At 62.1% G+C, this 172584-nt stretch carries 128 protein-coding genes, 1 tRNA gene and 1 pseudogene (1 of these 130 only partly in view); 44 read left to right on the top strand and 86 right to left on the bottom strand.

Going from position 1 to position 172584, the window contains the following annotated elements; all coding sequences use genetic code 11:
• Positions 1–435 precede the first annotated feature (435 nt).
• Positions 436–705, bottom strand: a complete 270-nt coding sequence (locus VGE08_RS09535) for a hypothetical protein (RefSeq protein WP_331067636.1) — start codon at positions 703–705, stop codon at positions 436–438.
• A 1036-nt stretch (positions 706–1741) separates the two neighbouring features.
• Between VGE08_RS09535 and VGE08_RS09530 the strand changes: the two genes are divergently transcribed.
• Positions 1742–2776, top strand: a complete 1035-nt coding sequence (locus tag VGE08_RS09530; RefSeq protein WP_331067635.1) for a helix-turn-helix domain-containing protein — start codon at positions 1742–1744, stop codon at positions 2774–2776.
• A gap of 48 nt (positions 2777–2824) precedes the next feature.
• Here VGE08_RS09530 and VGE08_RS09525 read toward each other — a convergent pair whose 3' ends face one another.
• The 8 genes from VGE08_RS09525 to VGE08_RS09490 all read right to left on the bottom strand — a co-directional run bounded on the left by VGE08_RS09525 (position 2825) and on the right by VGE08_RS09490 (position 10355).
• Positions 2825–3055, bottom strand: coding sequence for a biotin/lipoyl-containing protein (locus tag VGE08_RS09525; protein WP_331067634.1), 231 nt, complete (start codon positions 3053–3055; stop codon positions 2825–2827).
• Entirely contained in the window at positions 3052–4077 is a 1026-nt protein-coding gene (locus VGE08_RS09520) for an alpha-ketoacid dehydrogenase subunit beta (RefSeq protein ID WP_331067633.1), read from the bottom strand. Before VGE08_RS09520 ends, VGE08_RS09525 begins: the two co-directional genes overlap by 4 nt.
• Before the next feature lie 35 nt (positions 4078–4112).
• Positions 4113–5096, bottom strand: a complete 984-nt coding sequence (locus VGE08_RS09515; RefSeq protein ID WP_331067632.1) for a thiamine pyrophosphate-dependent dehydrogenase E1 component subunit alpha — start codon at positions 5094–5096, stop codon at positions 4113–4115.
• 39 nt (positions 5097–5135) lie between these two features.
• On the bottom strand, positions 5136–6110 hold the full coding sequence (locus VGE08_RS09510) for an alpha-ketoacid dehydrogenase subunit beta (protein WP_331067631.1): 975 nt from the start codon (positions 6108–6110) through the stop codon (positions 5136–5138).
• Positions 6111–6156: 46 nt separating this feature from the next.
• On the bottom strand, positions 6157–7113 hold the full coding sequence (locus tag VGE08_RS09505; protein ID WP_331067630.1) for a thiamine pyrophosphate-dependent dehydrogenase E1 component subunit alpha: 957 nt from the start codon (positions 7111–7113) through the stop codon (positions 6157–6159).
• Positions 7114–7115: 2 nt separating this feature from the next.
• A complete protein-coding gene (locus VGE08_RS09500) occupies positions 7116–7808 on the bottom strand; it encodes a 2-oxo acid dehydrogenase subunit E2 (protein ID WP_331067629.1) in 693 nt (230 codons plus the stop codon).
• Positions 7805–8062, bottom strand: coding sequence for a lipoyl domain-containing protein (locus VGE08_RS09495; RefSeq protein ID WP_331067628.1), 258 nt, complete (start codon positions 8060–8062; stop codon positions 7805–7807). Before VGE08_RS09495 ends, VGE08_RS09500 begins: the two co-directional genes overlap by 4 nt.
• A 109-nt stretch (positions 8063–8171) precedes the next feature.
• Positions 8172–10355, bottom strand: coding sequence for a TonB-dependent receptor (locus VGE08_RS09490; protein WP_331067627.1), 2184 nt, complete (start codon positions 10353–10355; stop codon positions 8172–8174).
• A gap of 297 nt (positions 10356–10652) precedes the next feature.
• On the opposite strand from VGE08_RS09490, the gene VGE08_RS09485 reads away from it, so the two are divergent.
• From VGE08_RS09485 to VGE08_RS09475, 3 genes are all read left to right on the top strand, one after another.
• Positions 10653–11159 carry a hypothetical protein gene (locus VGE08_RS09485; RefSeq protein ID WP_331067626.1) on the top strand — a complete coding sequence of 169 codons (507 nt, stop codon included), beginning with the start codon at positions 10653–10655 and terminating at the stop codon, positions 11157–11159.
• Between the two features lie 85 nt (positions 11160–11244).
• Positions 11245–13152, top strand: a complete 1908-nt coding sequence (locus tag VGE08_RS09480) for a propionate--CoA ligase (RefSeq protein ID WP_331067625.1) — start codon at positions 11245–11247, stop codon at positions 13150–13152.
• Positions 13149–13946 carry a lipoate--protein ligase family protein gene (locus VGE08_RS09475; protein ID WP_331067624.1) on the top strand — a complete coding sequence of 266 codons (798 nt, stop codon included), beginning with the start codon at positions 13149–13151 and terminating at the stop codon, positions 13944–13946. The genes VGE08_RS09480 and VGE08_RS09475 overlap by 4 nt, the downstream gene beginning before the upstream one ends.
• 37 nt (positions 13947–13983) lie before the next feature.
• Here VGE08_RS09475 and VGE08_RS09470 read toward each other — a convergent pair whose 3' ends face one another.
• From VGE08_RS09470 to VGE08_RS09440, 7 genes and pseudogenes are all read right to left on the bottom strand, one after another.
• Positions 13984–14802 (bottom strand): hypothetical protein, encoded by an 819-nt coding sequence (locus VGE08_RS09470; RefSeq protein WP_331067623.1) that lies wholly within the window; start codon positions 14800–14802, stop codon positions 13984–13986.
• A 300-nt stretch (positions 14803–15102) separates the two neighbouring features.
• Positions 15103–23361 (bottom strand): hypothetical protein, encoded by an 8259-nt coding sequence (locus tag VGE08_RS09465; protein ID WP_331067622.1) that lies wholly within the window; start codon positions 23359–23361, stop codon positions 15103–15105.
• Between the two features lie 514 nt (positions 23362–23875).
• Positions 23876–24040 (bottom strand): annotated as a pseudogene (locus tag VGE08_RS09460) (type II toxin-antitoxin system death-on-curing family toxin); the annotation flags it as partial.
• A gap of 148 nt (positions 24041–24188) precedes the next feature.
• Positions 24189–26834 (bottom strand): TonB-dependent receptor, encoded by a 2646-nt coding sequence (locus VGE08_RS09455; protein WP_331067621.1) that lies wholly within the window; start codon positions 26832–26834, stop codon positions 24189–24191.
• A 121-nt stretch (positions 26835–26955) separates the two neighbouring features.
• Positions 26956–28050: an acyltransferase family protein gene (locus tag VGE08_RS09450; protein WP_331067620.1), complete on the bottom strand. Its 1095-nt coding sequence runs from the start codon at positions 28048–28050 to the stop codon at positions 26956–26958.
• A gap of 47 nt (positions 28051–28097) precedes the next feature.
• On the bottom strand, positions 28098–29459 hold the full coding sequence (locus VGE08_RS09445) for a Gfo/Idh/MocA family protein (protein WP_331067619.1): 1362 nt from the start codon (positions 29457–29459) through the stop codon (positions 28098–28100).
• A 46-nt stretch (positions 29460–29505) separates the two neighbouring features.
• Positions 29506–30648, bottom strand: coding sequence for a mandelate racemase/muconate lactonizing enzyme family protein (locus VGE08_RS09440; RefSeq protein ID WP_331067618.1), 1143 nt, complete (start codon positions 30646–30648; stop codon positions 29506–29508).
• A 164-nt stretch (positions 30649–30812) separates the two neighbouring features.
• Here VGE08_RS09440 and VGE08_RS09435 point away from each other — a divergent pair, with 164 nt between their 5' ends.
• Positions 30813–31754, top strand: a complete 942-nt coding sequence (locus tag VGE08_RS09435) for a MurR/RpiR family transcriptional regulator (protein ID WP_331067617.1) — start codon at positions 30813–30815, stop codon at positions 31752–31754.
• Positions 31755–31756: 2 nt separating this feature from the next.
• On the opposite strand, the gene VGE08_RS09430 is transcribed toward VGE08_RS09435, so the two are convergent.
• Positions 31757–32542 (bottom strand): SDR family oxidoreductase, encoded by a 786-nt coding sequence (locus VGE08_RS09430; RefSeq protein ID WP_331067616.1) that lies wholly within the window; start codon positions 32540–32542, stop codon positions 31757–31759.
• Between the two features lie 21 nt (positions 32543–32563).
• Positions 32564–34408, bottom strand: a complete 1845-nt coding sequence (locus VGE08_RS09425; protein ID WP_331067615.1) for a sodium:solute symporter family protein — start codon at positions 34406–34408, stop codon at positions 32564–32566.
• Between the two features lie 117 nt (positions 34409–34525).
• Here VGE08_RS09425 and VGE08_RS09420 point away from each other — a divergent pair, with 117 nt between their 5' ends.
• Both VGE08_RS09420 and VGE08_RS09415 read left to right on the top strand, forming a co-directional pair.
• Positions 34526–35017 carry a hypothetical protein gene (locus tag VGE08_RS09420; protein WP_331067614.1) on the top strand — a complete coding sequence of 164 codons (492 nt, stop codon included), beginning with the start codon at positions 34526–34528 and terminating at the stop codon, positions 35015–35017.
• Entirely contained in the window at positions 35014–35778 is a 765-nt protein-coding gene (locus VGE08_RS09415) for a creatininase family protein (protein ID WP_331067613.1), read from the top strand. The genes VGE08_RS09420 and VGE08_RS09415 overlap by 4 nt, the downstream gene beginning before the upstream one ends.
• Before the next feature lie 3 nt (positions 35779–35781).
• Here the strand turns inward: VGE08_RS09415 and araD1 are convergent, their stop codons facing one another.
• Complete coding sequence (gene araD1 / locus VGE08_RS09410) at positions 35782–36774, bottom strand: AraD1 family protein (RefSeq protein ID WP_331067612.1); 993 nt, start codon at positions 36772–36774, stop codon at positions 35782–35784.
• Between the two features lie 144 nt (positions 36775–36918).
• Between araD1 and VGE08_RS09405 the strand changes: the two genes are divergently transcribed.
• Positions 36919–39306 carry a hypothetical protein gene (locus tag VGE08_RS09405; RefSeq protein ID WP_331067611.1) on the top strand — a complete coding sequence of 796 codons (2388 nt, stop codon included), beginning with the start codon at positions 36919–36921 and terminating at the stop codon, positions 39304–39306.
• An 82-nt stretch (positions 39307–39388) separates the two neighbouring features.
• Here VGE08_RS09405 and VGE08_RS09400 read toward each other — a convergent pair whose 3' ends face one another.
• From VGE08_RS09400 to VGE08_RS09390, 3 genes are all read right to left on the bottom strand, one after another.
• Positions 39389–41575 (bottom strand): TonB-dependent hemoglobin/transferrin/lactoferrin family receptor, encoded by a 2187-nt coding sequence (locus tag VGE08_RS09400; protein WP_331067610.1) that lies wholly within the window; start codon positions 41573–41575, stop codon positions 39389–39391.
• A gap of 55 nt (positions 41576–41630) precedes the next feature.
• Positions 41631–43772 (bottom strand): cytochrome D1 domain-containing protein, encoded by a 2142-nt coding sequence (locus VGE08_RS09395; protein WP_331067609.1) that lies wholly within the window; start codon positions 43770–43772, stop codon positions 41631–41633.
• 302 nt (positions 43773–44074) lie between these two features.
• Positions 44075–46882 (bottom strand): TonB-dependent receptor, encoded by a 2808-nt coding sequence (locus VGE08_RS09390; RefSeq protein ID WP_331067608.1) that lies wholly within the window; start codon positions 46880–46882, stop codon positions 44075–44077.
• 120 nt (positions 46883–47002) lie between these two features.
• Here VGE08_RS09390 and agaR point away from each other — a divergent pair, with 120 nt between their 5' ends.
• Both agaR and VGE08_RS09380 read left to right on the top strand, forming a co-directional pair.
• Positions 47003–47782, top strand: coding sequence for a transcriptional repressor AgaR (gene agaR, locus VGE08_RS09385; RefSeq protein WP_331067607.1), 780 nt, complete (start codon positions 47003–47005; stop codon positions 47780–47782).
• A gap of 130 nt (positions 47783–47912) precedes the next feature.
• Positions 47913–49988 carry a glycoside hydrolase family 36 protein gene (locus tag VGE08_RS09380; protein ID WP_331067606.1) on the top strand — a complete coding sequence of 692 codons (2076 nt, stop codon included), beginning with the start codon at positions 47913–47915 and terminating at the stop codon, positions 49986–49988.
• An 8-nt stretch (positions 49989–49996) separates the two neighbouring features.
• Here the strand turns inward: VGE08_RS09380 and VGE08_RS09375 are convergent, their stop codons facing one another.
• Positions 49997–51943, bottom strand: a complete 1947-nt coding sequence (locus VGE08_RS09375; protein WP_331067605.1) for an NPCBM/NEW2 domain-containing protein — start codon at positions 51941–51943, stop codon at positions 49997–49999.
• 756 nt (positions 51944–52699) lie between these two features.
• On the opposite strand from VGE08_RS09375, the gene VGE08_RS09370 reads away from it, so the two are divergent.
• A complete protein-coding gene (locus VGE08_RS09370; RefSeq protein WP_331067604.1) occupies positions 52700–53941 on the top strand; it encodes a DUF2254 domain-containing protein in 1242 nt (413 codons plus the stop codon).
• Between the two features lie 13 nt (positions 53942–53954).
• Here the strand turns inward: VGE08_RS09370 and VGE08_RS09365 are convergent, their stop codons facing one another.
• The 6 genes from VGE08_RS09365 to VGE08_RS09340 form a co-directional block, all read right to left on the bottom strand.
• Positions 53955–57035 (bottom strand): efflux RND transporter permease subunit, encoded by a 3081-nt coding sequence (locus VGE08_RS09365; protein ID WP_331067603.1) that lies wholly within the window; start codon positions 57033–57035, stop codon positions 53955–53957.
• Positions 57032–58219, bottom strand: coding sequence for an efflux RND transporter periplasmic adaptor subunit (locus VGE08_RS09360; RefSeq protein WP_331067602.1), 1188 nt, complete (start codon positions 58217–58219; stop codon positions 57032–57034). The genes VGE08_RS09365 and VGE08_RS09360 overlap by 4 nt, the downstream gene beginning before the upstream one ends.
• On the bottom strand, positions 58216–59727 hold the full coding sequence (locus VGE08_RS09355) for an efflux transporter outer membrane subunit (protein ID WP_331067601.1): 1512 nt from the start codon (positions 59725–59727) through the stop codon (positions 58216–58218). The genes VGE08_RS09360 and VGE08_RS09355 overlap by 4 nt, the downstream gene beginning before the upstream one ends.
• Before the next feature lie 147 nt (positions 59728–59874).
• Entirely contained in the window at positions 59875–61248 is a 1374-nt protein-coding gene (locus VGE08_RS09350) for an ATP-binding protein (protein WP_331067600.1), read from the bottom strand.
• Positions 61245–61910 (bottom strand): response regulator transcription factor, encoded by a 666-nt coding sequence (locus tag VGE08_RS09345; RefSeq protein WP_331067599.1) that lies wholly within the window; start codon positions 61908–61910, stop codon positions 61245–61247. Before VGE08_RS09345 ends, VGE08_RS09350 begins: the two co-directional genes overlap by 4 nt.
• Before the next feature lie 154 nt (positions 61911–62064).
• On the bottom strand, positions 62065–63741 hold the full coding sequence (locus VGE08_RS09340) for an AMP-binding protein (protein ID WP_331067598.1): 1677 nt from the start codon (positions 63739–63741) through the stop codon (positions 62065–62067).
• Positions 63742–64025: 284 nt separating this feature from the next.
• On the opposite strand from VGE08_RS09340, the gene VGE08_RS09335 reads away from it, so the two are divergent.
• Complete coding sequence (locus tag VGE08_RS09335; protein ID WP_331067597.1) at positions 64026–64205, top strand: hypothetical protein; 180 nt, start codon at positions 64026–64028, stop codon at positions 64203–64205.
• A 132-nt stretch (positions 64206–64337) separates the two neighbouring features.
• Complete coding sequence (locus VGE08_RS09330; protein WP_331067596.1) at positions 64338–64946, top strand: alpha/beta fold hydrolase; 609 nt, start codon at positions 64338–64340, stop codon at positions 64944–64946.
• A 70-nt stretch (positions 64947–65016) separates the two neighbouring features.
• Here VGE08_RS09330 and VGE08_RS09325 read toward each other — a convergent pair whose 3' ends face one another.
• Positions 65017–66828 (bottom strand): glycoside hydrolase family 15 protein, encoded by a 1812-nt coding sequence (locus VGE08_RS09325; protein ID WP_331067595.1) that lies wholly within the window; start codon positions 66826–66828, stop codon positions 65017–65019.
• Between the two features lie 43 nt (positions 66829–66871).
• Positions 66872–68539 carry a methyl-accepting chemotaxis protein gene (locus VGE08_RS09320; protein ID WP_331067594.1) on the bottom strand — a complete coding sequence of 556 codons (1668 nt, stop codon included), beginning with the start codon at positions 68537–68539 and terminating at the stop codon, positions 66872–66874.
• 410 nt (positions 68540–68949) lie between these two features.
• Between VGE08_RS09320 and pcaD the strand changes: the two genes are divergently transcribed.
• A complete protein-coding gene (gene pcaD, locus VGE08_RS09315) occupies positions 68950–69759 on the top strand; it encodes a 3-oxoadipate enol-lactonase (protein ID WP_331067593.1) in 810 nt (269 codons plus the stop codon).
• 88 nt (positions 69760–69847) lie between these two features.
• Here pcaD and VGE08_RS09310 read toward each other — a convergent pair whose 3' ends face one another.
• Positions 69848–70738: a CHAD domain-containing protein gene (locus VGE08_RS09310; RefSeq protein ID WP_331067592.1), complete on the bottom strand. Its 891-nt coding sequence runs from the start codon at positions 70736–70738 to the stop codon at positions 69848–69850.
• Between the two features lie 131 nt (positions 70739–70869).
• Between VGE08_RS09310 and VGE08_RS09305 the strand changes: the two genes are divergently transcribed.
• Positions 70870–71448 (top strand): outer membrane beta-barrel protein, encoded by a 579-nt coding sequence (locus VGE08_RS09305; RefSeq protein WP_331067591.1) that lies wholly within the window; start codon positions 70870–70872, stop codon positions 71446–71448.
• A gap of 60 nt (positions 71449–71508) precedes the next feature.
• Here the strand turns inward: VGE08_RS09305 and VGE08_RS09300 are convergent, their stop codons facing one another.
• From VGE08_RS09300 to cysK, 11 genes are all read right to left on the bottom strand, one after another.
• Complete coding sequence (locus tag VGE08_RS09300; protein ID WP_331067590.1) at positions 71509–79854, bottom strand: calcium-binding protein; 8346 nt, start codon at positions 79852–79854, stop codon at positions 71509–71511.
• Between the two features lie 11 nt (positions 79855–79865).
• On the bottom strand, positions 79866–80405 hold the full coding sequence (locus VGE08_RS09295; RefSeq protein ID WP_331067589.1) for a hypothetical protein: 540 nt from the start codon (positions 80403–80405) through the stop codon (positions 79866–79868).
• A gap of 4 nt (positions 80406–80409) precedes the next feature.
• Positions 80410–81831 carry an HlyD family type I secretion periplasmic adaptor subunit gene (locus VGE08_RS09290; protein ID WP_331067588.1) on the bottom strand — a complete coding sequence of 474 codons (1422 nt, stop codon included), beginning with the start codon at positions 81829–81831 and terminating at the stop codon, positions 80410–80412.
• On the bottom strand, positions 81828–83999 hold the full coding sequence (locus tag VGE08_RS09285; RefSeq protein WP_331067587.1) for a type I secretion system permease/ATPase: 2172 nt from the start codon (positions 83997–83999) through the stop codon (positions 81828–81830). Before VGE08_RS09285 ends, VGE08_RS09290 begins: the two co-directional genes overlap by 4 nt.
• 240 nt (positions 84000–84239) lie before the next feature.
• A complete protein-coding gene (gene ychF, locus VGE08_RS09280) occupies positions 84240–85331 on the bottom strand; it encodes a redox-regulated ATPase YchF (protein ID WP_331067586.1) in 1092 nt (363 codons plus the stop codon).
• A gap of 52 nt (positions 85332–85383) precedes the next feature.
• Positions 85384–85965, bottom strand: coding sequence for an aminoacyl-tRNA hydrolase (pth, locus tag VGE08_RS09275; RefSeq protein WP_331067585.1), 582 nt, complete (start codon positions 85963–85965; stop codon positions 85384–85386).
• A gap of 129 nt (positions 85966–86094) precedes the next feature.
• Positions 86095–86787: a 50S ribosomal protein L25/general stress protein Ctc gene (locus VGE08_RS09270; RefSeq protein ID WP_331067584.1), complete on the bottom strand. Its 693-nt coding sequence runs from the start codon at positions 86785–86787 to the stop codon at positions 86095–86097.
• Between the two features lie 437 nt (positions 86788–87224).
• A complete protein-coding gene (locus tag VGE08_RS09265) occupies positions 87225–88163 on the bottom strand; it encodes a ribose-phosphate diphosphokinase (RefSeq protein WP_331067639.1) in 939 nt (312 codons plus the stop codon).
• A 438-nt stretch (positions 88164–88601) separates the two neighbouring features.
• Positions 88602–89462, bottom strand: a complete 861-nt coding sequence (locus VGE08_RS09260; RefSeq protein WP_331067583.1) for an aldo/keto reductase — start codon at positions 89460–89462, stop codon at positions 88602–88604.
• Positions 89463–89536: 74 nt separating this feature from the next.
• Positions 89537–90196, bottom strand: a complete 660-nt coding sequence (locus VGE08_RS09255) for a carboxymuconolactone decarboxylase family protein (RefSeq protein WP_331067582.1) — start codon at positions 90194–90196, stop codon at positions 89537–89539.
• A gap of 13 nt (positions 90197–90209) precedes the next feature.
• Positions 90210–91694: a cysteine synthase A gene (cysK, locus tag VGE08_RS09250; RefSeq protein ID WP_331067581.1), complete on the bottom strand. Its 1485-nt coding sequence runs from the start codon at positions 91692–91694 to the stop codon at positions 90210–90212.
• 178 nt (positions 91695–91872) lie between these two features.
• Here cysK and VGE08_RS09245 point away from each other — a divergent pair, with 178 nt between their 5' ends.
• From VGE08_RS09245 to VGE08_RS09230, 4 genes are all read left to right on the top strand, one after another.
• The gene (locus tag VGE08_RS09245) at positions 91873–94845 is read left to right on the top strand and encodes an ATP-binding protein (protein ID WP_331067580.1); all 2973 of its coding nucleotides are present in this window, start codon (positions 91873–91875) and stop codon (positions 94843–94845) included.
• A 22-nt stretch (positions 94846–94867) separates the two neighbouring features.
• Positions 94868–95395, top strand: a complete 528-nt coding sequence (locus tag VGE08_RS09240; RefSeq protein ID WP_331067579.1) for a nickel-binding protein — start codon at positions 94868–94870, stop codon at positions 95393–95395.
• Positions 95396–95500: 105 nt separating this feature from the next.
• Complete coding sequence (locus VGE08_RS09235) at positions 95501–96058, top strand: OsmC family protein (protein WP_331067578.1); 558 nt, start codon at positions 95501–95503, stop codon at positions 96056–96058.
• On the top strand, positions 96055–97362 hold the full coding sequence (locus tag VGE08_RS09230; protein WP_331067577.1) for an NAD(P)-binding domain-containing protein: 1308 nt from the start codon (positions 96055–96057) through the stop codon (positions 97360–97362). The genes VGE08_RS09235 and VGE08_RS09230 overlap by 4 nt, the downstream gene beginning before the upstream one ends.
• Positions 97363–97419: 57 nt before the next feature.
• Here the strand turns inward: VGE08_RS09230 and VGE08_RS09225 are convergent, their stop codons facing one another.
• Together VGE08_RS09225 and VGE08_RS09220 are read right to left on the bottom strand one after the other, a co-directional pair.
• On the bottom strand, positions 97420–98016 hold the full coding sequence (locus VGE08_RS09225) for a hypothetical protein (protein ID WP_331067576.1): 597 nt from the start codon (positions 98014–98016) through the stop codon (positions 97420–97422).
• Positions 98017–98344: 328 nt separating this feature from the next.
• Positions 98345–98671, bottom strand: a complete 327-nt coding sequence (locus tag VGE08_RS09220) for a hypothetical protein (RefSeq protein WP_331067575.1) — start codon at positions 98669–98671, stop codon at positions 98345–98347.
• 585 nt (positions 98672–99256) lie between these two features.
• Between VGE08_RS09220 and VGE08_RS09215 the strand changes: the two genes are divergently transcribed.
• Together VGE08_RS09215 and VGE08_RS09210 are read left to right on the top strand one after the other, a co-directional pair.
• Complete coding sequence (locus tag VGE08_RS09215) at positions 99257–99679, top strand: hypothetical protein (protein WP_331067574.1); 423 nt, start codon at positions 99257–99259, stop codon at positions 99677–99679.
• A gap of 144 nt (positions 99680–99823) precedes the next feature.
• Positions 99824–99952 (top strand): hypothetical protein, encoded by a 129-nt coding sequence (locus VGE08_RS09210; RefSeq protein ID WP_331067573.1) that lies wholly within the window; start codon positions 99824–99826, stop codon positions 99950–99952.
• 4 nt (positions 99953–99956) lie between these two features.
• Here the strand turns inward: VGE08_RS09210 and VGE08_RS09205 are convergent, their stop codons facing one another.
• Positions 99957–100349 (bottom strand): hypothetical protein, encoded by a 393-nt coding sequence (locus tag VGE08_RS09205; protein ID WP_331067572.1) that lies wholly within the window; start codon positions 100347–100349, stop codon positions 99957–99959.
• A 202-nt stretch (positions 100350–100551) separates the two neighbouring features.
• Positions 100552–100767 (bottom strand): hypothetical protein, encoded by a 216-nt coding sequence (locus tag VGE08_RS09200; RefSeq protein WP_331067571.1) that lies wholly within the window; start codon positions 100765–100767, stop codon positions 100552–100554.
• A 435-nt stretch (positions 100768–101202) separates the two neighbouring features.
• On the opposite strand from VGE08_RS09200, the gene VGE08_RS09195 reads away from it, so the two are divergent.
• From VGE08_RS09195 to VGE08_RS09175, 5 genes are read left to right on the top strand one after another with little or no spacing between them, the layout of a single operon-like run.
• On the top strand, positions 101203–101328 hold the full coding sequence (locus VGE08_RS09195) for a hypothetical protein (RefSeq protein WP_331067570.1): 126 nt from the start codon (positions 101203–101205) through the stop codon (positions 101326–101328).
• A 23-nt stretch (positions 101329–101351) separates the two neighbouring features.
• Entirely contained in the window at positions 101352–102212 is an 861-nt protein-coding gene (locus VGE08_RS09190) for a c-type cytochrome (RefSeq protein ID WP_331067569.1), read from the top strand.
• A gap of 9 nt (positions 102213–102221) precedes the next feature.
• Positions 102222–103601, top strand: coding sequence for a cbb3-type cytochrome c oxidase subunit I (locus tag VGE08_RS09185; protein ID WP_331067568.1), 1380 nt, complete (start codon positions 102222–102224; stop codon positions 103599–103601).
• Positions 103598–104422, top strand: coding sequence for a CbbQ/NirQ/NorQ/GpvN family protein (locus VGE08_RS09180; protein ID WP_331067567.1), 825 nt, complete (start codon positions 103598–103600; stop codon positions 104420–104422). The genes VGE08_RS09185 and VGE08_RS09180 overlap by 4 nt, the downstream gene beginning before the upstream one ends.
• A 9-nt stretch (positions 104423–104431) precedes the next feature.
• Positions 104432–106447 carry a nitric oxide reductase activation protein NorD gene (locus VGE08_RS09175; RefSeq protein WP_331067566.1) on the top strand — a complete coding sequence of 672 codons (2016 nt, stop codon included), beginning with the start codon at positions 104432–104434 and terminating at the stop codon, positions 106445–106447.
• Positions 106448–106795: 348 nt separating this feature from the next.
• On the opposite strand, the gene VGE08_RS09170 is transcribed toward VGE08_RS09175, so the two are convergent.
• From VGE08_RS09170 to VGE08_RS09150, 5 genes are all read right to left on the bottom strand, one after another.
• Positions 106796–107668 (bottom strand): IclR family transcriptional regulator, encoded by an 873-nt coding sequence (locus VGE08_RS09170; protein ID WP_331067565.1) that lies wholly within the window; start codon positions 107666–107668, stop codon positions 106796–106798.
• A gap of 46 nt (positions 107669–107714) precedes the next feature.
• On the bottom strand, positions 107715–108959 hold the full coding sequence (locus VGE08_RS09165) for an MFS transporter (RefSeq protein ID WP_331067564.1): 1245 nt from the start codon (positions 108957–108959) through the stop codon (positions 107715–107717).
• Between the two features lie 66 nt (positions 108960–109025).
• Positions 109026–111143 (bottom strand): TonB-dependent receptor, encoded by a 2118-nt coding sequence (locus VGE08_RS09160; RefSeq protein ID WP_331067563.1) that lies wholly within the window; start codon positions 111141–111143, stop codon positions 109026–109028.
• A gap of 79 nt (positions 111144–111222) precedes the next feature.
• Positions 111223–111600 (bottom strand): RidA family protein, encoded by a 378-nt coding sequence (locus tag VGE08_RS09155; protein WP_331067562.1) that lies wholly within the window; start codon positions 111598–111600, stop codon positions 111223–111225.
• A 20-nt stretch (positions 111601–111620) separates the two neighbouring features.
• Positions 111621–112604 (bottom strand): Rieske 2Fe-2S domain-containing protein, encoded by a 984-nt coding sequence (locus VGE08_RS09150; RefSeq protein ID WP_331067561.1) that lies wholly within the window; start codon positions 112602–112604, stop codon positions 111621–111623.
• Positions 112605–112898: 294 nt separating this feature from the next.
• Between VGE08_RS09150 and VGE08_RS09145 the strand changes: the two genes are divergently transcribed.
• From VGE08_RS09145 to VGE08_RS09135, 3 genes are all read left to right on the top strand, one after another.
• Complete coding sequence (locus tag VGE08_RS09145; RefSeq protein ID WP_331067560.1) at positions 112899–114926, top strand: alpha-ketoacid dehydrogenase subunit alpha/beta; 2028 nt, start codon at positions 112899–112901, stop codon at positions 114924–114926.
• A gap of 547 nt (positions 114927–115473) precedes the next feature.
• The gene (locus VGE08_RS09140; protein ID WP_331067559.1) at positions 115474–116100 is read left to right on the top strand and encodes a hypothetical protein; all 627 of its coding nucleotides are present in this window, start codon (positions 115474–115476) and stop codon (positions 116098–116100) included.
• Positions 116101–117099: 999 nt separating this feature from the next.
• Positions 117100–118308 carry a hypothetical protein gene (locus tag VGE08_RS09135; RefSeq protein WP_331067558.1) on the top strand — a complete coding sequence of 403 codons (1209 nt, stop codon included), beginning with the start codon at positions 117100–117102 and terminating at the stop codon, positions 118306–118308.
• An 88-nt stretch (positions 118309–118396) separates the two neighbouring features.
• On the opposite strand, the gene VGE08_RS09130 is transcribed toward VGE08_RS09135, so the two are convergent.
• From VGE08_RS09130 to VGE08_RS09060, 15 genes are all read right to left on the bottom strand, one after another.
• The gene (locus VGE08_RS09130; RefSeq protein ID WP_331067557.1) at positions 118397–120421 is read right to left on the bottom strand and encodes a TonB-dependent receptor; all 2025 of its coding nucleotides are present in this window, start codon (positions 120419–120421) and stop codon (positions 118397–118399) included.
• A 188-nt stretch (positions 120422–120609) separates the two neighbouring features.
• A complete protein-coding gene (locus tag VGE08_RS09125) occupies positions 120610–121431 on the bottom strand; it encodes a nickel transporter (protein ID WP_331067556.1) in 822 nt (273 codons plus the stop codon).
• Between the two features lie 107 nt (positions 121432–121538).
• The gene (locus VGE08_RS09120; protein WP_331067555.1) at positions 121539–123431 is read right to left on the bottom strand and encodes a hydantoinase B/oxoprolinase family protein; all 1893 of its coding nucleotides are present in this window, start codon (positions 123429–123431) and stop codon (positions 121539–121541) included.
• 43 nt (positions 123432–123474) lie between these two features.
• A complete protein-coding gene (locus VGE08_RS09115; protein WP_331067554.1) occupies positions 123475–125562 on the bottom strand; it encodes a hydantoinase/oxoprolinase family protein in 2088 nt (695 codons plus the stop codon).
• 45 nt (positions 125563–125607) lie between these two features.
• The gene (locus VGE08_RS09110; RefSeq protein ID WP_331067553.1) at positions 125608–126513 is read right to left on the bottom strand and encodes a hydroxymethylglutaryl-CoA lyase; all 906 of its coding nucleotides are present in this window, start codon (positions 126511–126513) and stop codon (positions 125608–125610) included.
• Positions 126514–126521: 8 nt separating this feature from the next.
• Positions 126522–127154, bottom strand: a complete 633-nt coding sequence (locus VGE08_RS09105) for an isochorismatase family protein (protein WP_331067552.1) — start codon at positions 127152–127154, stop codon at positions 126522–126524.
• A gap of 2 nt (positions 127155–127156) precedes the next feature.
• The gene (locus VGE08_RS09100) at positions 127157–128356 is read right to left on the bottom strand and encodes a CoA transferase (protein WP_331067551.1); all 1200 of its coding nucleotides are present in this window, start codon (positions 128354–128356) and stop codon (positions 127157–127159) included.
• 87 nt (positions 128357–128443) lie between these two features.
• Positions 128444–129997 carry a class I adenylate-forming enzyme family protein gene (locus VGE08_RS09095; protein ID WP_331067550.1) on the bottom strand — a complete coding sequence of 518 codons (1554 nt, stop codon included), beginning with the start codon at positions 129995–129997 and terminating at the stop codon, positions 128444–128446.
• On the bottom strand, positions 129994–130872 hold the full coding sequence (locus tag VGE08_RS09090) for an amidohydrolase family protein (protein ID WP_331067549.1): 879 nt from the start codon (positions 130870–130872) through the stop codon (positions 129994–129996). The genes VGE08_RS09095 and VGE08_RS09090 overlap by 4 nt, the downstream gene beginning before the upstream one ends.
• 55 nt (positions 130873–130927) lie before the next feature.
• On the bottom strand, positions 130928–132502 hold the full coding sequence (locus tag VGE08_RS09085; protein ID WP_331067548.1) for an FAD-binding oxidoreductase: 1575 nt from the start codon (positions 132500–132502) through the stop codon (positions 130928–130930).
• A 25-nt stretch (positions 132503–132527) separates the two neighbouring features.
• On the bottom strand, positions 132528–133178 hold the full coding sequence (locus VGE08_RS09080) for a hypothetical protein (RefSeq protein ID WP_331067547.1): 651 nt from the start codon (positions 133176–133178) through the stop codon (positions 132528–132530).
• A gap of 67 nt (positions 133179–133245) precedes the next feature.
• Positions 133246–134961 (bottom strand): alpha/beta fold hydrolase, encoded by a 1716-nt coding sequence (locus tag VGE08_RS09075; protein ID WP_331067546.1) that lies wholly within the window; start codon positions 134959–134961, stop codon positions 133246–133248.
• Entirely contained in the window at positions 134961–136253 is a 1293-nt protein-coding gene (locus VGE08_RS09070) for an MFS transporter (RefSeq protein WP_331067545.1), read from the bottom strand. The genes VGE08_RS09075 and VGE08_RS09070 overlap by 1 nt, the downstream gene beginning before the upstream one ends.
• Positions 136254–136292: 39 nt before the next feature.
• Positions 136293–138476 (bottom strand): TonB-dependent receptor, encoded by a 2184-nt coding sequence (locus tag VGE08_RS09065; RefSeq protein ID WP_331067544.1) that lies wholly within the window; start codon positions 138474–138476, stop codon positions 136293–136295.
• A gap of 104 nt (positions 138477–138580) precedes the next feature.
• Positions 138581–139288: a hypothetical protein gene (locus VGE08_RS09060; RefSeq protein ID WP_331067543.1), complete on the bottom strand. Its 708-nt coding sequence runs from the start codon at positions 139286–139288 to the stop codon at positions 138581–138583.
• 490 nt (positions 139289–139778) lie between these two features.
• On the opposite strand from VGE08_RS09060, the gene VGE08_RS26330 reads away from it, so the two are divergent.
• Positions 139779–140153: a zinc ribbon domain-containing protein gene (locus tag VGE08_RS26330; protein WP_349258661.1), complete on the top strand. Its 375-nt coding sequence runs from the start codon at positions 139779–139781 to the stop codon at positions 140151–140153.
• A 51-nt stretch (positions 140154–140204) separates the two neighbouring features.
• Here VGE08_RS26330 and VGE08_RS09055 read toward each other — a convergent pair whose 3' ends face one another.
• The 8 genes from VGE08_RS09055 to VGE08_RS09020 form a co-directional block, all read right to left on the bottom strand.
• Complete coding sequence (locus VGE08_RS09055; protein WP_331067542.1) at positions 140205–140843, bottom strand: DsbA family protein; 639 nt, start codon at positions 140841–140843, stop codon at positions 140205–140207.
• 48 nt (positions 140844–140891) lie between these two features.
• Positions 140892–141797 carry a DUF4437 domain-containing protein gene (locus VGE08_RS09050; RefSeq protein WP_331067541.1) on the bottom strand — a complete coding sequence of 302 codons (906 nt, stop codon included), beginning with the start codon at positions 141795–141797 and terminating at the stop codon, positions 140892–140894.
• A 48-nt stretch (positions 141798–141845) separates the two neighbouring features.
• Positions 141846–142169, bottom strand: coding sequence for a hypothetical protein (locus VGE08_RS09045; RefSeq protein ID WP_331067540.1), 324 nt, complete (start codon positions 142167–142169; stop codon positions 141846–141848).
• Positions 142170–142498: 329 nt separating this feature from the next.
• Positions 142499–143299 carry an IclR family transcriptional regulator gene (locus VGE08_RS09040; RefSeq protein ID WP_331067539.1) on the bottom strand — a complete coding sequence of 267 codons (801 nt, stop codon included), beginning with the start codon at positions 143297–143299 and terminating at the stop codon, positions 142499–142501.
• A 467-nt stretch (positions 143300–143766) separates the two neighbouring features.
• Positions 143767–143841, bottom strand: a tRNA-Gln gene (locus tag VGE08_RS09035).
• Positions 143842–143902: 61 nt separating this feature from the next.
• Positions 143903–144778, bottom strand: a complete 876-nt coding sequence (ispE, locus tag VGE08_RS09030; RefSeq protein ID WP_331067538.1) for a 4-(cytidine 5'-diphospho)-2-C-methyl-D-erythritol kinase — start codon at positions 144776–144778, stop codon at positions 143903–143905.
• A gap of 70 nt (positions 144779–144848) precedes the next feature.
• On the bottom strand, positions 144849–145448 hold the full coding sequence (gene lolB / locus VGE08_RS09025; protein ID WP_331067537.1) for a lipoprotein insertase outer membrane protein LolB: 600 nt from the start codon (positions 145446–145448) through the stop codon (positions 144849–144851).
• Positions 145448–147166, bottom strand: a complete 1719-nt coding sequence (locus tag VGE08_RS09020) for a tetratricopeptide repeat protein (RefSeq protein ID WP_331067536.1) — start codon at positions 147164–147166, stop codon at positions 145448–145450. The genes lolB and VGE08_RS09020 overlap by 1 nt, the downstream gene beginning before the upstream one ends.
• A 134-nt stretch (positions 147167–147300) precedes the next feature.
• Here VGE08_RS09020 and hemA point away from each other — a divergent pair, with 134 nt between their 5' ends.
• From hemA to VGE08_RS09000, 4 genes are read left to right on the top strand one after another with little or no spacing between them, the layout of a single operon-like run.
• Positions 147301–148638 carry a glutamyl-tRNA reductase gene (hemA, locus tag VGE08_RS09015; RefSeq protein ID WP_331067535.1) on the top strand — a complete coding sequence of 446 codons (1338 nt, stop codon included), beginning with the start codon at positions 147301–147303 and terminating at the stop codon, positions 148636–148638.
• A gap of 34 nt (positions 148639–148672) precedes the next feature.
• Positions 148673–149755, top strand: coding sequence for a peptide chain release factor 1 (gene prfA / locus VGE08_RS09010; RefSeq protein WP_331067534.1), 1083 nt, complete (start codon positions 148673–148675; stop codon positions 149753–149755).
• Between the two features lie 26 nt (positions 149756–149781).
• Positions 149782–150522 carry an RDD family protein gene (locus VGE08_RS09005; protein ID WP_331067533.1) on the top strand — a complete coding sequence of 247 codons (741 nt, stop codon included), beginning with the start codon at positions 149782–149784 and terminating at the stop codon, positions 150520–150522.
• Positions 150519–151523 (top strand): stage II sporulation protein M, encoded by a 1005-nt coding sequence (locus tag VGE08_RS09000; protein ID WP_331067532.1) that lies wholly within the window; start codon positions 150519–150521, stop codon positions 151521–151523. Before VGE08_RS09005 ends, VGE08_RS09000 begins: the two co-directional genes overlap by 4 nt.
• Here the strand turns inward: VGE08_RS09000 and VGE08_RS08995 are convergent.
• Genes VGE08_RS08995 through VGE08_RS08975 form a run of 5 tightly spaced genes read right to left on the bottom strand, consistent with a single transcriptional unit; the run spans position 151501 to position 156890 of the window.
• Positions 151501–152799, bottom strand: a complete 1299-nt coding sequence (locus VGE08_RS08995) for a DUF58 domain-containing protein (protein ID WP_331067531.1) — start codon at positions 152797–152799, stop codon at positions 151501–151503. The genes VGE08_RS09000 and VGE08_RS08995 overlap by 23 nt on opposite strands.
• A 12-nt stretch (positions 152800–152811) precedes the next feature.
• Positions 152812–153750, bottom strand: a complete 939-nt coding sequence (locus VGE08_RS08990) for a MoxR family ATPase (RefSeq protein ID WP_331067530.1) — start codon at positions 153748–153750, stop codon at positions 152812–152814.
• 48 nt (positions 153751–153798) lie between these two features.
• Positions 153799–155145: a DUF4350 domain-containing protein gene (locus tag VGE08_RS08985; protein ID WP_331067529.1), complete on the bottom strand. Its 1347-nt coding sequence runs from the start codon at positions 155143–155145 to the stop codon at positions 153799–153801.
• Positions 155142–156047 carry a DUF4129 domain-containing protein gene (locus VGE08_RS08980; RefSeq protein ID WP_331067528.1) on the bottom strand — a complete coding sequence of 302 codons (906 nt, stop codon included), beginning with the start codon at positions 156045–156047 and terminating at the stop codon, positions 155142–155144. Before VGE08_RS08980 ends, VGE08_RS08985 begins: the two co-directional genes overlap by 4 nt.
• Positions 156048–156050: 3 nt before the next feature.
• Positions 156051–156890 carry a hypothetical protein gene (locus tag VGE08_RS08975; RefSeq protein ID WP_331067527.1) on the bottom strand — a complete coding sequence of 280 codons (840 nt, stop codon included), beginning with the start codon at positions 156888–156890 and terminating at the stop codon, positions 156051–156053.
• A gap of 146 nt (positions 156891–157036) precedes the next feature.
• Here VGE08_RS08975 and VGE08_RS08970 point away from each other — a divergent pair, with 146 nt between their 5' ends.
• Complete coding sequence (locus VGE08_RS08970) at positions 157037–157183, top strand: hypothetical protein (protein WP_331067526.1); 147 nt, start codon at positions 157037–157039, stop codon at positions 157181–157183.
• A 6-nt stretch (positions 157184–157189) separates the two neighbouring features.
• Positions 157190–157375, top strand: a complete 186-nt coding sequence (locus VGE08_RS08965; protein WP_331067525.1) for a hypothetical protein — start codon at positions 157190–157192, stop codon at positions 157373–157375.
• A gap of 60 nt (positions 157376–157435) precedes the next feature.
• On the opposite strand, the gene VGE08_RS08960 is transcribed toward VGE08_RS08965, so the two are convergent.
• Both VGE08_RS08960 and VGE08_RS08955 read right to left on the bottom strand, forming a co-directional pair.
• A complete protein-coding gene (locus tag VGE08_RS08960) occupies positions 157436–158602 on the bottom strand; it encodes a PLP-dependent aspartate aminotransferase family protein (RefSeq protein WP_331067524.1) in 1167 nt (388 codons plus the stop codon).
• 109 nt (positions 158603–158711) lie between these two features.
• The gene (locus VGE08_RS08955; protein WP_331067523.1) at positions 158712–160076 is read right to left on the bottom strand and encodes a cystathionine beta-synthase; all 1365 of its coding nucleotides are present in this window, start codon (positions 160074–160076) and stop codon (positions 158712–158714) included.
• A gap of 123 nt (positions 160077–160199) precedes the next feature.
• Here VGE08_RS08955 and prmC point away from each other — a divergent pair, with 123 nt between their 5' ends.
• A complete protein-coding gene (prmC, locus tag VGE08_RS08950; protein ID WP_331067522.1) occupies positions 160200–161075 on the top strand; it encodes a peptide chain release factor N(5)-glutamine methyltransferase in 876 nt (291 codons plus the stop codon).
• A 93-nt stretch (positions 161076–161168) separates the two neighbouring features.
• On the top strand, positions 161169–161666 hold the full coding sequence (locus VGE08_RS08945; protein ID WP_331067521.1) for a peptidylprolyl isomerase: 498 nt from the start codon (positions 161169–161171) through the stop codon (positions 161664–161666).
• Between the two features lie 63 nt (positions 161667–161729).
• On the opposite strand, the gene VGE08_RS08940 is transcribed toward VGE08_RS08945, so the two are convergent.
• On the bottom strand, positions 161730–162557 hold the full coding sequence (locus tag VGE08_RS08940; RefSeq protein WP_331067520.1) for an outer membrane beta-barrel protein: 828 nt from the start codon (positions 162555–162557) through the stop codon (positions 161730–161732).
• A gap of 159 nt (positions 162558–162716) precedes the next feature.
• Here VGE08_RS08940 and mtgA point away from each other — a divergent pair, with 159 nt between their 5' ends.
• Positions 162717–163472, top strand: coding sequence for a monofunctional biosynthetic peptidoglycan transglycosylase (gene mtgA / locus VGE08_RS08935; protein WP_414717473.1), 756 nt, complete (start codon positions 162717–162719; stop codon positions 163470–163472).
• On the opposite strand, the gene VGE08_RS08930 is transcribed toward mtgA, so the two are convergent.
• The 3 genes from VGE08_RS08930 to hppD form a co-directional block, all read right to left on the bottom strand.
• Complete coding sequence (locus tag VGE08_RS08930; protein WP_331067518.1) at positions 163469–164449, bottom strand: fumarylacetoacetate hydrolase family protein; 981 nt, start codon at positions 164447–164449, stop codon at positions 163469–163471. The two genes, mtgA and VGE08_RS08930, sit on opposite strands and share 4 nt — an antisense overlap.
• Before the next feature lie 88 nt (positions 164450–164537).
• Positions 164538–165659, bottom strand: a complete 1122-nt coding sequence (locus VGE08_RS08925) for a homogentisate 1,2-dioxygenase (RefSeq protein WP_331067517.1) — start codon at positions 165657–165659, stop codon at positions 164538–164540.
• An 18-nt stretch (positions 165660–165677) separates the two neighbouring features.
• Positions 165678–166736: a 4-hydroxyphenylpyruvate dioxygenase gene (gene hppD / locus VGE08_RS08920; RefSeq protein WP_331067516.1), complete on the bottom strand. Its 1059-nt coding sequence runs from the start codon at positions 166734–166736 to the stop codon at positions 165678–165680.
• Between the two features lie 141 nt (positions 166737–166877).
• Here hppD and VGE08_RS08915 point away from each other — a divergent pair, with 141 nt between their 5' ends.
• The 5 genes from VGE08_RS08915 to VGE08_RS08895 form a co-directional block, all read left to right on the top strand.
• On the top strand, positions 166878–167450 hold the full coding sequence (locus VGE08_RS08915; protein WP_331067515.1) for a MarR family winged helix-turn-helix transcriptional regulator: 573 nt from the start codon (positions 166878–166880) through the stop codon (positions 167448–167450).
• 64 nt (positions 167451–167514) lie between these two features.
• Positions 167515–168600 carry a pyruvate dehydrogenase (acetyl-transferring) E1 component subunit alpha gene (gene pdhA, locus VGE08_RS08910; RefSeq protein ID WP_349258660.1) on the top strand — a complete coding sequence of 362 codons (1086 nt, stop codon included), beginning with the start codon at positions 167515–167517 and terminating at the stop codon, positions 168598–168600.
• Positions 168601–168607: 7 nt separating this feature from the next.
• Entirely contained in the window at positions 168608–169585 is a 978-nt protein-coding gene (locus VGE08_RS08905) for an alpha-ketoacid dehydrogenase subunit beta (RefSeq protein ID WP_331067513.1), read from the top strand.
• Between the two features lie 29 nt (positions 169586–169614).
• On the top strand, positions 169615–170787 hold the full coding sequence (locus tag VGE08_RS08900; RefSeq protein WP_331067512.1) for a dihydrolipoamide acetyltransferase family protein: 1173 nt from the start codon (positions 169615–169617) through the stop codon (positions 170785–170787).
• 386 nt (positions 170788–171173) lie between these two features.
• On the top strand, positions 171174–172584 hold the 5' portion of the coding sequence (locus VGE08_RS08895) for an NAD-glutamate dehydrogenase (RefSeq protein WP_331067511.1). Its footprint extends 3422 nt past the window's final position; the window shows 1411 of its 4833 coding nt (coding positions 1–1411); it begins with the start codon at positions 171174–171176; the stop codon falls past the right edge of the window.

Below are 172584 nucleotides of genomic sequence, written 5' to 3'. Positions count from 1 at the left end.
ATCTACTGGCATTGTCCCGTGTGTCACGACAATGGCGTCATCACCGGGTGGCAGAACACGCTTTGGGACGGCTTCACAGATCCTGACGCCACATCATAAGGATCGCAGCTAGGGAAGACGTCGCAGGCTTACCGCTTACGGCTGAGCTGCTCTTGTTATTTTCCGACAGTTGGCTGATTCCAGCCCGGTATCGTAGCGAATAGATGCCAGGCGCAGCCACCCGGGTCTCCGGGATAGATTCGTGATTACCGCGGCATTCGGTCGAGTTTCGCGGCCGACACGTCGAAGCTTCCCGGCTGTACACGCATACTGCCGCACGCTTCTCGCATACGCCGCGGGCCAGTGCAAATCAAAAGGCCACGAACGCACCATTGTGGAGGATCCAATCCACCGCCGGTCAGGCCAGCATCTTATATTTCCTATTTCTGCGTTCTCTCAGCAGGCGCACCCTGACCCCACGTGACAGATCTTGTCCTGCGCGATGCAGGTATCACCGCAAGGCTTGCCTTTCGTGCACACCTTGCAGCATCGCGCGGCACCCCCCTTCCTGGAGCTCAGGCCGAATCTTTCGTTTACCGCCTCGGCCTTGGTCGCAGCCATCTGCAGGAAATTGGCCACTTCCGACCCGGCGGAAACGTCGTCTGCCGGGACCGCACTGGAAATAACAAACAGGAACGCCGCGATCAAACAGATGACTACCTTCATGGCCCTCTCCCATGTCGCCTTTCAGCTCAGAATCTGGCCACCCCACGGATCGATGACTGTGCGACAGGTCACAAGCGTAGGAGACGCGACGCAGCACGACCATCGCAGCGAGAAATGCGTCCCAACAAACAAAACGATCCACCATCGGCAGACAGCCAACATCCTCAATGGCTCCATACCTTTTGTTCTCCGAATGCCCCATGAATCAGCGACAAGCCAGAACACCTCGCACCAGATCGCCCGCATGACACACCACTTGCACTGCTTGCCAAGGAGGGTTGGCAGAAGGCTCATATCGGCGAGTACCTCTCGTACAAGCAAGCCCTGAGCAAATACACACTCAGCGCCATTCTCCTGTCCAAACCCGTTCTCGCCGCGGTACGTCGTCAGCTACGCCTGACGACCCCCGGAGTGAAGTTAGAGCTGGATGAGGTCAGGGAAGCTCTCGAGACAGACGTGATCAAAAGAGAAGTTCTGGAAGGAGACAAAGCGGCAAGTGCACGGCGGCAGGTCAATCGTGCAGTAAATCGCGGACAAAGGAGCAAGAACCCGGACGATAAATCCTCCCCTGAAACAACTGCTGTGACAGTCGAGCCAGCAGAATCAGAAAGTCATTCATGTATCTAGTTGGGTACTTCCTGGCCACTGACCTCGCCCCCAGAATTGTTAGGCAGTTTGGAATTGGACCAAGCTCACCGTCGAAGGCCACGCAGCCGGCGTGGCACACGGACGGTGAGCTGGACAATTCCGGAGTTGCAGGAACCTGGATTCATTGCTCAGGTCGGTGAGCAGCGCAGACTGATGAATGTTGATCGCCTGCTACGCCCAAGCAAGCATGCAACGCGATCCGGCGTTGGTCCCCTGCGAATCGAACGGAGCAACACTGAAGGCACGATGGAGCAACCCGACTAACGATGCGAATAGGGGAGTCCCCTATGCGGATCGTCGGTTAGCCGTCTCGCGACGGTGCTCACCGCCTCTGTCTTGACCCACTCTTCACGTGCATGCTACACAAGAACTCGGCGCAGTCGCCCGAATGACTTCTCAACCGGGGCTGAGGATAGAGTTGAAGAGCGTTGACGCGAAGATAACGACGACACTTTGGCGCAGCGACGCGCTCCCTCGTGCTTGCCAGAGACAAACCGCGTTGGAAGAAGAGCTGGCCGAGTCCCATATCCCGTGGGCGATCTATCCGGAACAGGACAATGACCTACATTTCGAGATGGAGCGAAGCCATTTTCTAGATCTGGATCTGTTGAGGGTCCGATGTGGAGCGCTGCGTGGCTTTCGTGCAGAGCAGCAACTTGCGGCGACCTCCGACGCATATGTAGGCGTTCTGCTGGTCGACGCGGGCCTCGAGAAGTTCGATCTCGATGGTTCCGAGGTCTGGATGGAGCCGGGAAAACTCGTGATGTGGGACAGCTCGATGCCAATGCGCTTTGAAGTCCCGCCAGGCCGAATGAACAAGCTCACACTGTTCGTCCGCCACCAGACGTTGAGCTCGTACTTCCCCCAATTCATGAAGTTCATCGGCAAGCCGCTCGACGCGACGCGCGGAAGCGGCGCCATCTTCGCATCGCACTTGATGACGATGGAACGCGAGATCCGACACTTGGCTCGTGCCTCGGCGCCGCGGCTACTCCAAGGCACGCTCGAGACACTGGCATTTGCCTTTCAGGATGTGGAACTCCAAGGGGAGGCTACCGGCGGCAGACGCGTCTTGGCGCGGGTGATCCTCGATTATGTAGAGCGTAACCTCTCAAATGCGGATCTTGGTCCCGCTTCCATCGCCGAGGCGCATCGAATCTCGACGCGCTATCTGCACATGCTTTTCAACGAAGAGGGCTTGTCGATTTCCAAGACCATATTGCAGCGACGCCTCATGCGCTGCAAAGCAGACCTGTCGGCGCCGGCTCTGAAACACCTTTCGATCAGTGATATCGCTTTTGAGTGGGGCTTCCAGGACGCCAGCTATTTCACACGCGCATTCCGTCGCGAATTCGGCATGTCGCCTCGAGAATTCCGCTACGAGGCGTCAGCCGGCACATCGATCGCTGCTGCTACTGGCTAACTCAGATCGTGCGGCTCTTGCGATCTTCGAGCGATGAGCCGCTTGTCACTAGAGCAGTCTGGCGACGACCTGCCCCTTGGAAATCGGCTGCTCGGCGGCCACCAGAATCTTGAGCCGGCCAGCGACCGGAGCCACCAGCTCCACCGCTACCTTCTCGTACATCAGGTCGGCTATGACGGCGCCAGCGCAGACGGCTTCCCCGTCCTCGAAGAACCAGTTCGAGATGAACCCTTGTCCGTTCCCATCCCACGCATCCGCCCCAATTACAACGTCCGTCACAGTCTGCGCCCCATCATTTCGGTTACAGCGACTGCCACTTTGGTCGAATTGGGCAAGGTGGAGTGTTCCATGGCCGGCGCGAACGCAATCGGAACGTCCGGCGAGGTAATGCGGCGCGGCTGCGCCGACAACTTCACCGACGGCGCTTCGCATACAGATGCGATAATTTCCGCGGCCACGCCGCAGCTTCGATAATCGTCATCGATAACCACCAGGCGCCCCGTCTTTCGCACCGAATCCAGGATGGACTCGATGTCGAGCGGGCAGATCGTGCGGACATCGATGACCTCCGCGTCGATGCCATCTTTGGCAAGTGCGTCCGCAGCCTCGAGCGCCTGGTGCAGCGTCAGCCCCCAACCCACCAACGTCACGTCCTTGCCTTCGCGGACCGTAGCGGCCTTGCCGATCGGAACGCTAAACGCTTCCGCGGGAACGTGAGCGATCGAACCGGGCACGGTGCCGAGCCAGCCCATGCCCTGCAGCGCCTTGTGAAACATGAAGATCACGGGATTGTTGTCCCTGATCGCGCTGCGCATGAGGCCCTTCGCGTCATGCGCATTCGAGGGAATTACAACTTTCAGTCCGGGCAGATGCGCGAACGTCGCATACAAACATTGCGAGTGCTGGCCACCGTCGCTATAGCCCCCGCCCACCGCGGTCATCAGGACCAGCGGGCAACCGACCTGCCCACCCGAGAAGAACGCCTGCTTCGCCGCCAGGTTGTAGATCGCATCGAGGCAGACGCCCATAAAATCCACGAACATCAGTTCGACGACCGGACGCATGCCGGAAGCGGCCATGCCGACGGCTGCGCCGATAAAGGCGGTTTCGGAGATCGGCGTATCTCGGACGCGCGTTGGTCCGAAGCGCTCGAGCAGTCCCTGCGTCGTGCCGAACACTCCGCCGAGCTTGGCGATATCCTCGCCCATTACCAACACGTTCGGATCTTCGGCCATCTCCTGCGCGATGGCTTCGCTCATGGCCTTTGCGATGGTGAGTCGTCGCTGCGACGTTGCGTTCATGCAAGAAATCTCTCTGCTCTCTGACACACTCGACGCTAGATGAAGACGCAGGTCAGCGCGTCAGCGGGAATCGGCGTAGGAGCCGCACGCGCCGAAGCGATCGCGTCATCCACAAGCTCCCGCGCGCTCGTTTCCGCCGCGTCGAGTTCCGCGGCGCTTACGCCCGATGCTGACAGTCGCTGCCGGTAAGCCGGTATCGGATCGATCGCTTGCAGGCGCGCGACCTCGCCCGGAGGTCTGTACTTCTCGGCATCGCCCATGAAATGGCCTTCGAGACGATGCGTCTCGATCTCGATCAGAGTCGGCCCCTCGCCGGCTCGGGCGCGCTCGATGGCCGCGCCGGCGACTTCGTACACCGCATCGGCATCGTTGCCTGGCACGAAGATGCCTGGCATGTCATAGCCCTGAGCGCGAATCGAGTTGCGTTCGACGGCCGTCGATTCGCGCTTCTCGACGGAGATGCCCCAGGCGTTGTCCTCGATCACGAACACCACGGGCGCTTTCCATACGGCGGCAAGATTCAGCGACTCATGAAATGCGCCCTGATTGGCGGCGCCTTCGCCGATGTAGGAAATAGCGATCGAGTCGCGGCCCTGCAGTTTCGCCGCAAGAGCCATTCCCACTGCCGGCCCCATTCCCGCGGCGATGATCCCCGAGTTCGAGAAATTGACCGCCGCATCGAACAGGTGCATGTGCCCGCCACGTCCGCCCGACAGACCGGTCGCCTTGCCGAAAATCTCAGCGGCCATACGACGCAGGTCGACGTTTTTGGCTATGGCGACGTGGTGCGCGCGATGCGGAGCCGTCACGCAATCGTCGGCACGAAGGTGCGCACAGACGCCGACGGCGCAAGGCTCCTGGCCGCTCGCCAGATGCATCTCTCCTGGCAAAGGCCCCTTGGCCATGTTGAATACGGGTTGCTTGCCCTCGAGATACGCGAGCTTCAACCTTTCCTCGAACAGCCTCGCCGTCACCATCTTCTGGTACATCCAGAGGCGTACTTTTGCGCTTGCGGCCATGCTCTACCCTTAGGTGCAAACTCTGTCGACGATCGCCCGTCAGCCCATCAGGCGTTGACCTGCGGCGACAATGTCATCCACGCGCGGATAGAACCTGTTCTCCAGCACCGGCGCGAAGGGAACCGGCGAATGCGGCGAGCCGAGACGGACCGGAGCTGCCTTCAGCGAATCAAACGCCTTGTCGGTGACGGATGCGACGATCTCGGCACCGATGCCACAGAAGGTCGATGCCTCGTGCACGACCAGCAAGCGTCCGGTCCGGGCGACCGATTCGAGGATGGCTTGCGTGTCGAGCGGATAGATAGTGCGAGGGTCGATCACCTCGGCGTCGATGCCCTGCTCGGCCAGCGTCTGCGCAGCGGCAAGCGCAGAGTGCACCATGCGCGACACCGCAACGATGGTCAGATCCTTGCCTGCCCGCGCTACGGCCGCCTTGCCGAGCGGCACGAGATGGTCTCCATCGGGCACCTCGCCCTTGAAATTTCCGAGCGCCTTGCTGTCGAGGAAAATGACCGGGTTGTCATCGCGTATCGCAGACTTGAGCAGACCTTTGCAGTCCGCGGGAGTCGAGGGACAAACTACAATCAGACCGGGCACGTGGGCGCACATCGCCTCGATACTCTGCGAATGCTGTGCGGCTGCGGAGATGCCACCGCCGGTGCCGGCCATGATCGTCAGCGGCACGGTCGAACTGCCGCCGCACATGAACCGCATCTTCGCAGCCTGGTTGACGATCTCGTCCCAAGCGCGCATGAGGAAATCCGCGAACATCAACTGGATCACCGGGCGAGCTCCGACCAGCGCCGCGCCGACCGCCATGCCGACAATGGCTGCTTCGCTGATTGGCGTGTCCCGCACCCGCTTGGGGCCGAAGCGCTCGAGCAATCCAACCGAACCGCCGAACACACCGCCGACTTTCGCCACGTCGATGCCGGCGTGAAATACGGTCGCATCTCGCGCCATCTCTTCCGCCAATGCCGCGGTGGTCGCCTGAATACACGTCATCTGAGTCATTGATTCATCCTCTGTCTGCTCTTGCCTACGATTTGCCGGCCGGGGGTCACACGTAGGCCGTTTGCAAAGCTTCTTCCAGCGTCGGGTCTGGCGAGTTGCGCGAGAATTCGATGGCCGCGGCAACCTCCGCATCCGTTTCGAGCTCGATCGCCTTGAACTCGTCCGCGCTCAGATAACCGAGCTGCTGGCACCGCTCGACAAAACGCCGCAGCGCGTCCGCCGACCGAGTGGCCAACACTTCTTCCTTGGTGCGGTACTTCTGCGAGTCCCCCTCGTAGTGGCCATGCCATCGATGGGTCACGCACTCGATGATGCTCGGACCCTCGCCCTCCAGCGCGCGCCGGCGCGCTTGCGTCACAGCGTCGAAAATGCTTTCGACATCGTCGGTGATGCGCACGCCCGGGATGCCGTAAGCAGCCGCCCGCTCCGCCACCGTCTGCACCGACATGAGATCCTTCGACGGGCTCATCTCGGTCCATTGATTGTTCTCGACAATCAGGATGTACGGCAGCTTCCAGATCGCCGCGATGTTCATGGCCTCGTGAAACAAACCGACGTTACAGGCGCCATCTCCAATGAACGAGACGGAGACTCCGCTCGAGCCGAGCAAGTCTCTGCCGAAGGCGCCGCCGAGCCCGATGCCGAGCCCGGCGCCCACGATGCCGTTGGCGCCGAGGATGCCCAGTCGCACGTCGGCAATGTGCATCGAGCCGCCCTTGCCGCCACACATGCCGGTGGCTTTCGCAAACAACTCCGCCATCATCGGCTTCAGCTCCGCGCCCTTGGCGATGCACTGGCCGTGCCCGCGATGCGTGCTTGTGATGTAGTCCTGGGGCTGAAGCGCCGCGCACGCAGCGGCCGCCACGCTCTCTTGACCGAGAGACATGTGCACGAAGCCAGCCAGCTCCGCCTTTCGAAACAAGGTCGACACGCTCTGTTCGAATTTTCGGATCTTGACCATCGTCCGCACGATTGCGAGCGCGGTGGATTTGTTCATCGTCATCGTTAAGCTCCTATCTCCGCAGTCAGGGCCACTAGCTGCTGCGTGATGTCACGTAGAAATGCTGCCGCAGGCGCGCCATCCACCAGCCGGTGATCGAATACAAGTGTGAGATACGTCGTGCGCCGGGCGACGACCTGGCCATCAGATACGACTGGACGAAGTTTCTCGGTTCCCACGCCCAGGATTCCGCATTGAGGGACGTTTAGAATCGGCGAGAAGAAGTCCACGCCGAAGCCGCCGAGATTGCTCAGCGTGAACGTTCCGTTGCCCAACACCTTCGAGGAGAAATCGCCGTCCCGAACGCGGGCGGTGAGCGCGGCGCGTTCCTTTGCGATGTCCACGACGCTCATTCGATCCGCGTCTTTGATGACCGGAACGAACAAGCCTTGCGGGAGGTTGACGGCGAAACCGAGATTGATCGCCTCGAACGTTCGCTGTTTTCCTTCGAACAGAGCCGAGTTCATTGCAGGGTGGGCCCGCAGCGAGCGCGCCACGGCCAGCAGAATGGCATCGAACAGCGTCGTCTTCACCGGACTGTGACGAAGACTCAGAGCGACGAGCGCAGTCGAAAGCTCGTCGGTCTGCGCCTCCACCGTGATCGACACTTTGGGAACGGCCCATCCCGCATCCATCCGCCCGCCGATGATCTTGCGAATCGGCGACAGCTCCGTGTCGATGAAGCTGGCGGCCGTCATCGGGATGATCCGCCGCTGGCGCCGAGTCGGCCGATGACTTCGCCGATCGCCGCGATCTCTCCCTCCTGCTTGACGATCTGCTCGAGAACGCCTGCGGTTTCGGCAAGCACATCCTCTTGAGTCTTTTCCGATTCGATCGTGACGACGACCTGGCCGGCCGTCACGGCCTGCCCGGGGCTCACGTGCCAGGTCACTACACGGCCTTCCGTCATGGTCAGGCCTAGTTGCGGCATAACGATGTCTAGACTGGACACGATGATTTCACCTGAGTTGAACGCGCTCGCAGAGCCACCCTGGGAGCAACCTTCCTGCGCGGCGCCCACGGCGCCGGCAGGCCAAGATTCGACTGCACCATGGAACACGTCACCGCGTCTTCCAGTACGCCTGGAGTCCGTAGGTGCGAGGGGTTCCGAGCACCTTCACCGTTCCGAACAGACCGGCGTTACGGATCGCATTGGTCGCGTACAGCTCATCGCTCAGATTGCGGCCGTACAGCGCCACGCCCCAGCTCCCGGAGGAATGGTCAAAGGCGATGCGTGCGTCGACCAGGCCATAAGAGTCCTGGGAGACGTAGTGGCGATTGAACGCATCGAACCAGAAGTCGCTCTTGTACGCGTAGTCGGCCCGAACCACGACACTGCCGTGGCTGCCGGCATTGAACGAGTACTGGGCGCCCACATTGCCGGTCCACTCGGGCGCACGCGGCAACTTGTTGTCCGACAGGTCCTGGTCGCCGACGAGCGGATTGTCCGGATCGACCGTGACGAAGCTGTCGAACGTGGCGTCGAGATAGGAAACGCCAATGTTCACCTCGAGCCCGTCGAAGGGAGCGACGATCAAGTCCAGCTCGGTGCCCGTGATCTCCGCGTCCGCCGCGTTTACGATCGACCCGAGCGCGGTCGCGCCGGCATACTGCGTGACCTGCAGATCGCTGTAGTCGTAATAGAACACCGCCGCGTTGAGCCTCGCCAGACCGTCGAACAGCTCCGACTTCACACCCGCTTCGTAGCTCCAGATGTATTCCGGATCGTAGGGCTCGCGCTGATTCGAGAACGAATTGAAGCCGCCGCTGCGGAAGCCTCTGCTGGCCGTGAAATAGAGGTTGACGTCGTCGTTGAGCTGATAACGCAGACCCGCCCGCGGCGTCCACGCGGACCAGTCCTTCTTGTCGCTGAGATACTCCGGAACTCCGTTCGTCAGGAACGTCAGGTCCTGCTCCTTCTCGTCGAACGAGTAGCGCAGGCCGCCGATCAGCTCGAGCCGCTCGCCAATGGGCCAGGTGATCTGACCGAAGGCCGCATAGGCGACGGAAGTAAGGTCCGCAATCGGCTGCACCGTGACTGCGCCGCCGGCGATGCGGATATCCAGGTTCGAATCGGCGTCCTCGTGGAAGTAGAACAACCCTGCCACCCAGTTCGCGCCGCCTTCGGTTTCGCCGCTCAACTGGAACTCCTGCGAAAACGAGGTGCTGTTGGCTGATACGAACTGCTGCAGGAAGTCGTTGTCGGTATTGTCGATGTCCTGCGCGAAGAACGTTTCGCTGCGCCGCGCGCCGGTAATCGACTTGAAAGTCATCGCTCCGAGGTCATGCGTCAGCTTGATGCTGCCGCCGTAGCTCTCGTTCTCCTCGATCGGAAGCACATTGAGCCAGACGTTGAAGGGATCGCTACGATCGATATTGCCGCCCGCGGCGACCGCGATCGGGTCGCCATCGCGCAGCTCCGGAGTAAGAATCGCCGTCTTTGCGCTCTCATCGGAGAGATAGTCGAAGCCAAAATCAAGCCGGGTGCGGTCCGACACTTTGTACAGGAGCTTCGCGCGCAATCCTAAAACGTCTTCGCCGGCAATGTCGTCTCGTCCACTTACGCGGTCCGTGTAGAAGCCGTCGCCGTCAATGCGCAATACGCTCAGACGGGCGGACACCTTTTCCGACAACGGCCCATTGATCGTGGCGCGCACACGCGTATGCGCCTGGTTACCGATCTCGATATCCCCGCCAGCGGAGAAAAATTGGTCGGGATCGCGCGTGAAGATATTGATCGCGCCGCCCGTCGCATTCCGGCCGTACAAGGTGCCTTGCGGACCTTTGAGAACCTCGATTCGCTCGATGTCGTAGAATTCCTGAGCTGCCGCTGCAGGACGCGCAATGTAGACATCGTCGATGTTCACCGCGACGGTGGAATCGCTCGCCACCGAAATGTTCTCGCTGCCGATGCCGCGCAGATACGGCTGGAACTGCATTTGAATGCCGCTGATCACCAGTCCTGGCGTCAGGCGCTGCAAATCGTTGGAGTTTTCGATACCCGCACGTTGCAACATGTCCGCGGAAAACGCGTTCATGGTGATCGGCACGTCCTGCGCCGACGCCGATCGCCTCTCGGCGGTTACCACGACCTCTTCCAGCATGCCGCCCGCCGACGAAGATTGCGCAGCACCAGTGGTTTGCTCCGCGGCCCACGCGCTGCCCGACTGACCCGTCAGGCACGGCATGGCAAGCGCTAGAGTGCATCCAACCATCAGCCGCCGCGACGGTCCTGTAGAGTACATATACGTTTCCCCCAACCTGGATTGTGTTCTGGTCGCTCGGCAGTCGGCGACTCGACGTGGATCATGCTGACATGAGCGCACTCGCAGTTCTTGACTGCCAGTGAAGCGCTGCTTGACGCTCGGTGAACCGAGAACAGGTCGTGCGTCATCAGTCCTAGCCGTACACCGCGGCGCGCAGCGGGTTGCTTCTTGCGGAGGACAGTTGGAGTTCGCTGAGCGTCAATTCCGCTCGATCGACAACCTCTACACTCATCGCTTCAGTTCAACGCAGCGTTGTTCAACCCAAGGAGCCTGCAAATGACTGCCGATGAGATGCAGACGATCAAGCGTGAGGTGACCCACTCTTGCGAGCGTTACCTCAAAGACTACGTAGCCGCGCTTTGGGAGAATTACCGCCACGACACGCCGATCGACTACGAGAAGCTCGGCTTCTGGCAATTTCCGGTGCTGTACGTCGCCGGACTCGCTGACCGGGAAGGCAGCCTGGTGACCATCTGCGGCCGGGAGGAATTCGACGGATGGATTCGCAAGCTCTATCACGGCTTCTACGATCAAGGGCTCGGCGTCAGGCTGGACCTGGAATGGTCTGAAGTGACGGTCATTTCACCAGAGTACGCCGTGATCGAAACCAAAGGCACGCGGTATCGGCAGGACGACACGCCATTCAACACCTGGGGATCTTGCTACTGGATGCGGCGCGTCGGCGGTGTGTGGAAGCAGTTCGGCGTCTGCGAAACCGACCCGCCTCGCCCGACCGTGGCGCAATGGACGAATTGGCTGCGGAGCTTTCTTCTGCCATCCTGAAAGCCATGCGTAACGAGTTCCGAGTTCGCACGCGGCAATTGCAATGTCGCAAACATCGCCGCTTGACGCGGAGCGACCGCGACGCATGAACAAGTACATACAGTTCCACCGGCGCTCCATCGTCGATCCCGAGGGCTTCTGGGGCGAGGAGGCGCAGCATATCGACTGGCGCACGCCCTTCAGCAAGGTGCTCGACTACTCACGCCCGCCGTTCGCCAGGTGGTTCGTCGGTGGCGAGACCAACCTCTGCTACAACGCCATCGATCGGCACCTGCCGGCGCGCGGCGACCAGCCAGCGCTGGTGTGGATCTCCACCGAGGTAGAGGCGAAGAAAACATACACCTACCGGCAACTGCACGAGGAAGTCTGCAGCGTTGCGGCCATGCTCCAATCGCTAGGCGTCAAGCGCGGCGACCGGGTGATCATCTACATGCCGATGATCCCAGAAGCTGCGTTTGCGATGCTCGCCTGTGCACGCCTGGGCGCGATCCATTCTGTAGTGTTCGGCGGCTTTGCCTCTGCGAACCTCGCCGCGCGCATCGACGACGCCAAACCCGTGATCATGATCACCGCTGATGGCGGCAGCCGAATAGGCAAGGTGCTGCTGTACAAGCCGCTGGTGGACGAGTCGCTGAAACTGGCGAAACACCCGCCGGAGAAAGTGCTCGTTTTCAAACGCGGGCTCGATCCCGACATGCCGTTCGTCCCGGACCGTGACTTCGATTGGGCTGCGCTCGCAAGGAATGTCTCGGGCCGGGATATTGCGTGCCAATGGCTCGAATCGAACGACCCCTCGTACATCCTTTATACCTCCGGCACCACAGGCAAACCGAAGGGCGTGCAACGCGACGTCGGGGGGCACATGGTGGCGCTCGCGTCGTCGATGCGGCGAATCTTCTGCGGCGAGGCGGGCGAGACGATGTTCACGACCTCCGATATCGGTTGGGTGGTCGGCCACTCGTACATCATCTACGGACCGCTGATCGCAGGGATGACGACGATCATGTACGAAGGCGTGCCGCTGCGTCCGGACCCGGGCATCTGGTGGCAGATCGTGCAGGACCATAAGGTCGCCGTGATGTTCTCGGCGCCGACCGCGATCCGAACGCTGAAGAAGCAAGACCCGGCGCATAGAGCGAAGTACGATCTGTCATGCCTCAAGCACCTGTTTCTTGCCGGCGAGCCATTGGACAAACCGACCCACGACTGGATCACGCGCACGCTCGCATGCCCTGTCGTGGACAACTACTGGCAAACCGAAACCGGCTGGCCGCTGCTTTCGGCGCAGCCCGGCGTGGAGATGACACACGTGAAGAGTGGCTCGCCGAGCTTCCCGGTGTTTGGGTACGACGTGCGGCTGCTCGATGAAACCTCAGGCAAGGAAGTCGCGGCTGGAGAGAAAGGCGTAGTCGCCATCAAACCGCCGCTTCCGCCAGGCTGCATGAGCACGGTGTGGGGTGACGATCAACGATTCATCGACACGTACTTCCGCGGCTTCGAGGATCAACTCGTCTACACGACTTTCGACTTTGGCGTCCGCGACGAGGATGGCTACTACTATATCCTCGGCAGGACCGACGACGTGATCAACGTCGCCGGTCACCGCCTCGGCACGCGTGAAATCGAGGAGGCTGCCAGCATGCACCCTGGCGTCGCCGAGTGCGCCGTCGTCGGCGTCACCGACCAGCTCAAAGGCCAGCTGCCGCTCGCTTTCGCTGTCGTAAAGGAGCCGGCAAGCATCGCCTCTGCGGAGGAGCGCATGAAGCTGGAGGGCGAAGTGATGCAGATGGTGGACAAGCAGCTTGGCGCCATTGGTCGGCCCAAGCGCGTGTTCTTCGTCTCGGCGCTGCCGAAGACACGATCTGGAAAAGTGCTGCGACGATCCATCCAGGCGCTCGCTGAGGGACGCGATCCGGGCGACCTGGCGACGATCGAGGACCTCAGCGCGCTCGAGCAGATCCGCGAATGCCTCCGGACCGCGAGAATGACATGAGCCGGCAGCATGAGCTGACGCAGGAGGACCGGAGTAAGCTCGGCGCGCCGGCCCGAGACGAGGCGATGCGCGACAGTCGGACCGAAGCATCGTATTGGCTGTCTCGAGAGCTGTCCCTATTCGGTGATGTGATGGAGCAAGGAGGCGCCGCCGCGCTCGTGTGGACCAGCGCGGACGCTTTGGTGGTGAGTCGCCGGGACACGCGCTTGCCCTACTTCAAGCAGTCTGTCGCGAAAATGGAGCGGGAATATTCAACGCCTGTGTTCGTGCGTGAGTCCGGTGGAACCGCGGTGCGCGTCGGGCCCGGGGTCGTCAATGTGGCGCTCGTTTACTGTCATCCCCGGGGATGCATGGAGGCGTTCGATGTTGGATACGGCGAGCTGCTTCGCTTGGTGACATACGGACTGTCGGATCTTGGACTTTGCCTCGAGCTCGGAGCCGTCGACGGCGCTTATTGCGATGGCGCGCATAATCTCGTCAGTCGTGGACTGAAGATTGCAGGGACCGCACAACGGCGCTCGGCTCGAAAATTCGGCGCCACGCTCGTCCATGGATCGCTCCTGGTGTCGGTCGATCTACCTTCAATGATTGCGCAACTCAACGACTTCTACACAACCGCCGGCGCTCCCACCCAGTATCTCGCAAGTGCATGCACGACCGTCGAGCGCGAGTTGAACCTCGTAGCCTCGAGCGACGCTGGCACCAACAACCTGGTCGGCGCCGTCCAAAGTCGCATTCAAGCCTGCGCAAAGCGATGGACTATGATCCGCAAATTCGATCAGGACTGTGCCTGAGTTATTTTGACGGCCAAACGCGAGCGGCGAGCCGCGATTACGAGGCGCTGCGCCACCTGCCCACGAGCGCCGCACGACGTTCATCCGCGAGCGCCAGCGAGAACGCGAGACCATCATCGAGACGCGCGCGGCTCAGCACGGTCTTGGCCCGATAGAACACCGGGCCCTTGATCCACAATTCCAGCGTCTGTTCGTTCGAGGTAGGTCCCTCCAGACGAGACAGGCACATCGCAGCTACGCGCTGCGAGTGCGGAAATGCCGCCTGAAAACCGAGCAACCGTGCATAGGGCGTCCAAAGATGCAGGCCGTTGTAGTCTCCGCTCATGCCGGCGAACCGCCAACCTCCCGCACGCGGCATGCGAAAACGATCCACCTCCGCGCCCCCGGCGAGATCAGGCGACGCGGCTCGAGGCGCGCCGGCAACAGCGCCCTCGAATCGGCCGCGATAGTAGTACGTGATTTCGCTCTCCCAGCAAAGCCGTCCGCCCCGGGTCGCGCGGCTCAGCAAATCGACCTCGAGCCCCTTCTCGCCGACGCGCTGCGAGCCAACTCGCGTTTCCAGATCGATCACTGCGCCGGCTTCGAGAACCTCGTGTTGGATGAGACGATTGCGGATCTGCAGGGCGCCCCAGATCGGCAGTGGGTACTCTGGATGGGTCAGCAGCTGCATGTGCAGTCTGAAGCCGACGACGTGAGGATAGAGGATGGAAAGTGCGCGCGGGTCTCGCAGTCCGGTCACGCTGGTGAGGTAATGAAGATGACCGCGATCCACGCTCAGCCCTGTCCACCGCTCGACGATCGGTGGGAATCCCGCTTGCCCCGTCCGTCCGCGCGAGAGCATCAGAGCACGAAGCATGAACATGAAGGCGGATGGCGACCTGCGGTGCTCTTCCACTACCTCATTCACCCCGGAAGATGCGGCACGCCAGCCATCACGCCGCTCACTGCTCCGTAGTCGCGAAGGCCAGCGCATTGAGCCTCCTCTTTCCGCGCTTTTCAGCCGTCACAAGCATCTTGTGGCGGCAAAAGAACTATTACGCCGTCGATCTACGAGCATAAGACATGCATGCTGTTTCGCCATTTGACTGAAATCAAATTCGACTCAACGCGAGCATGCGACACCGGCCCCTGATCTTCTTCACATGTCTGCAAGGGACTAGAACGGCCATGAGACCTTGAGCATCCCGCCGTTGGAGCGACCATTTGCGGAGAACTGGCCGCTATAGCCCATGCGCAGCACGAACCCGGAAGATGTGAACACGTCCATGCCCGCTGCCAGCTCACGTACCGTGCGATCCATTGCTTGCGTGATTTCAAACGAACCGCCGTCGATCGGTGCACCCGCCAGTGCGGCAGAAACTTCGATGTTGCCGCCCGAGACGAATCGCGTGATGCCGAAGCGGGCGGAGAACCGAGCGATGTTTTCACCCCATGCTGCATCGAAGCCTGCCTCGAGTGCCGGCCGCACGTGCAAGAAATCATTGTCGCTGCCTTTCACGATGAGACTTCCAGCGCCAGCTCCATGCTCACGGAATGAGTCCATATGCACGCGAGTCGTCCCGACGTCCATCATGGGCCGCACATACCAGCGGTCAAAGTCGAAAGCGTGCGCGAGTCGCATCTGCAACGCACCTCCCAAGACATCCTGATCGCTCTGCGCCCGATACCCCTGATATGCCAGGCGCTCGGTGTCATAGTCACTGAACGAGCCTGATAGGCTGGTAGCCCAGACCGTGTTTCCGAAGACTCCCTTGATCACAGCACCAAGGTGTACGCCACGGCCCGATGCGGACTGCGCGTTGAATCCCATCAGCGTTTGCGTGTCGATCGTGTCGCGCTCGAACGATGCGGCAACACCCGCATACCAGCGATCGCTCAACGCCCACTGAGCGCCGCCACCAATTCGGTTGCTCTTACGCTCGTAACCGTTTGCCTTCGCACGAGCATCGTATTCCTCGCTGCTCGTCGAGAATGAAAGCCACCCGCATTCCTGCTCCGCCGCGAAATGGTAGTCGCCATCGCGCACCTTGCAGCTCAGCAATGCGTCACTGAAGCGCATCCCGGATGCCAGCTGCGAGGAGTGCACTGACGCGTAGCCCCCCGGACTGAGTTGATCGTACGCCTGGCGCAAAGCGGATGCGTCATCGATTGCCACCAGCGACTCGATCGTCGATGTCATGTCGGCCGCGCCGCCGATCGATTGCACCTTGTTCAAGTACTCACCAACGGAGCGTTCCTCGGCAGTCATGCCGCCGGACAGCTGTTCCGGCGTGAAGTCGCTGCTGATCTCCAGCCACATCTCAGCGGCGGATGATTTGATTGCGTACTGTGTGATGAGCGAGGACGGCGCCGTGAGCGCGACATCACCAACGCTCACCCCACCGTCCGCCGACACCAGCGGAACCGTCCACGTGCCGGGTTTGGTCCACCCGGTGTTCATCTGGTTGAGCGCAATGCCGCCGGCCAGCACGGCAGTGTCCGTGACATCGATATGATCGGCAGTCCGCGTGGCATGATCGTAGTCGATCAGCATGTAGCCGCCGGCCAACTGAGCGAGCGAGCCGTTGAGGGTCGTCGCGGCCACGGAGTTCACATTGCCAACAGACCAGGCGCCGGTATTGACCGCCGTCCCTTGCGCTCCAAGGTCGACACTCGCGCCCGACACGAACGTCCCGCCGACCGCATTGGTGAGCGCATTGACGCCGTCGCCCAAGTGCACGTCGCCCACGAGCACGCCGAAGTTCGTCACGGTTTCGTTGCCCGCCCCGGCGCGGATCGCGCTCTGGCCAAGCTGACTCAAGTGGCCGATCGTGCCGTGATTGTTCAGGGTATTGTCCGCAGCGCCGGAGATGACGATGCCCGCAGCACCACCAGCTCCGCCTCTGATGATTGCATCCTCGATGGCGATAGTAATATCGCCGCTTCCTTGCTCGCCGATACTCTCCGCGAAGATGCCATGCGCATCGTCGCCAGTTGCAATGACGTTGCCGGCGAATGTCATCGTGAGCCCTCCAGCACGCCCCCCGGTTGCGTTGCTTTCGGCATGGACTGCGTGGGCAGCCGCTCCGCTCGATGTGATATCTCCGCTGAGATCGAGCACAAGCTCTCCGCTATTTCCTGCGTTCGCTTCGCTGCGCGCGTAGATACCGTGTCCGCCCGCTGCGGCCGATGCGATGCTTCCATTCGCATGGATCGCAATCGGACCGGCGTTGCCGGCGCTCGCAACACTCTGCAAGTACACAGCATGACCATCAAGAGATCCGAAGTCGCCATTCAGCACCGTGTGAATTGCTGCTGCATCCCCTTGGTCGGTCGTGCTTTCTGCATATAGTCCATGGGCGTTCTGCCCGAGAGCCAGGACAGTGCCGCCGAGATCGAGATCTATTGCACCCACATCAGCTGAGCTCGTGCTCTGCGCGTAGATGGCGTGAGCCTGCAACCCCTCGGTTCGGATGCTACCGCTGGATACAACGCGAACCGTGCCAGCATCGCCGGTGCCCGCAGCGCTCTGCGCCAGAATGCCGTATGCACCGTCGCCGCGCGTCCAGATGTTGCCGCTGTTGTCGACCGAAACCTCGCCGGCATCGCCACCGCCACCCAGACTTCCAGCGAAGCTCGCACCTGCACCGTCAATTGAAGTGAGCAGGCCTCGCATGCCGCTGCCGAATTGCGTGCTCGTCACGCCGTGTGGATTGACGATGCCTGCGAGGCCACCGCCGCCAGCGACGCTCTGCGCGACGATGCCATGAGCGAAATCGCCGCTCGTGCGAATCGCGCCGCGATTCGTTACGTCGATGCTGCCGCCCAAGCCCGCAGCGCCGCTGCCACCTTGCATCACCATCTCGATGTTCGTGAGATCGATAATGTCGTCGAGCACGGGAATCTCCGGCATTTCCACCGGAAGGTCGGTGCTGAGATCGAACGTGATTGCGCTGCCGCCGGCACCACCACCTCCGCCCACGCTCTGTGCGACGATACCGTGACCGAATGCGCCAGCGGTGTTGATGTCAGCACTGGTATCGGCGACAACATCGCCGCCGTTACCGCCCTCACCACCATCACCTCCAATCACGAGCCTGGCGCTGAGCTGAAGAACATCGAGGAACGGAATCAAATCGGTGGGATTTGCGCTGAGATCGATTTCGATGGAGCGAGCGTCGCCACCTGCACCGCCACCGCCGCCGACGCTCTGGGCGAGAATGCCGCTGGCGAATACACCGAGCGTGTCGATCGTGCCGGCGCCACTCACATTGACTCCGCGGCCGTGACCGCCCGCGCCGCCGTCACCGCCGATCGCCACGTCGAACGAGCCGCTCGGCATCGGAATCAAGTCTTCGGCGCTGCTCGGAAAGCTGAGATCGACCTTGACTGTCGTCGCGTCGCCGCCTGCGCCGCCGCTGCCGCCAACGCTCTGCGCGAAGATTCCAGTTGCGTGCGCGCCTTCGGTTTTCACCCTGCCATCACTAGCGACAAATACGTCGTTGCCGTGACCGGCGCCGCCGCCGTCACCGCCGATCGCGACGGTGCCGCTGATATCCGTGTTGATGCTCAGTGCAACGCTCGTCGAATTGCCACCGTCGCCACCGCTGCCGCCCACGCTTTGAGCGAACACGCCATACGAACGAAATGCACGCGTCCAGATATCGCCTCGATTATCCACATCCACGACGCCGCCGTTGCCGCCTGCACCACCGGAGCCGCCGATTGCGATAGACGCATTGATCGCAATCGGAATCTCCTCGATGACACCGGCACCTATCGTGTAGGAGAACGCATTGCCGCCCGCGCCGCCGCTGCCGCCCACGCTATGTGCGAAGACGCCGTGACTGCTGCTGCCAAATGTGTCGATGCTGCCCGTATTCTCGACCGTGACTCTGTTGCCGAGCCCGCTGCCGCCCCCATCGCCGCCGAGCGCGATACCGAACGACAGATTTGCGCCGATCGACAGTGACGTCGCGTTGCCGCCGTTGCCGCCGCCCCCGCCAACGCTCTCAGCAAAGATGCCACTCGCGCCGTGGCCGCGCGTCACCAGCCTTCCGTCGTTGCTCACGTCGACTGTGCCGCCATTCGCTCCAGCACCACCGTCTCCGCCGAGTGTCAGATTGAATCCGGTACCCAGCCCGCCCGATTGCGATGCACTGCCGCCGCCTCCGCCTACACTCGTTGCGTAAAGGGCATGCGCGAAGTGACCCGTCGTATCCACGATGCCGGCGTTGAATACATCGACAGCGCCGCCGGCACTCCCTGCGCCCCCATCGCCACCGAGCGAGATGAGACGCGCACCCGAGCCTGCGCCCGTGCCGCCGCCTCCACCGACGCTCTCGGCATGTATGCCACGGGCAGCGAGGCCAAGCGTCGTGAGCGAACTCGTATTCGAAACCGTCACGTCGCCGCCGATCCCTCCCGCGCCGCCGTCACCACCTATCGCGACCGTATCGGCGATGCTGCCTCCGCCATTGCCACCGCCGCCACCTACGCTCTGCGCAAAGATGCCGAACGAAAAATCACCCTCGGTGGCAAGCGTTCCTTGGTTTTGCACATCGACCGACTTGCCGTTGCCGCCGGCATTGCCCTTGCCGCCGAGCGAAGCAAACCACGCGCCGGTTCCGGCGCCATTGCCACCGCCGCCACCCACGCTTTGGGCGTGAATGCCGAAGGAATACAAGCCCGTCGTTGTCAACGATCCGATGTTGCTAACGAAGACTTCGCCGCCATCGCCCGCCGCTCCACCGTCGCCACCGATTGCTGCGAAGAACGCACCTGCGCCAGCGCCGTTACCACCGCCGCCTCCGACGCTTTGCGCGAACACTCCTTGGGAGGCGAATCCAGCGGTGCCGATCACTCCCGAGTTCGTAACACTGACTGTTTTGCCATCGCCCGCGGCTCCACCGTCGCCGCCGAGGGATGCGAACCACGCCCCGCTGCCGGCGCCATTGCCACCGCCACCGCCGACGCTCTGTGCAAACACGCCTTGCGCAGCAATGTTCAGGGTCTCGATCTCGCCGGAATTCGTGACGTACACCTCGCCCCCGTCACCGGCAGCGCCGCCATCGCCGCCGATTGCGGCGAACATGGCGCCAGCGCCCGCGCCATTTCCTCCACCGCCACCAACGCTTTGCGCAAACACGCCCTGCGAGGCGAAGCCTTCGGTGCCGATGTATCCCGAGTTCGTGACGCGCACGGTGTTGCCATCGCCACCATGACCACCATTGCCGCCAAGTGCAGCGAACACAGCACCGGCGCCTGCACCGCTACCGCCGCCGCCACCGACGCTCTGTGCAAACACGCCCTGTGAGACGCTACTAGAGGTCGTGATTTGCCCACTGTTGTCTATCGTGACTTCGCCGCCTCTGCTCGCCGGCCCGCCATTACCGCCGAGCGCGGCGAACACCCCACCGGCTCCGGCGCCGTCGCCGCCGCCACCGCCGATGCTCTGGCCGAAGATGCCTCGAGCATAGTCGCCGCCGATCGCAATCGAACCGCCGTTAATGATCGTGACGTTGCCACCCAGCCCGCCACCGCCACCATCGCCGCTGATCGAGACGAGGCCGCCAGTGCCGCCGCCGCTGCCGCCACCACCACCGACACTCTGGGCGAACAAGCCGTCGCCCGATATGTTCGCTGTGCTGATGGCGCCGAGATTCGTGAGTGTGATCTCGCCGCCATCGCCACCGCCGGAGCCTGCGCCTCCGATGTTGACGAGACCAGCCGCGCTGCCGCCATCCCCACCACCGCCGCCGATGCTCTGAGCGAACACGGCGCGTGCGCGTGCGCCGGTTGTCGAAATCTCACCCTCGTTGAGAACGGTCACTGTGCCGCCGGAGCCGCCGCCCGCGCCGCCGCCGCCGATGGTGACCAGGCCAGCCGAGTCGCCGCCACTGCCGCCTCCGCCACCGATACTCTGCACGTAAATCGCCGTCGCGTCCGCGCCGCTGGTGCCGACCTTACCCCGATTCGTGACTGATACTTCGCCCGCGTGACTGGCAGTTCCGCATGCACCGCCGATGGATGCCAGGCCGGCGCTATCACCGCCCTCGCCGCCTCCGCCACCGACGCTTTGCGCGAAGATTGCGCGCGAGCGGCTGCCCTCCGTGGAGATCTCACCTTCATTCGTGACGATGACGTTGCCACCGTCGCCACCGGCGCCGGCCGCGCCACCGATCGACACGATGCCGGCGGAATCGCCGCCGCTACCGCCGCCGCCACCAATGCTTTGCGCATAGATGGCCGTCGCCTCGACGTTCAACGTGGTGATTGAGCCGCGATTGGTCACGGTCACGTCGCGACCTTCGCTCGCGGCCGCACCGGCGCCGCCGAGCGATGTGATGAATCCCCGGCTGTCACCACCATCACCGCCGCCACCGCCAATGCTTTGCGCGTAGATGCCTCGTGAGCGCAGTCCCTCGGTGCGAACCGCTCCGTCGTTCTCGACTACGACTGTACCTCCATGTCCGCCAGCGCCGGCTCCGCCGCCGAGGCTACTGAACAATGCAGCACCGTCGCCGCCGCTGCCGCCGCCACCGCCGACGCTCTGCGCGAAAATCGCGTGCGAATACTGGTTCGTCGTCGTAATCGAGCCAGAGCTCGCATTGTGAATCTCGACGTCGCCGCCACTGCCGGCGCTCGCACCATGTCCGCCAAACGCCGCAAACCAATTCGATGCCACGCCACCGTCGCCGCCGAATCCACCCACGCTCTGGCCGTAAATGCCATGCGCATGAGCACCGTTCGTCTGCAGAATTCCGCCATTGCGAATTGTTACTTCACCGCCGTCGGTGGCCTCGCCGCCCGAACCCGCCTCACCCCCCGCCCAACCATCGTGACCTCCGGTACCGCCGCTACCGCCGATGCTCTTGCCCCAGATCGCGTGAGCCGCCTGGCCATGCGTGGTGATCTTTATTGCAGCATCGATGGAGACGAGCCCGGCGTTGCCTCCGCTCCCACCGATCGCTGCATCATTCACGAACTCGCCGGCGCCACCGTTGCCGCCAACGCCACCTTCGCTGATCGCGAGAACACCCATGGCGCGATCACCATGAGTCACGATGCTGCCGGTCCCTTCGACTACGACGTTTCCGCCGACGCCGCCGTCTCCGCCGCGGCGCCCGCCATACCAAGTGCTGCCTTCGCCGCCTTCGCCACCCGTGCCGCCGCGGCTGTTCACGACGATGCCGGCAGCATCCGTTCCATAGGTGATGATGCTGCCGTCGTTCGTTGCCCGTAGCGCCGCACCGTTGCCACCGTCGCCGCCACGTGAAGGCTCACCGCAGAAGAAGCAACCATCTCGACCCGCTGCACCCGTGCCACCTATTGTTTGAAGCGAAATGCCGTGCGCGCCGCGGCCGATCGCTTCACCCTCGCGGCCAGTCGTAATGGCTCCCGCGTTCGTTACCGAAACACCGCTGCCGCCGCCTTGGCCCGCATCGGCGAGCAAGTCGTCCACATAGCGCTGCATGTCCGGGAACAATGGCCGATCTGTCGCGGGGTCATCAGTCTTGATCCCACCGACCCCGAACTGCGGAAAGTCGGCGGATTGGATCGTCTCGAGCTCCTCCTCGTCGTTCCAACGCCGCAGCACCGTGAAAGTCGCCGTTGCGAGCATCTCGCCATTCGCATATACGGTGTACTCGATGTGCGTGGCGCGCTCTTCCCCCAGTGGCGGATCCTCGAAATCATCGCCTGGATCGAACGAGACCGTGCCATCGGCATTCAGAATGAATGTGCCGCCGTTGCTGCCGCCCACCTCCTCACCGACGTTGTCCGACGAGCCCGCAACCTCTCGAACCTCGAACACATGATCGCCTGCGGAGAAGCTATTGAGCGAAGCCATCACGTCGGGGTGATAGGCGCTCACCGCGTTGTTTGCGGAAATGCCGTGGGCGCCGTCGCCGAACGTCTCGATCGTCGCCAGATTGTTGACCGTGACCGGCCCGCCAGGGCCCGCGCTACCTGCTGGAATCAGCAGGTCGAGGGCGGCAATGCTCGAGATGCCGAGCGCCCCGCCGCGGCTGTTCGCAACGATGCCGACAGCGTTGTCGCCGGTCGTATTGATGAGCACATCGTTCGATGTGCTGCCGGCATTGATCGTGATGCGACCGCCCGCATTGCTATCGAAGGCGATGCCGGCCCGGTCATGCGTGACGACAACCGTTTCGAGCTCACGAACGTTGAGCGTCGTGATACTGCCATCTTGCGGGACCTGGAGAACGATACCCTGCGATTGGTCGCCGCTGCAGGTCAATGCGTCGCCCGCTGTCGTACAAGGATCGGGCGCTGCTATTGCCGCATTCGCCGCGCACACCGCCGCGATCGCCAGCGCAAGTCGCACACTTCTGCCGCGTGCAAGTGCCGGATTCGCCGTCACAATCGGAGTATCGCCGCCGAGCGCCAAAGGCGCGCAATGCCTATCTGCCATCATCTCTCTCGCTTGTTCGTGTGCAGGCCAGCCAGCACCGGCTCTGCACCGCTTCTCGCGTTGTCCACGCAACGTATGGCTGCCGCCGATCTGCTGCGACAAGCGAGCGGACTCCATGCAACGAATTGTTATCGCTCCTGAGCGGTGCGCAGCCACAGCCTCCTTGGACCGCGCTAGATCTGATCGCGTCGCGCCGACAAAAACCTTGGAACCATCGGAGCACTCCTGGACTCCGGCCACTGCCCGCTCACTCGTCGCCTCGCCTGCGGACCGGGAACTGTACCGCTGCGTAAAGTATTCTTGCTGCAAGGCAGATTAGGAGTTTCTATTGCTTCTCCTGTATGCGGGAAACCGCGCAATGACCTGTGGCAGCTACGCGGAGGAGCTTGCGCGCTCAACAGCGCCACATTCGCAGCGTGGTTCCAGTGCCGAAAGCTGCGAGGGCGGAAGGGACTTGCCTGGGGCTCGAACTCCAATCTTGGCTCGGCCGGCCCCGTGAGTAGTGGTGCTGGCCTCATCCCGCCAGATCGAGGACGGCTTGTGCGGCGGCTTCCTCGCTGGCCGTGAACCGATAACCATTGAGCTCGAGAAACAGCACGCCGATCACAAAACCGGTGCGCTTGTTGCCGTCAACAAAGGGATGATTCTGCACGATGCCTGCCGCGTACTTGGCGGCAAGTTAAAGAATGTCCGAACTGGCTCGCCCGCAGAAAGCGGATAAAGGCACAATCGGCGGCGGTGGCGATACCACCGCCGCTCACGCAGTAGTTTAGTTATAGACGGACCTCTGCCGTGAGGTCCGCCTTCTATCCAGCTCAGCCGGTGCTTCAGAACGACATGTGCATGCCGAGGATGATGCGTCTCTCCATCTCGATCATGTGTGACTGCAAGTCCGAGCGACCTTTGATTCTGGTGGTCTCCAGCCGCTGCTCCTTCAACAGATTCAGCACATGCAGGTTGATGTTGAGCGAATCGGTGAGCTTGTAGCTCGCCGAAAGGTCGAGCTGCCCGAATGGCTTCACATAGCGCAAGGCGCCGCCCACCGCCGCGACCGCGTTGGTTTGCAGATACTCGCCGCGCCACGCATACGACAGCCGGCTCGAAAGCCGATTGTTGTCGTAGTACAGAATCGCGTTGTAGCTGTTCGAGGAAACGCCTGGGATCGTGGTGGCGCTCGCATCGTCGAGCTTCGTCTTGCTGTGGGTGTAGGTGTAGTTGAGCAACGTGCCGAAATCGCTCCAGCCACCGGGCAGGAAATAGAACGGCGTTTGCAGCGAGACCTCCGCGCCTTGGATGCTGGCGCGGTCGCCGTTCACCGGCTCGGTGAACGCGATCACGCCCTGCACCGGCTCGCGTGTCTCCTGGTCCGGAAACGTCGTGAGCTCCTCGGTGGTGCGCTCGCTGATCAGCGAGTCGAGCTTCTTCACGAACAGCGTGCCGGCAAGCACCGCGCCTTGATGGAAATACCATTCCAGCCCGATGTCGCCCTGGTCGGCCGTGTACGGATCCAGGTCCGGATTGCCACGGCTACCGGTGCGCGTGCCCGATTCGATCGTGGTCGAGGGCCGCAAGGAGAACAGGCCCGGGCGCTCCATGGTCCGCGAATAGGTGGCGCGCATGATCAGCTGGTCGGCGACATCAAGCTTCAAATTGAAGGACGGCAGCACGTTGGTGTACGAGCTGTCGACCTTTTTGCTGGAGACCTCGTTGTCGATCAGCTGACTGCCATCCGAAGTCACATCGGTGCGGACGACTCGGACACCGAAGTTCATCTGTGCGCGGCCGAAATCTGCATTGCCTTGCACGTAGCCCGCGGTCGTGCGCTGCGTGACCTCATAGGTTCTGAGGGCGGTGTCATTCGGGCTGCGCGCGAATCCGTCGGCGGTGTATGGATTCACCCCGCCCATGAAAACGTCTTCGACTCGGTCCGTATCAACCGCGAGTATCCGCGAAGGCACGTTGCCCGGCGCACCGCGCACGTGGAAGTCTCGATAGCGGAAGGCTGCATCCAATGTCGACGGCCTGCCAGCGAGCACCGGACTGCCTTGCAGCAGATATGCCGCGGTACCTCCGGTGTCGGAGGTCAGATCCGAGTAACGCGCCCCAAATTGCACGCTGGTGAGCGCCGAGTCCTCGAAAGTGCGCTCGAAATCCAACTTGGCGGACAGGTTCTCGTCTTTGACGCGATAGCTGTCGAAAATAAAGATGTTGAAGCCGTAGTCTTCGGGGTTGCTGCTGAAGTCCGTCAGGTTCGAGGTGAAGTTGGGAAAGTCCTTGCCCGCGAACTGGTACGAGACGGTCGCATCGTTGATGGCAAACGAATACAGACGCAGCTCGTTGAGCGTTTCGCGGCTCACGAAGCCGAGGAACGGTGAAATGCGCCAGTTATCGTTAGGCCGCCAATCCAGTTGGAACGTGGTCTGCAACAGCTCGTCCTGCCTCGGGCGCTTGCTGGTGCCGATGCGGTTCTGCACGTGGGGGAATACCCCGGAGACGACGGCGCCATCCTCGATCGTGTAGCTGGTCGGCATCGCCACCATGTCTTCGATCGGCACGTCCGGCCGGTCGTCATGCCGTGCGCCGCGACTGTCGGCGTAGATCGCATTGAACGCCATTTCTACGGTGTCGCTGGGCCGGAATTGGGCTGCGAGTGTGCCCGCCCAATTGTCACGCTCTTCGGTGTAACTGTAGTAAGCGATCGTCCTCGGAGTCACCGCGTTCAGCAGTTCGGCGGGCGCCGCTGCCTGAGTCGCGGGGCTGGCCACATCGCGGAATCTTGCCCAACTGCCGAACGACGTGTCGTTGGTTGCAAACTTGGTCTCGGAGTACGCGACTGCCGCCGAGAGTCCGAACGTATCGTTCCAGTTGTTGCTGATGCGTGCGAAGGCGCGTGGCGCAAAGTCATCGGTCATGTCCCCGGTGACGCCTTCGACCACGCCATTCACCTTCAAGCCGTCGTACGACAATGGTTGCGGCGTTTCGAGCAGCACGGCGCCGCCGATGCCGCCCTCCACCATGCTCGCGCTGGGCGACTTCGCGACTGTCGCGGTCTGGAACAACTCGGATGCGATGGACTGAAAGTTGAAGCCGCCGCCGTTGCTCGCCATGCCGTCGATCTCGACGCGATTGAAGGCGTCGCCGAGACCGCGCACGTCGATGACCGTGCCCTCGCCGAGATCGGAGCGTGAGATGGACACGCCCGGAATGCGCTGCAAGGACTCGGAAAGATTCAGATCCGGAAACTTGCCGATGTCTTCCGCCGAGATGCTGTCGAGCACGCCGACCGAATCCTTCTTCAGGTTCAGCGACTGCTGCAGGCTGCCGCGCAGGCCTGTCACTACGACTTCCTCGAGCGAGACATCGCTGTTGGTGCTGGAGGCCGTGGTTTGTGCGCCGATCAGCGGCGCGTACATCGCCAGGCCATAGATCCCGAGTGCCACGGCGGCACGCGGGGTAAATCTCGACGTATTCATCGTGCTCCCCTTTTATCTCTTATCGAGCTTCGAACCGGAATGTAGATTAATTACAGTTCCGACTACAGTCAATGACATTTAGTAATTAAATTACAGCGAGGCAACCGACCGGAGTCGGCCCCTAAATGTTGATGAAGATGCGGCGCCGGTACATCCATTGACATAGCGCCCAGATGCTCAGCCAGGTGAGCAACGCGGTGGCCATGAGTTGCGCACCGGCCCCCGCCCCCTCGAACAACGACCGCATGAACGGCCAGACCAGGCGGTGAACCGCAGTGGCGCCGCCCAGATTGATGAACAGGAAAGCGAACAACGAGTTCATGCCGACCGCCACGGCGAAACTCGTATAGCGCTTCCATCCTTTGATATCGACCAGCCAGTAACACAGAGCCAACGCCAGCAGACACCAGCCGCCGCTTGCGAACACGAACGAGCTGGTCGCAATGCGCTTCACTATCGGAGTCCAGGGGTCGAGCGCGTAGCCGATGGCGAGGCAGGCGATTCCACCTGCGGCAAGCACCGCAAGCTTTCTCCTGGCGGGCAGTGCGCTCATCAGCAGTTGGCCGGCGAGCACACCCCAAATGGTGTGCGCGCTGGTGGACACCGCATTGAAGGTCACCCAGTGCCCGCCTTCAAACGTATTCCAGCCCATCAGCAGGAAATCGACGTAGGTGCCGAAATTGCGATCCGGCACGAACGGTTGATCGAAGCCCGGGATTCCGGCGAATCGATAGAGCAGCTCGGCGCAAGCGATAAGAGCGACCGACGCGGCGAGTTGGCGCGCCCAATGCAGTCGCATCAGCAGGAACGCGAGCGGATAGGTGAACGCCAGCTGCGCCAGCACATTCCAGTAGCGGAACACGATGCGCTCGGCCAGATAGATGTAAATCGTCATGCCGAGCAAGAGCAGAACGATCGCGCGCCGGAGCACGTGCGGCCCGGCAGTTCGCAAGCCGCTGCCGCGCCGACGGCACGCGAACGGGATCGCGACACCGACGATAAACATGAAGAACGGCTGGATCAGATCCCAGAACCGCAGGCCATGCCACGGATGATGGTGGAAGTTGATGCCGAGACTCGCCACCCAGGTATGCGCGAACGGCTCGCTCAGCATCACGTCGTAGACGCGCGCGCCCTCGCCGATCAACAACAGCATGGTCAGCCCGCGAAATACATCGAGTGAGACCAGACGTTCGGCTGCTTCGCTGCCGTTCATGGGAGTTGCAGCCGGCGGATCGGAGCGACCCGCCGGCGATCCGTGGGTTAGATAGTGATCTGCAACTGCGGCGCAGTCTTCCACGCGCCGCGGGTGAAATCAGGGAAGTCCCGCGGACGACTGCGATCGTGCACGGACTGCTCGCTGATATCGAAGATCACCGACCAGGCAGCGGCGTCGTACACGTTCTGATCGAGCGGCAGGCCGTTGCGCAGGCAATACACCAGGCGCCAGATCATCACCAGATCCATGCCGCCATGTCCGCCCCCCTGCTCCACCGTAATGCTCTCGAGCTTCTTCCACATCGGGTTGTCGTACTTCTGCTCGAATGCCTTCAGGTCGATCCATTCGTGACCGCCGCCCTCGGACTCGAGCGCGAGACGATCCGGATAGCCGGTGAAGGTGCCCTTGTCGCCCTGAATCAAGTTGATGCGACTGTAAGGCCGAGGTGTTCCGATGTCGTGCTGGAGCAGAATCGTGCGGCCGCGCACGGTCTGGATCAGCGAGGAGTTCATGTCCTTGAGCACTTCGCGCAGTTGCTTGCGGGCCTCCGCCGGCTCGAGCTTGCCGCGCTTGTATGTCTTCTTCCGCTTCGGAAACGTGCTCATCGAAACCAGGTAGTCGAAACGATCGCCGCGGTTGATGTCCATGTACTGCGCAATCGGTCCCAGGCCATGCGTGGGATAGACATTTGCGCGGCGATGGCTGTACCACTCCGGCCGCCACGACCCCTCGCCCACTTCCATCGTGCTCGAGAGCAGGTCCCACAGATTGTGGATGTATCCACCTTCAGCGTGCGCGATTTCCCCGAGCAGTCCGTCGCGCACCATGTTCAACACCATGAGCTCGGCGCGGCCGTAGCAGCAGTTCTCGAGCATCATGCAGTTCACACGATGTTTCTCGCTCGCGTCCACCAGCTTCCAGCAGTCTTCCACGGTGAGCGCCGCCGGCACTTCGACCAATGTTTCTTTGCCGGCGGCCATGGCGTCGAGCGCCATGGGCACGTGCCACTCCCACGGCGTCGCGATGATCACGGCATCGACGTCCGAGCGTTCGACCAGCGCCTTGTACGAGTCGGGACGGCCGGTGAACAGCGCCGGCTTCTTGCCGGTGCGCTCGGTGACGAGCTTGGCCGCCTTATCGAGCGTCGGTCCGTGGGTGTCGCACAGCGCGGTGACTTCAGCACCTTCGACTGCGAGCATCAGCCGCAACAACTCGTGGCCGCGCATGCCGACCCCGATGTAACCGAAGCGCACCTTGTCCATTTTCGGCTTGACAAGATCCATGACGCTGCCGCCAGTCTTGCCATTCGGCGCTGCCGCGCGCGCCGAGATATGACTTCCCAGTGCCAGCGCGCTCGATGCGGCGATTGCGGCACCTAGCAACTGGCGTCGTTCTCTATCGACCATCTTTCACTCCCCGCTTCAAGTGCAAACTCGACTGGACCAGATTTCTCTAGCCAATCACGACCTGTTTGATTCGATATTTTTCCAGCGCCGCCGGATCGAGCGAGACACCCAGGCCCGGGCCCGACGGCACATATGCATACGGCGCATCGATACGCAGCGGCGTCTGCAGCAAGTCGTGCTCGCGGATCATGCGCCCGAAAATGTCGGACGGCCACAGGCAGCTCGGCGCCGCCGCCGCCTGGTGCAGGTACATCGCCTCGAGAATGCCGAGGTCGATCTCCGAACCGTGAAAGCAGCAGACATTGGCGGCGGACGCGATGCCGTCCATTTGCTGGAACTTCGCCAGGCCAGCGTTGAAATTGAAGCCGTCGACGGCGTTGTGCTGTACCAGGTTGATCACGTCGTGCACGCGCTGTCCCTGATACACGTAGGGTAGCGACACGTGCTGCGTGATCGGGATGCTGGAGAAGCTGCGCAGCTCGGCATAGTCGAGCACCATCCACTTCGGGATCGGATCCTCCAGCAGCAGCGTGTTGCCGACCTTTTCCAGATCGCGAATGATGCGCTTGGTGTGGCCCATGTTCTCCCAGCGCTGGTTGGGATCGTAGATGATCTTCATGCCGGGCGCGTGGCGCGCAATGGCCTCGCTCCACCCCGCCGCATCATCCTCCAAGTCGGCCTTGAACTTGATGCAACGAAAACCCTGGTCCAGGTACTGCCGAGTCCATGGCCCGACCTCGTCGACCGTGCGATGACTCGACCACGCGCTCACTTCGACGGCATCGCGCACCTTGCCGCCGAGCAGCCGGTGCAGCGGCACGCCCAGGCTCTTCGCATAGCCGTCCCAGATCGCGCACTCGAAGCCGTCGTACTCGCGACACAGCGGCAATGGCAGTGCGCTCAGTCGCATCTCGTTCAAGTCTGCGCCAAGCAGCGCTTCGGCGACCTCGGTGACCGTCGACCACGTGTGGCCGCGATAGAACTCGCCGAGAGCCGTGACGCCATTGGAGAGCTCGAGCCGCACCACTAGCTTCGAAAGCTCGTCGAACTGAGTGCTCCAGGACGGCTTTGCGCCCACCGGCAGCATGTGAATGGGTTTCGGCAGCGACGCCGAATTGATGACACCGGGATGTGCCGGCACCAGCACTTCATCGAATGTAAACCGCCGGATGGTCAAGCGGTTGGTCATGGTCGCTCCTTGTTCTCTGTATCGTCGGGTAACGGCGGGGCGCCGCCTTCAATGTAATAATATAACAGGATTGCCATGAATAACAGCTCAAACTGAAATTTTCTTTCATACTGAGTCTACTTTGGGAGGGGTACCCGCGCGCCATTTGTGCTACGGTTAGACTCATGAAAGCCAGCGAAAGAAACTCGCCCGCGGGCGCGCAAACGGACGTGTTGACCCGTATCGACCGTCTCAGAAACGAATTTTCAAAATCGGAGCTGCACATCGCCGAATTGCTGTCGCGCGATACGCATGCCTTCGCACGCATGAATGTAAAAGACGTCGCGGCTCGGGCAGATGTAAGCGAGCCGACGGTCGTGCGCTTCTGCCGGCGCGTCGGCTGCAAGGGGTTCAAGGACTTCAAGATTCAGATCATTCAAGAGCTCGCGTATCGGCAAGCCTCGCGCGAGGACACAGGCCGCTCTCGCGCCAGCGCCGCAAGTGCGACTCACGTCAACAATGCAACGGCACAAGGCATCCCGGGAGAAGTTCTCGATGCGGCGGTCGCCGCGCTTCAGCGCACTGCCAAGGGGATCGATCGGCACGCCATCGAGGCCGCGGCCGAATTGATCGCAAAGGCTCGCCGCGTCGCCATCTTCGGTATCGGCGGCAGCTCGGCGGTCATGGCGAACGAGGCGCACAATCGCCTGTTCCGCCTCAATATCAGCAGCATTCCCTACACCGACAGCTATCAGCAGCGCATGTCCGCGACCACACTGAGCGAGCAGGACGTGGCGTTGTTCATCTCGTCTACGGGCCGGCCGCGCTCGCTGCTCGACAGCCTGGAGCTGGCGAAATACTACGGCGCGAAGTGCGTCGGCATCGCGCCGAAGGACGGCCCGCTCGGCCGGGAGCTCGACATTTGTATCGACCTCGAGCTCACCCAGGGCGGCGTCAACCAGTTCCACCCCAACCCGATGCGTTATGCGCAGTTATTCGCGATCGATTGTATTGCGTATGCAACGGCGTTGCGGATGGGTCCGGCCGCGGAGACTTCGCTGAAGCGAACGCGAGCGAGCGTCGCGTCGCTGCATGGAATCGCGCCGTTACAACCGATCGGCGACTGATCTCAAAGCGCCTCGCCGGTGAACAGCGAGGCGAACCGGTCGCTGCCGGCGGTGAGTCCGCCGTCGAGCGTGATCACGGCCCCATTCATCAGGCGCATTTCATCGTCGGCGGCCCGTACCACCAGGGCCGCCACATCCTGCGGCGTGCAGATATCCCGGGCGGGATACCAACTCGCCAGCTCGCGAAAGATTTCCGGGTTGTTGGCTTGCCGCTCCTGCCAGATGCGCGTCTTCACCGAGCCCGGGCAGATCGCCACGCTGCGCACGCCGTGTTTGCCCAGCTCCATCGCGCAGAATCTGCTCAAGTGGATCAAGCCGGCCTTCGCCGCGCTATAGCCGGGATGGCCGAAAATCTGCAAGCCGTTCACCGAAGCGACATTCACGATCACACCCGAGCGCTTGCGCATGAACGTAGGCAGCAAGGCATGAATGCAGCGCCATGGGCCATTCAGATTGAGATCGATGTCGTGCAACCAGTCCTGCTCTTCGGTCGTCAGCAACGAGGGCTTGGTGATACCACCCGCGTTGTTCACGAGAATCTGCACGTCGCCCAACTCGTTCGTCACCGTTGCCACCGCCGCACGCACCGACTCGGCGCTGGTCACGTCGGCATGAACGGATAGAAAGCGGGCTTCGCCACCGGCCTTCGGCTGCAACTCGTCGGCGAGCGCGAGCAATCTCGTTGCATCGCGATCGACGCCCGCGACCGAGACCCCGTTGGAAAGAAATAGCGCACAAATGTCGCGACCGATATCGCCGGCGGCACCTGTAACAAAGGCAACTTTCACCACATGCTCCTGGCTTGATGACTAATTGATTGGCTCGGCCACCGCGCGGAGCGCGGATGCATCGACCTGCGAGGGAACGGTTTCTTCGGCTCGCAACGATTGGCTCATGCGCAGCCAGCCGCGGTAGCAGGTGTAGCCCATCATCAGCGCGATGACGGCCATCAACACCGGTAGCCAGGCGTCGCCGCGCAGCAATCCGCCGACACAAAACATCATTGCGTAAACCAATCCGCAGCTCGAGAACAGGCACACGAACGCACCGCCGATGCGGGATGTCTCCGTCGTATGCGCGGCATCGAGTCCTGCCCGCACGGCGATCTTCCGCCAGGCGCTGCCCGGCGGACGCACACGCGCATAAAAGTCCTCCAGCACCTTTGCATCGGTAGCCGGCGTAACTAGCGTTACGACCACCCATCCGATGGTGGTCACGCCCACCGCAACCAACAGTTTGACCCAGTCCGCCCAGGCGGCAGCAAACGGCGCGAACTGAATCACCATGCTGGTGAGGAACGCGATGATCATCGCCGAAATCTCGCTCCACGCACTCACGCGCGGCCAGTACCAGCGCAGAATGAAGAGCAGTCCGGTACCGGCGCCGATGGACAGCAGAATTCCGAACGCCTGCATGGCCGTCTTCAACGACAACGCCACCACGCCTGTCATCACCATGAGCGAGGCCGTGGCCAATCGTCCCATCAGAACCTGCTCTCGTTCACGAGCCGTCGGCCGGAAGAAACGACGATAGATGTCATTGACGACATAGGAAGAACCGAGGTTCAGGCCGGTCGCAACGTTGGAGATGTAGGCCGCCAGCAACGACGCCGCGACCAGGCCGATCCATCCCGAAGGAATGAACGTCAGCATCGCCGCATATGCGAAATCTTCGTTCACGACATCGGCATCGACCGATGGAAATGCACGCCGCAGACTCTCCACGTCCGGGAACACCACCAGCGACGCGAGCGCCACCAGGATCCAGGGCCAGGGCCGCAGCGCGTAATGCGCAACGTTGAACAGAAAGATCGCGCCAATGGAATTCTTCTCGTCCTTCGCCGCGAGCATGCGCTGTGCGACGAAGCCGCCGCCACCCGGCTCCGCGCCCGGATACCACACGCTCCACCACTGCACCAGAAACGGCATGACCATCAATGTCACGAAAATTGCGGGGTCGGAGAGACTGGCGACGAAGTCAGTCTTGCCCGCGAGGTTGGGATGATTGAATAGCGCATCGAGACCACCCACCGCTGGATGATTGACCGCGAACACCGATGCGGCGATGGAACCTGTCATCGCCAGCAGGAACAGATAAGAATCCGACATCACCACGCCGCGAAATCCACCCGCGGCCGAGAAAATGACCGTGGCCGTCCCAGCCGCGATGATGCATTGCAGTGGCTTGAGTCCGAACAGCACGGAGCCGAACTTGACCGCCGCCAACGTGACCGCCCCCATGAGCAGCACATTAATGAGCACGCCGACGTATATGCCGCGAAATGCGCGCAGGAACGCCGCCGGCTTGCCGCTGTAACGCAGTTCGTAGAACTCCATGTCCGTGGTCACTCCTGAGCGTCGCCACAGATGCGCGAAAAAGAACGCCGTGAGCATGCATGTGACCAGGAACGTCCACCACAGCCAATTGCCGGCGATGCCGTACGTCCGCGTAAGACCGGTAACCAGGTTGGGGGTATCGGTCGAGAAGGTGGTCGCAACCATCGAAATGCCGAGCAGCCAGAACGGCATCGAGCGCCCGGACAGGAAGAACTCCTCCGCACTCTTGCCGGACCGGCGTCCGCTGTAAACGCCGATGACGACCGAGATCAACATCGAACCGATCATGATCGATCCGTCCAACACACTGAGCTTCACGCGACTCCCCATCCGATTTGTGAAAGTAATTTACATCGCGGGGTGATGAATATAATATTTTTTCAAGAAAGGGAAGCCCCGCCCTTCCTACAACGACTCTTATCACAGGACTGGTTCATGAGCTCAGAAGAATATCCGTTTGGCCCGAGCGACCCGGATCGGGTCGCGATCTGGCAGATGCTGGTATCCCGCGACACCGATGCCTACCTCGCACAGGATTGGCATGCGGTGGCCGATGACTTTGTCGAGGAAGGTTTTTTTGGCATCGACGGCCGCCGCGACCCGAATCCCGATCATTGGCGCATCGCCTTCCCGACTTTGGAGCTGTATCGCAAGGAGTGGCTGCGGCAGGCCGCCGAGACTGCGAAATCCGTCGATGCCAGCAAGGCTCGCGCCGCATTCCTCGACGCCGTAACGCTGGTGGACATCCAGATCGACGGCCCGTGCGCTCTTGCGCACAAGATCTTCAACGGTCGCTTACCGAATCGCGATGGCTCGCATGAAACGCTCGACTGGCAGACGCTGTACGTGTGCCGTCGTCATGAGGGGCGCTGGAAGATTGCTTCATTCGTCGGCTATATGCCGCGCACGCAGGTAGGCTCTCGATGAAATGGGAATTACTGAGTACGCGCACCCTGGCGAAGATCAGCCGCGATCTGCCAGTGGTGATGAACATCGCTGCGATCGAGCAGCACGGCCCGCATCTGCCGCTCGCCACCGACAGCCTGGTCGGCGCGCATTTTCTGGATCAGATCGATCAGGCCATCTGCGACGACGTGTTGATCCTGCCGCAGGTGAAGGTGTGCTGCTCCGCGCATCATATGGATTTCGACGGCAGCCTGACCGTAAGACACGAGACACTGCTGCGCTATGTAACCGAGATCCTCGACAGTGTCGCCGTGCACGGCTTCCGCAAGCTGGTGCTGTTCAACAGCCACGGCGGTAACGAGGCCATCGGCAGAGTCGTGCTGGAGAAGTGGGGCGCCGCCAACCCGGAGGCTCGCATTTTCATGTTCACCTGGTGGCGAGTTGCGGCGAGCGAGCTCGCCAAGGTGCAGGAGTCCGGCTTCGGCGGCGTCGGTCACGCGTGCGAGTTCGAGACCTCACTGCTGCAACACTTCGCGCCGCACCTGGTTGCGGGAGATCAGATCCGCGAAGCGACGCTGCAGCCGACCTTTCCCTGGGCTGAAAACGACATGCTCAACGCACCCTGCGGTCAACTCTATCGCTCCATGAAAGAAATCTCTGGCGGCAGCGGCGTCGTGGGCGCACCCACTTTTGCCACCGCCGCCAAAGGCAAACGTATTTCCGAGATCGTCACCGGCAAATTGGTCAGCATGCTGACCGACATCCGGAACAGCCAACAATAGAGCTTACAAAGCTCGCACCGCGAAGCGCTCGGCCCGTGCGAGCGCTAGCGGATTCACCAGCGGCAGACCGAAAGGCTCCGCTTCGATCTCGAAGACATCTCCTGCTCTGCTCTTGATCTCCGCGGCAAACGACAGCGTCGCAGTACCGAACGTATGCACGTGAACGTCGCCCGGCCGGCGGAAGTACGAATACTTGAAGTGGTGACGCTCGAGATTGTCGAGCGCATGCGACATGTTCGCTTCTCCGGTGAGAAACGGTTGCTCGAAGATGACCCGCCGGCCTCGCCGGATGCGCGAGGTGCCGCGGATGTCCGCCGGTAGCTCGCCGACCAGCAACTCCGGGCCGAAAGAGCACGGGCGCAGCTTGGAATGCGCCAGCCACAGATAGTTGTGCCGCTCGGTCACGTGATCGGAAAACTCGTTCATCAGCACATGGCCGAGGCGATACGGCACGCCGCGTTCTCCAACCACGTACACGCCTGCCACCTCGGGCTCCTCGCCGGCATCGAGTGCGAAGGCAGGCGACACCAGCGGTTTGCCCGGAGCGACCACGATCGAGCCATCGCCCTTATAGAACCATTCCGGCTGCACGCCCGCCTGGCCTCGTTTCGGCTTGCCGCCCTCAACGCCCATGTGAAACATCCGCATGGAATCGCTGAGCGACGCGGCGCCGGATCGGGTGAGCTTCTTATGCATGGCGTCGCGGCTGGCCGCCGAACCCAGGTGCGTAAGTCCGGTGCCGCTGACCAGCAGATGCGCCGGATCCGGATGATCCACCGGCGCCAGCACGCGGCCCGCGCCGAGGAGCTTTTTCGGGTCCGCACGGCCGACTCGCCCCGCCTTGGCAACCACGCTCTCCAGCGTCAGGTGGCGGGATATCGCAGCCTGCGCCAGCTCATAGACGGTTCTGTATCTGCCGACATACCAGGACTCTGCGCCGTCGGTCGCTACCACGCGGCGGCCATCGCGGCCCCGCACCTGCATCAATCTCAGCATTCCGCCCTCCCCTGAATCATAAAACTCTACTACAAAATTCTGAAGTAAAGATATCTTTTGTAATTTTATGACATTGGTGCTAAAAGGCGAAACCCGCTGGCGGGCGGGCAGGACTCCTCTAAACAACTTCATAAGGAGACAGACATGAGCTGGCTGAAGATTCGCAACCTGGCGCTGCTGGCCGGAGCGCTGGGATGTGCCATTCCCGGTCTGGCCGGGGCCGATCCAGTGAAGCACCCGGAAAAACTGGCGATCTATTACGGGCGGCCGGAGCTGGTGAACGGCTCGAACGGCAATACCACGACCGCAGCGGCGGTGTTCGAGGACTACGATCTGGTGGTCTTCGCCGAGGACATGGAACAGACCGGCCACCCTTCGCACTCGGCGGCCGCTGAAATCATCGGCAAACTGCCGTCCAATGGCACGCGCGTGTATGGCTATGTGGACCTTTGCTACTCCAATCCGGGTCCCAGCGAGTACAACTGCACGGGCGACGACCAGACGCAGCTCGAAGCCCGGGTCGACGCCTGGAAGTCGATGGGAGCGAAAGGCATTTTCCTCGACCAGGCCGGTTGCGACTACGGTGTGACGCGGCAGCGCCAGAACGACATCATCGACTACATTCACAGCGAGGGCCTGTCGGCCTTCATCAATGTCTGGAACCAGGCGGACGCGTTCTCCACGGATCGCAACGACACCACCTGTAACCCGGGCACCGGTGCGCTCACCGTGTCGCTCAACGAAGACGACTACACACTGCTCGAGAGCTGGGCGGTGGTGGAAAGCGAATGGAGCGAGAAGCGTACCGACATCGTGCCTTCGATGAAGGACCGCGCCGAAGCGGTTCTGCCCTACCGTGACGTCAACGGCACCAAGATCGCGGTGACCAACACAGTCGCCAAGGCCAATCCCGTTTTCGATCAGCGTCAGCTCGATTACACCTGGTGGTCGGCCGTGCTGTACGGCTTTGATGCGATGGCCTGGGGCGAGAGCTGGGTGTACTCATCGGAACACAACCAGCTGCCGTTTCGTACCCGTCCGAACCCGACCCTGGGCGACTCGAGCGGTCCGCTGGACATTCAGTACAACGGCGACCTGCACTCCCGCACCACCTCGGCCGGCACGATTCTGCTGGACACCAACGGGCACACCGGCCGTATCACGACCAAGAACGTAGTCACGCAGAGCGCGCAGCGTCCGACCGACCTCACCGTCGCGGCAGCGTCGTTCACCCCCACGCAGGTGATATTCGAGGTCAATAGCGCTCTGGCGCCTATCGCCAAGGCACAAATCTTCATCGATACGGACAACAATGCCGCGACCGGTTACATCCATACGGATGAAGGGCTCACCACCGTGGGTGCGGACTACATGGTGGACGACGAAGACTTGTATGTTTTCACCGGATCGACGCAATCGACCTGGTCGTGGCAACTGGTCAGCTCGGTTACTCCGACAGGATTCAACACCACGCAGGTGCGCTTTCCCGTGTCGCTCAGCCAGATCGGCTACAGCTCGGGTGCCACTCTGCGCATGCTGGCCATGTCCGCCACCTCGAGCTGGGATCAGCTGGATTTCCTGCCTCGCTCGCCCAGCGTGGCCTGGACCGCCAAGCCCAACTATCTGACGCAGTCCGGCTCGAATTCCAGCGATCTGGTCAGCGGCGATGTCACCTTCTCCGAATACAAGCAGGGCACGAAGGTGACCTTCTCCATGGATAGCAACGGCGGCAACATCGAGGCGTTCCGGGTCATGATCGACGCCGACAACAATGCCTCCACCGGCGTTGCCTTCTGGGGAATCGGCGCAGACTACATGGTCGAGAGCGGCTTGCTGAGCCACTTCGTCGGCACGACGCAGTCCGACTGGAGCTGGCAACCGATCGCCTACAACACGGAGTTCGGCAACGGCGGCATCGGCACGCCGCACGTGAGTGTCTCGTATCTGCCGGAGCACATGGGCTTCGAGCCCGGCGAGCAGATCACGGTGGTCATGCAGCACTGGTCGCCGACACCGCCGTACTATGCGAGCCTCGATATGCTGCCGCGATCGGGAGCCAATACCTGGCAGGTGACCCATGGCGCCCGCCAACAGGCTGAGACGGCCGACACGCTGATCCAGGGCAATGCGACGTTCAGCACCAGCAACATCACCCTCACCATGAACAGCAACGGCGGCGCGATCGACTCGTATCGCTTCTTCATCGATCGCGACAACAGCTCGAGCACCGGCTATCGCCACACCGCGCAGGGAATCACCGGTGTCGGCGCCGACTACATGATCGAGGATGGCGATGTGTATGAGTTCTGCGGGTCTTCGCAGACGACATGGTGCTGGAACTTTGTGAGCACCTGCTTGACCGACAGCGGTTCAGGCACGAGCCAGATCACGGCGCAGTTCGCCAAGAGCCTGATCTCGTACACGCCGGGATCGACGATAGCGCTGGTCGCAGAGAGCTTCCTTTCCGGCACGGAGAGTGTTGATCATCTGCCCATGCGCTCGGCGAGCACGGTGTGGCGCGCGAAGCCATGACGTAAACCGGTTGGAGGCAGGGAGCAGCGGCTCCTTGCCTCCCAACCCCTGTCGCCTCCAGCAGGCGTATCTTCTCCAAGCCTTAGAACTTCCAGACCGCGGTGACCGACGCGCTGCGTCCGGGATGGGCGGCATACGCAACGAGAGGATCGTTCGCGGCCCGGCCACGGACATCGATCCAGTCGATGCAGCGCTCATTCGTGAGATTTGTGAGGCCGACATGGATCTGGCCGCGCTCACCCAGCTCGAACCATGCAAACGCATCGAGCAGCAAGTAGCTGCCTGTGCGATAGAGCGGCGTCGTAGTCACGGCCACACGGTCTTTGGCCGCGACGGCAGTCGTCGCCAGGCGTGCTCCCCAGAGGGCGGCTGCGTCGTAGTCGATCGTCAGCGTCGCCTTGAGCGGCTCAACCGAATTGAGCGGTTGGTTGGTCATGGTGTTGTCACCGTGCGTCCATGCCGCATTGAGCGACAGCGACCAGCCCGCCAGGGCAGGCAGCAACCCGCCGACGTCGAGCTTGCTGGCCAGCTCGAGGCCATATATGCGAGCTGCCTCGACATTGCGCGATTGGAACAGCGTCACACCGGTGACAGGGTCGAGCCCGAGATTGACGCGGGATTCGATGAAATCATCGAACTGCGTGTAATGTGCGCTCACGGTCGAGCGCCACACGGCGTTGCGCATCCGCAGTCCCACTTCGAATCCGTCGCTCGTCTCGGGGCGCAGATCTGGATTCGGTAGCGCACGATAGTTGAACAGCGGTATCTCCAGACCGATGTTCACGTCTTCGAATGGCGGCGAGCGAAAACCGCGTGCGTACTGAGCGAAAGCAGTCGCACTCTCACTGAGCTGGTACGACACCGCCAGTTTGGGCGTGAGCGACTGCTCGTCGAGAGATACCGGCCGCGCGCTCGGGTTGTCCTCCCGATACATCGGATCCTCACGTGGGCGCAACCTGTACAGGTCGACCCGCAAACCGGGCGTGAGGCGCCACGGGCTGCCCTGCCTGTGGATCTCATCCTGAACATACAAACCCGCCTCCACCCGTTTCGTGATCGGAAAATCCCGCAGCGGGAAGGTCTCGCCCAGGATGGTCGAGCTCGTGACGCCGGTATTCAGATTGTGCTCATGGCCATCGCGCTGTTCCGTGACACGGCCGACCTCGATCTCGACACCGTATATCAGCTCATGCGCCCATGCGCCGGCGCGAAGTGCTGTCGATGCAATCAATTCCGCACCTATCGCTTCATCCTTCAACTCGAACGCCCGGTGCAGTTCGACCGGCGGCGTCCGTGGTGGCGCCGCTCGACGGCGCTCATCCGTGAGTTGCTCGGTCCGTGTGTTCCGGGCGTACAGGCGCCAGACGACATCATCCATCCATGGCGAGGAAACCTGGAGCGCCTGTTCGATGCTGATACGCGCATGCTCTGCGGTATCGTTACCGGCCATCCAGGTTGTGTTGGTAAATCGTGGCGGCGTGCCCAGCAAGGCATTGACCGTGGTTTGATCCTCGACCCGGCCCGCCTCCACGGCGACTTCGATCGATCCGCCCGGCGCGTCTGGCACGATGAGCTTCGCCAGCACTTGATCGGAACGGCTGTCACGCGGATTGGGCGCCGGCCCGCCGACGATCTCGGCCTCGTGATTTTCGCGACGCACGTACCCGAGCAGCATCTGCGCCCGGCCCGCCGACCAGGCGTTCAACGCCGCTGCGGACCAGCCATCGGTATCGCCGCGATAGCCGGCGCTGACCCGCGATGTGAAGGATCGTTGGTTCTCGAGTACATCACTCGGATCGACGGTTTGGATACGCACCACGCCACCGATCGCGTCCGACCCGTAGAGCGCGGACGCCGGCCCGCGCAGCACCTCGACGCGCTGAATGAATGAGACATCCGTATAGACGATCCCACTGTCGGCGAGTGCGCCCACATTGAAACTCTCTGCCGCGCCGACGCCGTCGACTTCGGTGACGACGCGATCGCCGCCGATGCCCCGAATGGCGAAACTGTCGAGACCGAAGCGCACCGGATCGTTGCGCACGGAAATGCCGGGCTCGTACCGCACCATGTCGCGCACGTCATCGCTCAACGTGCGCTCGATGTGCTGCTGGTCGATGACAGTCACCGAAGCCGCAGCGCGTTGCAGCGGCATGCGCCGCTTGGCGACGACGAAAACTTCCTCCAGGACATCGTCGGCAACCGCGATGCTGGATGTCGTCAACAAGGCCAGCGCCGCCGAGGCAGCCACGCAGCCAGTGGCAGTCATGGTCATTCTCCAGCGCGGTCATTCTCCAGCGCGTGATCTCCGCTCCGGTGCCGGCTCAATACACATCCTTCACGGTGTTGTGCACGTTGAACTTGCCGGTCGGCGTGATGAGCCGCGGATCCTTGATCACGTGCTTGAGCTTCAGGGTCTTGTCATCGACGATGACGATGGCCGAGCGCTCCTCCTTGCCGTTCCACACCGAGAACCACACCTCGTCGCCATACTGGTTGTACTCGGGCTGGACGACACGCTTTGCCCCTGGACCGAGGTCCGCCCATTCCGCGATCGGCAGCACCTTGTAACCGGCATCGAGATTGCTGATATCGAACACCGCGATGCTCTGGCTGATTTTCGGATCCGGATTGAGCGGAGTGTCGACCCACAGGTGATTCGACTTCGGATGCGTCTTCACGAACAGCGAGCCGCCGCCCTGGCCCTTCAAGGTGCGCACCACTTTCCACGCGTGTGCCGGGTGCTTTACCGGGTCCGTGCCGATCAGCGTCACTTTCTCGTTGCCGAGCGCGCTGGTCACCCAGACCGGCCCGAACTTCGGGTCGACAAAGTTCGCGCCGCGGCCGGGGTGCGGGATCTTGTCCACGTCGACCAGCGCCGCGAGTTTCTGGTCGCGCGAATCGACGACCGCGATCTTGTCGGACTGGTTCGCGGCGGTCAGGAAATAACGCTGCGTGGAGTCCCAGCCGCCGTCGTGCAGGAAGCGCGCTGCGCCGATGGTCGTCACCTTCAGGTTATCGATGTCCTCGTAATTGACGAGCAGGATCTGCCCGGTTTCCTTCACGTTGACGATGAACTCGGGATGCTCGTGCGAGGCGACGATCGCAGCCACGCGCGGCTCCGGATGGAACTCCTGCGTGTCGACGGTCATGCCGCGGGTCGAAACGATCTTCTTCGGTTCCAGCGTCTCGCCGTCCATGATGACGAACTGAGGCGGCCAGTAGGCGCCGGCGATGGCGTACTTGTCTTCGAAGCCCTTGTACTTGGAAGTCTCCACCGAGCGCGCTTCCAGGCCGATCTTGATCTCCGCAACACGCTGGGGCTGCGGCATGTAGAGATCGATCAGGTCGATCCGTCCGTCGCGGCCGATCGTGAACACGTAGCGCCCCGAGTGCGAGATGCGCGAGATGTGCACGGCGTAGCCGGTCTTGACGATGTTGAGGATCTCCTTGGTGTCGCCGTCGATCAGCGCGACCTCGCCGCTGTCGCGCAAGGTGACTGCGAACACGTTTTCGATGTTGATCTTGTTCTGTTTGGTCTTGGGTCGCTGCTCGGGCGGCACCAGCACCTTCCAGGTCGCGCGCATCTCTTTCATGCCGAACTCGGGAGGCTGCGGCGGCTCGTGCTGTATGAAGCGCGCCATGAGATCGACTTCTTCGGGCGAGAGCTGTCCGGAACTGCCCCAGTTGGGCATGCCCGCCGGCGAGCCGCGGTCGATGAAGACTTTGAGATATTCGGTTCCGCGCTTTTGCGTGATGTCGGGCGTCAGCGGCTTACCGGTTGCGCCCTTGCGCAACACACCGTGACAGCCGGCGCAGCGCTCGAAATACAGCTCTTTGGCGTGCTCGAATTCCGCCTCGGTGATATTCGGCGCGCCGGGCGTGACCCGGACCTGGGCGCTCCCCGCCGGTACGGTCGAAGGCGCACTCTGATATTTGTCCTGCGCGACGATGGTGCCGGGATGATCGGTCGGAGCTCCGGCGGGACGCGGTCCGGCCAGCAGTTTCTCACGTGCGGCGGTCACTTCGGTCGGGTTGATGCTGCCGCCCTTGTTGCCCCAGGAATTGAGCGCATAGGTCAGAACGTCGGCGATCTCCTGGTCCGAGAGCTGCGGCATGGCCGGCATGACCGAGTTGTACTTCACGCCGCTGACAACGATCTCGCCTTGCAGTCCCTTGAGCACCACCTCCACAGCGCGCTGCGGATTCTCCAGCAGATAGTCGGAGCCGGCCAGCGGCGGGAACGCGCCGGCCAGGCCCTGGCCGGTATCTTGATGACACGCCGAGCATGCGGTGGCGAATACCTTCTGCCCTGCGGCGACCCGCTCAGCAATGGAGGGCGCCTGGGCTGTTGCCACTTCAGCCTGATGCACCTGCTGGGCGCGCACCATCGCCGGTCCATGAAGGGCAGCGAGGCCGGTTGCAATCAGCAATGCACGGGGCGCTGAGCCAACTCCGATTTTCATATTCTCTCCCAACCGGTGTACTCCGCAGTTCGCGCTGCGAAGGCAGCATACAACTGCGCCCGTATGGAACGGATAGCTGTTTGTCCGCACGAGATACGCGGAACCGGCAGGAAGCTCCAAAATACAAAGGCCCCTGGCGGGGCTTTTCTAGCGGCGATCGACGGGGCGTGACCGTCGGCTTGCACCGCCTTCGGGCTGCGAGTGACGCGCCTGAATCATGCTGAGCCGCTCAGCAGCGGCTCGGCACTTCGGCAAATTGTCTGCACGACTACATGACCACCCATGGCCAACACGCCCGCCGATCAGAAGCGGGCGCTCAAACCCAGATTCAGCGACCGGCCATAGCGATAGTAGCCCTGCTGCAGCATCGGATTGCCGTTGATACTGTAGGTCTGCTCGTCATCCAGCAGATTCTGGCCTTCCAGCGAGATGCTGATCGAGTCGTTGACTTGATATGAGGTGTGCGCGGTGAGCCAGGTGATCGCGTCTGCCTGCTCGTTGAAGCCGACGCCGAGCACGTTGATGGCCGTCACGAAGCCGTCGGTGCGATCGGCGGTGGCGCCCAGCGACCAACGCCCGCGCTCATACATGAGCGCCAGCGAATAAACGGACGGCGCGATGCCTTCGAGCGGGCGCTCCTCGCCATCGACGAAGCTCTTGGACCAGTTGCGCGTGTACTGCGCGCGTAAGCCGAAGCCGTTCTGCCAGAAGTGCTGCAATCCGACTTCATAGCCATGGACCTTGGCGTAGTCGCCATTGATCGGCCGCGTGATGTTGAACAGGTAGCCCGGCACGCCGATGTCCTGCCCCGGTTCCCAGCTGGTGGTGATCTGATCGTCGATGCGCTTGTAGAACGTGGCGAGATTGAAGATCGAGTTCTGCGAGAAGTACCACTCCAGGGAAATATCGCCCTGCTTGGCCGAGTAGGGCTTCAGATTGACATTGCCGCCATAGACCTGCGTGAACTCGCCCCAGGTGATGCTGGCCGTCGTGTTGGTAGGTGCGAGCTCGTCGACCGGCGGGCGCGCCATCGTCTTGGCGGCACCGACGCGAAGCTGCAGATCGTCGGTGAAGTGCCAGGTGAAGTTCGCTGACGGCAACACGAAGTCATAGTCGGCATCCTGCACGACCGGCGAGGGCTCGGCGTACTCGGCGACGTAGTTGAACGCCCCCAACTCGGTGATGCTGAGGATGCGGGCATCCCAAGCCCGAGCTGTGGTGCGGGTCTTCACGAAGCGTAGACCGGCATCGGCACTCCAGCGCTCGCCACTCAGGTCGGCCTGGAGATAGAAAGCGGTAGTCTTTTCACTAACGCGATAACTCTCCAGCGGATTCCACGCGGCGGCGGCGTTCGAGAAATCATAGGTACCGCCGCTCGGCCGCGGTTGGCCGTCATACGCGGCGAGCGCTGCCAGGTACTTCGGCACGTCGAAGGCGAGGAACGTGCGCGGGAACTGTGCGCCCACTTCATCCATGAAGTTGGGCAAGCGCAAGGAACGCGAGATCACGTTGCTGCCGAGCGCGCCAACGTTGATGGCATCGTCACCACTGTAGTAGTTCGCACCGCCCGAGAGCGTGTTGTTGATCAGATCGCGCTGCTTCTCGCGCTTGTTGAATGTCACACCGAAGTTCAGCGCATTCACACCGAGTTTGTCGATGGTAAGCCTGCCGCCGAGCGAAACACCGTTGATTTCGTCCTCGATGTCATCGCCGCGCAGCTCCATGTAGTGCGTATTGAAGTCCGAGGCGTTGAACTCGCCCGTGGCGAGACCGCTGGACCACTCACGGCCGTCGTCGAACTGAACATTGACGTTGGGCACCGCGGCGCCGCTCAGATTGATGGTTGCGGTATTGGGCTGATTCATGCGCAGCACGACGTAGGTATCGTGCCCGCCCGAATAACGCTTGGACGTGGAACGGTACACGTCGCCCGTGACAGTGAGAGCATCATTGACTGCCCATTCGCCGTTGAGTCCGTAGAGATCGGTATCGACGACGCGATGTTCCGTCACATTGAGCAACTCGGGATTCAGCCGCATCTCAGGATCGTCGTTGTCCACCGTGAAGCCGGTGACGATGCCATTCTGGATGTTGAAGTCCGTCCAGCGGCCGGGCGCGTACAGCGGATAATAAGACTGCTGGTAACCCACCTGCGGCGAATCCAGCCGCGTCTTCAAGCCGTCCGCGACGATCTTCACGGAGTCGTTGGGACGCCACTCCACCTTGGCAGTGATCGCGCGGCGCTTTTTTTCTTCGAGAATGGAGCCGACGCGAAACTGGCCCGGCCCGATCAGGCCATATTCGCTTTCATCGAGCTCGCCGTTGCCGTTGGGGTCGATGTTGCCGCCCCAGGCGTTGCCCCACAGCCAGCTCTCATCGTTCGGATCCGGGTTGCGCGTCCAGCCGCCGTCGTTGCCGGCGATATCGGTGCGATCCTTGCGCTCCGCATAGACCACGCCGACCATCACACCAAAGGTATCCTCGGCGAAGGTGTTGCTGTACACGCCCGAGAACTTGTAACCGTCCAGCTCGGACATGAGATTACGGTCGCCTTCGAAGTGGGTCATGCCATGCTGCCCCTTCTGGTCGAACGGGCTGGCCGAGCGCAGGTTGATGAGGCCACCGATCGCACCCTCGGACAACGAGGCCTGCGCGCCTTTGATCACATCGGCGCCGCTGATGACGTCCGCCGGCAGCACGTCGAAGGCGAAGTCGCGGCCCGCACCGTCAGTGGCGAGAATGCGGTTATTGAAAGTAGTCAACGTATATTCGGGACCCAGGCCGCGCACGCTGACCGATTTGCCCTCGCCGCCCGCCGTGCGGGTGATCGCCACGCCAGTAATGTGGCTGAGCGAGTCTGCTACGTTGTCGTCTGGGAATTTGCCGAGCTCGAGCGCGCTGATGGAATCCTGCACCGTGCCGGCGCCGCGCTTCAGATCCACCGAGCGGCTCATACTGGCGCGCACGCCCGTGACCACTACGGTTTCGAGGGCGATGGCGTCCTCCGCGCTGTCGCTGTCCTGCCCCGCAGCCACTCCGGCGGCCGGCGTCAACAGTGCAAGGGCGATGCTTCGACGGAGCAGGGATCGGGCCAGGTGCGAAGTGTTCATCGTTCTCTCCCCGGATGAGTTATTTTCGAAACGAAACGAAATCGAGCGTAGTACAAGTTTCGTTTTGTATCAATAGCGAAATTAAACGAAATATCGCATACTCCATGGAAAGGAGAACCCATGTCCGCAACTCGCGATACAAGTCAGCGCCGGCTGCAGATCAGTGAGCTCGTCCGCCAGCACGGCAGCGTGCAAGTGGTCTCACTGGCCAAGCGTTTCGGCGTCAGCATGCAGACGGTGCGCAAGGACCTGCGCTACCTGTCCGAGCGCGGCATCATGGCGCGGGCTTACGGCGGCGCCATTGATAGCAAGGTGGTTGGAGAAACGGCGACCGAGGCGCCTTACGAGGCCAAGCGCACCTCGCATCTCGACGAGAAACGCCGCATAGGCCTGCGAGCCGCGGCTATGGTAAATCCGGGCGACACCATCGTGATCGACTCCGGCACCACGGGCATCCAGCTCGCTGAGGCGCTGCCGAACATCGAAGTCACCGTGGTGACCAACGATTTCGGCGTTCTTTCTGCGCTTGCGCCCAAGAGCAACGTCAACATTCTGATGTTGGGCGGTGAGCTGCGCCGCAAGAGCATGTCGTTCTACGGCGGGCTCACGGTGGACGCGCTGAACGCTTTGCACGTCGACAAGCTGTTCTTGGGTGTGGACGGCTTCGACCTGGAGCGCGGCATCACCACTCATTTCGAACCCGAGGCGATGCTCAACCGCAAGATGGTGGAGAACTCCAGTACGGTCATTGCCATCACCGACAGCTCCAAGTTCGGCAAGGTCTGCCTGCACCGGATCATTTCGGTGGCGGAGCTGGACATGTTGATCACCGACGAGCACGCGCCCGAGGATGTCGTGCAGGCGGCGCGTCAGCTGGGCGTGGAAGTGCAGCAGGCCTGAGCACGCCGAACTCCCGCTCGCCGACTGATGCATAACGAAACTTAATAGCAAGATACCGAAACAAAAGCTATTGCATGGAGGGTCTCGGTGCCGCAGAATGCGCGGCAACTTGCCCGGATCGGTGCCAATCATGACCCAACTCGGACGCCGGACTGCTCTGAAACTCGTTTCCGGAAGTTTCGCTTTGGCGTCCTTGCCGTGGAGCCGTTTCGCCAGCGCCGCGACCCGCGGTGACCAGACAGCATCGGACGGCACGCTGTCGATCACCTTCAACCAGAAACTGTACAGCCGCATCGCTTTTCGCGGCCGCGCGCTCACCTCGTTCCAGGCGAGCGAGGCCCTGCTGTTCGAAGGCCGCGTTGCTGACGCTTTCAACTTCGCCGATCACTCGCGCCAGCAGATCGAGGACTCACGCCACGGCGCCGGTCAACGTCACCTCCTCTCGGGCCTCTCCAAGGACGGTATAGAGAAGCAGGTCGAAATCATTTTCTTCGATAAGCTACCCGGCCTGGCAATGCTGCAAGTTCACTACCGCAATAGCGGTACCGCGCCGCTCGAGCTCGCGGGCTGGCGTAACGCCGCACATGAATTGGCGGATGCCCCCGGCGGTTTCTGGAGCTTCTCCGGCGCAACTCATCCTGACCGTCGCGACTGGGTGCAACCGGTCGAGGCGGGCTTCGATCAGCGCAACACGCTGAGCATGGCGGCGTCGGACTACGGCGGCGGCATTCCCATGGCGAACATCTGGCGCCGTGATGCAGGTCTCGCCGTTGGTCATCTGGAAAACGTGCCGCGGCTGTTGGATCTGCCCGTGCGCAAGACCGCGAAGGGCGCGAGCATTGCCATCGAAAGTGAGTTACCGCTGACGCTGAAGCCGGGCGAATCGTTCTCTACAGCGCGCACGTTCATTTGCGCGCATACCGGCGACCACTTTGCACCGCTGTCTCAGTACAGACAGTTCATGCAAGACGAAGGCATCGTCGCGCCCAAGGCGCCGCAATCGGCCTTCGCGCCGGTGTGGTGCGCCTGGGGTTACGAGCGCGATTTCACCGTGGAGCAAATCGTCGCAACGCTGCCCAAGGTACGCGAGCTCGGTTTCGAGTGGGCGGTGCTCGATGACGGCTGGCAGACCAATGAAGGCGATTGGCACATCGACAAGCGCAAGTTCCCGCGTGGCGATGAAGACATGCGCGCGCTCGTCAAAGCCATTCGTGCGCAGGGCCTCCGTCCGCGCTTGTGGATCGCGCCGCTGGCCGCTGATCCTGGCAGCGACGTGCTACGGAACCACACCGACATGCTGCTGCTCGATCAGTGGGGCGCATTCCAAACCGTGACTTGGTGGAACGCGCTCACGCAGTGCCCCGGCTACCAACCCACGGTCGACTACTACGTCGAGCTGACCAAGAAGATCATCGGCGACTGGGGCTTCGAGGGCCTCAAGCTCGATGGTCAGCATCTCAACGCCGTGGCGCCCTGCTACAACCCGGCGCACAAGCACTCGCATCCCAACGAATCCCGCGAGAAGCTGGCCGACTTCTGGAAAGCCATTCACAGAGCGGCACACGACGCCAATCCCGAAGCCGTGGTGGAGCTGTGCCCGTGCGGCACGGTGTTCGAATTTCACAACTTGCCGGCGACGGATCAGTACCCCTCGTCCGATCCGCTCTCGTCCTGGCAGGTACGCAGCAAAGGCAAGACCTTCAAGGCACTGATTGGCCGCAACAGCAGCTTCGCCGGCGATCACGTGGAGCTTGCCGACAACCGCGACGACTTCGCCTCCAGCGTCGGCATCGGCGCGGTGATCTCCTCGAAGTTCACCTGGCCCAAGGACACCGACCGCCCCACCTCGCCGTTGCCGCCTGGCGGCTTCGCACTCACGCCCGAGAAGGAGGCGCTCTGGCGCAAATGGGTAGCCATTTATAAACAGCACATGCTTCCGCAGGGTGAATATCTGGGTGGCTTGTACGACATCGGATTCGACAAGCCCGAAGCGCATGCCATCGCTAAGGACGGTGCCATGTACTACGCGTTCTATGCGGATCAGTGGAACGGCAAGGTGCAGCTGCGCGGTCTCGGCGATGGCAAGTATCGCGTGCGGGATCTTTTCAACGACGTCGATCTCGGCGTCGTCGATGCGGCGGCCAACACCGTGAGCGCCCGCTTCGATCGCTTCCTGTTGATCCAGGCTACGCCCGAGCGCGCGTGACGTGTGAGTTACGACGCCGGCCCGGAAACTTCGAATGCAGCGTTCCCCCAGGTGACCACGACCAGACTCGGATCCTGGCCGGAAGGCCGGGCCACGAGCTCCACGAGCGAGACGTTGCGAACGTCCGCGCTGATGCTCTCGGCGCGATCACCAAACGACTTGGGCAGCGATCTCGCCAGCAGCCGGCCGTCGCCGTAGACCTCGAACGTCACCGGGACGGAAGTGCCGAGGCTGCTGTCGTCGATGCCAACGTCCGCGGAAAATCGAGTGAACGCGCGATCGGCTTTTACTTCCAGGCGCGAGCCCGCCAGCGCACCGATTCCCGAACGGTACTCCGAGTCGCGAATCGACAAGGCTTCATCGTAAGGAGTTGCATCTGCGCGAGGCCCGCCCCAACCCGCGTATTGCGGGCGTGTTCCGCTGGTTCGCGTACTGGTCCATGGGTCGACCATGTGATGGATGGTGGGATCGTTCTGCAGCGCCCTGATTCCATCCACGGCCACATTGATCCTCGCGGGCATCTCCGACAGGTACTGACCGTTGGACAGGATAGAGGGGCCGGTCGCTTTCAGCATGACCGTCTCATGCGCAGCGATCTGGAAAGAGCGCTCTCCGACAAACGCAGGCAAATCCTTGCCGGCCCACAGATCGCGCAGGGCAATGGGCTTGTCCGAGCGCATCTTCAGATGCTCCGCGGTCAAGTACACTGTCGTCGGCGAGCTGCTGCGATTGAATAACGCGACGGCCTTCTCTCCGCGTGTACTCAATGTCTTGACGATGATCTGTACGTCGTCTCCCGAATAAGCGAGCACTCCTTGATTGCCCGCGGTGTCCTGATTCACGGCGATGATTTCCTTCGCGCTCCAGATGTCGAGCAACGCTTGCGGAGCGTTGCGCAGGTCGTAGCCGATGATCAGCGGCGCGGCGATGATAGACCACAGCGCAAAGTGACTCCTGGCCTGCAGCAGATGCTTCTCGTCGAAATCGCCATGGCCCACGAACAGCATGTCGGGATCATTCCAACGACCCGGCCCTGCGTACAGCTCGCGTGTAACGGCGGAGTCGAACGTGTGTAGCATGCGCGACCACTCGGGGGTGATGTCGCCGCTGGTGCGCCACAGGTTGCCCACGTTCTTGCCCCAGCTTCGAGAATTTGCTTCGCCCCAGGCGCAGATCGAAAACACGAAATCCCGGTCCGGATTGGAGCGCACCAGCGCGCTTCTCATGGCGCCGTAGAGCTGCGTGACGGCATCGATGTTCGACCGGTTCGGCTTGGATCTCACGATGTATGGCTCGAACGGCCGATACTCGTACTGCGCGACGATCTCGCGCGCCGGGCCGTAATCTGCCAGGCCACAGGCATCGACCTTGATGTAGTCGAAACCCCATTCCTCGAAGTACAGCGCCACATCTTGCTCGACATGGCCGAAGGCGCCCACCTCGCGCTCTGCAGTCCCGCCCTCGGGCAGATTCGGGCTGGTCAGGTCAAAGGCCTGTGAGCAGGCGTTGCGGCCAATGTCGGTGTAGATGCCGGCCTTCAAGCCCATCTGGTGAATCCTGGTGGTGAATGGCAGGAAGCTGGAGTCGGCCTTGCCGCGCCCCCTGGCGCTGGGAAACAGGTTGGTGCGGATCAACATGCGCCCGTCACTTTGCCTTCGCTTCAACCACCAGCCGTCGTCGATGTTGATGTAGCGATAGCCCAGCTCTGCCAGACCCTCACGCTTGATCGCTTCGGCCGCCGCCAGGACCTTCTCCTCGTTGATGTCGGTGCGGAAAGCGTTCCAACTGCTCCAGCCCATGGGCGGAGTCGCCGCGTTGCCAATCTCCTCGATGGACCACCGGCCCGTCGGCGCCAGCGGATCGGGCAGCCGGGATGTCTGCGCATTCGCACTGAGTACGGTGAGAACCAGACTACCTGCAAGCAGCGACGCAAATCGAGGTCGATGATTCTTCATTGTGACCATTGTTTTCGTATCTGCAGCGGACGAAAGCGAGATCGGGTGATCTTTCATGCTACCAGCAGCGCAATCTTGCCTGCGCCGCAGGCTCAAAGATAACAGTCTACGCACACAACTTGCTCGCCCTTCGTCCAGCGCTACTTTCGACCGTGCATCGATCGAAAGTAGTACCGACTCAGCGCCGTCGCTGAGCAAACAGCCACTCTGGAAGATCGTTCTCCCGAAACGCGTAAGTCCACACATCGTGACCTACGTTCGGGTACTCGGTGTATCTGACTGATGGATTCGCAACAAAGCCATCGAGCATGGCCTCGTCACTCGCGCTACTAGCTGGAAACGCCGAAATCAGCGCGAGAAATAAAACAAAGGGTAGAACGCGAGTACTCAAGGAGTACGCTCCGCTGAACCCGCCAGACAGTGGCGATGGTGGGGCAGACTACAACCTTGGTCTCGCCTCTGTCATGCCCGCAGAACCACAACGATTGCGACCACCGCACGCTTCGGACGCGATCCCTCTCGCTGCGTGATCCTACGAACCGGTTCCGTCGCCCGCAGCGCCGCCTTGCTGAAGCCTCCCACACGGCGAGAAGAATACCCACGCAACGTCATCCAATGATGAGCCTTCCATCCCTTCCGGACCCAAAGCGGCCCGCCAAGACTTAACCAAGAGCCATCACTGGCGCGGAGACAGGGAACGTTCCACCGTTCGAGTTTACTGATTTACCGAGGCGACAAGTTGCATAGGCATCGGCCGTGAGGCTCGCTCAATCCTTCTCTCGACTGGCCACGGGGCTGTGGTTCATTCCGTTGACGTGCGTGCTCGTCGGCGTCGGCGTCTCGTTCGGCACTATCGCGATCGACAAGGCCTTCGACTACGAGCTCATTCCCGAGTGGATCAGTGGCGGACCGGATGCCGCACTGGAGATTTTGGGCACGGTCGCGGCGTCCATGGTCAGCCTCGCGGCACTGGTCTTGACGATCACCATGGTGGTGGTGCAACTCGCGATGGGCCAGTTCTCCCCGCGCATCGTCCAGCGCATTCTGCAGGACAAGCCCAGCCAGCTCGCTATCGGGGTTTTCGTGGGCACATTCGCGCACGCCATGCTCACGCTTCGCGAGGTTCAAACAGACGGTGCGGGTGTCGTGCCCGGGTTCGCCGTGGTCGTTGCGTTCGTATTGGTCGTAATCAGCATCATGGTGCTGGTCTGGTATGTGCACCACATCGGACGCAAGTTGAGAGTATCGGCGTTGATCGAGCTGGTGGGCACCGATACTCGCAAGCTGCTCGACGCGCTCTATCCGGATACTGGAGCGCCCCGCCGCTTCGACCGCCCAACGATCTGCGCGCCGCGGTCCGGTGTAATCACCCAGATCAACCACGAAGCGCTGGTGCAAGTCGCCGCGAATGCCGATTGCGTACTCACGCTCCGGCCGGCGCTCGGCGAGTTCGTGCCGGCTGGCGCGCCGCTTTTCGAAATCGCAGGGCCGGCGGAGAGGCTCGATGCAGAAGCTGCCATACGCTGCATCGATATCGGACTGGAACGCACGCTCGATCAGGACCTGGCCTATGGCTTACGCATGCTGGTCGACATCGCCGAGCGATCCGTTGCCGAATCTCCATTTGTCGATCCCACCACCGCCGTGCAGGCGATCGATCGCTTGCACGATTGCCTGCGCCAGCTGGCGCACCGCCCCTTTCCAGACGGCCGATATCGCGACGAGCAAGGCACCGTGCGCTTGATCACTCGAGTGATGGCCTGGGATGAGTACGTCCATCTAGCCTTCGACGAGATCCGCATGGCCGGCGCGGGCTCGCCGCAAATCGCTCGGCGCCTGCGCGCAGCGCTGGAGGATCTGCTGACCATTACTCCCGCCGAGCGCAAAGGTCCGCTGCAAAAACAGCTCGAGCTGTTGCAGTCTGGCGCCAAGTCGGAGATATCCGAGTCGAGCGATCGCAAGCGCGCCTTGCGTGCCGACTCGCGGGGGCTTGGGTAATTGCAACCCATGATCAGCCCCATCTGACCGCACTCTCCGGCGCCATGGTTCGCGACCTGTTGAACAGCCGCGACAAATAGCGATGGAACCCGTCGAAACCGGTGAAGGCCACCGGCACCACCAGCAGACTCAGTGCCGTCGAGCTGATGAGACCACCGATGACGGCGATGGCCATGGGTTGCCGGAAGCTCGCGTCGGCGCCCAAGCCGAGAGCGATGGGCATCATGCCGGCAATCATGGCGACAGTGGTCATCACGATCGGCCGGGCTCGCTTGTGACAGGCGTCGATCAGCGCGTCGCGCATCGATAGGCCACGCTCGTTGATTCCAACGACGGCGTACTCGACCAGCAGGATGGAGTTCTTGGTTACGATCCCCATCAGCATGACCAGGCCGATCATCGCGGGCACGCCGAGCTCGCTGCCACCAACCAGCAGCGCGAGGAATGCGCCGCCTACCGATAGCGGAATGGCGGAAAGGATGGTGATGGGCTGCAGGAAATCTTTGAAGAGCAGCACCAGCACACAGAAGATGCAGAGCACACCGACCACCAGCGCCATGCCGAATCCTCCCGCGAGCTCGCTTGCCATCTCGGCATCGCCAGCCTCGATCAGCTCGACTCCCGCGGGCATGCCGCGCACCGAGGGCAGACCCGACACGGCCGCAACGGCTTCTCCGAGCGGCATGCCGCCGAGATCCGCCTCCACAGTGACATAGCGGCGTCGATCATAACGTTCGATCTGCGACGGTCCGCTCGACAGAGACAGGCTCGCGATGCTCGACAACGGAATGGGTCCCTCCCGGCCACTCACGCGCATCCCGGCAATGGCATCGATATCTTTGCGTGCGTTGTCACCCAGTCTCAGACGGATGTACACCTGCCGGTTATCGAGATTGAGCCGCGCGACATTCGCATCGAAGTCGCCGCTCGTCGCGATTCGCAGCACCTCGCCAATCGCGGCCGCCGTCACGCCCTGCTCCGCGGCACGCTGCAGATCCGGATGCACGACAATCTCGGGACGCTCGAGGCTTGCTGTTGTCCTGATGTTGGATAGACCCGGGACGCCGCGCATCTCCCTCTCCATCGCCTGCGCCGCCGCCTTCAGCGACCGGCTGTCATTGCTGGCGAGAATCATCTGCAGATTGTTCCCTGGCTCGCTGCCACCGATTGCAAAACGTGCGCCCGGCACACTCTCCAGCTTGGCGCGCACAGAGGCTTCTATATCAGCTTGGCTAGGGCGCTCGCCCCGCGGAGGAAAAGTGAGAGTCAGTGTAGCGCGGCGCACGTCACCTGCCTGCACGCCGCCCTCGCCTTCCTGCGACTGACCGACGCTTGTGAATACACTCCGGATGCCTTCGACATCCTGAAGTGCTGCACGGGCCTGCTCGGCAACGCGCAATGTGCTGTCGAGCGAACTGCCCGGCGGCAACTCCACGGAGACCGATGTGAAATCACCATCCGCGGGCGGAATAAACCCGCTGGGGATCAACGGCACCAGCGCAAACGAGCCGATAAGAAATGCGACCGCCGCAGCTACCGTCGCTTTCCTGTGGTCCAGACACCAGCGAACGGCATTCATATACCACGACATGATGCGCCCATCGGAACTCTCCGTATGCGAAGGGCCCTTCAGCAAGCGAGCCGCCATCATCGGCGTCACCAGGCGCGCCACGAGCAGCGACGCGAGCACGGCAATGACCGCGGTCCAACCAAACTGTCGAAACAGTAGGCCCGGAACGCCGCCCATCAGCGCGGTCGGCAGGAACACGACGACGAGCGCCATGGTCGTGGCGATCACCGCCAGCGCAATCTCGGAAACCGCATCCTTGACAGCCTCCATCACCGGCTTGCCCTGCCGGCGGTGCCGTTCGATGTTTTCGATCTCGACGATGGCGTCATCCACCAGGATGCCGACGGTCACCGCCAGCGCCAACAGCGTGAGCGTATTGAGCGAATAGCCCAGCCAATACATCGACGCGAACGCCGGCAAGATGGACAAAGGCAACGCCGCCGCCGCGATCACGGTCGCGCGCCAGTCACGCAAGAACAGGAACACCACGACGATTGCCAGCAATGCGCCCTCGTAGAGCATCGCCATCGATCCATCGAACTGTTCGAGCGTGTATGCGACGGAGCTGGACACCAGCTCGAAATCGAGCGCGGGATCGGCAGCCTCCAGACGAGCGAGCGCCGCCTGTACACCCTCGGCCACTTTGGTTTCGTCAGATCCTCTGGCGCGATGGACTTTGAAGCCGATGGCCGGCTGGCCGTCGAGCAGCGCAGCTTGCGTGCGTTCCGCTTCAGTATCGTGAACGGTTGCCACTTCATCGAGGCGCACATGACGGCCTCCCGGCAACGCGATCGGAAGCGCGGCCAGATCGTATGCTTGCGAGGCGAGTGCGACTGTTCGGATCGACTGCTCCGCCGCGCCAAGCTGGCTGCGGCCACCAGAAGATTGCTGCTGAACGTCGCGCAGTGCGCGGGACAGATCGGCTGCTGTGACACCCAATGCGGCGAGCCGAGTTGGGTCTGCCTCGATGCGAATCTCTCGCTGCACACCGCCGATGCGTTCTATGCGGTCGACGCCGGGAACATCGAGGACGGCCTTCGCGAGCGTATCGTCGACAAACCACGACAGCGCTTCTTCATCCATGCGCGAGGAAGACACCGCGTACGTGAAGATGGGCCCGCCCGCGAAACTGGCGGCGGCCACTGTCGGCTGTTGCAAGTCGGTCGGCAACTCCGATCGCACGCGATCCATTGCATTCTTGGTTTCGATCAATGCATCCGAGAGCGGTTTTTCCAGCTCGAATTCGGCTTGAATCGAAACCATGCCATCAGTAATCGAGGTGCGAATGTGCCTGAGCCCGCGCAGCGTCGCCAACGCGTCCTCGACCTTGCGCGCCACTTCCGTTTCCAGTTGCGCTGGCGCCGCGCCCGGCTGGCTCAACATGATCGTGACCGCCGGCAGTTCCAGGTCGGGCAGATCCTGGATCGGCAGGCGCGCGAATCCCCAGAATCCCGCCAGGCTCAGCAGGATGAACAGCAACACCGAGGGAATCAGGTTGCGGATCGACCAGGTGGCGAGATTCATAGCACCACCTCTTTCTTGACGACGTTACTGGATTGAAACGCATCGTGCTCCGTGTGTGCGAGGCGAACCACGTCGCCGTCGCCCAGGAACCCCGCTCCGGCTCTGACCAGGATCTCCGTTCCCGTCAGGCCGCTGACAATCTCCACTTCATCGTTACGACGACGGCCGAGTGTCACCAGCTGCAGCGCGACCGTCGGCATCGCGTGCTCGTCTGCAAGCCTGGCGACATAGGTTCGTCCGTCGCGAATCACGACCGTTTCAGCGGGCACGACCAATGCAACCGTCTCCGCAACGACCACCTGTCCATTTGCATACATTCCGGCCCGCGCCTGGCTGCCGGGGACCAGGTCGGCATAGACCAGGCCGAGCCGCGACCTCTGGTCCAAGCTCGGCGCGGTCTCTCGAACTCTGGCAGTGGCAGCGCTGCCGTCCGGCAACGCCAGCTCGACGAGTTGTCCCTTGGCGACGCTGGCAAGCTGCGCGGCAGTAAGCTCTCCACGCCATTCCAGGCGACCTCCTCGAATGAGACGAAACAACTCTTCGCCTGCCGCGGCCACGGCGCCAAGCGTCGCGCTACGAGCACTGATGACGCCGTCGTCTGGAGCAACCACGTCGGTGTAACGCAGCTGAAGACGCTTGGAGGCGAGCAAGGCCGCCGACACCTTCGCTGCGGTGACGAACTGCAGTACTTCCTGATCGCTAATGGCGCCTTCCCGTTGCAGCGCCAGCGCACGCTCCCGGTCGGCAATCGCTTGCTCGTCGTTGGCAAGCAGTTGCGCTTCCTCGGCACGCAGCAAGGCAGAGTCCATCCGAGCCAGTACGTCACCACGCCGAACCTTGTCGCCGACGTTCACTCGCACTTCGATCAGCTGATAGCCGCCGACTTGCGCTCCCACGCTCGCCTCCTGCCACGGCGCGATCGTGCCCGATGCAGTCAGCGTGACCGGCCATAGCTCGCGCTGTGGCCTGGCGGTGGTAACAGTCAGTGCCGGCGTTCTCTGCTCTGCGACGGCCGAAGCGCCTTCATCATTGGTACCGGACAGCAGATACCAGGCTGCCGCGCTTATTCCCAATAGCAACAACGCAGCCCGCGCTATCGGGTTAACGCGGCGATACAAGCGGGGCAATGCTGTCTCAGCATCAGAAGGAAGGTTGTCGTTCAGCGTATTCGTCACTTCATTCATTTCAGAGACTCCGTTCCAATGCTGGAGGCCAGCGCCGCGGCGGTTCCGGATTTGACCGATGCACCCGTTTCGACAACGGAGCTCGACCGGCGGACGAGCTCAACCCATGCTTGCGCCCGATCGCGTGCGGCAACGATCGCGCTTTCTTGTGCTCGATTGAGCTGGCGACGCGACTCCTCCAGCTCGAACGAGCCGATCGAACCTGCACGTCGACGCGCTTCATTCGCGCTGAGCGTGTAGCGAGCCGCGGTCAGCGCAGATCGCGACACTTCCGCGCGGCGAATCGCCGAGTCCTGGGCCGCCAGTCCATCTTCAATGTCACGCATTGCCTGCCGAATTGTTGCATCCAAGGTAGCCAGTGCCTCGCGGTAACTTGCATCTGCACGGGCCACTTCTGCCTTCCCTGCGCCGGCATCAAACAGCGGCACAGAAATACCTAACAACGTCGATCCGGTGGTGAACGAGTCCGTCGTGCCGAAGGCACGAATCCACTGGCCGGTGACAACAGCCGATAGGTCCAACCCAGGCAGACGTTCCGCACGCGCAATAGCAATCTCCGACCAGCGAGCAGCGACTTCACGTTCAGCAGCGACGACTGCCGGACGAGCAAGAAGAACCGTCGCGGGAAGCTCTGGAACGATGGCAGGCGCGCTCGGGATCTGCGCAGCCAGATCATCGGCTCGATCCGGCGCGACCGGAACGGCGACGAGAGACCGAACTTCATGCGCAGGTCGGCCGCTCACTGCGACGAGGGCGTCGACCGTCTGCAGGCAAACCTCCTCCTGGGAAATGCGATCGATGCGAACGCTAGCCAGGTTGCTCTCCGCAGCAGCTACGTCGACAGGAGGTAGCGTGCCGAGCCGGACACGCGTGCGAATGATCGCCAATTCGTTTTCTCGTGAAGCGATGTCGGCATCGCGTATCGTGAGCAGCAGGTTGCACGCGCGAAGCGACAACACGCCGTTGGCAACCTGGGCCGCGATCGAAAGTCGCGCATCGCGTGCATCGGCATCGCGAGCCTGAAGACGCCGGTGTGCCGCCAGGCTGTTCTCTTTAACGCGGCCCCACAGATCAATCTCCCAAGACAAGCTTGGACCAATCGCTCTCGAGGTTTGCCATGTCGTGGTCGTGCGACCAGCGTCGTCAGGATTGGCAACACGTTCGCGAGCCGAGGATGCGGTTATATCTACTCGCGGGGATCGTTGTGCACGCGCAAGGGAAAAAAGGGCTTTCGCCTGATCGACTCGTGCCGCCGCCTCCGCCAAGGTGGGGTTATCCGTCAGCGCAGCGCTCACAAGAGTGTCGATCGCGGCATCGCCCAGCGCAGTCCACCAGACCTCACGTTCAGCATCGTCGAGGTTCGCCGCGACGCTCGCCCGATCGGTCTCATTGATCCATTCAGCCGGTAGATTCGTCGCCGGGCTGCGGTAATCCGGCTGGGTGGCACAGGCACTCAGCAAGAGTGCGGCCGCCGTGCTCCATGAAGCTCGAGATTGAGCTCGAGACATATCCTTTCCTCTTCCATAGACCGGTGAACGGGCGCTGACCCGATGTCAGCGCCCGACACTATGGTGACGAAAGAGATTTAGGAACTTCTTAGAGTTATTAACGAGTTTTTAAGATCTTGCTGGCACGCCCCAACATGTCGCCGGGAACTAGCCGGGTAACGCTTCTGCCGGAGCCGCAGGAAACGTGACGCGCACCCGGAAGCCCGGGTTGCCGATGCCATCGCCGGTTTCTATGGTTGCGTCATGCAGGCGAGCAATCTCCGCGACCAGTGACAAGCCGATGCCACTGCCGCGAGTCTTGCTTCCCGGCACGCGATGGAATCGATCGAAGATCGCGGTCTGTTGCTCCGGGGGAACGCCTGGTCCATCGTCGGACACTTCCAGGAACACTCGTTGTTCCGGTCCCGAACGGCCGCACGCGATCCTGATATGTCCACCCTCCGAGGTATAACGCAAAGCGTTGTCTACCAGGTTGCGCAGCAGGATGCCGATCTCGTCCACATCGCACATGAGCGCGCAAGGTTCGGTAACCAGCTGGAGGGTGCGATTCGCTTTCTGCGCGACTATGTCGAACTCGCTGGCGATATGGACCACGATGTCATCCAGGTCACACAACTCTCGTACCGGCGCGTGCGTGCCAGCTTCCAGCCGCGCAAGATCCAGCAATTGCTCCGATAAGCGCGTGCTACGTTCCGCGACCGCGAACAACTTGACCAGTGCCGCATCTTTTTCCGCCATTGTGGTCGCTCGCAAAGCAACCTCCGCCTGGCCATACAGCGCCGACAACGGCGTGCGCAACTCGTGCGCGGCGTCACCGATGAAACGTCGTTCGGCTTGAACCGACTGATCGAGCTGCTCCAACAGTTGGTTGAAAGACGTCACCAACGGCGCGACCTCCCACGGCAGGCCCGCCACCGGCAAGGGCGCCAGATCGAACTTTTTCCGGTTCCTGACGCCTTTCGCGATGGTCACGATGGGCCGCAACGATCTGCGCACCGTCCACCCCATGAATAAACCCGTGAGCAACAGCAGCCCCGTGGACACGCTCAGCCCCGACAGGACTTCTGCGCGCAAATGCTCATCGATGGCGCTGCGCGGCCGACCGACCTGCACGTACATCCGACCGCTGCGGTCGGAAATGGAGAACGCACGCCAGGTCTCGCCCGCGACCAGGAAATCGGCGAAGCCTTCGCCGAAATCCGGCCGCAATGGCTGGTCCGGTGCATCCGGGGTGCGGCCAACCAGGCGATGCTTGCCTTCCCATATCTGGAAGCTCAGCGGTTCCTCGTCGAACTGGCTGTCATCGCGCAGCTGCAGAGCGGGGCCCAAGCCATCCATTTCCTCGTCGTGCGGAATCGACAACAGAATCCGGGTCGCGATCACCTGCAGCAGGCGATCCTCTATGCTTTCCTGGCTGTGCGCCGTATAGACGAAGATGGTGACGATCGAGACGATCCACGTCAGCGTGATCGACAGGCCCAACTCCACCATCATGCGGCCCTGGAGCGAATGACTGATCACGAACGCGACTCGCCGATCATGTAGCCCTGCCCATGCACCGTGGTGATGATGTCATCGCCCAGCTTCCGCCGCAGCTGATGTATGAAGACCGCGATGGTGTTGCTTTCGATGCTGCTGGCGCTGCCGTAGACCACGTTCTCCAGCTGCTCGCGCGTCACCACGTGGCCGGGGCGTTCCATCAGTGTCAGCAGGGTTCGATATTCGTGCGAGCTCAGCGACACCCGCGCTCCGGCGCGCGTTACCAGCCGCTTGGCGGGATCCAGGACCACGTCGCCACGACTCATCGCGGGCACCACGCGTCCCTGGGCGCGGCGTATGACGGCGCGCACTCGCGCCAGAAGCTCATCGAAAGGAAACGGCTTGACGAGATAGTCGTCGGCGCCTGCGTCGAGGCCGCGAATACGATCGCTCAGCTGACCTCGGGCGGTAAGAATGAGCACCGGGGTGGAGTCGTAACGCTCGCGCATCTTTTTCAGGACGGTGAGGCCGGAATCGCCGGGAAGGCCCAGGTCCAGCAGCACGACGGCGTAGGAGTGTTCCACCAGCGCGAGCTGCGCCGCCGACGCGTCGCGCACGTGGTCGATGACCCAGGCATGCTGACGAATGCCATCGCATATCGTTTCGGCCAGCATGGGGTCGTCTTCGACGAGCAGCAGCTTCACAGCAAATCCGTACCATCCACGAACATTCGCGCCGATGATACTGGCAATTTCAGTTTAATAACTTATTAAGGCTGCTGTTCTGAAAGTTCGGCAGCTTGGTGGAGCGGAATGCAGGACGCCCCATGGCGCCTGGGCCAGCCGGTGTTTCAAGCCCTTATGCGAAATCCTCTTCCCAGAACTCACCCTCCGCCCGCCCGCTCCCGGCGCGCTGCTCCTCTTCGGCACGCCGCAATTCGCCGCGGCGGATCTTTCCCGAGATGGTCTTGGGTAGTGGCGCAAACTGCAGGCGGCGAATCCGTTTATAGGGCGACACGCGGGCGCGGACGTGCTCGAAAATCGAACGAGCCGTCTGCGCATCCGGCTTGGCGGTGGCGGCGAGCACAATGAACGCCTTGGGCACGCAAAGCCGGGTCGGCTCCGGGCTGGGCACGACCGCCGCCTCGGCCACCGCTTCGTGCTCGATGAGCACGCTTTCCAGCTCGAACGGACTGATTCGATAGTCGGAGGATTTGAACACGTCGTCCATGCGTCCGACGTAAGTCAGATAGCCTTCAGCATCGCGGCTCGCTACATCGCCGGTGTGATAGTAGCCATCGCGCATCACCGTGGCGGTTCGCTCCGGATCATCCAGATACTGCTGCATCAAACCGACGGGCCGCTCGGAGAGATCGATACAAATCTCGCCTTCGTCCCCCACACGCCCTTCGGCATCGATCAGCTCGATGCGATAGCCGGGCAGCGGCAAGCCCATGGAACCGGGCTTGAGCGGCCGGCCAGGGCAGTTGCCAATCTGCGCTGTGGTTTCGGTCTGGCCATAGCCATCCCGAATCGTGATCCCCCAGGCAGTACGGACCGCAGCAATGACCTCTGGATTGAGCGGCTCGCCGGCGCTCACCGCTTCACGCAGCACTGGCCGCCATTGTTTCAAGTCCTGCTGAATGAGCATGCGCCAGACCGTCGGCGGCGCGCAGAACACTGTGACGCCGCAGCGCTGGATGACATCGAGCAATGCGCAAGCATCGAAACGATCGTACTGATACGCGAGCACCGTGGCTTCGGCGTTCCAGGGTGCGAAGAAACAGGACCATGCATGCTTTGCCCAACCCGGCGAGCTCAAGTTCAAGTGCACGTCGCCGGGTTTCAGGCCGAGCCAGTACAGCGTCGACAGGTGCCCGATTGGATAGCTCACATGGGTATGCGCCACCAGCTTGGGTTTCGCGGTCGTGCCCGATGTGAAATACAACAGCAATAGATCGTCGGCACCGGTCGCCGCCGCGTTAAAGTCTGTGGGTTGCGAAAGTGTCGCGTCGAAATTCAGCCAACCCGCCACTGCGGGTCCCACGGCGATGCGCACGGCAGCGGTATGCAACTTCGCGAATCGCTCCGTTAAATTAGAGTGCGTGACTATTGCTTTGACTTGACCGCGCTCGATGCGGTCCTGCAGATCGTCGCCGTCCAACAGCGTGGTCGCGGGAATCATCACCGCGCCCAGTTTGATCACCGCCAGCATCGTCTCCCACAAAGGCACCACGTTGCCGAGCATGACCAGCACGCGATCGCCCTTGCCCACGCCCTGTGCCGCCAGGAATCGCGCAACCTGATTGCCGCGCAAGCGTAGCGCGTCATAGGAGTGCGCAGCATCGCCGCCTGAATCGTCGACGACGCGCAATGCCGCCCGAGCATTGCCATTGGCGATCACATCGAAGTAGTCGCCGACCCAGTTGAAGCGGGTGAATGTCGGCCGGCGCCAGGCCAGGCAGGCGCCCGCGAGATCTTCGCGGGCGGCCAGCAGGCCATCGCGCGCTGCCAGGAACTCATCAGTACGTGACATGGATTCTCAGAACTGAATGCGTGTTTGCAAACCGTACCAACGCGGCTCGCCGCACGTCGTGTAGGTTCCGCCGAGCGGCGCTACCGACACGTCGAACGCGAACGTTTCGCGATCCTCGTCCAGCAGACTATCGCAAATAGCGACACGGACAATCGGTCATCCAGCATCGTGAGCGTCACGCGTGCGTTGACCACCGCAGTCTGCGCTGCGCAGCGAGGCTGCAGCCCGCCACCTGCAACGGCAATAGCGTATTCCACTCAATTCGCCGCACATTCAGCGCCTGAGTGGTCCGCTTGCACGGCGGCTGGCTGGCAGGCGATCACGGATTCGACCGGTCCCTGAGAGCCGAAGGGCGGGTCGTCACCATCGGCCGACGCGTGGCCTTTGCTGAAGCCAGACTCGTGAACGAGGCGGGCACGCTGTTCGCATCGGCGACGTCGACGCTGCTGATCATGGAGCAGTGAAACAAGCCCATGTCACGACCGGCCGCACCACTAGCAGCAGGCCAGCGCTATCGCCTCTTCTTCGAAGTAATCAGCGGCTCGATGATCGCTTGCGCCCTGCGGACGCACTGATCGAACTCCAATGGATCACCTATGGTGTCGATTGCGGCGAGCTCCCTGCGGAGCACGTCTTGCCGGTCGCTCAGCGCATGCAGGGCGCCGGAGCGATTCGCGCTGGCGGCATTGTCGATGGGCGGCTACGTTGCGTTCGAGATGCTGCGCCAGCAGCCCGAGAGAGTGACGCGACTGGCGTTGTTGGACACCAGCGCCTCGCCCGATACGTCCGAGCGAACGGCGCAGCGGTTGGCGGGCATCGAATCACTTCGGCATGGACGTTTTTTCGGCGTCACCGCTCGCATGCTGCCGCAACTCGTGCACGAGCGTCACGTCGGCGGTCCCATTGGTGAAGAAGTGCGCGCGATGGCGAAGCGGGTGGGTGGCGACGCCTTTCTGCGTCAACAGAACGCCATTCTCGAACGGCCGGATTTCCGGCCGGGGCTGGCATCGATCAACATCCCGACGCTCATCGCGGTGGGCGATTCCGACATTCTTACGCCGCCCGATGAAGCGGAAGAGATGCATCGGAACATTCCAGGCTCCAGGCTTCATGTATTTCCTTGCTGTGGCCACCTGCCGCCGATGGAAATGCCCGAAGAAACTTCCGCGCTGCTGCGACGTTGGCTGCTTGCACACCACGCTTAGCGAGCCGCAATTCCGTCACTGCCATCTACTGACTGCCATTGGGAGTTACCGTGAATCTCTGCCGCATGATTCAGCCCGCCGAACGCTGCTCCGCCGGCTTATCGCGATGGGCGAGATTGAAGGCGGTGTTGATCAAGGACAGGTGCGAGAAGCCTTGTGGAAAATTGCCCACCAGGCGCCCCGCGACCGGATCGTATTCTTCGGCGAGCAGACCCAGGTCGTTACCCAGCCGGAGCAGGCGCTCGAACAGCGCCTCGGCTTCGTCGATGCGGCCGCACATCGTATAGGCATCGGCCAGCCAGAAACTGCATGCCAGGAATGCGCCCTCCCCCGGTGGCAAGCCGTCGTCGGTCTCGGTGGTGTGATAGCGGCGCACCAACCCATCGCGAAGCAGGCTTGATTCGATCGCGCGCACGGTGGCCGGCACGCGCGGGTCCTCCGGCGGTAAGAAACCCAGCTCCGCGATCAGCAGCAGACTGGCATCGAGTTGCTCGGACCCGTATGACTGCACGAATGACTGCAATCGCGCGTTGTAGCCGCGCTCGCAGACTTGCTCATGAATGCGCTGACGCACGGCACGCCAACGCTCGATCGGACCCTCGAGTCCATAGCGCTCTGCGTCCTTCACGGCGCGATCGAATGCCACCCAGGCCATGATCTTGGAGTACGTGAAGTGTTGCGGAGGTCCGCGCACTTCCCAGATGCCATAGTCGGGCTGCTCCCAGATGTCCTCCAGGTGTTCCAGCAGCGTTCGCTGCAGATTCCAGGTGGCCGCCTGCGGCGGAAACCCACTGGCTCGTGCCTGGTGGGATGCATCCATCACTTCGCCGAAGACATCGATCTGCAGTTGTGCGTGCGCGGCGTTGCCGACTCGAACTGGTTTGGATTGTTCGTAACCAGGCAGCCAGGGGATTTCCCATTCGGCGAGGCGCCGCTCTCCGGCCACGCCATACATGATCTGCATTTCATTGGGGCTGCCCGCGATCGCGCGCAGCAACCAGTCGCGCCACGCCCGGGCCTCGTCGTAGTAGCCTGCGTTCATGAGCGCAAGCAGCGTCAGCGTCGCGTCTCGCAGCCAGCAATATCGATAGTCCCAATTGCGGGTACCGCTGATGTGCTCGGGTAACGATGTCGTGGGCGCAGCGATGATGCCACCGGTTTTTCGATGTATCAGCGCGCGCAGCGTGATCAAAGAACGTTTCACCTGCGCCTGCCAGCGGCCGGTGGTGCGAGCTTTGGATATCCACTCGGTCCAGAACCGCTCGGTATCCGCGAGCGCCGTCGGCACGTCTGGAATCCGAAGCGAGTGCGGATCGCTGGACGAGTTGGCATAGGTCAAGCTGAATGCCCATTGCTCGCCCGCGCGCACGGTGAAATCGGCGACCGATCTCATGTTCTCGCCGTGCACGGCTGCGTCGGTATGCAGGACCGCCATGTCCGGACCCGCCACGGCCGACCACGTTTTGTTGTCGACACGAGTGACCCAAGGGGTGGTCGCACCGTAGCCGAACCGCAGGATCAGTTCGAGGTGCATGGCGACGGTGCCGCGCTCGCCGACCAGCAGTCGCATCAAGTGGGAAGCCGGCCCGCAACGCGGCGGCATGAAATCGATGAGCAGGACCGACCCGGATTCGGTTTCGAAGCGGGTCTCGAGAATCAGAGTGTCATCACGATAGCACCGGCTGCTGCGTGCGCGCCGGTCGGAGGGTGCGAGCAACCAGCGCCCATGGTCCGGTGTGCCCAGCAATGCCGCGAAACAGGCATCCGAATCGAAGCGCGGCCAACAGAGCCAATCGATCGAGCCGCCGCGCCCGACCAGAGCCGCGCTCTCGCAATCGCCAATCAGTCCATAGTCTTCGATTCGCCCGGGCGCATCGTTCATTCGACGATAATGCGCCCGGGCCGCGAATCGTTCCTGCGGCCGATCAGAACTCCTGCCATTCCACGTCGGAGCCGGCCGCCTTCTTCATCGGTTGCGGCGCCGGGATCACCACCGGCCGGGGGCTCGCGACCGGCGCCGGCTTCGGTGCCGGAGTGGCGACGGGCCGGATCATCGAACCGGACGAGCGGTATCCGTCTTCGCGGATGCGGAACACTGCGATCAGGTCGGTCAGCTTCTTCGCCTGCTCGCTCATGGAGACAGCCACCGCGGATGTTTCTTCCGCCATCGCCGCGTTCTGTTGCGTGGACTCGTCCATCTGCGTGATCGCGCCGCTGACCTGGTCTAGGCCGCTGGCCTGTTGCTGGCTGGCCGAGGAAATCTCGCCGATGATGTCGGCCACTTTCTTGGCGGCCGCGACGATGTCGGTGAGGTGCTGGCCGGACTCGTCGACCAGCTTGGTGCCGTCCTGCACCTTGGCCACCGAGTCCTGGATCAGATCCTTGATCTCGCGAGCCGCAGTGGCGCTGCGCTGAGCAAGGCTGCGCACTTCGGAGGCGACCACCGCGAAGCCGCGGCCTTGTTCGCCAGCTCGCGCCGCTTCGACGGCCGCGTTCAACGCGAGCAGATTGGTCTGGAAGGCGATCTCGTCGATCACGCCGATGATGTCGGCGATGCGCCGGCTTGCCTCGTTGATCTCGGCCATCGCGCTGACGGCACGAGCCGCGACGGCGCCGCCACGTTCGGCCTGATCGCGCGCTTCGGTCGCAAGCAGATTGGCGTGACGCGCGTTGTCGGCGTTGCGCTTCACCGTCACGGTCATCTCTTCCATGCTCGATGCCGTTCCTTCCAGTCTGGCGGCCTGGTCCGCGGTGCGCGTGCTCAGGCGATCGACGCCCGTGCTGATGTCGGTGGCAGCTGAATCGACCGCTCCGGCCGTGGTGCGCACGTCGTGAATCAGCGTGCCCAGCTTCTGCCGCAGCGTTTCGATTCCGTGCAACAGGCTGGATTGATCCCCGTCGCGCAGATTGACGACGGCCGTGAAATCGCCGGTGGCGATCGTGCGCACGATCTGCACGGCAACTTCGGGCTCACCGCCGAGGCTACGGAACACACTACCGATCAACACCCACGAGCCCACGCCCAACACCAGCAGCATGACGCCCGCGCTGATCAGGCTGGCTATCAAACTGCGCTCCACGTTCTCGGTACCGCTCGCGAGCAGCGAACGGAACTCGGCAATCGCCGCGTCCTGTGAGCGAGTCAGATGGGCCATCAACGCTTCGTTGGTCTTCTGCATGCGGGCGATGGCGACAGGGGCGGCGCCGCTGTCCGTGCCCAGCATGATTCGCGTCGCCGCAGTGGCGGCGGAGTAGTAATCATCGAACGACTCGCCAAGCTCGCTCGCCAGGCTGCTCTCGGAATCCACGGCGGCGAGTTGCCTGAGCACATCGCGCACCTTGATCGCATGCTCAGCCGCGGCACCGATCGCATGCTCGTCGCCTTCTGCGACGGCGCGCTGCAGGGATTCCTGCACGTCCACCACGGCGGAGCGAACTATACGCAGCGCTTCGACAGTCGGGTATTGAACATTCTCGACACGATCGAGCGCCGCGGACGTTCGCGACGTCATTTGCGAGCTGATCGCGATGCCGATCATGATGATGACCGCCGTCATGATCGGCAGCATCCAGATACGATGTTTGAATTTCATTGGAATATCACGAGCAATCCACACACGAACCAGACCGCAGCACCTGCCCCCCACGCGAGTGGACGTGCCAAAGAGACGCACACCCGGACCTCCGGTACACCCTCACTATCGGCGTCGCAGCTCTAAGACTTGATCTGGACCTCTCCTGATGCCGCATTGCCGGAAACGGGTAGGGGCCGTACCAGGGAAGTCCTTATGGGGGCTATCGATTTCACACTTCCGGCCCCGCCGGGCGGGAAACCCCGGTGCAGGCCAGGCGCGGGGCAGCGTATGACCAAAAGCCCCCGGTTTCCCCGGGGTTGGCCCGATCCAGCCCGAGGTCCGGGCCCCAGGGAACCCGGGTGACGCAAGGGCGTGTTATAGGAACGCAGGCCTTACAATATGCGGCTTTAGATGACGCCGGGGGCGTAATGAAGCAAGTCACCTCACAGGATGTAGAACTTCGCGTCGAGCACACTCCGCGGCCGGGTGCGCCGGCGCTGTTGTTGATGAATTCGCTGGGCACGTCGCTGGAGATGTGGGACGACCAGCTCGAGGCGCTGAGTGAACGGTTCGAGTTGATTCGCTTCGATGCGCGCGGGCATGGCAAATCTACAAGCGGCACGCACCGAGAAGCCACCATGGATCTGCTGGCTACCGACGCGCTCAATGTGCTCGATGCCTGCGGCGTCGCTCGCGCCCACCTTTGCGGCATTTCGCTAGGCGGCATGATCGCCATGCACATCGCAACCAAGTGGCCGGACCGCGTGTTGAAAGCCGCGCTGTGCAATACCGCACCCTACATGGGGCCGCGAGAGAATTGGGACGCGCGAATCCAGACCGTGAAGACTCAGGGCACGGCCGCTTTGGCGGAAGCCACGCTCGGACGCTGGTTCACTCCGCAATTTCATCAGGAGCAGCCCGAGAAAGTGGCGCGCATTCGCTCGCTGCTGCTGGAATGTTCGCCGAAAGGCTATGCCGCCTGTTGTGCGGCCATTCGCGACATGGATCAACGCGAATCGATCGGCAGCATTGCCGCCAAGACACTCGTCATCGGCGGCACGGCGGATACATCGACGCCGCCCGAACAGGCCGAATTGATCGCCAGCAGGATTCCGGAAGCCAAGCTGGCGATGCTGGAAGCCGCGCACCTGTCGAACATCGAGCGCGCGAACGAATTCAACGCGACGTTGATCGAGTTCCTGCAGGGCGAGCTGAGTCAACCTGAACCGACGGAGTAATGCTCCGTCTCAGCCGGGCTGAGCTACAGGCGCTCATGATGTGCACGCAGTAGTCGGCCAGTGGTTATCCGCCGGTCCATGCTCTGCATTATTTCTTGCGCCATACCCGCCAATAGCTGCCGATACGGCTCGCGAAACGCTGCGGCTTTTCCTCGTAAATGCGCGCACCCAGTTGGATCGCCTTTTTCTGCAATTGCTTGCGCCGGCGATCCAGCACCGCGATCAGTGCCTCGGCATCCTCGTTTTCGAATGTGTCGGTGTGACCGGCTATCTTTTCGCGCAGCACCGCCAGGTCATGATCGTCGCCGAGATGATTTGCCAGCTTGTGGGTTTGCCCGACCAACTCACCCAACAATGCCGGCCACACCGGCTCGAGGATTTGCAGCTGATGCCACAAGTACTTCACTTGCTTGCGCCAGTCGTGGAGATCTTCGTCGGCTCGAGTCCGAGCTGCGACCTTCATGGCCTTCCTGCCGTGCCGGTAACTACGCTCCAGGCCGCCACCGATCACCTGCCATTCCTTTCCTTGCATCCGCCAGCGATTCACGCGCGAGCTGACTTCACGTAACGCCTTTCGCTGCTTGTTTATCGAAGTCGCGGTGATCGCTTGCCGCGCCATCGAATACTCCTTTCGCAGCACGCGTCGAAACTGGTTCAACTGCAGTCTTCGAGTGGCCGGCGCATAGCGTTCCACAAGGTCATCCAACGTGGCGATCAATACTTTGCGATCGCGGGCGACGCCAAGCGGGCGGGCAATGTCTCTTAGCGCGATGTTCTCGCGCCGATAGGTGGTCTCTCCGATCGCGTCTCTCAGCAATCGCAGTGCGGCGCGGACCTTCTTGAGATGTTTGCGAGCCTCGTGGATGTCGGCATCCGTGACTCTTTTCTCATGTAACGAATCGTCGGCCTCGGCGCTCCATTCCAGAAGAATGCGCCGCACACCGGACAAGCCAGCTTCGTCACACTGCAGCTCGGCCATGTCATCCGCCCATCCTGTCGCCAAGCACCGACGCTGGCGCTCGAATCCAAGCGCCCCTACGGCAAGAACAGTAGAATACAGCCAGCGCACCGACGCGCTACGACCTAGAGTGAACGAACCCAACTATGAAAATGAACGCGAAGAACTTGATCTGTGCGGCCGTGCTGGCGCTGCCGATGGCCGCCTCGGCCGAGAGTCTCAGTTATCGCTACGTCGACGTGGCGCATTTTCCAGAGGCGGAAATCGACGCCAACGGCCTCGATGTGGACGGCGACGGCATTCAGCTGCGTGGCTCACTGCCGGTCTATCAGAACATTTTCGCTCTGGCCGAGCTCGCCGAGCTCGACCTGGACAACGGCGTCGACGCCACCCGCCTGATGGTCGGTGCCGGCGGCCATTGGCCGATCGGCAACAACCTCGACCTGATCGCTCGCGCCGGCGTGGTGACCTATGAAGTGGATTTCGGCCGCTTCGACGACGACGATACGGGCCTGTTCGCCGGCGTGCGCCTGCGCACCTTCGTCGCGCCGAAGATCGAGGTGGAGGGCGGTGTCGAGCACGTGGCCGTGGATGTGGCCGGCATCGACAGCGACACGTATCTGATCGGCGAAGGCCGTTACAACTTCACGCCGCAATTCTCGGCCGGCTTGTTGATCACGCTCGGCGGCGACACCAGCGTGTTCGGCGCTCAAGGCCGCTTCAGCTTCTAGTCCGATACCTTGCTGGTGGCGTGGCGGAAACATCCGCCACGCCACCCGTCCGCCCGTGCCTCAGGGCGTTGCCACCAATTGATAATGCGCGGTCCGCACCGCTGCGAACCCGGTGATGCTGGCTTCGGCGGGCGCAAAGCCCGCCATCGCGCTGATGAGGCTGTCCAGCTCCGCACTTGCATGCAGGTTGGAATGAATCACGGACTGAGTGCGGGGACGCGTGAGCGTACTCATCATCGCCGGCGCTGCCCCTCCAGGTAGCGGAGTCAGCAAGCCCGGAATCTGCGCAGCCGCAATCGCGAATCCGGTACCCGGTTGCACGAAGCCGATCGCATGCTCGCCGCCGAGAAAGTGATCGACGACGCGCACCTGCTGATTGGCGTCGCCATCGACGCGGATCACCAGATCGTTGCCGTCCTGGTGGAAGCCGAGCCGGTTGCTGGCGATGCCATCGAAAAACAGCCAGTCCGTGCCGCCGCCGGCGTACACCAGGTCACTGCCCGAACCGGCCCGATACAAATAATCGTCATCGCCGGCGCCGCCGAACAAGCGATCGTCGCCATCTTCGCCGACCAGCGTGTCGTTGCCCGCTCCGCCGATGAGGATGTCGTTGCCGGAGCCGCTGAACGAACCGTTGCCGCCCGAGATGTAGTCATTGCCGTCGCCGCCGTCGAACTTGTCATCGCCGCCGAAACCGAACAGCTGATCGTCGCCGGCCAGGCCGCGAATCAGATCGCGACCGTTGCTGCCGAGCAATTGCTCTCCCGCCGCGGTGCCCGTGACGACGTTGGGATAATCGGCATCATTGCCCTGATCTCCGCCGTCGCCGGGGCCACCCGGATCGCCGCCACCTTCGCCGGCTAGCGCGTTGATCGCAGCCGTGTCCAGCATTGCGCCACTGCCCGGTTGCACGAAGTCGATCGAATAGTCGCCGCCCAGGAAATGATTGATGACGCGCACGGTATTGCTGGGAGAATCGTTCACGGTGATCACGAGATCATCGCCATCGCGGGCGAATGCAAGATCGTCCACCGCGATTGCGGCGTCGAAGAACACGCCGTCGAAACCGCCACCGGTGTTGTCAATCGTGTCCTGACCGATACCGTGAATGTAACTGTCGTCGCCAGCCCCGCCGATCAGCACATTCGCGCCATCCTCGCCGGCCAACGTATCGTTGCCGGCGCCGCCCTCGAGACGATCCGCGCCGGACCCGGTGCCGCTGCCTCCGCCTCCAGCAAGATAGTCGGCGCCATCGCCGCCCTGCAGCGTGTCGTCGCCACCCAGGCCGAACAGCTGATCGTCACCGCCGAGCCCCCGGATGAGATCCTTGTTGGCGCCACCCACCAGTTGCTCGCCGGCAGACGTGCCCGTGATGACCTGATCGTACTCACCGCCCGAACCGTTATCGACGAGCTGATTGATCTGCGCCGTAGTGAGATACGGGCCGTCCTCGGGCTGAACGTAATCGATGGCGTGGTTGCCGCCGAGAAAATGGTTGGTCACGCGCAGTTGCTGAGCCGGGTCGTTGTCCACCAGGATGACCAGATCGTCGCCGTCGCGCTGGAAGCTCAGGCGAGCGCGCTCGATGTCGATGAAGAACGCGCCGTCGAAACCGCCGTGGCTATTGTCGATCACGTCGACGCCGTAGCCCTCGCGATAGTAGTACTGGTCATCGCCCAAGCCGCCGACCAGAACGTCGTCGCCGTCCTCGCCGACCAGAACGTCGTTGCCATCGCCGCCGATCAATACATCGTTGCCCGAGCTTGCCTGCGTGCCGTTGCCGCCCGAGAGATAGTCGTTGCCATCGCCGCCTTCGAGCTGATCGTCGCCGGCCATGCCGAACATCGTGTCGGCGCCTCCGTGGCCCCGTAGCAGATCGCGTGTTTCATATCCCACCAACTGCTCGCCCGCACCAGTGCCGTCGATCAGCGCCGTGAAATTCCCGGGCACGCCTTGCGCGGCGACGATGTGGCCGATGCGCGCTGCATCGATCAAGAAGCCCCCGTCTGGCTGCACGTAGCTGATCGCGTTGTCGCCGCCAAGGAAGTGATTCAGCACGCGCACCGATTGCGCCGTGTCGCCATCAACCAGGATCATCAAGTCGTCGCCATCGCGCGCAAAGCTCAACCGGTTCGCGCCGATGCCGCCGGTGAAGAACACGCCGTCATAGCCGCCGCCGGTGTTATCGACGATGTCGGTACCGTCACCGAGCGCGTAGACATACTTGTCATCGCCCGTGCCGCCAGCCATTACGTCGTTGCCCAAGCCGCCGTCGAGCTGATCGTTGCCCGCACCACCGAACAACGCGTCGTTTCCGGCCTCGCCTTCGAGATAGTCGGCGCCGCCTTCGCCGTGGATTACGTCGTCGCCCAAGCGCCCCCAGGCAAAGTCGTCGCCGTCGCCGAGCAGCATGGTGTCGTTGAGCTCGCGATAGCCAATGAAGGTGTCGACGCCTGCCGTGCCGTGACGGATCACCTGGCTTTCCACGTCCGCCTGGCTCAGCGAGCTGCCGTCGGCGAATAGGAAATGTTCCAATTTGAAATGATCGGTCGGCTCGCGGAACCAGTTCTGGATAGTGATTGAATCTGTGCCGTTGGCATGCTCGACGATCAAGTCATCGCCACGCCGATGGAAGCTCAGGTCGCTGGCCTCGATCCCTTCGCCGAAAACCACCGTATCGGCGCTCGGTTCGATGTTTCCAAAGGCCTCGTTCTCGCGGCGCTCGATCCACAAATCGTGACCGTCGCCGAGATTGAAGACGTAAGTGTCTTCGCCGAAGGAACCGTACAAAATGTCATCGCCAGCGCCGCCCTCGAGCTGGTTGCTGCCCTGGCCCCAGACATTGCTGTAGGCTTGCAGCACGTCATTGCCTGCACCACCGCGCAAGATGTCCGAGCCGTATCCTCGCAGCGTGTCGTTGCCGTCGCCCCCGAGCAGCACGCCCGTGCCTTCGAGCGAATCGTCTCCCGCGCCGCCATCGAGCAAGCCGGCACCGTGCAACGTGTCGTTGCCCGCTTCGCCGTAGAGCTCATTGTTCGCTCCGCCGCCGGCCCTCAGCACGTCGTCACCCTCGCCACCGCGAAGGATGTCATCGCCGTAGCCACCCTCGAGCACGTCGTTACCGGCATCGCCGAACAGCAGATCGTTGCCGTCGCCGCCGTACAACGTATCCGCCCCATCACCGCCGTGCAGTTGATTGTTGCCGGTGACGCCATGAAGCACATCGTCGCCGGCGTCGCCAAACAACACATCGTCACCGTCGCCAGCGTTGAGAACGTCGTTGCCGTCGCCGCCGTTCACGATGTCATTTCCGTAGGCCGCCTCGACGTAGTCGTTACCAGCGCCGCTGTCGATGGTGTCGTTGTCGGCGTGCCCGAAGATGGCATCGTCCTGCGCCGTGCCCTGCAAAGCCATGAGCTTGGTCCCTTCGTAGCTCATGCTCAGACCGGTCGCCCCGTTATAGAAGTAGAACCACTCCATGGCATTGGCCCCGGCGACCCCTGCCACGTTGGAGAAGTGCCCGAGCACCCGCAACTCATTGTCGGTGCCCTGCTCCCGCACCACCAGGTCGGAGCCATCGCGCCGGAACAGCATATTCGTGAAGCTTACTTCATTGAAAATGACGCGATCGTCGCTGCCGGCCGTATCGAGGATAACGTCGGCTCCCCAGTTCGGCCCGAAGCGATAGCGGTCTTCGTCCGCCCCGCCTTCCAGCCGGTCGGCTCCGGCGCCACCCTCCAGGATGTCGAACCCATCGCCACCTCGCAGCAGGTCGTCGCCTGTGCCACCTTCGAGCTGATCGTTGTCGGCGCCGCCTTCCAGCCGATCGTTGCCGGCACCGCCTCGCACGGTGTCATTGCCATCGCCTGCGTAGACATCATCGTTGCCGTCCAACACCTCGATCAGATCGTTGGCGGAATAGCCGTAGATGACATCGTCACCATCAGTGCCTGCGAGCGTCAGCAGGCGCAACTGCTCCGGATCGATGAATGTCTCCTGGCCATCGCCGTACTGCAGACGGATGCCGCTGATGGCGATCTCGTCACGGAAGAACGCGCTGAGGGACAACCGGTCCTCCGGGCTGCTCTGGAAGGCAATGACCAGGCTGGTGCCGTCCCGCCGGAAAACGATTTCCTCGAGCGACAGGTTCGAAATGTAGATCGTGACGACGTCTTCATAGGCATCGACAAGCGTGTCGTGCCCGTCACCGCGCGCAAAGAGATAACGATTCGTGCCTCCGCCGCCATTGAGGCGATCAGTGCCGGTGCCGCCCGCCAAGAAGTCGTCGCCTGCGCCGCCGATAAGTGTGTCATCACCTTCGCCACCGCGCAGAATGTCGCGACCCGCGCCGCCGTCGAGCACGTCGTTGCCAGCCCCGCCTTCCAACGTGTCCTCGCCACTGCCCCCATCCAGTCGATCGTCGCCGGCGCCGCCGTCGAGCAGGTCGTTGCCCTCACCGCCACGCAACACGTCGTTGCCGGCATCGCCGGTGAGCTGATCGTCGCCGAGGCCGCCGTCCAGCGTGTCGTGGCCGTCGCCGCCCGCAAGGATGTCGTTGCCCGCGAGGCCACTCAGACGATCGTCGCCAGCGAGGCCCGACAATGTGTCGTTCGAGTCATAACCTTCGATCACGTCGTTGCCCGAGCTCGCCTGCAGCACCATGCCTTTGACGTCTTCGATGCTCCATACCGCACCGTCGTGGAACTCGATCTGTTCAACCGCGATGCCGCCGACCGCCTGGTTGCGAAAGTAGTTGGTGACTTTGATGCTGTCGGTGGACGTCGTTCGTATCCACAGATCGTTGCCTTCGCGACGCACGCTCACCAAGTTGCGATCGATGGTCGCGTCGAACACTATGCGATCGACCTTGCCCGAGGTTTCCGCGGCGTTGTCGATGACATCGTTGCCGTGGCCCGCGCCGAACAGGTAGGTATCGCTGCCACGACCACCGATGAGCGAGTCATCGCCGGCACCACCGTTCAGCGTGTCATTGCCATCGTCGCCCATCAGCACATCGTTGCCGGCGCCGCCGGACAACTGATCGTTGCCGCCCAATCCATGGATGTTGTCGTTGCCCGCCAGTGCGTCGATGACATCGGCCTGCGCGGTGCCGAACACCAGGTCATCGTTCGGCGTGAGCGAGGATGCGGTGAGAATTGCCAGGATCTGCTGTTGGTTCAGGCTGCTGCCGTCGGCGAAACGGATCAGCTCGATGGCGCCGAAGTCCACGGTGCCGTCGAAATCGAAGAAGTTGTCGATGCGCAGCGAGCCGGCACTGGTGCCATCGGCGTTGTTGACCGTTATCCACACGGTCGTGGCGTTGCGCGTCATCGTGAGATCGGCCTGCGTGATGCCGTTGCCGAACACGATCTGGTCCAACCCGCCGCGATCGAGAATGACATCATTGCCGTCGCCGCGACTGAACTGATAACTGTCTCCGCCGCTGTAGCCGTACAGACGGTCGTCGCCCGTGAGGCCATGGAAGATCGTGCCGCCGCTCACACCGTACAATGTTTCATTCGCTGCGGTGCCGATCCGCGTCGAGAAGTCGAAGTACGGAGCCAGGTTGGCATCGGAGGCGGCGATGGCCTGGAAAGCCGCGTCGCGACCGATCCGATAGCTCGGCGAGTACGTGCCCAGATCCGTGAGCACGGCAATGACACCCTCCAGGCGATCCATCTGCCCGGTGGCGTACAGCGTCTGCAGCTTGCCGAGCAGCGCATCCCAGTCCACCACCATCCGCTCCGTGTCGGAGCCAAACACCGATTTGACGATGTCGAGCTCTGCCGCATATTCGGTCTGTGCCAGGATTTGCGCAGCGGTGAAGCGCTTGAACTCGAGATATTCCGCGATCAGCAGTGGCGCCGCCTGGCCGTGCGGGTTGGGATCGAGCTCGCCCCAACACCAGATGCCTACATAAGGATGGCCCACCAGATTTTCGAGCGTCACCAGCTGCCGCGCGTCCATCACGTGGCCGTACACCTTCCGCGGGTCGCGGCTGAATGGATCGACGTCCGCCGCGCCGGCCCAGCGATAGATCAACGTATCGAGCAAAGCATCGCGGCTGACAGGATCGGTGGCCGCGACATACTGATTCAACAGATCCTTCAAGCCCGCATCGAGCACCATGGCTTGACGCAAGTCGTGCACCTTGCCGAAGCCCTTGGCATTCGCCAGTTGCAGCACCTCCGGCGTCAGCTCGATGGCGCCGCTGTTGACGCGCCGCGCGGTATCGATCCTGAACCAGACATCGGCTGCAGTGGAGGCGGTCCCATCGCTGAGCACGATGGTGGCAACCTGGCGGTGCTCGTGGCCGTTGCCGTCGACGTGCGTTGAATCGGCATAGCCGGTGCTGATCGATTGCACGCCCGCTGCCGCAAGGCTCTGCAATTCACCGGCATCACTGATGCCGTCGCCGTTGAGATCTCGCCACACTTGTAGCGATGCATAGCCCGCATCCTGCGCGTCGACCACGCCGTCGCCGTTGCTGTCGTACTCGGCCAGCGCTTGAAAGCCGTTCTCGGCGCGTTGGCCATTGCTCAACAGCGTGTTGTTGCCGAACAGCTCCGCGCCGCTGGTGATGAGGCCATCGCCATCCCGGTCGTGCACCAGAAAGCCGTCATCCGGGCTGACCCAGCCGGAACCTTCGCTCAACCCGTCGGCGTCGTGATCGAAGTAGCTCGTGCCCAGCTGTAAGGTTTCGATGCCATCGCCATCGAGGTCGAGCACGATGGGCGACGTGCGCCGCGAGGCGTCATCGGTGTTCGGTGTTTCGTCCGGTGGCGTCGGCGGGTCGTCCTCGTCTTCGGGCTCCAGGGTAATGTGCAGGTCGCCATTGTTGAAGTTGAGGATCACCAGGCCGTTATTGATGGTTAGCGTGCTGCCATCCCAAACGTAGGTATTGCCGCCGCCGTAATAGGTGTTGGCCGGATCGCTCTCCTTCCTCGTGCCGCCGCCCAGCACCCGATTGTTCAAGAGTACGTGACCGTCTCGGCCGGAATCTTCGATGATGTCCTGGCTATCGGCGTAGTACCAATCCTCTCCGGCGCCGCCGTACAAGTAGTCACGTTCCGTTCCACCGTACAAATAATCGACGCCCTCGCCCCCCTCGAGCACATCCTCACCGGCGCCACCGCGCAAGGTGTCGTTGCCGTCTTCGCCATACAGAACATCGTCGTGGTCGTCTCCGTGCAGCTCGTCGTCCTCGGTACCGCCGTAAAGCACATCTTCGCCACTGCCCCCGAACAACTTGTCCTCACCGGCGTCGCCGTACAGGACATCGTCATCGTCGCCGCCATCGACGTGGTCATCACCACCATCGCCATGCAGGACGTCCTCGCCCGCCTCACCGAAGATGTAATCGTCCCCGGCACCGCCATTGGCGATATCGTCGCCTTCCTGCGCGATGATCAGATCGCGATCTGCGGTGCCCTCGATGATGTCGTCGATCTCCTTTTGCGCACCGTTCCTGTCCTGATAACCGGTGGTCGTGCCGATGAATACGCGCTCGAACGTCTCGCCGCTGGCATATCTGTCGACCAGCAACGTTTTCGCGGACGCGATGAAGGCTTCATAGTCCGTGGTCATGTTGCCGCCGATGCGATTCAGATAGTCCTGGATATCGCTTCGCCGCTCCTCCAGAGCGTACATCACCGCCTTGGCCTCGGTTTCGGACGACGCAGAGATACCGTTCTGATACAAGCCGAACAGTGCCGCCTCGCGGTTGCGCCGTGGTTGCAGCTGTGGGTCCCGGGCCGCATTGGTGTTGTACTTGATCTCGAACCAGATCTTGGCTTTCTGTCCGGGATCGTTCTGGTTGTTGGTAATGACCGCCAGCGTGGTGGGGATGTTGGCCCTGATGGCCGCCGCGGTCGGACCGCTCAAATTGTAGAGGATGGACAGCAGCGCGGCGCGTTCTCTCGACTCCGGAATATCATGGGCACCGAGTGCGGCGCTCAAGGCGGCTTCGTATCGATCGACGGTCAGGTTGAGCAGGTCGGTGGCCCGCACTTCCGATGCCAATGTGATATTCGCCCATTCGGCCAGGAGCGTGGCGTTGTTGATGACCTGACCATGCAGCGGGTCTGCGGGAACAGCAGGAGGATTTCCAGGCAGGTTGACCGCCTGCCCGGTCCGGCGAGAGCGCAGCAGCTCGATCTGCCGCGCGCTGATCGTCACTCCCTGCGCGAGGTACGGCGCCAACTCGGCCGCGAGCGTGCCCAGGTCCTTGGTGAGCAGATCGAAGCCATACCCGATGGCCGGCCGGCCGGCGTGATCCAGATGGACTCCCAGCGGCTGGCCATTGACTCGCAAAGGATCGTTCTCGGAGCGTTTGATCTCCTCGTTGCGAGCCCCTCGATAGTCGATCCCCTGCCCATAGTTGCTGTTCACATGCGCGAGCGCCATGTTGCATCTCCTTATTGCTGATAGGTACAGACATACCCAACCGTGTTCCCTGCTAGCTCGAATACCGAGAAGCGATCTGGGGCGACGACGCTGAAGTACCAGCCCGAGCGCCACGACCAGAGCACAATGTCGTACTCATTGCTCGAGAGCGAAACGAATGCCCTTTTATCGCGCTGTTGGCGGGCGACCTTCATGGCTTCGTTCTGCAGCAGCAGCCGCGCCTCGGCGGCCAGCCGCTTCACATCGATGGTTTCCTGCGCACGATCCAGCAGCGCGACTGAAACATGGATCGGTTTGCCACGGATGTTCATGAGCACCCTGTAGCCAAACAGCTGCTGTTCTCCGTCCACGACTCGAGCTTCGAAAATGCGCCCGTGGTAATCCGCTTCCGCGATTCTCTGCGGTGGCACCGGCTCCCACTCGAGTGCGCTCTGGCGAGGATAGAAACTTTCGCTGCCGGGATCGCAGAAGCTGTCTGAGGCATTACTTGCCGCCACGCAAACCTGCAGCAACGTAACCAGTGCGAGCGCGACCAGCAGAACCTTCTTCATCTCGCTATCTCTCCCTCATCGACTCGCTCTGATGCTGACGCAGCGGACTGAGCACGTAGTCGATCACGCGCCGCCTGCCAGTCTTGATTTCCACGCTCAGTGCCATGCCGGGCGTCAGCGCCACGGTGACGCCGTCGATCAACAGTGATGCGTCGCTGAGCCTGACCCGCGCCTGAAACACGAGCCCCAGATTTTCGTCCTGCGCGGCGTCGTGCGACACGCTTTCCACGATGCCCTCGAGGTAACCGTAGCGCGTGTACGGAAAACTTTCGATTTTGACCGTGGCACTTTGGCCGGCGCGCACGAAACCGATGTCTTTGTTGAGCACCGTGGCCTCGACTTCCAAGGCTTCCGCGGATGGCACGATCGCCAGCAGTTCCTGCGCCGGCGTTACCACGCCGCCGACGGTGTGGATCGCGAGCTGTTGTACCGTCCCGTCCACCGGCGCGCGCAACTGCATGAGTTGGCTGCGCTGCTGTGTCTTGCTGACCTCGGCCGTGAACTGGCCGATCTGTTCGCGCGCCTGTCGCAAGCCATCCAGCGCTCGCTGTCGAGTCTCCGCATTCAGCACGCGCAGCTCATCGCTAGCAGCGCTTATCGCGGACACGGTTTCCTGCAGACGCGCCTGCTGCGCAGTCAGCAGTCGCTCCATGTCGACTCGCTCCTGCTCGCGAGCGAGATAGTCGTGGCGAGAGATGTACTTGTCATCCAGCAGCCGAGCCAGGGTCGCACTGCGCTCCCGGGCGATGCGAACGCTCTCTTCCAGTGGCGCGATCTGCGAGCGCACCGTATCCGCTTCGGCGCGGCGGACGCTGATCGTGGCTTGCAGGCTTTGTTGTCTGGCCTGGTACTCGTTGAATTCACTGCTGGCCAACTGTTGGGTCGCCTCCAGGCGAGCCCGTGGGACCGGGGCCGCGACTTGGATGGGATCGAGATCACCGGTGCGTAACGCCGCTTCGATCGCCGCATAGCGCGCTTCGGCGAGGCGCGCGTTGATCAGCGTTTCGTTGGCTTGCTCCAATTCTGCTGCGGCACTGGTGGCGTCCAGCTCGATCAGCAAGTCTCCAGCCTTCACGGCCTGACCGTCGCGCACGAGAATGCGCCGGACCACCGCCGTCTCCATCGGCTGTAGGATCTTCGTGCGGCTACTCACGACCGTTCGACCGGGCGCGACCGCGACAATGTCGAGCTTGCCAAGGATGGACCACAGCAGCGCCACGCAAAACAATCCGATGATGAGCCGCATCGTCCAGCGCAAGCTCGGCGACACCGGCGTTTCGATCAGCTCCAGGTGAGCAGGCAGGAATGCCAGCTCGTCGCCGCTGCGATTCGGCGGGTCCAGCGTCTCGCGCATGGACCAGGCAGATCTGAATGCGTCTGCGTAGCGTCCCGCGAATTCTTTCCATGCTTGCAGTACGTGCGTCATGTTCCGCCCTGCTGCAAGCGATAGAGATTCGCGTAATGACCTCCCGGGCGATCCACCAGCTCGGCGTGACTGCCGGATTCCACGATGCGGCCCTTCTCGACGACAACGATGCGATTCGCATTTCGCACGGTGGACAAGCGATGCGCAATGATGAGAACGGTGCGATTGCGACAGATCGCCCGCATATTCGACATCACAGCGTGCTCCGACTCGTAGTCGAGCGCACTGGTCGCTTCATCGAATATCAGGATGCGCGGATCGGTGATCAGCGCTCTGGCGATGGCCACTCGTTGACGCTGCCCGCCGGACAGCCCCGCGCCGTGCTCGCCAACTTTGGTGTCGTAGCCTTCCGGAAGCTCCAGGATGAAGTCGTGCGCGCCCGCCAATTTGGCCGCGTGAATGACGCGTTCGAGCGGCACTCCGGGATCGGAGAGCGCAATATTCTCCCGGATCGTGCGATTGAACAGGAAGTTCTCTTGCAACACCACGCCGAGCTGCCGACGCAACCATGCTGGATCGGCGAGCGCCAGATCGTGACCGTCGATCAATACGCGGCCTCGTTCCGGCACATACAAGCGTTGCACCAGCTTGGTCAGCGTGCTCTTGCCCGAGCCCGATCGTCCCACGATGCCGATCACTTCGCCGGCGCCGATGTCGAGGTCGATGCGATCCAGCACTTCGGGCGCGTCCGGGCGGTAGCGAAACGTCACGCGCTCGAAGGTGACGCGACCTTCGATACCAGGCAGCGTGATACGGCTGCCCGGCAACTCGGTGCGCGTGTTGAGGATGTCTCCCAGGCGCTCCACCGAAATGCCGACCTGCTGGAAGTCCTGCCATAGCTGCGCCAGCCGGATGATCGGCGCCGTCACTTGCCCGGAAAGCATATTGAAGGCGATCAACTGGCCTACCGACAACTTTCCCTCGATAACCAGTCGCGCGCCGAAGAACAGCAACGCGACGCTTGCCAACTTCTGCACCAGTTGCACACCGTGCTGGCCGATATTGGCGAGCCGCGTAACGCGAAATCCCGCTGTAACATAGCCGGCGAGCTGGTTGTCCCAAGTGCGCGTCATGCGCGAGTCGACCGCGGTCGCTTTTACGGTGCCAATGCCGTTCACCGTCTCGACCAGGAAAGACTGGTTCTCCGCGACGCGCGCGAATTTCTCGTCCAGCCGTTTGCGCAGCAGCGGCGTGATCGACGCCGACCAAAGCGCATACAGCGGCAGCGAGATCACCACGATCAGCGTCAACCAGCCGCTGTAATAGAACATCACGGCCAGGAATACGAATGTAAAGAACAGATCGAGCACCAACGTCAGCGCCTGGCCGGTCAGGAAGCTACGGATGTTCTCCAGCTCTCGCACCCGCGCGACGGTCTCGCCGACGCGCCTGGATTCGAAATACGCCAGCGGCAAGGAAACAATGTGACGGAACAGCCGCGCCCCGAGCTCGACATCGATCTTGCTCGTGGTGTGCGCAAATACATGCGCCCGCAGGCCGCTGAGAGCCACATCGAAAACGGCAATGGAAAGCAGCCCGATGGCGATCACATTCAGCGTGGTGAGGCCGTGGTGAACCAGCACTTTGTCCATTACGACCTGGTAGAACAGCGGGGTGACCAGGGCGAGCAGCTGGATGAAGAAGGAGACGGCGAAGACCTCCAGCAGCAGTTTTCGGTACTTCACCACCGCGGGAACGAACCAGCGAAAGTCGAACTTCGCCAATTGACCGAGCGCCGACGCCCGCGAAGTCACCACCAGCAACTTGCCGGAATATCGCGCCTGAAACTCCGCGCGCGGCACGACTTGCGGCCGCTGCAACAGCAGATCGTGAGTGAGAACATTGTCCTCGCCGAGCTTGGCGACGATGAAATGCGCGCCGTCGGATTGCAGCGCCAGTGCCGGCAGTGTGATCTTGTCGAGGCGCTCGGCAGCTTGGAAAATGATGCGGGCCTTCAGGCCCAGGTGCTTGGCCGCCAGCAGCAGGGCCGGCTCGTCGAAGGGTTCGCTGTTGCGCCCATATTGATGAGCCAGCTGCTGCGCATCGCACGCCACCTCGTGAAACTGCGCCAGCAGGACCAGACCCGCGAGACCCAGATCCCTGGTTTCAGCAGCGGCGTCCGACCGCGGTCCGGCAGCCGCCCGAAAATTCGCAATCCCCTGCGCCATTCCTTGGGTTCCGGAGAGGCAGTTATATCCGCAGCCATGCGTTCTCGATGCGCGGCACGAACGAACCTGGCGAGACAGGCTGCTTCGTGCCGGGCAATTCCCGTCACCTATATAGATGAATCATTGCAGGCTGTCCATGAGGCAGCGGTATGGAGGTGGATATGCGCGAGCAAATATCCGGCTCGATCACTCTTGCCGATTGGGACGTTCCCGAGACCTGCCGAATTCGATGAGCGTCGATCAGACGTTGAACCGAAAGTGCATCACGTCCCCTTCCTGGACGATGTATTCCTTGCCTTCCAAGCGCAGCTTGCCGGCTTCCTTTGCGCCCTGCTCGCCCTTGTACTTGACGAAATCTTCGTACGCGATGACTTCGGCGCGGATGAAGCCCTTTTCGAAATCGGTGTGAATGACACCGGCGGCTTGCGGAGCAGTGGCGCCGACGCGAACGGTCCAGGCGCGAGCTTCCTTCGGGCCGACGGTGAAATAGGTTTGCAAACCGAGCAGTCGGTAGCCGGCACGAATGACACGGTTCAGGCCTGGCTCCTCCAGACCAATGTCTTTCAGGAAGTCGGCGCGGTCGGCTTCATCCAACTGCGCGATCTCGGCCTCGATGGAAGCGCACACGGCTACCACTTCGGAATTCTCGCTCTCCGCCAGTTTGCGGACCGCGTCGAGATGAGGATTGTTGGTGAAGCCGTCCTCGGCGACGTTGGCCACGTACATCAACGGTTTGATGGTGATGAGGTGCAGTTCCTGCAGCAGCTTCTTCTCTTCCGGGTCCTTGATCAGCGAGCGCGCCGGCTTGCCCGAATCGAGGTGCTCCTTGAGCTTCTTCAACAGGTCGCGTTGCTTGATCGCATCCTTGTCGCCCGCCTTCGAGGCCTTCTCGGCGCGCTGCAGGCCGCGCTCGACGGTATCGAGGTCGGCGAGCGCGAGCTCGGTGTTGATCACTTCGATGTCATCGAGCGGCTTGATGCGGCCGGCGACGTGCACCACATCCTCGTTCTCGAAACAACGCACCACATGTGCGATCGCGTCCGTCTCGCGAATGTGAGAAAGGAATTTGTTGCCGAGGCCTTCACCCTTCGATGCACCGGCCACCAGGCCGGCGATATCGACGAACTCGACGGTCGCAGGCAACGTGCGCTCGGACTTGGCAATGCTCGCGAGCACATCGAGACGCGGATCGGGCACGGGCACGATGCCGACGTTCGGATCGATGGTGCAGAACGGATAGTTCTCCGCCGCGATCTGCGCGCGCGTGAGCGCGTTGAACAGCGTCGACTTGCCGACGTTGGGAAGCCCAACGATGCCGCACTTGATACCCATAGAAGTGACTACCGACCAATAATCGATGAGTGGGATGAGGCGAGCTCGCGCCTCATTTCTTTGAATGCAATTCGTTCATGGCGCGTTCCGCGCCTTGTTCGAGGAACGTCGGCAATACCTGCAACGCCACGTCGATGGAGGCGAGGATTCGCTCCTCTTCCTCCTTCGGCGCCCGCCGCAGCACATAGTCGATCACCTGCGACTTGTCGCCGGGATGACCGACGCCGATGCGCAGCCGCCAGAAATCCGGGCCAATATGCGTGATGGTATCGCGCAGCCCATTGTGGCCGCCGGCGCCGCCGCCGAGCTTGAAGCGCACGTCACCCACCGGCAGATCCAGCTCGTCATGTACGACCAGGATTTCAGCCGGCTCCACTTTGGTGTAATCGGCGAGCGCACGGATCGCGAGCCCGCTGCGATTCATGTAGGTGGTGGGCTTGAGCAGTGTGATGTCGTTGCCGCAGTACTGCACACGGCAGATGTCGCCGTGAAATTTCGCATGACTGCGAAAGCTGCCGCCGAGCTTGGCGGCCAGCGCATCCACCAGCCAGAACCCCGCGTTGTGGCGCGTGAGCAGATGCTCAGGGCCGGGGTTGCCGAGACCGACGATGATTTTGAGGGGCGTACCGGGCATAGCAGTTCTACGAGAAAGTAAAGCAACGACGGCGGCACGGCCACCAATGTTACTGGCCGCCCGCCGTCGTGATCGCTCATTCAGCCGCCACTCTCTTATAAGAGATGACGGCCGAATGCGCGACCGGCGTTACTTCTTGGGAGCGGCCTTGGCAGCCGCCGCCGGAGCCGCAGCAGCAGCCGGAGCAGCACCCGCCGCAGGAGCCGCAGCAGCAGCGGCAGCCGCTGGAGATTCGGCTTCTTCAGCACGCGGATGATGGATCGAGACCACCGCCTCGTCGCGACCGTGCGTCAGCGCAACGATCTCGACGCCCTCGGGCAGCGGCAGATCGGACAGACGACGGATCTGGTTGATCTCCATGGTCGACAGATCGATCTCCAGATATTCCGGCAGGTCCTTCGGCAAGCACGCCACTTCCACTTCGTTCAACAGGTGCGACACCACGCCGCCCTGGGTCTTCACGCCCGGAGCCACGCTGGTTCCCTTGAAGTGCAGCGGAATGGTCATGCGGATCTTCTCGTTCTCCAGCACGCGCTGCAGATCCATGTGCAGGATCTGGTTCTTGGCCGGATGACGCTGCACGTCCTTCAGGATGGCGGCCTGCGTCTGGCCATCGATCTTGAGCTGCAGGATGGTGGAGAAGAACTTCTCGTTCACCAGCAGCGTCAGCAGGTTCTGGTGGTCCAGAGTGAGCTGCTGCGGTTCCTGACGGCCACCATAGAGAATCGCCGGAACTTTCCCAGCACGACGCAGGCGGCGGCTCGCACCCTTCCCCTGCACGCCGTCGCGGGAATCGGCGACGAGGTCAAATGAGGTTTTCATGAAATACTCCAGTTGAAAAACAAAGCGACGGCATATCGCGACCAATAACACCGTCACCGTGATTTTTTCTTTCCGCGGCTACGCCGCGAAGAGAAAAAGAAACCTGACTCCATCTAGCGGCCTAATGCCGCCACTGTGGTTTTCGTTCCGCGGCTTCACCGCAAAGAACTCCAGCTCGCGGCCCAGCGCCGCAATCCCGGTTCACGCGGCGAAGCCGCGGCTCTCCGAAACCGGCGCGGCATCAGCCACGCCATAAAAACAAAACCACTTCCTGCGAGCGGCGCCGCCAGGCGCTGCGCGCCATGTCCAAACCGCCGCCTCGGGTTTCACGCGGCGAAGCCGCGGTCTCCGAAACCCGGCGCGGCGTCAGCCGCGCCATAAAAAATAAAACCACTTCCTGCGAGCGGCGCCGCCAGGCGCTGCGCGCACAAACAAACTCAGTCGATATAAAGCGAGCTCACGCTCTCCTCATCCCGAATGCGCCGCATCGTCTCCGCAAGCAACCCCGCCACCGTCAGCTGCCGGATCTTCTTGCAGCTCCTCGCATCCTGGCGCAGCGGAATCGTATCCGTCACCACCAACTCATCCAGGTGCGACTGCGAAATACGATCGATCGCCGGCCCCGACAGCACCGCATGCGTGATGTAAGCCAGCACCTTCTTGGCGCCGTTCATCTTCAACGCCTCGGCTGCATGACACAGCGTGCCCGCCGTATCCACCAGGTCGTCGATCAACACGCAAGTCTTGCCCTTGACCTCGCCGATGATGTTCATCACCTCGGACTCGTTCGGCCGCGGACGGCGCTTGTCGATGATGGCGAGCTCCGCATCATCCAAGCGCTTCGCCAGCGCCCGGGCGCGCACCACGCCGCCAACGTCCGGCGACACCACCATCAGGTCGTCGTACTTCTGCTTCCACACGTCGCCAAGCAACACCGGCGACGCGTACACGTTGTCCACCGGGATATCGAAAAATCCCTGAATCTGATCGGCGTGCAGATCGACCGTCAGCACCCGGTCCACACCGGCGCTCGCGATCATGTTCGCAACCAGCTTCGCCGTGATCGGCACTCGCATGGCGCGCGGCCGGCGATCCTGGCGGGCGTAACCGAAATAAGGAATCACGGCGGTGATGCGCGCGGCCGAAGCGCGTCGGCAGGCATCGGTCATCACCAGCAATTCCATCAGGTGATCGTTGGCCGGCGGACAGGTCGGCTGCACGATGAACACGTCGCGCCCGCGCACGTTTTCGAGCAGCTCGACCGTCGACTCACTGTCGCTGAAGCGACTGACCGCGGCCCGGCCCAGCGGCACCATCAAGTGGCGCGCAATATCCTGGGCGAGCTGCGGATTGGCGTTGCCCGAAAACACCGCCATCGTGGCACGATCCATTCAAGACTCCGACTGGTAAGCACCTTGGCGGGGACGGCAGGCTCCGAACCTTCGAACGGCGGGACCATCTTCGGACCAGGGCCAATAGAATCAGTCACTTACTGATCCCACCCCGTCTCAGCCCCCGCTCCCCTCGATTCCCGTGGCTGGCACTGAAGCTGGCACCCGGAATAGCGGCGAACCAGTTGACGTACACGGTCCAAAACGGGGGCGCAATATACACGAATCCTGGCGGCTTTTTCTGCCCCGCTTCAAGGATCTGCGGGAATTTACCCGTGGGCGGCCCCGGTTCCGGGACCGCGCCGCCTCATGGGGATGTGGAGCCGAGCGGATCGGGGCTCTGTCCGGGCCGCCCTGCCGTTGAACGGTCCCTGCTCGAGCACGAGTGGGTGGCTTGCGAACTGGCGGGCCCTCTGCACCTGGTTATGACGCGAGCTCGTCGAGTGCCCCGACATCGCTGGCCGAAAGCTCGATCCCGACCGCCGCGATGTTCTCTTCCAGATGCTTCACCTTCGAGGTGCCGGGGATCGGCAGCATCACCGGGCTACGCTGGAGCATCCACGCCAGCGCAATCTGACTGGGCCGGGCGCGATGTTTCTTCGCGATGTCCTCGATTGCGGAGCCGGACTGCGCCAGACCGCCGGCCGCCAGGGGATTCCAGGGAATGAACCCGATGCCGTGCTGCTCGCAGTAGCTCAAGACAGGCTCGGCGCTGCGGTCCATAAGGTTGTAGCGATTCTGCACGGTCGCGACCGGGAACACCTTCGCGGCTGCTTCGATCTCTTCGACCGTCACTTCGCTCAAGCCCGCAAACCGAATCACACCTTCGTCGAGCAACTGTTTGACGGCAGCGAACTGCTCGTCGCGCGGTACCTTCGGATCGATCCGATGCAACTGCCACAAATCGATGCGCTCCACGCCGAGTTTCGCCAGGCTGCCGCGAGCCTGCTTCACGAGGTGGTCGGGCCGACCGTTCGTCAACCAGCGATCCGGCCCGGGGCGCGTCAGCCCACCCTTGGTCGCGACGACCAATCCTGTGTACGGATGCAGCGCCTCGCGCAGTAACTCCTCCGACACGTCCGGGCCGTAGGAATCCGCCGTATCGATGAAATTCACGCCGAGCTCAGGCAACCGTCGCAGCACACGCAGCGCTTCGGCCCTGTCCGCCGGCGGTCCCCAGACGCCTTGGCCGGTGATGCGCATCGCGCCGAAACCGAGTCGATGAATCTCGAGCGCTCCGCCGATACGAAAAGTGCCCGACTTCGCCGCCGTCAACGCCGCCATGATGCTCTCCGCTTGAACTGATTCAGTCACCGGTGACCATCGCATGCGGGGCACGGAAGCGGCAACCGAATCCTTCAGAACCCGGCATCAATCGCTGCCCGGTCCGCGCGACTCGTATCGCGACCGCTCGGTGACGACTGGTGCTCGGCCCTGAAATCGATCGGCCTGCCAACCGTCAATGCCCGGCGAAACTCGCCCTCCATTTCGCGATATGCCGCGTCGGCTTCGACGCCCAGCGCATCCAGAATTTTCGTCCAGAAGGCACGCGCGGCCGCAATGGCGGCAATGTCGAAGATCTGACCGTCCGTGAAACCGTGCTGCTTGAGCTGTTCGATCTGGCCACTCGTGACCTTGGTCGCGTCCCGAGCAACGTCACGTGCGAATGCCATCATCGCGACGTCGGCCGCCGATAGCGAGCTCGGTGTCTTGCCGCGCGCCATCGACTGTATGTCCTGCGCCGAGAAGAATTCCGTGAGCGCCTTGCCATGTGCCAACGAGCACAACGTACTGCGAAGCGCATGCGCCGAGGCGAACGTCGTGAGCTCATATCGTCTCTTGTCCATGTGACGTTTGACGCCGGACAACAGCTGCGCCCACAGGCGCATCACTTCCGGGCGATGACAGAACACCTTCGCGTAGTTCGGGATGTAGCCGTAATGCGCTGCCTGACGTTCGTACATCGCGCGCACTTCGTCTTCCAGCTCGGGAGCGTGATTGGTATCGATGAATGCCATGGTTCTCTCCGGTTCAGGCCGACTTGCGAGGCTGCAGCCATTTCGGCAGCAGGTCGCGAGGGTCGAGGTCGATGCGAGTGTCGTAGTGGATGCGGTTGTCGGCGAGGCGCCGCTGCAACGAGCCATCGCGCCATGCTTCGAACAGTTCGGTGCACCCGCCGACGTGCTCGCCGCCGACGAAGATCCGCGGAATGGTGGGTACACCGGTGCGGTTCATGAGAACCGTGCGGATCTTGCCGCCGAGGTCGTCGCGCTGGTACTCGACCGAGTCGAGATCGATGCTGCGATACTTTATGCCGACGCGCGCGAACATGCGCCGCACGGCCCAGCAGAACTCGCACCACTCGAGCGCGAACAGAACCACCGACTCATTGCAAAGCACTGCTTCCACGAAGCGTTCGGCATCCGCATCGTTCGGCAATCGTGTCGGTTGGATGACCGGCGTGGACGACGGTGCATCAAAGCGACATCCCGGCGTCGAGCGGGAGAGATCGAGTTCCTCGCGGGTCATCTCCTCGCCGATATCCTGGAACAAAGGCGTCGAGAGATACCGCTCGCCGGTATCGGGCAGCATGCAAACGATGTTCGTGCCTGCGGGCGAGCGCCGCGCCACATCCAGAGCAGCCGCCAGCGTCGCGCCGCTCGACGTGCCAACAAAAATTCCTTCCCGGCGCGCGAGCTCGCGTGCGAGATGCAGCGCGTCCGCGCCCGCGACCGGCACGATTTCATCGATGTGACCTGCCGCGACCGCCTGCCCGGTGAGCTTCGAAATGAAGTCCGGCGCCCAGCCCTGCATGAGATGCGGGCGAAATTGCGGATGGCTGCGCGACGGCGCGCCATCGGCGGAGCATGGCTGAGGGATGCCGCTACGAAGCACCGGCGCATTGTCGGGCTCGGCGGCGATGATTCTCGTTGCCGGGCTAGCTTTCTTCAGTGCGCGAGCGACCCCATTGAGCGTTCCCCCGGTGCCGAATCCGGAAACCCAGTAGTCGAGCCGCTCGCCCGCGAAGTCAGTGAGAATCTCCCGCGCGGTGGTACGCGAATGCACCTCGGCATTCGCTTCGTTCTCGAACTGGCGGCACAGATACCAACCATGCTGCCGAGCCAGTTCGACGGCTTTGGCCAACATGCCGCTGCCCTTCTCCGCGGCCGGCGTCAACACGACCTTCGCACCGAGAAAGCGCAGCAGCTTGCGGCGCTCGATGCTGAAACTTTCCGCCATGGTCACCACCAGGGGATATCCCTTCTGGGCACAGACCATGGCGAGCCCGATGCCGGTGTTACCGCTGGTTGCCTCGATGACCGTCTGGCCGGGCCGCAGCTCGCCGCTGCGTTCCGCCGCTTCGATGACGGCGCGGGCCATACGGTCCTTCACCGAACCCATCGGATTGAAGGCTTCGATCTTGACGTAAACGTTCACCCCCGGCGGCGCGAGCTTGTTCAATCTCACCAGCGGCGTGTTACCGATCGTTTCCAGGATGGTGTCGTAGCGGGCCATCGTCCTCTCCGTAAGAGATTTGGATGAGGCGATGCTGAGCCGGCACTGTGGGTGCGTTCGTGGGAACGAGCGTGGTTTTTTCGCAGCCGACCGTGGTTTTTGCCTTGGTGCGGCCGCTATCGGCCGGTTATATCGCTCGACGCAGCACCCTTACAGGCACTTGCCGTAGAATTCCGCCATGGGGGCCTTGCAGCTTAAATTCATTGGCGAGCTGGAAGTCTTACGCGACGGGGAGCGCCTGGAATTGCCGGCGTCGCGCAAAACGCGGGCGCTGCTTGCCTATCTCGCGCTGAACCGTCGGCCCTTCCGCCGCGAGCACTTGTGCGCACTCCTGTGGGAGATTCCGGACGATCCCCGCGGCTCGCTGCGTTGGAGTCTCTCCAAATTGCGGCGCCTGGTCGACGACGCAGCGCAAGTTCGAATCGTCGCCGACCGCAGCACCGTGGCGTTCGATCCGGCCGGAGCCGCCATCGACATCGATGCGCTCGCGGCAGTGGCCGAAGGCGATCTCGACCGCTGTCCCCTCGAAACGCTCGAAGCAGCCGCCGGACTCTATCTGGGCACACCGCTCGAAGGGCTCGATCTGCCCGATCTGCCGGACTACGATGCCTGGCGCCACGCCGAATGCGACGCCGTGCGCCGTTCGCAGGTCCGCCTGTTGACCGCACTGGTCCGGCGCCAGGCCGATGATCCGGAACGAGCGCTCCCGCATGCCCGAACATTGGTGCGACTCGATCCGCATGACGAGCGCGCGCGCGCGGCGCTCGTCCGCCTGCTCATTGCGCTGGGACGCGACGATCAGGCCGAGCAACAATTCAAGCTGGGCATGCGGATGCTGCAAGAAGTGGGCGCGCAGCCTGGCGGCGAGCTCGATCGCGCCTGGCGCAGACCGGCAGCACGAACCGCCGCGCCTGCCAATCGCAGCCCGGAGCTCGCGCGTCCGCTCCTCGAAAGCTGCCCGGCGCCGGCGAGCGCTCGGCCCATCGGCCGCGACGCGGAAATCGATGTCATTACAACGACCTTGTCGCGCGTCATCGAGCAGCGCCGCTGCTGCGTGCTGGTCATCTGCGGCGAACCGGGCATCGGTAAGAGCCGCTTGCTGGCCACGAGCGCGACGCTTGCGGCCAACAGCGGCGCATTGCTGCTCGAATCCTGTGCCTATGAATCCGAGGCGATCCGTCCGTTCGCAGTGTGGATCGACGCCTTGCGCAAGCTCGATGCGGGGGCGGCGGATGCCATTTTCAAGCAGCGCGATCACACCAATCGGGATCGCTTGTTCGATGCTCTGAGCGATGCGATCGCCGCACGCGCCAGCGTACAACCGGTAGCGCTGATATTCGACGATCTGCAGTGGGCGGACGAATCGAGCGCGGCGGCCCTGCATTACGTCGCGCGTATGAATCGAGACCAACCGTTGCTGTGCGTCTTCGCATGTCGCGAGGACGAGCTACGTGAGAACGCGCCCGCGTGCCGCGCGTTGCGAGAGTTGCGCCAGACAGGGTTGCTCCAAGATATCAAGCTCGGGCCCCTCGCGCCCGAGGCCTTGCGCGAGCTGATCAGCGCGAGCTCGCCGCAGGCGAACAGCGAGCGCTTGAGCCGGCAATGTAGCGGCAATCCGCTGCTCGCGATCGAATTGGCTCGCGCTGAAGCCGCAGGTGACAACGCACGTTCGCTCGGTGATCTGGTGCAGGAGCGCCTCGCTCGTTTCGACAAGGAAGGCGGAAACGTGCTGCGCTGGGCAGCCGTGCTTGCGCCGCGAATCGACGCAGCCACGCTGGCACGGGTCACGGGGTTGGATTGGAACCGGATCGGCGAGGTGCTGCAGACTGCTGCCCGCCAGGCAATGTTGCTACCGGTCGAGCAGCAATTTCGCTTCTCGCACGACTTGATCGCGCGCGGCATTTACGACTCGATTTCGCTTGCTCAGCGGCGCTCGATGCATCGGCGCGTTGCTGAACTGTTGGAGCAGGACTCCGCGCTCGATCCCGAACGCGCCGCCGACCTGGCGCACCACGCTTCACAAAGCGGCGACGCGGGACTGGCCGCGCGCGCCATGATTTCCGCCGGTCGATTGTGCCTGCGCTTCTTCGCCAACCAGCAAGCGCTCGCGCTGGCACGCAAGGGACTGCAATGGGTCGCTCAATTGCCGGCGGCCGAACGCGTGTGCCCCACGATCGAGCTGCGCGAGGTCATGATGACAGCAGCGCCTCTGGAAGACTGGCGGGCGGCGGCACGCGAATACGCCGAGCTCGCCGAACAGGCGCTGGATCAGGGCGCGCTCACGCACGCCCGGCGGGCCTATTACATGGCGAGCTATGTGAACTGGATGCACGGACATTGGGACGGTGCACGCGAGGAGATCCTGCAAGCCGAGCGGGCGGCTCGCGGCGGTGATGATCAGGAACACATCATCGGCATGGCCGAAGCCGCGCGCTGCCTGGTTATGCTCGAGCGCGATCTGCCGCATGCCGACGCCATGTTGATGGAGGTGCAAGCGCTAGCGGCGCGCAAGCACCTGCGCCATCCCGCGATCCCGGCGGCATTGGGCATGCTGCGTTTTCACGAGAATCGACTGGACGAGGCCGCCGAGCAGTTCAAGTCGGCCCGCATCCTGGCGCGCTCTTCAGGCGACCGGATCAGCGAATTCCAGGCCAACGAATACCTGGCGATGATCGACATCGAGCGCGGCCGCCCGGAGGCCGCGCGAGCGTACTGTGCCACTCTGATCGAGCTCGGTGAGAAGTTGCGCGAAGGCAGCGAGCGCTGCTTCGCCCGGACCCTGGATGCGCTTTGTCACTATGCAATCACGGACGACGCCACGCCGCTCGATCCGGCACTGGCGGACTTGCGTGCGGCCGACGCGAAATACCGCCTCGCTTACGCGCTGAATCGAGCGGCGCTCGTCGACCTGGAACGGCAGAAGCCGCAAGCGGCGATCCACCGAGCCACCGAGGCGCTGCGCTGCGCCGAGACTCTCGAGCGTGGCAGTGAGGTCATGCTCGCGCACATCCTCCTGGCGCGAGCGCATCGTGCAGCGAATGACGAGCCTGCCTGCGCCAGACACATCGCCGCGCTCGCCGACTTCGAGGACGCTCCGGTCGCGGAGTGGACGCGCAGCCGCGCGGCTGGTTTGAGGACGATGCTCGACTGAGGCGCAGCATATGGCGACACACATGTTTCTCGAACGCAATTTCGCTACGCCGATCGGCGCGACCGAAGCGCTCGCACACTCTGAGCAAGGCGCCTGGTGCCTGGAAATGCATCGAGTGAAGTGGCAAGGCAGCTTTCTCGCCACGGACGGAATCAGAATGGTGTGCTGGTTCGTAGCGCCCGACGCGGAGTCCGTGCGTGCCGCGCTCGCCAAAGGCGGCCTCGACACCCGGCGCCTGTGGATCGGCACCGTGCACGAAGGGCCGGAGCCGGCGGTCCCGAACGTACTCGTCGAGCGCTCCTTCCAGCAACCGGTCGAGCTCGCGGAAATCCAGGCGATCGAGGATGCCGGCCATTGGTGCCTGCGAGCGCATCGTGTGAAATTTGCGCGGACCTTCTTTGCCAGCCACCGCAAGCGGATGCTGTGCCTGTACCAGGCGCCCGATGCCGAATCGGTCCGCCTGGCGCAGCGCCAGGCCGCCATGCCGATGGACGCGGTGTGGGCGTTCGATCGGATTTCTGCCGACACACGGATTCCACGCTCGCCCTGAAAATTCCACGGCGGCTCCCACGCTGGGTCTAACGCCGGACTCGCACAGTTCTCCCCGTCCCCGGTCCCCCGGACCGGACTCATTCACACACGAGGGAGAACAGAAATGAACGTCACCACCGCAGTCGACAACGGCGTGAATGTCGAGGCATTGCTCGGCGCCCGCCAGGCGCTCACCGAGGCCCCCGAGGCCGCCCGCTTCAATTGGCGCGCGAGCTGCAGCTGGGTCAAGGGCACCCACAGCCAGTCGAGCGTGCAGGCATTCTTCGGTCTCGGCGCCGAGCAGAAGCACAAGACCGAGTTCCGCTACGACGCCGACCATCCCGAGATCTTTGCCGCCGACGACAACGGGCCCGCGCCGGTCGAGTTCATCCTGGTGGGCCTGGCCTCGTGCCTGACCGCAGGCATCGCCTCCGTCGCCCAGCATCGCAAGATCCAGCTGCGCTCGGTGAAGGCCACCGTCGAAGCCGGGATGGACCTGCAGGGCATCCTTGGCATCGATGCCGACGTGCGCAACGGCTTCGACGGCGTGCACGTCATGTTCGAGATCGACGCCGATGCCACCAGGGAGCAGATCGCCGCGCTGGTCGCTCAATCGCAGAAACGCTCCGCCGTGTTCGACATCCTGACCAACCCCACCAACGTGACGGTGCAAGTCAAATGAGCGGCGCCGCCCGAGAACGACATGTGCTTGCCCGCCGCATCGACGTCGTCGTGATCGGCGCCGGCCATGCGGGGCTGGCGATGAGCCGATATCTATCGCAGCACGCGATCGATCATGTCGTTCTCGAGCGCGGCGAGATTGCAAACTCCTGGCGGCGTGAGCGCTGGGATTCATTGCGGCTGTTGACGCCGAACTGGCAGAGCCGCCTGCCGGGCTACCGCTACGAGGGTGTCGATCCAGACGGCTACATGGCGATGCCGGAGGTCATCGAGTTCATCGACGGATATGCGCGTTTCATCTCGGCGCCTGTGCAAAACAGGACTACAGTGTTTTCAGTCCGCGCACGCGAAGATCGATATGACGTCATCAGCGATCGAGGTCGCTGGAACTGCCGCGCCGTGGTCATCGCCAGCGGTGCCCACGGCATGCCCAACGTCCCGGCACTCGCCACTGCTCTGCCGGCATCAGTTCGCTCGCTGACGACCAAGGAGTACCGCAACCCGAGCCAGCTCGACGATCGAGGCGTTCTCGTCGTCGGAGCATCCGCGAGCGGTGTGCAACTCGCGGATGAGATTCATCGCTCGGGAAGAGCCGTGACACTCGCCGTTGGCGAGCACATTCGAATGCCGCGCGTTTATCGCGGCCTCGATATCCAATGGTGGCTCGACGCCTGCGGAATTCTCGATGAACGCTACGACGAGGTCGACGACATCGTCCGGGCGCGGCGCGTTCCGTCCCCCCAACTGATCGGCACCGCGCAGCGCGCGATGCTCGATCTGAATGGCCTCACCGAGCGTGGCGTCGCAATCGTCGGCCGCTTGGTGGGCATACGCGATGGCAGAGCCCAGTTCTCCGGATCGTTGCGAAACCATTGCGCCATGGCGGACCTGAAGCTCGAACGGATGCTCGATAGGATCGATGCGTGGGTCGAGGCGAACGGCAAGGGCCCGCAAGTGGGCACACCCGAGCGATTCGTTCCAACGCATGTCGAAGATGCCCCGCCACTGAGTCTCGATTTCGCGCGCGGTCACATCGGCACCGTCCTGTGGGCCACCGGCTCGCGGCCGGACTACAGTTGGCTGCACGTTCCGGCGTTCGATCACAAGGGGCGCCTGCGCCACGACGGTGGGATCGTGGATGTGCCCGGCTTGTACGTCCTCGGCCTCACATTCATGCGCCGACGCAAGTCGAGTTTTATCCATGGCGCCGAAGACGACGCGCGCGAGCTGAGCACTCACCTCGCCAACTATCTGCGTGGCGGCATGGAGGCGCCAAGCTTCGTGCAGCGCCGTCTCAGCGCCTGAGGCCGAGTCGTGGTGGAGAACGACGCACCCCGAGTCGAGGCGCTGCAGAAAGTGCCACTACGAAAGTCGGTGACACGGCCCTGCAACGAGGGGCTTACCGAAGTCATCGGCGAGCTCGTTGTTCCTGTCGCCATGACACCCGCCGATCTTGCAGCCTTCGAAGATTCGTGCGGCCGGTGTTTCCAGGCCCATCGCGTCGAGCTGGTTCAACTGTTTCTCTCGCGCGACCGCAAACGTGCAGTGATGATTTTTCGCGCACCCGACGCCGAATCGGTGCGCTTGGTGTGCCGACGGGTTTCGCTGCCGCTGCAACGCGTTTGGGCGTGCCGGCAACTCGTCGGTCAGGGCATGACTGGTAACAGCAAGTGCGACGGGCGCTCGGCGTCGTGAAAGATGGTTTGGGTCGCGACCTGCCGAGTGCCGCACGCGAAAACATGATAGCGCGCGCTTTTTTTGCAGCCTGGATCTGCCGGACTTCGTTGCCACGTCGTCCAGCACCGCGTCGATCCCTGTGTAAAGTAGGTTCATGACCTCATGCGCATGAAAGGCGCGGTTGCGCCGCTGCTGTCCCTGCGGGCGCAAGATGTCCAGGTCGAGGAGTGTGGACACGGCGGCGTTGGCGGACGGGTAGGTTACCTGCAGGCGTTCGACCAACGAGGGCACCGTAACGACGGGTTGGCCGAGCAGTCGGAACGTGATAGTGAGACTCGGGATGCTCTTGATAATGTGCAGGCGCGTTATATGCAGGCGCGCCGCACGGGCGGGGCCGGACGAGCGAGCAGCTCAGCGCTGCAGCAATGCTTTCACCGCGCTACGCGCGCGAGCGTTTTTCCTCGAACTCTGGTTGCCGTGCCATCGGACACCGTCTGTAAACAGGTCATCGTCTATGCGTTGAGTCTCCTGAAAGCCGAGCGCCTGGAGGATCTAAGGCTTGTTTTCGTGGGTGCGCCGGACGTCGCGCCTGGATCAAGGATCGGGCTCGCTACGCTGGAGTGTCGGCGGCGGCCGGCCCAGGTCGTGCAACTCGGCGCCGCTGCTCCTCCCGCACCTCAGCGACTGTCAGGCCGGTCTGGGTAGCGATTACATCGAGGAGCAGATGGTCAGGTGTGCGGGGCAGGCGCAAGGCATGCAGCCGCTCCCAGATTTCGATGCGCTCGCGCGGCTCCTTCACGGGTGATGCCTGATCTTCCAGCTCGCTTTCCCGCAGCGCCGCCCGCTCCTGCCGGGCTCTTTGAACTTGCAGGCGGTGCTCTGCCGGGCTGTCATGGAGCGTGGCGGGCCCCTGGTAACCCTGTCTATCGAAAGTCATCGTCGTACTCCTTCTGCGCTACTTGGGCCGGCAGCTCTTGCTATGCGCCTCGATCACAAGGAGCACAAGCGGTAGCGCGATACACCCGCTCACTTGTCGCGACGGGCTGAATACATTTCTCGGCGTCATCCAGTGTGCACGCATTCACCGCGTTTAGATAGGTGAATATTCTATGGACCGTGTTGTTGCCGCCGTTTCCGCATCCCGGAGGCCGTTCAGATAAACCGCTCCAGCGAAGCCACGCGCGAAGAAAGCCCGGCCCGCCGAGCGTTTTATGTATCTATTTGTGCCAGCCAGGCGCATAGTGGCCTCATCCCGGCCACGCCTACTCTGGCCCGATCCATCGCATCCGCATTGACACGGCGGCGGCGCGCCTACCGTCTCGCTCAAGCGGAGCTATCCATGCTGCACCACGTATCGCACCAACTGCGTCATCTACTGAAAGCAGCCGGTCGCTCGATTGCCGTATCGCTTGCATCACAGCGCCAGAATCATCGCGTCCGACTTCCGATCGCAGCCATGACCGGCCGGCCCTCTGGACAACGAGCCTGGGAGCAACGCCTGTTGATCAGGCAAGGTGCCCGGATGCATGCTACCAGCCTGGAGCGTGGTGACCGTTGTTCGATCGCCATGCTGGACAGCCGCGGGATGGTGGTCGCCTGGCACGACAGCTTGCATGGTGCGGCATTGTTCGATCACAGAATCATCGGCACTCACGTGTCACAGTTCTATCCTGCCGCGGATGTGGCACTCCAGCGAGCTGATCGGCAGTTGAAGATCGCATCCATCCTCGGCGCGGATACCCGCGAGGGATGGTATCGCCGCGCCAACGGGTCGGTCTTCTGGGGCGTTACTGTGATCGAGGCACTGCAGCTGAAGAACGGAGAGCTGCATGGTTATTCCCATGTGACACGCCCATCGAGGGATCCTCGTGGACACGCCCACATGACCGCGCAGCGCGCCTCACGAGAATTCTTCATGTGCGCTGGCGTAGCAGCGGCTGCGTGAGACGAAGAAGTCTTCGCCAGGCATCGCCGCTATCTCGACAGTGGTGAAGCTCCTACGGGCAAAGATATCGGAGCGCAGCGACGCAAAGCGTATTAGACTGCAGATCGCGTCTGCCCCTCCTCTTTCTCCAACCTGAAGAGTCCCTTGAGTAAGACACCGAACTACAAGCAGCAAAAGAAACGTCGCGAAGACATGCAGAAGAAGAAAAACGAGGAAAAGCAGCGACAGCAGGCCGCGCGCAAGGCACCTGACTTTCTGCCACCGAAACCCTGACCGATCACTCGTCGCGGCTCAGCTTGAATTGCCTGACGAAGCGATAGTCCACAGCGGTACCGAGACCGAGCTCCGTCGCCTTGTGCCGAACCGATGCAGGATCTCGATGCAACCGCGTCGCCAGTTGCATCACACACTCGTCCGCATGTTGCCAGCTCTTGACCGTCTGGCCGTGCAGTAGGGATTTCAGCTCCGCGATCTCGTACTCCTGCCATTCTCCTTGCGACCGGGCCACCGACTGGCGATGCTGCTCAGCCGCCTCGTGGTCGCGGATGGCCTGCGTCAGCACTTCGATCAAAGTGGCCTTGTGTTCCGACGGCAGCTCGCTCGTGATCACGAAGCGAAGCGCGGCATGCAACGCCGCCAAACGATCCGGGTATTTGGTGTCCTCGGGCATGGTCATCTCGCGGGCATGGCAACACACGCCGCCTCTGATCTGGGAAACCCCGCTTCACACGACCAAAACCGCAAGGCCTTCTCCAAGCTGCAGACCGAATCGCAGTGTGCGCGCTTCGGTAGACTTTAGATAGGCAAATATTTCTGTAACGGTTGCGTGAGACGATCCTCGGGCTTGGATCGCACACATCGGCGTTCGGCCGCTACTTTGGCTGATAATTCTTGTTGCGCGCCTCGAATGCCCGGATCTCTCGTTCCGCGTCGGCGCGGTTGAGGCCGTAAACCTCCTGAATCATGCTCAGCAACCCAGCTCGCTTACCGGCGATCGCTCGCAATTGCTCTGCATCGAGCTTCAGCCAGCGCGCCTTTACCGTGCCTTGGAACTGCACCCAGTTATTTTCCGCCAATGTCCAGTTCATAGAATCATCGCAGTCCAAGGAAGGGGCGCGCAGCCTACACCTGTTCGCGGCGGCGTGCTTGGGTGTCGTCCAGGATCAAAGATCGCGGTGCCCTCGGTCGTGCTTCCCATGGTCGGTGTGATGTCGAGCCCGGGTATCTGCAGATGACCTCGTGGCGAGCGAAAGCAACTGGATGAGCGAAACCTCAGCGACGAGAAGATTGTAAGTATTCTCCGAAACCGGACCGCCGGTGAGTTTGCAACCATTGCCGTGTGTATCGGCTCCCGATTTTCCTTCTGACAAGGACAGCCCGATGTGCAGGCGCAGCTGCGCGTCGATCCTTACACATACCGCGCTCGGTTCGCGGCACGAGGGCTTCCGTGCCGGTTTACGTATGATAAAGTCCGACTCGGCTTTGTGGGGTTGGATGGAATCACGACCAACAAGGGCATGCATATGCACGGCGAATCTTTTTTCACTCCGGTGCGCATCGTCAGCTACGTCGTGTTGCTCGCCATGCTGGCCGCGATCGTCTACACCGCCTGGATCTCGCTGACTCACTGGACGGGCATCGGCGTCTGAGCCGCCGCCCTGGGATGTGATCCATGAACAAACGTCAGGCACGCGTGTTCGCCATCGCGTCTACAGCCCTCGCCACTGTCGTGTTTCTCGGGCTGACCGTACACAGCCACACCCAGTTCGACGAACTGACGAACGCGGAGAACAACACCCCCCAGGTGCAGAGTGGCCGCGACGTCTGGCACAGATATAACTGCGTCAACTGCCATACGTTGTTCGGCGAAGGCGCGTACTACGCGCCGGACCTCACCAAGATCACGCAGCTGCGTGGCGAGCAGTACCTGAAGGCGTACATGCGCGATCCCTCGAGCTTCTATGATGAGCAACGTCATCGGCGTCTGATGCCGAGGCAGGACCTGAGCGAGCAGGAGATCGACGATCTCATCGCATTTCTCGATTGGGTCAGCAAGGTGGACAACCAGGGCTGGCCGCCCCGGCCGATACTCGTGACCGGCGCTTCGATTCCAGGCACCGACTTTGGCCTCCCGCAGACTTCGGATGCCGGGGCATCCGCGTCATTGCCGCCGGGCGCCCGGCCCGTGAGTGGCCAGGAGAATCCGATCGCGTTGGGAGCCGCTGCCTTCCGGTCCGTCGCGCCAGCATGCAATGCGTGTCACTCAACGGCACCAGGCGTCAATATGGCCGGCCCGTCGCTCGCGGGTGTCGCGGCACGAGCCGAGAAGATCATCCAGGCGCCCGACTATCAAGGCGAAGCTCGCGACGTCAAAGGTTATCTGATCGAGTCCATTCGCTCACCGAGCGCGTATATCGTGCCCGGCCCGATGTATTCGGCCAACGGGCAGTCGTTCATGCCGAACACATACGCGCACGATCTGAGTGCCGAGCAGATCGAGCAACTCGCCGAATTCCTCCAGACGCTGAAGTAGGAGCTCGCAATGCGCTATCGCTCGCAGGCCGTCGCCTACTGGTATTTCGCCGTCGCCATGGTGTTATTCGGATTGCAGCTGGTATTCGGGCTGCTCTCCGCCGCCAAGTATCTCGGCCCCGATCCGCTGCTGAACATCCTGCCCTTCGATGTGACCAAGGTGATCCATACGAATCTGTTGATCGTCTGGGTCCTCACCGGCTTCATGGGGGCGACCTATTGGATGATTCCCGATGAATCGCGCACCGAGCTGCACAGCGTAAAGCTCGCCTATGTCCAGCTCGGGTTGTGGGTCGTGATGGGTGTCACCGCCATCATCGGCTACTTGTTCCGGTACGGCACCGGCAACAAGTTGCTGGAACAACCGCTGCCTCACAAGATCGTGATCGTGATCGTCATGCTGATGTTTCTTTACAATGTCATCATGACGATCCGCAAATCGGGGCGTTTCACCACCACAGAAGGGGTTCTGCTGCTGGGCGTGGCCGGCGCCGCCGTGCTCTACCTGCCCGCGCTCCTGCATTACGAAAACTACACCGTCTCCATCTTCTATCGCTGGTGGACGATTCATTTGTGGGTCGAAGGTGTGTGGGAGATGATTCAGGGCGGCTTCCTCGCGTATCTGTTGATCCGGCTGTCCGGTGCGGATCGCGAGGTGCTGGAAAAATGGCTCTATGTGATCGTGGGGCTGGTGTTCATCGCCGGCATTCTCGGCACTGCCCATCATTATTATTGGGTCGGAGTGCCAGGGTACTGGCTGCCCATCGGAGGCTTCTTCAGCGCGCTCGAGCCACTGGCCCTGGTCGGCATGGCGGTGTACGCCTACTCGGCCATCAGACGCTCCGGGCTCGCACATCCGAATACACTGGCGCTGCATTGGACCATCGGCAGCGCGGTGTTCACATTGTTTGGCGCAGGCTTGCTGGGGCTCGCCCACACCTGGCCCTCGGTCAACAAGTGGACGCACGGAACACTCATCACGGCCATGCATGGTCATGCCGCCTTCTATGGCGCTTACGCGATGATCGTTCTCGCCATGATCACTTTCGCCTTGCCGAGCATGACCCATGACCGCCGCGAGCAAGGCAGCGCGCTCGGCTACTGGTCGTTCTGGCTGCAACTCGCGGGCATGTTCGGGATGACGCTGTCGTTCGCGACGGCGGGCATCGGACAGGTCTATCTCGAACGCATCCTGGGGCTGGGCTTTCTCGACACGCAGCTGAAGATCCAGGTGCATTTCCTGATGCTGGTGGCGACGGCATCGTTGTTCACCGTCGGCGTCGCATTGTTCATCTGGGACTTCTTCCGCACCCGGCCGCGCTTCGAGGTGGTCAGCGACAGCGCGACTGCGCCGGATGAATTCGCCAGGGTCGCCCGAGCATCGTCATGAGCAGCGAGCGGGCGCACGAGATCGATGCGCCCCCGGCAGTTGCGCGCGCCAAGCCCTACTATGTAGCTAGCGGCGAAGAAGTCCGCATCTTCGAACAGAGTCAGGCGAATGGTCTCGCGGTGATGCTCAAAGGGCCGACCGGCTGCGGCAAGACCCGCTTTGTCGAGTACATGGCCTGGAAGCTCGGCCGCCCGCTCATCACCATCTCCTGTCACGATGATCTGACGGCCAACGATTTGATCGGACGGTTTCTGATCCGTCACGACGGCACTTTCTGGCAAGACGGGCCGCTCACCCGCGCCGTGCGCACTGGCGCCATCTGTTACCTGGATGAGATCGTGGAGGCGCGGCAGGACACGGTCGTCGTGCTGCACTCGCTGACCGATCATCGTCGCGAGCTCTACATCGACAAGACCGGCGAGCAGCTCGCCGCGCCGCGCGAGTTTCAACTGGTGATCTCCTACAATCCGGGCTATCAACGCATGCTGAAGGATTTGAAGCCCAGCACGCGGCAACGTTTCGTGGCGCTGGAGTTCGATTTCCCGCCGCCGGAACTGGAAGCCGAGATTGTTGCTCATGAGAGCGGACTGGAGCGCAGCACGGCGCACGGACTGGTCTCACTCGGCGGCCGATTACGGGAGTTGCGCGACCGCGGGTTGACGGAGGTTCCGAGCACTCGCCTCCTGATTGCCGCCGCGCGCCTGGCCGCGAGCGGCGTGCCCATTCGTGAAGCATGCAACGCAGGTCTCATCGCTCCGCTCTCCGATGACATCAGCCTGATCTGCACCATGAAGGATCTGGTCGACGCCACGTTCGTCTGAGAGATCGGCATGCCTGAAGCCGAAGACGTTCTCACCGATGTCGCGCGACACGCCACTGTGTTTGCGCAGGATCTGTGGCGCCGTCATCGCAAGCTCGACACGCCCGCACCGCTCGATCTACAGGCGCTGTTACACCGGCTCGATCTGTTCATCACGGCGGCCTTCCACACGACGTTGCCGTTACGAATCGCTCAGGCGCCGGCACGAAGAACCTGGCTACGAAACGTACTGCGAAAAGTCGAGCTGCCCATCGCCGAGACCGCGATTCCGGCCACGGATGGCGTTTCGATCTGGCTCCCCCGGCCCCCATCAAACGTCACCGAGCGTGGCGCGCTGGATTGGATGCGGCTCATGGCCATGCAACAGGCGCAACGCGCGCAGCGTGGAGCGACTCGCCTGCTGCCCTCGGTTAGAACGCCACTGGAGCGTTCTATCTATGAGGTACTTGAAGCCCTTGCGGCCGATGTCGAGCTCGCCTACCAGTTCGGTGGCATCAGGACTCGCCTGCTCCATTGGCGTGCCGAGAGGCTAGCCGCGCGTCCGTCATTGCGAGAGTTTCCGGTCGTTCGACAGCCGCTCGAGTCCTGGCTGCGCACCGAGATCGCTGCGCCTTTGCCATCCGTGCCAGCCAGCCGCTCGCCGGCCGACTCTTTGGCTCGTGCGAAATCATTGGCAGAGCGCTTGATGCCGAGCAACGCAAGCAACCAGACCGATGCCTCTCGTTTGCTGCGCGACGAATGGATCGGCGAGTTACGTGAACCGCCAGGATCATCAGTACCGCCAACGGTGAGCTCGGATCTCGGTTCTTCGGAAGCTCCGGCGCGCCCGCCTCGTTCTGCCCGATTGGGGCGACGCCCCAACGTTCGCCAGGCCGATGAGCGTGACGAACACGCACAGCAGGGTGCATGGATGGTACAGACCGCCCAACCGCACGAGCATGCGGAAGATCCCTTTGGCCTGCAGCGCCCCACCGATCGCGATGAAACTACCGCAGCGGAGGACTTCGCCGATGCCGTTTCCGAGCTCACCGAAGCGCGCCTCGTAGCCACTGCGGACGCCCCGAAAGAAGTCCTCATTTCCGAGGATCCGCCCGGGGCAAGCGCGATCGCCAAGACGCGCATCGAAAGTGCGCACAGCAGGTTTGCATATCCCGAATGGGATTTTCGATCGCGTAGCTACCGGCACCCTGGTGCAATCGTGCATGCACTGGACGCACCGCTGGGTCCCGTCGCGTGGGTCACGCAAACACTGGAAGCGCACCGAGCCATGCTGCACACCGTGCGTCGGCAGTTCGAAGCTCTGCATGCGCGACGTATCTCGCTGCGGCAACAAACAGACGGCGAGGACCTCGACCTGGAGGCTTGCATCGATGCCTTCGCAAACATCCGCAGCGGTGCGGCGCTGCGGCCCGGACTCTATCGCAGCACGCGAAATGCACGACGCGAGATGGCAGTGCTGTTACTCATCGACGTGAGCGGTTCGACGGACTCTTGGATCTCCACTCACCGGCGCACGATCGACGTGGAACGCGAAGCGTTGCTGCTGGTGTGCGAGGCCCTGGAGGGGCTGCGCGAACGATACAGCGTGCTGGCATTCTCAGGCGAGGGTCCCGCGCGCGTCACCATTCGCCGCGTGAAGGATTTTTCAGAACGTTACAGCGACGAGATCACCCAGCGCATCGCCGGGCTCGAACCCGAGCGATACACCCGCGCGGGTGCGGCGATCCGTCACGCCTCGGCGCTGCTCATGCGCGAAGCCGCTCATCACCGATTGTTGCTGATCCTCTCGGATGGCAAACCGAATGACCTGGACGAATACGATGGTCGCCATGGCGTGGAGGATACGCGGCAAGCGGTGATGGAAGCGCGTCAGCAAGGTATCTTCACCTTCTGCCTCACCATCGACCGGCACTCCGCAGGCTACTTGCCCGCAGTCTTCGGCAGGCATCACTACGCTGTCCTGAACCGTCCGGAAATGCTTCCCAACGCACTCCTTGGATGGCTCCGCCGGCTCTTGCACGGATAGAGGATGGAGCCGAAATCGCCGGCACTCGCAAGAGCGTTAAAAACACAATATAGTCAATTACTTGTGATTCCCTGGCCGACGCCAAAGCCGGCCCGGTATACCGATGTGCCAGTTAAAGCCGCCCCGAGTATCCCTGCAGATCTAAAACGACGCGTTAAGAATGCAAGGATGCTGAAGCGTCGATATAGGGATTTCACAGTGCTCGTGAGGATCTCGCACCGAAAAAACATTCGTCGTCTACTCAGGAACCGAACGCTAACCGAACTGCTCAACCACGAACGGCGCTACTCATCGGCCACGAACGATATCTCCCGCCTCGTGAACGGGACGATCCCGCTGGTCACTGTGTCAAATTTCGGGGTCTTCACGAAACTGCGTGAGGTTGGCAGCGATCCGACGCATTGCTGCCAGATACTCATCGAAGTGCCGCTGGAACCGATTGGCTGGCGAAGAAAGCGTCAATGCGAAGGGCGATACGCCGTTATCGAGCGGCACGGCAAGACAGCACAGGCCGAGCGAGAACTCCTCGTTGTCAATTGCGTATCCCTGCGCGCGGATACGCTCGAACTCGCTGTACAAATCGGGCAGCTTGGTGACGGTTCGATTGGTTCGAGCGGTGAGCGCGTGACGCGAGAGATAGTCGGAACGCACGTCCTCCTGGGCGAATGCGAGCAGCAGCTTGCCCGATGCTCTCGCATGGGCGTCCTCGTGAGTGCCATGCGTCGCCTCGGTCGCATGCACCGGATTGGTACCGCGCGCCGTTACCAACATGACGATTTCGCCGTCCATCCAGCCGGTGGCGTAGGCAGTTTCGCCGGTCATCTTGGAAATCTCTCGCACGATCGGAGCGAGATGTTGCGAAGGCACCAGCTGACGCCGGAAAGCTTCCGCAAGCGTGCCGACGCGCAACCCCAAGACATAGAGGCCGCGTTCGTTTTGGCGCAGCATGCCAGTGGCCATCAGCGTATGGACGAGGTGATACGTCGCCTGGCGCGGCAAGTTGGCGTTGCGTGCGATGTTGACCGTCTTCAGGCCGCTTTCGCTTTGCGCGACGGCGAACAGGATCTTCATCGCACGGGCGACGGACTGCACGCGCACGTCCGGCTCGCGCAGGGCATTGGTGGGGTTGTCCGTCGGCTGCGACCCGAGGGCGTTCTCCGCTGGAGACTCTGGGCTATCCTGTCGTGGCACTAGCATCACCATGGGGTTGTTGGCGCTCATTGTGAATGATTGCTGCCCATGAAGCATGCTTTCGCAACCGGGCCGCTCATTGCCCACCCTTCTGTCCATCGACGACATCCGCGCCGAACAGGCCCACAAGCCCCAGGACCACGGCCATGGCTCCCGCAAAGGCCCAGCCAGCGACATAACCTGCCGTTTCCACGAGATGCCCGAACGCGGCGGGGATCAGGAAGCCACCGACAGCCGCAATCGTCAGTAGCAGGCCCATGCCGGTCCCCGCATGCTCGTGCGGTATTCGGGCAAAGCGATGTGGAACGGACGACCAGACCGCCGCGGTGAACTGCATCAGAAAACCGATACCGATGCTCACCAGCCACAGCGCTTGCGCTGCCACGAACGGCACCGACACCACCAATAGGCCGATCGCAACCATCGGGCCGATCATGAGCCTGCGGCATCTGTCCGTCCGATCGGCAACCCAGCCGCCGACGATACTTCCCGGTATACCGGCGAGACCGATGAACGCGGCCATCAAGCCAGCCGCGGTCGCGGAGAATTTCCCGGTCGAGGTGGCATAGCCCGAGATCAGATGTACAGCGGACATATACGCGCCATAGACGCCAATGAACGCGACGCCGTAAATCCATAACTGGCGGTTGCCGAGCGTCTGGCGGAGCGCATGTGTCGTAACGCTCGTACCTCGCAGCTTCGTCAGGTGCGCGGGCGTGCGAAAGGCGAACACCATCGCCACCGCGACCACAGTTCCGACAATGCCCGACGCGGCCAGCGCCACGCGCCAGCCCGCGCCCTCCACGAGAAATGTCCACATATACAGGCCGACAGCCGTGCCCGTGCTGTTTGATGCGGTAGCAATGCCGAGGGCGAGTGTGATCTCCCGCTTTTCGAACCAGGCCGAGATTGCAGCGACTGCCACGCTGGCGAATGCGGAGGCGCCGAGGCCGACAACGAACCTCAACGCCAACAGCTCCGCGTAGCTGGTCACGAAGGCCGAAGCCGCGTTCGCCAGCGCCTGCACCAGTACACCCATCACCAACACGCGCTTCATACCGACGCGCGTCGCCAGCATGCCGCTTGGAATGTGCCCGGCCGCAAGTCCCGCCAGGAACGCAGTGGCTAGCAATGCGATACGCTGATAGTCGACCTCGAGCTCGCGAGCGATGAAGGGAAATGCCGGAGCGATTCCTGTCATCCCGATGAGAACGGCGAAGTACCCGAAACTGACCAGCGCCAGCATGCGCCAGCGCGCAGCGGAGTCATCCGCTGCGGCTGGTGGAGCGAGAACCTCCACGGTGGACGAGGGAGTGCTCATGGGAGGATACCCGCTGTGCATGTGGACCGAGCCGTCACGTCAGTTGCAACCATGGTCGACCCCGCGTCAGAACGAGTAGCGCACGGTCATGCCGTAGCGTCGCGGCGTGCTCGGCCAGCCAAGATCGCGCGAGCCGCAGAACTCGCTCGCGCAGAACTCCGCGATGTACCTTTCATCGAGCAGGTTCTCCGCATAGGCAGTGAATTCCCAGTCGGCCACGGCCGCCGAGATGCGCACGTTCAGCAGGTCAACGGGCGATTGCTCATCCTTGTTGTCGACCTGCCAGTACAGCCCGCGCTTGGAGGAGTAGTCGGCGCGGCTCGTCAGCGTGACGGCGCCCAGTGGCAGCACGTGCTGGACACCGATGTTGTACGAATACTCGTATGTCAGCGGCGCGACGTTGCCGACGTACAGGTCGGTGCCGTCGAAGTCCTTGATGCGGCCATGATTCCAGCCGAAGCCGCCGATCAGATCGAGCCCTGGCGCTGCACGCAGCATCGCGGACAGATCCACGCCGTAGAGCTCGACTTGCGGAATCGTCGTGATGCCCTGTACTCCGCTCAGCAGCCTGTGCGTGGCCTGGTGCTCGTCATCGGTGTGATAACCGGCGAGATCGACGCGCAGACGACGATCGAAGCGCTCGAGCTTGACGCCGGCCTCGATGTTCTTGGTCGTCTCCGACTCGTAGACGTGCGGGAATAGCGCGGTGGGCGGATTGAATCCGCCGCTGCGGAAACCTTCCGCGTAGGTGGCATAAACCAAGGTGTCGGGCGTGATCTTGTATGCGAGCGACACCTTGGGCTGCAGGGCGTCGTACGACTCTTTTCGATGCGTCGAGCCGTGCAACAGGTCGATCTGCTCGACATCCTGCTGGTCGTAGCGAAGCGCCAGGGTGAGCTCGAGCGCTTCGGTCAGATCGTAGTTGAGCTGTCCATACGCCGCGTAGGCGTCGTTGATGTCGCGCGTGTATGCAATCGGAATCTGCGTATCGCGCTGCAGCGCCGAGTTCAGGGTATATAGATCCGTGATGATCTTGCGCCGGTTATGCAGATAGTAGACGCCCGCGGTATAGCGCAGACGTCCTTCGGCATCGGACGACCAGCGCAGGTCCTGGCTCACCGCCTCGGACGATCGATCCTGCATGGCGGACAGGACCGGATTGGGGATGCCGCCGCCGAGCTCTTCAAACATGTGCACGAAGACCTCGGACCAGCTCGTGACGCCGGTCAGTGTGCCGCCCGCGGCTCTATAGTCGAACTTGAGCGATGCATCCTTCAGCCGGCGCGTGCTGTCGCCGTTGATGCCAGCCTGCACGGGGATGCTGGTGTCGTTCGGGTGGCCGTCGACCATGGGAATGAAATTTCCGCCCTGGTAGAGATCCCCATACGATCCGCGCAGCTCGATGCTGAGCGCATCGCTCGGCCGGTAGTCGATGCGCGCGCGCACGTTGCGATCCTCGGCAAAGTCCGCCTCCGTACCTAGCGTGACGTTCGGAATCAGACCGTCGAAGTCGCGCCAGTCACCGGAGACGCGGAAGAACAGCGAATCACCGAACAACGGACCGGAGGCAACGGCCTGCAACTTGCGATCGTTGCCGTTGCCGTAACCGGCCTCGATCGTGCTGCTGAATTCCTCCGAGGGCGCGCGCGTATTGATGATGAGAGCGCCGCCGATTGCGTTGCGGCCGTAGAGTGCGCCCTGCGGCCCCTTCAGCACCTCGATCGATTCGAGATCGAACAACGGCTGCTTGATTTGATCCGGCGATGACAACTGCACGCCATCGATGATGAAGGCCATCGGCGGCTCACCATTGCGCACCTGTCCGATGCCGCGAATATTCACCATGACCAGGCCCGCGTCCTGGGAGGTCGTTACCGAGAAATTCGGCACCAGAGCTTCGAGGTGCTCGACCGAGGTGATACCGGCGCTGCGAATCTCTTGCGACGAGATCGCGCGAATTGTCTCTGGCACGTCGATCAGAATCTCGGAACGCTGCCGCGCTGTCACCACGATTTGCTCGAGGACCTCTGAAGTGGCATCCGGCTGCTCGGCCGCCCACGTAGAGGTGGCGCCAAGAATCATGCCGCACACGCCCGGCGCTAGCGAGAAGCGCGCGAATGCACGCATGCGATGGCGGCAAACTTCGCCCGCCGAGATGCCCGTCAACGATCTTGTGCTCGTCATTTCGATACTCCCCATGGGGTTTATGTATGGCGGGTCGCGCGCCCCTGCGCTCACCGCCTGTTGTCTGGAGCGCGCTCGCTCACGGAGCGCTGGCGATTGCTTCGATCTCCACTCGCAGCTGCGGCCAGATGAGCTGCTTGACGTAAACGAGGGTCGAAGCCGGCACACGCGCGCCCATGATCTCTGTGCGCACACGCGAGAATTCGGCATAGTCCGCCGGATCGACGATGAACACCGTCGTCTTCACGATGTCGTCGAGACTCATGCGGGCGGAGCGCAACACGGCCTCGAGATTTGCGAACAACTGGCGCGTCTGCGAGCCGATGTCATCTGGAATCGTTTTGTCCGCTGCGATACCCACCTGGCCTGCGACATACAACGTGCGCGCGCCCGGTGCGATCTCTATTCCGTCGCTGTACACGGCGGGCACGCCATTGGGATTGTGGATTCGCTTCATCGATCGATCCTCGGTTGCCATCAGCGGATGAATGCAGCGGACGGATGCGCGCGCGGGTACTGACGCAGCAACTGGAAATATTTCGCGAGCGTGCGATCCGATTTCGTGAGATAGCCGTGACGATAGTGGATGGACGACAGCAGCGGCTCGTCCTCGCCGATGGTCCGCTCAGTGAGAGCACGCAGCGTTGCAAGCTGCTGCTCGGCATTGGGTCCCTTGAGCGCGATGTACGCGCCATACACCTGATGCTCACCAGGTCTGGGAAGGCCGAAGCCCGTGACCGCCGCGGACCAGACGCCATTCGCGGTGCCGTGCCGCCAGAAGAAACCGGTGCCGCGTAAACCGACGCGCCAATCGATTTCGACGCCGCCCTGATGAATGCCCTTCACCGTGTACTGCAGCCCCCACGGATCCCACTCGACCAGATCGTGCGGATCGGGAACGGAGAACTGCACTTTGTGCACGACCTTGATGTGCTGCATGTCCGGGGTGTTTGCTGCGAACACCCACGGGTCGCACGCGAATGGCTTGGGCCACTTGTAAGCGCGGATTTCGAGTTGCTCGTCCGGGTACGGCAATTGCGGCAACTCGAACAAAGGCGCCTCGCCGTTGAACGCCCAGACGATTCCCCAGCGCTCGATCGTCGGAAACTTGAATAGACGCGCTGCGCGCGGCGGAGGATCACCTATGCCGGTCTTTACGCAGGTTCCCGTGCAGTCGTACTGCCAATGATGAAAAGCGCACTGCACGTTGCTACCGCGCACGGTGCCGACCGCCAGGTCCGCACCCAGATGCGGGCAGTAGGCGCTTACGACATGCGCATCGCCCTGCTCCGTTCTGAACACCACGACGCGGCCGTCCAGGAACGGCCGGCCGATGACTTGCCCAGAGGCGACTTCCGATGAAAGGCAGATGGGATACCAGCTCTGCCTGAACAACCCGCCCTCACCCTCGGCAGGAATCTTCAGCGCGTCGTCAGCCGCAGCAGAATGAGAGTCGTGCATCGCAGAGGCTCCTCAGTTGACCTGCGATCGACTCTAAACCGTGCACTTTTGAGGTGTCAATACATGAGTGACATATCATATCCTGATACATCACATTTGCTCAATCTAGAAGATGTCTCGACGGCCTATTCCACCATTCCTGTGTTTTTCTAGATAAACAGCGCGCGACTCGCACTGGAACTAAACTATCATATCCTGATAGTTGGTTTATAATTTGACAGCCCAGTCACTTGACCGTTAGCGTTTGGTCGTTTGCCACAGAAGCAGAACGAACCAAACTCTGGAGAACGGCGCGTGACGATCCACACACCAGGCAGCAAGACATCTCGCTCACTTACGAGAGAAGAAGGGGCGCGCGCGCTGCAGTTCTATCGATCGATGTACTCGATCCGCGCATTCGAGCAGCGAGTACGCGACCTGACCGCGCGGCAGCCGCCGGTAATCAGCGGCTCGGTCCACCTGTGCGCCGGCCAGGAGGCAGTCCCAGTCGGAGCGATCGCCGCATTGAATCCACAGGACAGCACTGTCGCCACCTACCGAGGACATGGATGGGCACTCGCCACCGGTATTTCCGCCGAGAGTCTGCTGGCCGAGATCTGCCACAAGTCGAGCGGACTCAATGGCGGCCGCGCCGGATCGGCCATGCTCATGGCGCCCTGGCAAGGCTTCATCGGAGAGAACTCCATCGTGGGCGCCGGCGTCCCGATCGGCTGCGGGACTGCACTCGCGGATCAGATCCGCGGAACAGGCGCTGTCACGGTGGTCAGCTTCGGAGACGGCGCAATGAGCCAGGGCTCGCTGCACGAAGGATTCGTATTCGCCTCTTATCGCCGATTGCCGGTGATCTTCATTTGCGAGAACAACGGCTGGTCGGAATTCACGTTGACTTCGAGCATTCTGCGAATCGAGCGACTTGCAGAGAGAGCGGCGGCGTACGGCATGCCCAGCATAACCGTCGATGGCTCGGATCCATTCGCTGTGCGTGACGCCACAATGGATGCAGTTGCCCGCGCGCGCGCAGGCGGCGGCCCGACGCTGATCGAATGCACCGTACCGCGGCTGTGGGGACACTACAACCGCGACATCGAGCACTATCGCCCTCACTCGGACAAGGCGCGCGCCGCCGCAGCCGATCCTCTTGTCGTGTTGGAACAAATGCTCACGGTAAGTTCCGCGTTGCTAGCAACGCAGCTCGCGGAGATCCGCAGCGACGTCGATCGCGAGCTCGAAGAAGTCGAACAGCGTGTCTTGGACGCAGCTGATCCTCATGCGCACACCGCGACACATCATGTGTTCGCGCCTTGCACGACCGCACGCAATGCGGCCCCGGCAGCCGCTGAGACCAAAGAAGTGCGCTACGTTCAAGCGGTAAACGAGGCGTTGCGCAGGGAACTCGAGCAACGACCCGACGTGCTCGTATACGGCGAGGACGTTGGCAAAGCAGGTGGCGTGTTCGGCGCAACGCGCGACCTGCAACGTGTCTTCGGACCCGAGCGCGTATTCGACACTCCCATCGCGGAGAGCGCGATCCTGGGATCGGCCGTCGGCGCAGCGATCAAGGGACTGCGGCCGATCGTCGAGATCATGTGGGGCGACTTTCTGCTGGTCGCGCTCGACCAGTTGATCAATCAAGCTGCCAATGTGCGCTACGTAAGCGAAGGACGCGCCCACGCTTCGCTGGTAGTACGCACTCAGCAAGGAGTGACACCGGGTTCCTGCGCGCAGCACTCGCAGTCGCTTGAAGCATTACTCTTTCATATACCGGGGCTGCGGATTGGCATGCCGGCCACGCCACAGGACGCGTATGACATGCTGCGGGCCGCTGTCGCCGACCCGGATCCTGTCATCATCTTCGAATCTCGCGCGCTGTATCAGATGTCCGGACCGGTGCAATTCCACGATACGCCCGAGCCGATCGGAGGCGCGCGTGTCCGTCACGACGGCAGCGACCTCGCCATCATCACGTGGGGAACGTGTGTCGACCTGGCAGCGCAGGCCGCTCGGCGAGCAAAGGAGTCCGGCACGTCCGTGCGCGTGCTCGACTTGAGATGGCTTTCACCGCTGGACGTTGACGCTATCGACGAGACAGTCGAAAGATGCGGAGGACGCGTTCTGATCCTGCATGAAGCCAATGTGTGCGGAGGTGTCGGCGCGGAGATCATGGCGGGCATCTGCGAGCGACAACCCGGGGCCATCGTACAGCGCCTCGGCTGCCCGAACATTCGCATGCCAGCCTCGCCGATTCTGCAAGCAGCGCTCACCCCAGGCGTCGAAACCATCCTGAAGGCGATCACCGACCTGTGCGCCAGCTCTGTTCGCTGAACGCCGCCATCCCTCAACATCGGGGCTCACTTTGGGAAGTTGCCCATCTCGCGCGCCGCGTCGCTGCGGCGCGCGCACCTTGGCCGGTGGCGACGGCGTTTTCGGCAAACTGGAGTGGCGGATTCATATCAGCTCACGTATTTGGTCGAGCAGCCGCGGCGAGTTTCGATCCTGCGGATCAGGCGACAAGGACCTCCTTGTTCACGCCAATGACTGGCAGATTGACGCTGGCAACCATGCGGCACTATCTTGGCTGACAAAAGCGGAAAGCGGAGCCAGGCTGGCTGGGCATACACCGCACTTTCGCGGCATCCAGAAACACGCGGCGGCATGGATTACCGCATTTAGGCCCAATGGTGCTTAGTCAACCGTCTTTGTCGCAGCGGATAGCGGATAGCGGTTGGCCAGAAATGAGCTAAATCCTGGCCTCCGTTCTGCCCTAACCGCTAACCGCCAACCACTGCAGGGCGCTAACTAAGTGCCATTGCATTTAGGCCGTCTATATAAGAGTCAGACGGCACGGAAACGTCATCTCAGACCCACAACAATGCCGAGCGCTGGCGAAATTCTCGAAGGCTTAGCGAACATCGCCGAGTCCTGGGGGGCGTTGGCGGTCCTTTGGCACATCTACTGCGGTTTGTTGGTTGCCTTCGCGCTGTTTGGCTTCCCTGCACACAATCGCTTGGTTGGTGCGCTCTTGATTCCGCTCTTGGCGTCGGTGAGCGTGTTGGCATGGGTCAGCGGGAATCCATTTAATGGCACAGCATTCGCGGCGCTATCGATAACTCTGGTTGCACTTCTTTGGAACTTGAGCAGGAGAGCAGCTGAACGGGCCCATCCCGCCTGGCGCTTGCTCGGCTTCTCGCTGGTGGCTTTTGGCTGGGCATATCCACACTTTCTAGAGGAAGCCCCTCCCTCTACGTACTTGTATGCGGCACCGCTCGGGCTAATTCCCTGCCCATCACTTTCGCTTGTGGTCGGTGTCACCATCATCTTCAGCGGCCTGGATTCACGGGCGTGGTCCCTGGTTCTGTCGTTCGCGGCGCTGTTCTACGGAGTGTTTGGGGCGGTGTATCTCGGCGTTACTATTGATTGGGTGCTGGCCGGAGGGGGAATTGGCTTGCTCGTACTCTCGATTCGCCGAGTAGTTGGCCGCATCGCACGTGACGTCTAGACACACGCGGCTGATGGTTGTCGGTTAGGGCGCGCATGCCTCACGCTTTGATGCGCGTTCCAGTCCGCGCGGGCCAGCGCGCGAGTCCCATCGCTGTAGGGCGCGAGCGCCCAAGATCAGAGCGGAATTTAACATTTGACGTTTCCGCAGAAACGCGCCGATCCCTCCTTATGCTTGTCAGCCACTGGAGTTTCTTGTCGTTTGGCACAGAAGCAGTCAATGGTGAAAGCAGCCCAACAAAACGCTGCACGCGGCCGCACCAAAACGCGGCGCGTGAGCAGAAGCGTTAGGGCAGGAGAATTCGTATGAAGGCGACTTCGGCCCGCGATCTTTATGAGAAACTGGCAGGCCGAACTGGTGGCGGGCCGTCGTATGGAAAGCCGGCATTGTCTTTCGATGCCGTTCGGAGTGAAGCCCACCAGAGCGACGCAATCGGTATAGACCACCCGCTGGATTTCAAACTGCCTCGCTGCCCGACGCGAATACAACTCGTTCGCTTCAATGCCCAATGCGTGGCAGTTGCTAGAGGTTCTGCGCCATTTGCGTAATGACTCATGGACTCGCCTGGCAACAATGGCCACGTGAATACCACACTTGCTATTTTTCTGGGCATCGTCATCACCCCGTGGAAGTTGGCCAGGCCACCTGGGAGTCGCGCTGTTTACCGGTCAATGGTTCGTAGAGATGGCTGCGTCGCGCGTCCGCGGCGGGCCGACAGTTCCACTGCTCTTCTGGTAAGATAGCCCGCCCACGGCGGCGCAGCTGGAACTCGGCAATATGGCTATTCCATGAAATGACGCCGTGGCGCCGACGGCGCGTGCGTATTTCGCCGCCCGCCGTAACACCCGCAAAAAAACGTAGTGCAACAGCTCAGGTTTGGGTTTGAACTACAAGAGTTAATGAAGGTCGATGGGGAAAGACATGCATCTGAATCGCTTCGCCGCTCTCGTCGCACTACTCATGTGCGCTCTCGGGTCACTTCTTAGCACGTCACACGCGATGCCTGCGTTCGCTCGCCAATACAACGTGAGCTGCGTGCTGTGCCATGACGCTTTCCCCAAGCTGAATGCGTATGGAGAGACCTTCGCCGCCATGAACTACCGCATGCCGCAGTGGCGCGACACGATGACCGACCTCGGCGACTCTCGACTGGCGTTGCCGAAGTCCTTACCGCTCGCGATCCGCGCGCAAGCATTCGCCCAGGGTCGCGATGGCGAAGACTTCGACGTTACGACCGGCCCGACGGGCAATGCCTCGAGCTTCGACTTCCAAGCGCCCTACCTGATCAAGCTTCTATCGAGCGCACCGCTGTCCGATCACATCACGTTCTATTTCTACGGAATCTTTGCGGAGAAAGGCGGCAACGGCGAAACGTTGATCGAGGATGCATGGTTTCGACATGATGATGTCTTCGGAACCGGTGTGGGAGCGCAGCTCGGGCAATTCCAAATTTCGGACCTCATGTTCCCGCGCGAAGTGCGGCTCACGTTCCAGGACTATTATGTGTATCGAGCCGCTGGCGTGACGTACGATCGCGGCGTCATCCTGGATCGCGGCTTCGGACCCGTCGATATTGCCGTCGGCGTCACGAACGGCAACGGGATCGAGCAGAACTTTCCGATCGACAGTCCCGGCTATCGGCGACCGGACCGTTTATTCGACAATGATTCCTCAAAGACGTATTTCGGCCGCGCCGGTTTTGCCGCAGGACCCGTGAACCTTGGTCTGTTCGGCCTGACGGGCGAGCAACGCAGCGCGACCGGCTTCGCAGGCAGTGCCACCGGAACACGCGATACGGACAAACGGATTCTTGGCGTGGACGCCTCCGGCTCCGTCATGGGCAAGGTGCATTGGTACGCACAGGCGCTCTGGAATTCCTGGGAAGACTTTCTCGATGCCACGCCGGGCGAAGACTACGACTGGTTCGGGGGCTTCGTGGGCGTCGACTATATCCATGACGAAAAATGGGCGTTCTCGGCCTTGTACAACTATACCGACGATGGCGACTTCGATGGCACCGGAACGATTTTCGAGGGCCTCAAGATCAACTCGCTGGCGCTCGGCGCCTCGTACTACTTCATGCGCAACGTGAAAGCGGTCTTCGAAATCAACATCGATCTGCTGAGCGAAGAACGCGGTGGTCCGCCGTTCGTGGGGCATCAGACGAAGGAACACTACGCATTGATCGGCTTCGACGCGGCGTACTGAAACTGACTCTGGAACCGGCGCCTGCAAGCTGCGGCAGGCGCCGGTCGGAGTACGCAGCTGTGCGACACATGGAAGTTCGTGTAGCCGGCTAGAAACTCGCGGTTAACGTCACGCGCATCGTGCGCGGCTCCACCGGGTGGAAATGAACATCGGCGACCGGCTGCGATTCGCCCGGAAGCTGAGACTCGTAGAAATACGTGATGTCGTTGTCGTCGCTGCCGAACACGTTGTAGACAGCAGTGGATATCTTGTAACGATTCGAGAAGCGGTAGCCGGCTTCGATGTTCACGATTGTCGTCGGCTTCGAGCGCACTGAATTGTCTTCTATCAGTGCAGCTTCCCCGAAGCGGCGAAACCGTGCGCCGCCAAACCAGCCGCTTGGATGGTCTATCGCCAGACCGAGCGACGCAACATTCTCGACCGCGCCCGGAATACGGTCACCGGCAGGATCAAAGCCGCCAAGAGCCGCGCGTGACCATGCCAGATCTGCATCGAGGATCAGCCAACTCACAGGGGACCAGATGACAGACGCCTCGATTCCGCGACGCTTGCTGGCACGACTGGCTTCCGTCGTACCGGCGTCGCCGATGAACACCAGCTCGGAATCCAGTTTCAAGGTCCACAGTGAAACGGTGATCTGCGCGTTCGAAGCAAGGGCCGTACGCATTCCGATATCGAACCCCATCGCATCGACCAGCGCATCCACCTGACCGACGGGCGTCAGGCCGTCGGTGGGATCCACGTTTATCGTCGTACCGCGAGCATCGTTGCTATGGAAGCCCTTACCTGCATTGAAGAAAAACTCTGTATTCCCCCATGGCCCGAGCACCAGGGTGAACTTGGGGCTGATGATCGAATCGCTCTTGCGCCCGGCATTGGCGGTTAGACCCGCGTTGACATCGAACTCGAATCGATCCGCGCGCAGCCCGAGAGTCGTTCGGACTCTGTCGTTCCAGCTCGTTGCGACGCTACCGTAGACGGCGTAGCTGGTTTGCTGAACTGCGTCCTCACGTATCGTCTGAAAGCGTTGCCGAGCGATCGTGCGATGCAGACCGACTTTCTTGATATCGTCATGTCGTAGTTGCACGCCCGTGGAGAGCTCCTGCTGGCGTCCGAGCCAGTCGGTAGATGTGCTCCACGACCAACTGCTTCCGTAGATCCGCCGCTGATCGATCTGCTGAAATTGATCGCCGTTCTCCGGATCGGTGAAGTACGAAAAGTTGGAAACGAGATCGAGGTCATAATCGACCGCATACAGCAGCAGCGAAGACCGGCCCGGGCCGAGCGAACCGCTCCACTCCGCCGACAGGCTGTACCGGTGAGAGGAGCCGCCGTCGGTGGGATCAACAGTTCCGAAGCGGTCGACGAGGCCGGCTTGCACTGCGCGCAAAGGAATCTGATCGGTCGAACGCCAATCGCCCTCGTAGCCTTGAACCGTGACGCCGAACAAACCGCGCTCGGTCTCACGGCTATAGCGTAGCAACCCATTGCGCTTACGATAGTTCTCCTCGAGCAGCCATGGGCCGTCGATGTGGGCGTAGTCCAGGGCCATGAGCAGCGCGCCGCCGCCCAGCTGCGGAGCAGCCGCCATAAGACCGCGCGCATAGCTGTCTTCGCCGGCTTCCAGTATCACTAACGGCGCCTCGAGCGTGCGGCGATACTCTATGTCGACCGCACCCGCGGCAGAGAAGTTGCCCGCCTCGGCGTAGTACGGCCCCTTGCTGTACTGGATCGACTGCACAAGCTCCGGTATGACGAAGTTTATGTCTGTGTAGCCTTGACCGTGGCCATGCGTAGGCATGTTGATGGGAACGCCGTCCACACTGGTCGCAAGATCGGTGCCGTGATCGAGGTTGAATCCGCGCAGAAAGTACTGATTTGCTTTGCCGTCGCCGCTGTGTTGCGTAACGATCAGCCCAGGCACGACTTCGAGCAGTTCGCCCGCACGCAATACGGGGCGCATATCCAGCTGCCCGGGTCCTACTACGCCTTGGCTTGCGGATAGTGGCGCGCCATGCAGCTGATCCAGCCGACCTAGCACGACAACCTCTTCGAGCACGGCCGTGGGCACCCCACCAGCCGATGCGACCGAGCCGCAGAAGGCGCTCACCATGGCGGCAATGACCGATTCAGCGAAGATCCATGGCGCTGATCTTCTCGAGCGCCGGGCTGATGTGCGACCAGGCACAGCGCCCGCGTTTCGCACCATCGATCGGGTAGCGACGCGGCCTTCCCGAACAGGCCCGCGACTTCTCACACGAGCTCTCCTACGAGTCTTCAATCGTATGGGCGGGGCTCAGACTAGGAGCCCGTCGACTTGGCAGTGGAATCGGACTGGGAGTCGACCGTTCTAATTGCGAACACAAATACTGCAATCGGCAGTATGAGCGTAGCCAGCCCCACAGCCAGCTCCCGCCCGTCGCTCCATTCGTCGACGACAGGCGAAATGATCTTCGCAATCCCAAATCCGGCAACCACCAGACTCAGACCGCCCAGCGACAAGCCCAGGATGCGCGATACGAGAAGCGCAGTGGCGTCGGCGCGCCGGAGCAGTCGCGCGATCCATAGACCATTGAGACCGTCCGCCGCCCACATCCCCATCGTGAAAGCGGCCCCGAGGATCAACGCGTCGAATGCGCCATCAAAACGCTGCGCCGTCAGAGCGAATAGCGCCGCCAGGCTCACCGTATCGAATGACAGCGCGAACAGCATTCCGATGCCCGCGATCACTAGCGGATGCCCGGCGCGAGCCAGCCCTCCCAACCAATGGCCTTTCAGACCACGTAGCGCCACGGTTTCGTCGGCCCTCGCGCTGAATACAGAATGCACATTCAGCAGCCCCAGAAACAATAAGGAGCCGATCGAGATCAGCGCGCCTGAAAGCGACAGCCAGCCGGGCACCTTCCATTGGTGCGCCAGCAGGCTCGCAGCAAATGCAACGACCATCACGACCGTTCCATGTCCCGCTGAAAACAAGGCACCGCACCAGTCCGCCAGCTTTGGCCGGCGATGCAGGTGAAGTCGCGTCATGCCCTGAATCGTCGTCAAGTGGTCAGCGTCAAAGCCATGCCTCAGGCCGAACACAAACGCGAGTAGGAGGATGTTGCTCCACGATTGAGTCAAGGATTCCAAATCACTACTCCTACTCAGTTATATCAGTGTGCAGTGCTGACGCCCGATGCAACTGCGCAGCTTGGGACGCAAGCTGCCGTTTCATCGATCGTTCTTGCTCACTTTACTGACCTGGCAGCCGCCCGTGCATGCGGAGCGAACGTCGGCGGTTTGGGTGCGGGCATTCCCGTTTCGGTTTCGCAGCGCGCCCGCAACGCCTCGATGGATTCGAAGCCGCGATCGAACAGCTTCTTCGGCGGACGCTGCGCCGCCATCTCCCGGCGCAAATTGGCCGTCGCCGTCTCGTCCACGGTGGACTCGTCCTTCATCACCACCCCGTAGCGACGGGCACCTTCGATCGTGACCAGACCGGCCTCAACGTCGAAGCGCACTTTCTCGATCTCTCTCTCCAGAGGATCGCCGCAACCGCCTCCCCCCCAGGTGTCGGCCAGCAGCAGATCGCCCGCTTCCACCTTGACACGATCGACCTTCGCGGGCAGCAACTCCTGCGAGCCGTCCACGCGAATCAACACCCTCTTGCTACGTGCACCCGGCTCGCCGCCGTTCACGCCCCACGGATACGTGAGCCAGCGATCATCGTGGATTGAAATCTCGCCTGGCTCCAGGAAGCGGTAGCCGATTCGCAGGCCATTGCCGCCGCGGAACTTCCCTGCGCCACCAGTATCCGCAATGGTTTCGTAGGTTTCTATGCACAGCGGAAAATAGCTTTCCAGAAATTCGTTTGGCACGTTGGTGAACGACGGCCATAGGGAGTGTCCATCCGGCCCGTCACCACTTGGCTTGCCCGGAATGCCGCCGAAAGTGATCTGGAACAGCTGATACCAGTCCCCGTTCTTGTCGTACCCCGAGTACATCAGATGCGGGCTGTCGGAGAACCCTGCGCCGCACAGGAAATCCGGGTTGCCCTGACCGAGCAGCCCCGCGAGGATGTCGAAGATTCGCCCCAGCGCATGCGTGCGGCATGACAACGCCGCAGGTTTCAAGGGCTTGAGCAGCGTCGCCGGCGGGATACGCACCTCCATGAGGTCGTAGAACCCGTCGTTGAACAGAATCTGCGGGTCGAAAACCATGATCATGTAGATACCCGCGAACATCTTGAACATCTCTTCGTTCAACAGGAAGTTGATCGAGGAGATCGACTGCGGGTCAGTGCCGCTGAAATCGAAGATGCACTTATCGCCCTCGCGCCACATGGAGCACACGATGCGATACGGCCCCATCCCCAGGCCGTCGTCGCAGATGTAGTCCTCGAAGCTCTGCTTCGCCTCAGGCACGTTACGCCGAATCAGCTCACGCATCGCGCGTTTGTTCCGATCGAGCATCGCCTGCATGGCCGAGTAGAAAACGTCATCCCCAAACCGATTGGCGATCTCGATGCAGCGTCTCGCGGCGGTTCGAAGCGCTGCGACGATCGCGTTGAAATCCGAGCGATTCCAGTGCGGCAGGCGGCATTGATGCAGAATCACGCGCAGCACGTCCGACTGCAGCTCGCCGTTGCGGTAGATCTTCAGTGGTGGCACGACCACGCCTTCTTCATATATCTGTCGCGCATCGGTCGGCAGGGAGCCCGGCACTTTGCCGCCGACATCGGTCATGTGGCCAAACATCGCCGACCAGGCGATCAGCCGGCCGTCCTTGAAGACCGGCATGAGCAGCAGCCAATCGTTTGCATGACTGATCGCGCCGTTCACCGAGTACGGATCGGACGTAAAAAAGATGTCGCCCTCTTCGATCGTATCGTCCATACCCTGCATGAAGCCGTGAATGAACGAGCCGAACTGGCCGACGACCATCTTGCCCTCGGAGTTGGCGATCATCGGAAACTCATCGTGCTGTTCACGGATGCCAGGCGACATGGCCGTGCGGAACAGCACTGTATCCATTTCAAAACGTGCGTTGCGCAGCGCGCTCTCAATGATGTCTATCGTTACCGTATCGACGGCAACCTTGTTGAACGGCGTCGTGTTGGTCTGTACGAGCTTGGTGAACATCGCTATGTACCTTGAGTCCGGAGGCGGCGTGAACGGATGGCTACTACTTCGTGCGTTTGCCAGGCTTCACCTGGTAGCCGTCCGGATAGATCAGAATATTGCCGAAGGCGTCGATCGCGCCGTAGTGACCGGGCAGGATCACGGTCGTGGAGTCCATCTCCATCACGATCGCAGGCCCCGCCACTTTGTTTCCGGCTTTGAGTTTCGTGCGCTGATAGACCGATGCGGTCTGCTCGGTGCCTTCCATGAAAACCGTTTGTTTTCCCACCACTGCGGCGCTCGCATCCGCGGAACCCTGCGCCAGCGCGGGCCGCTGCACCGTCGCGCCCTTGCCGCTCACGGCGGCACGCAACGTCACGAGCTCATGATCGAGATCCAGCGCAAAAGTGAACAGCCGTTTGTGTTCCTCGTCGAACTTTCTCGAAATCACGTCGAGACCTTCCTTCTTCAGGCTCTCCAGGTCGACGCTGACCGTAAGCCGCAGTCCCTGACCTCGGTAGCGCAGATCCACCTCGTAGGTCGTGCGCATTTCTGCTTCATCGACGCTCTCAGCCGCCAATAGCCCCTTCGAAGCCTCATCTGCCAGGCTTTGCAGGATCTCCGCAACCTCCAGCGCACTCGTCTCTTTGAAGGCGCGCACGTAGGTTCGCGAACGTTCATCGCGAATCGCTGTAGTCACGTCGCCCAAAGCGCACAGCACGCCGGGCCCCGGCGGGATGATGGAAGGCCAGGAACCCAGCAGCTTCGAGAGTGCATTGGCGTGCAAGGGACCCGCCCCGCCGAACGCCATGAGTGCGTAGTCCCGCGGATCATGACCCTGCTCCACCGAAACCAATCGCAGTGCGCCGGTCATGTTTTCGTTGACGATGTTGTAAATGCCCTCGGCCGCCTGGTGCGCCGTCAGGCCAAGCGCGTCACCCACCTTCTGCACCGCCGCCTTCGCGAGATCACGATCGAGCGGCAGATCTCCGCCCAGGCGCTGTTGTTCCGGTATATAGCCAAGCACGACGTTCGCATCGGTGACGGTCGGTTCTGTGCCCCCGCGCCCATAAGCAGCAGGACCTGGATCGGCGCCCGCGCTTTGCGGACCGACACGCAGCGCCTTCGTCAGCTCGGGCACGTGGGCGATCGAGCCGCCGCCCGCCCCCACGGTGCGAATGTCAACGGAGGAAGCACGTACCGTCACATCGCCCACCGTCGTCTCACGACGCAGCTGCGCCTGACCGTTCTGGATCAACGCCACGTCAGTCGAGGTGCCGCCCACATCGAGCGTCAGCACGTTGGGAAAGCCAGCCTGTCTTGCTATCGACGCCGCACCCGATACCCCACCCGCCGGACCTGACATCAGCAGATTTACGGGGAATTCCTCCGCCGCACGTGCCGGGGCCAGCCCGCCGTCCGAGCGCAGAATGTGCAACCTCACCTGGCGTGCATTGGTCTCGAGTTTAGATGTGAGGTTCTTCACGTAGCGCTGTACGCGCGGACGTACATACGAGTTAGCGACTGTCGTCACGGCGCGCTCGTACTCCTGCATCTCCGGCGCGACTTCGCACGACAACGACACCGGCACTCCCGGCAGCTCTTCCGCTGCGATTTCGCCAACGCGTCGTTCATGTACATCGTTTGCAAATGAGTTGATCAGGCATACGGTGAGCGCCTCGATATTCTTGTTTTTCAGACCACGCAGGCTCTCCCGCAACTTCCCCTCATCAAGTGCCTCGCGCACCTCGCCCTTCGCGCTGATGCGCTCGTGCGCTTCGATCGTGCAGGCGAGCGGCGCCATCGGCAGGCTCTTGTTGTAGACGATCCAGCCGCCCAGGCCGCCCGGCACAAAGGATCGTGCAATCTGCAGCACCTGGCGGTAACCGCGTGTTGTCACGAGTCCGCACTTGGCGCCCGTGTTCGTAAGCACCGTATTCGTCGCGACCGTGGTGCCGTGCATTACGGAGTCGATCTGCGAGGGGGAGATACCCGCTCGCTCGCAGATTCGCGCAATGCCGTTCAACACACCAATCGACTGATCCGCCGGCGTGCTTGACACCTTCGCCGACCACGCGTCGCCTTTGGTGTCGTCCACCAGCAGCAAATCCGTGAACGTGCCGCCTACATCTACGCCCAATCGATAACTCATGTGATCACCCGTGTGAACTGAACTTTTCTATAACAAGCTCTTGTTTCAGAGACTCGACCGTGGAAAGCCGCCTGACTTCAAGAGCATCGCGGGCAAAGTCTTCCCCAGAGATTCCTGCAGCCATTCGCTCGTCTGCAGCAGCGCGCGCAAGGACAGTCCCGTCTCGACGCCGCTGCGTTCGAGCAGATACTGAAGATCCTCGGTAGCGATGTTACCCGTGGCCGCCGGCGCGAATGGACAACCTCCGATGCCGCCAATGCTCGCATCAAGGGCGGCAGCGCCCGCCTGCAGCGCCGCCCAGGCATTCGCGATTCCGGTGTTACGTGTGTTGTGGAAATGCGCGCGCAGCGCGATCCCGGGCAGCAATTCGCGCATGCGTCCGAACAACTCGCTTACCTGGGCTGGAACCGCTACGCCGATGCTGTCGGCGAACGCGATCTCGCACGGCTCACCTTCCGCTGCGCGCTGCGCTATATCCAGTACGCGGGTCAACGGGACTTCGCCTTCGAACGGACAACCGAACGCCGCTGCGATCGTGACCTGCGCCCGGACTCCGCTACGGCGCGCCGCTGCTGCAATCTCGAGCCAATTGTCGACGGACTCTTGCGTGGGCACACCCTGATTGCGACGGTTGAATGTATCGCTAGCTACGATCACCATGCCGATCTCGTCGCAGCCTGCCGCAACGGCGCGCTCGACGCCCCTGCGATTCAATACCAGTCCGGTGTAAGTGACGTCCGCACGGCGCGGTACCCCCGCCAGCACCGCTTCGGCATCGGCCATCTGCGGCACTTTCTTCGGATTCACGAAGCTCGCCGCCTCGAGCCGTCTGACGCCGGCCGCAATGAGGCGCTCGATGAGAGCGATCTTCTGCTCCGTGGGGAGCACAATGCTTTCGCTCTGCAGCCCGTCGCGGAGTCCGACTTCCACGATCTCTATCTTTCTAGCCATGCTCACGCTCATTTCACTGGCGGCAGTAACTCGATTGCGTCATTCAAGCTGATGACTTCTGCATACTTCGCCTGCAGGTCATACAGGTTCGCTTCGTGGGTAGCCGATTGACGGTCGCCTACCGCGTCGCGAACAACCAGCGGTATGAACCCGTGCTGACAAGCGTCCACGGCCGTCGCGCGGATGCAGCCACTTGTGCTGACGCCAGCAATCAGCAACGTGTCGACCCGAAGGGCCGTCAACATCGAAGCGAGCGACGTCCCGAAGAAGGCGCTGGCGTACTGCTTCGAGATCACCGTCTCGCCGGGAATGGGTTCAAGCGCTGGATCGAAGCGTGCAAGCTCCGGATCGGCGCCAACCTCGAAGCAGCGCAGCGCTGGCACTTTGCGGAAAAACACGCCGCCGTCTCGTCCGCCCGCCTGATAACGCACGTTCGTGTGTACGATCGGGATGGCCGCCGCCCTGGCAACTCGCAACAGACGAGCGCAGGCGTCTCTCGCGCTCGCCACATCGGCGTACAACGGCGAACCCGGCGTGAGGTACGCAAGCACGAAATCCACGATCACCAGTGCTGGTTGCGCTCCGGCTTGAAGCACACCGTCGAAACCGCGGCTTTCGTGGCTGACCTGGGGCGTGCTCACGATCAAATCACCTTGCGCGCCTTCAGCTCTTCATACCGCTCGCGCGCAATGCCAAGCAGGTCGAGATAGACCTCATCGTTGTGCTGTCCCAGTGTGGGACTCGGCAGGCGCACACTGCCCGGAGATTCGGACAGCTTCGGCGCGACGTTCTGCATACGCAGCTCGCCGAACTCCGGGTGCGGCACGGATACAATGGCCTCACGCGCTTGAAAATGCGGATCGGCCAGCATCTCAGGCGCCCGATAGATCAGTCCCGCAGGCACGCCATGCTGGTCCATGAGATCCAGGACCTGGCTCGTGCTCAGCGTCTGAGTCCAGCGCTCGATGAGCGCATCGAGCTCCGCCTGATTCTCGCCGCGCGCACTATGCGTCGCATAGCGTGGATCGCTCGCGAGCTCAGGCTGGCCCATCGCCTCGGCCAGCCGGCCGAACACAGTATCCTGGTTGCCGGCGATGAGCACGAGTCCATCGAGCGTCTTGTAGACATTGGACGGCGCAACGTTGGGTAGGATGGCGCCAGTACGCTCGCGAATCAGTCCGAGCTTGTCGTATTCCGTCACCAGGGATTCCATCATATTGAGTACAGCTTCGTAGATCGCCGAATCCACCACCTGTCCGCGACCTGTCACGTGCCTGTGATGTAGAGCCATGAGCGCCCCATTGCAGGCGAATGTCGCTGCGAGCGAGTCTCCGATCGAGATGCCCATACGCGAAGGCGGCGTGCTCGGGTCTCCAACCACATAGCGAAGACCGCCCATGGCTTCGCCGATGGCGCCGAACCCCGCTCTTCTCGAGTAGGGCCCGGTTTGCCCGTAGCCCGACACGCGAACCATGATCAGACGGGGATTGATGGCGGAGAGCTCCGGCCAACCCAGACCCCATTTCTCCATGGTGCCGGGTCGGAAGTTCTCGATCAGAAAATCCGCCTTCTCGACCAGCGACCTGAGCAGCGCCTGACCTTCCGCCTGACGCAGGTCCAGAGTAATCGCCTTCTTGTTGCGGGCGACAACCGGCCACCACAGCGAGCTGCCATTGAGTTTCTTGCGACCCCACGCGCGCATCGGGTCGCCCTTGCCCGGCGGTTCGACCTTGATGACTTCGGCACCGAAGTCGCCGAGCAACTGGCCGCAGAACGGACCCGCGAGCAGCGTGCCCAGTTCGATGACGCGAAGGCCGGATAGCGGGCCGTTCTTTTCAGTCACGTCTTGTTCCCATCCAAGAGCAGAAATTTCACATTCAATCCAGCGCGCCCGCGCGATCCTGGTCCGGATCCCGCGGGCCGCCCGGTCCTATTTGGCGGCGCGAGACGTTTCTTCAATGAAACTTTTGCTCAACGCTGTCTTCAGGACCTTCCCTCCGGCATTCTTCGGGAGCGAAGCAACGAAGCGGTAGTGTTTCGGCACCTTGTAGCCTGAAAGCATCTCGCGGCAATGCTGCTGCAACTCGTCCGCACTCACGTGCATGCCCTGTCGAACGACCAAGAAGGCGCACAAAGCCTCGCCGAAGTACTCGTCCGGAGTTCCCACGACCGCCGCCTCGAGTAGTGCAGGATGTCGATGCAGCACTTCCTCCACTTCGCGTGGATACACGTTGAATCCTCCGGTCACGACCATGTCCTTCTTGCGATCTACGATGTAGTGAAATCCATCTTCGTCGCGGCGTGCGAGATCGCCAGCGGTCACCCAGCCATCCCGCAGTGCCTTCGCGGTCTCTTCCGGCTGATTCCAGTAACCATTGAACACATAGGGCGAGCGCGAGAAGAGCTCCCCCACTTCGCCCGGGCCTACTTCGCGCCCGTCGTCATCCAGCAAGCGAATGCAGTTCAGCGCGAAGGCCGGCCCGACGCTCTGGCGCTTGATCAGTTGGAATCGTGGTCGAAGATTCGTCACGATACCCGCTTCGGTCGAGCCGTAGGTTTCGTGCAGGAGGCCCTCTCCCCAGTATGCTACGATCTTCTCCTTCGTGGTCTGCGGCAATGCCGAAGCGTTCGAGATGATCGACTTCAGGGTGGTCGCCTTGCCGCGATATCGATCGAGCTGCGACTTCTCGGCGGCGAAAATCGCGTGGAAATGAGTGGGCACCATGAACACGCTCGTAAACGGCTCGCTCGCCAGCGTCGCCACGACTTCCATCGGGTCGAAGGACGGCAGAATCTTGACCGTCCCGCCAAAGAAGACGCTGGCCATGATGAATGCGAATCCGGCGCCATGCGCCATCGGTGCGATGCCAAGTTGATAGTCGTCGGGCCCGTAGCAACCGTACTCCATCGCCATCGCATGGAATGTCAGCACCCGTGAGCGATGACTGATGAGGATTCCCTTCGGTTTCCCCGTCGTTCCCGAGCTGTACACGAGAGCAAACGGATCGGTTTCCTCGATATCGGGCACAGGGGAACATTCCGGCGCGTCACGCAACAGCCCCTCGTACTCCTCGCCGAGAATGATGATGCGCTCGACCGTCTTGAAACGCGCCTCGTGCGCCGCGCCGGCGAGCTGGCTGTGCACGAACAGAACACGAGCCTCACAGTCATCGCAGGCCGCCGCTAGCTCGTGCGCCGTGGACCGCGCATTCAGAGTGGCGACAATCAGGCCTGCGTCAGCCAAACCGGCGACAAGCTCGAGATACTCGGCGCAATTTGGAGCGAATACCGCCACCCGATCGCCTTTGCGCAGGCCAAGAGATCGCGCTAGACCACACACACGCCTGACGCGGGTTGCGAGCTCCGCGTAGGTGCGTGTGATCTGGCCGAACAACAGCGCGGGCTTGCTCGGAAAGCGCAGCGCGACCGCGTGGAGCCCGCTCGACAGCAAGAGCGGATCGCACCGCCGATTAGGTGCGGTCATTGGCGTCTCCGCACGGCGCCCGGCAGGCGTGTAAACAGCTTGAGCGCGTTGTCTCGCATCAGACGCCGATGAGATGAGCTCTCCAGCCCCAACGCGGCGACTTCCGCAACAGCGCGTTCCGGATCGATGACCGGCCAATCGGTGCCAAAAAGCACTTTGTGACTGCCGTAGGTGTTGGCGTAGTGAACGAACTCCTTGGGCCAGTGCTTCGGGGCGTAGGCGTCGCCGGCGAGATAGACGTTCTCGTGCTTCCATGCCATGGAGATGGCTTCCTGCGTCCACGGGACGCCGATATGGATGCCAATCAGCTTCAGTGTGGGAAAATCGATAGCGACCGTATCGAGGGTAATGGGCTTTGCGACGGAGGGCAGCCGACGCTCGGAGGAGTACACCAGGTTGTGCCCGATCTGCATCATGATCGGCACGTCCAGTTCGGCGCAACGCGCGTATATGGGGTAGTACTTGGCGTGATCGGGAGCGAGCGCGAACCAATGTGGATACAGATGAGCGCCGACGAAGCCCATCTCGTTGATGGCTCGATCCAGATCTTTGAGCTGCTCGATCCCGCGAGTGGGATCTACACCCGCCAGTCCGGAAAAGCGATCCGGGTACTTCGCGCAGACTTTCGCGACTCTCTCGTAAGGTACTTCAAAGCTACCCCTTACCCTGAGATCGCCGGCGCGCACCGCGATGAGCAGCGACCGCTCGATCCCGGCACGGTCCATCTTGCGCAGGTACTGCGACACGGGAACACCGCCCCACAAGCGCCGATCCATACGCACCTGGCGCTTGAAAGCTTCATCGATACCCGTTTGATTCTTCTTGACTGATTCGGGGTCGTACAGATTGCAGACAATATCTATGTACCCGGACATTTCTATCTTCGTCGGTGTGTGGTCAATGCCTGGAGCGGCTGAAATGGATGTGTCTTCACAGTCCCAGCGCGCCAGGGTTCATCAAATTGTTGGGATCGAGCTGCTGCTTGATGGCGCGAAGCGCCTGAGCCGCCTCGCCTTGCCTGCCTTTCATGTATGGGTAGCACTTGCCGATCTGGAAGTGGATGGACCCTACGGCGGAGAATATCTCCCGTATCTGCTCACGCAGCTCGGCCACGAGACGACGCCCATTCAGGTTCTCGGGATACTTGGGCAATTGCCCGATGAATTCCGCCGAGAGATAACGCCTGTGATACGCGGTCAACTCGTCTTCCCAATAGAAGACGGGCTCATAAAGAAATGCGTGCGTGCCGAGCGTCATGAACATGGCGCCATTCGTTACCCGCTCCCGTTTCATTCGCTCGGCGTTCGCCGCGTACAACCGAGTGATGCGCGAATGGAACTCGCTGACCGCCGAGAACGGCATGACCCCGTGCTGCGGAGCCCAGCGCTCGCCGCGGGGTCCGATCATGACATTCAACGGCACGAAGGGCGCGGCCCGAATCACCGTTGGAATCGTGTTCGCAGTCTCCCGCCCGTAACCTTTGACTGCACGGCGAACCACAGCGAGCTTCGACCTGATCTCCGCCTTCGAGACACCTTCTACGGTGAAGTGCGTCGAATAGGCCCAACCCGACAGGAATCTCTTGCCGGCAGCTGCCATGCTGGCGAGCCTTGCGGCGGCCTCGAGAGGATTGCGGGACGCGCGTGCGACCCGAATCGCGGAAGCGATCGCGTCCTTGACCGTCACTTCGCCCATCTGGCCCTGCTGCAGCTTCGGATCCAGCCCGAAATTGTCCGAGGCAACATTGCTGCGTGCGACGGCCGCCAGACCCGCCGCCATCGCCTCGAACGTTTCAAACCCGAAGGACGCGGCGCCGAACACCTCCGGTTCTGGAATCAACCGCAAAGTAATCGTCACCTTGATTCCGAGCGCACCTGAGTCGCCGCAAAAAAGTCCGGTCAGATCGGGGCCATACCATCGATAGAACGGTTTCCCATTCTCGATCGCGTGACTGCCCGTGCGCAGCACTTCGCCATTCGCCAGCACGACCTCGAAACCGAGAATCGAGTCGGCGGAAATCCCATACGCGCCGGAGCCGAGGCTCGCCGCGTTTTGCGAAGCGCCGCCACCGACTGTCGATGCAAAACCGGAGAATGGCCCCCAGAACGGGGTTCGCAATTTCTTTTTGCTCAGCGCCTCGCGCAAAGCGTTCCATGTGACGCCCGCTTCGACAGTCACGTACATGTCGCGCTCGTTGATTTCGAGGATGCGGTTCAGCCGTGAGGTGTCGATGATGAGTGAGTTACGTGTAGACGGCAGATGGCTCGCGGTATAGGACGCGGCTCCACCGCGCGTGACGATGGCAATCTTGCGCCGAGCGGCGACCCGTACGATCGACTGCACCTCCGCGACCGTTTCCGGAAGAGCAACTGCGATGGGCGTCTCGCCGGCTCCATAGACGTCCATCGCGAAGTACTCGCGGTCCGCTTTCGAGGTCAGCAGGCGCGCCGCACCGACAACCTGCTCCAGCTCATCCAGTACGGCGACATCTGCTGCTAGTGTCATGTTCATGGCGAAACTATCGACCGGTCTAGAACGGACGCTGTATGACGCCGAGCGCGCTCATCGCGACGACCGCCGCATACAGGGCGAGCACTACTGCGCAGCAGCGATTGATGCTTGTCCTCAGAGCACTTTCCTGCGCGTCACTGCCACCTCCTGGAGCAGCCATGGCGAGCAGCGTCTGGATAACCGGGCGGAAAGTGAGATCGATCCCGATGGAGAGAAAGAAGATCACCCCGAACAGAATGATCTTGATCGCGAGCCAGTCGGGGACCCCGTCGCCTCCGAGTAGCGTTGATCCCCAGCCCATCAAGGCAAGCCCAGCGAGCGCCAGGCCGATGTTCTGGATTTTTCCAATCAATGCAGCAACGGGCGTGTCATGCCGACGGTAGGCCGTGATGATCGCGAAGCACCAGACGAGCGCTATCGACCACAACGCCCCGAGCACCGCGTCGTCGATGTGGAGCCCCCACCGCGCTCTGGCCAGCATCGCACCGACCGGAAACATCAGAGCCGAGCACAGACGCGGCATGACATCGAGCAGAGCACCCAATTGCAGGAGCAGAAATCGCTCGCTCAAGGGTCGACCGCGCTTTTTCACCCAGAGCGCGGAAACGAATACGCCGACATCCGTACCCAGCCAGAACACCAGCAGCAGGATGTGGACGAGAACGAGCAACGAGTACGAATCAGTCATGTCCTGGGTCTTTCCTGAGAAGCCGATCTGAGAAGAAGCGTCCGGTCCGTCATGCCTGCCTCTTCGCGCTGGCGACGTCCTTGCCCTCGAAGAAATCCATCATCGATCGGCTCAGCTCCGTTACATCGGAGGTCGGCCGGATCGTGACACTGCCGCCGATGGGCGCAGCGCCCTTGAGTGCATCCGCTGCCTGGGACCCGATCAGCACAGGGCAACGCACCTGCTTCAGCTTCTCCAGCACCGGGTAGGTGAAATGCGCCAGATGCACCGCTTGATAGATGTCGATGCACTTGAAGAGATCCATCACTCGCCGATGTATCACTTCGGGCGCAATGTCCGGCTCTGAATCGCGCCGGATGTGCTCGCGTGTTCGCTTGTACCAGGGCTCGAAGAGCTCCTGGTCGCGAAGCATGTTCCACGCCTTGATCAGGTGAGCGCCGTACTCTTCGAGCTCGATCGCCGGGGCGTAAAGCTCGATGTACTCCTGCCGCCGGGCGTCATCGAGAATCGCCATGGTCGGCGCTGCCACGTGCTTGACCAGTCCGGGCTCCTGACAGGCGAGCTCGACAGCGACATAACCGCCGCCCTGATGCCCGAACAGCTCCACTTCATCGTAGCCGGCCGCCCTGATAGCCTGACCGAGCATGCGAGCCTGAGTTTCGACACTGATCTCGGTGCCGCCGGAATCCGACTCGCCGTTCCCGGGCAGATCCACCGCCAGCAAGGGCCGCCTTCCAATCAACGGCTGCATGTATCGGTCCATCGACAGACTGGATTCGACGCTCGGGTGAACCATCACGATCGGCCGCCCCTCGCCCTCGGTGCTTCGTCGACAGTAGATCGAGACGCCGTTCACTTGCAGGTAGTCCGCCCAGATGCGACCTGGCATGGGCTTCGCGGAACGGTTCGCGACATTGGGTTGCGGCGAGGGGTGTGCGAGCAGCGTCTGGATCGTCAATGCCCTGCTCTGCGCATCAGTCTCGGGCCGTCGGGTCAAGACATTGGCGGGAACCGGCGGCAGCGCGTCCATGCAGGGATTCAGCACGTCCGTCCTGGTGGTCGTGATAACCGTATTCGCCCTTGTAGTCCGCACCGCCTGCGCACAGTCGAACGTGAAGGCGGCTCGATAGGCTTTCCGGTAGGCGTCGCCCGCACGCATCAACTCCATGAGCCAGTCATGCAGCACTGCCGGCGGTGGCAGATCCATTTCGATGCGGCTGGCTGTGTCTTTGCGATACCAAGGGAAGAAAATGACCTGCTCGCGCATTCGCGCCCAGGCCCATGTCAGGTGCGAACCCGACCAGTCGCAGCCAAGTGGGGTGAAGTAGTTGGCGAGTATTTCCTCCCGCTGCAGGTCTCCCAGATGCACGTAACCGTCGGTCACACCAACCGTGACCCGCTCTGGATGAAGTAGCCCCAACGCAAGCGCGCAGACCCCGCCGGTGTGGAAACCGTAGACAGGCGCCGACTCGATTGCCAATTCGGTCATGAACTCGCTCAACGCACTCGCGAATTCCTCCATGCGCGGCTCATCGCGGTCCGGCAGAGGATCCGACAGGCCGTTGCCGGGCGTGTCCGGCGCAATCACCGTCCGCCCCAGCGCTGCGATCTCAGCGATCAATCCGAGGTACTCGCGTGAAGACGCTGGCGACTGATGCAGCAGGATGACAGGAGAGCCCTCGCCGCAACGTCGATAGTGAACTTGCCGGCGCCCCCCGACCGTGGCGAAATGTCGCGTAATTCTCTGCGTTGTGCCAACACTCATCACTCGGCGACCTCGCGACCAGAACGAAGATTCGGAAGCATCATGGCGGCGCCTGCCGCGATCAGCAGCAGCGGCGCAATCGCAAACGACAATGCGACCTGCCAACCGTAGGCACCAACCACGAAGGGAACGATCATCGGATAAACCGCAAAGCCGATGCTGAGGGGCGCCGATCCACAGACCGCATACGCCGTGGTGCGGATCCGGGTCGGAAACAGCTCCGTCAGCAGTGTTGCGATCACGCCATTTGCGCCGAAAAAGAAACTCGTCGTGAGTATGAACAGCGCTTTGTCCTGCCAGGGCTCGCGAGGGATCCACAACAGCGCAACCAGCGAAAGGCTCCCCAGCAGGAGCCAGAGCGCCAGCGTGTTTCTACGAGTCGTCACGTACTCACCGACAAACGCTGCAGCGAGATAGCCGAGGGCGCCGATGCCGGTCGACAACCCCACCAGATACGCGGCTTGCGAAGGTGTATAGCCGCGAGCCTGCGTGAAGAAAGTAGGAAAAAAGAAAGCAGTGCCCGCGTAGGCGCAGCCGTAAGTGAAGAACACGACCGCGCAGGTAATTGCGGTTCGTCGATATTGCGGGCCAAACAGCTCCGCAACGTTGCCACGCCCTTCACTCTTCGGGGATGCCGCAGCGGACCGAGCACTCGCAGGCGCCGCAAAGCGACGGCTCTCGGGCATTTTCCAGCCGATCAGCAACGCCAGCGGTATGACAGCGAAGCCCATCATGAAGAGCGCGCGCCATCCTTGCGTCGCAAGCAGCGGCGCAGCAAGCAGCGACGCCAGAAACCATCCCAAAGGATAGGCGCACTGCAGGGCGCCTATCAGCATACCCCGGTGCCGCGCGGAAGCGGCTTCGGCGACATAGGCCGCCGTTACCGGTGCGAGTCCGGCGCTCAGGCCGAAGGCCAGCGCCCTGAATACCGTCAGCGTCTCGAGCGAGTGCGCGAACGCCTGCATCCCCACAAAGAAGGCTGAGACAGCCAACAGTGTCACCAATGTGACTCGACGACCGTAGCGATCGGCCGCCATGCCGGCGAACGACACCAGCACCGCGGCGATCGCAAAGGACACTGCAAGGATGTACCCGACGGCGGTCAGCTCGGCGCCGAATTCCTTCAGGATATCCGGCACCGCGTACCCGAACAGCGATTGATCGAAGTTACTGATCGCCCAGACGACCAGCGAGAACACGATAATTCTATATCGCTCGCTCGCTGGCGCGGCGACGCCGTCCACTACGTGGATCGGCGCAGCGCTCAACTTGGTAATTTGTTGACTGGTCACGTCAGGTAACTGCATCCGGGATTCAGACTGAGCCGGCGATCACATCCGGTAGCGAAGGGACAACAGCCATTCCCGTGGCGGCAGCGTGAAGAAGCCACCCAGATCGCGACTCCCGGTGTTGATGTCCCTGCGGTCCTGCAGATTGCGCCCGGTCAAGCGCACCTCCCAGTTGTCCGCAAACTCCAGGCCAATGTAGCCATTGGTTCGGTCATATGGGCTGACTGTAAAGTCATTGGTCGGCGTCACCACGTATTCGGCGGAACGGAAGTAGTCCATACCGACGAGCAGGCGCGCATTCCTCTCGCCCAACGGCAGGTCACGCTGATAATCGAATCCCGCGGAGAAGGTCACCCAAGGGATCTGCGGCACTCTCGGCTTGCTCACGCCGTACAGACCCAGCGCCGCCGCCGGCGCAGCCGACGGATCGAGTTTGGTGTACCGCCCCGACAGGAACGACGGATTCAGGAACAAAGTCAACCCGTTCGTCGGGATCGCCGTGATCTCGAGCTCGAGGCCTTCGATCGTCGCGTCGCCGACGTTCTGCACCGGGAAGGCGGGGATCCCGTCGACGAACACCGTCGCATTCAACGCGAGGTCTTCGGCCTTTTCGTAGAAGTAAGCCGCGTTCACGCGCAGTCTCTGACTGAAGAACTCGGCCTTCATGCCCACCTCATAGGTCCAGTTGCTTTCCGGACCATATGCAGATCTCGCGCCGCTCAGATCGGTGATATTGATTCCGTTGTATCCGCCCGACTTGAAGCCCTTCGCTGCGGACGTGTAGAGCAGCATGGAATCGATGCTGCCTCCGACCGGAACGACGTAGTCCAGGCCGGCCTTCGGCGTCCATTCCGAGTATGTGTTCTCCAACGCTACAGGCGAGGTGAACCCGCCGAACGGTGCGAGCTGCACCATGCTGGCGTCGAAGCTCTTATCGTCCTGCGTCCAGCGTGCGCCGAGTGTTGCGCTCAGCGAATCCGTGATCTCGTATTCGAGCTGACCAAACACCGAGATCGACTCGGTTTCGATGTCCACGACGCTCGTGCTGGCCGGGCCGAAGTAGTACCACGCCCAATCTTGCGTCGCGGTTTCGTTGAGATAGTAGACGCCCACGATGTACTGCAGCGTACCGCTCAAAGCCGAACCATGGATGTGCAGTTCCTGCGTAAACTGGTCGGCGTCCACGTCACTTGCACCACGTACGAAACCGAGGCCATTCATATCGTTCGTGTAATAGTCCTCGGTGCCGACATAGCCGGAAATCGAGCGCAACGTTGCATCGCCAAAGTCGTACGACATGGTCAACCCTGCGATCGTTTGCGTCGTTTCGCCGACCGAGTTGGGCTTCATGAGAGGCATCGGTTCCGTCAGCGACGGCGTGCCGATTCGGTAGTACCCGAGCGTCGGAACAATGTCATCGGACGTGAAAGTCTGGTTGGCGGCCCTACCGGGCGTCGTGCCAGGCACGAGCTGCGTTGCGTCGTTCTTGCTGTCGACGTATGACACAAACGCAACCGCGTCGAAGCCGTTGCCAGGCATGTAGTGGACCTTGGCCCGCGCCGCGATGTTCTCATTCAAGCCCACGTCCTTGTTCGTGGCCACGTTTCGCCATTGGCCATCCTTGGTGTTGTAAATCGCGGAGAGCGACGCCCCCCAGGTGTCCGACAACGGCCCACCGACACTGAACCCGGCGCGGAGCTGATCGGCATTGCCGGCGCCGAGCTCGGCGTTCAGCCACGATTCGGCCCCCGGGGTGCGGGTCGTGAACTTCAACGCACCGCTCAGCGTATTCCGTCCGTACAGCGTACCTTGAGGGCCGCGCAGTACCTCAATGCTCTCGAGGTCTCCGAACTGAACGTTGTTGCCATTCATGCGGCCGATATAGATGTCGTCGATATAGATGCCGAACGGCGACTCAGCCGCGATCGAGGATGCATCCTGCGCAGTCGAGCCGCGCAGACCCGGCGACAGGTTGGTCGGAGACGTGATATTGGCCGTCATCTTGAGGCTGGGCGACACTCTAGCCAGATCCTGCGGCGAGTCGATCTGGCGGTTCTGAAGATCAGCCGCCGTCAATGCCGTGACCGCGATGGGTACGGTCTGGAGCGACTCCTCGCGACGCTCCGCCGTGACGGTGATGACTTCGAGAACATCCTGGGCGTGTAGAACGGCGGGAACCGTTGCGATTAACGACGCGAGGCATGTCTTTTGCTTGAACGAGAACATACGATGGCTCCGCTTGGTACGAGCTTGCTGTCGGTCTGTGTTCTTTTTGGAACTGTTGGTTTTCGAGAATCCGTTCCGAGTAGCGCATCCCGATGGACGCTGGGTCACATGCCCTCCTCCAACTCCGCGAGTTCGAATGTGGAGTTCATGTAGCCGCCCACTTTGATCTTTACGAACGCGAGGTCGCCCGGCATGCACCAGACTTCTTCCGTCGGGTGTTCCTCGGGAAGGGCGCCACTCACGTGAAACAAATAATGGTCCGTCTCGAACGTGCCGGCGGGTACGGTGATCGTTTCGCGCCCGGCGTACTCGATCCCAAATTCGATACTGCTCAGCAGTGGTCCCGAACATCCGTCGTGGTCGAGTGAAGACAGGTATGCACGGGTTTGCTGGATTCGAACGTCCGATGTGTGGTCGTAGCGGGCGCAATGCGTCATGTCGCATGTGAGTGCATGCGCGCCAAAAGAGCGCACCCGCTCGTCCACTCGTTGAGTAATCCGTCCAATCTTGCGGTTGTAGACCTCACACTCCGCCAGCCTGTCGGAAAACCGGAACCAGCCGCTGCCGAGGAAGACTCCGTCCTCATGAAGGCGCACGAAACAGTCGAGCGGATATTGATTGCGGTCCATGCTGTACGTCACTTCGCGAACGACGTGCCGGTCGCGCACCACGCCGCGCTCGATCTCACAGACGGATCGAATCGTGCACTGGCCGTCCGGATGCCACGAATAGGAGAACCTTTCTCGTCCGTATTCGACGGGGCTTCCTTGCTTGTGGCTGAGGTAAACGATCTTTCCCCTGATGGTACGCATGGCCAAGCTCGATCGGTTTCCGGTCCAGCGAGTCATTGGCGACCCGCGCTAAGAGGAGAACAATTCCTGAGCCAAAGCTACTACCCCATTCCGGCAGGTCAAGACCGAAGCTGAACTCAGTGTTCACATATGTGGACGACGGGTTGAGAAAGCCACGGCACGGCCCGAGGTCACGGCGAGCGTGACCAGCGGGCAGGTCTGGCCCGCTTTACGAATACCGGCACGTGTGCGAGAGTCCACCGAACCAGGTCGATGCCCAAGCAAGCTCTGATTTACCTGCAAGTCGAACGAATGCCGGTAACGGAAGGTTTCGAGTGCATCGAAATCGAGGAATCGACAGGTCAGAGGCTCCTCGGGACGCGAGTGTCCGAAACCAGGAGCTCGCAGAACTGCGCGCCCGACGACTGAATCGTTGGCTCTACGGTTTGGAACCAATCTGCGCTTACCTGGATCACAAAGCGACGATTGCCCGATCGAACCAGGACGAACCATGCCGATATTCGAATATCTGTGCCGGGAATGCGGACACCAGCTCGATGCGCTTCAGAAGATTGGCGAGCCGGCACTGACCGTGTGCCCCGCGTGCCAGAAGTCGTCACTCGACAAGGTAGTTTCTACGCCAGCATTTCATCTAAGCGGATCAGGATGGCGCTCGCCGTCCGCTGCGACCAGGAAAGCGGAATCCCAGGCTCGCAGACCTCGCCGCCTTGCTCACATGCTGGACTCGGGACCGCCGCACAGCCATGACGATGACGGTCCAGCCAGATCGGGCGAAAGTCATGCACACAACCATGGCGGGCACACGCATAGCCATAGCCATAGCCACGGTCACAGCCACGACCATGGGCGCAAGCACGACCACTGAAGATGGATCGGAATGGACGGACGCCAGCATCCCGCTATCTATTTGCTGTTCTTAGCGACCGTGCTCTCCCGGCGCGATGAACGGCCGGTCGGTTGACTGCATCAGCGCCGACTCGAGCAGCGGCGCTCGCTCATGCCCGCAGTACATATCGTCAGCAATGAACATCGTGGGCGTCCGAAAGCCGCCCCGCTCTCGCAGCATGTTCGTGTTTCGCTGCACAACGTTCAGCGTGCGTTCGGACTCCAACGAGCGCCTGAAAGCCTTCGCGGACATCCCGGATTTCACCGCAATGTCAACTACGACAGAGGAATCCGAAATATCTACGCCATCGGAGAAGATCGCCTGGAAGGTCGCTTCCACATAGGCTTCGATTCGACCGGCGTCCATCGCCGCAACCGCGCCGCGTTGCGCCCATTCGGCGCTTACGGCGGATTGCCGATCGGGATGTTCGATGCGAACCCCGCAGAAGCGGGCCCAGTCTTGAAGATCCTTTCGGGCATAGGCAGCGGCGGCGCTGTCATGGCTCGCGTCCGTGCGACCCTCTGGCGCATCCAACCATGCGCTCACCACCGGCCGAAACACGAGACCCACACCCCATCTGATCACAGTCTCTCTAACACGCACGAACGCGAGATACGATGACGAGCAGGCACAGCAGTAATAGAACTCGATGTCGTGCAAATCGGACATGAGGTTTCTCGTGGGCCGCCGGTAACCCGATGCGATTCCGGCTCGCTGCTATTGACCGTCGCGATCCCACTCTCCCGTCGATTTCGATCGCACGGGCAAGCCAGCGAGCACCGGACCCTGAGTCTCCGGATCGTAATTCACGGCGGTGCCTTCCATGACCACCTTTTCGTTGACGGTAATCCAGTTGATGAGCGAGCCATCCATCCGAAAGAAACCGGTGTAGCCGCGCTCCTCGCCGGCGATGAAGTGACCGTGCTTCACCTTTGCCGGACGAAAGAAGTACGCGCCGCGATCGAGACGACCAAAGTTGTAGTCCATATGCCCGTCGACACAGTAGGCCTCCTCGAAGACGGGATGGTGCACCAGCCGATTATCCGACCAGCCGGGCGGCGCCCAGGCGACCATGCTTACGAAGCCCGTGTTGTTGTCGTCGGGAGACGGTGGATCGAAGTAGAGAATCTTCAGTTTCAGGAACCGCTGTGTGTCGCCCTCATAAGCGTTGGGCATCCACTCCATTCGATGAGTCTCGACGATCGTCAACTCGCCAGGCTCCGCCGACGCGGTATTCCCGCCTCGCGGCACATGCTTCGAGCGGTTCTTGGTCGAGGTCGTGAATCCCCAATCGCCGTACTCTCGGAAGATCAGCAGATCGGTTCCCGCGGCCACCTCCAGCTTGGGTATGCACAGTCCGGCAGGCGCACGGAAGTAGGCGCCCTTGCCCAGGTACCGATCGCCGATACGGATTTGACCGGCCATCACGTACCACTCGACGTCCGCATGATGATAGCCGGCAGGCCGACTCCAGGCCTTCTCGAATACGACGCGAGTCGAAGCGGCGCCGTTCTCCTCGTCGTAGGACAAGTTGCGCTGACGCGCCGCCGAATTGCCTTTATGCAATTCAGCCTCGTGCCAAACAAGATCGGCCTCTTGGATGCATTCAACGTGGGGACGCACTTTGATTCTCCCGTTCTAACAGGGTGGGCTGATGGTCGCAGCTCAAAGCTAACGACGAGCTCCACGCTTCGACTTGCGCATCCCTTTCGATGCGCGCGACTTGCCTGCAGGCTTCCTGCCCGGAGCCGGCTTGGTCTCCTGCAGAAGCAGCACATCGTCCGTAAGGGCCCGCGTTTGCCGACAAGCTTCGATGAACTCCTCCATCAACGGGTGGTCCATCGGCACCTCCCCTTCTGCCGGAGCGTTCGCCTGCAGCGCTCTCCAGAGCTTCTGCGTACGCTTCAGGGTTTGCTCCATCGCCTTGGTCACATAGCGGGCATGGAAATTCCAATCGCCGCGAATTGCGCCAAGATCAACCACAGGTTCTGACATTGCTTATTACCCCCGTGCCTTCGAGCCCGAATCAGTACGACACGTATACAGAACACATTTAGCCCCCTGGCGACGGAGGGTCAAGGCAAATTCGGTACGATCCGTTCACGTATGTGGACGGAGAACTGCGCCTTCGGCCGGCAAGTTCGACAGCTGAAGCTACGATGCGCCATGCCGCGGCATTCCGCAAAGCGCTTCGTCATTTCGCTTCTTGTTGGAGGTGTGCTTACGATCTGCCGGGGAACGCGGCTTCGGACGTGCAGATCGGTGGCTGCGCCGCAGCCTCGCGGGTTTCTCCAGAGCGACGATCCGCCGCCTGGCTCGGAGTGCTACTGGATCTTCCGTCCGCGGTCGTGCCGGGCCAGGCAGGCCCGTACATGTTTGTAGATCGCCCTTTCATTGCGCTCAATCCGACTCGCAAGCCCGCCGATTCCGAGCGCCATCGGGAATCCGTCGACATCGGACGGAAAGGGGACTCCGATGGCGCCCGTATCCGGGATCACCGCATCGTAGCGCACGCAGTATCCCTTCTCACGGGTCTCCTGGATGGCCGCATCCAGGACCTTTCGGTTTACCTGCTCTTCCCTACGGCGTGAGCGGAAATTCGCTCGATCAACCAGTTCATCGATGTCCTCATCCGGCATTTGAGAGAGAATCGCCATGCCGATGGCTGTAGTAAACAGCGGGGCGACGAATCCCTCGGGCGTTTGCATGCTGAGCGGATGCGTCCCCTGGATGACCTTCAGAAAAGTTGTCGACAGATCACTGACAACCGACAGAGTCACCGTCTCCTGGGTCACAGCATGCACGTCTTCGAGGATGGCCGAAACGCGCCCGGAGACGAGCATCGTCCGTGGAATCCATTCGCCGAGCCTGGTGACGCGAAGCGATGGGAAGTACTGCATCGTCCGGGCGTTCAGCACGAGGTATCCCTGCGATACCAGGCTTCTGAGCAACACGTTCGCGCTCGATTTCGGATACCCCAGCGCTTGACAGATCGCCGCCGCGCTCAGCGCGCGTCGCTTCCTCTGGAAAAGCTCCAAGACATCCAATGTACGTGCCGCCGACTTGACGACCTTTCGTGATCCGCTTCTGTTTGATGTGAGCTTACGTGGCTCATCCATGCTCATTCAATCTCAGTGGTAATCGTATGGACGCGCAAAGCAACGTTGAGAATATTGGGCGCTTGCACGCACGGTCAACTGCGCATTCCGGCCATCACCGGTCCCCGCCGAAGATCGGTAGCTCATATCGGCAAGAATCTCTTATGGGTGGCCAGGCAGCGTGGTCACAGCATTGTGACGAAGCTGCGCACCTACGCGGCGTGGATTGACGGCACCGCCGATGTGGATGTGGCTGCCATCCGGCGATCGATGCAGCGAGTGAAGTCTCGCCACACGACCTGGCGAACGGTGCCATCTGGGCTGGCGATCTTGGAAACATCGCCATGCTTGTTACAACTTCTGGCAGCAGCGCTGTCAGCGGCCACGGGTTCTGCCAATTCCTGTGGCAGCACTACGTTCGCGGCGGGCGTCGCGCGCGAGTCCAACGCATTGTGCTCACAACGGAAATGTCGAGCGAGGTGGGTTGGAGGAACTGGCTGGGGCGGAAGGATTCGAACCTCCGAATGGCGGGATCAAAACCCGCTGCCTTACCACTTGGCGACGCCCCAACAATAAGAATCAATTACGAGCTCGTGGCCGAGCTTGGATGAATCGACGCGGCAAAATCCCTCAGCCGGCCTCATGCGCCAGCCGGTCCAGCAGCGGCGAACGGTTGAGACCGCGCACCACGTAACCTGTCCAGCGCGCGGGCACGCGGGCCGCCGCGCGTCGAGCTGTCGCGTCATCGGGCATCGCGACGTACACGCAGGCGCCGCTTCCGGTGAGCCTCGCTTCCCCAAATTCATCAAGCCAATCAAGCGCTTCGGCGATCTCGCCACTGCGCTTGCGCACCACCGGGGCGCAATCGTTACGACCACCCCCCGCGAGAAAGTCGCGTATTGTCGTGACGGGGGAATTACGTGTCAATTCAGGATCCTGAAACACGGCCGCGGTGCTCACTCCGGCTTGCGGTTTGACCACGAGGTAAACGCGCTCCGGGAAGTCCACCGGCGTGAGGCGTTCGCCGACGCCTTCGGCCCAAGCCGAACAACCGCGCACGAAGATGGGCACATCGGCGCCGAGCGCCAGGCCCACCGCGGCGAGATCCTCGATCTTCAAATCCATCCGCCAGAGATAGTTCAACGCGACCAGCACAGTCGCGGCGTCGGAGCTGCCGCCACCCAGCCCGCCCTGGATCGGAATGCGTTTGTGGATTTCGATACCGACGCCATCGAACACTTCATAGCGAGTGGCGAGCAGGCGAGCAGCGCGCACGATCAGGTCGGACTCGGCCGGAATATCCGCGTTACCGCCGACGCGCTCGATCACTCCGGGCGGGCGCTTATAGAACTGCAGCTCGTCACAGAGATCGATGAGTTGCATCGCGCTTTGTAACAAGTGATAGCCATCGTCGCGCTGGCCGACGATGTGCAGACATAGATTGAGCTTGGCGGGCGCCGGCCACGGCTCCGGCAACCCGAGCAATTCGTCACGATCGCTGTTCATACTGTTGTCACGAGCTGGCAGTCGAGCACGACATGCCACGGGCCGCTGCGCGGCCCAAAGTCAAAAGTGATCATTGTCCCAACTGCCACCGATCCACGACGATGCGCACGCGAGCATCGCCACTGGTGGCGGTGATTCGCATCGGCACGCGCGCCCCGGGTTCGGCGGAGAAACGTTGATAGTCGATACGCCAGCCGTCCTGCTCCAAGGTGGTGACGCCGTTGGCATTCTCTTCATGCCATTGATGCTCGCCCGGCGCGGCGATGCCGAGCATCCAGTAACGCAAGTTGCCGGCGGGCACGGCCGTGCCGAGACGATTCTGCAGCTCCTGCCACGCGGCGGCAGATTGTAATGTCAGCCCATCGCTGGTTTGCAATTTGAGATCGGGCGTGCTGCCCATGCCGCGCATTTCCAGATGCACGCCGCCGATCCCGACCGGCCCGCGAATATCGACATCCGATACATCGCCACGCTGGCGCCACTCGAAGCTGCCCGATCCACCGTTCTCCGGACCGGAAACACCGAGACGGCCGCGCGCCTGCCAGCGATCGAGATCTTTCAGATCGGCGGGAATGGCCGTGCCCGGCCCCGGGCCGCGAGGCGTGGTGGCACAGCCGGCGGCGATGAAACAAAGCATCGCCAGCGCCAGCCAGGAAACCGCTCGCCGCATCAATGCAACTTCTGCAGGCGCTGCTTGATCTCGTCGTTTTCGGGATAACGCTCGCTGGCCTTGGCCCACACATCGCGCGCGTCATCCTTGCGATCCAGGGCGATCAGCACCTCGCCGAGGTGCAGGTCGACTTCGGGATCGTTGATGCGACGCTTGGCCTGCTCCAGGTAACCCAGCGCATCCTGATGACGGCCAATGCGATGTAGCGCCCAGCCCATGCTATCGAGCACCGCGCCGCTGTCGGGCGTTTCCGCCAGCGCCTGCTCGATCAGCTCCAGACCTTCCTTGTGATGGCGCGTGCGATCGACGAGGGTGTACCCGAGCGCGTTGGTCGCCGCCGGATCCGTTGGGCGATCGGCCACGAGCTTGCGCAAGTCGGCGATCGCTTCGTCCACTTTGTCGGCCGACTCGAGCTGGAAGATGCGAGCGAAGCGCAGCTCCACGGCGTCGGGATACGCTTTCAGCGCCTGATCCAGCAGTGCCAGCGCACCAGCCGAGTCACCGCTGCTGCTCAGCAGGTTCGCGCGAGCGGTGATGGTCTCGATGCGGAATTGCGGCCGGGTCGCGCCGAACTCTTCGAGATGCTTGAGGCCCGCCTCCAAGCCGGCCTGTTTCATCTTGATGCGCGCCAGACGCGTCTGCGCTGCCATCGCATACTCACTGGCAGTCACACGGCTGTAGATCTGCTCGGCGTCATCCCACGCTTCGCGACCTTCGGCGATGGCACCGAGATAGAACAGCGACTCGTAAACGAAGCGGCCGTTGGCAACCAGGTTGCTGAAGCGTTGCGCGGCGGAGTCACGATTGCCGAGTTGGAAATCGATGTCGGCCAGCGCCCGCTCCACCACCGTGCCGGTGGATTCGCTCTTGGCCAACGCACTCAGTTCCTTGCGCCCTTCTTCTTCCTGGCCGGCCTGCATCAACATCAGCGCGTATTCGAGCCGATGCGAATCCTGATTGTCCTGCTCGAGCACCTGCCTGGCGGTGCCCAGCGCGCCCTCGGGATCGCCGGTCAACATCTGCATACGAGCGAGCAGCAAGCCAGCGGGTGCCCAATACGGGCCCAGCTCACGCGCCTTGCGTGCATGCTCCATCGCCAGCTTGAGGTTCTCCGACTGCGATGCCGCCTGCGCCAGTGCGTAGTGCGCCTCGGTCACTTCGGGATATTTCGCGACCAACTGCCGAAGCACGGCCGTGACCCCGCTGGGCGTGCCCTCGTCTGCCAGCTGCGGCAGCAGGGCGAGGAAACCGGCCTGCGGATTGATGAACGCGGTATCGAGCAGGATGCCGAGGTGCTCGGCCGCGGTGTCGATCCTATAAAGATGTAAGGCGGCGAACGCGGCAAAGCGCCGGGCCTCCTCGTTGGTGTGGTTCAGCTCCAGCCAGCGCTCGGCGGCGGCCTGCACCACGGTCCATTGCCGGTGCTCATGGGCGACGCGGGTGGCCTGCTCGGCCAATTCCTCGTCGTTGGCCAGCTGGGCCGCGCGCAGGTAAGCCTGGGAGGCTTCCAGGTATTGCCCCCGCTGCAAGGCCATTTCGGCGCCCAAAACCAGGGCATTGGGATCCGCCGGCAGATCGGCCACGGCCGACTCGCGTTTGCCGCCCGCCGTACTGCAGGCGGCCAGCACCGACGCCAGCAGTACCGCCGCCGCGGCGGTGGCAAACCGGGAACTACGCCGAGCGGGGGGATAATCGGGGAGAAGAGGATGGGAGCTCATTGTCGGCCGACTATATATCAGCTTCGGGCGCGCCCGCCCGTCCCGCGAAGTCCATCAGCATGCCAACTCCTCCTCTGGCTTGTCATTGGTGGGCCCTTCCCCGACAATCCGCACCCGTTGCGACTGCAGCCGGCATGCCACTCGTCGTCATAGGAATCAATCACCGCACCGCGCCCGTCGATATCCGCGAAAAAATGGTCTTTGCGGGCGAGGAGCTGCCCGAGGCCTTGCGGGAGCTGGCCGGCCAGCCGGGGGTGCGTGAAGCGTTGATCGTTTCCACCTGTAACCGCACCGAGCTCTATTGTTTCGCGGACGACAGCGCCAGCGGTGCAGCCACCCTGACGGGCACGGGTCCGTCGGTGGATTCCTCGCCTGCGGCCGCCGATCCCTCGCTGGCACTGAGCGCCTGGCTGGCCAATTGGCACGACCTGGCCGCGCATCGCCTGGATATCGATCAATCCCTGTACCGCATGCAGGGTTCAGCCGCGGTCCAGCACTTGTTCGCGGTGGCCTGCGGGCTGGATTCCCTGGTCATCGGCGAACCCCAGATCCTGGGCCAGTTGAAGGACGCCTACCGCGCGGCGCTTGATCAGAAGGTCACCGGCCCCTATCTCAACCGGGTCATGCAGACCGCCTTTTCGGTCGCCAAGCGGGTGCGCACCCGGACGCGTATCGGCGCGAACGCGGTATCGGTGGCTTACGCGGCGGTATCGCTCGCGAAGACGGTCTTCGAGAAGTTCGCCGGTCACACAGCCCTACTGGTGGGGGCGGGCGAAACAATCGCGCTGGCTGCGCGACATCTGCACGCGAACGGCCTCGGCCGCATGATCGTTGCAAATCGCAGCCTGGCGCGCGCCCAGGAACTGGCCGCCGAGTTCAAGGGGTTCGCCATCGGCCTGGAAGACATCGCGGCTCATTTGCCCGAGGCCGACATCGTCATTACCTCGACGGCCAGCCCGACGCCGGTGATCACGTACCAGGCGGTGAAAGCCGCGGTTCGGGCGCGCAAGCGCAAGCCGATCTTCATGGTGGACATCGCCGTGCCCCGCGATATCGAAGCGGAGGTATCGACGATCGAAGACGTGTATATGTTCACGATCGACGATTTGCAGAATGTCGTGAACGAAAATCTCGCGTCACGCCGTGAAGCGGCGCGCGACGCGGAAGCGATGCTCGCGACCGAAGTCGCGCTGTTCGAACAGCAGCTGAAGACGCTGGACGCGGTGCCGACGATTCGTCAATTGCGCGACGATGCCGAAGCCATCCGCTCGCAGACCGCCGAGCAAGCGCGGCGTATGCTGGCCGCCGGCCGCGATCCGCGCGAGGTCGTGGATTTCCTGGCCTCGACGCTGACCAATAGATTGTTGCACGGTCCGAGTCAGCGCTTGCGCGAGGCGGCGGAGCGTGGCGATGTGGAACTGCTGGACGCCGCGCGAGCCTTGTTTGCTCCAGACTCCACCGATTCGACTTGAGCAACTACTGATCTACCACCTGATCCTCTGGTGAATGAAAGATTCCATCCGCATAAAACTGGAACGACTCGCCGAGCGTCACGAGGAAGTGAGCGGTCTGCTGGCCGATCCTGCCGTGATCGGCGACACCAACAAGTTCCGCGAGCTGTCGGTGGAATATTCCAAGCTCGATCCGGTCGTATCCCGCTATCGGGCCTATCTCGCCACGCTCGATGAGCGCAATCAGGCGCGCGAGATGGCTGAAGGGGACGACCCGGAGATGCGGGAGCTGGGCAAGGAAGAGCTCGACAATCTCAATGCCCGCATCGAGGCGGAAGAGAACGAGCTTGCCAAGCTGCTCATTCCCAAGGACGAGCGCGACGAAAGCAACATCTATCTGGAAGTGCGCGCCGGCACCGGCGGCGACGAGGCGGCAATCTTCGCCGGCGACCTGTTTCGCATGTACTCGCGTTACGCCGCCCAGCATGGTTGGGACGTCGAAGTGCTCTCGGAAAGCCCTGGCGAGCACGGCGGCTACAAGGAAGTCATCAGCCGAGTCGTCGGGCGTGGCGCGTTCTCGCACTTGAAGTTCGAGTCCGGCACGCACCGTGTACAACGCGTGCCCGCCACCGAGGCGCAGGGCCGCATTCATACTTCGGCCGTTACTGTCGCCATCCTGCCGGAGCTGGACGACATCGAGCCGATCGAGCTCAACCCGGCCGACCTGCGGATCGATACGTTCCGCGCCTCAGGCGCCGGTGGTCAGCACGTCAACAAGACCGATTCGGCGATTCGAGTCACCCACTTGCCCACCGGCATCGTGGTGGAGTGTCAGGATGAACGCTCGCAGCACAAGAATCGCTCGCGCGCCCTGTCGTTGCTGAAGGCGAAGCTGAAAGCCGCCGAGCAGGAGAAGCGTGACCAGGCCGAGGCCAGCTCGCGCAAGTTGCAGGTGGGCTCGGGCGACCGCTCCGAGCGCATTCGCACTTATAATTTTCCGCAGGGCCGCGTCACCGACCATCGCATCAACTTGACACTGTACAAGCTCTCCGATGTGATCAACGGCAACCTGGAGGAGCTGATCCAGCCGTTGCAGCAGGAATATCAGGCCGAGCAGCTGGCACGCATCGTGGAGTAATTCGAGGGACCGCCCAAGGAAACAGCATGGCCGCGCCTCAGGTCACCCTGCAGAGCATTACCGGCGTCGATGTGGAGCTGCGCATCGCCGGCGTCGGCAGCCGCAGCTTTGCGTTCGTGATCGACTGGCACATCCGGCTGATCCTGGCCTTTTCCTGGTGGACGGTCGGCACCCTGCTGCTGATCGGCCAGCTGCGCTTTCTCGAAGTCAACGAGATGCCGCGCATGAACTATTTCCTGTGGGTGTGGCTGCCGGCGGTCCTGATTTATTTTTTTTACCACCCCGTCGTCGAGATTCTCATGCGCGGCAGCACGCCGGGCAAGCGCATGGCCGGCGTGCGCATCGTTACGAGAACTGGGGACATTCCCGGGTTCGGAGCGCTGCTGATACGTAATGTGTTTCGTCTCGTCGATTCGCTGCCGCTGGCGTACCTGGTTGGCTTGACGACGGCCCTGTTTACGTCACAGCACGTGCGCATCGGCGATATCGCCGCGGGCACGCTGTTGATCCTGGACAGCAAGGAACACGACAGCTCGTTCGCCCGGCTCACGCCTGCAAACAGAGCACTCGACCCGCGAGTCGCGGACCTCGCGCATGAGTTGCTGGAGCGGTGGACAGCGCTCGATGAAAAGGTTCGTGGCGAGCTGGCTCGTTCACTGCTCAGTCGCACCGACACCTCGATCAGCGCCGAAGAGCTGTCGCGACTCAGCAATGGCGATCTCAGAAACCGTCTGCAAGGACTGCTGAATCCGGTTGCGTCATCATGAGTACAGATGCAGGCATGCAGGCTTGGCTGGCGTCCCGCGCCGCAACGTGGCGTGAACTGACGCCGCGGCTCGAGGCACTGGAAAGAAGCCGCAATCACTCCGCCGCGGAAGCGCTGCAAGCCATCGAGCTGTATCGATCTCTGGGCCGCGACCTCTCGATCGCGCGCCGGCTGCTGCCGGACAGTCGCGTTACCAAAGCGCTCGAACGCAGCTACGCGAAACTCCATTCGATCATCTATCGGAAACCGCATGATTGGCGGGCGCGCACCCTCCTGTTGTTTCGAGAGGAGATTCCCGAAGTCGTGCGCGAGCTGCGTGGCGCGATCTTCTGGGTGACGTTGCTGTTCGCGCTGAGCGCCGGGGCCGGCTGGTGGCTGGTGTCGAGCTATCCGGAGCTGATCTCGCTGCTGGCCAGCGAGCAAATGATCAATCACGTCGAGTCCGGCAAGTTGTGGACCGACGACATGGTCAATGTGGCACCCTCCTCGGTGCTGTCGCTGGGCATTCTCTCCAACAACATCGCGGTCAGCCTGATGGCGCTCTGTGTCGGCGTGTTCTTCGGCCTCGGCACGATCTATATCATCGCCACCAACGGCTTGACGCTCGGCGCCATGTTCGCCTTCACCCATCACCATGGCCTGGCCGGCGGCCTGCTGAAGTTTGTCATCGCGCATGGCGTGGTGGAGCTGTCGGTGATTTGTCTGGCCGGCGCCGCGGGCACCATGCTCGGCGAGGCGCTGATCCGCCCCACTCATCCAACCCGTCGCGAATCGTTTCAACACGCCGCCGGCAAAGCCTCCCGGCTGATGTTGCTTTGTGCCCTGCTGCTGATCGGCTGTGGGTTCATCGAGGGCTACATTTCGCCGGACCCGGATTTCCCCATGATCAGCCGCGTCATCATCGGCTTTGGGTATGGCGTGGTGATGATCGGCGCTCTCACCGGCCATCTGTTCGGACGCCGCTTCGTAAAGTCCAGCGTCAGATCCGCCGCCGCTTCCTGAACTCCGCGTAGGCTTCGAACACAGCGCGTTCCAACAGCTCCGGACGCCTCACCAATGCTGGCGCCCCAAGCGCGCGCAATGCATGGACGTTGCGATCCAGCCGCGAGCAGTATTCCTGAGCTGCGAGCGACTCGTATGCATCGAGCCACGTGTGAGCGGGCGCCTTGCGCATAGCCTCGGCTTCCGCGCTGGACACACCTGCGATCAATGGCAAGTGTTTTGGCAACAGCAGGCGCGCAGCGGAGGCGAGCTGCCCGGCGACGGTCGCATCGTCCACGTCGGTCAACATCACGATGAGGCTGCGATGACGCACGAGCATGCGAATGCGCAGCGCCGCGTTGAGCGGATTCGACTCAGCCAACTTCGGCGTTGCTGCCGTGAGCATCTGACGAATGCGCAACACCGTCCCCATGCCTCGCCCGGGTGCCAGGGTCGCGAGCGGCTGATCCGCAAACAGCATCACACCGACCCTGTCGTCCTGGGCCACGGCGTGCTCGGCGAACCGTGCAGCGAGGTTGATGTAGTGACCGAGACGATCCAACTCGCCGGCGCGCAACGCGCTGGTGCTGCCTGCGTCGATGGCAATGACGATATCGAGATGCTGGTCTTCGGTGAAATCTCGACTGACCAGTTGGCCGCGCCGGGCCGTCGCTTTCCAGTCGATGGCATTCTGCGGATCGCCGACTCGATAGTCACGAAGCTGCAAGATCTCCGCACCCGCGCCCACTGCCGCCTGAGCGTGCATCCCGCCCCCCATCGCGCCGAGCCGCCGCCCACCATCGCGCAGCATCTCTGGCACGACCATGAGCGAGAAATCCGCATCCAGCCGACGCGACCACCAAGCAAAGCCCAGCGGCCCGGCGACGCGCGCTTGCATGCTCGGCCATGTGTGCTGCCCCAGTCTTCGCGGCGTCACACGCAGCTCGATGGCCGAGGACGTCCCGGGCGCAACTGTTACGGAGCGGATATCGGTTGCGATCTCGATGGCGTCGGGCGCAGCTGGCGCGGCCTGCATTTCCACATCACGCTGCAAGGAATGGCGAAACAAAAGGTGCAGTGCCATGGGCCTGCCCAATACTCCCCGCGCAGGCGCATCGATGCTGAGACCGGGATGCGCACGCATCACGACCCAACCTTCGTAGGCCAGTCCCAGCAGCAGCAAGGCCAACGGCAACAACCACAAGCGATCCAGGTCAGGATCGCCGCTCCATGCACCGAGAATGGCGACGAGCGCGGTGAGCACCGCGAACACCAGACCGTTCAAGCGAAGATGCATGACGCGCTGTGTCTAGCGAGGTATTGGAGTGCGGTCGAGCAGTTGCTGCGTCACTGCCTGCTCGGTTGCGCCTTCGAGGAGCGCTTCGGGCGCCAACATCAGCCGATGCGGAATCACCCACGGCGCCACCTGCTTCACGTCGTCCGGCGTAACGAAATCGGCGCCGCGCATGCCCGCTTCGATTCGTGCCGCACGCAGCAGCGCCAGCACGCCGCGAGTGGAAAGGCCGAGGCCCACATGCGAATGCGAACGTGAAGCCGCGGCGATATCGATCAGATAACCGGACAGCTCGGGCGAAACATGCACTTGTTCGACGGCCTGCCGAACCGCAACCAGATCCAGCGGCGGTTGTTCCTGATCGTCCGGGCGCACGTGAGCATCCGTATTCCCGTAGCGAGCCAGAATGGCCAACTCGTCCTCGCGCGACGGATAGCCGAGATCGACGCGCAGCATGAAACGATCCAGCTGCGACTCCGGCAAAGGAAACGTCCCTTCGAACTCGCGCGGATTCTGGGTCGCCACCACCAGGAAGTTCTTCGGCAACGGATAGTTCTGGCGATCGACCGTGACCTGCCGCTCTTCCATGGCTTCCAGCAGGGCCGATTGAGTCTTGGGACCGGCGCGGTTGATCTCGTCGACCAGCAGCACATCCGCGAACACCGGACCGGGGCGAAACACGAACTGCCGCTTTTCTCCGTCATAGGCGTGCACTCCGGTGATGTCGGCTGGCATCAAGTCGGAGGTCCCCTGCACCCGCTTGAACACACCGCGCAGCGAGTTGGCCAGTGTCTTGCTGAGCAATGTCTTGCCGAGACCCGGCGCCCCTTGCAGCAATACATGACCACGCGCCACGACGGCAATCGCCAGCGCGCGAATGACCGGCTGCAGGCCGAGCACCACGGCGCCCAGCTGCCGTTGCAAACGTTGTTCGAAGTCGACCAGCGGGTTCATTGGATTCCTTTTTGCAAGGCCGAAAACGTGGAGCCGAACGCGGCTGTTTCAGTACCAATTCAACTCGGCGCGCAGGCGCACCAACAAATTGTGCAGTTGTTCCAGATCGACGCGGCGCCCCCGTTGCACCTTGGCGTGCAGAGTGTGCAGCCGATCGACATCCTCGCGCGACACTGTGGCTTGCGAGCGCAGCCAATCCCACACGGGAGAGCCGTCAGTCACCAGCCCCAGGCGTTTTCTCGCATCGTTGAAAAAGTTGGCGATCATCTGCTGACCCGCCGCTGCAGGGCGCACCACTCGCGCCATGAAGCCGCCGGTCGCTCGCACGAAACCAGTGATGTCCACCGGATTCCAGCGCGACTGCGCCGGCCGCAGCCGCTGCGAACCGATCACGAACAGCAACCACAGACCGAGCAGCCACCACAATGTCGCGTGCAGACGCGAATCGCCGAAGAACGCTTCGGGATCATAGAAAGAAACCATGCCCTGGTGCGCGTCATCGATGATCACCTTACCGCCATCGCGCAGCGACCAGCGCACGATGTTGGCGAGCAGGCGCGCATTGTCGTCATCGCCCAGCAGTTTGTTGGTAAGAATGCTGCCGTAACCGCTGACGATGATCTGCCCCTGACCGCGCGGCAACAGCCACAACACAGACGCACCCGAGCGGGGCTCGTGCGCCAATCCCAGCATGCCGGTCTCCACGAACCAGCCATCCCACTTCGAGGTGGGGTATTCCGACAATGCAGCCACCTTGGTGACTCCTTCGAGCAACGGATGTTTGCCCGAGGGCTCCATCTCGAAACGCAGCGGCTCCTTCAGCCGGGTGCGCGCATCGAGGGCTTCGGTCCAGGAAGGCGTGCCCTCTTTTTTGGGATCCATGGGTCGCTCCTCCGGGCTCTGCGCGGATTCCGGCTCGGGCGCGGCAGCAATGTCCTCATTCTTGCGCACCGGTGAAAAGCTCATCTGCGTCATGGCTTGCAGATGTTCGAGGAAGGCGGCGTCGACTCCTTCTTCCATGGACCAGTCCGGCGTATCGGACAAGCCCGCAATCACCAACAGCGTATTGCCCCGCTCGATCCAGCTCCGCAGCGGCAGCACTTCCGAGTCCCGGATCGGATACAGATGAGGCGCGGTGCTGATCAGCAGGTTGCCGGTCGGCGATTCTATCCCGCGCATCTCGCTCAACCTTCCATAGCGTTCACGCAGCGAGATCACGGGTACGCGTTCGGATTCCAACCAGCGCACCAGTCCCAGATAACCATTGGGTCCGGCTTCGACGCTGATGGGCCGGGTCGCTTTCTGCTCCGGCACCGATGGCTTCGGCGCCATCACGGCGTAGAAGGCGACGAGCGCGCCGATCGCGAGCGCGAGCGTGAGTAAGCGATCCTTCACGTCGCCGCTCCATTCAATTGCGCGTTCAAGCGTTCGCCGGCTTGAACCACATCCTCCACATCCTCGCTGTGAACCCGCCGGCTACCGAAGATTTCTCGCTCAGCCAGTTGCGTGACTCGGCCGAACGAGTCGCGCTGCGCGGCATCGTCGAACTTCGCTCGCATCATCAGTTCACGATTCGTCAGGCTTTGTGCGCCGTGCAGGCGGCCAGTCCTCACGAGCGTGTCGATGAGTGATCTCAGTAGCGCGGCAGCACGCGCACCTCGTGACCCGGCCCGCGATGAACCGATCATCGCCTCTGGATCGTGATTCCCAGCAACCCCGGTTCGGGACTTGCGCCAGCCGATTCGCGCGGCGCGCACTTCGTTGACGATGATGACGATCGCCAACACCACGACCAGCAATAGCACTGCGTAGTACAGCGCCAGTTGCACGGTTTCCGAAACCGGATGCTCGTCCAGCCAGCGTCGCAACCATGGGTTCGCTCGATCTTCCCGCTTGTCGAACGCTTCGCGCAGCCATCGCCTGAAACGGTGGTACCAGCTTTGCGATTGTTCGGCCTGCGCTGGCTCGCGCATCGACTCCAGCACGGCGTGTACGCCGTCGACGGAAATCTGGCCACGCTCCGGCGGCCGCTCGTAACGTTGCAGCAACGAGCGCAGATTGATCAGACCGGCGCGGGTGAGCAGGCTGCCCTGATAGGCCGGCAGCATAGCAGTCAGGCCCAGCCGATCGAGCGCCGACTTCAGCCCGGGACAGGCTGCTTCCATGTGTTCGAGCCCGAGGACTTCAGAGCCGAGCGTGACGATGCAATCGTCCAGCACTTGCCGCGGCGAGTCCTCGCTCTGCGCGAAGAGCGCGGGCGCGGCCAGCAACATCAGAACGAGAACGGCGCAGCGCACGAATCAAGCGGCATTCAAAGCATTCACGCGCGCGGCCAGATCGCCGCCTTCCTTGCGCAATTTCAGATCCCAGTACAGGGCGATCATCACCGCGGTAAAGAACGGCATCAGCAACACGTTGAACACGGCGTTGAACACCAGCTCGCCGACCATCACGATATCCTCCATGATCAGGCCGGCGAAGGGCGCAACGATGGCTGCGACCACGCCCAGCGCAATGAAAATCACGATGACCAGGATCAGTGCCACCGTGAGGATGGCGGTGCTGCGCCACCAGTTGCCCCACACCAGTTTGTGACTGCCGGTCAGCGATTCCACCGCGCCTTTGTTCTCGAACAACAGCAGCGCCATGTACATCATCAGGCTGACCATCAGGATCAGTCCCGGCAACAGCAGCAGAACCAGGCCGATCACCACGGCCAGGACGAACAGGATACTGGCGCCCACCAGCGCGGGCAGACGTTGCAGCGCCCGCTTCAATGCGTCGCCGATGCTCAGCGATTCATCGACGCCGACGGCGCGTTGTTTCAGATACAAGGCGCTCATCGTCCACATCGTGAGGATGCCCGAGATCAAGCCGATGATCGACCCGAGCGGATCGCCGGGATCGAAGCCCAGCCCGGCGCCGATGCTGACACTCACACCGCCGGTCTCGGGCAATTGCGCGCCGCTGAACATCCAATACAGCGTGGGCGGCATGCCGACGATCGCCAGCAACAACGAAATGGGCCAGACGAAGGCGAAGGACGCCTTGTACAACTGGAACGCCGTGTCCAACACGCCGCCAATTCCCTGCGGCTGAGTGGGCTGAATGCGGGGCTGACTGTTTGGCTGACCGGCCATTGCAGGATGATCGCGATGCCTCATGCCAATGGCAACTCGGCACGCCGCCTTCCGCCCATAGCCTGCCGCAATGGTTAACTTGATATCACTCTGATATCTCGCCGTGCTATGGTGTCGGGAAATCCAGGAGGCGGTCCGAGGAAGTCATGAAAGAACGACAAGTGTTGACCCTGGCCGGCGTACCCATGGTCTTGATTCTGCTGGGGTTACTGGCGCTGCGCTGGTGGTGGCTGCAGCACAGCGAGCGTGGCACGCAGCCCTTCGTCAACACCGGCACTCTGTATAGCGGCTGAGCGACGTTGGCCGACAAAAAAGCTTATCCGCTGCGGATCAGCAGCGAAGTACTCGATGCTATGCAACGCTGGGCAGCGGATGAGCTGCGCAGCGCGAATGCACAGATCGAGTACGTGCTGCGCGAGGCGTTACGCAAGGCGGGGCGAATGCCCTCGCCTCCGCCGACGGACAACGATAAGGACAGCGGTTAGCGGTTGGCGGTTGGTGATTGGCAAGAGGGCTGAATCCGACTAACCGCCAACCGCTAACCGCTAACCGCCGGCCAGCGCCTGCTCCAGATCCGCCAGCAGGTCCTCGACGTCTTCGATACCCACGGACAGGCGGATCAGCGAATCGTCGATCCCCAGCTCGCGACGCTTGTCGGGCGGAATGGATGCATGCGTCATGAGGCCCGGATGATCGACCAGGCTCTCCACGCCCCCCAGGCTTTCGGCGATGGTGAACAAGCGGCAGCGCTCCAGAAAGTGTTTGGCCTCGGGCAGGCCGCCCTTGACGAAGAAAGTCACGATGCCGCTGAAGCCGTTCTGCATTTGACGCCGCGCGAGCTGATGCTGCGGATGGCTCGGCAATCCCGGATACAGCACCTTCGCGACGCGCGAATGTTTCTCCAGCCAGCCGGCGATGCGCAGCGCACTCTCGCTCGACTGGCGCATGCGCAGCGCCAATGTCTTCAATCCCCGCAATGCCAGGAAACTGTCGAACGGCCCGCTGATGGCGCCGACGGCGTTCTGCAGGAAGCCGATCTTCTCGGCCAGTTCCTCGTTGGCCGCGACCGCGACGCCGCCGATCATGTCCGAGTGACCGTTGAGATACTTCGTTGCCGAGTGCATGACGATATCGGCTCCCAACTCGATGGGCCGCTGCACCCACGGAGAGGCAAACGTGTTGTCGACCACTGTGAGAATGTTCCGCTTGCGCGCGAACTCGGCGATCTGCGCGATATCGACCAGACGCAGCGTCGGATTGGTCGGCGTTTCGATCCAGATCATTTTCGTGGTGGGCCGCACAGCCGCTTCGAATGAGCGCTGATCGGCCAGGTTCGCGAAGGTGATTTCCAGCCCGGCGGAACGCCTGCGCACGCGCTCGAACAAACGGAACGTGCCGCCGTACAGATCGTCCATCGCGACGATATGGCTGCCGCTATCGAGCAACTCCAGCAGGGTGCTGGTGGTCGCCATGCCGGACGCAAACGCGAAACCGCGCACGCCGCCTTCCAGATCGGCAATGCATCGCTCCCAGGCGCCACGAGTGGGATTCGCGGTGCGCGAGTAGTCGTAGCCCTTGTGAACACCGGGACTGCTCTGCGCGTAGGTCGACGTGGTGTAGATCGGCGGCATCACCGCGCCCGTGGTGGGATCGGGCGATTGCCCGGCATGAATGCAGCGAGTGCCGAAACGTAGCGACGAGGATGAAGTCATGATGAATCCCGTACCAAGCTGGCGGTTGGCGGTTGGCGGTTAGGAAGAGCCAGGAGCCGGATCGTGCCCTCTTTCTGACTAGCCGCCAACCACTAACCGCCAACCGCTGTTATTTCACCTGCCTGCGCAGGTAATTGAGCACGTCGGAGCGTGTCACCAGGCCCAGGAATTTTTCGCCGTCCATCACCGCCGCCGACGAGCGCACTTCGAGCATGGCGACCAGGTTGTTGATGGTCTGGCTCTTGTCCACGCGCAGGAAGGTGCTGGTCATGGCCTTGTGCACCGGTTCGTTGAAGCGCCCCGGATTGCCGAACGCGAAACGCAGAATGTCGTCCTCGGTGACCACGCCGATGAGCTTCTCGCCATCCATCACCGGAAGCTGCGAGAAACCCGCGTTGCGCAGACGATTGTGCGCGGTGGTGAGCACGTCGTTCGGCCCCACTGTAATCGTGGCGCGCTGACCGTGCGGACGGCCAATCAAGTCGCGCAAGTCGCCATACGTCTCGCGCTGGATGAAGCCCTGGTCTTCCATCCAGAAATCGTTGTAGAGCTTCGAGAGATAGCGCGCGCCCGTGTCGCACGCCAGTGTCACGACACGCTTCGGCGATTTCTGCTCGCGACAAAAGCGCAATGCCGTCGCGAGCAAGGTGCCCGTCGAAGAGCCAGCCAGCACGCCCTCCTTCTGCAGCAACTCGCGCGCCACCGAGAACGACTCGCCGTCGGAGATGCTGTACGCCTTCTTGGTCATCGAGAAATCGGCGATCGACGGAATGAAATCCTCGCCGATGCCTTCGACCAGCCACGAAGACTTCTGGGTCATTTTGCCGGTGGTGATGAACTCCGCGAGAATGGAACCTTGCGGATCGGCGAGCACCAGCTCGACGTGCGGCGCGTGCTTCTTGAAAAACGCCGCGAGTCCCGCAATTGTGCCGCTCGAGCCGACGCCGACGACCACCGCGTCCAGGCGCTGCTCCATCTGCTCCCAGATCTCCGGCGCAGTGGTGCGCTCGTGCGCCTTGGGATTGTCGGGATTGGCGAATTGGTTGATGAAGTAGGCGTTCTCGCGCTCGGCGATGGCCGCGCCGAGGTCCTGGTAGTACTCCGGATGGCCCTTGCCCACGTCCGAGCGCGTCAACACCACTTCGGCGCCGAGCGCGCGCAGGTTGAAGATTTTCTCCTGGCTCATTTTGTCGGGTAACACCAGAATGAGCCGGTAGCCCTTTTGCGCGGCGACCAGCGCCAGGCCCAGGCCGGTATTGCCCGCGGTGGCTTCGACGATGGTGCTGCCGGGCTCGAGATCGCCACGGCGCTCGGCCTCCTCGATCATCGACAGGCCGATGCGATCCTTGATGGAGCCGCCGGGATTCATGGATTCGAGCTTGAGGTACAGCTCGCAGGGACCGGTGTCGAGGCGATTGAGCCGCAACATGGGCGTGCGACCGATCATTTCGATCGCGTTCTGGTAGACGTGCATGGGAGCTCCGAAAAGGGGACGAATCCTGTTGGGTCGCAGCGGCTCAATCCGGCATCGTACCGGGATCGAACTTGGGTCAAAATCTGCAGGTTGCCTTGTAGGTTGCCTAGTCCAGCGTCATTCATGCCTGCCGTCAAATCCTCGCAAACCGTCTCCGACGCACTGCATACCGCCACGATGTTGCTGTCGCGGTCCTCGCCCTCCGCGCGGCTCGATGCCGAGTTGCTGCTGGAGTACGTAACCGGGCTGTCACGGACGAATTTCCGGGCAAACCCCGAACGCGAGCTGCCGGCCAACGCGGGCTGGTCGTTTCAGCAACTCGTCAAGCGCCGCTCGCAGGGCGAGCCGGTTGCATACATCCGCCAGCAGCAGGAGTTCTGGTCGCTGCTGTTCGAGGTGAGCCCGGCGGTGCTGATCCCGCGGCCGGAGACGGAGCTGGTGGTCGAGCGCGCCCTCGCCCACATAAATAAGGAGGACGCGGTCCAGGTTGCCGACCTGGGAACCGGCAGCGGCGCCATTGCGCTTGCCATCGCCTCCGAGCGGCCCCGCGCGGCGGTGACCGCCATCGACGCATCCAAAGATGCACTCGAGCTTGCCAGCCGCAATATCGCACGGCTGCAATTGACCAATGTTTCCTTGTTACACGGCAGCTGGCTCGATCCGCTGGTGGGCAGGCGCTGCGACGTGATCGCGTCCAATCCACCCTACATCGCGCAGGACGATCCCGACCTCGCGCCCGACGTGCGACGCTTCGAGCCTGTCATGGCGCTGATTTCGGGGCGCACCGGCTTCGAAGCGCTCGACACCATCATCCGCGACGCACCGGCGCACCTGAACAAAGACGGCTGGCTGGTGCTGGAGCACGGCTGGAAGCAGGCGGACGCCGTCCGTAAGCGGCTTGTGCGCGCAGGCTTCGTTCACGTACGCTCGCACGCCGATCTGGCCCGGCACGAACGCGTGACCGAGGGTCAGTGGCCCGGGTTAGCGGTTGGCGGTTAGCGGTTGGCGGTTATCAAAGCGTCAACCGCCAATACCGCGCTGCATTCCGACTAACCGCTAACCGCCAACCGCTAACCACTGCAGGAATCCGCCATGCTCGAATTCAAGACGTCCAAAGGCACTTTCACCGTCCAGCTGTTCGACAAGCAGGCGCCGATCACGGTGGAGAATTTCTATCGCTATGCCGACGAGGGCTTTTTCGACGGCACGATCTTTCATCGCGTCATCCCCGGCTTCATGATCCAGGGCGGCGGACTGACCGCGGATCTGAAGAACAAGCAGGGTCACGAGCCGATCCAGAACGAGGCCACCAACGGCCTGAAGAACAAGCGCGGCACGCTGTCCATGGCACGCACCAACGACATCAACAGCGCCACCTCGCAGTTCTTCATCAACGTGGTGGACAACGATTTCCTCGATCACAAGGGCCAGAGCAACTACGGCTACGCCGTGTTCGGCCGGATCGACTCGGGCATGGACGTGGTGGATGCGATCGCCGCGGTGAAGACGGGCAACCGCAGCGGCTATCAGGATGTGCCGGTGGAAACCGTCACCATCGAATCGGTGAAGCGGATCGAGCCGAAGGCCTGATCGATCGAACGTCGAAGAACCTGCCGGGCATTGCACCCGGCAGGTTCTGCTCGTCAGTACCGGCTATTTGAACAACACGGCGATGTTGATGATGTCCACATCGCTCTCGCCCGCCTTGTCGTCATCGCCCACGTCGAAGAACTTCTGGTACTCGACGCGCAGCGAAAAGTCCTCGTTGATGTTCCAGGCAGCGCCGATGCCGGCGATCAATTCGGTCTGGCTGGCATCCTCACGCCGATGACGCAAGTTGAAGACTTCGGGCAACTGCAAGACGCCCAACTGCCCGGTACCGTCGATATAGCGCAGGCGATTGGTAACGCGCGTGTCGGCGTAGTAGACGCCGCCGCGGACGTGCACATCGAAACGCGGAGTGACCGGGTACATGCCAAGCACGCTGGCGGTGACGCCAGTGCTGGTCAGCTGGATGGAGCGCTCGAACTCGCCGTCCAACGCAACGGTGACGACGGTCGGGTCGCCGTTATCGTCGCGGCAGAAGTCCAGATCACAGAAGACGCCCAAGCCACCGCTGAGCTCGCCGGGCAGACGGTACAGGAACTCGCCCAGGTCCACGTAGCCGACTTCGAACGCCACCCACTTGTTGAAGCGATAGCCCACTTGCACGCCCCAGGGCGTCAAGCTGTCATCGAGATCCGAGCCGTAGATCGCATCGACCGCGAGGTTGGTGTCCGGCTGGATCGGGACGCTCGCAAGCTCGTCCGCCAGGCCACCGACGATCATGCCGTCCAACGTGCCCTTCGAGGCGGTGTCGAATTCGCCGCTGCCGCCCCAAACGCCGAAGTAGAACCCCCGGTACTCCTCGGCGAAGGCCGCCGGCGTCGACAGCACACAGCCCAACGCCAAACCAGCCATCCATCGCGTCTTGTTCATCATGTCCAATGGTCTCCCGTGCTTCCTTAACGTTGTCGTTGCGACAGTCCGGGCGCGAACGACCAGCCAAACCCGGATTTTGGGGCGCGATGGTAGTCGATTATGTGCAATCAACCAGCGACTGGATCACACTTGGTCCCGGCGCGACGCGTTTCGTGAACTATTTCCGCTTCCATTATTGAGTGCCGATCTTTCGTGAACCGAATGTTCCGTTTCGTTGTGCGGCTGGTGGCACTGATCCTGTTCCTGACAGCCGGTCCCGTGCTGTTGTTTCGATGGCTGGACCCGCCCACCACCGCGTTCATCATTCGCGAGCGGCTCTCCGCCGAATCTGACACTGTGCAATACAGATGGATTGATCGGGAGCACATCTCGCCACACATCAAAGTGGCGGTGATCGCGGCCGAAGATCAAACATTTCCCAGCCACCACGGCTTCGATCTGAAGTCGATCAACGATGCATTGCAGGACCGGGAACGAGGCCGTCGCGTTCGCGGCGCCAGCACCTTGTCGCAGCAGGTGGCGAAGAATTTGTTTCTGTGGCCGGGACAGAGCTGGCTTCGCAAGGGGCTCGAAGCTTATTTCACGGTGCTGATCGAGACGCTATGGCCGAAGCGCCGCATCCTCGAGGTGTATGTGAATATTGCGGAGTTCGGCCGTGGCGTGTTCGGCGTCGGCGCGGCTTCACAGATCTATTTCAAGAAGCCAGCCTCGCGGCTCAGCCCACCTGAAGCCGCGCTGCTCGCGGCAGTGCTGCCGAGCCCGAAACGAATGAAAGTTGCATCGCCCTCGCGCTACGTCCGCTCGCGGCAGGAATGGATACTGGAGCAGATGCGAAGCCTGGGCGGCGTCGGTCTGTTGGAGCAGATCGAGCCGCAGCCCGGGAAAAATAACAAAAGCCCAGCTCGTTTCCTCTAGGCGCGCACCACCTTCTGGTCGATGGCGCCGAAGATGCTGCGGCCTGCGTCATCGAACATCTCGATGCGCACCGAGTCTCCGAACTTCAGGAACGGCGTCACCGGCTTGCCCTGTTCGATCTGTTCCAGCGTGCGCCGCTCGGCGATGCACGCCGACCCCAGCGATCGATCGTAGTTGGAAATGGTGCCCGAGCCGAGCACGGTGCCGGCGCGCGCATTGCGAGTCAGCGTGATGTGTTCAACCAGTCTCGCGAAGTCGAATGTCATATCGACGCCGGCGTTGGGCTTGCCGAAAGGCTGGCCATTGATGTGCACCACCAACGGCAAATGCACCTTCCCTTCCGACCACGCAGCGCCAAGCTCATCGGGCGTGACCGCCACGGGCGAGAATGCGGTGGCCGGCTTGGACTGATAGAAGCCGAAGCCCTTGGCCAGTTCGCCGGGAATCAGGTTGCGCAACGACCAGTCGTTCACCAGCATGATCAGCTTGATGTGCCCGAGCGCGGCAGCACGCGTGGTGCCCATCGGAACATCGTCGGTGATGATGGCCACCTCGCCTTCCAGGTCGATGCCGTGCTCTTCGCTGGGCAACGGCACGTCCTGCCGTGCGCCCAGAAAATCATCCGAGCCGCCTTGATACACCAGCGGATCGGTCCAGAAACTTTCCGGCATCTGCGCACCACGCGCCTTGCGCACCAGCTCGACGTGATTCACATAAGCGGAGCCGTCGACCCAATGATAGGCACGCGGCAGCGGCGCCATCGCTTGCACGGGGTCGAACGCGAACGCATCTTTGGCACTGCCCTGTTCGAGCGCAGCGGCCACTTCAGCGAGCTTCGGCGCGATGCGCGACCAATCGTCCAATGCGGCTTGCAGTGTCGCAGCCACCTGCGGAACAGCGACAGCCTTGCTGAGATCGCGACTGACGACGACCAGCTGGCCATCGCGACCAGCGCCCTTCAATGTAGCTAATTTCATATCAAATGCCGCCTGCGCTCAGATGCGATCGGAAGAAACGTCGCCCGCCGGCGATTGACATCGCCGGCCTGGCGGGTCGCCAGTCACTCTACTTCCAGCTGTCGACGTAGCCGGTCCATTCGACAGACGCCGCGGCCTCGGTCATCTCCAGGGCATCGCGCGTGTCGATCATGACCGCGTACTCGTCCGTCGCGGGCTTGGACTGGACCAGCATGTTCTTCAGCGCCTTGGGATGCGGCCCGTGCGTGAAGCCGCACGGATGCAGGGTCATCATTCCCGGCTTGATATTGTCGCGCGAGAAGAAGTCGCCCGCGTGATAGAACAGGACTTCGTCGTAGTCGTCGTTGTTGTGGAAGAAGGGCACCTTCAACGCGCCCGGATCGGTCTCGAACGGCCGCGGTGCGAAGGTGCAGATCACGAAGCGATTGCTCACGAACGTGGTGTGCGCCGACGGCGGCAAATGATAGCGATGGCTCATCAGCGGACGGATGTCCTCGACGTTGATGCGCACCACGGATAGATCGCCGTGCCAGCCAATCGCATCCAGCGGGTTGAAAGGATAGGTGACGGTCGAAATGGCGTTGTTACGCTTGATTCGCACCTGCCAGTCCCGATCGTCGCTCTGCTGGGCGACGAACGCGGCATCCATGGACGGCACATCCAGCATCGCCGGATCGAAGATGGCGTGGTTGCCCAACAGCCCTTTGTCCGGCAGCGCGTAGCTGGAGTTGGTCGCTTCGATCAGCAGCGCGAACAGCGGCTCGTTCACCTCGATGCGCCACATGGTGCCGCGAGGAATGACGACATAGTCACCCGCCGCAAGCGTGAGATGGCCATAGTCGCAATGGAACTCACCGGTGCCTCGGTGCACGAACAGCAACTCGTCGCCATCGGCATTGCGCACCAGGTGATCCATCGACTCATCGGCATTCCACACGCGCACCCGAACGTGCGCATTGCGCAGGATCTCCGTGGCCTGCCATGGCGAGGATTGATCCTTGTCAAACTTGTTCAAGTCGAATGCATGCGGCCGCAGCGGCCCTTCGAACTCGACCCAGCCGGTCGGCGGATGACGGTGATGAAAGAACGCGGCCGGCCCGAAGAACCCTTCCTTGCTGATCTCGCGCTCGAACGTGCCCGGAGGCATATCGACGTGTGCCTGCCGCGAGGCCGTGCCTTCGACGTGGGATGGAATGATTGGCCGTTTCATGGTGCGTCTCCGCTCGGTTCAAATCACACCACGGCGCATCTGGTCGAGCTCGATCGACTCGAACAGCGCCTTGAAGTTGCCTTCGCCGAAGCCTTCGTTGCCCTTGCGCTGGATGATCTCGAAAAAGATCGGCCCGATCACGTTCTGGGTGAAGATCTGCAGCAGCAGCCCCTCGCCCTTGTCCGGGTTGCCGTCGATCAGGATGCGGCGCTTGCGCAGCTCCTCCAGGTTCTCCCGATGCCCGGTGACGCGCTGGTTGACGCCCTCATAATAAGTATCCGGCGTGTCCTGGAACTGCACGCCCTGCTCGCGCAGCACATCGACGGTGCGCTGGATATCGGAGGTGCCAAGTGCGATATGCTGAATGCCTTCGCCGCGATACTCGCGCAGGTATTCTTCGATCTGCGACTTGTCGTCCTGCGACTCGTTGATGGGGATGCGGATCTTGCCGCACGGACTGGTCATGGCACGGCTGAACAAGCCGGTCTTCTTGCCCTCGATGTCGAAGTAGCGGATTTCGCGGAAGTTGAACAGTTTCTCGTAGAAGCCGGCCCACTTGTCCATGTTGCCGCGAGCCACGTTGTGCGTCAGATGATCGATATAGGAGAGACCCGCCGAGCGGACCAGCGAGTGGCCCGGCACCGGCACGAAATCCACGTCATAGATGGTGTGCTCGCCGTAGCGGTCGACCAGATAGATCAGGCTGCCGCCGATGCCTTCGATGGCCGGGATGTTCAACTCCATCGGGCCGACGCGAGTCTCGACCGGCTTGGCGCCGAGCTCGACGCAGCGCTTGAAAGCGTAAGCTGCGTCTTTCACGCGGAACGCCATCGCGCACGCCGAGGGGCCGTGCGCGCGCGCGAAGCGCTGGCCGAAGCTGTCAGGCTCGGCGTTGATGATGAAATTGATGTCGCCCTGACGGTGCAACGTGACATTCTTGCTGCGGTGTTTCGCCGTGGCGGGAAACCCCAGCCGCTCGAACAACGTGCGCAACAACTCGGGATCGGGCGCGGTGTACTCGACGAACTCGAAACCGTCGGTGCCGACGGGATTGTGACTTTCGTAGGCGGCGCTCATGACAACCCTCTGAATCGTTATCTGGCTGCGGGACTGCCATCGGTGCAGGTCCGAAGATGCAGGTCCAGGATGCAGGATGGAACTAATGGTTTCAATTGAAACTATATTCTCGCGCACCGTCAAGGGGAGCCTTCGCAAGTCATGACTGCGTCTAAGAAAAAAGTTGCGGAAAAAGTCGCAGAGAGCGCCGCACCAGCCGCCGCCCCGGCGCAGACCGTCGAGCCCGGGGGCAGCCCGCTGCACCTGGACCGTTTCATTCCCTACCGCCTGTCGGTGCTGTCCAACACCATCAGCATGCTGATCGCCAGCGTCTACGAGCGGGAGTTCGGCTTGAGCATTCCGCAATGGCGGATCATGGCGGTGCTGGCGCGTTACCCGGATCTGTCCGCGGTCGAGGTTGCTGAACGCACGGCCATGGACAAAGTTGCGGTCAGCCGCGCGGTGCAGGGTTTGCTCAGCTCCAAGCGAGTGCTGCGAGCCTATGACAAAGGCGACCGCCGCCGCTCCATCCTCCGCCTGTCTGCCGCTGGACAAGCCGTGTACACGCGCGTCTCGCCCATGGCCTTGCGCTACGAAGCAGAGCTGCTCAGCGCCCTCAGCCCCACGGACCAACGCACGTTCGACCGTTTGCTGTCGCGCTTGATGGAGCAAGCCAAATCCATGCAGGCCAGCTCCAGGGAAGCCGAATCCATGCAGGTAGACACCGATAGTTAGCAAAGCTTCGCTATAATTCGCGCCGCTTGCCTGGCCATGACTTGCGAAGAGGGAGCGGCAACGAGTGAGGACTGTGGCGGAGTTTCGGATCGAGTACCTGCGGCAGCTGAGCCCGCAGGGCCGGCCGCTCGAAGAACTGCCGGCGTTCGCCGCCGACAACGAAGAACTGCTGAAGATGTTCGGGGCCATGCTACGGGCCCGCACCTTCGACGCCAAGGCCATCAACCTGCAGCGCACCGGCAAGCTCGGCACCTACGCGCCCTGCCTGGGCCAGGAAGCCACCCATGTCGGCGTCGGCGCCGCCATGCGCCCGGAAGACTGCCTGGCCATCGTCTATCGGGAGATCGGCACTCTGTTCTGGCGCGGCGTGAGCATGACCGAAGTGCTGCTGTACTGGGGCGGAGATGAGCGCGGCAACAACTTCGCGGTGCCCCGTCACGACTTTCCCTGGTGCGTACCCATCGCCACCCAGACGCTGCATGCGGCCGGCGCCGCGATGGCTTTCAAGATTCGCAAGGAACCGCGCTGCGCCGTGGCCTACATCGGCGACGGCGGCACTTCCGAAGGCACCTTCTACGAAGCGATGAACCTGGCCGGCGCGCGCCAGCTGCCCGTCGTGTTCGTGGTCGTCAACAACAAGTGGGCCATCTCGGTCCCGATCGAACAGCAGACCGCAGCCGAAACCCTCGCGCAAAAAGGCATCGCGGCCGGCATCCCCGGCGTGCAAGTCGATGGCAACGACGTAATCGCGGTTCGGGATTGCATGTCGCGCGCACTGGAGAAGGCACGCAATGGCGGCGGCCCCACCGTCGTCGAAGCGCTGAGCTATCGCTTGAGCGATCACACCACCGCCGACGATGCCAGCCGCTATCGCGATGAAGCCGAAGTTGCGGAAGCCTGGAAAGTCGAGCCACTGATCCGCCTGCGCAAGCTGCTCGAATCGCGAGGCGTGCTGGACGAGGCGCGTGAGCAAGCGATGAAGGCGCAGTTCACGCGCGAAGTCGACGCCGCCGTTCAGGAATATCTGAGCACACCGCGCCAATCCAGCGACGCGATGTTCGAGCATCTCTACGCGAATCCGCCTCCGTATCTCGAGGAGCAAAAGGAAATCGCGCGTCGCTATGCCGGCACCGGCCGGCCTTCACACTGAAGCCGCCATGCCCAAAGTCACAATGGTCGAAGCCATCGCGATGGCACAGGCATGGGAGCTGGCGCACGATCCCAGCGTGGTGGTGCTGGGCGAGGACGTCGGCAAGAGCGGCGGCGTATTTCGCGCCACTTCCGGCCTGTTCGAGAAATTCGGTGCCGACCGCGTGCAGGACACGCCGCTGGCGGAGAACATGATCGCCGGCATGTGTGTCGGCATGGCGGCGCAAGGCATGCGGCCAGTCGCCGAAATCCAGTTCATGGGCTTTCTGTATCCGGCCATCGATCAGATCGTCAATCACATGAGCCGCATGCGGCATCGCACGCGCGGTCGCCTGACGTGCCCGGTGGTGATCCGCACGCCGCACGGCGGCGGCATTCACGCTCCCGAGCATCATTCCGAAGCCGTCGAGTCGATGATCGCGCACGTGCCCGGCATTCGCGTGGTCTGCCCTTCTTCTCCGGCGCGCGCCTATGGCTTGCTGCTTGCATCGATTCGCGATCCCGATCCGGTGCTGTTCCTGGAGCCCACCCGCATCTATCGGCTGGCGAAGCAGGAAGTACCCGACGATGGCGTCGCCGCGCCGCTGGATGTTTGTTACATCCTGCGCGAAGGCGATGATGTGACCATGGTTACGTGGGGCGCGATGATCACTGATGTATTGCAGGCCGCCGACCAGCTCGCGACGCAAGGCATCAGTGCCGAAGTCATCGACCTCGCGACCATCAGCCCGATCGATTCCGAGACCATCCTCGATTCGGTGGCGAAGACCGGTCGTTTGGTGATCGTCCATGAAGCCGCGCGCAACTGCGGTGTCGGCGCCGAAATCGCCGCCATCGTGGCGGAGCATGGCCTCTATGATCTGTTGGCGCCGATTCAACGTGTCACCGGGTTCGATACCGTCGTGCCGCTGTATCGACTCGAGAACGATTACATTCCCAGCGTGACGCGCATCGTCGATGCTGCCAAAGCGGCGGTTAGCGGTTAGCGGATGGGGGTTAGGAAGAAATTATGACCGTGACCTTCAACCTCCCCGACCTCGGCGAAGGCCTGCCCGAAGCGGAAATCGTGTCGTGGCACGTCAAGGAAGGCCAGCAGGTTACCGTCGATCAGCCGCTGCTGTCCGTGGAAACCGCCAAGGCAGTGGTCGACGTGCCGAGCCCCTACTCCGGCACCATCGTTCGTTTGCATGCCAGACCCGGCGACACCGTGCAAACCGGCAAGCCGCTGGTGGATTTCGATCTGCCGTCGCGAGCCGCCGCAAGCCCTTCCTCTGCGCACGCGCAACCGCCGTCGAATCAAGGGATGGTGGTGGGCCACATGGCCACGCGCAGCGAAGAACTGGTCGATCACGCCATCGTTGGCCGTGGCCGCCGTGCGTTTCGAGATCGCGGTCGCGTGCGTGCGGCGCCCGCCGTGCGAATGCTCGCCAAGCGCCTCGGCGTTGAGCTGTCCTCATGCGCGGCAACCGGCCGGCATGGATTGGTCAGCGTCGATGACGTTCTTGCCCGCTCCGGTAAGCCGCAACAACGCACACCCGCGGTTCCCGGGCTGACCGACGCTGACAAACTGCGTGGCCCACGCAAGGCGATGGCGCAAAGCATGTCGCTCTCGCGCGATGAAGTGGCGATGGTCACGATCTTCGACGATGCCGATGTCGACGCCTGGCAGAACCGTGGCGACATCACGATGCGGCTGATCCGCGCCATCGTGGCCGGCGTCAAGGCCGAGCCCGCGCTGAACGCGCTGTTCGATCCCACGGTTCCGGCACGCAAACTGATGGAATCGGTCCATCTGGCGATGGCCGTGGATACAAAGGACGGCTTGATCGTCCCGGTCCTGCGGGATGTGGCGTCCCAGTCGGCGACCGACTTGCGTGCCCGCCTGGACGATATAAAGCAGCGTACTCGCAGCCGTAGCATCACTCCGGACGAAATGCGTGACTACACGTTCACACTTTCCAACTTTGGAACGCTCGCCGGACGGTATGCAACTCCTCTGGTCGTGCCGCCCACGGTCGCCATTCTGGGCGCAGGAAAACTGCAACGCGACGTGGTCGCCGGCGTCAACGCGCCGGAAATCCACGTTCGTCTGCCGCTGTCATTGAGTTTTGACCACCGCTGCGTCACCGGCGGCGAAGCGCTACGTTTCCTCGCCGCGGTGATCGAGGATCTGCAGCGGCCGAGCTAGCCTGCTACGTCCTAACTGCAATGGCACTTAGTTAAGCGCCCTGCAGTGGTTGGCGGTTGGCGGTTGGGGCAGAACGGAGGTCAGGATTTAGCTCATTTCTGGCTAACCGCTATCCGCTATCCGCGAACCGCTGCGACAAAGACGGTTAACTAAGCACCATTGGTCCTAACTGGCGGAGCATTTCCAGGCGGCTCTTTATTCCATTTTGGTGCATCACTGCGCACCGGAATCTCTTACGCTATGCGCCACCATCATGGTGACCGCCAGCCAATTTGCGCCCGCACGCAACATAAACAAAGTTGCGCCCGCTACTGATTGCATCCCAATGAGGCCGCGTGCCTCATGAGGCGCGCCGCTGCCAACCCCCAACCAACCACGTTCGCATCATGACAACAACCATTCCCGCCGCCCGTCAGAAAGTGATCGAGCGAATCGCGCTTGCCGCCAAGGCACTGCGACGCCGCGGCGATCCGTTGGATGTTCAAGAGTTCGTCCGCCAGTACTATCGCGGCGTCGGCGAAGAGGATCTCGCCGAATATCGCAGCGAGTCCCTGGCAGCGCTGGCGCTGGCGCATCTGCGCAGCGCCGCGACCCGCAGGGCGAAGCGTCCGCTGGTTCGTGTCTTCAATACCGACGAAGCACGCGACGGTTGGAGCTCCACGCACACCATCGTGGAAGTGACCACCGAAGACATGCCGTTCCTGGTCGACTCGCTCGGCATGGTGCTGACCCAGGCCGGGCTCACCATTCATATGATGGTGCACCCGGTGCTGCCGATCCGCCGTGATCGCAGCGGCAGGCTCGAAGCGCTGGGCCACGACGGCGACACCAGGAAATTCACGCAGGAATCCTGGCAGCACATCGAGATCGATCGCATCGGCGCGCCGGAGCGGCTGCAGGAACTGGAACAGAAGCTGTTGCGCACGCTCGAGGACGTGCGTCTCGCCGTCGAGGACTGGGGCGAAATGCTCCAGCGCGCCAACGAGCTGGCCAACGAGATCGAGCGCGACAACCCTGGCGTCCAACCCAACGAAGCCCGCGAAGCCAAGGCGTTGCTCGACTGGATGGTCGCGAATCATTTCACCTTCCTCGGCTATCGCCAGTATCAATTGAAGCGCGGCCGTACCGAGGACCTGCTGGTGGCCATGCCGGAAACCGGTCTCGGCATTCTGCGGGCCCGCAAAGGCGTTCGCGTCGAGCCGACAGTACTCAAAGGCGAGTTGCGTGAGCGTGCGCGTCAGCCCGAGTTGCTGATGATCACCAAGGCGAATTCCGTTTCGACAGTGCACCGCTCCACCTATCTCGACTACGTCGGCATCAAGACCGTGGACGCGGCGGGACGCGTGACCGGCGAAAAGCGTTTCCTCGGCCTGTTCACGTCCGCTGTCTACAACCGCAGCCCGCGCGAGATCCCGATGCTCCGGCACAAGATCGAGCGCGTGGTCGGGCATTTCGGCCTCGATCCCGCCAGCCACGACGGCAAGGCCGTGGTGCACGTGCTCGAAACCTATCCGCGAGACGAGCTGTTTCAAGCCAGCGTCACGGACCTGATCCGCACCGTGCGCGGCATCGTCAATCTGTACGAACGCCAGCGCGTGCGTGTGTTCCTGCGCCGGGACACTTTCGGCCGTTTCTATTCCGCACTGATCTTCGTGCCGCGCGATCGTTACAACACGCAGGTCCGCCAGAAGATGGAAGCGGTGATCAAGGAAAAGCTCCACTCCACCGCCATCGAATCGCAAGTGCAGCTGTCGCAGTCGGCGTTGGCTCGCGTGCACATGATCATTCGCTTGCCGG

The organism is Steroidobacter sp., assembly GCF_036406195.1.
In the GTDB taxonomy this organism is placed as follows: domain Bacteria; phylum Pseudomonadota; class Gammaproteobacteria; order Steroidobacterales; family Steroidobacteraceae; genus Steroidobacter.
Note: the sequence above shows the minus strand (reverse complement) of the source record. Positions and strands in the feature narration are given on the sequence as shown.

Excerpts from the sequence above, each read along its gene's own strand:
- VGE08_RS09095 (WP_331067550.1), bottom strand. The coding sequence starts at position 129,997 with ATGACCGCACCTAATCGGCGGTGCGATCCGCTCTTGCTGTCGAGCGGG.
- VGE08_RS09240 (WP_331067579.1), top strand. The coding sequence starts at position 94,868 with ATGTTTCTCGAACGCAATTTCGCTACGCCGATCGGCGCGACCGAAGCG.
- VGE08_RS09140 (WP_331067559.1), top strand. The coding sequence starts at position 115,474 with ATGCCGAGCGCTGGCGAAATTCTCGAAGGCTTAGCGAACATCGCCGAG.
- VGE08_RS09515 (WP_331067632.1), bottom strand. The coding sequence starts at position 5,096 with ATGGCCGCAAGCGCAAAAGTACGCCTCTGGATGTACCAGAAGATGGTG.
- VGE08_RS09265 (WP_331067639.1), bottom strand. The coding sequence starts at position 88,163 with ATGGCGGTGTTTTCGGGCAACGCCAATCCGCAGCTCGCCCAGGATATT.
- VGE08_RS09450 (WP_331067620.1), bottom strand. The coding sequence starts at position 28,050 with ATGAACGGCAGCGAAGCAGCCGAACGTCTGGTCTCACTCGATGTATTT.
- VGE08_RS09130 (WP_331067557.1), bottom strand. The coding sequence starts at position 120,421 with ATGGTGAGCGCCTTCTGCGGCTCGGTCGCATCGGCTGGTGGGGTGCCC.
- VGE08_RS09215 (WP_331067574.1), top strand. The coding sequence starts at position 99,257 with ATGCATGCTACCAGCCTGGAGCGTGGTGACCGTTGTTCGATCGCCATG.
- VGE08_RS09375 (WP_331067605.1), bottom strand. The coding sequence starts at position 51,943 with ATGAAGAATCATCGACCTCGATTTGCGTCGCTGCTTGCAGGTAGTCTG.
- VGE08_RS09005 (WP_331067533.1), top strand. The coding sequence starts at position 149,782 with ATGGCCGCGCCTCAGGTCACCCTGCAGAGCATTACCGGCGTCGATGTG.
- ispE (WP_331067538.1), bottom strand. The coding sequence starts at position 144,778 with ATGAACAGCGATCGTGACGAATTGCTCGGGTTGCCGGAGCCGTGGCCG.
- VGE08_RS09090 (WP_331067549.1), bottom strand. The coding sequence starts at position 130,872 with ATGTCCGGGTACATAGATATTGTCTGCAATCTGTACGACCCCGAATCA.
- VGE08_RS09255 (WP_331067582.1), bottom strand. The coding sequence starts at position 90,196 with ATGGCATTCATCGATACCAATCACGCTCCCGAGCTGGAAGACGAAGTG.
- VGE08_RS09120 (WP_331067555.1), bottom strand. The coding sequence starts at position 123,431 with ATGTTCACCAAGCTCGTACAGACCAACACGACGCCGTTCAACAAGGTT.
- VGE08_RS09300 (WP_331067590.1), bottom strand. The coding sequence starts at position 79,854 with ATGGCGCTCGCGCATGTGAACAGCAACTATGGGCAGGGGATCGACTAT.
- VGE08_RS09530 (WP_331067635.1), top strand. The coding sequence starts at position 1,742 with ATGACTTCTCAACCGGGGCTGAGGATAGAGTTGAAGAGCGTTGACGCG.
- VGE08_RS09165 (WP_331067564.1), bottom strand. The coding sequence starts at position 108,959 with ATGAGCACTCCCTCGTCCACCGTGGAGGTTCTCGCTCCACCAGCCGCA.
- VGE08_RS09395 (WP_331067609.1), bottom strand. The coding sequence starts at position 43,772 with ATGAAAATCGGAGTTGGCTCAGCGCCCCGTGCATTGCTGATTGCAACC.
- VGE08_RS26330 (WP_349258661.1), top strand. The coding sequence starts at position 139,779 with ATGCCGATATTCGAATATCTGTGCCGGGAATGCGGACACCAGCTCGAT.
- VGE08_RS09285 (WP_331067587.1), bottom strand. The coding sequence starts at position 83,999 with ATGGCGCAGGGGATTGCGAATTTTCGGGCGGCTGCCGGACCGCGGTCG.
- lolB (WP_331067537.1), bottom strand. The coding sequence starts at position 145,448 with ATGCGGCGAGCGGTTTCCTGGCTGGCGCTGGCGATGCTTTGTTTCATC.
- VGE08_RS09420 (WP_331067614.1), top strand. The coding sequence starts at position 34,526 with ATGAGCTCAGAAGAATATCCGTTTGGCCCGAGCGACCCGGATCGGGTC.
- agaR (WP_331067607.1), top strand. The coding sequence starts at position 47,003 with ATGTCCGCAACTCGCGATACAAGTCAGCGCCGGCTGCAGATCAGTGAG.
- VGE08_RS09510 (WP_331067631.1), bottom strand. The coding sequence starts at position 6,110 with ATGACTCAGATGACGTGTATTCAGGCGACCACCGCGGCATTGGCGGAA.
- VGE08_RS09310 (WP_331067592.1), bottom strand. The coding sequence starts at position 70,738 with ATGGCCGAGCTGCAGTGTGACGAAGCTGGCTTGTCCGGTGTGCGGCGC.
- VGE08_RS09205 (WP_331067572.1), bottom strand. The coding sequence starts at position 100,349 with ATGCCCGAGGACACCAAATACCCGGATCGTTTGGCGGCGTTGCATGCC.
- VGE08_RS09290 (WP_331067588.1), bottom strand. The coding sequence starts at position 81,831 with ATGACGCACGTACTGCAAGCATGGAAAGAATTCGCGGGACGCTACGCA.
- VGE08_RS09295 (WP_331067589.1), bottom strand. The coding sequence starts at position 80,405 with ATGAAGAAGGTTCTGCTGGTCGCGCTCGCACTGGTTACGTTGCTGCAG.
- VGE08_RS09325 (WP_331067595.1), bottom strand. The coding sequence starts at position 66,828 with ATGAACGATGCGCCCGGGCGAATCGAAGACTATGGACTGATTGGCGAT.
- VGE08_RS08960 (WP_331067524.1), bottom strand. The coding sequence starts at position 158,602 with ATGACTTCATCCTCGTCGCTACGTTTCGGCACTCGCTGCATTCATGCC.
- VGE08_RS09235 (WP_331067578.1), top strand. The coding sequence starts at position 95,501 with ATGAACGTCACCACCGCAGTCGACAACGGCGTGAATGTCGAGGCATTG.
- VGE08_RS09065 (WP_331067544.1), bottom strand. The coding sequence starts at position 138,476 with ATGTTCTCGTTCAAGCAAAAGACATGCCTCGCGTCGTTAATCGCAACG.
- VGE08_RS09185 (WP_331067568.1), top strand. The coding sequence starts at position 102,222 with ATGCGCTATCGCTCGCAGGCCGTCGCCTACTGGTATTTCGCCGTCGCC.
- VGE08_RS09055 (WP_331067542.1), bottom strand. The coding sequence starts at position 140,843 with ATGTCCGATTTGCACGACATCGAGTTCTATTACTGCTGTGCCTGCTCG.
- prmC (WP_331067522.1), top strand. The coding sequence starts at position 160,200 with ATGCCTGCCGTCAAATCCTCGCAAACCGTCTCCGACGCACTGCATACC.
- VGE08_RS09245 (WP_331067580.1), top strand. The coding sequence starts at position 91,873 with ATGGGGGCCTTGCAGCTTAAATTCATTGGCGAGCTGGAAGTCTTACGC.
- VGE08_RS09475 (WP_331067624.1), top strand. The coding sequence starts at position 13,149 with ATGAGCCGGCAGCATGAGCTGACGCAGGAGGACCGGAGTAAGCTCGGC.
- VGE08_RS08970 (WP_331067526.1), top strand. The coding sequence starts at position 157,037 with ATGAAAGAACGACAAGTGTTGACCCTGGCCGGCGTACCCATGGTCTTG.
- VGE08_RS09340 (WP_331067598.1), bottom strand. The coding sequence starts at position 63,741 with ATGTCACGTACTGATGAGTTCCTGGCAGCGCGCGATGGCCTGCTGGCC.
- VGE08_RS09355 (WP_331067601.1), bottom strand. The coding sequence starts at position 59,727 with ATGTCTCGAGCTCAATCTCGAGCTTCATGGAGCACGGCGGCCGCACTC.
- VGE08_RS09535 (WP_331067636.1), bottom strand. The coding sequence starts at position 705 with ATGAAGGTAGTCATCTGTTTGATCGCGGCGTTCCTGTTTGTTATTTCC.
- VGE08_RS08930 (WP_331067518.1), bottom strand. The coding sequence starts at position 164,449 with ATGAAATTAGCTACATTGAAGGGCGCTGGTCGCGATGGCCAGCTGGTC.
- VGE08_RS08945 (WP_331067521.1), top strand. The coding sequence starts at position 161,169 with ATGCTCGAATTCAAGACGTCCAAAGGCACTTTCACCGTCCAGCTGTTC.
- VGE08_RS09085 (WP_331067548.1), bottom strand. The coding sequence starts at position 132,502 with ATGACACTAGCAGCAGATGTCGCCGTACTGGATGAGCTGGAGCAGGTT.
- VGE08_RS09480 (WP_331067625.1), top strand. The coding sequence starts at position 11,245 with ATGAACAAGTACATACAGTTCCACCGGCGCTCCATCGTCGATCCCGAG.
- cysK (WP_331067581.1), bottom strand. The coding sequence starts at position 91,694 with ATGGCCCGCTACGACACCATCCTGGAAACGATCGGTAACACGCCGCTG.
- VGE08_RS09020 (WP_331067536.1), bottom strand. The coding sequence starts at position 147,166 with ATGAGCTCCCATCCTCTTCTCCCCGATTATCCCCCCGCTCGGCGTAGT.
- pcaD (WP_331067593.1), top strand. The coding sequence starts at position 68,950 with ATGAAGCAAGTCACCTCACAGGATGTAGAACTTCGCGTCGAGCACACT.
- VGE08_RS09175 (WP_331067566.1), top strand. The coding sequence starts at position 104,432 with ATGCCTGAAGCCGAAGACGTTCTCACCGATGTCGCGCGACACGCCACT.
- VGE08_RS09485 (WP_331067626.1), top strand. The coding sequence starts at position 10,653 with ATGACTGCCGATGAGATGCAGACGATCAAGCGTGAGGTGACCCACTCT.
- VGE08_RS08955 (WP_331067523.1), bottom strand. The coding sequence starts at position 160,076 with ATGCACGTCTACCAGAACGCGATCGAAATGATCGGTCGCACGCCCATG.
- VGE08_RS09195 (WP_331067570.1), top strand. The coding sequence starts at position 101,203 with ATGCACGGCGAATCTTTTTTCACTCCGGTGCGCATCGTCAGCTACGTC.
- VGE08_RS09180 (WP_331067567.1), top strand. The coding sequence starts at position 103,598 with ATGAGCAGCGAGCGGGCGCACGAGATCGATGCGCCCCCGGCAGTTGCG.
- VGE08_RS09365 (WP_331067603.1), bottom strand. The coding sequence starts at position 57,035 with ATGAATCTCGCCACCTGGTCGATCCGCAACCTGATTCCCTCGGTGTTG.
- VGE08_RS09470 (WP_331067623.1), bottom strand. The coding sequence starts at position 14,802 with ATGCTTCGTGCTCTGATGCTCTCGCGCGGACGGACGGGGCAAGCGGGA.
- pth (WP_331067585.1), bottom strand. The coding sequence starts at position 85,965 with ATGCCCGGTACGCCCCTCAAAATCATCGTCGGTCTCGGCAACCCCGGC.
- ychF (WP_331067586.1), bottom strand. The coding sequence starts at position 85,331 with ATGGGTATCAAGTGCGGCATCGTTGGGCTTCCCAACGTCGGCAAGTCG.
- VGE08_RS09405 (WP_331067611.1), top strand. The coding sequence starts at position 36,919 with ATGAGCTGGCTGAAGATTCGCAACCTGGCGCTGCTGGCCGGAGCGCTG.
- VGE08_RS09455 (WP_331067621.1), bottom strand. The coding sequence starts at position 26,834 with ATGAATACGTCGAGATTTACCCCGCGTGCCGCCGTGGCACTCGGGATC.
- VGE08_RS08915 (WP_331067515.1), top strand. The coding sequence starts at position 166,878 with ATGACTGCGTCTAAGAAAAAAGTTGCGGAAAAAGTCGCAGAGAGCGCC.
- VGE08_RS09155 (WP_331067562.1), bottom strand. The coding sequence starts at position 111,600 with ATGAAGCGAATCCACAATCCCAATGGCGTGCCCGCCGTGTACAGCGAC.
- VGE08_RS09110 (WP_331067553.1), bottom strand. The coding sequence starts at position 126,513 with ATGGCTAGAAAGATAGAGATCGTGGAAGTCGGACTCCGCGACGGGCTG.
- VGE08_RS09135 (WP_331067558.1), top strand. The coding sequence starts at position 117,100 with ATGCCTGCGTTCGCTCGCCAATACAACGTGAGCTGCGTGCTGTGCCAT.
- VGE08_RS09465 (WP_331067622.1), bottom strand. The coding sequence starts at position 23,361 with ATGGCAGATAGGCATTGCGCGCCTTTGGCGCTCGGCGGCGATACTCCG.
- VGE08_RS09230 (WP_331067577.1), top strand. The coding sequence starts at position 96,055 with ATGAGCGGCGCCGCCCGAGAACGACATGTGCTTGCCCGCCGCATCGAC.
- VGE08_RS09220 (WP_331067575.1), bottom strand. The coding sequence starts at position 98,671 with ATGACTTTCGATAGACAGGGTTACCAGGGGCCCGCCACGCTCCATGAC.
- hppD (WP_331067516.1), bottom strand. The coding sequence starts at position 166,736 with ATGAGCGCCGCCTACGAAAGTCACAATCCCGTCGGCACCGACGGTTTC.
- VGE08_RS09040 (WP_331067539.1), bottom strand. The coding sequence starts at position 143,299 with ATGAGCATGGATGAGCCACGTAAGCTCACATCAAACAGAAGCGGATCA.
- VGE08_RS09520 (WP_331067633.1), bottom strand. The coding sequence starts at position 4,077 with ATGAACGCAACGTCGCAGCGACGACTCACCATCGCAAAGGCCATGAGC.
- prfA (WP_331067534.1), top strand. The coding sequence starts at position 148,673 with ATGAAAGATTCCATCCGCATAAAACTGGAACGACTCGCCGAGCGTCAC.
- VGE08_RS09260 (WP_331067583.1), bottom strand. The coding sequence starts at position 89,462 with ATGGCGGCGTTGACGGCGGCGAAGTCGGGCACTTTTCGTATCGGCGGA.
- araD1 (WP_331067612.1), bottom strand. The coding sequence starts at position 36,774 with ATGCTGAGATTGATGCAGGTGCGGGGCCGCGATGGCCGCCGCGTGGTA.
- VGE08_RS09440 (WP_331067618.1), bottom strand. The coding sequence starts at position 30,648 with ATGACCAACCGCTTGACCATCCGGCGGTTTACATTCGATGAAGTGCTG.
- VGE08_RS09390 (WP_331067608.1), bottom strand. The coding sequence starts at position 46,882 with ATGAACACTTCGCACCTGGCCCGATCCCTGCTCCGTCGAAGCATCGCC.
- VGE08_RS09415 (WP_331067613.1), top strand. The coding sequence starts at position 35,014 with ATGAAATGGGAATTACTGAGTACGCGCACCCTGGCGAAGATCAGCCGC.
- VGE08_RS09170 (WP_331067565.1), bottom strand. The coding sequence starts at position 107,668 with ATGAGCGCCAACAACCCCATGGTGATGCTAGTGCCACGACAGGATAGC.
- VGE08_RS09270 (WP_331067584.1), bottom strand. The coding sequence starts at position 86,787 with ATGAAAACCTCATTTGACCTCGTCGCCGATTCCCGCGACGGCGTGCAG.
- VGE08_RS08925 (WP_331067517.1), bottom strand. The coding sequence starts at position 165,659 with ATGAAACGGCCAATCATTCCATCCCACGTCGAAGGCACGGCCTCGCGG.
- VGE08_RS09200 (WP_331067571.1), bottom strand. The coding sequence starts at position 100,767 with ATGAACTGGACATTGGCGGAAAATAACTGGGTGCAGTTCCAAGGCACG.
- VGE08_RS09115 (WP_331067554.1), bottom strand. The coding sequence starts at position 125,562 with ATGAGTTATCGATTGGGCGTAGATGTAGGCGGCACGTTCACGGATTTG.
- VGE08_RS09500 (WP_331067629.1), bottom strand. The coding sequence starts at position 7,808 with ATGACGGCCGCCAGCTTCATCGACACGGAGCTGTCGCCGATTCGCAAG.
- VGE08_RS08995 (WP_331067531.1), bottom strand. The coding sequence starts at position 152,799 with ATGCATCTTCGCTTGAACGGTCTGGTGTTCGCGGTGCTCACCGCGCTC.
- VGE08_RS08990 (WP_331067530.1), bottom strand. The coding sequence starts at position 153,750 with ATGAACCCGCTGGTCGACTTCGAACAACGTTTGCAACGGCAGCTGGGC.
- VGE08_RS09445 (WP_331067619.1), bottom strand. The coding sequence starts at position 29,459 with ATGGTCGATAGAGAACGACGCCAGTTGCTAGGTGCCGCAATCGCCGCA.
- VGE08_RS09045 (WP_331067540.1), bottom strand. The coding sequence starts at position 142,169 with ATGTCAGAACCTGTGGTTGATCTTGGCGCAATTCGCGGCGATTGGAAT.
- hemA (WP_331067535.1), top strand. The coding sequence starts at position 147,301 with ATGCCACTCGTCGTCATAGGAATCAATCACCGCACCGCGCCCGTCGAT.
- VGE08_RS09060 (WP_331067543.1), bottom strand. The coding sequence starts at position 139,288 with ATGCGTACCATCAGGGGAAAGATCGTTTACCTCAGCCACAAGCAAGGA.
- VGE08_RS09000 (WP_331067532.1), top strand. The coding sequence starts at position 150,519 with ATGAGTACAGATGCAGGCATGCAGGCTTGGCTGGCGTCCCGCGCCGCA.
- VGE08_RS09400 (WP_331067610.1), bottom strand. The coding sequence starts at position 41,575 with ATGACTGCCACTGGCTGCGTGGCTGCCTCGGCGGCGCTGGCCTTGTTG.
- VGE08_RS09505 (WP_331067630.1), bottom strand. The coding sequence starts at position 7,113 with ATGACGATGAACAAATCCACCGCGCTCGCAATCGTGCGGACGATGGTC.
- VGE08_RS09160 (WP_331067563.1), bottom strand. The coding sequence starts at position 111,143 with ATGACGAGCACAAGATCGTTGACGGGCATCTCGGCGGGCGAAGTTTGC.
- VGE08_RS09305 (WP_331067591.1), top strand. The coding sequence starts at position 70,870 with ATGAACGCGAAGAACTTGATCTGTGCGGCCGTGCTGGCGCTGCCGATG.
- VGE08_RS09490 (WP_331067627.1), bottom strand. The coding sequence starts at position 10,355 with ATGTACTCTACAGGACCGTCGCGGCGGCTGATGGTTGGATGCACTCTA.
- VGE08_RS09320 (WP_331067594.1), bottom strand. The coding sequence starts at position 68,539 with ATGAAATTCAAACATCGTATCTGGATGCTGCCGATCATGACGGCGGTC.
- VGE08_RS09435 (WP_331067617.1), top strand. The coding sequence starts at position 30,813 with ATGAAAGCCAGCGAAAGAAACTCGCCCGCGGGCGCGCAAACGGACGTG.
- VGE08_RS08905 (WP_331067513.1), top strand. The coding sequence starts at position 168,608 with ATGCCCAAAGTCACAATGGTCGAAGCCATCGCGATGGCACAGGCATGG.
- VGE08_RS08975 (WP_331067527.1), bottom strand. The coding sequence starts at position 156,890 with ATGGCCGGTCAGCCAAACAGTCAGCCCCGCATTCAGCCCACTCAGCCG.
- VGE08_RS09190 (WP_331067569.1), top strand. The coding sequence starts at position 101,352 with ATGAACAAACGTCAGGCACGCGTGTTCGCCATCGCGTCTACAGCCCTC.
- VGE08_RS09150 (WP_331067561.1), bottom strand. The coding sequence starts at position 112,604 with ATGCACGACTCTCATTCTGCTGCGGCTGACGACGCGCTGAAGATTCCT.
- VGE08_RS09360 (WP_331067602.1), bottom strand. The coding sequence starts at position 58,219 with ATGAATGAAGTGACGAATACGCTGAACGACAACCTTCCTTCTGATGCT.
- VGE08_RS09380 (WP_331067606.1), top strand. The coding sequence starts at position 47,913 with ATGACCCAACTCGGACGCCGGACTGCTCTGAAACTCGTTTCCGGAAGT.
- VGE08_RS09075 (WP_331067546.1), bottom strand. The coding sequence starts at position 134,961 with ATGAGTGTTGGCACAACGCAGAGAATTACGCGACATTTCGCCACGGTC.
- VGE08_RS08940 (WP_331067520.1), bottom strand. The coding sequence starts at position 162,557 with ATGATGAACAAGACGCGATGGATGGCTGGTTTGGCGTTGGGCTGTGTG.
- VGE08_RS09330 (WP_331067596.1), top strand. The coding sequence starts at position 64,338 with ATGGTGTCGATTGCGGCGAGCTCCCTGCGGAGCACGTCTTGCCGGTCG.